The sequence below is a fragment of the Shinella sp. HZN7 genome, assembly GCF_001652565.1.
Lineage (GTDB): Bacteria > Pseudomonadota > Alphaproteobacteria > Rhizobiales > Rhizobiaceae > Shinella > Shinella granuli.
Map to the genome: position 1 here is coordinate 1,288,203 of NZ_CP015736.1, position 223,401 is coordinate 1,511,603.

Below are 223,401 nucleotides of genomic sequence, written 5' to 3' on the forward strand. Positions count from 1 at the left end.
TTGCGCTCGTGCATGTCGGGCGTGATGATCAGCTCGCTGAGCTGGCCGAGCGAATGGCGGGTGGCCTCCATATCCACGAGGAATTGCGGTATGATGCCGGTGACGCGGCCGCCATGCGAGAGCACGCCGCTGGCCACCGCCCCCATAATGCCCTTCGTGCCGCCGCCATAGACGAGGCGGAGATGGTTTTCGGCCATCGCCTGGCCGAGGCGCCGTCCGGCGGCGACATAGGTGGTTTCGCGGCCGGGCTGGGAGCCGCAGTAGACGCAGACGGATCGAATCGGCAGGGTTTGTTCGCTCATGGCGGGATTCAGCCACCCGGCCGGCAGCCCGTCAAGGATAATGACGAAAAAGCACGGGGCGGCGGCCCCGGAACGTCTCGGGAACCTTGTGCAAAACATTGGGAATCGATAGCAATTTCAGGAGGGGACCCCCGGGAAACCGGGACAGAGAGAGAGTTGATGATGAAGAACAAGACCGGTCTGGTGGCCTTGATCGTGCTGGCGGCGGCAACGCTGCTCATGGTTTTCTTCGTGCTGCCCAACATGAACAAGGACAAACCGGCGGAAACCCCGGTCGCGACCCTTACCGATACGACGACGCAAGGCGGTGGCGAGACCACGACGGCCGACGGCAAGCAGGCCCGCCCGACGGCGGAAACCGGCGAGGCGGCGACGGACGCGGCGGCCACCGGCACGCAGGCTGCCGCCGGAAGCGACGAGCCGGCCGACGGAACGGCGGACGAGGCCGCAACGGCGACCCAGGAGGTCGCCAAGGTGGAAACGACGCCGGCCGATCCGGCCGCCGGCTGGGTCACGCCCGCCTTCGATCTCCTGCGCGTCGAGCCCGACGGGTCCACGGTGATCGCCGGCCGCGGCCAGCCGAACACGAAGCTGGAGATCAAGAACGGCGAGACCGTCGTCGCGACGGCCGATATCGGCCCGTCCGGCGATTTTGCGGCCGTCTTCGACCAGCCGCTTGCTGCCGGCGACTACCAGCTCACCTTGAGCACGAAGGACGACAAGGGCGCCTCGAAGACCTCGGAAGAGGTGGCGACCGTCTCCGTGCCGGAGGATGCCGGCGGCGAACTCCTGGCCATGGTCTCCAGGCCCGGCGAGGCGAGCCGCCTGATCACGGTGCCGGAAGCTGCGGAAAAGGCGGTCGATGAGGCTGCCGCCACGGCGGAAAAGGCGCTCGACCAGCCGGCCGGCGAAACCGCGGAAGCGACGGACACGGGCGCTGCGAGCGCGGCGGTGGACGAGACGCCGGCCGTGACCGAAACGGCGGAGGCGGCCGGAGAGACCGCCGCAGCCGCCGGCGGGACCGAAACGGCGCTTGCCACCGCGACGGAGAGCGCGAACGATGCGGCCGGCAGCGCGGCGACGGAAACGGCGGCCAAGCCCCAGGCCCGCGTTTCGGCCGTCGAGCTGGAAGGCGAGCGCATGTTCATCGCCGGCACCGCCAAGCCGGGCGCGCTGGTGCGGATCTATGCCGACGACAAGCTGGTCGGCGAGGCGAAGGCGGACGGCGAGGGCCGCTATGTGGCCGACGGCACGATCGATCTTTCGGTCGGTCGTCACACCGTCCGCGCCGACGTGATGAGCCCCGATGGCAGCAAGGTCGAATTCCGCGCTTCCGTTCCCTTCGACCGGCCGGAAGGCGAGCAGGTCGCCGTGGTGGCGCAGGAGAATGCCGCGGGCGACACCGGCCCGGCGCTCGGCCTCATCGGCGGCGGCACCTTCGACAAGCTGCGCACCGAGGCCGACAAGGCGTTGGCGCTGCTCAAGGGGCTTTATGCCAACGGCCGCACGCCGACCGCCGAGGAACTGGCCGCGGCACGGTCCGCGACCGAGATCGCGCTGAAGTCGCTGTCGGAATTCAAGCCCGGCCCGGAAGAGGGGGACGCGGCCCGCGACATGGCCGCCAAGGCTTCGGCCGCCGCCGCCGCGGCGCTGGCACGCCTTCAGGCCCTGCCGCAGGACGTGGCCGCTGTCGGTGGTGCCCTCGGCTCGATAGAGACGGCCGTCGCCGACGCACTGGCCCCGGCCATCGAGAAGGCGGAAGCCGTGGCCGGCGCGGCATCGGCTGCGGCGGACAGCTCCATCGAGGCCCTGGCCGGCCAGGCGAGCGCGCTCCAGCAGCAGTTCGTGGCGCTGTTCTCCGATGGACGCAACGCGACGACGGCGGAGATCCAGACCGCCCGAACCGCCCTCGAAGGCGCCCTCAAGGCCATCACCGGCTTCACGCCGCCGGCCGGGGCGGCCGCGGAGGTGGCGGCGGCGATCGAGAAGCTGAAGGGTTGGGCCTCGACCGCGCTCGACCGCCTTGCCGCGGTTCCGGCCGGTGCGGGCAAGGAGGCCTACCAGCAGGCGCTGGTGGCGCTCGAAGGCATGCCCTCGCTGACCGCCGCGGCCAATGCCGTCGCCGCTGCGAGCGAAGGCGCCGCCTCGACAACCGGGGCCGCCTCGACGGCCGAAGCCGCGACCGCCGACAGCGGTACGACGGGCGCCGAAGGCACGCCGGCTGCGACCGGCAGCGAGAGCGGCACCGCCGCCTCGGGCGAAGCCGCTGCGGCGGGCAGCGGCCAGGCGGTGGCCGAAGAGCCGGAAACGGTCGAGCAGGCGCCGCTGCAGCAGAGCAAGACCTCGGTCATCATCCGCCGCGGCGATACGCTCTGGCAGATCTCCCGCCGCATCTACGGCAAGGGCGTGCGCTACACGACGATCTACCTCGCCAACGAGGACCAGATCACCGATCCGGACCGCATCATCCCCGGCCAGGTCTTCGGCGTGCCGGACAAGACCATGGAAAGCGACGCGGAGGCGGAGGAACTGCACCGCAAGCGCGTTCGCGGCAATTGATCCTCGGCAAGTCCGGCAGCGAAGCGTTTGGCCGGACTTGCGCAAGGACAATTTCCGGCCGGCTGTTGCGAAGCGGCCGGCAAGGACCTATCTCCCTGATGCGGCGCCCCACCGGGCGCCGCATTTTCATTCGGCAAGTCCGGCAAGAGACGAAGACCGGGGCGTGACGGCGATCCGGCGGAGGCCAGCGTGGCAGCGACGACGAAGAAGACGGTTTCGGCCGACAGCAGCAATCCCTTCCACACGCTGGTGAACCTCTGGCCCTATATGTGGCCCTCCGACCGGCCGGACCTGAAGATGCGCGTCGTCTGGGCCTCGGTCTTCCTGCTTCTTTCCAAGATCGTGCTGCTGCTGGTGCCCTATTTCTTCAAATGGGCGACGGATGCGCTGAACGGCAAGGCGGACGCTGTCTCGCTGCTGCCGACCGTCCTGCTCGGCGCGGTCATGCTGGTGCTTGCCTATAATGGCGCGCGCATCCTGCAGGCCGGCCTCAACCAGTTGCGCGACGCGCTCTTTGCCAGCGTCGGGCAATATGCCGTGCGCCAGCTCGCCTACCGCACCTTCGTGCACCTGCACCGCCTGTCGCTGCGCTTCCATCTGGAACGGCGCACCGGAGGGCTTTCGCGCGTCATCGAGCGCGGCACCAAGGGCATCGAGACGATCGTGCGCTTCACGATCCTCAACAGCGTGCCGACCTTCATCGAGTTCCTGCTCACCGCCGCCGTCTTCTGGTGGGGCTATGGGCTGCAATATCTCCTCGTCACCGCCGCCACCGTCTGGCTCTACATCTGGTTCACCGTCCGGGCGAGCGACTGGCGCATCTCCATCCGCCGCTCGATGAACGACAGCGACACCGAGGCCAACACCAAGGCGATCGATTCGCTGCTGAACTTCGAGACGGTCAAGTATTTCGGCAACGAGGAGATGGAGGCCCGCCGCTTCGACCAGTCCATGGCGCGCTACGAGAAGGCGGCGACGCAGGTCTGGACCTCGCTCGGCTGGCTCAACTTCGGCCAGGCGCTGATCTTCGGCGTCGGCATGGCCGTCATGATGGCGATGTCGGCGCTCGCCGTGCAGCGCGGCGAGCAGACGGTCGGCGATTTCGTCTTCATCAATGCCATGCTGATCCAGCTCGCCATCCCGCTCAACTTCATCGGCTTCGTCTACCGCGAAATCCGCCAGGGCCTGACCGATATCGAGCAGATGTTCGACCTGCTCGAGGTGGAGCAGGAGGTGCAGGACAAGCCCGGCGCCGCCGATCTCGTCGTCGCCGACGGCGCGATCTCCTTCAAGGATGTGCACTTCGCCTATGATCCGGCCCGGCCGATCCTCAAGGGTGTCTCCTTCGACGTGCCCGCCGGCAAGACCGTCGCCGTCGTCGGCCCGTCCGGCGCAGGAAAATCGACGCTCTCGCGGCTGCTCTACCGCTTCTACGACGTGCAGCAGGGCGCGATCACCATCGACGGGCAGGATGTGCGCGACGTCACGCAGAAGAGCCTGCGCGCGGTGATCGGCATGGTGCCGCAGGATACCGTGCTGTTCAACGACACGATCGCCTACAACATCCGCTACGGCCGGCCGGATGCGAGCGATGCGGACGTGGCCGCCGCTGCCGAGGCGGCGCAGATCGGCCCCTTCATCCGCCACCTGCCGGAAGGCTTCAAGGCGATGGTCGGCGAGCGCGGGCTGAAACTTTCCGGCGGCGAGAAGCAGCGGGTCGCCATCGCCCGCACCATCCTGAAGAGCCCGCCGATCCTCATCCTCGACGAGGCGACCTCGGCGCTCGACACCCGCACGGAGCAGGAGATCCAGGCCGCGCTCGACGTCGTGTCGAAGAACCGCACCACGCTCGTCATCGCGCACCGCCTCTCCACCGTCATTTCGGCGGACGAGATCATCGTGCTGAAGGACGGCGGCATCGCCGAGCGCGGCACGCACGGCGAGCTGATGCAGCGCGACGGCGGCCTCTACGCCTCCATGTGGAACCGCCAGCGCGAGGCCGTGCAGGCCGAGGAACGCCTGAAGCAGGTGCGCGAGAGCGACGAACTCGGCGTCATCCTGCGCGGCGCGCCGGCGGCGGAGTGATCAGTCGCCGGGCGCGGCAAAGAGGATCAGGTTGCCGTCGGGATCGAGCAGGATGAAGGTGCGCGCGCCCCAGGGCTGCGTCATCAGCGTGCTGTGGAACGTGACGCCGGCGGCCTGATAGGTAAGGAAAAGTGTCTTGATCGCCGCCGCGCTGTCGAGCGTGATCGAGGCTGACAGCAGGTCCTCCCGTCGGCGGATATCGCCGAGGAAGACGGGCTCGCGCACCAGCCGCAGGCAGAGCCGCGCCCGGTCGCGCGCCACGACCCCGTAGAACGGCGGATCGCCATAGGCGAAATCGACGGAAAAGCCGAGTTTTTCCGTGAAGAAGGCGAGGGAGGCGGCGAAATCGGTCACGTAGAGCACCGGCTCCGCTCCGCTGAGGATCGGGCCTTGCGGCATGTTTTCAGTCGTGCTGTGCATGGTGGGGGCTCCTGTCCTGAGCGCCGGCCAATCCGGAAACCCGTTCTGGCGGGCGACAAGCGCCTGCGCATCGGCAGGCGAGAACGGGGCATCCAGCACCTCCCCGTCGTTTAGATGCCGGAAGCGGGGCAGGGCAGCGCGGATGATCGCCGCCACCGGATGGTGTCGCTCGCGATGCCAGCGCAGATATTGCTTGGCCTGCTTGCGGAGGTTTTCGAGGTTCGGCATGGGCGCGGCTACGGTTTCGGTCGTAGGTGGGCATTGCCCCTTCAGCTCCCGCCGATGCGCCCTACAGCAACGGGGAAAGTGTGCCCGCACCGGCCGGCGCTTGTCAACCGCAGGGCAGGGGACAGGGCATCGGGGCCGCCGCGGAACCTTTTCTGCGCCCGCCGGGTTGAGCCCCGAAGAGCCCCGCTGGGGGCTAATCGCCACGCCGCATTGCCCCCATCGCCATTTCACGCTAGGTCGATGGCGTGAAATCATCAGGAGATGTCGGAAGATGAGTTTGGTCGATACGATACGCAGCACCCTGGTGCCGATCCATCGGGAGGGCTGGAAGTTCGTGGCCGGCTTCTTCGTCGCCTCGCTGCTGCTCGGCGCGGCCTGGGAACCGCTGATGTGGATCGGCTTCGTGCTCACCGCCTGGTGCGCCTATTTCTTCCGCGATCCCGAGCGCCTGACGCCGCAGGATGACGATCTTGTGATCAGCCCGGCCGATGGCCGCGTCTCGGCCGTCGCCATGGTGACGCCGCCGGCCGAACTGGAGCTCGGCGACCAGCCGATGCTGCGCATCTCGGTCTTCATGAACGTCTTCAACTGCCATGTGAACCGCGCGCCGATGCGCGGCCGCGTCGCGCGCGTCGCCTATCGCGCCGGCAAGTTCCTGAATGCCGACCTCGACAAGGCGAGCCAGGAGAACGAGCGCAACGGCCTCGTCATCGAGAGCGCGCACGGGCCGATCGGCGTCGTGCAGATCGCCGGTCTCGTCGCCCGCCGCATCCTGTGCTGGACCAGCATGAACGACAGCCTGGAGGCTGGCGAGCGTTTCGGCCTCATCCGCTTCGGCTCGCGCCTCGACGTCTTCCTGCCCGCGGGCGTGCAGCCGCGCGTCAGCGTCGGCCAGACGGCGATCGCCGGCGAGACGGTGCTGGCGGAATTCGGCTCGGCCAAGGGGCCGGTCGTCAGCCGCAGGGGATGAGGAAACGAGGAGATAGGCAGTAGCCAATAGGGTTCGAGAAACTATCTTCTACTGCCTACTGCCTACTGCCTACTGCCTACTGCCTACTGCCTACTGCCTACTGCCTACTGCCTGAAAACAGCGAAGCGAAAAGCGATGGACACACCCTTTCCGCCCTATGAGCCGAATGGACCGAACGACGAGGCGCGGGGCCCGCGCCTGCGGGAGATCCCGCTGCGCGTCATCATCCCGAACGTCATCACGGTGCTTGCCATCTGCGCGGGCCTCACGGGCATCAGGCTCGCCTTCGAGAACCGCTATGAGCTCGCTGTCGGCATGGTGCTGCTCGCGGCCTTTCTCGATGGCATCGACGGGCGCGTCGCGCGCCTCTTGAAGGCCACCTCGAAATTCGGCGGCCAGATGGATTCGCTCGCCGACATCATCAATTTCGGCGTTGCCCCGGCGCTCGTGCTCTATGTCTTCATCCTCGACCAGGCGCGCTCCTTCGGCTGGATCGCGGCGTTGATCTACACCATCGCCGCAGGCCTGCGCCTCGCGCGCTTCAACGTCATGGCCGAGCGCGAGACCAAGGCCAAGTGGCAGACGGAATATTTCGTCGGCGTGCCGGCCCCGGCGGGCGGCATGCTGGTGCTGCTGCCGGTCTATCTCGGCTTCCTCGGCCTTGCGCCGAGCCCGCTCTTCGCCTACCTCGCCTCCGGCTACACGGTGCTGATCGGCTTCCTGCTGGTCAGCCGCCTGCCGGTCTGGTCCGGCAAGTCGGAAGGCAGCCGCATCCGCCGTGATCTCGTGCTGCCGGGCATCCTGCTCGTCGTGCTCTATGTCGCGACCCTGATGAGCTTCACCTGGGAGACCATGGTGGTGACGGTCGTCGCCTATCTGGCGACCCTGCCGTTCGGCGCCCGTTCCTGGCAGCGCAAATATGGCGGCTGGACCGCGCCGGTGACGCACGGCGCCAGCGAGTTCCCCGACGAGCCCGACGGGCAATAATCCTCGCCCATCACATCCGCGTGAACCCTTAAGAAGCCCTGCCCGCACACCGTGGGCGGGGCTTGATTTTTTGTCGCAAGTCGATTAGGTAGCTATCAAATAGATAGCAAGCTAATTGTATTTGGGCTACCGAGATGAGCACATCCGATCCGCACGAGCGTATCCTCGACGACCTTTCCCGCGTGCAGCGCAAGATGCGCGCCCTGTTCGATGCCCGCGTGAAGGAGCGGGGGCTGACGCTGCCGCGCGCCCGCGCGCTTCTGATCCTCGGCCGCGGCGTCAATCTCAACCAGCGCGAGCTGGCCGATGAGCTCGACATCGAGACGCCGACGCTCGTGCGCCTGCTCGACGGCATGGAGAAGCAGGGCTTCATCGAGCGCCAGTCGGTGGAAGGCGATCGCCGGGCCAAGCAGATCGTCATGACCCCGCGCGGCGCCAAGGTCGCCGAGGAGGTGCTGGACCTTGCCCGCTCGCTGCGCGCCGACGTGCTGAAGAGCATCTCGGCCCATGACATGTCGACCACCGTCAAGGTCTTCGCCGCCATGTCCGACAATATCGCGAAGAGCTGTCGGGAGAGCGTCGAGGCATGAGCACCGGTCCCGCCCCGGGCGGGCGCGAAGGAGAGGGCGAACCGCCGCAGTCCGCGGCGGCGGAACCGGCCGGGGAGACGCCTGCCGCTCCGCCACCGCCACCGCCCATGGCGCCGCCGCGCGCCGCCGCCTACATGGCCGCCTCCACCCTGCTTGCCATGACGCAGGGCTTCGGCATGAACCTCGTCGCCGCCAACATCCCGCAGCTCCAGGGCCCGTTCGGTGCCACCACCGCCGAGGCGACCTGGCTGATGGCCGCCTACATGGCCCCGAACGCCTCGCTCTCGCTGGCGCTCATCAAGATCCGCAACCAGTATGGCCTGCGCCCCTTCGCCGAGCTCGGCATCGCCGTCTTCCTCCTCGTGTCGGTGGCGCATATCTTCATCACGGACCTGCACTCCGCCCTCGTGCTGCGCTTCTTCGCCGGCATCGCGGCCGCGCCGCTCTCCTCGCTCGGCTTCCTCTACATGCTGGAGGCCTTCAGCCCGGCGCGCAAGCTGACGATCGGCATCTCGCTCGCCTTGACCAATATCGGTCTCGCCGCCCCGTTCACCCGGCTCATTTCCCCGTCGCTCATCGATCTCGGCGGCGTGCGGGCGCTGCTGCATTTCGAGCTGGCGCTCGCCATGCTGTCCTTCGCGGCGATCTATCTCCTGCCGCTCACGCCGCCGCCGCGGGTGAAGGTCATCGAGAAGCTGGACATCGTCAGCTACCTGTTCATCGCCGTCGGTTTCGGCGCGGGCGCCGTCGTGCTCGTGCTCGGCCGGCAATATTGGTGGCTGGAGGCCCGCTGGATCGGCGAACTGCTCGTCGTCATGATCGGCGCGCTCACCATCGCCGCCGTCATCGAGCTCAACCGGGAGAGGCCGCTGATCGACCTGCGCTGGCTGTTCAGTCGCGAGATGCTGCACTTCGCCGCCGTGCTGGTGCTGTTCCGGCTGATGCTGGCCGAGCAGACCGCCGTCGCCGGCAATTTCTTCCAGATCACCGGCCTGCAGAACGACCAGCTCACCGGGCTCTACGGCATGGTGGCGCTCGCCACCGCTGCGGGCGGCCTCCTCTGTGCGGCCATCCTGAAGCCCGGCCGGGAGCCCGGCATCCACATGGCGGCGCTGCTGCTGATCGGTGTCGGTGCCTTTCTCGACAGCCGGGCGACGAATTTGACGCGGCCGGAGCAGATGTATCTGAGCCAGGCGATGATCGCCGCCGGCGGCAGCCTGTTCCTGCCGCCCGCCATCGCCTCCGGCTTCACGCTGGCGCTGCGCAAGGGGCCGCAATACATCCTCAGCTTCATCGTCGTCTTCCTGGTGACGCAGAGCCTCGGCGGCCTTGCCGGCTCGGCGCTGTTCGGCTCCTTCATCACGCTGCGCGAGAAATTCCACTCGAACATCCTCGCCGAGGCGATGACGCTGGCCGATCCGCTGGTCTCAGGCCGCGTGGCGCAGCTTTCCGCCGCCTATGGCCACACGATCACCGATCCGGCCGTGCTGAAGGCGGAGGGCGTCGCGCTGCTCGGCCAGCAGGTGACACGGGAGGCCAATGTGCTCGCCCACAACGATGCCTTCCTCGTCATCGCGCTGCTCGCCGTCGGCGCCGCGACGGCGCTTGCCATCCACATGCTTTACATTCGTATCAGAGAGGCCGGCGCCCGCAGCGGCGGGCCGGCAGCCGTTGAAGGTTGACCGAAATGAAGACTTACATCCGCAATACCGCCACGGCGCTCGCCCTCGTCCTCGGCGTGGCCGGCATCGGCGCGGTGCTCTACGCCTGGCAGCTCCCGCCCTTTGCCAGCGAGGTCCAGACGACGGACAATGCCTATGTGCGCGGCTACGTGACGCTGATCAGCCCGCAGCTCGCCGGCTATGTCACCGAGGTGTCCGTGAAGGACTACGAGACGGTCAAGGCCGGCGCCGTGCTCGCCCGGCTCGACGACCGCATCTTCCGCCAGAAGGTCGAGCAGGCCAATGCCACGCTCGCCAGCCAGAAGGCGGCGCTCGCCAATTCCGAGCAGCAGGAGAACGCCGCGAAAGCCCGCATCGGCGCCAGCGAGGCGGCGCTCGACAGCGCGACCTACGCCAAGCGCCGGGCGGAGGAGAACTGGAACCGCATCGATGAACTGTCGAACAAGGGCATCGCCACCCAGAGCGACCGCGAGCAGAGCCGCACCACGCTCGACCAGGCCGAGGCCGCCATCGCACAGGCGAAGGCGAATCTCGAAGTCTCCCGGCAGGACCTGCAGACGATCATCGTCGGCCGCGATTCCCTGCGTGCCGCGGTGGCGGGGGCGGAGGCCTCGGTGGAGCTTGCCAGGATCGACCTCTCCAACACCGTCATCACCGCCCCGCGCGACGGTGCGGTGGGCGAGGTGGGCGTCAAGCTCGGCCAGTATGTCGCCGCCGGCACCCAGCTCATGGCCGTCGTGCCGCACGACACCTGGGTCATCGCCAATTTCAAGGAAACGCAGCTCGCCTATATCAAGCCCGGCCAGAAGGTCGAGGTCAGCGTCGATGCGCTGAAGCACGCCACGCTGACCGGCCGTGTCGAGCGCTTCTCGCCCGCCACGGGCTCGGAGTTCAGCGTGATCAAGCCGGACAACGCCACCGGCAATTTCACGAAGGTCGCCCAGCGCGTGCCCGTGCGCATCGCCATCGACGAGGGGCAGGAGCTCGCGAAACACCTTGCGCCGGGGCTTTCGGTGGTGGTGAAGACGGTGGTGGGGGAGTAGGGGCGTCGCTGTTTGCGGGTGTCGTGTGGATCCTCGGGTCAAGCCCGAGGATGACGGAGGAGAGGAAGCGACCGAACAACGTCAACGGCTTACCCGAAAACCTCCACCCCACCCTCCGTCATCCTCGGGCTTGACCCGAGGATCCTGTGTGTTTGCACTGATGTAAGATGGTTGCGGGAAGGAGGCCGAGAGGATCCAGGCCGCCGTTTGTGACGGCAGGCCGCGACGTGGCTTGGTCCCTTCCCGCTTCGCCCATCAACCTGAACAGTTGCACGGGGCTGTCGCCACAGACCCCGCACACAGGAGCAGGCGCCATGACGATACACCATACCTTCATCGGCTGCGACATCGGCAAGGACATGATCGACATCTTCGATCCGCGAACGGCCAGGTTCTGCCGCATCCCCAATGACGAAGCGGCGCTGTCGACCTTCGCGCACCGTCTCGACCCGGCCACCGACCTGGTCGTCTTCGAGGCGACAGGCCATTGCGACCGGCTGTTGCGCCTGTGTCTTTCGCAGGCCGGCATCGCCTTTGCCCGCGTCAACCCGAAGACGGCCCGGCGCTTTGCCGAAGCGCGGGGACGGCTGGCCAAGACCGATCGCATCGATGCCCGCTCGCTTTGCGAGATGGGCAGCATGTTCGGCCTGACGGCCGAGGCGCCGCCTTGCCCGGTCCGCGAGCGGCTGGCGGCCCTTGCCCGCCGCCGGGATCAGCTCGTCGATGCCCGCGCAACCGAGCGCAGGCACCTTTGCGATGCCTTCGATCCCGCCATCCGCGCCGACATCGAGACCATGATCGCCATCCTCGGCGAGAAGATCGCCTCGATCCAGGCCGAGATCGACGACCACATGAAGAGCCAGGCCCTCACCGAACACGCCCATCGCCTCACCTCCGCCCCCGGCGTCGGCAAGGTGACGGCCTTGACCCTGCTGGCCCATATGCCCGAACTCGGCGCCCTCTCGCCCAAGGCGGCGGCAAGCCTTGCGGGCCTTGCTCCCTTCAATGACGATTCCGGCAAGAGATCTGGCCGACGCCGTATCAAGGGCGGCCGGCCACGCGTGCGAAAGGCCCTCTATATGGCGGCCCTCGGCGCCATCAAGGCCTCCGCGCGCCTGCGTGCCTTCCATCAAGCCGTCTCGGCCAGAACAGGATCGGCAAAGGCCGGCATCATCGCCGTCGCAAGGAAGCTCCTCACAATCCTAAATGCAATGCAGCGTGACAAAACTCACTTCGCATGAACACAGTTGCCACGCGGCACGCGCAACGTGACCGATTCACGCCGGCAGACGATAATCCAGCAGACGCCCCTGCCGCATGTCGAACAACTTCCCCGTCTCGGCATAATCCGGCGCGACCAGCGACAGGATGACCTTCGCCACCTCCGAGGGATGCTGCAGGGTCGAGGGGTCCTCGCCGGGAATCGCCTGGGCGCGCATGGCGGTGCGGGTGGCGCCGGGATCGAGCGCGGTGATGCGGAGCGCCGTGCGCTGCGTCTCGCCGGCCCAGGTGCGCGCGAGCGCCTCGACGGCCGCCTTGGAGGCCGAGTAGGGGCCCCAGAAGGGCTTGCACTTGTGCGCGGCGCTGGACGAGAGGATGACGGCGCGGCCGGCATCCGACTTCAAGAGCAGCGGCTCGACCGAGCGGATGAGCCGCCAGGTGGACGTGACGTTGATCGCCATCACCTTCTCGAACACCTTCGCCTCGACATGGCCGATCGGCGAGATCGTGCCGAGCACGCCGGCGTTTGCCACGAGGATGTCGAGCTTGCCCCAGCGCTCGAAGATCGAGCCGCCGAGCTTGTCGATCGCCGCCATGTCGGCGAGGTCGAAGGGCACCAGCGTCGCCGAGCCGCCGGCGGCCTTGATCGCATCGTCCAGTTCTTCCAGGCCGCCGACCGTGCGGGCGCAGGCGATGACATGCGCACCGGCCTTCGCGAGTTCGAGGGCGGTGAAATAGCCGATGCCGCGCGACGCGCCGGTGACCAGCGCGAGGCGGCCTTTCAGGTCGATGCTCATGATGTCTTCAATTATCCGTTGCTTGCCAGAACCGAGACCTTCCGTCCCATCGTCTCGCCTTCCTTGTCAAGGAGGCGCGTCGGATAGTCGCCGGTGAAGTAGTGGTCGGTGAACTGCGGACGGGCCGGGTTGCGGTCCTCGCCGCCGACGGCGCGGTAGAGCCCGTCGATGGAGAGGAATTCCAGCGAATCCGCCCCGATATACTGCGCCATCGCCTTGACGTCGTTGTACTGGTTGGCGAGCAGCTTGTCCCGGTCGGGCGTGTCGATGCCATAGAAGTCGGGATAGAAGATCATCGGGCTGGCGACGCGGACATGCACTTCCTTCGCGCCCGCATCGCGGATCATCTGAACGATCTTCAGCGACGTCGTGCCGCGCACGATCGAATCGTCGACGAGGATGACGCGCTTGCCGTCGATCATCGCCCGGTTGGCGGAGTGCTTCAGCTTGACGCCGAAGGCGCGGATCTGCTGCGTCGGCTCGATGAAGGTGCGGCCGACATAGTGGTTGCGGATGATGCCGTATTCGAACGGGATGCCGCTCTCCTGCGCATAGCCGAGCGCGGCGGGCGTGCCGCCGTCCGGCACCGGCACGACGACGTCGCCCTCGACCGGGTGCTCCTTGGCAAGGTTCATGCCCATGTTCTTGCGTGCGACATAGACCGAGCGGCCGCCGACGACGGAATCGGGGCGGGCGAAATAGACATATTCGAAGAGGCAGAGGCGCTCCGGCTGCGGATTGCCCGATTTCCTGGCCTCGATGGTGATGGAGCCGTCCGGCTGGATCTCGCAGACGATGATCTCGCCGTTCTCGACGTCGCGGATATATTTCGCGCCGATGATGTCGAGCGCGCAGGTTTCCGAGGCGAAGATCGGCTTGCCGTCGAGCTCGCCCATGACGAGCGGGCGGATGCCGGTGGGGTCGCGCGCGGCGATCAGCTTGGTGCGGGTGATGCCGAGCATCGAATAGCCGCCTTCCATCTGGCGGATCGCGTCGATGAAGCGGTCCGTCGTGGAGGTGTAGCGCGAGCGGGCGATGAGGTGGAGCACGACCTCCGTGTCCGAGGTCGACTGACAGATCGCGCCGCCGGCGATGATCTGCCGGCGCAGCGTCAGGCCGTTGGTGAAGTTGCCGTTATGGGCGACGGCGATGCCGCCGACTTCCAGTTCCGCAAAGAGCGGCTGCACGTTGCGCAGCGCCACTTCCCCGGTGGTGGAATAGCGGGTGTGGCCGATCGCCATGTTGCCGGGGAGCTTGGCGAGCGTCACCGGGTTCGTATAGTGGTCGCCGACGAGGCCCATATGCTTTTCCGTATGGAACTGCTTGCCGTCGAAGGAGACGATGCCGGCGGCTTCCTGGCCGCGATGCTGCAGCGCGTGCAGGCCGAGCGCCGTCAGTGTTGCGGCTTCCGGATGGCCGAGAATGCCGAAGACGCCGCATTCTTCGTGAAGCGTATCGCCGTCGAGATCGTCGTCGTGGCGGCCGGGGAACTGGAAGTCGCTCATTGCTGCAAGCCTTTGCTCGGGACCGTAAGAGGTTGCACGGGGTTCTGGGTCGTTCGGCAAGGCCCATATGGGTATTGCCGAAAGCATTTGCCACCGAGGCCCGGAAGCGTCAGTGGCTGATGTTCTATCCTACCAAAAAATCGGGGAGCCTGCCTTCGCCATTTCTCGCGAGTGTCGGCTCCCCCTGTCGATTATCCGTTCGTGGCGGGCGTCTCTTCGGCGGGCGCCTGGTTCGTGCCGCCGGCGGCGCCGTCCGGGTCCTCCGTGCCGCCTTCGCCTTCGGCCGGCTTGCCGCGCAGGCGGTCGAGGATCGTCGCGTCGGCGTCCTCCGGCAGGAGCGCCACGAGGCGCGAGCCGAGATTGTCGAGCAGCGGCTTGGACTTTGCCGTGGTGACCCAGGAGGGCTGCTGCTGCGGGGCGACCAGCCAGTTGAAGAACAGCATGGCGACGACGACGAGCAGGATGCCGCGGGCCGCGCCGAACAGGAAGCCGAGCGTGCGGTCGAGCGCGCCGATGCGGCTGTCGATGATGAAATCGGCAATGCGCATGGTGATGAAGGAGATCACGATGAGCGCGACGAGGAAGACGGCGGCGGCGGAGCCGACCATGGCGACCGTGTCGCTCGTCGTATAGTCCTTCGCATAAGGCAGGAGGACCGGATAGAGGAAATAGGCGGCTGCTGCGGCACCCACCCAGCTTGCGACGGAGAGCACCTCGCGCGAAAAACCGCGCACCATCGCCAATACGGCGGAGAACAGCGCGACGCCGATGACGATACCGTCGAGAATTGTGATGGGCATGTTCGTCCTACTCCAAACCCGAAATGTCGCCGGGCCCCGCACCGTTCGAGCGGGGCACCTTAGCGGAAGGCGTCTTCGCCGTCTCAGTTCGGCACGCCGGCAGCCGATGTTTCCCACAGGCCATTGCCGTCTGCCGGAGGGCGTCAAACGTCCTCGTCTTCCCGCTTCAGGGCGCTCTTCGATCCGGCAATGCGCGCCACCAGATCCGGCAGGCTGTCGATCTCGCTCCAGCGGCCGCCATTGCCCTTGGGCAGATCGGCGGAACCGGCGGGCAGGACGGCCTGCGAAAAACCCAGCTTTTCCGCCTCCTTGAGGCGCTGGGCGGTGTGCGCCACCGGGCGAATGGCGCCCGACAGGCTGACTTCGCCGAAATAGACGCAATCGGCCGGAAGGGCAAGACCGGCAAGCGAGGAAACCAGCGCGGAGGCGACCGCAAGGTCCGCCGCCGGTTCCGTGATGCGATAGCCGCCCGCCACGTTGAGGTAGACGTCGTGTTGCCCGAGGCAGACGCCGCAATGGGCCTCCAGCACCGCGAGGATCATCGAGAGCCGCGCCGAATCCCAGCCGACGACCGCCCGGCGCGGCGTGCCGAGCGAGGTGGGGGCGACGAGCGCCTGCACCTCGACCAGCACCGGCCGCGTGCCCTCCATGCCGGCGAAGACCGCCGCGCCCGGCGATTTCGCATTGCGCTCGCCGAGGAAGAGTTCCGAGGGGTTGGAGACCTCGCGCAAACCCTTGTCGGACATTTCGAAGACGCCGATCTCGTCCGTGGGGCCAAAGCGGTTCTTGACCGTGCGCAGGATGCGGTAATGGTGGCCGCGGTCGCCCTCGAAATAGAGCACGGCATCGACCATGTGCTCGACCACGCGCGGGCCGGCGATCTGGCCTTCCTTGGTGACATGGCCGACGAGCACCATGGCGGCGCCCGTCTGCTTGGCGAAGCGGATCATCGCCTGCACGCCGGTGCGCACCTGCGTCACGGTGCCGGGCGCGGCCTCGGCGGTGTCGCTCCAGAGGGTCTGGATCGAATCGATGATGACGAGGTCCGGCCGCTTGCCTTCGCCGACGGTGGCCAAGATATCCTCGACATTGGTCTCGGCGGCGAGCAGCACGTCGGTCTCGGCGGCTTGCAGGCGCTGGGCGCGCAGGCGCACCTGCGCCACCGCCTCTTCGCCCGAGACATAGATGATGCGGTGGCCGCGGCGGGAGAGGGCGGCGGCGGCCTGCATCAGCAGGGTGGACTTGCCGATGCCGGGATCGCCGCCGATCAGCACCGCCGAGCCGCGCACGAAGCCGCCGCCGGTGGCACGGTCGAGTTCGCCGATGCCGGTGTGGATGCGCGGGGCTTCCTCGATCTCGCCCGACAGGGCGGTCAGCGCGACCGGCCGGCCCTTCTTCGGCACCTTGCCGGGGCCGGAGCCGATGCCGCCCATCGGGTCTTCCTCGACAACGGTGTTCCATTCGCCGCAGCCCTCGCATTTCCCGACCCAGCGGGAATGCGCGGTGCCGCAGTTCTGGCAGACGAATTGGGTGCGGGCTTTCGCCATCGGGTCTCGCTTTCCGGGAATCGCTCCGCAAGCCCTTAGCACAAAACAGGAACGTGTCCTATTTTTTCACCGCCTCGTAGCGCCGTTCGTAGCGGCTGCCGAGGCTGGTCAGGAGTTCGTAGTCGATCGTGCCGCCGGCGCGGGCCACGTCCTCGATGGGCATGTTGCGGCCGAAGAGCTCGATGAAGTCGCCGGCCCGGACGCTGCCCTCCGGCAGGTCCGTCACGTCGAAATGCGTGAGGTCCATGGTGACGCGGCCGATCAGCGGCACGGTGCGGCCGTGCAGCACGCCGCTGGCGCCCGGGATGTTCGTCTTGCGCAGCGGCACGCCGGAGCCGGAGAGGGCGCGCATGTAGCCGTCCGCGTAGCCGACCGCGGCGACGGCGATGCGCGTGCCGCGGGAGAAGACGGTGGTGGCGCCGTAGCTGACGCTTTCGCCGGCCTTCGCCTCGCGCACCTGCAGGATGCGCGCCTCGGCGGTGACGACAGGTTTCATCGGGTTCGGCACGTCGTTGACGGCCGCCCCGCCATAGAGCGAAATGCCGGGGCGGGTGAGGGTGAAGTGATAGTCCTCGCCGAGGAAGATGCCGGCCGAATTGGCGAGCGTCGCATCGATGCCGTCGAAGGCGTCGACGGCGGTGCGGAAACGCTGGAGTTGCTGGCGGTTCAGCGGGTGGCTCGGCTCATCCGCGCAGGCGAGGTGGCTGAGCAGCATGATCGGCGAAAAGCTCGCCGGCCGCGCCACGTCGCCGGCAAGCGCCAGCGCATCCTCGACGCGCAGGCCGAGCCGGCTCATGCCGGTGTCGACATGCAGCACGCAGGGGTGGTCGCGCCCGTCGGAAACGGCGGCCATGAAGACGGCGAGCTGCTCCTCCGAGGCGATGACGGGCACGAGGTCGAATTCGAAGAACAGCCGCTCGGAGCCGGCCCACATGCCCGACAGCACGTAGATCCGGACATCCGGCAGCGTTGCGCGCAGCGCCGCGCCTTCCGCGGGCGTCGCGACGAAGAAATCGCGCGCGCCCGCCAGGTGAAAGGTCCTTGCCGCCGGCTCCAGCCCGATGCCGTAGGCGTCCGCCTTGAGCACCGCGGCGGTGCGGGCGGCGCCCGAGCGCCGCGCCATGGCGCGCCAGTTGTCGGCAAGGGCCGAAAGGTCGATCGTCAGGCGGGCATGGTCCTCGCCGGCGACGGGCAGGGTGGAACGGGCGTGCGTGTGGTGCGTGCTCATGGCTCCTGAGATACAGCCTGTGGACCATGGCGGCAATACGGCCGTCCGCTGCATTGCCGCCGGGAGGAGCGGCCTCTATGGTGCCGCCGCGAAAGGGAGAGACGATGCGGGCAGGGATGAGAACGGCCGTGGGGGCGATGGCCCTCGTCCTTGCGGGCAAGGCCCCGGCCGCGGAAAGCGTGCCGACGGACGCGGCCATGCGCGAGGCGCATGCGGTGCTGCTCGGCCTTGCCCAGGACGGCGCGGCGCCGGTGCGCGAGGCGGGCGCGGACATCTACTATTCCATCGTCGACAATCCCGATGCGCCACGGCTGGTGACACGGCTGGAAGTCTCCGGCGCGCCCTGCCGCGCCCGCACCACCTCGGCCCTGCAGTTCCCGGGAAAATGGGCGACGTTGACGCTCGGCCTCGTCGATCTCGGCCGCGTGACGACGGTCACCGCCTATGCCTCCATCGACGACATGATCGCGGAGACAAGGCCCGTTTCGCTCGCCTCACCTGACGTGGAGCAGATCGTGCTGACGGGCGAGGGGCTCTATTGTTCGAGCCACATGTCGCTCTCGGGTCAAAGCAGCGCCTCGGAGGATACCTGTTCGGACAGGCTGGACCTGCCGATGATGGACGAGGAGCAGAGGGCGCGTGGCCGGCGCGTCCTCGCCATCGTGGCCGACGTCTGCAAGGCGCCGGCCTTCGGCAAGAAGTGAGGTCGCAAGGGCGGCCTCAGTGGTCGTACTGGCTGAAGGACGGGTCGGCGAGGTCGGTGAAGCGGGTATATTCCGACTGGAAGGCGAGCTTCACCGTGCCCGTGGGCCCGTGACGCTGCTTGGCGATGATCACGTCCGCCGTGCCCTTCACCTTCTCGAACTGCATCTTCCATTCTTCGTATTTCGGGTCGAACTCGTCGCGCGGTTCGAGGTTCTTCACGTAATATTCCTCGCGGAACACGAAGAGCACGACGTCGGCGTCCTGCTCGATCGAGCCCGATTCGCGAAGGTCTGACAGTTGCGGGCGCTTGTCCTCGCGGCTTTCCACCTGACGGGAAAGCTGGGAGAGCGCGATGATCGGCACGTTCAGCTCCTTGCCGAGCGCCTTGAGGCCCGTCGTGATCTGGGTGATCTCCTGCACGCGGTTGTCGCTCGATTTCCCCGAGCCGGTCATGAGCTGGATATAGTCCACCACGAGGCAATCGAGGCCGCGCTGGCGCTTGAGACGGCGGGCGCGGGCGGAGAGCTGGGCGATGGAGATGCCGCCGGTCTGGTCGATATAGAGCGGCACCTTCTGCATCATTTGACTGCAGGCGACGAGCTTTTCGAAATCGGCCTCCGAAATGTCGCCGCGGCGGATCTTCGACGAGGAGACTTCCGTCTGCTCGGAGATGATACGGGTGGCGAGCTGTTCGGAGGACATTTCGAGCGAGTAGAAGCCGACGACGCCGCCGTTCTTCGCCTTGAACGAGCCGTCCGCCTGGACTTCCGGCTCATAGGCGGCGGCGATGTTGTAGGCGATGTTGGTGGCGAGCGAGGTCTTGCCCATGCCGGGACGGCCGGCGAGCACGATCAGGTCGGAGCGCTGCAGGCCGCCCATGCGGGCGTCGAGCGAATGGATGCCGGTGGAGATGCCCGACAGCGAGCCGTCGCGCTCGAAGGCGGCGCCCGCCATGTCGATCGCCAGCGCGACGGCATCGTTGAAGGACTGGAAGCCGCCGTCGTAGCGGCCCGTCTCGGCCAGCTCGAACAGGCGCCGTTCGGCATCCTCGATCTGGGTCTGCGGCGGCATGTCGAGCGGCGCGTCATAGGCGATGTTGACCATGTCCTCGCCGATATTGATCAGCGAACGGCGGAGCGCCAGGTCATAGATCGCCCGGCCGTAGTCCTCCGCGTTGATGATCGTCACCGCTTCGGCGGCAAGGCGCGCGAGATATTGCGGGATCGTGAGGTCCCCCACCTTGCCGTCGGCCGGCAGGTGCGTCTTCAGCGTGATCGTCGTCGCGATCTTGCCCATGCGGATCGTGTCGCCGGCAAGCTCGTAGATCTTGCGGTGCAGCGGCTCGTTGAAGTGCATGGGCTTCAGGAAGTCCGAGACGCGGTAGTAGGCATCGTTGTTGACGAGGATCGCGCCGAGCAGCGCCTGTTCGGCCTCGATGTTGTTCGGTGCCTCGCGATGATGCAGCTCCGCATTGTCGCGGCCGGCCTGGTTGAGCTTGCGCACGGCGTCGTTCATCGTCCCGAATCTCCCCATCCCTGTTTGCGAAGGCCGCTGGTTTGGTTGCTTTGCCGCCGGGGGTCAAGCGGTTCCGACTCGCCCCGTCCATTAAGCCCGGTCTTAGACTTTTCCACAGGCGGCAGGAACACAGCAAGCCCGGATTGCGCCGGGCCTGCTGTCTTTCGGTTGACTTCGCTCCCGAATCTCAGAGCGAGGCTTCCTGCGGGAATTGCCGCGCGCCGCGGCGCTCGCCCTTCGGATTGCCCTCGTGCGCCTTGAGGCAATCCTCGCCGCGCCCGATATATTCGCGCGTCAGCGGCACGGCCTCCTGATCGTGGACGAGCTGGAGCTGGAAGACGACGAGGTTCTGCCAGCGGAAGGCGCTCTCGGAGGCAGCGAGGTAGAACTCCCAGATCCGGCAGAACTTTTCGTCGTAAAGGGCCTTCGCCTCCTCGCGCCGGGCCATGAAGCGCTCCCGCCAGTGGCGCAGCGTTTCGGCATAGTGCAGGCGCAGGATCTCCACGTCCGTCACGGCAAGGCCGCTCTTCTCCACCGCCTGCATGACCTCCGAGAGGGCAGGGATGTAGCCGCCGGGGAAGATGTACTTCTCGATGAACGGATTGTTGGCCGAGGGGCGGTCCGTGCGGCCGATCGTGTGCAGCAGCATCACGCCGTCGCGCTTGAGCAGCGACGCGCTCTTGCGGAAATAGGTCAGATAGTTCGGCCGGCCGACATGTTCGAACATGCCGACGGAGACGATGCGGTCGAACGGACCTTCCGTGTTGCGGTAATCCTGCAGCAGGAAGTTCACCTCGCCCGTCAATCCGGCCTCGCGCGCCCGTTTTTGCGAAAGGGCGTGCTGCTCGTCGGAGAGCGTCACGCCCGTCACCTTGGCGCCGAGCTGGCGGGCGAGATAGAGCGCCATGCCGCCCCAGCCGCTGCCAATGTCAAGCACGCTCTGGCCCGGGCGGTTGATGTTGAGCTTGGCCGCGATGTGGCGCTTCTTGGCAAGCTGCGCCTCGTCCAGCGTCTGGTCCGGCCGCTCGAAATAGGCGCAGGAATATTGCCGGTCCTCATCGAGGAAGAGATCGTAGAGCGCGCCGGTGAGGTCATAGTGGTGCTGGACGTTCCTGCGCGAGCGCACGATGCTGTTCTTCTCCCGCACCCAGCGGAAGAGGTAGCGCACCCGCTCCAGGAAATGGTTCCAGCGGCTGTCGTAATATTTGAAATCGGGATTGCCGGTGAAGACGGTCTTCAGCAGGCCGTAGATATCGCCTTCCACGATGTCGATATCGCCCGTGCCATAGTGGTGCCCGAGATAGTAGGCGGGGTCGAGGGCGAGGCCCCAGAGTGCTTTTTTCGTGTTGAGACGCATGTGGACGGGATTTCCGGTGCCGTCGCCGAAGCTCTGGCTGGTGCCGTCCGGATAGGTGATCGTCAGATTTCCGGTCTCGACGAGGCGGGAAACGAGAGCCTGTACAATGAATTTCATTCGCTAAACTCCGTCGCGCTTAAAAAATCTGGCGGAACGGGTCTGGTCGGAAACCGGCCTGGGAAGCGGCCCGACCGCCAATCCAGTCTAACGACGTATAAATATTGATGCGAAAAATCAGATTTCAAGCCGTGCTTTTTGGCCATCGCCTGGCCAGGGCGCGAAGGCGCCGCGTGGATCCTCGCGGTCAAGCCCGAGGATGAGGAAAGAGGGGCAGCATCTCCTCCCCGCTTTCACCGCGGGCTTGCTTGCGGATCCACGCCTCACCCGCAGCCCCAAAACAAATGAGCCGGCAAAGCCGGCTCATTGTCGTTATCAGGCTTCGTCGCCTTCGCCGTCGGCTTCCGGGTCGAAGAAGTCGGCCGCGGTCAGGGCGTCTTCGTCAACGCCGTAGATGGCGTCGGCCGAGGTCAGGCTTTCGCCCTTGGCCTGGCGCTCGGCTTCGTCGGCGGAGCGGGCAACGTTGACTTCGATGGCGATCTCGACTTCGGCGTGCAGGTGCAGGACGACCTTGTGCAGGCCGATCGCCTTGATCGGGGTGTTGAGCTCGACCTGGTTGCGGCCGACGTTGAAGCCTTCGGCAGCCAGCGTCTCGATGACGTCGCGGGCAGCGACCGAGCCGTAGAGCTGGCCGGTTTCGCCGGCGGAGCGGACGATGACGAAGGACTTGCCGTCGAGCTTCTCGGCGACCGTCTGGGCTTCCGACTTGCGCTCGAGGTTGCGGGCTTCGAGCGTCGCACGCTCGGATTCGAAGCGCTTCTTGTTGGCTTCGTTGGCGCGCAGCGCCTTGCCGAGCGGCAGCAGGTAGTTACGGGCAAAGCCGTCGCGAACCTTTACGGTTTCGCCCATCTGGCCGAGCTTGGCGATGCGTTCGAGGAGAATGACGTCCATGTGAGAGTTCCTTTCGTGACGTTCAGGGATTCTGGTTCTTGTTTTTCGCCGGGCCGGCGGGCGTCAGCGCGATGGTGCGCCGCGTGTCCATCAGGCCCAGGACGAGGATGGCGAAGACCGGTATCGTGAAGAGCAATACCGAGAGATAGGCGAACCACAGGGCAAAAAGCCGCCACGGCTTGCCGCGCGTCCTGAAATGCAGGCTCGCGAAGCCGGCAAGCACGAAACCGGCCCCGAAGGTGCCGCAGACGAGCGCGCCGATGATCGCCGGCACGCCGCCCATGAAGGCGAGGACGAGGCCGGCGAGGAAGAAGAAGATCGCGTTGCGGTGCATACGCAGCGTCGAGGGCATGTCCTCGCGCGGGCGAAGGCCGCGGCCGGACAGGCGGACGATGAAGGTCGCGACGTAGTAGGCCGCAAACAGCAGGAACACCCAGAGCGCGCCCTGCACCAGCGGCAGCGCGAGGGCGAAGATGGCCTTCAGCTGCGCGACGGCGGCAGCGTCGGGATTGTAGAGCGGCTCCTGCGCCTTCAGCGTCTGGATGACGATGTCGACGAGCTGGCTCGCCATGGCGCTGTCGTAACCGACGATCGCGCCGACGGCGATCATGCCGAGCGTCACCATGACGGCAAGGTGCGCAAGGATGTTGGACAGCGGATACCAGGCGAGCGCATCTTCCGGGCCGCCGAGTTCGGAGGCGGGGCGCGCCAGGTTCGCAAGGTTGGAAAGCCAGCCGGCCGGGATCAGCGTGATGATGACGATCAGAAGCGCGAAATGCGAGGAGACCAGCATGGAGGCGGTCGCGCCGCCGGCGACGACGGCGATCAGCGCGCTGGCATTGCCCCAGCCGAGGCCGGCAATGAGAATGGGAAGGGCGGACGCGGCGTAAAGCACGATCGCAAGCGTCGACTGCGCATTCGCGCTCAGCGAAAGCAGAGCGGCGGTCACACCGGCAATCAGGCCGGTCGCAATCGATGTCGGCGTCAGGGTCTTCACGGCTTCGCTGTCCTGTCTGGTCAGACAGTTAGAGGAGTTTCCTGACAAACCTGTTCAGGACCGTCTCCCCAACATGGGATTTTGACCTTTCTCAAGGTCGGCGGCTCCGATCCGCGCCCAACGCGGAAGGGAAAGGGGGAAGGCGGCAGGGCCGTCTTCCCCGGAGTCAGGTGTCCCGGCCCGACGTCGAGTCAGGCCGCAGAGTCACGCCCTTACGCTACGACGTAGGGCAGCAGGCCGAGGAAGCGGGCGCGCTTGATCGCCTTGGCGAGCTCGCGCTGCTTCTTCTGGGAAACGGCAGTGATGCGGGACGGAACGATCTTGCCGCGCTCGGAAATGTAGCGCGACAGGAGACGGACGTCCTTGTAGTCGATCTTCGGAGCGTTCGCGCCCGAGAAGGGGCAGGTCTTGCGGCGGCGGTGGAACGGACGGCGTGCCGGAGCGGAAGAAACATCAGCCATTGTAATAAACTCCTTCTGCTTCGATTACGCGCGGTCTTCGCGGGCCGGACGGTCGCCACGCGGCGGGCGGTCGCCGAAGTCGCGGCGCGGACGGTCGCCGAAATCGCGGCGCGGGCCGCGGTCGTCGCCGTCACGACGCGGACGGTCGTCGCGGTCGCGCTTCTGCATCATAGCAGACGGGCCTTCCTCGTGGGCTTCGACGGCGATGGTCATGTAACGAAGAACGTCTTCGTTGATGCGCATCTGGCGTTCCATCTCGTGGATGGCGGCGGCCGGAGCGTCGATGTCCATCAGCGCGTAATGCGCCTTGCGGTTCTTCTTGATGCGGTAGGTGAGGGACTTGAGGCCCCAGTTCTCAACCCGGCCAACCTTGCCGCCGAGCGATTCGATCACACCCTTGTACTGTTCGACGAGAGCGTCGACCTGCTGGGCGGACACGTCCTGGCGGGCCAGGAAGACATGTTCGTAAAGAGCCATGTGGCTTTGCCTTTCTTGCGTTTACACCCGAAACCGGCGCCAAGCCTCAACGACAGTTCTCAGGGGCTTCAAGAAGCCCGAAGCAAGAAAAGCGTTTAATCCAGACGGTCGAGAGCGGAGACACGGGAGGCCGGAGCCCTTGGCTCCAAACGGCGGTCTTCTCGGATCGCCGGCCCTCCGTTCAGCCACCAGCCGATTGACCGGGTGTGTTGAACAGCGCGCCTTATACGGGTTTTCCGGCCGAAAGCAAGACCCGGAGCAAAATACAAGACCTGAGACCGGAACGCGCTGCCTCGTTTTGCAACAGGCTGGAACCAAAAGGAAGACGCCGCGTTGTTCATTGCGATCCAACCAGATACCCAACCAGATGGAGTGACCGACATGCAAGACCCGAACCTTGTCAATCGTCCCCCGGAAGATCGCATCACGCGCCCGGTGGATGATCGCGGACCGACCGTCGTGAACCAGAGCAGCGGGAGGGGCACGGGCGGCTGGGCCGTGGCCGTCATCCTTGCCGTGCTCGTCGCCGTGGGCATCTTCTATTTCGTCGGCAGCGGCACGCCGGGTGACGGCGTCGACCCGAACGCCAACACGTCGGCCATCGGCACCACCGACACGGCGCCGGCCGACGGCACGGCCACGGATGGCCAGACGGGCGGTGCCACCGGCACGCAGCCGCTGGAAAGCCAGCCGGACGGCGGTGTCGAGGGTGGTGCAACCACCACAAACCCGTAACGTCACCCGCATGGGGCAAAAGAAAAACCCGCCGGAAACGGCGGGTTTCTCGATTCTCGGTCGAGCCTGCCGCGTGGATCCTCGGCTCAAGGCCGAGGATGACGGAGGGAAGGCGGAGGCTTCCGATGCATTGAACGGCGCGGTATGCGGCACCCTTTCCTGCGATCCTCTTGCCTCGCTTCTTTCGTCATCCTCGGCCTTGAGCCGAGGATCCACGCGGCATTCCCACTTTACGCCATAAGCACTCGCTTCACATCGGCGCCGGATAGAGCCGGTGGATGCGGCGGATGCCGTTCAGCACGTCGGGCGGGAGCGTGACGTCCGCCGCGCCGATATCCGTCTTCAATTGCTCCATCGACGTCGCGCCGATGATGACGGAGGCCATGAAGGGCCGTGTCAGGCAGAAGGCGAGGGCCATCTGGGCGGGGTCGAGCCCGTGCTCCTTCGCCAGCTCCACATAGGCGCGCACGGCCGGCTCCTGCAGCGGCTGGTAGCGGCCGCCGAGATCGCCGTTCTTCGTCAGGCGCGAACCCTCCGGCCGGGCGCCGTCGAGATACTTGCCGGTGAGGAGCCCCGCGGCGAGCGGCGAATAGGCGAGCAGGCCGATATCCTCGTGGTGAGAGACTTCGGCAAGGTCGAGGTCGTAGGCCCGGTAGAGCAGGTTGTATTCGTTCTGGATCGAGGCGACGCGGGGCAAGCCCTTGTCCTCGGCGAGCGTTAGCATCCGCATCGTGCCCCAGGCCGTGTCGTTCGACAGGCCGAGCGCCCGCACCTTGCCGGCCTTCACGAGGTCGCCGACGGTTTCGAGTATCTCCAGAAGCTCGGCGGCGACCCTTTCGCGGTCCTGCTTCGACGGGTCGTAGCTCCAGGCGTTGCGGAAGTGGTAATGCCCGCGGTTCGGCCAGTGCAACTGGTAGAGGTCGACATGGTCGGTCTTCAGGCGCCGGAGGCTGCCGTCGATTGCTGCGAGGATGCCCGCGCGGCTCATCGGCGCGCCGTCGCGGATATAGGGGCGGCCGGGCCCGGCGACCTTGGTGGCGAGGACGACCTTGTCGCGGTTGCCGCGCGCCTGCATCCAGGCCCCGATGAAACGTTCGGTATCGCCGTAGGTTTCGGCGGAAAGCGGGGTCGTCGGGTAGAGTTCGGCCGTATCGATAAAGTTCACGCCCTGGGCGAACGCATAGTCGAGCTGGTCGTGCGCGTCCTTCTCGCTGTTCTGCGAGCCCCAGGTCATCGTGCCGAGGCAGATTTCCGACACGCTGATGCCGGTCCGGCCAAGCGGATTGTATTTCATGGGAGGAGAAATCCTGTTGTGGGAACGGCGCGACTGTAGGCGGCTCTCTTTGCGAAGCGCAAGATGCAAAGCGCCTTTTCCCTGTGCGAAGGCCTTGGAAATGCCGGCTTCGGGGTGCCTGAAGCCCGCCGCACGCCTTGACTCGCCGGGCCGGAATGTGAATGGAAAAGAAAACATGAGACGGGAGACACCCCTATGAGCGTAGCATTCACCTTCCCCGGCCAGGGCAGCCAGGCCGTCGGCATGGGCAAGGATCTCGCCGAAACCTTCCCCGAGGCGCGCGCCGTTTTCGCGGAGGTCGACGAGGCCCTCGGCCAGAAGCTTTCCGCCATCATGTTCGAGGGACCGGAAGAGACATTGACGCTGACGGCGAACGCCCAGCCGGCGCTGATGGCCGTGTCGATCGCCGTCATGCGCGTGCTCGAGGCGCGCGGCCTGTCGCTGAAGGACCAGGTCTCCTATGTCGCCGGCCATTCGCTCGGCGAGTATTCGGCGCTCTGTGCCGCCGGCACCTTCACGCTGGCCGATACCGCGCGGCTGCTGCGCATCCGCGGCAATGCCATGCAGTCCGCCGTGCCGGTGGGCGAGGGCGCCATGGCCGCCATCATCGGCCTGGAACAGGCGGATGTCGAAGCCGTCTGCAAGGAAGCCTCCACCGGCGGTAGCTGCCAGATCGCCAATGACAATGGCGGCGGCCAGCTCGTCATCTCCGGCTCCAAGCCGGCCGTCGAGGTCGCCGCGCGGCTCGCGACGGAAAAGGGTGCAAAGCGCGCGCTGATGCTCACCGTCTCCGCGCCCTTCCATTCCGCCCTGATGGCCCCGGCCGCCGATGCCATGCGCGAGGCGCTGGCGGGCGTGTCGGCGAAGGCGCCGGTCGTGCCGGTCGTCGCCAATGTGCGCGCGGCGCCGGTGAGCGACCCCGACGAGATCGTGCGCCTGCTCGTCGAGCAGGTCACCGGCCAGGTGCGCTGGCGCGAGACGGTCGAATGGTTCGCGGCGAACAACGTCAACACGCTTTATGAAGTCGGCTCCGGCAAGGTGCTGACCGGCCTTGCCCGCCGCATCGACAAGTCCGTCACCGGCATCGCGATCAACGGCCCGGCGGATATCGACAATGCGTTGTCGGCACTGATCTGAGGAATTAGGCAATAGGCAATAGGCAATAGGGTCTGGAATCGGCTTCGAATGAGCATCCCTATTGCCTAATTCCTACTGCCTAATTCCTGTTTCCATTCGCTCAACACACAGGAGCCTATCCATGTTTGACCTTTCCGGCCGCAAGGCTCTCGTTACCGGCGCTTCCGGCGGCATCGGCGAAGAGATCGCCCGCATCCTCCATGCCCAGGGCGCCATCGTCGGCCTGCACGGCACGCGCGTCGAGAAGCTGGAAACGCTTGCCAATGAACTCGGCGAACGCGTCCACATCTTTCCGGCCAACCTTTCCGACCGCGCCGAGGTCAAGGCGCTCGGCGAGAAGGCCGAGGCCGAGCTCGGCGGCGTCGACATCCTCGTCAACAATGCCGGCATCACGAAGGACGGCCTGTTCGTGCGCATGAGCGACGACGACTGGGATGCGGTTCTGGAAGTGAACCTCACGGCCGTCTTCCGCCTGACGCGCGAGCTCACCCACCCGATGATGCGCCGCCGTTACGGCCGCATCATCAACATCACCTCCGTCGTCGGCGTCACCGGCAATCCGGGCCAGGCGAACTACTGCGCCTCCAAGGCCGGCATGATCGGCTTCACCAAGTCGCTGGCGCAGGAGATCGCGACGCGCAACGTCACCGTCAACTGCGTCGCCCCCGGTTTCATCGAAAGCGCCATGACCGGCAAGCTGAACGACAAGCAGAAGGAAGCGATCATGGGCGCCATCCCGATGAAGCGCATGGGAACCGGCGCGGAAGTCGCCTCCGCCGTCGCCTATCTCGCCTCGTCGGAAGCGTCCTACATGACGGGCCAGACGCTGCACGTGAACGGCGGCATGGCGATGATCTGATGCAGGGCCAAGTGCCCGGCGTTGCAGCATGAATAGCATGTTGACCGCTGGCGCGCCGGGCATTTTCGGACTTTGCGGCAGACTTAAACCGTGTTAATCGGGCCATGACTGTCAGCAGTCGACCGGTAAATGCCCGAGCGATCCGGTGGTACGGAACAGTATCGCCGATGCCGCATTGCCAGTTGAATGGCCCGGTTGAAGGGATTGCCGGATGTGTTCTTGAGGCACATCGGGCGTGTTGAGTGTCCGGTGCCGTGACAGGCGCCGATCAAAAACAAAGGTCGAGGAATCCGACATGAGCGATATCGCAGAACGCGTAAAGAAAATTGTCATTGATCATCTGGGCGTTGACGCCGAAAAGGTCAGCGAAGGCGCAAGCTTCATCGATGATCTTGGCGCGGACTCGCTCGACACCGTCGAACTGGTCATGGCGTTCGAAGAAGAATTCGGCGTCGAGATCCCGGACGATGCCGCCGACTCGATCCTGACGGTCGGCGACGCCGTCAAGTTCATCGAGAAGGCCCAGGCCTGATCTGACTTCCGGCGGGCCGCCTTTCGGGCGGTCCGTCCCGGTCCCGCCCGGGACCGCACCTCCTCTTGGGGCAATAGATATAGAATACATAAGGGTGGATCACGGACGATGAGGCGTGTCGTTATCACGGGTACCGGCATGGTATCCCCGCTTGGCTGTGGCACCGAAGTTACCTGGAGCCGGCTTCTCGAAGGCCGTAGCGGTGCCGCCAGGGTGACCACCTTCGAGGTCGACGACCTCCCCGCGAAGATTGCCTGCTCGATCCCGCTCGGCGACGGCACCGACGGCACCTACAATGCCGACCAGTGGATGGAGCCGAAGGAGCAGCGCAAGGTCGATCCCTTCATCGTCTACGCCGTCGCGGCCGCCGACATGGCGCTGGCCGATGCCGGCTGGCACCCGACGACCGACGAGGACCAGATCGCGACCGGCGTGCTCATCGGCTCCGGCATCGGCGGCCTCGATGGCATCGTCGAGGCCGGCTATACGCTGCGCGACAAGGGCCCGCGCCGCGTCTCGCCCTTCTTCATTCCCGGCCGCCTGATCAACCTTGCCTCCGGCCAGGTCTCGATCAAGCACAAGCTGCGCGGCCCGAACCATTCCGTCGTCACCGCCTGCTCGACCGGCGCGCACGCCATCGGCGACGCCAGCCGGCTGATCGCGCTCGGCGACGCCGACGTCATGGTGGCGGGCGGCGCCGAATCGCCGATCTGCCGCATCGCGCTCGCCGGCTTTGCCGCCTGCAAGGCGCTCTCGACGGAGCGCAACGACGACCCGACCGCCGCCTCGCGCCCCTATGACAAGGACCGCGACGGCTTCGTCATGGGCGAGGGCGCCGGCGTCGTCGTCCTGGAAGAGCTGGAACACGCGAAGGCGCGCGGCGCGAAGATCTATGCGGAAGTCGTCGGTTACGGCCTTTCCGGCGACGCCTATCACATCACCGCCCCGTCCGAGGACGGCGACGGCGCCTATCGCTGCATGCAGATGGCGCTGAAGCGCGCCGGCATCCCGGCGAGCGAGCTCGACTACATCAATGCGCACGGCACCTCCACCATGGCCGACACGATCGAGCTCGGCGCGGTGGAGCGCCTTGTCGGCGATGCCGCCTCGCGCGTCTCCATGTCGTCCACCAAGTCGGCGATCGGCCATCTCCTGGGGGCCGCCGGTGCGGTCGAGGCGATCTTCACCGCGCTGGCGATCCGTGACAATATCGCCCCGCCGACGCTGAACCTCGACAATCCCGACGTCGAGACGGCGATCGACCTGGTGCCGCACAAGGCCCGCAAGCGCGAGATCAACGTGGCGCTGTCCAATTCGTTCGGCTTCGGCGGAACGAACGCATCGCTGGTTCTCAAGCGCTACGCCTGAACGCCGCCGGCAAGCCCCGTCACCCGCCTGCCGGCACCTTCTCCCCGCGGGGGAGAAGGGGAGAACCGAGACGCCGCATCCTCCCTTCCTTCTCCCCCGCCGGGAGAAGGTGGCCCGAAGGGCCGGATGAGGGGGATGCTCGGAGCATCGATATATGCAGCGGGTTCATCCCGCTTTTGCCGTATTGCTCTGATCGATAGCATCGAGCAATGCCCGAACATGAGGACAGTCCGTGAGCGACACGAACGAACCCGGCGAGACGCAGTTTGGCCGCGGCGAGGCCTCCGGCCAGTCGCGCATCATCCCCAAATCCGCCAACGAGGCCCTTCGGCCGGAGCAGGTGCCGCAGCCGCCGAGCCGTCGCCGCTCGCGCAAGGCGCGCAGCCAGATCGTCATCTTCCTGAATTTCGTCATGACCGTGGTCGTCTTCGCCACGATCATCGGCATCGGCATCTTCTATTACGGCGTGAAGAGCTATGAGGAGCCGGGCCCGCTGACGGCCAACACGAACTTCATCGTGCGCGCCGGCGCCGGCACGAACGAGATCGCGGCCAATCTCGAGCGCAACAACGTCATCACCGACAGCCGCGTCTTCCGCGTGCTCTCGCGCATCTATCTCGACGGCGAGACGCTGAAGGCCGGCGAATACGAGATCAAGGCCGGCGCGACGATGCGCGAGATCGTTGAGCTCCTGAAATCCGGCAAGTCGATCCTCTACAGCGTCTCCGTGCCGGAGGGGCTGACGGTCAAGCAGGTCTTCAAGCGCCTGCAGGACGATCCCGTGCTCGAAGGCGACCTGCCGGCGGACCTGCCGGTCGAAGGCTCGCTGATGCCCGACACCTACAAGTTCTCGCGCGGCACCAAGCGCGCCGATATCCTTCACCAGATGCAGGACGCGCAGAAGGCGCTGATCGACCAGATCTGGGAGCGCCGCGACGACAACCTGCCGATCGCCACGCGCGAGGAATTCGTCACGCTCGCCTCGATCGTCGAGAAGGAGACGGGCCGGGCCGACGAGCGGCCGCGCGTCGCCTCGGTCTTCCTCAACCGCCTGGACAAGGGCATGCGTCTGCAATCCGACCCGACGATCATCTACGGCATCTTCGGCGGCGACGGCAAACCGGCCAACCGCCCGATCTTCCAGTCGGATCTCGAAAAGCAGACGCCGTTCAACACCTATATCATCAAGGGCCTGCCGCCGACGCCGATCGCCAATCCGGGCCGGGCCGCTCTGGAAGCGGTCGCCAACCCCTCGCGCACGCCGGACCTCTATTTCGTCGCCGACGGCACCGGCGGCCATGTCTTCGCCGAGACGCTGGAAGAGCACAACCAGAATGTCCGCCGCTGGCGCAAGCTGGAAGCGGAAAAGGCGGCCGAGGCCGCGAAAGAGGCGGAAGCCGCGGGGTCGCAATAAATACCCTCCATTCTTGCAGGACGGCCCCGGTATCCCCGGGGCCATCTTGTTTTCAGGGGCATGCCTTCCGGCTCATCCTCACCTTTGATGTGGATCGCGCGACGTTCCATACGCTGCCCGGTTTCCAACCCCGTGAAACTGCTCCACTTTGGGAGATGGTTTTGCGCGCCTGCCGCGCGTTTCGGCTGCCCCGCCTTCCGGTTCGACCTGCCGTCGCCGGGCGCCACTGGAGGACGACATGACATTGCAATCGATGACCGGCTTTGCGCGGGTCGAGGGAACCAGCGGGCGCACGCGCTGGGCATGGGAGCTGCGCTCGGTCAACGGCAAGGGCCTCGACATCAGGCTGCGCCTGCCGCCCGGCTTCGAGGCGCTGGAGGGCGACGTGCGGCGCCTTGCCGGCGAAAGCCTTGCGCGTGGCAACCTGCAGATCGGGCTTTCCGTGAGTGTCAGCGAGGCGCAGGTCGAGGCGGTGGTGAACCAGGGTGCGCTTGCCGCCGTGCTGGCGCTGCGCGAGCAACTGGCCGGCATGATCGATCCGGCGCCGCTCAGGCTCGACACGCTGCTCACCGTGCGCGGCGTCGTCGACTTCCGCGAGACGGACGAGAGCGAGGCCGAGCGCGCGGCGCGCGATGCCGATATCCGCGCGGGGCTGTCCGAGGCGATCCGATGTCTTGCCGAGATGCGCCGCAAGGAGGGCGCGGCGCTCGCCGGGGTGCTGCTCGGCCAGGTCGCCCGCATCGAGACGCTGACGGCGACCGTCGAAGCCGATCCCTCGCGCAGCGTCCCGGCCATCGCCGAGCGGCTTTCCGCGCAGGTCGCCACGCTCCTGCAGGGAACGACGGCGCTCGACCGCGACCGCCTGCACCAGGAAGCGGCGCTCATTGCCACCAAGGCGGACCTGCGCGAGGAGATCGACCGGCTGAAGGCGCATGTCGCGGCGGCGCGCGAGCTGATCGCCGAGGGCGGGCCGATCGGCCGCAAGCTCGATTTTCTCGCACAGGAATTTAACCGGGAATCGAATACGATCTGTTCCAAGTCGAACGCCGCTGCTGTAACGGCTGCGGGTATCGAACTGAAGGTCGTCATCGACCAGTTCAGGGAACAGGTCCAGAATCTGGAGTAGGCCATGGCCGAGCCGTCGAAGCATATCCACATCGAACGCCGCGGGCTCATGCTCGTCATCTCCTCGCCGTCGGGCGCCGGCAAGTCGACCATCGCGCGCAACCTGCTGGAAGCCGATCCGGGCCTCAGCCTGTCGGTCAGCGTCACCACGCGCCAGCGCCGGGCGAGCGAGATCGCCGGCCGCCACTACCACTTCATCAACCACAAGGAATTCGAGCGGCTGCGCGACAGCGACGCGCTGCTCGAATGGGCCGAGGTGCACGGCAATTTCTACGGCACGCCGCGCGAGCCGGTGGAGGAGGCGATGTCCGCCGGCCGCGACATGCTGTTCGACATCGACTGGCAGGGCGCCCAGCAATTGCAGGAGAAGATGCCGGCCGACGTCGTCTCGATCTTCATCCTGCCGCCCTCGATGACCGAGCTGCAGTCGCGCCTGCACCGCCGGGCCGAGGATACGGAGGAGGTCATCCAGACGCGCCTTGCCAATTCCCGCGCCGAAATCGAGCACTGGCGGGAATACGACTATGTCATCCTCAACGACGACCTCTCCGTCGCCTTCGATGCCGTGCAGAGCATCGTCAAGGCCGAACGCCTGCGCCGCGACCGGCGGCACGGGCTGTTCGAGTTCGTGACCAAGCTGGTGACGGAGAAGCCGGTTTTGTAGGCGTTCGTCCGCATCCTCTTTACGCGGGATTGCCCCTCACCCTAACCCTCTCCCCGCAAGCGGGGAGAGGGGACTTGCCAAACGAACGGGTCTTGGCTGGGGAAACCGGCGCGGCATATCCCTTCGCCCCGCTTGCGGGGAGAAGGTGGCCGGCAGGCCGGATGAGAGGCCGCTTAAACCTTACAGCGCGTTCGCCAGCCGCACGAATTCTTCCACGCTCAACGTCTCCGCCCGCCGCTGCGGATCGATGTCGGCGCGCGCCAGCAGGGCCTCGCCGCCGAGCGACTTGACGCTCTGGCGCAGCATCTTGCGGCGCTGGCCGAAGGCGGCGTGGGTGACGCGCTCCAGCGCGGCGACGTCGCAGGGCAAGGGGTTTGCCACCGGCTCCAGATGCACGACGGAGGAGGTGACCTTCGGCGGCGGCGTGAAGGCCTGGGGCGGCACGTCGAAGGCCATGCGGGCATGGGTGCGCCAGCCTGAGAGCACGCCGAGCCGGCCGTAATGGTCGTCATTCTCTTCCGCCACGATGCGCAGGCCCACCTCGCGCTGGAACATCAGCGTCAGCGAGTCCCAGAAGGGCGGCCAGGCCTTCGGCAGCAGCCAGTTGACGAGAAGCTGCGTGCCGACATTGTAGGGCAGGTTGGCGATGATGCGCACCGGCTCGCCCGGCGCCAGCGCCTCGAAATCCGTCTTCAGCGCGTCCCCTTCGATGACCGTCAGGCGGCCCGGATAATGCTCCGAAATCTCCGCCAGCGCCGGCAGGCAGCGCGCGTCGCGCTCGATGGCGATCACCCGCTTGGCGCCGAGCGCGAGGATCGCGCGCGTCAGGCCGCCCGGGCCGGGGCCGACCTCGATCACCGTATGGTCCTCGATCGGGCCGGCGGCGCGGGCGATCTTCTGAGTGAGGTTGAGATCGAGCAGGAAGTTCTGGCCGAGCGCCTTCTTCGCGTCCAGCCCGTGGCGCTGGATGACGTCGCGGAGCGGCGGCAGCCCGTCGAGTGCGGCCATCAGGCAGTCTCCTTCGCGGCCCGTTCATGCCGGGCGAGGTCGTGGGCAAGGCGGAGGGCGGCGAGCAGGCTGTCGGGCCTGGCGATGCCCTTGCCGGCAAGCGAAAAGGCCGTGCCGTGGTCCGGCGAGGTGCGGATGAAAGGCAGGCCCAGCGTGGCATTGACGGAATCGTCGAAACCGAGCGCCTTGGCCGGGATCAGCGCCTGGTCGTGATACATGCAGAGCGCCACGTCATAGGTGGCGCGGGCGGCGTCGTGGAACATGGTATCGGCCGGCAGCGGGCCGACGGCGTCGATGCCGGCCGCCTTGAGCCGCTCCACGGCCGGGCGCACGATGGCGTCGTCCTCAAGGCCCAGCGCACCGCCTTCGCCGGCATGCGGGTTGAGCCCGGCAAGGGCAAGGCGCGGGCGGGCGATGCCGAAACGCCGGCGCAGGTCCCGTTCGGTGATGGTGGCCGTTTCCACGATCAGTTCTTCCGTCAGCGCGTCAGGCACGTCCTTCAGGGGAATGTGGATGGTGACGGGAACGCTGCGCAGCTTCGGCCCGGCCAGCAGCATGACGGGCAGGGCCTGCCGGCCGGTCGCCTTGGCGGCGAGGTCGGCGAGGAACTCCGTGTGGCCGGGAAAGCCGAAGCCGGCATCGTAGAGTACGGCCTTGGCGATCGGGTTCGTCACCACGGCGGCGGTGCGGCCGGCGAGCGTCAGGGCGACCGCGGCCTCGATCGCGCCGGTGATGGCGGCGGCATTGCGGGAATCGGGTGAACCGGCCACGGCCGGCACGGCGCAATCGCGGGCAAGCACCGGCAGGGCGTCCGGGAAGAGGGCTGCCGCCGTCTCGGGCTCCGCCGCCGCGACGGGAACATCGAGCCCGAGGGCGACGGCGCGCGCGCGCAACACCGCGGCATCACCGAGGAAGAGGAAAGGCGGCAGGGACAGGGTCTTGCGGGCCGACCACAGGGCGAGCGTTATATCCGGCCCGATCCCCGCCGGATCGCCCATGGTGAGCGCCAGCGGAGGAAAACTTGTCGTCGTCATGGGGCCCTGCCGTCAGCGGGTTGGAGGAGGAACGTCCCGGCCGCGGCGCCCGTGGCGGGCGCGGGTGGCCGCGGCTCCGGCATCAGCGTTCGGTGATCGTCGCCTTCTTGCGCAGTTCGGCGATGTACTTCTGGCTGTTCTCGTCGCCCTCGTTGCCCTTGGCCTTGCTGAGGTCCTCGGCGCGGAAGACCATCTCGGCCGCCACGTCGTCGTTGACTTCGCGCTTCTTGCAGATGGCGAGATATTCGACGCCGCGCTCGGTGACGCGCGTGCCCGTCGTCATGCCGTTCGCCTTCTCGACGAGCGGCTTCCAGTCCTCCGGCATTTCCGGCGCCAGCACGCGGCCGAGGTCGCGGATCGAGACGTCGCGCATGGTGGCGGCGAAGACCTTGGCCTGCTCGCAGCCGGGGAACTTCGAGCGCGAGGCTTCCGCCTCCTGCTTGCGCTTGCCGAGAATGGCGTTGCGGCGCTTCTCCGGCACGACGAAGATGACCTGCTTGAGGAAATATTCGGTGGTGACCGGTTTCTTGCCGCCGTTCTCCTGCATGCGCTGGACGAGCGTCTTGCTGTCCTTGGCGGCGCCGTAGCGGGCGTTGACGACGCGCGGCCAGCTCATCTGGATGGCGATATACTGCTTGAAGTGATCCGAGCCGACGCCGGCGCGGCTGAGGATCTCGCCGAGCTGCTGGACCGACATCTTGTTGGAGGCGGCAAAGCGGGCATAGGCGGCGTCCACCTCGGCGCTGCTGACGGACATCTTGAGGCGCAGGATCTCGCCGCGCTTCAGCACTTCGTCGATCATCTGCTCGCGGGCCTTGGCGCGCAGATTGCCGCCAGCGCGCTGCAGGCGAAGGAAGGCGGCGCGGCGCTCGATCTCGCCTGACGTGACCGGTGTGTTGTTGACGACGGCGACGATCCCGCTCGCCGCCTGGACCGTGCCGGCCGGAACCGCGATCGTCGCCGCGGCGGCAAGCGCCACGCCCATCATCATGGAGCGAACCAGAGAGTGTCTGCCCGTCATGCCAGTCCCTTTCCCAAACCCGTTTCGCGCGCACCGGTATCGTTCGTGCGGGAATGCCGTCCATGCAGGCGGCCTTCACCGGCGGGCGTTTCTCCCGGATGTGCATAATACATGCGGCCAAACGATGACAAGAGCGCGGCAGCGCTTACTCGAAGCCCGTCAGCGTCGTGTCGCCGACATTGATGTCGCCGAGCGTGCGGAACATCAGCCGCGCGCCGATCGACCAGTCGTTCGCCGTCGTGCCGGATTTGTCGCGCGTCTGCTCGTAGACGATCGAGAAGACCGTGTCGCGATCGTCATAGGAGAAGCCGATGCCGTTGCGCGACAGGCTCTGGCGCTTGATGTCGTAGGTCAGCGACCCGAACACCGACCAGTAGTCCTCGAACTTGAAGGCCGCTGCGCTCTGGATTTCGCTGGAATCCTCCGCCAGGCCATAGGCCGGCTGTGCCGCGATGCGCGTATAGGTGATTTCCGTCTCGAAGCGGGCGCCATCGAAGCGCACCGAGGTGTCGGCGCGGCGCATCGAGAAGTCGTCCTTGTCGAGGCGGGCGCTGTGGGCAAACGACAGGCCGTTCGGCAGGTCGATGCCGGCCATGCCGACATAATCGGAGGAATCCGTCTCAAGGCCCGAATTGGCGCCGGCATTGACGAGGTCGGGCGTGGCGAAGGAGTTCACGCCGCCGAGATGGAAGGACTGGCCGATGATCGAGCGCAGGCGAAGGCCGTTGTCGAAGGTGCCGGTATAGCGCAGGCCCAGATTGGCGCGCGAACCGCCCTCGATCCGGTCGAAGCCGGAGAACTTGTCGCGTTCGAAAAGGTTGGTGGCGTCGAAGACGAAGCTCTGGGCGTCCTCGTTCGGCAGGCCGCCGGCATGGTCCTCATCCGGACGCAGGTAGATCTGCGCGATCGGCTCGAAGAGATGCGTGCTGTAGTCGGTCGTCGCGAGGATCGGATAGCGCGCCTCGAGGCCGGCGGTCAGCATCGTGCGGGTCGCACTGTTGTCGTCGACGTAATTGCCGGCATAGCCGAGGCCGGGATCGCTCATGTCGAGGCGGTGGATGTCGCCGCGCGCCGCCAGCAGCGGGGTCAGCACGAGGCCGCCCGGCACGACGAACTGGCGCCGCCATTCGACTTCGCTGGTCAGCCGCGTCGTGCCGCCGGCAAGGCCGCGGAACCGGTCGTTGCCGCGCACGCTGTAGGCGTCGCGCAGGTCCCGCTCGACATTGGTGATGTTCGTGGTGATCGACAGCTCGCCGCCAAGCACCGGCTGCGGCACGATATATTCGTGGTCGAGCGTCTGGGCGATCGCCTGCTTGCGCTCCAGCCGGTCCTGCGGGTCGGCGTCCTGCACGTCGAAATAGAAGGAGCGCAGGTCGAAGACGTTCCGGTCGCCAAGGCCGGTCAGGTAGATCTGGTTGACGTGGATGCGGTCTTCCAGGCCGTCGAGGTCGTAGGTGCGCGAGAAGTTGTTGTCGGTCTGCGCCATGACATCCCAGCCGAAGGACCAGCGGGGATTGATCCTGAACCGGCCTTCGGAAGCGACCATGCCGCGGAAGTCGTCGCGCCGGTCGCTCGTGCCGCGCGTGAAGACGCCTGGGTTCCACTGGTCGATGCCGGCGGCACGCAATGTGATCTGGCCGTTGTGGAAGCGCTTGCGGAATTCACCCTCGACGAGGAAGCCCTGACGGGTCAGCACGGTCGGCGAGAGCGTCGCGTCCATGTCCGGGGCGATGGCGAAGTAGTAGGGCGTGGTGATGCCGAGGCCGAGCTTCTGCTCGTAGCTGAACTGCGGGAAGAGGAAACCGCTCTTCCGCTTGACCGTATGGTCAGGCACTTCCAGCACGGGAATATAGGCGATCGGCTTGCCGAACATCTCGAAGCGGGCGCGTTCGAGGCGGATCGTCTTGGTGCGGCCGTTCTGCACGACGCGCTCGGCCTTGATCTGCCAGAGCGAGCGGTGCGTCGGGTTGGTGGCGCAGGGCGTGCAGGCGGTATAGACGGCGTGGTTGAGGATCATCTCCTCGCCGTTGACGCGCTCGCCGCTGGTCGCCGCCAGCTTGGTGAGGTCCGTGGTCTCGATGCGCAGCGCATTGACGAAACCGTTGGCGAAATCGTCCGACAGGTCCATCTCGTCGGCATAGACGCGGTTGCCGGTCGGCTCGATGAGTTCGATATTGCCGTAGGCCGTCAGCCGGCCGGTGTTCTGGTTGTATTCGACCTGGCGGGCGACGAGCTTGTAGCCGCCATAGTTGATCTGCACCGCGCCGCGGGCGATCACCTTCTCCGTGTCGTTGTTATAGACGAGCTCGTTGGCCGCCAGCAGCAGCTTGGCATCGTCGGGGATCTTCGGCTCCATCGACTGGATGTCGGGCGCCTGCGCCCGGGCGGGAAGCGTGCAGGCGGACACGATGGCGCACGCGGCCGCACCTGCAAGCAGGGCGGCTCTCAACCACCGATTCGTTTTGCGGTCGCCTACCGCCACTAGCCATCCTCCTGATGGAGAAGAATCGTCGCGCCCAAGGACATTGCGACGACCACGGGGAGCCAGGCCGCAACGAACGGAGGTACAACACCGCTGCTTCCGAATGCTTTCACAAGCACGGTGACGACATAAAGCATGAAGCCCGACAGGATTCCACCCAGAATCACCGCACGCGATTGATTAAACCGGCTAAATTTTAACGATACACAGGCTGCGATCAGCGTCATGGCAACCAGAAGCAGCGGCAGCGACAGCAAGGAATGGAACTGCGTTTCCATCGCATCCGTGGGGAATCCGAAGGACTTTGCCGCCTCGATCTTGCGTCCAAGGCTCAAAAACGGAATGGATTCAGGCTTTTCGAGGCTCTCCTGAACGAATTCCCGTTTCAGGTTGGTACGAAGCTGTACCTCGTCGAGACGGACCGGCAATTCGCCGTTGCGCGTCTCGTGCACGTTCTTAAGCAACCAGTAACCATCTTCCAAGGTCGCCGAATCGGCATCCTGCCGCAGAACGATGCGGCCGTCGGGATCGAAGTGGATGACGGTGACGTTCACAAGGCGCGTGCCGCCGTCGAGAACCGCCTTGGCGCCGATGATCGCCTGGTCGTCGCCATGGATCTGGCGCAGCCACGGCACAGCGGTCTCGGTGCGCGCGGCGTTGCTGGCGCCCCAGCCCGCTTCCAGCTCCGCCGCCTTCTTGGCGCCCCAGGCGGCGATCGGGTTGATGGCGAGCACGGCCGCGATGCCGAACAGGAAGGCGCCGATGATGAAGGGGCGCAGGAACTGCCAGGCCGAAATGCCGGCGGCGCGCGTGACGACGAGCTCGTAGCGGCGGTTGAGCGAGATCAGCGCCGCCATGCCGGCAAAGAGCGCCACGAAGGGCACGGTCTGCATCAGAATCATCGGGATGCGCAGCGCCGTCACCAGCAGGCCGCTCGTCAGCGTATAGCCCGGCAGCACGCCGACGCGGTTCGACATCTCGCTGAAATCGATGATGAAGATCAGCGAGAAGATGCCGAGCAGGAACCAGATGGTGGTGATGATGTAGCGGCGGAAGAAATAGAAGCCGAGCGTCGGTATCATGGCGTGCCGCCCCCGCCGGTGGAGGGGGAGCCTGCCCGCGTGAAACGCGCCAGCAGCCGGTCGCGCAGGTCCGCCAGCCGCTCGCCCAGCGTCACGGGAATGTCGAGGCTCTTGTTGCGTCCGAGATAACGGATCGCCAGCGCCGCGGTGATGACGGGGATGAGATACATGATCGGGATATAATAGGGGGATTCGTCCGCATTGTTCGATGCGTAGAAGCTCGCCCAGCGCACGAAGAGGGCGGTCAGCAGCGCCGTGATCATCGGATGCACGCGTGCCTCGCGGTGCGAGCGCGCATCGCCGCTGACGACGAGCGCGATGAGGCCGAAGACCGCCGGGAAGAGCCATTCGGTGAAACGGCGATGGATCTCGGCGGTGAAGGCGCCGGGATTCTTCTGGTATTGCGGATCGGTGGGGTCCGGATCGAAGAGATAGATGAGGTCGCGATCCTTGGCCCTGATGTTGGATTTGCCGACGCTCTGGGTGAGGTCGGCAAGGTCGAAGGCATAGGAATCGAACTTGATGATCGAGACGTTGCCGTCGGGCAGCTTGCGGTGCACCTCGCCGTCCTTCATGACGAGCGCCGAGCTGTTCTCGTCCACCGCGCCCTCGCGGGCGTAATAGACGAGCTCGAAGCGCGGGTCGCGCGTATCGGCAACGAAGAGGCCGCCGAGCACGCCGCCATTGCGCCGTTCCGCCACCTGCACGTAGAGGCCGTCGGTGATCTTGCGAAAGGTGTTCTCCTGCACGACGGCGGACAGCATGTCGGCATGGGCCGTCGCGATCATCTTGCGCACGGCGGTGCGCGAATAGGGCTCGACGAAATTGTCGACGGCGAAGGAAACGAAGCTCATCGCCACCGCGAGGATCATCACCGGACGGATGATCGTCGCCCGCGACGCGCCCGCCGAGTTCAGCACCGTCAGCTCCGAATCGGAGTTCATGACGGTCAGCGTCTGCGACACGCCGATGACCAGCGCGAAGGGCAGGATGATCGGGATGACCGAGGGCAGGACCAGCGATGCCAGCTTCAGGAAGGCGAAGATCGACTGGCCGCTGTCGGTGACGAGGTTGATGCTGCCGAGCGCCTGCGTGACCCAGACGATGCCGAGCAGGGGCACGAGCGTGGCGACGAACATGAGCGACGCCCGCCGCAGGATATAGCGCTCGATCAGTTTCATCGTTTCGTCCGCGTTTCCGACAAGCGGCTCCGGCCTCGTGCAGGGGCACCCATCGGAACAGCCATGGGCATATAAGCTTTCTTCAGGCTGATGCCATAGGCGGGAGTCTCTCCGGCCGAGGAAAATTTATGGCGAACAAGCATGCCTGACAATCTGTAAACAAGGTGCCGCATCTTGCCAAGCGCCGCAAAAGCGACAAGGAATTGATGAGATTGGCGGCCTCCCGGGCGGGACGACAGGCCTGCCGGCATTATATTCGGAGTAAGTCATGGCTTCCAGATTCGACATCGGTTTCGCAAAGACGGCACGCGCTTCGGGCGGCCTTGCGATCCTCCTGCAGATTGCGAGCGAGACCGCCGCCGGTCTCGGCGAGGTCGATCCGGAAGGTGTCGTCGCCCGTGCGGCAGGCGTCGCGAAATTTTCGGGCAAGGCCCTGAAGACGCTCGACGTCCTGGCGCCGCATGGCGCGCCCGTGGACCGCATCCTCGTGCTCGGCCTCGGCGAAGCGGAAAAACTCGTGGCCCATGACTGGCTGAAGGCCGGCGGCGCCGCCGTCGCCAAGATCGGCCGGGCGGAGAAGGTGACGATCTATCTCGATGCGCCGGGCGTCACCGTGACGGCGAAGAACGCCGCCGATTTCGCCCTCGGCCTGCAGCTCGGCGCCTACAGCTTCGACACCTACAAGACGAAGAAGGGCGAGGACGACGAGGCGAAGAACGGCAAGCCCGTGAAGGTGACGATCGTCACCGCCGTCGCCAGCGCCGCCAAGAAGGCGAACGAGGTGTCCGATGCCGTCGCCGAGGGCGTGATTCTCGCCCGCAATCTCGTCAACGAGCCGGCCAACGTGCTCGGCCCTGTGGAATTCGCCGACAAGGCCAAGGCGCTGGAAAAGCTCGGCGTCGAGGTGGACATCCTCACCGAGCGCGAGATGAAGAAGCTCGGCATGGCCGCGCTGCTCGGCGTCGCGCAGGGCTCCGTGCGCCCGCCGCGCCTTGCGATCATGCAGTGGAAGGGCGGCAAGGAGAAGGACCGGCCGATCGCCTTCATCGGCAAGGGCGTCGTCTTCGATACGGGCGGCATCTCCATCAAGCCGGCCGCCGGCATGGAGGACATGAAGGGCGACATGGGGGGCGCCGCCGCCGTCATCGGCCTCATGCACACGCTCGCCGCCCGCAGGGCGAAGGCCAATGTCGTCGGCATCCTCGGCCTTGTGGAAAACATGCCGGACGGCAACGCCCAGCGCCCCGGCGACATCGTCAAGTCGATGTCCGGCCAGACGATCGAGGTCATCAACACCGATGCCGAAGGCCGCCTCGTGCTGTGCGATGCGCTCTGGTACTGCAACGAGACGTTCAAGCCGCAGTTCATGGTGAACCTCGCGACGCTGACCGGCGCGATCCTGGTCGCCCTCGGCAGCCATCATGCCGGCCTCTTCTCCAACGACGACACGCTTGCCGCGCGCCTCACCGCCGCGGGCCTCTCGACGAACGAGCGCCTGTGGCGCATGCCGCTCGGCCGCGAATACGACAAGATGATCGACAGCAAGTTCGCCGACATGAAGAACACCGGCGGGCGCCATGCCGGCTCGATCACCGCCGCGCAGTTCCTGCAGCGTTTCGTCAAGGACACGCCCTGGGCGCATCTCGACATCGCCGGCACGGCCATGGGCTCGCCGTCGGACGAGATCAACCAGTCCTGGGGCTCCGGCTTCGGCGTGCGCTTGCTGGATGAGCTGGTGCGCGCGAACTACGAAGGGTGAGGAGAGGGTGAGCGAGGTCCTCTTCTACCACCTGACCGAATCGAAGCTCGAGGACGCGCTGCCGCCGCTCCTCGACAAGAGCCTCGAACGCGGCTGGCGCGTCGTCGTGCAGACCGGCGACGCGGAGCGGCGCGACGCGCTCGACACGCATCTGTGGACCTTCCGCGAGGACAGCTTTCTGCCGCACGGCACCGACGAGCAGGCCTTTCCGGCCGAACAGCCGGTGCTGCTGACGACCGCCGCCGACAATGCGAACGGCGCGACGGTGCGCTTCCTCGTCGCCGGCGCCGCGCCGCCGCCGCTCGACGCCTATGAGCGCGTCATCTTCATGTTCGACGGTTACGACCAGGCGGAGGTGGAGACGGCGCGCGAACACTGGAAGCGCCTGAAAGGCGAGGGGCACCAGCTCACCTACTGGCAGCAGAACAGCGACGGGCGCTGGATGAAGAAGGCGTGAGGGCCACGTTTCGGCCTCCGCCAGTTGCCCCTCACCCTAACCCTCTCCCCGCAAGCGGGGAGAGGGGACGTGCCCCTGCCGAACGTCATTGGTTGGGGAAACCGGTGTGGCACATTTCCTTCTCCCCGCTTGCGGGGAGAAGGTGGCCGGCAGGCCGGATGAGGGGCTTCCCCCGGCGCCTCAATCGAAAAACGCCTCGACGAACTTGCGCCGCCCCAGCATGAAGGCATCGGCGACGTGGCGCAGCGGCGCGAGGTCGACATCCGATTTCCCGGCCTTCACCAGTTCGGCGAAGCGCCTGTAGAGCATCGGATATTCCTGCTCCGGCTCCGCGTGCACCAGCTTGCCGTCGATGGAGAGCTTCGCGCCGCCCTCCGACAGCACCATCTCCCCGGCGTCCGTCTCGGCAACGATGTCCCAGCTCTGCTTGCCGGTCTGCCGCCAGTCGAAGTCCGCGGCAAGGTCGAGGCCCCCGGCGTCGGAAAACGTCATGGACGCCGCAATCGGCGCATCGCGGTTTTCCGGGAATTCCAGCGTGGCGGCGGTGATGAAGACCGGGCGCGGCAGGATGTGGGTGACGATGGAGAGCGCGTTGATGCCCGGATCGAAGACGCCGAGGCCGCCCGCCTGCCAGATCCACTCCTGGTTCGGATGCCAGTGGCGCACGTCCTCCTTCCAGATCACCCGCATGGAGCGGATCGTCGTGCCGGCGAGGAAGGCCTTCGCCGCTTCGACGGCCGGGGCATAGCGCGAATGCCAGCTGGCGAAGAGCGTGAGGCCCCTGGCGGCGGCGAGCGATTCGAGGTCGGCGACCTCGGACAGCGTCGCGCCCGGCGGCTTTTCCAGGAAGACATGCTTGCCCGCCGAAAGCGCCTTTTCCGCCGCCTCGTAGCGGTATTGCGGCGGCATGCAGAGCGAGACGGCCGCGATGGCGGGGACAGCGGCCAGCATCGCGTCGATCGAGGTGAAATTGTCGATCCCGTCGACCATGCCCTGGCGGCTCGCAGCGGCGATAAGCCGGTAGTCGCCGTTCTTCGCCACGGCCGGAAGATGCTGGTCACGCGCGATCTTGCCGACGCCGACGATTGCGAGATTGATCGGGGACATGGCTCCACCCTCATTTGTATGATGATTGGGCGCTGTTGTAGCAGAACGGCCGTCGGGGGCAAGGGCGCCCATGCGCGCATATCTGCCTACCGTTTGTGCAACGCGGCCGAAGCCATATTCGTCTTTCGTCTAATGCCGGCTCTCAGGCCGGGAAAACCGGGCCGCGGACTTGAAACGGGCCTTGAAATCGGCACTCTGCCTGTGCTTGGCACCAAAGCAATAACACACCAGGCGGGGAGGAGTTCTCATGAAAGCGCTGCTGGCCTTCAGCCGGCTCATCGACGTGATCACGGAAAATATCGGGAAGGCCGTCGGCTGGCTGATCCTGATCGCCGTGCTCGTCAGTGCCGGAAATGCCGTCGTCCGAAAGGTCTTCAACACATCGTCCAACGCCTGGCTCGAGGCGCAATGGTATCTGTTCGGCGGGGCCTTCATGCTTGCCGCCGCCTATACGCTGGCGCAGAACGAGCATATCCGCATCGACGTGGTCTATGGCAAGTTCTCGCGCCGGGTGCAGCACTGGATCGACCTGCTCGGTCATATCCTGTTCCTGATGCCCTTCGTACTGCTGATGGTCTATTTCCTCGTGCCCTATGTCGCGATGTCGTTCCGCTCGGGCGAGGGCTCTTCCAGCGCCGGCGGCCTGATCGTCTGGCCGGCCAAGGCTATCCTTCTGGCCGGCTTCGTGCTTCTGGCCTTCCAGGGCGTTTCCGAGATCATCAAGAAGATCGCCATCATACGCGGCGACATGGAGGATCCGACGCCCTACGTGCCGACGCACGCTCCCCTCGATACGGCCATCGCAGAGGAGAAGGGCGCATGATCGAATTCATCGCGGAAAACCTTGCGCCGATCATGTTCGTGTCGCTGATCGTGTTCCTGCTGCTGGGCTATCCGGTGGCATTCGCGCTCGCGGCGAACGGCCTGCTCTTCTTCATCGTCGGCGTGGAGCTCGCCCCGCTCTCCGATTCGATCAACCTGTCCTGGCCGCTGCTGAACGCGATGCCGGAACGGCTGTGGGGGGTGATGTCGAACGACACATTGCTCGCCATCCCCTTCTTCACCTTCATGGGGATCGTGCTCGAACGATCCGGTATGGCCGAGGACCTTCTCGACACGATCGGCCAGCTTTTCGGGCCGATCCGCGGCGGCCTTGCCTATGCGGTCATCTTCGTCGGCGCGCTGCTTGCCGCCACCACCGGCGTCGTCGCCGCGTCGGTCATCGCCATGGGCCTCATCTCGCTGCCGATCATGCTGCGCTACGGCTATGACCGGTCGATCGCCTCGGGCGTCATCGCGGCCTCCGGCACGCTCGCGCAGATCATCCCGCCCTCGCTCGTCCTCATCGTGCTTGCCGACCAGCTCGGCCGCTCGGTCGGCGACATGTATGCCGGCGCGCTGATCCCCGGCCTGGTGCTGACCGGGCTCTACATGCTCTACATCCTGCTCATGACCTTCCTGAAGCGGGACTCCATGCCGGCGCTGCCGCTGGAGGCGCGTTCGCTCGGGGCCGGCATCACCTCGCTCTTCATTGCGCTCGTCGTCGCGGCCGGCATTGCCTATGCGGCGCATGTCTACCTCTATCCGACCCATGGCGAGAATGCCGACATCCTCGGCGCGACCGTCGGCGTCGCCTTCATCTATGCCGTTGCGGTGGCGGACAAGGCGTTCGGCATCAACATGATGTCGCGGCTTGCCCAGCAGGTCATCATCGTGCTGATCCCGCCGCTGGCGCTGATCTTCCTCGTGCTCGGCACGATCTTCCTCGGCATCGCCACGCCGACGGAAGGCGGCGCCATGGGCGCGGTCGGCGCGCTCGTCATGGCGGCGGCCAAGGGCCGGCTCAGCATGGAGGTGGTCCGTTCGGCGCTCACCTCCACCACCCGCCTTTCAGCCTTCGTGATGTTCATCCTCATCGGCGCCCGCGTCTTCTCGCTCACCTTCTACGGCGTGAACGGGCATCTGTGGGTGGAGCATCTGCTGGTCTCGCTGCCGGGCGGCGAGACGGGCTTCCTGATCGCGGTGAACGTGCTGGTCTTCTTCCTGGCGTTCTTCCTCGATTTCTTCGAGCTCGCCTTCATCATCGTGCCGCTGCTCGCGCCGGCCGCCGACAAGCTCGGCATCGACCTCATCTGGTTCGGCGTGCTGCTCGGCATCAACATGCAGACGAGCTTCATGCACCCGCCCTTCGGCTTTGCATTGTTCTACCTGCGTTCGGTCGCCGCCAAGGTGCCCTATCTCGACAAGGTGACGGGCAAGGTGACGCAGCCGGTGACGACGGGGCAGATCTACTGGGGCGCCGTGCCCTTCGTCGGCATCCAGATCCTCATGGTCGGCCTGACCATCCTCTTCCCGAGCATGGTCATGCACTACAAGGGCGAGGGCACCGGCATCGATCCCGCGACGATCAAGATCGAGGTGCCCGGCTTCGGCAGCGGCCTGACGCTGCCCGACAATGGCGGCGGCCTCGGCCTTCCGGGTGGCCTGCAGCTTCCCGCCGGCAACCCGCTGGAAGGCGGTGGTGAAAAGCCGGCCGAGCAGGGCGGCGAACAGAAGCCCGCCACGGACCTTTCCAGTCCGCCGTCCTTCAACTGAAGACCTGCCATGGGGCCGGCGCAAGCCGGCCCCTTTGCATCGAACAGCCCGAGCCAAAGAAAAACCCCGGAGCATCGCTGCTCCGGGGTTTCTCGCATTTACCGTTTCCGCAGGGCTTACAGCTTGTTGCTGCGCTGCTGGATCATCATGAAGGTGTCGTAGTTGTATTCGGCGATCTGGGCGTTGAGGTAGTACTCGCCGCGGAAGGCCTTGATCGAGTCCCAGATCTTCTTGAAGGTCGGGTTCGAGGCTTCCATCTCGGCATAGACCTCGTTGGAGGCGTCGAAGCAGGCCGTAAGGATTTCCTGGCTGAACGGGCTGAGCTTCGCGCCGGCGGCGACGAGGCGCTTGATGGCCGAGGGGTTCAGGTAGTCGTATTTCTGCAGCATGTCGGCGTCGGTCGCCTGGCAGGCCGTGCGCAGCAGCGACTGGTAGGCCTTCGGCAGGCCGTCGAAGGCGGCCTTGTTGAACATGGCGTGCACCGTCGGGCCGCCTTCCCACCAGCCGGGATAGTAGTAGTAGGGCGCGACCTTGTAGAAGCCGAGCTTCTCGTCGTCATAGGGGCCGACCCATTCGGCCGCGTCGATCGTGCCCTTTTCGAGCGAGGGATAGATGTCGCCGCCGGCGATCTGCTGCGGCACGACGCCGAGCTTCTCGACGACCTTGCCGGCAAAGCCCCCGATGCGCATCTTCAGGCCCTGCATGTCGGCGACGGTCTTGATCTCCTTGCGGAACCAGCCGCCCATCTGCACGCCGGTATTGCCGCCCGGGAAGCCGACGAGGCCCTGGGTGGCGAGGAATTCGTTGAAGAGGTCGATGCCGCCGCCATGGTACTGCCAGGCGTTCATGCCGCGGGCATTGAGCGCGAAGGGCACGGCCGCGCCGAGGGCCCAGACCGGGTCCTTGCCCCAGTAGTAGTAGGAAACGGTATGCGCGGCCTCGACCGTGCCGGCGGATGCGGCATCGGCGGCCTGAAGGCCCGGGACGAGTTCGCCTGCGGCGAAAACCTGGATCTGGAAATTGCCGTCCGTCGCTTCGGACACGTATCTCGACAGCACTTCGGCGCCGCCATAGATCGTGTCGAGCGACTTGGGGAACGAGGAGGCGAGGCGCCAGTTGATCTTCGGATTGCTCTGCGCGAGGGCCGGGGCCGCGAGCACGGTGGCGGCCGCACCGCCCACGCCGGCAACACCGGCCTTCTTCATGAATGAACGACGATCCATAGTTTTCCTCCCAATGGCGGGCGGTGGTTTTCCGCCCTTTGTCATCGGCGGAAACCTAACCATGTCGGCAAGGGGCTTTCAAGCCAGGGCGGGGAAGAAGGTGAAAGCACCTTCTACAACTTTCGTCTTAGCCGGACGCTTTCTGCTATCTGCCTGTTTTTTGAGCTTTTCCGGCGTTTGCAGGAAGGTTGACAGCCCCTTGCGCGGTTGAAAGATTGGGGCGAAACGGCGGGGGGCGAAAGGCAAGGCATGGATATCGAGATTCGCAGGGCCTATCGCGACGAGCTGGTCGACATCCTGGACTGGGCGGCGGCGGAAGGTTGGAATCCGGGCCTCGGCGACGCCGCGCCGTTCTGGGCGGCCGATCCCGAGGGCTATCTCGTGGCGGAGGCGGACAGGCGCCTTGTGGGCGCGGTCTCGCTCGTGCGCTACGGCGAGGACTACGCTTTCCTCGGCTTCTACATCGTGGATCCGCAGGTGCGCGGGCAGGGCGTCGGCCTGCGCCTCTGGAATGCGGCGATGGATCTGGCCGCAGGACGTCTCGTCGGGCTCGACGGCGTCGTCACCCAGCAGGAGAACTATCGCCGCTCCGGCTTTGCCTATGCCCATGCCAATATCCGTCACGGCGGCCGGGTGCAGCAGTGCCCGATACCGGCCGATTCGCGGCTCACGGCGGTCTCGCCGGTCCACATGCCGCTGATCGTCGACTATGATGCGCGTTTCAATCCGGCACGCCGCGAGGCATTCCTGCGCGAATGGCTGAAGGAGCAGGAGACGCGCCAGAGCGTGGCGCTTCTGCATGGCACCGGCATTTCCGGCTACGGCACGATCCGCGCCTGCCGGGAGGGCTTCAAGATCGGACCGCTGTTCTCCGACACCGATGTCGGCGCCGAGCTGATCTTCCGGGCGCTGGTCGCCACCGTCGGCGGCGGGGAGATCTTTCTCGACATTCCCGCGCCGAACGCCGAGGCCAAGGCGCTGTGCGTGCGCCACGGTCTCTCGCCGGTCTTCGAGACGGCGCGCATGTACCGGGGCACGCCACCGGACCTGCCGCTCGGCCACATCTACGGCATCACAACCTTCGAGCTCGGCTGAGCCGCCTTATTGGCCAGCCATGGCGAGCAGTTGCGGCTCGGCGTTGCCCGTGTGGCGCAGCGTCACCACCGAATAGCCTTCCGCCTTCAACTGCGCGAGCAGCGAGGGCAGCACGGTGGCGGTGCGCTTGTGGATGTCGTGCATCAGGATGATGCCGCGGCCGCGCTTGCGCAGGCCCTGCATGGTGCGGCTCGCGACGGAGGCGGGCGTCACCTTGAAGTAGTCCTTCGAATCGACGTCCATGTCCATGATGATGGTGCCGCGCCGGGCGACGGCGCTGCGCAGCGCCGACGTGTCCGCCAGATAGGGGAAGCGGAAGAAATCCGGCTGACGGGCGGTGGCGCGTTCCACGGCCTTCTCGCCCTTGCGGATTTCCGCCATCGCCGCCTCGAAGGCGAGGTAGCGCAGGTTGGCATGGCGATAGGTATGGCTGCCGACGGTGTGGCCGCGCGCGACGACCTTGCGGGCGATCGCCGGATAGGCGTCCGCCATCTGGCCGACCATCAGGAAGGTCGCCTTCACGCCGTAGCTGTCGAGCGTGTCGAGGATCGCCTCGGTGCGGCCGGGCACGGGGCCGTCGTCGAAGGTCAGGACGACCTCCTTGTGCTTCAGCTTCAGGTCGGCGAGCGAGGCGACAGCGAGGGTCCGTCCGGCAAGCCCCGCATGCCCGGCCCAGCGCGCGGGCGACATCGGCACGGGGTCGTCCGCGTCGAGCTTCTTCGTCGTCTCCGCCGCGGCAAAGGCGGTCTGCGCGGAGGGGCGCGGCTTGGTCGTGTTGCAGCCGGCAAGAAGGGGGAGGGCCGCCAACGCGGCAAGAAGCAGACGGCAACGCATCGGGCGCACTCGCAAGGCAATGATCTTGCGAGAACTTTTGTCAAATCATGGTTAATGAAGCGTTGCGATGGCCGGAAGAACGGCACGTTACCCGGCCATCGCCTCCTCGTACTCCGCCGAAAGCTCCAGCCACTGTTCCTCGGCATCGCTCAATTTGTCGACCGCCAGGGCGCGCAGCTTGGCCTTCTCCGCCGCCTTGGCCGGGCTCTTCTCGTAGAGCGCGGGATCTGCAAGCTCCGTGTCAAAAAGCTGAATCTGCTTCTGCAGCTTCGCCGTCAGGGATTCGATTTCATTGATCTTTTTCTTCAGCGGAGCGAGCTGGGCGCGTCGGTCGGCATTCGCCTTGCGCAGGTCCGCCTTGCTGGTCTCGCCGCCGTTGGAGGCGGATTTCTCCTTGTCGTCCTTCTTGCCGGACTGGACGATGAGGCTGCGATATTCCTCCATGTCGCCGTCGAAGGTCTTCACCGTGCCGTTGTTGACCAGCCAGAGCCGGTCGACGGTCGCCTCGATGAGGTGCCGGTCGTGCGAGATGAGGATGACGGCGCCCTCGTAGTCGTTCAGCGCCTCGATCAGCGCGCGGCGGCTGTCGATGTCGAGATGGTTGGTCGGCTCGTCGAGGATGAGCAGGTTCGGCGCGTCGAAGGCAGCAAGGCCCATCAGGAGGCGCGCCTTCTCGCCGCCGGAGAGGTCCTTGGCGGCTGTCGACATCTTCTCCGTCGCAAGCCCCATCTGCGCCACGCGGGCGCGGACCTTCGCTTCCGGCGCCTCCGGCATCAGCCGGCGCACATGCTCGACCGGCGATTGCTCGGGAATGAGGTCGTCGAGCTGGTGTTGGGCGAAGAAGCCGATCTTCAGGCCCGGCGCGCGCTTCACCGCGCCCGATTCGGCCTCCAGCCGGCCGGAGATGAACTTGGCGAAGGTCGACTTGCCGTTGCCGTTCGAGCCGAGCAGGGCGATGCGGTCGTCATTGTCGATGCGAAGGTTGATCTGTTTCAGGATCGGCTTGCCCGGCTCGTAACCGACCGCGCCGCCCTCGATCGCGACGATCGGCGAGGCCGGCTGTTTCTCCGGCTCCGGAAAGGTGATCGGCTGCACATGCGTCTCGACGACGGCGGCGACCGTGCCCATGCGCTCCAGCGCCTTGACGCGGCTCTGCGCCTGCTTGGCCTTGGTGGCCTTGGCCTTGAAGCGGTCGATGAAGCTTTGCAGGTGTTTTCGCGCGGCCTCGTTCTTGGCTTTCGCCTTCATCTGCAATTCGTCGGCCTCGGCCTTCTGGCGCTCGAACTGGTCGTAGGAGCCGCGATAGAAGGTCAGCTTCTGCTGGTCGAGATGCACGATGGCGTTGACGGCGGTGTTGAGCAGGTCCCGGTCGTGGCTGATGATGATGACCGTGTGCGGGTAGCGCCGCACGTAATCCTCCAGCCACAGCGTGCCTTCGAGGTCGAGATAGTTGGTCGGCTCGTCGAGCAGCAGGAGGTCCGGCTCGGAAAACAGCACGGCCGCCAGCGCCACGCGCATGCGCCAGCCGCCGGAAAAGCTCTTTGCCGGGCGCTGCTGCGCCTCGTGGTCGAAGCCGAGGCCGGCAAGGATGCTCGCCGCGCGGGCTTCCGCCGAATGGGCGCCGATATCGCCGAGGCGGGTCTGGATTTCGGCGATGCGATGCGGGTCGGTCGCCGTCTCCGCTTCCTTCAGGAGGCTCGCGCGCTCCTTGTCGGCGGCCAGCACGATCTCGATCAGCGGATCGTCCGTGCTCGGGGCCTCCTGCGCCACCTGGCCGATGCGCGCGTTCTTGGGCAGCGAGATGCTGCCGGCTTCGGCGGCGAGCTGGCCGGTGATGACGCGGAACAGCGTGGACTTGCCGGTGCCGTTGCGGCCGACAAGACCCACCTTCACCCCGCTCGGCAGCGAAAGGGAGGCGTTATCGATGAGGAGACGCCCGGCGACGCGGGCAGTGAGGCCGGAAATCGTGATCATGCCGGGTCTATAGAGCAATTTCCGCAAAAGTGCGAAGCGGTTTTGCGCCCGCAATGGCATCAAAACAGAAAGATAAGGCAGCGCCGCCCGAGGGCAGGCGGCGTCAGGCCGCCGCCCCGCCGCGATAGCCCCGGCCGGCCCGTTCGGCGACTTCCGCCGAATAGATGCGCAGTGCGATGCCGACATCGCCTGCATAGGTGAGCGCCTGTTCCGCCTGGTCGTAGAACGCCGCCGGCGCCTTGGCCGCGTCGCTCATCGAGACGCCGGCCGTCAGCGTCAGGAAACCGGCCGGCAATTCGCGGTCCATGAAGGGGAAGGGCTTTTCCGCAACGCGCACGGCGATGCGGCGGGCGATCGTCACGGCGATCTCGCGGCTGACATCCGACAGCAGCAGGCAGAAGACATCAGGCCCGGTGCGCGCGACGAAATCGCCCTTCTTGACCGAGCGGCGGAAGATGGCGGCAAGCCGCTTCAGCGTCTTCTCCGCAGCGCCCGCAGGATGGGTCTCGGCAAACTCCTTGAGCTGTTCGACGCGGAACATCAGCAGGGCGGCGGTCTCGCTCGCCGCCTCGGCCTGGAAGAAGGCCTTCAGCCGGCCGAGCAGGGCGGCGTGGTTGCCAAGGCCGGTCACCGGATCGTGGGTCAGCGCCTCGCGGCTGACGGAAAGGCCCGAGCGCAGGCTGTCGAGATGGGCCTGCAGGTCATCCAGGCGCGCGGCGGACGAGCGATCGGCGCCGAGGATGTCGCGCAGGATCGACAGGAGCCGGACCGTGTCGCTGGAAAAGTCGGAAATGCCGAGCACCGGGTCCTTGCGCATGCGGGCGGCGATTTCCTCCAGCTCCTGCAGGGCGACGGCACGGTCGCGCCGGCTGGTTTCCGCCGCCGCCGAGATTTCGGCAAGCACCCGCACGGCCTCGCCGGCCGCCTGGCCTGCCGCCAGCACATTGTGGCTGGGCAGGGCGTGGCGCAGCGCGATCGAATCGAGCGCCGCCTGGTCCGGCGCCTTGCCGAGCGCCGCGATCTCGCGCGCCACGCCCGCATTGCCGTTCAGCGCCTCGAACAGCAGTTCGTAGTTCCGCGGCAGGCCGGTTATGCCGAGATTGGCCATCACATGCGCGATGCGCGCCGTGATCGGCGGAACGGCGGGCTGCGTGGTCGGGGTGGTGCTGTCTTTGCTATTCATGGAACGCCGTCGGATGGGGCTCTGGCGGGCGCCAGCGCCGAAAGGGTATCGGTCGGCGTAACTATCGGATTGCGTGGTTAATTTTGCGTGTTCTGAAGAAAGATTCAGGTCAAAGTTGACGATGCGCAAGGCTGGCAGGCGCGGTGCGGCGGCATCACGCGGATGCCGCCGCACGAGGGTATGGTTCAGAACCTCATGCCGTTCGGCGGGCGAGCGGGATCGCCCGCATCACCTGCCCGATCACGGTCGAGCGGGCCGGCTCCTTGGTGCGGGGCGCGCGATTTTGCTGGAGTTCGCGCATCGCCGCCGCATATCCCTCCGCGCGCGCTTCCTGCAGCGCCACGTCAAGGGTCTTCTCGATCACCGGATAGCACTCCTCCGGCAGATAGGCATTCGGGGCGTCGGTGCCGTAGACCCGTGCCATCTTGCAAAGCGTACTGCCGAGCAGGGCTGCCCACTCTTCGGTCGTTCTTGCCATTGTTCTTCCCTCTTTCAGGAGAGGCCCGTGCCGTCCCGCACCAGCCTCAATGGCAGCGACTATCCCATTACCGATCGCCCGTGCCTGTCACTTGGGTGACAGGACGGAGCAGCCCCCTTAATCGATGCCGAGCGCTCCCATACACCACAACTGTATCACCACTATTGCAGGAACTGGAAGGGTCACTCGCCCTAAAATTTATAGGAATTTCGTTCCCTCCGTGCGCACGAAGGAGATGAGGTCGAGCGTGATGCTCGGCCCGCCGGCCGCCGTCAGCATCCCGTGGCACTGGCCGCGGTGGTGGGTCTGGTGGTTGAACATGTGGGTGAGGGCGGGGCCGAGCGGATGGGTGATGACCGCCGGATTGGTGAGCGGGCTGTAGGTAAAGTCGGCGGCGAGCGCCTCTTCCGTAAGCGAATCGATATAGGCGATGAGCCGCGCGTCTTCCGCCTGCCGTGCCGCCCAGAGGCCGGAAAAATCCTCGTGGAGGATCGCATCGAGCCGCGTCGGGGCATCGCCGGTGCCGGTGAAGCGCTTCATCCAGATGCGATCGGCCGTCAGCAGATGGTTCAGCGTGCGGTGCAGCGAGCCGAAGAAGGCGCCGAGATTGCGGCGAAAGGCCTCGTCGTCGAGCTTGCCGACCTCGGCATAGAGCGCGCGGTTGGCCCAGGCATTGTAGGCGGCATACATGCGGTAATGGTCGAGCATCGTGGTCTCCCTGATCTGCCGGAACTATAGCCGAAGCGCGCATCGGCCGCGTGAATGTCACCCATGAAATTATCTGATTTGCGCACGGCGTCGTCCTGCGCTCCAATGGCGGCAAACCGAACGACGAGGCTTTGATGACCCGACTGCTCTACGCGCTTTCCGGCGCCGACCGGACCCGCCAGTTCTCGCCCCATGTCTGGAAGACGGTGATGTCGCTCGCCCACAAGGGCCTCGCCTACGAGACGGTCCCGGTCGGCTTCACCGAGATCCCGGCCATCGAGGGCGGCAGCACGGCCACGGTGCCGCTCCTGCGCGACGGCGACCGGCTGGTGCGCGACAGTTTCGACATCGCCCTCTATCTCGACGAGGCCTATCCCGACCGGCCGTCGCTGTTCGGCGGGGAGGGCGGCAGGGCGATGGCCCGCTTCATCGAGAACTGGTCGCAATCGACCCTGCACATGGCCGTCACCCGCATCGCCATCCTCGACATCCACAACCTGCTGGAGCCCGCCGACCAGGCCTATTTCCGCCGCAGCCGCGAGGAACGCCTCGGCGCCTCGCTGGAGGACATCGCGGCGGCCGGCAAGGCGGAGGTCGAGGGCTTTGCCAAGAAGCTCCAGCCGCTGCGCAACATGCTGAAGGTCCAGCCCTTCATCGGCGGTGAAGGCCCGCTTTTCCCGGACTACATCGTCTTCGGCGCGCTGCAGTGGCTGCGCACGACGGCGGGCACGAAGGTGCTGGAGGAGGGCGATCCCGTCGCCGGCTGGTTCGCCCGCTGCCTCGACCTGCACGGCGGCGTCGGCCACCGTGTGACGGCGGCGTGAAACTTTGCCGCTGACGGCGCCAATCGCGGCGCCCCTCTTGTTTTGCGGGGCGTTGGCGGCTATGGAACCGGCCACTTTCACCGGAAAACCAAGGGAAACGGGAAAATGGCGATTGAACGCACCTTTTCGATGATCAAGCCGGACGCGACGAAGCGCAACCTGACCGGCGCGATCACCAAGATGCTCGAAGACGCGGGCCTGCGCGTCGTTGCTTCCAAGCGCGTCTGGATGAGCAAGCGCGAAGCCGAAGGCTTCTACGCCGTTCACAAGGAGCGTCCGTTCTTCGGCGAGCTCGTTGAAGGCATGACCTCCGGCCCGACGGTCGTCCAGGTCCTGGAAGGCGAGAACGCCATCCTGAAGAACCGCGAAGTCATGGGCGCCACCAACCCGGCCAACGCCGACGAGGGCACGATCCGCAAGACGCATGCCCTGTCGATCGGCGAAAACTCGGTTCACGGCTCGGACGCGCCGGAAACCGCTGCCCAGGAAATCAAGTACTGGTTCTCCGACACCGAAATCGTCGGCTGAATCGGTTTGTCCGGCTCCGGCCGGAAGCCTTTGACAGGATTTGGAAACCGGGGCCGTAAGGCTCCGGTTTTTCATTGGGTCGGATCGAACTTGAAGATCGGCTGGCCGGCCAGCAGCAGCGCTTCGGCCGGGTGATGCATATGGCTCTGGCAGCCGCGATCGAGCCGCATTGCGAAATCCGTGGCGATGGCGAGCTTCGTTTCGGTCGGCTCGACGGCAAGGACGAAATCGGCAAGGCGCGCATGGTCGCCCGCGGCAAACAGCAGTTCCGCAATGACCGGCGCCTTGAGCGGGTCCTTCGCGAGCGGCGTCAGCGGCACGGATTTCAGGGATCTGGAAAGCTCCACCCACAATGGCCATTCCGCCTGGAATTTCGGGCTGATGTCCGTCGGCCTGTCCGGAAGGACATCGGATTTGCCGGCGAGGTAGGGAGCGAGCGCGTCGATCGCCACGGCCCGGTCGATGAGGTCCCGTATCGAGACATTGCTGGTCGGGGGCACGACACGGCGCGTATTGATGGACATGATTTCGAGCGTCGTGTCGACCACGGCGGGATTGGGCCCTGCGGCACGAAGAGCCCTGTAGGCCACCAGCCATGCCGGATCAAGAAGACCCTCCGGCCTGATCCGCCCGGCCGTAATCTCGGCCAGAATCGCCTCTGCCGCCTTCGCTGTCGAGGCGACATCGCCGGTCTGGTTCACATAGGTCATCAGGAAATCGCGTTCCGGCTCCTTCGCCGCCGCGAGCCAGACGGTGTGCAGGCTTTTCTGCGTCGCTTGGGCCGCGGTGTCGGGCACCGGAAGCCGCGGCAGGGCCGGGTTGCCGACGAGCGCCGGCGCCCAGCTCCAGAGCCGCGTCAGGTCCGCGAGCCTGGTCGTGTCGGGAAAGCCGGCAACGAAGACGGGCCAGGCATTCGGGTCGCGCTGGCTCGCGACGAGTCCTGCCTGAAGGAAGAACAGCTTGTGGCGGCCCGCCGATGCGGCGAGTTTGGCCTTCTCCTCATCGGGCCGGTCCGCGATGGCGGGCACGATCCGCCCGCTGAGCGAGACTTGCCGTTCCGGCGGCAGGCTGGCGATGGCGGCCAGCAATTTCTCGCCATCCCCATGCAGCAGGATTGCCCGCACGGTGGAAATCAGCCCGTTCAACTGAACCGGATCGGCATCGCCCAGCGTGTCGAACCCGTCCCGCGTCGCATCGATGGCGCCGGCAAGATCGATCGCCTCGCGCACGCCGGCATCGCGCAGTCCATGGGCGAGGGCTGCGGCCTCGTCCATGGAAAGCCCGCCGTAGCGCATCTTCAGATAGGCCGCTTCCGCCCCGAAACCGCGCGCCTTCAAGCGTGGCAGTTTCTCCCGGTCCGCCAGCACCGTATCCGAGAAGGCAAGGATTACGGGCTTTGCCGGACAGGTCGCTGCCTCCTCGGCATGGGCCGCAGGGGAGAGCACGGAAAGGCCGAAAGCCAAGGCAGGCAGGAATCGCATCTGTCCGATCCTCCGGGAGCAGCTTTGGATGGAACGCGCGATCCATGGCGAATATTCGTCAACTGGCGGGGCACGCCGCCGTTTCGAAACGTTCGGGCGCCTTGCCGTCCTTGAACACCTCCGGATTCTTGTCGTAGCCGGGGCCGACGACCAGGGCCTTTGCCGGCAGGATGCTCTGGTCGACATTGGAGGTGACCTGGGTTTCCAGACTCTGCAGCACCGCGCCGTCCGGCCCGACGACCCGGATGGCCACCTTGTAGGGCACGCCCTTCCTCACGCAGGAAATGTCCGGGCTCTCCAGCGCGACGCGGGTGAGATTGGCGAACAGCTTGCGCTCCAGCGTCAGCGGCGCGCCGCCCGCCGGGTTCTCGAACTCGGCCCGCACCACGGAGCCTTCCGGCACCGGCTCCGTGCGGTCGAGCGTCACCATGTAGGTGGCATAGGCGAGGCGGTAGTTGAAGACGAACATCTTGCCCGTCAGCTTGAGCGGATCCGGTCCCGTCTCGCGCTGGCAGGCGGCAAGGGATAGCAGGAGCGGCAGCAGGATCAGCCGGGATGTTCTCATGGCCCTCTCTCCTCGCGGTTGCGGTGGTAATGGCGGCTGGCCTTTGCCCGGTTGCCGCAGACGGCCATGTCGCACCAGGCGCGCGAGCGGTTGCGGCTGCGATCGAGGAAGAGCCAGTGGCAGTTCGGGCAGATCTTCAGCCGTTCCGGCTCCGGATGTGCCAGCAGCAGGAGGGCGGAGCGCGCCGTCGCGGTATCGAGCGCCCGCGGCCGGTTGCCCGAACGGCGCAGCGTGGCGGCGATGGCCTCCAGGAGGTCGGCAAGCAGCGCCGGCGTGCCATGGCCCCGCACCTCGGCGCGAAAATGCCGGTCGATCGCCTCGCGCAGCGCGATCAGCCCCGCGCGTCCCTCCTCGCTCACCGCCTCGAGCGGGCCGAAACGCGCATGCTCGGCCCCGTGCCGGTCCGCCCCGGCGGGGAAGGCATCCATGATGGCGGGATCGGCGAAACGGTCGATCCGCCGATCGGGATCGCCGCGCAGCACCACGGAATTGGCGATATCGAGGGCGAGCGCGCCGCCGGAGAAACGATGCGAGGTCCAGGAAAAGGTCATGTGATATTCTAACTGGTAAAACTCTTTTTGCCAGTTATAATTTCGGCACGGTTCCAGGAGGGCAGGCAATGGCTTCCCGGGAGGCGTGCGTGACAATGCGGGAAAGCCCGGAACCGCCATGGCCTATTTCCTCCAGCAGATCGCCAATGCCGCGCCCGTTGCCGCGCTCTATGCGGCACTCGCCTTCGGCTATTCGATCGCCTTTGCCGTGACGCGCCGGGCGGATGTCGCCTATGGCGCGCTCTTCGCCTTCGCCGCGCAGATGTTCATCCTTTTTTCCGGTTACGGCTGGGACCGGCTGTGGTTGGTGCTGCCCGCCGCGCTCGGCTTCGGCGCGGTCGTGGCGCTGCTCTACGGCGTCGGCGCCGGCCTCGTCGTCGGGCGCCATGTCATGCGCCCGCTTGCCTTCTCCTCGGACAATACGGTGGTGGTCGCCGCGCTCGGCGTCGTGCTGGTGCTGATGGAGACGGCGCGGCTCGCCGCGGACACGCGCAGCCTCTGGCTGCCGCCCTTCCTCAACACGCCGGTCGTGCTGTGGGGCGATCCGGCCTTTCCCGTCGCGCTGACGGTGCTGCAACTGGCAAACACCGCCGCCATGGCCGCCATCGTCCTTGCCGGCCATGTCTTCCTCGCCCGCTCCGCCTGGGGCCGGCGCTGGCGGGCGGTCTCTGAGGACCGGCAGGCGGCGGCGCTCTGCGGCGTCGACGCCGCGGGAGTCTACCTTTCGGCCTATGCGCTGGCGGCGCTGATCGCCAGCCTCACCGGCATCCTCGCCGTCTCCTACTACGGCAACATGGATTTCGGCGGCGGCCTCGTCTTCGGGGTGAAGGTGCTGTTCATCGCCGCCATCGGCGGGGCCGGCACGCCGCTGCTCTCCGCCCTCGGCGGCGCGGCCATGGGTCTCGCCGAGACGCTGTGGAGCGCCTATGGCGAATTCTTATGGCGCGACCTGGTGATCTTTTCCGCGCTCGTCCTGCTGCTGGTGATTTTCCGGCGGGAGCGGCCGGTGCCGTAGACGGCGTGCCGTGTCGCGTGGATCCTCGGGTCGAGCCCGAGGATGACGGAGAGGAGAAGAGGTTGCCTGACCGTCAAACGGTGCGGCAAAAGGCAACATGGCTGGTCTGTATGTCCTTCCTTCTGGCGTCATCCTCGGGCTCGACCCGAGGATCCACGCGACATGGCAGACCATGGCCGGCAATTCCGCTACGACCACGTCTCCCGCGCCCGGTCGTCGCTTTCCTTGGCATCCACCCAGCCGCCCTCGCGGCCGTCGGCGAAATGCTCCTTCTTCCAGAAGGGGGCGGAGGTCTTCAGGTAGTCCATGACGAAGGAGGCGCCGTCGAAGGCGGCGTGGCGGTGCGGGGCGAGCGCGATGACGAGTACGATGTTCTCGCCCGGCGCGATCTTGCCGACACGATGGATGGCGGTAACGCCGAGAAGCGAGAAGCGCTCCACGGCCTCGCCGCAGATGCGGCCGATCTCGGCCTCGGCCATGCCGGGATAATGTTCGAGCTCCAGCGCGGAAAGCCTGCCGCCCTCGTGGCGGCACAGGCCGGTGAAGGTGACGACGGCGCCGGCATCGCGCCGCCCGGCGGCAAGGCGGGCGGCTTCCGCGGCGGCGTCGAAATCCTCCGTCTGGACACGCACGATGACCGAGACGCCGGTCATCGCTCAGCCTCCCGTCATCGGCGGGAAGAGGGCGATCTCGCGGGCGCCGAGAATGGGCTCGTCGTGCTCGACATGCTCCTGGTTGATCGCGATGCGGATGACCTTTTCATGCTCCAGCGCGTGGGCATAGTCCTCGCCGAGCGTCTTCAGATAGGCGAGCAGGTCGCCGCCGGTCCTGACGGAGGCGGGCAGGTCGATCTCCTCCTCGCCCTTGCCGATCCGTTCGCGCACCCAGGCGAAATAGACGAGCTTCGTCATCTCACTCGTCCACGATGTGCTTCAGGCCGACGCGGAAATAGTCGTAGCCGGTATACATGGTGATGAGCGCGGCGGCCCAGAGCAGGGTGATGCCGATCTCGGTCGTGTAGGGCAGGATCTTGTCGCCGGCGGGGCCGGCCAGCAGGAAGGCGATGGCGAGCATCTGGATCGCCGTCTTCCACTTGGCGATGCGCGTGACGGGCACGCTGACCTTGAGGTCGGCGAGATATTCGCGCAGGCCCGAGACGAGGATCTCGCGGCACAGGATGATGATCGCGGCCCAGATCGTCCAGCCGGCGATGGTGCCGTCCGCGGCCATCAGGAGCAGCACCGAGGCGACCAGCAGCTTGTCGGCGATCGGGTCGAGCATGCGGCCGATATTCGACGTCTGGTTCCAGATACGGGCGAGGTAACCATCGAGATAGTCGGTGATCGAGGCGACGACGAACAGCCAGAAGGCCGCCCAGCGCGCAAAGTCCGACGATTCCAGCCGCCCTTCGACGAAGAAGCAGAGAACGATCAGCGGAACGGCCACGATACGGCCGTAGGTGAGGAGGTTCGGGATGCTGTATGCGCGGGAAGCCATGGATTCTTCAGTCTCGACAGGTTTGCGGCTAGATGAGGTCTTTGTGACAGCGCCGTCAACCTTTGTTTCCGGCAATTCTTGGCGAATTTACGGAGCGTGGGCGAATGTCGCAGCCATTCGCGGAAAACGCTGCGGATTCTGCGGGGCCGGCGCGCTCATGTCGGCGGCTTGCCGTCCGTCGTGAAGGCGGCGGAAAAGCGCTTGCCGTCCGACAGCGTGCCCTCGCAGGCAATCCTCGCCGGTCCCTTCACCGGATTGCCGAAACCGCAGGTGCCCGTTGCCGGAAAGACATCCGGCTGGTCCGGCGTATCCTTGCGGCTGACGATCACCTTGTCGAGGTTGATGACGTCCGTATCCGGCGTCGGATTGTCGCCGTCCATGCCGGTGAAGGTGACGATCCGGCCGTCGTCGAGCACGAAATAGAAGCCGACGCGGCCGTTCGGATAGGTGACGTTGAGCAGCTTTTGCGAGCAGGCCTCGCTGAACCGGAGGTCGCCGACAACGAGCTCGGCGCAGGTTCCGCTGACGCCCAGCATCTGCGCATCGCCGACCTGCGTCTGTGCCGCGGCGGCTGTTGCGACAAGGCAGAGGCCGAAGGGCACGATCTTGCGGAAGACGGTCATGGCGCCTCTTTCCCGGGTGAAGGAATGCCGTATGGGCACCCTAGCACCCGCCGGCAGGCCGGGCCAGCTATCCCGCCGCGTCGTCGTGGAAATGGTTGTAGACGATGCGGGCGACGCTTTCCGAAATGCCGGCGACCGCCATCAGGTCGGCCATCGCCGCGCGGGAGACGGCCTTGGCGGTGCCGAAATGCTGCAGCAGGGCGCGCTTGCGCGTCGGGCCGACGCCGGCGATCTCGTCGAGCGGGTTCTTCACCATCTCCTTCTTGCGCCGCGCCCGGTGCGAGCCGATGGCGAAGCGGTGCGCCTCGTCGCGCAGGCGCTGCACGAAATAGAGCACGGGATCGCGCGGCGGCAGGGAGAAATCCGCAAGGCCCTTCATGAAGAAGCGCTCGCGCCCCGCCTCGCGGTCGGCGCCCTTGGCGACGCCGATGGCGATGACCTGGTCGGTGATGCCGAGCTCTTCGAGGATGGCGCGCACCGCCGTCATCTGGCCCTGGCCGCCGTCGATGAGGATGACGTCGGGCCAGGCGGGGAAGGGGAGGTCCGCCGCGTCCGCGCTCTGGTCTGCAGCACTGCGGTCCGGCAGGCCCTCTTCCTTGATGAGGCGCGAGAAGCGCCGGGTCATCACTTCCTTCATCATGCCGAAGTCGTCACCGGGCGTGATGTCGGTCGATTTGATGTTGAACTTGCGGTACTGCCCCTTCACGAAGCCTTCCGGCCCCGCCACCACCATGCCGCCGACGGCATTGGTGCCCATGATGTGGGAGTTGTCGTAGATCTCGATGCGGCGCGGCACGTAAGGCAGCTTGAAGGTGGCGGCGAAACCGTCCAGCAGGCGCGATTGCGAGGCCGTCTCCGCCAGCTTGCGGCCATGCGCCTCGCGGGCATTGGCGACGACATGGTCGACGAGGTCCTTCTTCTCGCCGCGCTGCGGCACGGAGATGGCGACCTTGTAGTTCGAGCGCTCGGAAAGCGCCTGGCTGAGCAGGTCCATTTCCTCCACGGCCTCCGAAAGCAGGATCTGCCGGGGACAGGGCTTGTCGTCGTAGAACTGGGCGAGGAAGGCATTCAGCACCTCGCTGCCGGAAAGCTGAGGGTCGGCCTTCGGGAAATAGGCGCGGTTGCCCCAGTTCTGCCCGGTGCGGAAGAAGAAGACCTGGATGCAGGAGATGCCGCCCTCGTGGTGGATGGCGAAGACATCCGCCTCCTCCACGCCCGCCGGGTTGATGCCCTGGTGGCTCTGGACATGGCTGAGCGCCGCCAGCCGGTCGCGATAGACGGCGGCGCGCTCGAAATCGAGGTTTTCCGCCGCGTCGTTCATGGCCGCGGCCATGTGCGCCTTCACCTTCTGGCTTTTTCCCGAGAGGAAATCCTTCGCCTCCTGCACCAGCTCCGCATAGTCCGCATCGCGGATCTCGTGGGTGCAGGGACCGGAACAGCGCTTGATCTGGTAGAGCAGGCACGGCCGCGTGCGCGTCTCGAAGACGCTGTCGGTGCAGGTGCGCAGGAGGAAGGCGCGCTGCAGCGAATTGATCGTGCGGCCCACCGCGCCGGCCGAGGCGAAGGGGCCGAAATAGTCGCCCTTGCGGCTGCGCGCGCCGCGATGCTTGAAGATCGCCGGCGCGCGCGTGTCGCCCGTCACGAGGATGTAGGGGAAGGACTTGTCGTCGCGCAGGAGCACGTTGAAGCGCGGGCGCAGGCGCTTGATGAGATTCGCCTCCAAGAGCAGCGCCTCGGTCTCGGTGCGCGTGGTGACGAACTCCATGTTCGCCGTCTGGCGGATCATCTGCGTGATGCGGTTGGAGTGGCCGCGGCCCTGCGCATAGTTCGTCACGCGCTTCTTCAGGCTGCGCGCCTTGCCGACATAGAGCACGTCGCCCGCCGCATTGAACATGCGGTAGACGCCGGGGCTGTTCGGCAGGCGCTTGACGAAGAGCTGGATCAGCTCGGCGCCGATGATGCCCTCCGGCACGTCGCCGCCCTCGTTCCAGTCGATTCCCGGAGTGGCGACGCCGGGCGCGACGGCGGCGGTCGCTGCGGGAGATTCCTGCAGCTCGTCCTCGTCGTCCGTCTCGTTCTCGTCATAGAGGATGCCGCCATCCTCCACCTTCCGGCCATTCATTCGGCTATTCCCCCGACATCGGGTGTTTCCCAGGCGAGATGCTGCCCGCCGTCGAGCGCTATCATTTGCCCGGTAATGGATGGCGTGTCGAACAAAAAGCGAACTGTGCGGCCGAATTCGTCGAGACCAGGCCCGCGGCGCAGGATCAGGCCCTCCACCTGCGCCTGGAAGGCGGCATCGTCCTGCCGCTCGTTCGGCAGCGACGGGCCGGGGCCGATGGCGTTGACGCGCACGCGCGGGGCAAAGCTCTGCGCCATGGTGCGGGTCGCCATCCACAGCGCCGATTTGGAGAGCGTGTAGGAATAGTAGCGCGGTGTCGGGTTCCAGACGCGCTGGTCGATGATGTTGACGATCGAACCCGGTGCGCCCTCGGGAAGCTGGCGCACGAAATCGCGCGCGAGGATCGACGGCGCCTTCACATGCACGGCGAAATGCCGGTCCCACAGCGCATCGTCGAAGGCCTCCACCGTGTCGGGCTTGAAGAGCGAGGCGTTGTTGACGAGGAGGCCGATGGGGCCGAGGGCGTCCGCCGCCGTGCCGATCAGCCGGCTTGTGGCCGCCCCGTCCGCAAGGTCGCATTGCACGGCGACGGCCCTTCCGCCGCCGGCATTGAAGGCGCGGGCCATCGCCTCGGCGTCTTCCAGGGATGTGTTGGCATGGATGGCGACGGCGAAACCGTGCGCCACGAGGTCTTCGACTATGGCCTTGCCGATGCGTTTCGCGCCGCCCGTCACGAGGGCCGTCCTGAGGGGCTTGTTCACGAAATTCCGTCCTGCCGATTCATTTGATTAACCGGCCCAAGATATAGACATCCCGGCGCAGGCTTAAACTCCCCCATGACAATTGGTTGCAGAAAAATTAACTGCAAAAGCGACTTCAAAGTAATTTGAAGTATATTTTACCGATTTTTGTACTTACTGATTTTATGGTTAATAAATCTCCTGGTGCGTAAAAGTCACATCAAATTTGTGCCGTGTCGCCGCCACAATCATTTCACATTTTGGCTCTTTCAATTCCTCAATCTTTATTCAATTTCCGCTCAACCGGGCGGGACTGAATTGGAAATGACGATGCCCGATCGCCTCCCACAGAGGGCGTCGTTCAGTAAAGGAGAATATCATGCGTACACTCATCGCCACCCTCATCGCTTCGACCGTCTCCATGGTCGCTTTCCAGGCTGCTCACGCTGCCGATGCCATCGACGATATCCCGCAGGCTCCGGCCGCTGAATATTCCGAGCCGGTTGCCAGCGGCAACTGGGCCGGCGCCTATGCCGGTGGTACGGCAAGCTGGCAGCGCGGCGACTTCAACCGCCAGGGCGATGCCAAGGCGAACGGCCTCGGCGGCGGCGTCTACGGCGGCTACAACATGCAGAACGGCCAGCTCGTCTACGGCGGCGAAGCCGACCTGAACTATTCGGGCGTCGACGCCGAGCGCAACGGCCTCAAGGGCAAGCAGGGCGTCAACGGCTCGGTCCGCGGCCGCGTCGGTATCGACCTGAACCCGGTCCTCGTCTACGGCACGGCCGGTATTGCCGGCACCAATGTCGAGATGAAGAACGCCAACGGCAAGGACGACCGCAACATGGTCGGCTGGACCGCCGGTGCCGGTGCCGAAGCCTTCGTGACCAACAACGTCACGGCGCGTATCGAATACCGTTACAGCGACTACCAGAAGAAGAGCTTCAACCTCGGCGGCGACAAGGTGAAGTCCGGCTTCGAAGACCACAGCGTCCGCGTCGGTCTCGGCGTGAAGTTCTAAGCCGAACGGCTTTTTAGAAGAGGGAAAGGCCGGGCGGAAAGCCCGGCCTTTTCTGTGTCTTAAAGACCCCAACCACCCCCGACTTCATCCTCGGCCTTGAGCCGAGGCTCCACCGGCGTGCGCGGAGCGTGGATGGTTGGGTCAGGCCCGACCATGACGGTGGGGAGGAAAGGCGGACCTCCTTGAAGTCGAGGCGGTGCGGTAGGCTCGGCCTTCCTGCTCGTCTCAATCCTTGAACTGCGCGTAATCCGGGAAAACCGCCTCGAAGCGGGAGAGGAAGCGCTTCAGCCTGGGCCGGCCGCGCTGCCATTTGCCGGCAAAGCGCAGTTCGATGTAGCGCAGCATCGCGGCAAGGGCGAAGTGGCCGGCATGCGGCTTCCTGCCGAGGCGGGGCATGTTGGCTTCGAGATGGTCGAGCGCGCGCTCGACCTTCTGCCACTGCCGGTCGATCCAGGGCTGGTGGATCTTCTCTTCCGGCCGGAAGCGGCGTTCGTAGACGATGGCGAGCAGGCTGTCGCAGATGCCGTCGGCGGTCGCCTCCAGCACGTCCACCTCCGTGCGCTTTGCCGCATTGCGCGGATAGAGCGTGCCCTTCGTCTGGCGGTCGATATAGGTCATGATCGCGCGGCTGTCGTAGACGGCAAGGCCCTCGTCGGTCACCAGCGTCGGGATCTTGCCGAGCGGGTTGGCGGCCAGCAGCTCCGCCGGGTCGGCATTGGTGTCGGTTGCCACCGGCTGCGCGTCGAGGCCGGCGAAATGCGCGGCCATGCGCACTTTGGTGGAATAGGGCGAGGCACTCGAATAGAAGATCTTCATCAGCGGCATCCTGTTCTGGGGCAATTCCGGCAAAAGGGCGAAGCGGTTTTGCGCCCGCAATTGCGTTGAATGAGAGTTAGAGCGCTTTCGCGATTCGAAGAAAGCGGAAACGCCCTAGCGAATGGGCGGTTGTTCGATGGATCGGGCACGGCAGCCGGCGCGGTCGACGGCTGGGCAGGTGCGGAAGGAAAGCGCCGTCGTCATGCAGATGCGGACCTCCTCCAGCCGGCCGTCCTCGCAGGTGACCGCGATGCCCCCGCGGTCGAGGCCCGGATTGGCGGCGATGAAGGCCGCCTCCACCGCATCGGGGGAAAGCCGGGCACCGCCGCGCTGCGGCGTGAGGTCGGCTGGAATGTCGATGCGTTCGAAGGCCGCGCGCGTCACGGCAAAATAATCCTTCTGGCTGAGGCCCGAGCAGGAGCCGTGCTTGCGCCATTGATGGCCGACCAGCCCCATGGAGGGAATGATGTCGAGCACGGTGCGGCCGAGATTCTCCGGCACGCGGTCCGGCTGGCGCGTCGGGCAGAATTCCGGATAGCCGCGCTCGTTCTGCGGCCAGAGCCCGTGCACGATGAAACCGTTGTTCTCGCCCCGCCGGCACTGCTGCGTCCGCCCGCCGGCATCGTTGTCCGCGCACCAGGTCGGCGACCAGGAGAGCGACAGCACGTAGAAATCGAACCCCTTGCCGAGCGGCACCGCCCCGCGCGTCTCCGGCGCCGTGCGGCTCGCCTCCGTCTTCGGCTTTTCGGCCGGCTTGTCCTCGCTGCAGCCGGCAGGCAGCGCGAGCCCGGCGAGCAGCAGACAGAGGGGGCGGGCGAAGGGGAAGGAAGGCAGCCGGCTCATCGTTCGGCGGCTGCGAGGAATGGCGTCATGAAGGTCTCCCGGTTCGGCGCGCGATTGTTGCCGCCGGACGGCAAAGGTCAAGAGGCCTTCGTTTCCCCCGCGAGCCAGAAGGCGCGGGCCGAGGCGAAGCGGTCCTGCGCCAGCCGCTCCTTGAGGAAGGGCAGCAGCACGTCGAGCTCCTGCTTCAGCGTATAGGGCGGATTGACGACGATGAGGCCGGAACCCGTCAGCCCCGTCGTCTCGCGGTCGCTCTTCACCGAAAGCTCCGCGCAGAGCATCTTGGGAATGCCCGTCTCCTTCAGCGCCTTGTGGAAGGCGGCGATGGGGGCGTTCTTCTTCAGCGGATACCACAGGCAATAGACCCCGCCGGCAAAGCGCCGCACGGCCTTTTCCAGCCCCTCCACCAGCCGCTCGTATTCGCCCTCGATCTCGAAGGGCGGATCGACCAGCACGATGCCGCGTTTTTCCTTCGGCGGCAGGTGCGCGCCGAGCGACAGCCAGCCGTCGAGCCTGGTGATGCGGCTCTGAAAGTCGCCGTCGAACAGCCGGTGCAGCGTCTCGTAGTCGTCCGGGTGCAGTTCCATGGCGGAGAGCCGGTCCTGCGGACGGAAGAGCAGGCGCGCCAGTTTCGGCGAGCCGGGATACCAGGTCAGCCCGCCCTGCGGATTGAGGTCCTGAACGGCCTTCAGATAGGGGGCGAGGATATCGGCCACCGGGGCCGGCAGGTCGCCGTCGAGGAGCCGGCCGATGCCGTCGCGCCATTCGCCGGTTTTCTGCGCTTCCTCGCTCGAAAGGTCGTAGAGGCCGATGCCGGCATGGGTGTCGAGCACGCGAAAGGCCTTGTCCTTGCCCTGCATGTAGAGGACGAGGCGGGCGAGCACGGCATGTTTCAGCACGTCCGCGAAATTGCCGGCATGGTAGATGTGGCGGTAGTTCATTTCAGGCCCCGTGCGACGCCCACGATCATCCGCGCTGATGCGACGATGAATTGTTGCAATGGTAGAATGATTTGCCTTTTGGCACTTCGTGCTCTGCAATATAGAAAAGCCATGAACGTTGCGACCCCCCATCTCGGAAAACCGCGCATCGGCCATTCGGCCTGTCCGCATGACTGTCCCTCCACCTGCGCCCTCGATGTCGAGATAAGCGCGGACGGACGCATCGGCCGCGTCAAGGGCAGCGCCGACAACAGCTACACGGCCGGCGTCATCTGCGCCAAGGTCGCCCGCTATGCCGACCGCCTCTACCATCCCGACCGGCTGATGAAGCCGCTGGTGCGCAGGGGCGCGAAGGGCGGCGGCGAATGGGCCGACATTTCCTGGGAAGCCGCGCTCGACGCCATTGCCGAAAGCTTCGTCAAGGCCGAGCAGGCCCATGGCAGCGAGGCGGTCTGGCCCTATTATTACGCCGGCACGATGGGCCTCGTGCAGCGCGATTCCATCGATCGCCTGCGCCACGCCAAGCGCTATTCCGGCTTCTTCGGTTCGATCTGCACCAATCCGGCCTGGACCGGCTACACCATGGGCGCGGGCACGCTGCGCGGCCCCGATCCGCGCGAGATGGCGAAATCCGATTGCGTGGTGATCTGGGGCACCAATCCGGTCTCCACCCAGGTCAATGTGATGACCCATGCGGTGAAGGCGCGCAAGGAGCGTGGCGCGAAGATCGTCGTCATCGACATCTACGACAACCCGACGATGAAGCAGGCGGACATCGCGCTGAAGCTGCGCCCCGGCACGGATGCCGCGCTCGCCTGCGCCGTCATGCACGTCGCGTTCCGCGACGGCTATGCCGACCGCGCCTACATGGAAAGATTTGCCGACGATCCGGCGGGCCTCGAAGCGCATCTTGCAACGCGCAACCCGGAATGGGCGGCCGGCATCACCGGCCTCGGCGTCGCGGAGATCGAGGCCTTCGCCGCCCTGGTCGGACGCACGAAGAAGAGCTTCTTCCGCCTCGGCTACGGCTTCACCCGCAGCCGCAACGGCGCGGTCTCCATGCATGCGGCGCTTTCGGTCGCCACCGTGCTCGGCTCCTGGCAATACGAGGGCGGCGGCGCCTTCCACAGCAATTCCGACATCTTCCATCTGCGCAAGGCAGAGCTGACGGGCGCAAGGATGGCGGACAGCGACATCCGCATGCTCGACCAGTCGCAGATCGGCCGCGTCCTCACCGGCGATGCCGTCGCGCTGCGCGGGCGCGGCCCCGTCACCGCCATGCTCATCCAGAACACCAACCCGGCGAACGTCGCGCCGGAGCAGCGCCTGGTGAAGCAGGGCTTCCTGCGCGACGACCTCTTCGTCGCCGTGCACGAGCATTTCATGACCGATACGGCAAGGCTCGCCGATATTGTGCTGCCCGCCACCATGTTCGTCGAGCACGACGACATCTACCGCGGCGGCGGCCACCAGCACATCCTGCTCGGCCCCAAGCTCGTGGAGCCGCCCGCCACCGTGCGCACCAATCTCTTCGTCATCGAGGAACTGGCCAAGCGCCTCGGCGTCGGCGACAGGCCGGGCTTCGGGCTGTCCGAGCGCGAGCACATCACCCGTATGCTGCCCTATTACGAGATGGATTTCGACAGGCTGAGCGAGGAGAAGTGGATCGACTGCCAGCCGGATTTCGACACCGCGCATTTCGTGAAGGGGTTCGGCTTTCCGGATGGTAAATTCCGCTTCCGGCCGAACTGGACGAACACACCTGCGCCCAACCGGCCGCCCAAGGTGCTCGGCGCTTTCGGCCCGCACGAGGCGCTGCCGGCCTTCCCGGATCATGTGGCGATCATCGAGACGCCGGATGCGGATCATCCCTTCCGCCTCGCCACGTCGCCCGCCCGCACCTTCCTCAACTCCACCTTCACGGAGACGAAGGGGTCCCGTGAGCGCGAGGGCCGGCCGGAGGTGATGATCCACCCCGAGGACGCGGCGGCGAACGGCGTCGCGGACGGCGATATCGTGCAGCTCGGCAATCCCCGCGGCGAGATCCGCCTGCATGCCAAGGTCACCGACGGCGTGAAGCCCGGCGTCCTGATCGCCGAGGGCATCTGGCCGAATTCCGCCCATCTCGACGGGGAGGGCATCAATGTCCTGACCGGCGCTGATCCGGTCGCGCCCTATGGCGGTGCCGCCTTCCACGACAATCGCGTTTGGCTGCGCAAGGCCTGAATCGTCACGCAAGGATTTTTCATGACGCTCGACACGTCCTCCGCCATCCGCATCGTCGACCAGCAGACGGTCTGGAAGCGGTTCATCCACCTTCGCACCGTCGTGGTCGAGCAGACGCGGGCGGACGGCCGGGTCGAGCGGCTCGACCGCGAGGTGCACGACCATGGCCCGGCGGCCTGCGTGCTGCTCGTCGATCCTGCCCGCCAGTCGGTCATCCTGGTGCGCCAGTTCCGCCCCGGCGCCTTCTTCGGCGGCCATCCGGATGGTTTCCTCTCGGAAGTGCCGGCGGGCCTGCTCGACGATGACGCGCCCGAGGCGGCCGTCGCCCGGGAGGCGATGGAGGAGACCGGCTATGCGGTGCAGGGCGTGCGCCATCTCTTCGACATCTATTCCAGCCCCGGCACGCTGACCGAGCGCGTCGGCTGCTTCGTCGCCCGCATCGACGCCACGGCCCGCGACGGCAAGGGCGGCGGCGTCGACGGGGAGGGCGAGGATATCGAGATCGTCGAACTGCCGATCGACGAAGCCTACGGCCTCATCGCCACCGGCGGCATTCAGGATGCCAAGACGATCGTCATGCTGCAATGGCTGATGCTGCATCGGGCGGAGTTCGGCTGATCGGGCGGGAGTGATTCTCGATCCCAAGGGCTCACTTCAGGGCGGGAATGCCGAACGTATGCGGCCCCTCACCCAAACCCTCTCCCCGCAAGCGGGGAGAGGGGGCTTGCCCCGCGGACGGGGATTGGTTGAGGAAGACAGTGCGGCATATCTCCTTCGCCCCGCTTGCGGGGAGAAGGTGGCCGGCAGGCCGGATGAGGGGCCGTATATTCCTGGCAATCGCCTTTGTGTCTTTCATGGTCAAGCAGCACGGCCCCCGGCAAAAGACCCGCAAGCCTTGACAAACAGCCCCGGCCATGCGCTTTTCCGCGCGATTTTTCTTGGTCGCTGCGCCGGGTTCTTCCCGCGCGGCCTATCAGCATTTCAGGATACCACGATGCACCGTTACCGCAGCCACACCTGCGCCGCCCTCCGCAAGTCCGATGTCGGCCAGACCGTCCGTCTTTCCGGCTGGGTCCACCGCGTCCGAGATCATGGCGGCGTGCTCTTCATCGACCTGCGCGACCATTACGGCATCACCCAGGTCGTTGCCGACCCCGATTCGCCAGCCTTCAAGAAGGCCGAGACCGTGCGCGGCGAATGGGTGATCCGCATCGACGGCCTCGTCAAGGCGCGCACCGAGGACACGGTCAACAAGGGCATGCCGACCGGCGAGATCGAGCTTTACGCGCAGGAGATCGAGGTTCTCTCCGCCGCCAGGGAACTGCCGCTGCCGGTCTTCGGCGAGCCGGACTATCCGGAAGACGTGCGCCTGAAGTACCGCTTCATCGACCTGCGCCGCGAGACGCTGCACAAGAACATCATCAAGCGCACGCAGATCATCTCCGCCATGCGCAAGGGCATGGGCGAGGCGGGTTTTGCCGAATACACGACGCCGATCCTCACCGCCTCCTCGCCGGAAGGCGCGCGCGACTTCCTCGTGCCGTCGCGCATCCATGAAGGAAAATTCTTCGCCCTGCCGCAGGCCCCGCAGCAGTACAAGCAGCTCCTGATGGTCGCCGGCTTCGACCGCTATTTCCAGATCGCGCCGTGCTTCCGCGACGAAGACCCGCGCGCCGACCGCCTGCCGGGCGAATTCTACCAGCTCGACGTCGAGATGAGCTTCGTCACCCAGGAGGACGTCTGGGAGACCATGGAGCCGATGATGACGGCGGTCTTCGAGGAATTCGCCGAAGGCAAGCCGGTAACGAAGAACTGGCCGCGCATTCCCTATGACGAGGCCATCCGCAAGTACGGTTCCGACAAGCCGGACCTGCGCAACCCGATCGTCATGCAGGCCGTCACCGAGCATTTCGCCGGCTCCGGCTTCAAGGTCTTCGCGAACATGATCGCGTCGAACCCGAAGGTCGAGGTCTGGGCGATCCCGGCGAAGACCGGCGGCAGCCGCGCCTTCTGCGACCGCATGAACGCCTGGGCGCAGTCGCAGGGTCAGCCGGGCCTCGGCTATATCTTCTGGCGCAAGGAGGGCGAGAAGCTCGAAGGTGCCGGCCCGCTCGCCAAGAACATCGGTGAGGAGCGCACGGACGCCATCCGCACGCAGCTCGGCCTCGACGACGGCGACGCCTGCTTCTTCGTCGCCGGCGATCCGGCGAAGTTCCACAAGTTCGCCGGCGAAGCGCGCACCCGCGCCGGCGAGGAGCTGAACCTTGTCGACCGCGACCGCTTCGAAATGTGCTGGATCGTCGACTTCCCCTTCTACGAGTGGAACGAGGACGAGAAGAAGGTCGACTTCGCGCACAACCCCTTCTCCATGCCGCAGGGCGGCCTCGAAGCCTTCGACAGCAAGGACCCGCTGGAGCTGAAGGCCTACCAGTACGACGCGGTCTGCAACGGCTTCGAGATCGCCTCGGGCTCGATCCGTAACCAGTCGCCGGAGCTGATGGTCAAGGCCTTCGAGAAGGTCGGCCTCAGCCAGGCGGACGTGGAAGAGCGCTTCGGCGGCCTCTACCGCGCCTTCCAGTACGGCGCCCCGCCGCACGGCGGCTGCGCCTTCGGCATCGACCGCGTGGTCATGCTGCTTGTCGGCGCGAAGAATCTCCGCGAGATCTCGCTGTTCCCGATGAACCAGCAGGCGCAGGATCTCTTGATGAACGCCCCGTCGCCGGCAACCCCGGCGCAGCTTCGTGAACTCGCGCTGCGCGTCGTTCCGTCGAAGAAGGATTGATCCAGGCGAGGCGGGAAGGGCGCCGGTCCTTCCCGCCGTGCGGAACAGTTGCGCGTGATCGCCGTTCTTTCTACGTCAAGCACAGGAGAACGAACATGCGCAACAAGCTACTCCTTGCCACGGCGGCGACGCTCCTGACGCTCTCCGCCTCGGCTTATGCCCAGAGCACGGTGATCATCGAGGAGACCGATCCGGTCACCACCGAATCGACCGTCGCCGTGCCGGGCGAAGTCCGCACCTACGTCCTGGAACAGGACGTCCCCTCGGTCGCCTATGAGGGCGACGTCGTCGTGGGCCGGGTGATCCCGGATGCGGTGGAGATCCACACGATCGACGGCAATGCCGACTATGCCTATACGGTCGTCAACGAGCGCCGCGTCATCGTGAACCCCCAGACGCGCACCGTCATACAGGTTCTCGAATAAGCCGTTCGAAACAAAACCCGGCGCTTCGCGCCGGGTTTTGCGTGTCCCGCCGCAGCGGACGCCACAATGCCGCGAATTCGCCGCCAGTCGATCCCAATTCCGCGCACAATCAGTCGAAATGCACCCCTAGCGTGAAGCCGCGCCCGAAAGAGGCGATTCACGACTGGAGGGACTTTTCATGACAGCGACGGAAGCGGACGATCCCGTCCCGACATCATCCAGGCAGATGCCGCCCATCGAGCCGCGCGGCAATCTCGCCACGTTCCTGCGCTCGCCCGGCGTTAAGTTCATCATGATCGGCATCATTTCCGTGGCGCTCCTGGTGCCGCTGCTGCTCGTCTGGGGGCTGACGGAGGAGCGCGCGCAGCGGGCCGCCGATGTCTCCCGGCGCATCGCCCATGGCTGGGGCGGCGACCAGGCAATCAACGGCCCCTATCTCGCGGTGCCCTTCGAGGTCGAGCGCAGCCGCGTGATGGATGCGCGCACGATCGTCGAGCGGGTGACGGAATGGGTGCTCGTCATGCCGGAGACGCTCGACGTGACGGCCGACCTGACGGCGGAGGAGCGCAAGCTCTCCATCTATACGCTGCCGGTCTATAACGGCGCGCTGACGCTGAAGGGCCGCTTTGCCGGCAACATCCTGCAGGACCTCGCGCTGCTCGACGGCACGCCGCAGCTCGACCGGGCGTTTCTGGTGCTCAACATCAACGACATCACCGGCATCCGCTCCGATGCCGGCGTGAAGATCGACAACGGCGTCGTGCGGCCCTTCGATCCCGGCATGCGGCAGATCTCCGCGATGGCGAGCACCGGCACGGACGGCTATGCCTCGCCGCAAACGAGCGCCGGCGTGCACCGGGTCATCGAGCGCCCGCTCATCGAAAACGGCTTCTCCTTCGAGATCGCCCTGTCGCTGAACGGCTCGCGCAGCTTCGCCGTCGCGCCCGCCGGCCAGACGACGAGCTTTTCCGCCAGGGCGAACTGGCCGCATCCGGGTTTCGAAGGCCTCTTCCTGCCGGAGGAGAAGACCGTGACCGCGTCGGATTTCTCCGCGAGGTGGACGATCCCCTATCTCGCCCGCGGCATCGACCGCGTCGCCACCGGCCCGACCCTGCCGCTGTCGGGCAGCATGATGAGCATCAACCTCGTGGAGCCCGTGCAGTTCTACCAGGTGGTCTCGCGCACGCTGAAATATTCGATCGGCTTCATCTCGCTCGTCTTCCTCGCCGTCTTCGTCGTGGAGCTGAAGGGCGGGCGCATGGTGCACTGGATCCAGTACGTGCTGACGGGCCTCGCGCTCATCGTGTTCTACGTGCTGCTGCTGGCGCTCGCCGAACATACCGGCTTCACCATCGCCTATGCCGTAGCCTCGCTCGCCACGACCCTGTTGATCGCCGCCTATCTCGGCAGCGCGACGGGCAGCCCCAGGAACGGCCTGTCGCTCGGCGCGGTCCTGCTCTCGGCCTATGGCATCATGTACCCGGTGCTGCGCGAGGACGAATATGCGCTGCTCGCCGGCGCGCTGATCTCCTTCGTCACCATCGCCGCGACCATGTATGCGACCCGCCGCGTCGAATGGTCGGCGCCGCAGGCGATCCCGGCGCGATGAAATGAAGAGCCCCGGGGCAAATGCCTCGGGCTCAACCTCCGACAGGACCTACCGCACCTCTCATCCGTCATGGTCGGGCTTGACCCGACCATCCACGCCCCGGGGCGCGGCTTGGATCCTCGGCTCGGGGGCCGAGGATGACGACAGTGGGTGGCGAGAGGTTTGTCAGCAAAAAAGCTTACAAGCAAAAAAGCCCGGAGCGATGCTCCGGGCTCCCCTAAATCCGGCAAAAGCCGAAGGTCTTACATCTCGTCGTTGGCCGTGATGGTGACGCCGAGCACCTGCGGGATGGTCTGCGGTGCGCCCATGGCGGCGCCCATGATCATCGGGAAGGGCACCGGGTCCTTCGGCTCGGCGCTGATCGTGATGCTCTTGGGGTCGTCGAGATAGGTGTTGACGGCTTCGGCGATCTGGTTCTGCAGATCGGGCATGTTGAGCTGGGCGATCATGATCGGCACCAGGCCCTTCAGCGACTGGGCCATCTGGTCGCCGGAAACGCCCTGTTCGCTGCCGGCATAGTCGAGCAGCTTCCTGGTGATCGAGGCGTCTTCGAAGGAGATGGAGGCGCTGTTGAAGGTCAACTGCTGCACGAGGCCCATCATGGACATGCCCATGGCGGCGTTGGCCTCTTCCTTGTTCGGGTTGGCCTCGGCAGCCTTGATGGCCTCCTGCATGCCCTTCAGGAAGTCGAGCGTGTAGCCGGAGAATTCCAGCGCCAGGTTGAGGCGGCCGACATCCTTGAAGTCGAAGGCGTATTCGTCGACGGCGAGCTTGCCGCTGGCGAGCTCCCAGCTACCGGACATGGAAACCTTTCCTTCCAGCGTCTGCAGGTTGAGCTTGGCGAGCGTGTCCTTGGCCTTCGGGTCTTCGACCGAGGTGAGGTCGGCCTTGAGGTCGGAGAGCGTGGCGTCGAATTCGAGGCCGGCATCGCCGTCCATGCGCGTGATGTTCGCCTCCATGCCGGACATGGAGAAGACTTCCTTGCCCTTGGAGGTGACGGAGACCGGGCCGGCGGTGGCCGATTCGTACATCAGCAGCGATTCCAGCGTGCCGGGAACGACCGTGCCGGGAATGATGACGCCGTTGATCGCGATGTCCTTGGCCGAGACGGTGGCATCCGCTTCGGTGACGTTGATGTCCTGGAACGAGACCGTCTCGACGGTGTAGCCGCCGTCACCGTCTTCCTCGACGCCGTCCATGGTGATGGTGCCGAGCTTGACCGGGGCCTCGGCGCCGGTGGCCTTCAGTTCGGCATTTTCCAGCGTAACGGTGGAGCCGTCGGTGGCGACGTTCGACGAGCTGATCGTCACGCCGCTCGTGGCATAGGTGGCGTTCAGCTTGGCGAGCAGATCCGCGCCGTCGAGCGCGAAAGCGGGGCTTGCCAGGGAGGCGAGCGCGGCGCCGGCGAGAAGGGTGCGGAAATGGGAGGTGCGCATCATTGTAGGCTCTCTTTCTGGATTTTTGGACGGCTGCCTTGCCGTTACCGCTCATATACGTGCGGCGCGGCGACTATATTCGGGCCGCCGGAACTTTCCATGGAAATCTCAGGCGCCGGCCGGATTTCGGAAACAGCCTTTACAAAGCGCTATCCACAGGCCGATCGCCCGGTTTCCTTGCCGCGAATCGGCAGGAGGGCTAGTCAAGTCCCATGGGACAGAACACTTTGCCGCCGGATGGCGGAGACGACAACATTCAGCCGGTCGACCTGAAGGCGGCGCTGGAAGAGCGCTACCTTGCCTATGCGCTCTCGACCATCACGCAGCGCGCGCTGCCGGATGTACGCGACGGCCTGAAGCCGGTGCACCGCCGCATCATCCATGCGATGAGCGAAATGGGCCTCCGGTCCAACTCCTCCTTCAAGAAATGCGCGCGCATCGTCGGCGACGTCATCGGCAAGTTCCATCCGCACGGCGACCAGTCGGTCTACGACGCGCTGGTGCGCCTCGCGCAGGATTTCTCGCAGCGCTATCCGATCGTCGACGGGCAGGGGAACTTCGGCAATATCGACGGCGACAACGCCGCCGCCTACCGATACACCGAAGCGCGCATGACCGAGGTCGCGACGCTCCTGCTCGAAGGCATCGACCAGGACGCCGTCGACTTCCGCCCGACCTACAACGAGGAGGACGAGGAGCCGGTCGTCCTGCCCGGCGCCTTCCCGAACCTGCTTGCGAACGGGTCCTCCGGCATCGCCGTCGGCATGGCGACGTCCATTCCCTCGCACAACGTGCATGAACTGTGCGATGCCGCGCTGCACCTCATCCGCCATCCGGACGCCGATGTCGAAAAGCTCACCGAATTCGTGCTTGGGCCCGATCTCCCGACCGGCGGCATCATCATCGACAGCCGCGAGAGCATCATCGAGGCCTACAAGACGGGCCGCGGCGGTTTTCGCGTGCGTTCCAAGTGGCAGACGGAAGACCTCGGCCGCGGCGGCTACCAGATCGTCGTCACCGAAATCCCCTATCAGGTGCAGAAGTCGCGGCTGATCGAGAAGATCGCCGAGCTGCTCATCGCCCGCAAGCTGCCGTTGCTCGAAGACATCCGCGACGAATCGGCGGAAGACGTGCGCATCGTGCTGGTGCCGAAGAGCCGCACCGTCGATCCGACGATCCTGATGGAGTCGCTCTTCAAGCTCTCCGAGCTGGAAAGCCGCATTCCGCTCAACATGAACGTGCTCTCGATGGGCCGCGTGCCGCGCGTCATGGGTCTCAAGGACGTGCTGGTCGAGTGGCTCGCGCATCGGCGCGAAGTGCTGCAGCGCCGCTCGCGGCACCGGCTCGCGGCCATCGACCGCCGCCTGGAAATCCTCGGCGGCTACCTCATCGCCTATCTCAACCTCGACGAGGTGATCCGTATCATCCGCGAGGAGGACGAGCCGAAGACTTCCCTGATGGAGGCCTTCTCGCTCACCGACGTGCAGGCCGAGGCGATCCTCAACATGCGCCTGCGTTCGCTGCGCAAGCTGGAGGAATTCGAGATCCGCACCGAGTTCGACAACCTGTCGAAGGAAAAGGCGGAGATCGAGGCGCTGCTGGCGTCCGATGAAAAGCAATGGCAGACCGTCGCCTGGGAAATCGGCGAGGTCCGCAAGAAGTTCGCGAAGGCCACCGAGATCGGCCGCCGCCGCACCCAGTTCGCCAGCGCGCCCGAGGCCGATGTCGAGGCCATCCAGCAGGCGATGATCGAGAAGGAGCCGGTCACGGTCGTCATCTCGGAAAAGGGCTGGATCCGCGCGCTAAAGGGCCATATCGCCGATACGTCCGGCCTCCAGTTCAAGGAGGGCGACGCGCTGAAGGTAGCCTTCCCGGCGCAGACGACCGACAAGGTGCTGATCATGACGACGGGCGGCAAGGTCTTCACGCTCGGCGCCGACAAGCTGCCGGGCGGCCGCGGCCATGGCGAGCCGCTGCGCATCATGGTCGACATGGAAAACGACCAGGACGTGCTGACCGCCTTCGTGCACGATGCCGCGCGCAAGGTCATCGTCGCCTCGCAGGCCGGCAACGGATTCGTGGTCGCGGAAACCGAGATGGTCGCCAACACCCGCAAGGGCAAGCAGGTGATGAATGTCGGCATGCCGGACGAGGCCAAGCTGGTGGTGCCGGTGCGCGGCGACCATGTCGCCGTCGTCGGCGAGAACCGCAAGATGCTGGTCTTCCCGCTGGCGCAATTGCCGGAAATGTCGCGCGGCAAGGGCGTGCGCCTGCAGCGCTACAAGGACGGCGGCGTCTCGGACCTGCGCTGCTTCGCCATCGCCGACGGCCTCACCTGGGACGACAGCGCCGGCCGCAACTTCGTGCGCAGCAAGGACGAACTCACCGAATGGATGGGCGACCGTGCCAGCGCCGGCCGCACCGTTCCGAAGGGGTTTCCGCGCAGCGGCAAGTTCAGCGGCTGATCAGCCGGAGTAGGGGACGCTGACGTCGCGAAGGAAGCGCGTCGCGCCCTCCTCGTCGATCTCGCCGGCGGCGACGGCGAGGACGAACGCGATGACATCGGCCTGCGATGCTTCGATCAGAAAGCCGTTCAGTATCAGGAATGAGAACGCGGCGAGGAAGCCGGTTCGCTTGTTCCCGTCCGAAAACGGGTGGTTCCGTACGATGCCGTAAAGATAGGCGGCGGCGAGCTCAAAGATGTCGGGCTCACCGTACGCAGCCTTGTTGAGCGGGCGGGCCAGCGCGGCTTCCAGGGCGTTTTCGTCCTTGAGGCCAGCCAGCCCGCCATGCTCGCGAAGCTGCTCGTCATGCATGATCTCGACGGCCTGGCGCGAAAGCCATTTGATGTCGCTCATTTGGCGAGTTCGCGCAGGGCCACGCGATATTTCTCCATGCCCAGACGGGCGGCCTTCAACTGTTCCGCAAGGTCGGCATTTTGCGGAACCAGCTTGATCTTGCCATCCTCTTCCGTAAGGGTCAGTTCATCGCCAGCCTTGACGCCCATACGATCAAGCACGTCCTTCGGGATGATGACGCCTTCGGAATTGCCGATTTTGCGGATCGTGACGTTCATAGCGCACCTCGTTATAACTGAGTTATAACATAAGGCATCCCAAACTTCAATTCACCCCGTGAACGGGAATTCCGCCGCCACGTCCTCGTTGGCAGCGCGGGCTTTCGAGCGCATCTGCCACAGCGAGTGCGCAAGCAGCGCGAGGATGAGGATCGAGCCGCCGATCAGGGTCTGGGTGGTGGGCGTTTCGGCAAAGACGATCCAGACCCAGATGGGGGCGAGCACCGTTTCCACGAGGTAGAACATGCCGACTTCCGGAGCGGAAAGATATCGGGGCCCGGTGGCAAGGCACCAGAAGGCGAGGGGCAGGAGCACGAGGCCGTTGAGGAGGATGTAGACGGGTTCGGCGATCGAAAGGCCACCGGGCGGCAGGAAGAACAGCGCCATGACGCCCGACAGCACGGCGGCGACGAGCGGTACGAAACCCATGTCGGCGCCGCTCCTGCGGCTCAGCGTCAGGGAGATCGCCAGGAGCAGCGCCGAGCAGGCGGCCATGGCGTCGCCGAAGAGGTTTCCGCTCGACAGCCCGTCATGCACGATCAGGAGCACGCCCGCGACCATGGCGGCCATGGTGAGGAGCGTGGCGTTGCCAGGGCGCTCGCCGAGGAAGATCCAGGAGAGGATCGCGGCGAACATCGAGGTGAAGGCGAGGATGAAGACGACATTGGCCGTCGTCGTGTTGAACACCGCCAGCATGAATGTCAGCCCGTTGATGCCGTAGCACAGGCCGATCAGCAGGCCGATGCGGCCGGGAACGAGCACCGTCCTGCGGTGCAGGACGAAATTCAGGCAGGCCCAGAGGGCGATCGCCATCACGAACACCGATATGTTCCGCACGGCGACCATCGACCAGACGTCGCCGCCGGCAGAGCGGATCAGCGGAATGTCGAAGGAGAGGGCAAGGCCGCCGATGGCGGTGATGAGAAGGCCCTTGCGGTGAAGGGCGGGATCGCTTGTGGAAGGCACGGCGGGACCGGATCAGAAGCTGGAAATGAATGCAATATGCTGGGGCGGTTCGGGCGAATCGGACTTTGCCAAAACCGTTTCAGGTGGCGTTGGCCTCGTCGTTATAGCGTTCCCAGCCGCGCGGCATCAGGTGCTCCTGCGGCAAGAACTTTGTCTTGTAGTCCATTTTGCGCGATCCCTTGACCCAGTAGCCGAGATAGACATGCGGCAGGCCGAGCATTTTCGCGCGGCGGATGTGGTCGAGGATCATGAAGGTGCCGAGGGAGCGGTCCGTCACGTCGGGATTGTAGAAGGAATAGACCATGGAGAGGCCATCGCCCATGCGGTCGGTCAGCGCCACCGCCAGCAGTTCGCCCTGCGGACGCTCCTTGAGGCCCGAGCCTTCCTCGCGCAGGCGGTATTCGATGATCTTTGTGTGCACATGGGTGTCCTCCACCATCATCGCATAGTCGAGCACCGACATGTCGGACATGCCGCCTTTCTGGTGGCGGGCGTCGAGATAGTGGCGGAAGAGGGAATATTGTTCGCTGGAGGGCTCGGCCGGGTATTCGTGCGAGATGAGATCGGCATTGGCGGCCAGCACCTTGCGCATGGAACGGCGCGGTTCGAACTCGTTGACGAGGATGCGGACGGAGATGCAGGCGCGGCAGGTCTCGCAGGCGGGTCTATAGGCGATGTTCTGCGAGCGGCGGAAGCCGCCCTGCGTCAGGAGGTCGTTCAGCTCCGGCGCGCGCTCGCCCACCAGATGGGTAAACACCTTCCTCTCCATCTCCTGCGGTAGATAGGGACAGGCCGCCGGCGCGGTGAGATAGAATTGCGGAGAGGATGCTGCCTGCGTATTCATCGGCCGTGGGGCGACTCCGTCGCTGTGTGACACTTCTATGCCAATACCATGGCCTAGTTCAAAAAAAGGTCAACTGGCGCATGACCCTTCAGGCCGGAATCGGCCGGCGCAACGGATCATGCAAGGCAGGGTGTCCCTCGTCTTTCTCAATAGCGGTCGCGGCGCACCATCACCGTGCCGAGCAGCAGGTCGTGCAGCAGGCGGCCGCGATCGGTGAAGAGGCCGACGAGCACGATGAACGGCGTCAGCAGCGCATTGCCGATCCAGAACAGCACGAGATGCACGATCGCCGTCAGGAAATCGACCGGCCTGCCATCCACGCGGGCAAGCGCAAGGCCCATCACGTTCATGCCGGCGCTCGCCTGGCTCGGGCCGCCCATCGTCAGGCCGAAATAGAGCATGGCGACGATGGCGAAGAGCGCCGGATAGAGGAAGAAGCCGAGGCCGAGCGTCAGGATGCCGAGGAAGAACACCACGACGGCGGCCGGGATCCAGAGCAGGGCGACGATCGCATAGTCGATCAGAAACGCAAAGATCCGGCGTGACAGCACGCCGCGATAGGCCTGCCAATCCGTCGTCGGAACCCGCGTTTCGTTGAAATCAGCGCTCATCTGCCTGTCTCCCGAATGGAACATGCCTGTCATATGGGGACGCTTTGGGGGAAAACAACGGTAAAGGGCATATGCCCCTCATCCGGCCTGCCGGCCACCTTCGCCCCGCAAGCGGGGCGAAGGAGATATGCCGTGCCGGTTTCCCCGACTAAAACCGTGCATGAGGCACGTCCCCTCTCCCCGCTTGCGGGGAGAGGGTTAGGGTGAGGGGCAGATACGGCTTTGCTGCCGGGGTCAGCCCTTGCGGTCAAGATGCCGCGCCACGTCCATCGCGAAATAGGTCAGGATGCCATCGCACCCGGCGCGCTTGAACGCCAGCAGGGTCTCCAGCATCACGCGCTCGCCGTCGATCCAGCCGTTCATCGCGGCGGCCTTGATCTGGCTGTATTCGCCGGAAACCTGGTAGGCGAAGACCGGCAGCCCGAAGGCTTCCTTCATGCGCCAACAGATATCGAGATAGGGCAGGCCCGGCTTGACCATCAGCATGTCGGCGCCTTCCTCCACGTCGAGCGCCGCATCGCGGATCGCCTCCGTGCCGTTGGCCGGATCGATGTAATAGGTCTTCTTGTCGCCCTTCAGCAGGCCGCCGGTGCCGATCGCGTCGCGATAGGGGCCGTAGAAGGCGGAGGCGAACTTCGTCGCATAGGACATGATGCCGACATTCTGGTGGCCCGCGGCGTCGAGCGCCTGGCGGATGACGCCGATGCGGCCGTCCATCATTTCGGAGGGCGCGATGATATCGGAGCCGGCATCGGCCTGGACGACGGCGGCCCGCGCCACCAGCTCGACCGTCTCGTCGTTGGCGATGACGTCGCCGCGCAGCACGCCGTCATGGCCATGGCTGGTGAAGGGATCGAGCGCGACATCGGTGATGACGCCGATGCCAGGCACGGCCTTCTTGATGGCGCGCGTCGCTTCGTTGATGAGGTTGTCGGCCGCAAGGCTGTTCGAGCCGGTCTCGTCGCGCAGGTGCATCTCGATGTTCGGGAAGGTGGCGATGGCGGGAATGCCGAGGTCGGCCGCTTCCTTCGCCGCTTCCACCAATCTGTCGACGCTCATGCGGTTGACGCCGGGCATGGCGGCGACGGGATCGACGACGTTCTCGCCCGGCACCACGAAGACCGGCCAGATGAGATCGTCGACCGTCAGGCGGTTTTCCTGCACGAGCCGGCGCGTCCAGTCGGCCTTCCGGTTGCGCCGCATGCGGCGGTGGCCGGTGATCTCGTCGACGATGTTCCTGCTCCCGGTCATGATGCCATTTCCTTGCGTGGATCCGTTTTTCGCCTCCTTATCATGCTGCATGCGCCAATCAAATCGCCAGCGATACGGGGGCATGCGGCATATGGCCGTGCATGATCGCGGTTACGGGCTTTATGCCGGCCGGCCTTGCCCTTACTGTCCGCGCCATGGTTGCTGATTCTGCGAAGGGCCCGAGGCCCAGCCTGACCGAAACGCTGTTCGTGCTGTTCCTGCGGCTGGTGGCGGTAGGCTCGCTGTGGTTCGCGCTGCAGTACTGGGCGATGCTGACGGGCTTCTCCTTCGGCGGGCAGGGGCGGTTCGACCTGCTGCCACCGGCCTGGAAGGCGGCCTATACGGCGCTTGCCGTATTGTTCCCCGTCGCGGCCGTCGGCCTCTGGCTTCTCGTCTCCTGGGGGCCGGTGATCTGGCTCATCGCGGCCGCCACCGAGATCGCCATGCACGAGGTCTATCCTTCGACCTTCGGCGTCAACCGGCTGCTGGTCTTCGCCCACGGCGCCATTGCGCTTGTCTTCGTTCTTTTCCGCATCGCGCTCTTCGTCCAGCGCCGCCGGCAGGCCCGCACGGTAAGGACTGATTCACCCTGAGACAGGGTCGCCTTCCGGTAAGGCGCTGTTAAGGCTGCGGTTTAAGTAGAATTTTAGATGCATTCGTTAGGTTCTCACTCAAGGCGGGAAAACAAACCACACCGCCAAACAAAACAGTGAGGCAGTAACCATGAACACCAAGATGAAGCCGCAGCAGGCCCCCGTCGTCGATCCGCAGGAAGACGCGATCCGCAACCTCTATCTGGAATCCCTCCACCTCGTCGAGCGCCTGCACCGTCGCCTGCTCGATGTGATCAAGGACGAGTTCGACCGCGCCGGTCGCTCGGATGTCAACGCCGTCCAGGCGCTGCTCCTCTTCAACATCGGCAATTCCGAGCTGACCGCCGGCGAACTGCGCTCGCGCGGCTACTATCTCGGCTCGAACGTCTCCTACAACGTCAAGAAGCTGGTCGACCTCGGCTTCATCAACCACCAGCGCTCGCGCATCGACCGCCGTTCCGTCCGCATCAGCCTGACGGAAAGCGGCCAGGAGATCGCCGAAACCGTCGCAAAGCTCTACGAGCGCCATATCGGCTCGATCCAGAAGGTCGGCGGCATCGGCGAAGGCGAGTTCAACCAGATGAACAAGCTGCTCCAGCGCCTCGATCGCTTCTGGAACGACTCGATCCTCTACCGCCTGTAAGGCCGGCGCGCCTTTTCCGACCTCCTCCATAAAAGCCGGCCGCGTCCCCTGCGCGTCCGGCTTTTCCGTTTGCGTGCCGGCGCTTGTGGCCGGCCACGCCCCCCGAGACACGAATTGGCCATATTGCTGTGAGACCCGGACGCTGGGCTAAGGTATGCGCGGGCGGCAGGGCCGGTTTGCGTTTGTTAACCCTGTTCGTGATAGCTGCATCGGGTATGGCCCCATGGGTCGCCATGCCGCGTGCACCTTGCCGCCGTCAGCGGCGCTCAGGAGATGGTAGGATAGATGTCTCGCAAAACCGGATTTGATGTGTTCTCGCGCCGCGCATTCCTGCGCTCTGCCGCAACCTTCGGCGCCGCCGCCGTGGCCGGCCCGACGCTGGCCCAGACGGCGCTCGACGACATCCTCAATGCTCCGCGCCGCGGCAACTGGGACGACCAGTTCGACGCCGAGGCATCGCGCACCGCCACCGCCGTCGTCTCCAACAATCCGATCTTCGGCTCGGGCACGACCGGTTCCCTCCAGCAGGCGATCAACGACTACCAGAACATCGTTTCAAGCGGCGGCTGGCCGACGGTCAACACCCAGCAGAAGCTGGAAATGGGCGTCTCCGACCCGGCCGTGCAGCAGCTTCGCCAGCGCCTCATCATTTCCGGCGACCTGCCGCGCTCCGCCGGCACGAACGGCGCCTTCGATTCCTACGTGGACGGCGCGGTAAAGCGCTTCCAGGCCCGCCACGGCCTGCCGTCCGACGGTGCCGTCGGCGAATACACGCTGAAGGCGCTGAACGTCCCGGCCGTCACCCGTCTCGGCCAGCTCCAGACCAACCTCGTGCGCCTCCAGGCGATGTCCGGCGACCTCGGCCGCCGCTATGTCATGGTCAACATCCCGGCCGCCTATATCGAGGCTGTCGAGAACGGCCGCGTCGCCTCGCGCCACACCGCCATCGTCGGCAAGATCGACCGCCAGTCGCCGGTGCTGAATTCCAAGATCTACGAAGTGATCCTCAACCCCTACTGGACCGCGCCGCGCTCGATCATCCAGAAGGACATCATGCCGCTGATGCGCAAGGACCCGACCTATCTGGCGCGCAACTCGATCCGCCTCTTCGACGGCAATGGCGGCGAAGTCTCGCCGGAAACCGTCGACTGGAACGCCGAAAAGGCGCCGAACCTGATGTTCCGCCAGGACCCGGGCAAGATCAACGCCATGTCCTCGACGAAGATCAACTTCCACAACGAGCACCAAGTCTACATGCACGATACGCCGCAGCAGGGCCTGTTCAACAAGCTGATGCGCTTCGAATCGTCGGGCTGCGTGCGCGTTCAGAACGTACGCGACCTCTCGGTCTGGCTGCTGAAGGACACGCCCGGCTGGTCGCGCTCGCAGATGGAAGCGACGATCAAGAGCGGCGTCAACACGCCGATCAAGCTGGCGGAGGAAGTGCCTGTTTTCTTCACCTACATCACCGCCTGGTCCGCCAAGGACCGCGTCGTGCAGTTCCGCGACGACATCTACCAGAAGGACGGCGCCACCGAACTCGCCCTCCAGACGAACTACAACCAGGAAGGCGGCCAGGCCGTCGACAGCGACCTGCTGCCGCAATAAGGCAATTTATCGGACTTTTTGCGAGGCCCCGCTTCCCGTTGGAATGCGGGGCCTTTTTCTTTTCGGGCTTTCTGCGCTTGTCGTTTTTATCGCATAACACGCGGGGAAATGGCGCAAACCGTGGAGCGGATATTGCCCTTGCCATGCGAGGACGTTAAACACCGTGCCACCACCCTTAAGGAGCCCCGAGGATGAGCAATTCTTCCGCTACCGACGTTTTCTTCACGCGTTCCCTTGCCGATACCGATCCGGAGATTTTCGGCTCGATCCAGAAGGAACTCGGTCGCCAGCGCCATGAGATCGAACTGATCGCTTCGGAAAACATCGTTTCGCGCGCCGTGCTCGAAGCCCAGGGCTCGATCATGACGAACAAGTATGCCGAGGGCTATCCGGGCAAGCGCTATTACGGCGGCTGCCAGTTCGTCGATATCGCAGAGGAACTCGCCATCGAGCGCGCGAAAAAGCTGTTCGGCGTCAATTTCGCCAACGTCCAGCCGAATTCCGGCTCGCAGATGAACCAGGCCGTCTTCCTGGCGCTGCTCCAGCCGGGCGACACCTTCATGGGCCTCGATCTCAATTCGGGCGGCCACCTGACGCACGGTTCGCCGGTCAACATGTCCGGCAAGTGGTTCAACGTCGTCTCCTACGGCGTGCGGGAAGAAGACCACCTGCTCGACATGGACGACGTCGCCGAGAAGGCGCGCAAGAACAAGCCGAAGCTCATCATCGCCGGCGGCACCGCCTATTCCCGCATCTGGGACTGGAAGCGTTTCCGCGAGATCGCCGATGAAGTCGGTGCCTACCTCATGGTCGACATGGCGCATATCGCCGGCCTCGTCGCCGGTGGCCAGCACCCGTCGCCCTTCCCGCATTGCCATGTCGCGACGACCACCACGCACAAGTCGCTGCGCGGCCCGCGCGGCGGCATCGTGCTGACGAACGACGAGGACATCGCCAAGAAGATCAACTCGGCCGTCTTCCCGGGCCTGCAGGGCGGCCCACTGATGCACATCATCGCCGCCAAGGCCGTCGCCTTCGGCGAGGCGCTGCAGCCGGAGTTCAAGGACTACGCCGCGCAGATCGTCAAGAACGCCAAGGCGCTCGCCGAGACGCTGAAGGCCGGCGGCCTCGACATCGTCTCGGGCGGCACCGACAACCACCTGATGCTCGTCGACCTGCGCAAGAAGAACGCGACCGGCAAGCGCGCGGAAGCCGCGCTCGGCCGCGCCTACGTCACCTGCAACAAGAACGGCATCCCGTTCGACCCCGAAAAGCCCTTCGTCACCTCGGGCGTCCGCCTCGGCACGCCGGCCGGCACGACCCGCGGCTTCAAGGAGGAAGAGTTCAAGGAAATCGGCAGCCTGATCGTCGAAGTCCTCGACGGCCTGAAGGTCGCCAATTCCGACGAGGGCAATGCCGCCGTTGAAGCCGCCGTGCGGGAGAAGGTCGTCGCGCTGACGAACCGCTTCCCGATGTACCCCTACATGTAAGGAGCCGGCATGCGCTGCCCCTATTGCGGTTCGGAAGATACGCAGGTGAAGGATTCCCGTCCGGCAGAGGACGGGGCCGCCATTCGCCGCCGGCGCATCTGCCCGGATTGCGGCGGTCGCTTCACGACCTTCGAGCGGGTGCAGCTTCGCGAGCTGATGGTCGTCAAGAAGACGGGCCGCAAGGCCCCCTTCGATCGCGACAAGCTCTTGAAATCCTTCGAGATCGCGCTTCGCAAGCGGCCCGTCGACCGGGACCGCATCGAACGCGCGGTCTCAGGGATCGTCCGCCGCCTCGAAAGCTCCGGCGAGACGGAAATCTCGTCCGAAGAGATCGGCCTCCAGGTGCTGGAGGCGCTGAAGGCGCTGGATGACGTCGGCTTCGTGCGCTACGCCTCGGTCTACCGCGACTTCTCCCATGTCGATGATTTCGAGAAGATCCTTTCCGAGGTCGCTGCCAAGATCGCCCGGGATCCGGGCGCCGAAGGCTAGATGTCCGGCGCGGCGACAGATGACGCACGCTTCATGGCAGCGGCGATCCGCCTCTGCCGCCGCCATCTCGGCCTGACCGCCACCAACCCCTCCGTCGCCTGCCTGATCGTCAAGGACGGCGTGGTCCTCGGCGCGGCCGTGACCGCCCCCGGCGGCCGGCCGCATGCGGAGACGCAGGCGCTGGCCGAAGCGGGCGAAGCCGCGCGTGGCGCGACGGCCTATGTGACGCTCGAACCCTGCTCGCATCACGGCAAGACGCCGCCCTGCGCCGATGCGCTGATCGCCGCCGGCGTTGCGCGCGTCGTCGTGTCGGTGACGGACCCGGACGAGCGCGTGGCGGGCAGGGGGCTCGGGATGCTCCGCGATGCCGGCATCGTCGTCGAGACGGGCGTGCTGGAGGCGGAGGGCCGCGAAGCACTTGCCGCCTATCTTACCCGCCAGACGAAGAAGCGGCCCTATGTGACTCTCAAGCTTGCCGTTTCCGCCGATGGCATGCTCGGCCGGCTGGGCGCGGGCCAGGTGGCGATCACCGGGCCGGTCTCGCGCGGGCAGGTGCATGTGCTGCGCGCCGAGACGGACGCGATCCTTGTCGGCATCGGCACGGCGCTCGCCGACGATCCGGAACTGACCTGCCGCCTGCCGGGGCTGGAAACCCGCTCGCCGGTGCGCATCGTGCTCGACCCGCGGCTCGAACTGTCGCCGGCCTCGAAGCTGGCGCGGACCGCAAAGGATGTGCCGGTCATCGTGGTGACGACGAAAGGGGCGGAGCTACCCCCCTCTGGCCTGCCGGCCATCTCCCCCTCAAGGGGGGAGATCGAGGAGGAAACGCCGCTTTCCACATCGGATGCCGGCGCGGCAGGCGATGCGGATGCCGGAGTGCGGGGATCAGGCTGCCATCCGATCTCCCCCCTTGAGGGGGAGATGGCCGGCAGGCCAGAGGGGGGTATGGATGGCACGGCCTCCGATACCCGAAGCGCCCGCGCCCAGGCCCTCGAAGCCGCCGGCGTCGAGATCGTGACCTGCGACCCGCGCCGGCTCGACGATCTCCTGATGGCGCTGGCGACGCGCGGCATTTCCTCGCTGCTCGTCGAAGGCGGCGCGCGGGCGGCACGATCCTTCCTCGATGCCGGTCTCGTCGATCGCATCCTGTTGTTCGAGGGTGCCGGCACCATTGGCAAGGACGGGGTCGCATCCCCATGTGTGTCCGGGCGCATGCCGGATGGCTTTTCGCTCCGCCGCACGGCGCGCCACGGCACGGATGTTTTGCACGAATACGAAAGAGACGATTGATGTTTACCGGCATTGTCACGGATATCGGAACGGTCGAGAAGGTCGAGCCCATGAACGAGGGGGTTCGCCTGCGCGTGCGCACGGCCTATGACCCCGCCACCATCGACATGGGCGCCTCCATCGCCCATTCGGGCACCTGCCTCACCGTCACGGCGCTGCCCGAGGCGGGCTCGAATGACCGCTGGTTCGAGGTCGAGGCCTGGGAAGAGGCCCTGCGGCTGACGACCATCGCCGGCTGGACGGCCGGAACCCGCATCAATCTCGAACGCTCGCTGAAGATCGGTGACGAACTCGGCGGCCATATCGTCTCCGGCCATGTCGACGGCAGGGCGGAAATCCTCTCCGTCGAGGCCGAGGGCGACGCGACGCGCTTCCGCATCCGCGCGCCCGAGGGCCTGGAACGTTTCGTTGCGCCGAAGGGCTCGGTCGCGCTCGACGGCACGTCGCTGACCGTCAACGCCGTCGATGGCGCCGTCTTCGACGTCCTCCTCATTCGCCACACGCTCGAAGTCACCACCTGGGGCGAGCGCAAGGCGGGCGATTTCGTCAATTTCGAGGTCGACACCATGGCGCGCTATGCGGCGCGGCTTGCGGAGTTCCCGGCCCCGAAGGCGTGACGGCGGCGTGACACGCGCGGCGAGCGTCGCGGATTGGCACGATCCGACATGCGTGGGGCCTCTTTGAAGTAACGATATCGATACCTCTTGCTCCCTAGTGTGCGCGCATCGGACCGCTGGAGACCGCTGCCGCATGGCGCCTGACTACCAAACCCTTCTGCTGGCGATCGGGCTCGCGGGCTTCTGCCTGTCGGCCACGCTGTTCGCCTCGTGGATGTCCGCCCGCGTCGAGCGCTTCCTGCTCTCCTGGTCCATCGGCATCGGCTGCATCGTGCCGGCGGTGGCGGTCTACAGTCTCTATATCGATCAGGCGGGCGTCGCGATCGGGTGCCTTGCCTTCATGCTGCAGTTCCTCGGCTTCGCCTTCATCTACGGCGCGGCCTATCGCTTCCGTTCCGGCAAGCGCGCGCGCCGGCGCATCGCCGTCGTGTTCGTGGCCTGCCTTGCCATCGCGCTCCCGCCGCTGGCGGCCGGTTATGACGGCATCGCCTTCATCGCGCTCAACCTGCTCATCGCCGGCTGCCTCGCCGCGACGGCCCGGGAATACTGGCGGGGCCGTGCGGAGGCGCCGCTGCCGCTGACCGGCATCGTCGTCCTCTACCTGCTGACCGCCGCCTCTTTCCTGCTCTGCGCCGGCGTGCTCCTCCATGACGGCCGGTGGGTGATGGGACATGCGCCGGACAACTGGGCGGAAAACCTCAACCTGATCGCGGCGATCATGGGCATTACCGGCATTGGCGCCATGTCGCTCGCGCTCAACCAGTGGCGCGTCGCCGGCAATCACCGGCACGCGGCCATGACCGATGCGCTGACCGGCCTGCTCAACCGCCGGGCGCTTTTCGACCGCTACGGGGCGTTTCCCGTCGGAGAACACCAGGCGGCGATCGCCTTCGACCTCGACAATTTTAAGGCGGTCAACGACCGGTACGGCCATGCGGCGGGCGACGCCGTGCTCATGGTCTTCGCCGATGTCCTGCGGGATTCCTGCGGCACGGCCGCCTGCCTCGCCCGTCTCGGCGGCGAAGAGTTCATCGTTGTCCTGGAGCGGACCCCGCCGGACCGCGCCCAGCGCATCGCCGAGCGCGTCCGCGAGGATTTCGCCGCCAAGCTCATCCCGATAAGCAGCCGGTCGATCTCCTGCACCGTCAGCGCCGGCATCGCCTTTGCCGGCGAAAACGGCACCAGCTTCGATTGCCTCCTCAGCAATGCCGACAAGGCGCTCTACATGTCCAAGCGCAACGGCCGCAACCGCGTGTCGCTCGCGGCCTGAGCGGCTTCAGGCGCCGGGCTCGCCTTCCCAGTAGTCGACGGTCCCGCCCGCGCGGCCGATGGTGCGAAACTCGGTCCGCCCGCCGGCGGCAAGGCGCGTCTTGGCGAGGAATTTTGCCGAATCCGGGTATTCGCAGATCTCCGTCGCGGCCATGGACGAAATGGAAAGATATTTCAGCGGCACGGTGCCGGTGTTGAGGATCTGGTGCGCCGTCTCCGGCCCGCCGGCCGGCGCGCCCAGCACGTCGCCGGGGCCGACGAGATGCCGCTCGCTGCCATAGCGGTAGGTGCCGTGCCCCTCCAGGATGACGAAGAGTTCGTCCTCGACATGGTGGCTGTGGAAGGGGCAGCCCGCCTTGCCGGGGGGAACTTCGCCATAGCCGATGCCGAGATCCTTCAGGCCGAGGCGGGCGCCGAACGACGCGTCGCGGGATTCGTAGAGCGTGCCCTGCGTCCAGTGCTCCAGTGCCAGCCCGGCAAGGTTGATGATCGGCGGTTTCTGCGCATCCATTCATGTCTCCTCCGGCTGTTGGTGTAATGTTCACATTTTGTTCCATTCGTGTCAATCCCGTTCGCGCGATGCGGCTCCTGGCGGGGCGCCGAAATCGCCGCAGGGGGTGGAAAATGCTTGCCAAGCTGCGTCCGTCGTGGTTTGACCGCCGCCTCTGCCCGCTGATGCGTGGCCTGCCTCCAATTTTCAGGTGAATCATGGCCGACACCGATAATCCCCATCTCCTCATCGTCGAGGCGCGCTTCTACGATGACATGGCCGATGCGATGCTCGACGGCGCCAAGCATGCGCTCGATGCGGCCGGCGCCACCTACGACATCGTGACCGTCATGGGCGCGCTCGAAATCCCCGCCGCCATCTCCATGGCCCTCGACGGCATGGAAAACGGCGGCACCTGGTATGACGGCTTCGTCGCGCTCGGCATGGTCATCCGCGGCGAGACCTACCATTTCGACATCGTCGCCAACGAATCGAGCCGTGCCCTGATGGATCTGTCCGTCAGCGAGGGCCTGGCGATCGGCAACGGCATCCTGACCGTCGAGAACGACGCGCAGGGCTGGGCGCGTGCCCGCCGTTCGGAAGGCGACAAGGGTGGCTTTGCGGCCCGCGCGGCACTCACCATGATCGATCTGAAGAAGAAACTGGGCGGCGAACAGTGACGACGGACAGGGACAAGCAGCCGGTGAAGCCGGCCAACCAGCGCGGCGCGGCGCGCCTTGCCGCCGTGCAGGCGCTCTACCAGATGGATATCGGCGGCACCGGCGTCCTGGAGATCGTCGCCGAATACGAGGCGCATCGTCTCGGCCAGGAACTGGACGGCGACACCTACCTGAAGGCGGACGCCTCCTGGTTCCGCTCCATCGTCTCGGGCGTCGTGCGCGACCAGCGCCTGCTCGATCCGATGATCGGCGCGGCGCTGCAGGACGACTGGGCGCTGTCCCGGCTCGATTCCACCGTGCGCGCCATCCTGCGCGCCGGTACCTTCGAATTGAAGGAGCGCAGGGACGTGCCGGTCGCCGTGATCGTCACGGAATATGTCGAGATCGCCAAGGCGTTCTTCGAGGACGAGGAGCCGAAGCTGGTGAATGCGGTGCTCGACCGCATCGCCAAGCAGCTTCGGCCGGACACACGCAAGTAGGTTGGCAGGGTGACATGAGCACGGGTACGGTCGAAGGTCTTGAACGGGAACTTTCGGCCGCGCGCCGCAATGTCTTTCTCCTGACGATCGCGCAGGCCTTGCTCGCCTCGGCCGGGCCGATCGTCTTCTCCGTCGGCGGGCTTGCCGGCTACAACCTGCTCGGCGCGGACAAGTCGCTCGCCACCGCGCCGCTGACCGGCTTCAATGTCGGCGTAGCGCTCGGCGCCGTGCTCGTCGCCATCGCGGCCCGCATGCTCGGCCGCACCTACGGCTTCATCGTCGGGTCGCTCGTCGGCGCAGGCGGCGGGCTCATCGCCGCCATCGCGCTGTTCCGCGGCGATTTCTGGCTCTTCGCCGTCGGCTTCGTGCTTGTCGGCATTTCCAGCGGCTTTGCCCAGAAGATCCGCTTTGCGGCGGCCGATGCCTCGCCGTCCTTCTACAAGCCGCGCGCCATTTCCTGGATTCTCGCCGGCGGCGTCATCTCCGCCGTGCTCGGCCCCCAGGTGGTCATCCTCACCAAGGACCTGTTCGAGCCGGTGCTGTTTGCCGGCGCCTTCGTGGCGCTTGCGCCGCTCTGCCTTGCCGCGATCGGCCTCTTCCTGTTCCTGCGCCTGCCGGACCACAAGGCGGCGGCCGTGGCAAAGGGCGAGGCGACGCGGCCGCTCGGCGAGATCGTGCTGACCCAGCGGTTCATGACGGGCATGATCTGCGGCATCTCCTCCTACGCCCTGATGACCTTCATGATGACCGGCGCGCCGCTCGCCATGGTCATCGGCTGCGGCTTCTCGCCGGAGCTGGCGACGCTCGGCATCCAGTGGCATGTGCTCGCCATGTTCGCGCCGAGCTTCTTCACGGGCATGCTGATCCAGCGCTTCGGCACGGAAAGGGTGGTCGCCGCCGGCCTCCTCATCCTCATGGCCTGCGCGGCGGTCGCCCATGCCGGCATCGCGCTGTGGAATTTCTGGGGCGCGCTGATCCTGCTCGGCGTCGGCTGGAACTTCGGCTTCATCGGCGCCACCGCCATCGTCGCCTCCAGCTACAAGCCGCACGAGGCCGACAAGGTGCAGGGGTTCCACGACATCATCCTCTTCGGCACGGTGGCGCTCGCCTCCTTCTCCTCCGGCAAGGTGTTCAACGCCTATGGCTGGCAGACGATCAACCTGCTGTTCTGGCCGATAACAGGGGTGAGCCTCGTGCTCGTTCTCCTCCTGCTTTTGCGCAGCCGCCGCGCGGCGGCCTGAGCCCGCCGGGCGACCGACGTCGAAAAATCCAGCGCAGCGCACCGCTTGCCGCAGTGCGGCGGCTTGACGCAACCGATTCGCAAACGCACTCTGGCCGCGCGCCGGCTCCAGTCTTGTGAGGAGGCAAGCGGGAGCGGGCGCATATCGGCTGCGGGGAGAGGACCCTGCGGCCTCCAAGGAGGACAGAGCGAAATGACCATATTGTTGGGCGTTATCGCATGCGGGTTGCTCTCGGTGGTCTATGCCATCTGGGCGACACGGTCGGTGCTTGCCGCCGACCAGGGGAATGCCCGCATGCAGGAAATTGCAGGTTATATCCGGGAAGGGGCGCAGGCCTATCTCACCCGGCAGTACAAGACCATTGCCATCGTCGGGGTCGTCGTCTTCGTCGGCACCTGGCTGCTGATTTCCGCCACGGCTGCCATCGGGTTCCTGATCGGCGCCGTGCTCTCGGGTGCCGCCGGTTTCATCGGCATGCACGTGTCCGTCCGCGCCAATGTGCGCACGGCGCAGGCCGCATCCATCAGCCTGTCCTCCGGCCTCGACATCGCCTTCAAGTCGGGCGCGATCACCGGCATGCTTGTCGCCGGCCTCGCGCTGCTCGGCGTGTCGATCTATTACTGGGTCCTCACCGGCCTGCTCGGTCAGGAGCCGGCCTCGCGTGAGGTCATCGACGCGCTCGTCGCGCTCGGCTTCGGCGCCTCGCTGATCTCCATCTTCGCCCGTCTCGGCGGCGGCATCTTCACCAAGGGTGCGGATGTCGGCGGCGACCTCGTCGGCAAGGTGGAAGCCGGCATTCCCGAAGACGACCCGCGCAACCCGGCGACCATCGCCGACAATGTGGGCGACAATGTCGGCGACTGCGCCGGCATGGCCGCCGACCTCTTCGAGACCTATGCGGTGACCGTCGTCGCCACCATGGTCCTCGCGGCGATCTTCTTTGCCGGCACGCCGGTTCTGTCCAGCGTGATGGTCTATCCGCTGGCGATCTGCGGCGCCTGCATCATCACCTCGATCGTCGGCGCCTTCTTCGTCAAGCTCGGCTCGAACGGTTCCATCATGGGCGCGCTCTACAGGGGGCTCATCGTGACGGGCCTGCTGTCGATCGTCGGCCTTGCCGCCGCCACGTCGCTCACCATCGGCTGGGGCGCCATCGGCACGGTCGCGGGCATGGAGATCACCGGCACGAACCTGTTCATCTGCGGCCTTCTCGGCCTCGTGGTGACGGCGCTCATCGTGGTGATCACGGAGTACTACACGGGCACCAACAAGCGCCCGGTGAACTCCATCGCGCAGGCCTCCGTCACCGGCCACGGCACGAACGTCATCCAGGGCCTCGCGGTCTCGCTGGAATCGACCGCACTGCCGGCCATCGTCATCGTCGGCGGCATCATCGCGACCTACCAGCTCGCCGGCCTGTTCGGCACCGGCATCGCCGTCACCGCCATGCTCGGCATTGCCGGCATGATCGTGGCGCTCGATGCCTTCGGCCCGGTCACCGACAATGCCGGCGGCATCGCCGAGATGTCGCACCTGCCGCCGGAAGTGCGCAAGTCGACCGACGCGCTCGATGCGGTCGGCAACACGACGAAGGCCGTCACCAAGGGCTATGCGATCGGTTCTGCCGGTCTCGGCGCGCTGGTGCTCTTCGCCGCCTATTCGAACGACCTTGCCTACTTTGCCGCGAACGGGGACAGGTATCCCTATTTCGCCGACATCGGTACGATCTCCTTCGACCTCTCCAACCCCTATGTCGTGGCCGGTCTGATCTTCGGCGGCCTCATCCCCTATCTCTTCGGCGGTATCGCCATGACGGCCGTCGGCCGTGCGGCCGGCTCGATCGTCGAGGAGGTGCGCCGGCAGTTCCGCGAGAAGCCGGGCATCATGGCGGGCACCGAGCGGCCGGATTACGGGCGCGCGGTGGACATCCTCACCAAGGCGGCGATCCGCGAGATGGTCGTGCCCTCGCTGCTGCCGGTGCTGGCGCCGCTCGTCGTCTATTTCGGCGTGCTGCTCATCTCCGGCTCCAAGGCCTCGGCCTTCGCGGCGCTCGGCGCCTCGCTGCTCGGCGTCATCGTCAACGGCCTCTTCGTGGCGATCTCCATGACCTCCGGTGGCGGGGCCTGGGACAATGCCAAGAAGAGCTTCGAGGACGGCTTCGTCGACAAGGACGGCACCCGCCACCTGAAGGGATCGGAAGCCCACAAGGCCTCCGTCACCGGCGACACCGTGGGCGACCCCTACAAGGACACGGCAGGCCCGGCGGTCAACCCGGCGATCAAGATCACCAATATCGTGGCGCTCCTGCTGCTGGCCATTCTCGCCTGACCGGCACCGCCCGTTCGGGGACCAAAAAGAAACCGCGGGGAGCGATCCCCGCGGTTTCCTGATTCCGGGACCGGCCGAGGCGCCTTATTTCGGGCCGCCGCCGCCGAAGATGTTCTGGATCGCCGCGCCCGGCGCACCGCCGGTGCCGCGCAGAAGCTGGCCGAGGAAGGTGAGCTCGATGCCGCCGGTCGGCGTGACGCGGGAGATCATGTCGAAGACCCGGCCATCCTTCAGCGTGTAGTGCGCGAGGCGCTCGACCACGCCGTCCTTGTCGAAATAGATGGCAAGCACGCTCTGATCGACGACCTTCGGCTTCATGAAGGCGACGGGGCGGCTGCGCTTCTGCGAGACGTAGTAGAAGACCTCGTTGTCGAAGGTCGCGGTCGCCGACGGCGAGCCGAGCGAGAGCAGGACCTGTTCGCGCGAGGAGCCGACCGGCGCCAGCGCCAGCGTTTCCTGATCGACGACATAGCCCTGGTGCAGCACTTCGCCGGGACCCTGGCAGCCTGCGAGAACGGACGAGGAAAGCGCGATGGCAATGGCGGCGTTACGCAACAGCTTCATGTTCAGAGCATCTCTCTTCAACAGCATCCCCGGGACTGTGATGGCCGCGCAGCCATTGCAATTCATGCCTGCTTCGGTAAACCAGCTTCGACCGTCATGCAACATGACTTGCGACGGCTCCATGGTTTGAATCGGGCAAAACTAGGCTTTATGATGATTTTCGGCCTGTTCGGCAAAAAAAACGGCAACCGACGCATCGTCGAAAAGCAGTACGCGACGCTGACGAAGGCGGCACGGCATCCCTATCTCTATGAAGTGCTTGATGTTCCCGACACGGTAATCGGCCGTTTCGAGATGCTCTCGGCAATGCTGATCCTTTACTTCCGCCGCACCCGCGCAAGCGGCACGTCCGGCCAGGAGATCGCCCAGGAGATCGTCGACGCCTTCTTCGAGGATGTCGATCATTCGATTCGCGAGCTCGGCGTCGGCGATGTCGGCGTGCCCAAGCGCATGAAGAAGTTCGCCGGCATGTTCTACGGCCGGCTGGAATCCTACGCCGCGGCGCTCGATTCCGGCGACCATGAAGCCCTTGCCGCCGCGCTCCGGCGCAACATCCATCCGGATGCGGGCGAGGGCGCGCCGTCCATGACGGGGCTGGCCCTCTATCTCTTCGCGGCTGAAAAGGCGATGATGGCCGTCGGCGAAGACGAGATCAGGATCGGTGCGCTGGGCGTGGTGGAGCCGGACCGGCAAGGACACGCCGCCTGAGGGCGGCCCAAAGGGAAAAGAATGAAGACAGACGACGAAACGCCGTTCTCCTACCCGGTCAAGGTGGGGCACATTTCCGCCAATCCGGTCGAGGTGACGATCAGCGCCGATGCCGAGGAGCGCGCGGGCCTTGCGAAACTCTGGTCCGTGCTGGAGGTGAGGGCGCTTTCCGCCACCTTCCAGCTCCAGCGCTGGAAGCGCGACGGCGTGCGCCTCAAGGGCCGCGTCACGGCGGATATCGTGCAGGCCTGCGTCGTCACGCTCGATCCCGTCGCGGCGCATATCGACGAGCCGGTCGAGGTGGTCTTCGTGCCGGAAGGGTCCAAGCTGGCGCGGCTTCCGGCTGCCAGCGAGACCGGCGAGATGCTGCTCGATCCCGACGGGCCGGATGCGCCGGAGATCTTCACGGGCGATACGGTCGATGCCGGCGTGGTCGCGGCCGAACATGTCGCGCTCGCCATCGATCCCTATCCGCGCAAGTCCGGCGTGGACTTTTCCGGCCATATCGAGAGCACCGGCAAGGATGACAAAAAACCGTCGCCTTTTGCCGTTCTGAAGGACTGGAAAAAAGACTGAACGGCTCCTGAAACGCCCGATAATTCAGTTGTGCCCCCGGCGAAAAGCGGTATTTTGACCGAATTCCGCCGCGGCAGCCCTCTGCCCCTGGAAAACAAGAATTAAGGCAAGACACGCGTGGTCAGAATTTCCGTCGACGTCATGGGTGGCGATTTCGGCCCCAAGGTCGCTATCCCGGGCGCAGCCAAGGCTCTCGAGCGCCATCCCGACATCCGTTTCGTGCTTTTTGGCAATGCCGCCGAATGCGAGCCGCTCCTGGCGCAGCATCCGAAACTGAAGGCCGCCAGCACCTTCAACCATTGCGACGTCGCCGTCGCCATGGACGAGAAGCCGAGCCAGGCCTTGCGCCGCGGCCGCGGCAAGTCCTCCATGTGGCAGGCGATCGACGCCGTCGCCAAGAACGAGGCCGACGTCGCCGTCTCCGCCGGCAATACCGGCGCGCTGATGGCCATGTCGAAGTTCTGCCTGCGCATGATGGCCAATATCGAACGCCCGGCGATCGCCGGCATCTGGCCGACCCTCAAGGGCGAGAGCATCGTGCTCGATATCGGCGCGACGATCGGCGCGGATGCGAACCAGCTCTTCGACTTCGCGCTGATGGGCGGCGCCATGGCGCGCGCGCTGTTCGGGATCGACAAGCCGACGCTGGGCCTGCTCAATGTCGGCGTGGAGGAGATCAAGGGCCAGGAGGAGGTGAAGGCCGCCGGCCAGCTCATCCGCGAGGCCAATTTCGACACGATTGACTATTACGGCTTCGTCGAAGGCGACGATATCGGTCGCGGTACGGTGGATGTGGTGGTCACGGAAGGTTTTGCCGGCAACATTGCGCTGAAGGCGGCGGAAGGCACGGCGCGGCAGATCGCCGAATACTTGCGCGCGGCGATGTCGCGCACCTGGATGGCCAAGCTCGGCTATATCCTCGCCAAGAGCGCCTTCGACCGGGTGCGCGAGAAGATGGACCCGCGCAAGGTGAACGGCGGCGTGTTCCTCGGCCTCAACGGCATCGTCATCAAGAGCCATGGCGGCACGGACGCCGAGGGCTTCGCCGCGGCTGTCGATGTCGGCTACGACATGGCCCGCAACGGCCTCAAGGACAAGATCGAAAGAGATTTGCAGAAGTACCATGCCGGCCGCCCCGTCGAAGGGGCCGCCCAGGGCATGAGCGACGAGGTATAGAATGATTCGTTCAGTGGTCCGCGGTTTCGGGACGGCGCTTCCGAAACGGGTGCTCACCAATGCCGAGCTGGAAAGCATGGTCGACACGTCCGACGACTGGATCGTGCAGCGCACCGGCATCCGCCAGCGCTACATCGCCGGCGAGGGCGAGACGACCGCATCGCTCGGCGAGGGCGCCGCGCGCGCCGCGCTCGACAAGGCGGGCCTGACGGCCGCCGATATCGACGTCATCATCGTCGCCACCTCGACGCCGGACAACACGTTTCCGGCGACCGCCGTCAACATCCAGAACCGCCTCGGCATGCATCACGGCTTCGCCTTCGACGTGCAGGCCGTCTGTTCCGGCTTCGTCTATGCGGTGACGACCGCCGACGCCTATATCCGCGGCGGCCTTGCAAAACGCGTGCTCGTCATCGGCGCGGAAACCTTCTCGCGCATCCTCGACTGGACCGACCGCACGACCTGCGTGCTCTTCGGCGACGGCGCCGGCGCAATCGTGCTGGAGGCCGCCGAAGGGGCGGGCACCAACCAGGATCGCGGCGTCCTGACGGCGCAACTGCGCTCCGACGGCGCGCACCGCGAGAAGCTTTATGTCGATGGCGGCCCGTCCACCACGGGCACGGTCGGCCATCTGCGCATGGAGGGCCGCGAGGTCTTCAAGCACGCGGTCGGCATGATCACCGACGTGATCGTCTCGGCCTTCGATGCCACCGGCTTCACCGCCGAGGACGTCGACTGGCTGGTGCCGCACCAGGCGAACAAGCGCATCATCGACGGCTCGGCCAAGAAGCTCGGCATCCCCCTCGAAAAGGTCGTCGTCACCGTCGACCTGCACGGCAACACCTCTGCCGCCTCGATCCCGCTGGCGCTGGCCGCCGCGGCGAGCGACGGGCGAATCAAGGACGGCGACCTCGTGCTGCTGGAGGCCATGGGCGGCGGCTTCACCTGGGGTGCGGTGCTGCTGCGCTGGTAGGCGCTTCCAGCCGCCTTGCCGCGCGCAAGGCGGTTTCCCGACAAGAGGAACACGGGGCAACGGGCGGGCGCCGGCCCTGCCTTTGCCATGCCGGAACACCGGCCGGCGGCGGGTGAAACGGCCTCTCCCGCATCAAGGCGCAGCGCCGCTTGACCCGCGGGGGCAAGGACAATACTCTTCCGCCACTTAACCATAGGCTTTCAATGGGATATCGGTGAGGAACGATGAGCGGCAAGACGGTGACACGCGCAGATTTGGCCGAATCGGTTTTCCGGAAGGTCGGCCTTTCGAGGACCGAATCCGCAGAGCTTGTCGAAACCGTGATCGACGAGATCTGCAATGCCATCGTGCGGGGTGAGAGCGTGAAACTCTCCTCCTTCGCCACCTTCCAGGTGCGCGACAAGAACGAGCGCATCGGTCGCAACCCGAAAACCGGCGAGGAAGTGCCGATCTCACCGCGCCGGGTGATGACCTTCAAGGCGTCCAACGTGCTCAAGCAGCGGGTGCTGAAGGCGCATCTCGCGCGCAAGGCGAAACAGAAGCCGGCGTCACCCGCTTCCTGAGCGTTTTTCTGCCGATTGCCGGCGGATCGGCAATTTGAAACTTGAATATCGTCCGGCAACCCGCTGAAATGAATACGATTCGGCAACGTCTCCGTTTGCCGTGCCACGCGCTTTCATCGAGGGTAGAATGGACAAGAGTCCGGACGCGTTCCGCACCATCAGCGAGGTTGCCGACGATCTCGACCTGCCGCAGCATGTGCTGCGCTTCTGGGAGACGCGTTTCACGCAGATCAAGCCGATGAAGCGCGGCGGCGGGCGCCGCTACTATCGGCCCGAGGACGTGGACCTCCTGAAGGGCATCCGTCATCTCCTCTACGACCACGGCTATACGATCAAGGGCGTGCAGAAGCTCCTGAAGGTCAACGGCAACCGCTTCGTCGCCGCCATTGCCAGCGGGGACCTCGCCACCGTCGAGGCGCTGGCTGCGGCGAGCCACGAGGAGCCGCCCCCGCCCAAGGCCGGCAGCGACGAGGACCAGATCGTCGGCCGCGCCAAGGCGCCGGCCAGCCGCCGCTTCTTCTCCTTCGTCGGCGGCGGTGACGAAACGCCGGAAATCTCGATCGGCAAGACCAGCGTCGGCAAGGAAGACCGCGCGCTCCTGCAGGAGGCGCTCTACGATCTCCTGGAATGCAAGCGCCTGCTCGACCAGGTGCGCTGAGCCTTTCCCGGTCGCCCCGGTACGTCCTGGTCGTCGGCCGCCAGGCCGGAACACCCGGCCCAAGCGATCCACCCATCCACCGGCGCCGTCATGTCGCAGGTTCGATCCGCTCCATCCGCATCCGTGCAGCGAAGGGGGCCGCGTCAATCCCGCTGCTGCATCGGCTCCCAGCCGCGCACGAAGCCGCGCCCCATCGCCGAGCGGGTCAGTTCGAGCTGGCGCCGCAGATGCGCGCAATCGGCCAGCAGCGTCGCGATCGTCGCGCGCGCATCGCCGTCATGCCAGGCAAGGGCGGCGCATACGGCGTCGTCCCCGTCCTCCTTCGGTTCAGTCTGTGCTTCGTACTCGGGAAGCGGTCGCACGTCGGCATTCTCCTGTGGTGACACAGAAAATCGGGGATTTCCGGGATCGAGATAAGCAGGCCTTCGCCTTTGTTCTTATTATGTTCCGTTGCGCTGTAGAGTCAAGCGCTCGAAACAGGCTGACAGAAGGAAAAGGCCCCGCACGGTGGCGGGGCAAACAAGCGTCACGCTTGGCTCTCAGTGACGCGGGGGAGTGCTCGCAAATGACAAGCGAGCAGGGACATCCTACGACTTTCGTCTAATGCCCGGGAAGGTCTGATTCGGCGTTTCCGGTACGGTTGTGAAAAAAATTGCACTTTTCGGCGCCCAGGCCGGCGGCGCATCCATTCATGAGGAGAGGGCGCGGTCGCGCGGTGGGTTCGTGTCCATACAAGCTCCGCCCGGGGCAGGCCGGAAATCCACAAGGTTTTCCGTGAAATGTCCCGCCGTGGCGTTTGCGTGGCGGACAATTCTCCACTTTCGTCCCTGCCGCCTATTTTTAGGCTTGCATCCAAATGCCCGAGACTATAGGGGTTTGCGCGGTCCGGAATGTAGCGCAGCCCGGTAGCGCACTTGACTGGGGGTCAAGGGGTCGTGGGTTCGAATCCCGCCATTCCGACCATTTTCCTTTTATTTTCCACACTCTGCGTGGTTCCTCCGGGAACCTTGTGCGTTTCCCTGCGTTCTCGACGGCCGGCCTCGTTCGCCGGTGATATCGGCAGCTGAGGAGACGGAAATGGAAGATGCAGGCGTAGGCTGGATTGCGGCCATCATTATCGGCGGTGTTGCGGGCTGGCTCGCCGAGATGTTCATGAAGAGCAATATGGGCGTGCTGATGAACATCGTGCTCGGCATTGTCGGCGCGGCGGTGGCGAACCTTCTGCTCGGCCTGATCGGCGTCTCGCTCGGCGGATGGATCGGCTATCTGATCGCGGGCTTCATCGGCGCCTGCGTTCTCATCGCGCTGGCGCGGGCGATCAGGCGCTAACACGCCGCGCTGAAGACAAATCGTTTCATCGATCGAGGACCGTCGTTCCGAAAGAACGGCGGTTCTTTCGTTTCAGGCGATCAGGCCGCGGTAGATCGCTTCCGTTTCGCTGACCATGCGGTCGAGGCGGTATTCGGGGCTGCGGGCGCGGGTGAGGGCGGCGGCGGTGTGGCGGGCGAGGTGGCCGGGATCGCTGAGGCGCAGCATGGCGTCGGCCAGGGCCCCCGGATCGTCGGCGTTCTTCAGGAGAATGCCGTTCTCGCCGTCCTTCAGCACCGTGGAGACGCCGCCGACATCGGTGAGGATCAGGGGCCTGCCGGCCGCGGCGCCTTCCAGCATGACATAGGACATGGCCTCGTAGCGGCTCGGCATCGTGAGCACGTCGATGGCCGCCATCGCCTCGACGCCGGTAAAGCCCGTGGTGAGGTGGATGCGCGCCTTCTGGCCGCTCGCCTCGACCTGCCGCCGCACGTCCGCTTCCATGTCGCCGCTGCCGATCATCAGGAGATGGGCGTGCGGCACGTGTTCGGCGACCTGCGCGAAGGCCGCCACCAGGCGCTCGGGCGCCTTCTGGTGGCAGAGCCGGCCGACGAAGCCGAAGAGCAGGGCTTCCATGGGAATGCCGAGGGCCTGCCGCACGGCGGTGCGGGAATTGGCGGGCGGCGTTTCGACGCCGTTGACGACGATCGACAGCTTTTTGCGCGGCATGCCGAGCGCGCGGGCATGGGCATATTCATCGGCGGAGACGCAGATGATGCGATCGGTAAGGGTGCGGGCGAGCAGCTTTTCGATCGAGCCGTAGACCCTGCGGCCGAGCGTGCCAAGGCCGGGATCCATGGTGTAGAAGGCGTGCGGCGTGTAGACCCGCGGGATGTGGCGGCCGGGCAGGCGCAGGCGCGTCAGCGCGCCGGCCTTCGAGCTGTGGGCATGGACGACGTCGAAGGGGCCGGCGCTGCGCATGACGGCGCGGATCGCGCGCCAGGCGCCGATGTCGGACGGGCCGGGCGCGCGCGTCATGGCGACGGCGTGCAGGCCGGCAAGGCCGAGCGCCTGCAGCTCCTCGACGAAGCGCGCTTCCGCCCGAAGCGGCGAATAGATGGCGTGCACGGCATGCCCGCGGGCCGTGAGGCCGCGGCACAGGTCGATGAAATGCCGGCCGGAGCCGCCGCCGCCGGTCTCCAGCACCTCCAGGAGGCGCATCTGGCGCAAGACCCTGTCCTGTTTTCTGCTCATGGTGCGGTCAGTCCGGGGCGATCTGCCTGTTGTGCCGCTTCTCGAGGGCAAGGCATCCCCACACGATCCCGAGCAGCAGGTAGAAATGCCGCCAGTGATCCGTGTCGATGACGAAGCCGATCGCGGTGTGGCCGGCGATGGTGATGTAGGAGATCATCAGGAAGGGTTGCCACGGCCGGTTGCGCAAGAGCGCCTTGAAGCCGGCGGAGAACGTCCAGAGGATCAGGGCGAGGTAGGAGACGAAGCCGAGCCAGCCGTAGGTGGTCAGCGATTTCAGCCAGATATTGTGCTCGTCCTCGGGGAACATCTTGCTGAATTCCATCGGGCCGATGCCGAGCGGCTTTTCCATGGCCATGAGGAAGCCGATGCGGTGGCGCTCGAAACGGCCGAGATGGCCGCCGTCATACTCCTGCACGAGCTGGGTGCGGCTGGAAAAGAGGTTCGCCACCTTGTCGAATTGCAGCGCGACGACGAGCGCCACGACCATCAGGCCGACGGCCGAGAGGCTGAGGATGAGGATCTTCAGCCGGAACGCCCCCGTGCGCTCCTTCAGCAGCATGACGAAGACGAGCGCCGCCACGCAGACGAGATAGAGCCCCCAGGCGGCGCGCGAGAAGGAGAGGAAGATGCCGAGCGCCAGGATCAGCACGCCGACGACCTTCAGCGGCGCACCGAGGATGCGGCCGGCGAGCAGGCCGTACATCAGGTAGAGCGAAGGGCCTACGAGGAAGGGACCGAAGACGTTCGGATCCTGGAAGGCGCCCTTGGCGCGGTCGTAGAGCGTGAAGGCCTCCGCGCCGGGAAAGGCGTGGAAATAGCCGAGGATGCCGAGCGAGGCGGTGATGAGCGCGCCGGCGACCCAGGCGCGGAAGATCAGCTCCAGCCGCGCCGGCTTCGCCTCGATGATGGCGGCGAAGAACACGCTGGAGAGCGCCAGGAACAGCGAGACGGCGATATACATCGGCCCGACCGACAGGTCGTCGAGCACCGTCAGCGAGAGCATGCCGCCGATGTTGAACAGGATGAGCAGCGCGAGCAGCGGCGCGATGCCCCGCGAGATGCGCAGGCCAACGATGGCCCACAGGCCGATGAGCCCGGCCATGAAGAGCTCATAGGGCGCCGGCTCGCTGATGACGAAGCCGGAGAGGAAGACCCCGACGGCCACCAGCAGCGAGCCGATGACGCCGAGGGCTGCCAGTTGCGGACGGAACGGCGGGGCGTAGGGGAGGGCCGCGTCGCTCAATACGCATTTTCCGTGTTGAGCAGGCGCAGGGGCGTCAGGAAGAGAATCTTCAGGTCCAGCCAGAGCGACCAGTTCTCGATGTAGTAGAGGTCGAATTCGGTGCGGAAGCGGATCTTGTCGTCATGGTCGATCTCGCCGCGCCAGCCGTTGATCTGCGCCCAGCCGGTGACGCCGGGCTTTACCCGGTGGCGGGCGAAGTAGCTCTCGACGACATCGACATATTTGCGGTCGTTCGACTGTGCCTGGATGGCGTGCGGGCGCGGACCGACGAGGGAGAGGTCGCCCTTCAGGACATTGAAGAACTGCGGCAGCTCGTCGATCGAGGATTTGCGCAGGAACCGGCCGACGCGGGTGACGCGCGGATCGCCCTTCGTCACGGCGGCCTTCGCCGTCGGGTCGGCAAGGTGCGTGTACATCGAGCGGAACTTGTAGACCTCGATGATCTCGTTGTTGAAGCCGTGCCGCTTCTGCTTGAAGATGATCGGGCCGGGCGAGGAGAGCTTGACCGCGATGGCCGCGCCGAGCATCACCGGCCAGAGCAGCAGCAGCGCGACGACGCTGAAGAAGACGTCGAAGAGGCGCTTGGCGACATTGTCCCAGTCGGCGATCGGCTTGTCGAAGATGTCGAGCATCGGCAGGCTGCCGACCTGCGAATAGCTGCGCGGGCGGAAGCGCAGGCCCTTGGAATGGGCGGCAAGGCGGATGTCGACCGGCAGCACCCAGAGCTTCTTGAGGAGGGCGAGGATACGCGCCTCGGCCGAGAGCGGCAGCGAGATGATCAGCATGTCGATGCGGGCGAGGCGGGCGAATTCGACGAGCTCGGCGACATTGCCGAGCTTCGGGTAGCCGGCGATGATCGCGGGCGAGCGGCGCTCGTCGCGGTCGTCGAAGATGCCGCAGATGCGGATGTCGTTCTCCGGCTGGTGTTCGAGCGTGCGGATGAGCTCCTTGGCCGGCTCGCCGCCGCCGACGATGACGGCGCGGCGCTCCATGGTGCCGTTGCGCGCCCAGCGGCGGATCGAATAGGCGATCACCTGCCGCTCGATGACGAGATAGAGGGCGCCGGCCACGAACCAGGAGGCGAACCAGACGCGGGAATACTGCTCGCCGAACTTGAAGAAGAAGACGATGAGCGCCATCGCGCCGAAGGCGAGCGCCCAGGCGGCGAGGATGCGCGGCGTCATGCGCCAGGGCGAGCGCAAGGCGGGAACCTGGTAGGCATCGGCGAACTGGAGCATCAGGACGCCGATCGCCGCGCCGCCGACGAGCACGCAGAGGTAGAAGACGGACAGGCCCATGCTGCTGACATAGAGCGCATGAATGCCGTAGCCGAGCGCCAGCAGCGCGCCGAATTCGAGCAGGCGCAGCAGGCCGATGATCATGCTCGGCGAATAGGTGTCGGCGCGAAACTGCGCCGCGATCTTCCGGGCGAGCGGATTGAGCTCGACGGTCTGGCCGGCGTCCTGGCTTTCCCCGGGCGCGGCGACCGATATTTCGGACACCTTGCGCCGCAGCGCTTCCGGATCGAAGGAGACGGGTTTGTCGACATGGTTCATGGCACGCACCTGTAGGGGCTTCGTCCCGGAAATAGCACGAAGCCCCTAAGAAACGTTTACGTTGCGCCTGCCGTAACGTCAGGCGCTGTGCCGATTTCCGCCAGCCTGCCGGGCGAGAATGTCGCGATAGAGGTCGAGCAGGGCGCTGGACATGACGGAGGCGGAGAAGGACGCCTTGAAGCCGGCCGGTTCCGGCATCACCTTGCGCGGCCAGTCGGCATCGGTGATCGCCTGGGCCATCAGGGCGGCGAGCCCGTCCGGGTCGCCCGGTTCGGTAAGCGCGATGCTCGTTCGGCCGAGCACTTCCGGAATGCCGCCGACGCGGGTGGCGATGACCGGTTTTCGCGCCGCGAGCGCCTCCAGCACGATATAGGGCATGGCCTCGGCGCGCGAGGGCACGATGACGTTGCGCGTCAGCGCGAAGGCGTCATGCGCCTTCATGGCCGGCAGCATGCCGATGCGCCGGCCGAGGCCCATGCGCAGCATCATGTCCTCGTATTTCGCCTTGTCCGGCCCGTCGCCGATCATCAGGGCGGAAAGCGGGCGGCCGATCCGGCGTTCCGTGCGGGCGAAGGCCTCGACGAAGACGTCCGGCCCCTTCAGGTCGCGCAGCATGCCGATATAGAGGAAATCGACGGCATCCTCGCGGGAATAGACGGGCGCGAAGTCGCGGTCGTGGATGCCGTTGTAGATGCGCTCGGCCCTGACGCGCGGCCGGCCGACGCGGGCGGCATAGGTCTCGCGCTCGTAGTCGCAGACGAAGACGAGCGCATCGCCGAGTCTTTCCAGCAGGCGCTCGGCGGTAAGGATCGCCATGCCCGTCGCGGTGCGGCGATTGTAGTGCAGGCTGCCGCCATGCGGCGAATAGAGGCGGGCTACGCGATACCTGTTGACCCGCAGGGCTGAGCCGATGAGCCGGGCAATGGCGCCACCCTTGGCGCCGTGCCCGTGCAGGACATCCGGCTGCAAACCTTTTATTTCGTGATAGCTGTTCCAGAATGCGCCGACGTCGCGCGGGCTGATCGACCGGCTGATCGGCAGGCGCACGAGGCCGAGCGAGAGATAGGGGCGGATTTCATCGAAGAGGCCGTCCTCATAGGAGCTGCCGGTGAGACTGTCGCAGACGATGCCGACCTCGTGGCCCGCCTTCGCGTGGAACTCGGCAAGATCGCGCACATGGCGGAAGATCCCGCCGATGGGGGAGCGGAAGCAGTGAATGATGCGCAGAGGCCCATCGTCCGCCATCTTGCTTAGAACAGCCGTTCGCGGACATAGATCGTGTCGCCGGCCAGCACCGGATCGGAGATGGACACACGGCCCGTGAGGATCTTGCCGTTGATCTTGCGGGTGACGTCGACATCGCCCTGGTTGGCGCGCGGCGAGAAACCGCCGGCCAACGCGATGGCGTTCTGGATCGTCATGCCGGCGACATAGCTGTATTGCCCGGCCTGGCCCACTTCGCCCATCACGTAGATCGCGCGGTAGCGGTCGACCTCGATGGAGACGTCCGGATCGCGCAGATATCCCTGCCTGAGCTTCGTCGCGATGATGCGTTCCAGTTCCTGGATCGTCTGGCCGCGCGCCGGCACGGCGCCGATGAGCGGGAAGGCCACGTAGCCGGCCTGGTCGATCGAATAGGTGTTGCTGAGGCCGGCCTGTTCGAAGACGGTGATGCGCAACCGGTCGCCGCTATCCAGGCGATAAGGCTGGATGGTTGCCTCGTGGAACGCCTTTGGGGCGGGGCGGTAGCCGCTGCAGCCGGCAACCGCCGGCACGATAAGTGCCAGCGCAAGCAGCGCGCCCTTGTTGATCGTTGCGAATGCCATTCGCTTTACCCAATCCCGGAATCAGAAGTGTGGAGCCCGTTATCGATCCGTTAGGGTTAATGGCTGGTAAAGGCGCGGCGGGGATGGGCGGGATGATGCGGATTTTTTCGCAAGGGTGGTGCGCGGGAAGGGGTAAGACAACCGCCGATGATTAACCCTTGCGTTACCATGTTTGTTTACCGTGCGCGGAAATCGTCGTGTTTGGAGTTGAGATATGTCGGGCGCACACAGCCAGCAGGATGTCGATATCGATCTTGGCGGCCTTTTCGGCGCGATCTGGCGCAACCGCATGCGCGTGCTGCTTGCCACCGTCGCCTGCGCGGGCGTTGCCTTTGCCGGCGCCAGCCTCGTCACGCCGCGCTACAAGGGCGAGGCCCGGCTGCTCATCGAAACGCGCGAGCCGGCCTTCACGACGGGCACCGACCGCACGCAGGGTCGCGAGCAGCAGCCGGCCCTCGACGAACTCGGCATCGCCAGCCAGGTCCAGCTCCTGAGGTCCGCCGACCTCATCAAGCAGGTCGCGCGCAACATGAAGCTCTATGAACTGGAGGAGTTCGATCCGGCGGCAAAACCCTCGGCCATTTCCGACATGCTCGTCCTTTTCGGCCTGAAGAAGAGCCCGCTCGACCTCGAACCGGAAGAGCGCGTGCTGAAGGAATTCGTCGACAAGCTCGTCGTCTACCAGGTGGAGCGCTCGCGCGTCATCGGCATCGAGTTCTCCTCGAAGGACCCGCGCCTTGCCGCCGAGATCCCCAACGAGATGGCGAAGGTCTATCTCTCGCTGCAGAGCGGGGCGAAACTCGACACCAATTCAGAGGCGACGCGCTGGCTGGAGCCGGAAATCGCCAATCTGCGCGAGAAGGTGCGCGAGGCCGAGCAGAAGGTCGCCGAGTATCGCTCGCAGTCCGATCTGCTGCCGACCGGCGAGAACTCCAACTTCGCCGCACGCCAGCTCACCGACATCTCGACGGAACTCGCCCGCGTGCGCGGCGAGCGCGCCAATGCGGAAGCGCGGGCCGAGAGCGTGCGCACCGTGCTCAAGACCGGCGGCGCGCCGGACACGCTGACCGATGTCGTCGGTTCGCAGATGATCCAGCGGCTGAAGGAAAGCGAGGCGCAGATCCAGGGCCAGATCTCCGATCTCTCCACCTCGCTGCTCGAAGGCCATCCGCGCCTGAAGGGCCTGCGCTCGCAGCTCACCGGCATCCGCGGGCAGATCACGGCGGAGACGCAGAAGATCCTGTCGAGCCTCGAAAACGAGGCCAAGACCGCCCAGATGCGTGAAACCCAGCTCCTGCAGCAGCTCAACACGGTGAAGGCGAACAGCGCGCGCGCCGGCGAGGACGAGGTCGGTCTCAAGGCGCTGGAGCGCGAGGCGACCGCCCAGCGCCAACTGCTCGAAACCTATCTCGCCCGCTACCGCGAGGCGACCTCGCGCACCGGCAGCGGCTCGACGCCCGCCGATGCCCGCATCATCTCGGCTGCCGTCGAGCCGACGGAGGTGGCCTTCCCGAAGGTCGTGCCGATCACCATCGTCGGCGGCGTCGCAGGCTTCATGCTGAGTGCGATCGCGATCCTGCTGGCCGAACTGTTCAGCGGTCGGGCGCTGAAGCCGGTCGGCGCCGTCGCAGCGGTGCCGGCGCGGCGCGAGGAAGAGGTTTTCGAGGACGCGGTCGCGGCGGATGTCACGGCTGAGGCGCCGGTCGTCCACAAGACCCCCGTCGTGCGCCGTGATCCGGTCGCACGCCTCGACCCGGCCCCGATCCGCGATGTCCGCGCGCCGGTGAAGTCGCTGCTGGCCGACATCACGCCCGATGAGGACGAGGAAGAGGAAGAAAAGGAAAAGGTGGCCGGGCAGGGCGAGAGTGCGTCGCTGCTCGATACATTCGACCTTGAGGAGGAGGAGGACGAATTCTCCATCGCCGCTGTTGCCCGCTATATGATCGAGAACAATATTTCGGTCGCGGTCTCCGTCTCGCCCTCCGGCGATCGCGGGTCCACGGCCACCGTCATGCTGGCCCGCCGCATCGCGGAAGAGCATCGCAAGACGCTCATCATCGACCTTACCGGTTCGGCCTGCCCGACGCGCCTGATGGCCCAGTCTGCCCATATGCCCGGCATCACCGACCTTCTCGTCGGCGATGCCGCCTTCGGCGACATCATCCACGGCGACCGGCTGTCCGGCGCGCATATCATTCCGCGCGGCAATGCCAACATCAAGCGCGCCATGCGCGGCATCGACCGGCTGGCGATGGTCATCTCCTCGCTTGCCGATGCCTATGACGCGGTGATCGTCGAATGCGGCCCGGCCGAAGTGGAGGCCGTACGGCGCCTGACGCGCGACCAGGAGACGGATATCATCCTCTCCCTTCCGGGCGCCGACGAGGACGAGATCGTCGAGATGATCGACGCCTTCGGCGAGGCCGGCTACAGCGAGGTCATGCTGATGACGGGCGAGGGGGGCGAACCGCCGCAATATCCGGGCCGCCGCGCGGCGTAAGGTCAGTCCGTGGGCGCGGGCGCCGTCCTGCCGGAGCGCAGGCGTTGCAGGAAGGCGTAGATCTGCGGGTTCTGCTTGATCAGGCGTTTCGCGCCGGTCTTGGCCCGATGCAGCGCGGCCACCGTCGCGCCGGCCATCGTCGTCGGCCAGAGCAGGTCGTACTGCCGCGTTTCCATCGTGCACCAGGAGCGCTTGTAGGGCTGGTCGCCGATGCCGAAATCGAAGAGGCGCACGCCCTCGCCGCACAGTTTCCGGATCGCAAGGTAGAACAGGAATTCACCGGGGCTGGCATCCGCGGCGATCGTGTCCTCGATCGAGCCGAACTGGCAGATCACATGGTCGCCCTTGCGTGACAGGCCGGCAATGGCAGCGATGCGGCCCTCATTTTCACCCTTGAGGCGCACCGCATGGAGTTGCAGCGGATAGCTGCCGTCCGCCTCGGGCACGGACACCAGCCGACGGAAGAAGTCCCGGGTGTCCTCGTTGCGGAAAACGTCCGGCAGGCCCATGGCGTCGAAACGCGCGGCCTTCTGCTGGAAGAAGGTTTCCAGCAATGCCCGGCTTTCCGCGCCGGCCTCGGCGATGATGTGCTCGTAGCCGCCAAGCGCCATCAGGCGGCGTTCGGAGGCGCGGAATTTCTTGCGGCGGCGGCGGGCGTTGACCTGTTGCAGCGTGCGCTCGAAATCGGCGAAGAGTTCGATCTGGAAGGCGGCATTCTGGTTCAGCACCGCGGAAAGATCGGAAAAGGGGCTGGTTTCGCCGCGCCAGTCGAGCGGCATGTTTTCCAGAAGGAAGATGTCGCAGTGGCGGGCAAGCTGGCTGCGCACCGTTTCAAGCGCCTGCCTGAGACGCGGCGGGGCGGCGAGGGCGCGGAAATCCCGCGAATAGAGGCCCGTATTGATGTTGCTGAACGGGGCGGCGAGGAAGCGGGCGATGCGGATCGGCCCGCGGCGCACGATTTCGAATGGCAGCAGGAGATGCGTGCGCCCGCCGGAGCAACCCTCGATGATCAGCAGCCTGCAGGCGCGGCTTTCCACCCAGGCGCGGCACCAGTCGTAGCTCTGGTGAAGTGAAAGCGCGTTGTCCGTTTCCAGTGCCCGCCAGCAGGCCTCGACCGGTTCCATCCGCTCGTGCAGGCGGATCGACAGCGGCATCGGCGGGCGCTTATGGTCCCTTTCGGCCGCAGGTGCCGGATCGCCGCGTGCAAGGTCGCGTTCGGACGGCATGATCTGGAAATGGAGTTGCATCGCTCCCATGGTCTGGCCTTCGTGCATTCGGTTGCCGCAGCGTCACCATAGGCGCTAGGCTTGCGCAATTGGTTTAAATCCGCTGGCGCCGGCGCGTATGCCCCGGGAAATCGGCCAGCGCGGTTAGCAAGTCGATAACGAGCGCGGCGGGCGGGCGGCCTGCCGGCGGGAGGGACCCATGCAGACCTGGCGGCCGCCGCAGAAGATCCACGTGAAGGTGCTGGGCCTTGTCTGGCACGGCGGCCGGCTTCTGGCGGCGGAAGTGACGCGCGACGACGGCACGGTCAAGGGCGTGCGCCCGCCCGGCGGCTCCATCGAGTTCGGCGAAACGCGGGAAGAGGCGCTCGCCCGCGAGTTCCGCGAGGAGCTCGGCTGCGAGATCGCGATCGACGGCCCGTGGACGACCTTCGAGAACCTCTTCTGGCATGAGGGCGCGCAGGGCCACGAGTTCATTTTCGCCGCGAACATCTACCTGCTCGACGAAAGCCTCTACCGCCGGCCCGAGATCACGCTCGTCGAGCATGACCGCTCGGTCTGGACGGCGCGCTGGTTCTACCCGCTTGCGCTGCCGGCCGGCGTGGAGCTCTACCCCGCCGGCCTTGCCGCCCATCTTCAGACATAGCCTATTCGTCGCGCGGCTTGCCCGGCTTTTCCATCCACTTGATGATCAGCATGGCCGGCAGGATCCACAAAAGGCCGGTCACGGTGAAGTAGAGAAGATGGATGTACCAGGGCGATTGCCCGAGCGTGGCGGCGGCGATGGTGGTCGCGACCAGCGCATAGACGAGCACGAGGATGATGATCAGGACCGTGCCGATCAGTTTTCTGAGGCGAGGGGCATGGGCAGTCTTTCACTTCGGTAGCGGCAAAATGGCGCGACGGCGTGCCGCAAAGGTTCGGGCCTTGTTTTGCACGGGCCGGTCAGGCAAATCAACGCCACAGTCCTTCCGGCTGAAGCCGTGCGCGCGGTTTTGCCGGAAGGACGCGAGAAAGCAACCGGAATGGCGGGCTGCCCGCCGCTCCGGAAAAGGAGCCGAGACGATGAGCGCCACGACCGCGACCGCATACCGCAGCCACAATGACACGGACAGGACCGAACTCAACCGCCGCCAGGTGCGCCGGTGGCTCGGCTTCGTGCTGTTCACGCTGTTCGTGCTGGTGCTGGTGGGCGGCGCGACGCGGCTCACCGAATCCGGCCTTTCCATCACCGAATGGAAGCCGATCCACGGCGTCATCCCGCCGATCGGCGACAAGGAGTGGCAGGAGGAGTTCGACCTCTACAAGCGCATTCCGCAATATCAGCAGATCAACAAGGACATGACCGTCGAGGAGTTCAAGACGATCTTCTGGTGGGAATGGGCCCACCGGCTGATCGCCCGCTCCATCGGCTTCGTCTTCGCCGTGCCGCTCGCCTTCTTCTGGCTGACCGGCCGGATCGAGAAGAAGCTGCGCTGGCCGCTCGTGGGCCTTCTGGCGCTCGGCGGTTTCCAGGGGTTCATCGGCTGGTGGATGGTCACATCCGGCCTTGCCGAGCGGGTTTCCGTCAGCCAGTACCGGCTCGCCACGCACCTTACCATCGCCTGTCTGATCTTCGCCTGGACGACATGGCTGATGCGGGCGCTTTCGCCGCACAGCGACGATGCCGCGCCGACGGACGGTTCCCGCCGGATGGCCGGCATCATCGCCTGCATGGCGATCTTCCAGATCTATCTCGGCGCCCTCGTCGCCGGCCTCGACGCGGGCCTCACCTACAACACCTGGCCGCTGATGGACGGCGCCGTCGTCCCCGGCGGCCTCTTCGTGCAGCAGCCCTGGTGGATCAACCTCTTCGAGAACCCGAAGACGGTGCAGTTCGTCCACCGCATCGGCGCCTACGTGCTCTTCGTGCTCGTCGCCGTCCACATGATCGCCTCGCTGCGCGCCGCCCCCGAAACGACGCATGCCCGCCGCGCCCTCGTGCTGTTCGGCCTCGTCTGTCTCCAAGCGACGATCGGCATCCTCACGCTCCTCTGGCAGGTCCCGCTCGGCTGGGCACTGGCGCACCAGGGCGGGGCGCTGGTCGTGCTCGGCTTCGCGGTCGCCCATTGGCGCGGGTTCTACGGGGAAATGGAACGGTCGTGACTTGAAGCGTCCTCTCTTATATAATCCCGAGGATTTTATAGAAGAGGTGTGCCATGGCACTCAGCCTGAAGGATGCCGAAACGGATCGGCTCGCCCGCGAAGTGGCCGCCTTGACCGGTGAGAGCCTGACGACGGCGATCCGCAAGGCGCTTGCCGAGCGTCTCGACCGGGAACGCCGCCGCCGCGGCCAGCCGTCCGATCTGAAACGTCGCCTGCACGCGATCGGTGCCGCCTGCGCGGCGCTGCCCGACAGGGACGGCCGCTCCGCGGACGACATCGTCGGCTATGATGGCGACGGGCTCTGGTGATGGTCATCGACACCTCGGCGCTCGCGGCCGTGCTGTTTCAGGAAGATGACGCGGCAATCTTCGAGGAGATGCTGGCAACTGGCGGGCGATGCCTGATTTCCGCCGTCACACGCGTCGAAGTCACCTGTGTGATCGAAGGAAGAAAGGGCGAAGAAGGGCGTGCCGCGTTGGAGGCGCTGCTGGATGCGGTGAGCGCCGAGACCGTCTCGGTCGATGGCGCTCAGGTCAATCTCGCTATTTCCGGCTTTCGTACCTATGGCAAGGAAAGGCATCCGGCAGGCCTGAATATCGGCGACTGCTTTTCCTACGCGCTCGCAAAGGCTCTCGACGAGCCCTTGCTGTTCAAGGGCAACGATTTCGCCCTGACGGATATACGCTCCGCGCTTGCCTGAGGCGAACTCACCCCTTCAGCATCAGGTCCATGTTCTGCACGGCAGCGCCCGATGCGCCCTTGCCGAGATTGTCGAGCAGGGCGACGAGGTTGACATGCGGCGCGCCGGCGGTGCCGAAGACGTAGAGCTTCATGCGGTCCGTATCGGCCAGCTCAACGGCGTTGACCCGGGCGAGGTTGGCGCTTTCCTTGAGGTCCACCACCTCGACGATGTCCTGGCCGGCATAATGCGCGGCCAGCGCCTCGTGGATCGAGCCGAGCGAGGCGTGGTCGTTGAGGTCTGCAAGGTAGAGCGGCACCTGCACGATCATGCCCTGCGGGAACTTTCCGACGGAGGGCGAGAAGAGGGGCGCGCGGGAAAGCAGGCCGTGCACCTGCATTTCCGGCACATGCTTGTGCTTGAGCGTGAGGCCGTAGAGGAAGTGCGGTGCATCGATGTGTTCCGGATGGCCTGCATCCTCCATCTGCGCGATCATCTGCTTGCCGCCGCCGGTGTAGCCCGAAACGGCGTTGACCGTGACCGGATAGTCCTCCGGCAGCAGGCCGGCAAGGCGGAGCGGGCGCAGCAGCCCGATGGCGCCCGTCGGATAGCAGCCGGGATTGGCGACGTAACGGGCACCGGCGATCTTCTTCGGCTGTTCCCGATCCATCTCGGCAAAGCCATAGGCCCAGTCCGGATTGACGCGGTGCGCCGTCGAGGTGTCGATGATGCGGACGGAATTGTTGCCGGCGACCATGGCGACGGCTTCCTTCGCCGCATCGTCGGGCAGGCAGAGGATGGCAACGTCGGCGCTGTTCAGGAGGTCCTCGCGCAGCCTGGCATTGCGGCGCTCGACCTCGGGGATCGAGAGGAGCTCGACATCATCGCGGCCGGCCATGCGTGTGCGGATCTGCAGGCCCGTCGTGCCGTGTTCGCCATCGATGAAGATCTTCGGTTTCATCTGCAATCCAATCCTGTGAGAAGCCTGCCGCAATTCCAGCAAACCCCGTTTGCGGGTTTGCGTCCGAACGTGCGGATAAGAGAATTTCCGGCCCGATATAACCCCTCGGCCCGTCGCATTCAATGCGGCGCCGTCAGCGTCGTTCGGCCAGTTTTGCGGCGTGAAGCCCCAGCATGTACATGGCGATGTTGGAACCGGCGATGGCCGTGATGTCCGCATGGTCATAGGCCGGCGCGACCTCGACCACGTCGGACCCGACGATGTTGAGCGCACCGAGCTTGCGCAGGACCGACAGGATTTTCGCGCTCGACGGGCCGCCGGAGACGGGCGTGCCGGTGCCGGGCGCGAAGGCCGGGTCGAGGCAGTCGATATCGAAGGTGAGGTATGTCGCCCCGTCCCCGACATGGTGGACGATCGCATCGGCGATCTCGCCAGCGCTCATCTCCTCGACGTCATAGCCGTAGAGAATGCGGATGCCGCAATCCTCCGGCGCATGGGTGCGGATGCCGATCTGGATCGAGGTCTCGGGATCGATCAGCCCCTCGCGCACCGCCGTGCCGACGAAGGAGCCATGGTCGATGCGGCCCTTCTCGTCCGCCCAGGTATCCTGGTGGGCATCGAACTGTACGAGGGAGAGGGGGCCGTATTTTTCCGCATGGGCGCGCAGGAGCGGCAGCGTGATGAAATGGTCGCCGCCGAGCGTCAGCATGTAGGCGCCGGATTTCAGGATCTTCTTCGCCTCGCGCTCGATGGTGCCGGGCGTCTTCTGGTGGTTGCCGTAGTCGAGCAGGCAGTCGCCGTAGTCGATGACGGCCATGTCCGCGAAGAGGTCGCGCTCGAAGGGATATTGCGGGTCGTTGTCCATGATCGCCGAGGCGCGGCGGATGGCCTGTGGCCCGAAGCGCGTGCCGGGCCGGTTGGAGGTCGCGGCATCGAAGGGAATGCCCCAGACGACGGCGTCGACATCCTTCAGGATCTTGGTGTAGCGCCGGCGCATGAAGGAGAGGATGCCTGCATGGGTCGGGTCCGAGGCGGCGCTCTTCAGCGTCTTCGCCGTGATGGCGTGGTCGATCGTCTTGTTGGCCATGAAAAATCCCTCCGAATGTGGCGGGACGTTCGCCAATCATGAGCCGCAAGGCAAGGGATTTTTGAGGCCCAGAAAACGAAAAGGCCGGGGCGAACCCCGGCCTTTCCTGAAGAGCATGTCGTCCGAGCGATCAACGCTTGGAGAACTGGAACGAACGGCGGGCCTTGGCCTTGCCGTACTTCTTGCGTTCGACGACGCGCGAGTCGCGGGTCAGGAAGCCGCCCTTCTTGAGGATCGAGCGCAGGCCCGGCTCGAAGTAGGTCAGCGCCTTGGAGATGCCGTGACGAACGGCACCGGCCTGGCCGGAAAGGCCGCCGCCGGCGACGGTGGCGTCGATGTCGAACTGGCCGTCACGGGCCGCCGCGACGATCGGCTGCTGCAGGATCATCTGCAGGACCGGGCGTGCGAAATAGGCTTCGAACGACTTGCCGTTGACGGTGATCTTGCCGGAGCCCGGCTTGACCCACACGCGGGCGACAGCGTCCTTGCGCTTGCCGGTGGCGTAGGAACGGCCCTGGGCGTCAACCTTCTTGACGTGAACCGGGGCGGAAGCGGCCGGAGCTGCAGCAGCGACGCCGAGGTCCTTGAGCGAGGAGAGGTCGGCCATTATCAGGCGCTCCTTGTGTTCTTGCTGTTCAGCTTGGCGACGTCGAGGGCGACGGGCTGCTGGGCTTCATGCGGGTGGTTGGCGCCGGCGTAGACGCGCAGGTTCTTCATCTGGCGACGGCCGAGCGGGCCACGCGGAACCATGCGTTCGACGGCCTTTTCGAGGACGCGCTCCGGGAAGCGGCCTTCGATGATCTGGCGAGCCGTGCGCTCCTTGATGCCGCCCGGGTAACCGGTGTGCCAGTAGTACTTCTTGTCGGAGTACTTCTTGCCGGTGAAGACGACCTTCTCGGCGTTGATGACGATGACGTTGTCGCCGTCATCGACGTGGGGCGTGAAGGTTGCCTTGTGCTTGCCGCGCAGGCGGTTGGCGATGAGGGTAGCGAGGCGACCGACAACGAGGCCTTCGGCGTCGATGAGGATCCACTTCTTTTCTACCTCGGCGGGCTTCTGTACGAAGGTTGCCATGGGAGATGTCTTTCTTTTGCGATCCCGAGGTTTTGAGGCGACGGGCGTTTCTTGTTGCTTGGTTTGGCCCCTTGCGGGTGCCAAAAATCGAACGCGGCCCGTGGGGACCGCGATCTGGAGCGGCTTATAAGCGAGAGCCGATGGGACGTCAAGCGACGCGATCCGGAGGGTGTCAAAGATAATATAGAAAAAACAATGTGTTAGTGAAGAGGTATTTTAATACCACAAATTATCGCGGCGGAATCGAATAGGTCGCGGTCGCATGCGCCACCAGATCCTCGCCATCCGCGCCGAAAATCGACGCCTCGATCACCGCCAGCCGCTTGCCGAGCTTGAGCAGCCGGCAGGTGCAGGTGAGGGGGCCGGGTTCGGGCCTCCGCAGGAAGTTGATGTTGAGATTGGTGGTGACGGCGAGCGCTACGGGGCCGATATGCGCCAGCACCACGCAATAGGCCGCGACATCGGCCAGCGCGAACAGGGTGGGGCCGGAGACCGTGCCGCCGGGGCGCAGATGCCGCTCGTTCGGGGCGAGCCGCATGACGACCGTGCCAGGCCCCACATCGGTCACGTCGAAAACCTTTCCATCCGTATGGATCTGCGGAAAATCGGTTTCGAGGAACCGGTTCAGGGCGTCCCGGTCCATGATGGGGGTCAGGTTCATGGTTTCCTCCTCCGCCTGCCTGGCGTTTACAGACCGATTTGCGCCTGTCGGCAAGCCCTCTCAAAGTCTATGTCGCCCAACTTGAAACGGGGTGCGGTGAAGCGTAGGACGCTGGGAAAGCTCACAAGGGAGGCGATCATGGCGGATGTGGTGTCGTTCAGGAAAGAGGAGCCGGCCGGGCTGGTGCGCGTCGAACGGCATGCGCCGATCCTCAGAATCACGCTCAACAACCCGCCGGCCAATGTTCTCTCCATCGCCGTCATGGAGGCGCTCGGCGAGGCGCTGGATGCGGCCGCAGGCGACGAGGCTATCCGCGTCGTCGTGCTCGCCTCGACCGGAAAGGTGTTTTCCGCCGGCCACGACCTCAAGGAGATGACCGCCCGTCGCGACGATGCGGACGGCGGGCGCGCCTTCTTCGAGAAGACCATGCGCATGGCGGCGGATATCATGCTGAAGATCGCCGCGCTGCCGCAGCCGGTCGTCGCCGAGATCGACGGACTCGCCACGGCCGCCGGCTGCCAGCTCGTCGCGAGCTGCGACCTTGCCATCTGCACCGACACCTCCGCCTTCTGCACGCCGGGCGTCAATATCGGCCTGTTCTGCTCGACGCCGATGGTCGCCGTCACCCGCGCCGCCCATCCCAAGCAGGCGATGGAGATGCTGCTGACGGGCGAGACGATCGACGCCTCCACCGCCAAGGATTTCGGCCTCGTCAACCGCATCGTGCCGCAGCAGTATCTGCGCCAGGTCGTCGACAAATATGCCGCCGTCATCGCCTCCAAGTCGCCGCAGGCCCTGCGCATCGGCAAGGCAGCCTTCCGCGCCCAGGCCGGCCTGCCGCTTGCCGAAGCCTATGACATCGCCGTCGCGACGATGGTCGACAACATGCTCGTCGACGATGCGAAGGAGGGGATCGGCGCGTTCCTCGGCAAGCGCATGCCGGAGTGGAGATGAGGTTTCCGTTGGACGTATTTCGGTAAGCGGAGTATGTTTAGCGAATGATCAAGTCCATTGCGGACACGGCGACACGGCAGTTTGTTGAGACGGGAAAGTCGCGGTTTTCCGGGCTCGACGTCGCAAGGGCGATGGCGCGTTTGAATGTCCTCAATGCCGCGCGAAGCCTGGACGACATATCGCCCTTGCGCTCGATCAGGCTTCACAAATTGACCGGTGACCGCAAGGGGCAATGGGCAATGACGATCAACGGGCCTTGGCGCCTTTGTTTTCGTTTCGAAAATGGCGATGCCTACGATGTCGAGATCGTCGACTATCATTGAAGGAGAAAGCGGATGTTCGAGGTTCATCCAGGTTCGATCCTGAAGGAAGAACTCGAAGCGCGACAGATGAGCGGCAACGCGCTTGCGCTCGCGCTGCGGATCAATTCCGGCCGTGTGTCGGAAATATTGAACGGCAAGCGCGGGATCTCCGCGGATACGGCGCTTCGCCTGGGCCGCTATTTCGGTAACGACCCGCAGTTCTGGCTGGGCTTGCAGGCCGCGCATGATCTCGCGGTCGCCCAGCGTGAAAGCGGTGACAGGATATTGCGCGAAGTCCTGCCGGCCCAGACGGCCGCATAGCGTTCAAGCCAGCTTCAGCACCAGCACGCCTGCCGCGATCACCGCACCGGCGATGTAGCGCCAGATGCTGGCCTTCTCCTTGAGGATGAAGACCGAGATGAGGAGGGCGAAGAGGATGGCGGTTTCGCGCAGCGCCGCGACGGTGGCGACCGGCGCCTTGGTCATCGCCCAGAGGGCGAGGCCGTAGGAGGCGATGGAGCCGGCGCCGCCGAGGAGGCCACGCACCCAGTTGCGGCGCACATGCGTCCAGACCGGCCTGCTGCCGCGCCGCACGACCGCCCAGCCGAAGAGCAGGACCGGCGGCAGCAGCGACATCCACAGCGTGTAGGAGACGGCATTGCCGGAAACGCGCGCCCCGGCGCCGTCGACGAAAGTATAGGTGGCGATGACGGCGGCGTTCGCCAGCGCATAGGCGATGGCCCGGCGGCTGCCATGGCGCGATTCGAAGGCGAGCGTCAGCACGCCGACGGAGATGACGAGAACGCCCGCCATCGCCCCCGGCGTCAGGTGTTCGCCGAGGACCACGCCGCTCGTCGTGGCGACAAGAAGGGGGGCGGCGCCGCGCATCAGCGGATAGACGAGGCCGATATCGCCGGCCCGGTAGGCGGCGGCCACGAGCTGGAAATAGGCGAATTGCAGGACGGCGGAGGTGAGCACGAAGGGCCAGGCCGCCGGATCGGGCATGGGGACGAACGGCAGGAAGGCAAGGCCGACCATGCCGCCGCCGAGCGAGACCATGGCCGCATCGAGCGACTTGTCCGTGCCGGATTTGACGAGGGCATTCCAGACGGCATGAAGAGCCGCGCCGAACAGCACGAGAAAGAGAACGTCTAACGGCAATCTGGGACCTCGAGGGGCAGGCCATTGGGGGAGGGGCTCGGCCCTTCATCTGCGCAATTTCACCGATTTGCAATCGGGATTCTGGCGGGTTTTGCGGCAAAATGGCCGAAGCTGATCCACAATGGCACAATCGGCGCGCGAATGCCGGTCCCGGTGCGGTCGTCTTCTTTAAGGTTCTGCGTTAGCCTGGAGGGCAGGAAGACATGTGAGAGACGGTTGCGAACGCCGGAGGAGGCAGCGATGAACCACGATCACTATCCCGACAGCTACATCCGCCACATTCTCAAATCCGTGCACACGATCGCCGTGCTCGGCGCCTCGCCGAACGACGCGCGGCCAAGCCATGGCGTCATGGGCTTCCTGCTCGGCAAGGGCTATCATGTCATCCCCGTCAATCCCGGCCATGCCGGAAAGACCATCCTCGGCCAGAAGGTCTATGCGCATCTTGCCGATATCGCGGAGCCGATCGACATGGTCGACGTCTTTCGCGCGGCAAGCCAGTTCTCTGCCGTCGTCGACGAGGTGCTGGCGCTCGATCCGCTTCCCTCCGTGCTCTGGGGCCAGTTCACGGTGCGCGACGATGCCGCCGCCGCGCGGGCGGAGGCCGCCGGCATCCAGGTGGTCATGGATCGCTGCCCGGTGACGGAATATCCGGTGCTGATGCTCAAGGCCTCCTGAGCGCCGCGCATATTGACTTCACGCAGCGTTACCCCAATTCTCCGGCAGCAAAACGGGGTAGCCGCATGAACCACGATTCCTATCCGGACTATTACATCGCCGACATCCTGCGCTCGACAAGGCTGATCGCGCTCGTCGGCGCCTCGCCCAATCCGGAGCGCCCCAGCCATCGGGTGATGGCGTTCCTGCTGCGCAAGGGCTATCGCGTCATCCCGGTCAATCCCGGGCAGGCCGGCAAGGAAATCCTCGGCCAGCCGGTCGTCGCCCGTCTTGCCGATATCGTCGAACCCATCGACATGGTCGACGTCTTCCGCGCGGCGGATGCGCTCCCGTCGGTCGTCGAGGAGGTGCTGGCGCTGAATCCGCTGCCGAGGGTCATCTGGGGCCAGCTCTCGGTGCGCCATGACGCGGCGGCGGCGAGGGCGGAGGCGGCCGGCATCAAGGTGGTCATGGATCGCTGCCCGGCGATCGAATATCCCCGCCTCGTCGCGTAAGGTCCGCCATCGGCGCAACGCGGATTGTCGCGCCCGTGCTTTTTCCGGAAAATCTTTCTTTGACCGGCTCTTAGCTCTCTGAAATAGTGCGCCCGACTTTAGCCAGGGAGGCCATTTCATGACGAAGAACAAGCCCGGATTTTCAACGCTCGCCATCCACGCCGGCGCCCAGCCGGATCCGACGACGGGCGCGCGCGCGACGCCGATCTACCAGACCACGAGCTTCGTGTTCAACGACACGGACCATGCCGCATCGCTCTTCGGCCTGCAGGCCTTCGGCAACATCTACACCCGCATCATGAACCCGACCCAGGCGGTGCTGGAAGAGCGCGTGGCGGCGCTCGAAGGCGGCACGGCGGCGCTCGCCGTCGCCTCGGGCCATGCCGCCCAGCTCCTCGTCTTCCACACGATCATGCGCCCGGGCGACAATTTCATCGCCGCGCGCCGGCTCTATGGCGGCTCGATCAACCAGTTCGGCCATGCCTTCAAGAGCTTCGACTGGCATGTGCGCTGGGCCGATACGGCCGACCTCTCCTCCTTCGAAAGCCAGATCGACGACAAGACCAAGGCGATCTTCATCGAGAGCCTGGCAAACCCCGGCGGCACCTTCGTCGATATCGCGGGTATCGCCGAGATCGCCCATCGCCACGGCCTGCCGCTCATCGTCGACAACACCATGGCGACGCCCTATCTCGTGCGCCCGCTGGAGCACGGCGCCGACATCGTCGTGCATTCGCTGACCAAGTTCATGGGCGGCCATGGCAATTCCATGGGCGGCGTCATCGTCGACGGCGGCACCTTCGACTGGACGGCCTCCGGCAAATATCCGATGCTGTCCGAGCCGCGGCCGGAATATGCCGGCATCGTGCTGCATGCCACCTTCGGCAACTTCGCCTTCGCCATCGCCTGCCGCGTGCTGGGCCTGCGCGATTTTGGCCCCGCCATCTCGCCCTTCAACGCCTTCCAGATCCTGACCGGCATCGAAACCCTGCCGCTGAGGATGCAGCGCCATTGCGACAATGCGCTCGCCGTCGCCAAGTGGCTGAAGGGCCACGACAAGATCTCCTGGGTCACCTATGCGGGCCTGGAGGACGATCCGAACCATGCCACCCAGCAGCGCTATTCGCCCAAGGGTGCCGGTGCCGTCTTCACCTTCGGCCTCAAGGGCGGCTACGAATCGGGCAAGCGCTTCGTCGAGGGCCTGGAAATGCTCTCGCACCTCGCCAATATCGGCGACACGCGCTCCCTCGTCATTCACCCGGCCTCGACCACCCACCGCCAGCTCAGCGAGGAGCAGCAGGTCGCCGCCGGCGCCGGCCCCGACGTCGTGCGCCTGTCGATCGGCATCGAGGACGTCGCCGACATCATCGCGGATATCGAGCAGGCGCTGGCCAAGGCGTGAACCTCTCCGGGCGGCTTTCGAGCCGCCCGTTTCCTTTCGGGAAAGGGACAGCAGCATGAGCAAGGCGCAATCCTTCGACGTCTCCGGCATCACGCCCGAGGAAGGCCGCCCAGCCGCCGACCGGCTGATCGCGGGCGACCCGGTCTTCACCACCTGGAACATCGAGGAGGCCGACGGCGGCATCTATGCCGGCATCTGGCAGTCGACGCCGGGAAAATGGCGCATCCAGTACGACGAGTGGGAGTATTTCCACATCCTGGAGGGGCACTCGATCGTGGTTTCGGAAAATGGCGAGACCACCCACCTGAAGGCCGGCGACCGCCTGATCCTGAGACCCGGCTTCAAGGGAACCTGGGAAGTCGTTGAAACGACTCGCAAAGACTACGTCATCCGCGTCTAGAAATTCCAACAAAAGTGTGCCCTTGGACTTTACCAGGACGTCACCACTCCAGCTCCAGCGCCTCCAGCCCGTGGAAGTGATAGACATCCTTCACCACGGGCTTCTTCGCGATCCGCAGGTTCGGCAGGCGCTGGAAGAGGATCGGCAGGGCGATGTTGAGCTCCAGCCGGGCGAGCGGGGCGCCGATGCAGAAGTGGATGCCGGCGCCGAAGGAGAGGTTGGCGCCCTCGTCGCGGTCCGGCTTGAAGACGAGGGGATCGATGAATTTCCTCGGGTCGAGATTGGCGGCCGCGAGGATCATCGCCACCTTGTCGCCGCGGCGGAAATGGATGCCGTCGAGTTCGACATCCTCCAGCGCGAAACGGTCGAAGATGTGCACCGGCGCGGAGATGCGCAGGCATTCCTCGACCGTGCGCTCCGTCGCCTTCCCGTCGGCGAAGAGCACCGAAGGGTCGGCGCCGTTTTCCAGGATGGTGCGCACCGCATTGCCGATCTGATGCACTGTCGCCTCGTGGCCGGCATTGAGCAGCACGATGGTCGTTGAGATCAGCTCGTCCTCGGTCAGGAGCTGGCCGCGGTGCTCCGTATGCACCATGTGCGAGAGCAGGTCGTCGCGCGGGTCCGCCCGGCGCTCGGCGATGACGCCGCGGACATAGGCGGAGAATTCCTCGGCCGCCCTGTCGGCCGCGATCTCGTCCGCGTGCGTGCGGCCGAACATGTACATGCGCACATAGGCATGCGACCATTTCAGGAGCTGCGGCCCCATCTCGTCGGGAATGCCGATCATGCGGGCGATCATCGTCACCGGCAGGATGTCGGCGAAGGCGGAAAGCAATTCGACCTTCCCGTTCTTCTCGAACCGGTCGATCGCCTCATGGCAGAGCGCGGAAATCTCCGGCGTCAGCTTCTCGATCATGCGCGAGACGAAGGCGCGGTTGACGAGGGTGCGCAGCCGCGTGTGCTCCGGCGGCTCCAGCTCCAGCAGCGACCAGGCTTCGGCGGCGTCGAAATGGGCGAGATGCGCCTGCGGCTCCGGCAGGCCCAGCTCCTCGCGCGTCGCCACATGCAGGATCTGCCGGCCGAAGCGGCGGTCGCGCAGGAGGCCGTTCACATGGTCGTAGCCGGTGAAGTACCACATCTTCTGCTCTTCCCACCAGAAGGTGGGACAGTGCGCATGCAGCGCCGCATATGCCGGGTTCGGATCGCGGTAGAAATCGGGATTGCGGCCGTCGAGCGAGACGCGGCGGCTGGCGGGATCGATGGAGAGGAAGGGGAGATGTGTCGTCGTCATGGCCCATCGGTAACGAATTCCGGCGTAAAGGAAAACCAGAATTTGCTTGAACGGCGATAATAAACTAAGTTCATTGAACTAAGTCCACAGGAGGCGAACATGCGTGTCGTCAACATTCACGAAGCGAAGACCCATCTTTCGCGCCTTGTCGAACAGGCTGCGGACGGAGAATCGTTCGTCATCGCCAAGGCGGGCAAGCCGATGGTCCGGGTCGTGCCGCTGGAGGAGCCGGTCAGGAAGCCGGCTCCGAGCCGCTTCGGATTCCTTTCGGGACATCTGCGGATCCCCGACGATTTCGACAGGATGGGGCAGGACGAGATCGAAACGATGTTCCGCGGTGAAGAATGAGACTGCTGATTGACACGCATCTCCTGATCTGGGCCGCCGAAGGGATCGAGCGCCTGAGCGCGGAAGCAGTCAAGCTGATGGGCGACCAGGACAATGTGCTGGTCTTCAGCGCTGCGAGCATTTGGGAGGTCGCGATCAAGCAGGCTTTGAACCGGCAGGATTTCTCTGTCGATGCATCGCTTCTGCGACGCGGTCTCATCGAAAGCGGCTACGAGGAACTGCCGATCGCCGCCGCTCACGCAATCGCGGTGGCGGACCTTCCGGGCATTCACAATGATCCCTTCGACCGCATGCTTATCGCCCAGGCGCGAACGGAGGGACTTCTGCTGCTTACTGCCGATCGACGGCTGGCATCCTATCCGGGGCCGATCCGGCTCGTCTGATCTTATTCTCCAATGGCAATGCCCTCTCGCCGCGGATCGGCAGCGCCGGTGAGGCCGTCGACGGAGAGGGTGATGGCGTGCAGGCCGGAGTTCAGTTCGCTCAGCTTCACCTCGTAGCCGAGGGCCTTAAGCGGTTCGGCGAGCTTTTCCGCGTCCGTTCCGGCTTCGAGGTCGTAGGGGCCGAAGCGGTTGACGAGGTGCGGCATGGCGACGACCGCGCCGACATCCATGCCCCAGTCGATATGGGCGATCAGCGCCTGGGCGACATAGCCGATGATCTGGCTGCCGCCGGGCGAGCCGATGGCCAGAACGGGCTTGCCGTCCTTCAGCACGATGGTCGGCGACATGGAGGAACGGGGGCGCTTTCCGGGCTCCACGCGGTTGGCGACGGGCAGGCCCTCGTCATGGGTCTTGAAGGAGAAGTCGGTGAGTTCGTTGTTGAGCAGGAAGCCGCCGGTCATCAGCCGGGAGCCGAAGCCGTTCTCGATGGTGGTCGTCATCGAGACGACATTGCCCGCCTTGTCGACGATGACGAAATGGCTGGTGGAAGGCCGTTCGAGCGCGGCGTCGCGGCCGAAGTTGAAGGCGTGGTCCCATTCCGGCTTGCCCGCTGTCACGGCGTCGTCGGCAAGCGCCCTGTCGCCGTCGAGCAGCCTTGCACGCTCGCCGAGATAGGTTTTCTCCAGAAGCCCCTTGATCGGGGCGGGCACGAAATCCGTGTCGGCGAGGTAACGCTCGCGGTCGGCGAAAGCGAGGCGCTGGGCGTCGCCGATCAGCCGCCAGCTTTCCGGATTGTCCCTGCCGAGCGCCTTGAGGTCGAAATTCTCCAGCATGCCGAGCATCTGGCCGATGGCGACCGCGCCGGAGGAGGGCGGCCCCATGCCGCAGACGTCGAGCGCGCGATAGGCGACGCAGACCGGCCGGCGCTCCTTCACCTGGTAGTTGGCGAGATCGGCGAGCGAGAGCACGCCGGCGTTCCTTCCCGATGTGCGCACCGTATCGACGATCGCCTCGGCGATCGGGCCGCCATAGAAGGCCGCCGCGCCGCCTCTGGCGATGGCGGAGAGCGTCTCGGCATAGGCCGGATTCCTGAGGATGCTGCCGGCCTTCAGCGGCGCGCCGTCGGCGCCGAAGAAGTAGGCGGTGGTCGCCTCGAAGGTCTTCAGCCGGTCGCCCTCCGCGGCGACGAGACCGGCAAGGCGCGGCGAGACGGCAAAGCCGTCGCGGGCGAGTTTTTCCGCCGGCGCAAAAAGGTCCTGCCAGGGTGTCTGGCCCCAGCGGTTGTGCGCCTCCTGCATCAGCATGACGGTGCCCGGCGTGCCGACCGAGCGCCCGCCGACGACGGCGTCGAAGAACTGCATCGGCGCGCCCTTGTCGTCGAGGAAGAGTTTGGGCGTCGCCTCCATCGGCGCCGTCTCGCGGCCGTCAAGCGTGGTGAGGCGGCCCGTTCCGGCATCGTAGTAGACGAGGAAGGCGCCGCCGCCGAGACCGGAGGATTGCGGCTCGACGAGGCCGAGCACGGTCTGCACGGCGATCATGGCGTCGATCGCGCTGCCGCCGCCGGCGAGGATCCTTTCGCCGGCCTCGGCCGCAAGCGGATGGGCGGCCGCCACCATATGGGTCTTCGCGGTGACGACCTTCGCCGCCGCGAGGCCTGTCGCGCGCTCGGGCGCGACGCTGTCGGAGGCCTGCTGGGCGGACGCCCCGGCCGATGTCAGGAAAAGAAGCCCGAGGGCGACGAGGGATCGTTTCATCATGGCTGCCTCCGCTGGAGAAGGATATAGTGCAGACAATCGCCGGGGGGAGGCAAGGCGCGGATCGGGATTCATCCTTCCTTCACCCTGCCGGCGGTTCGGTTGTGGAAATCGCCGCCACCCGTTGCGTGAGTTAACTGCATTCTCGCATAGAGCGCCGCAAAACGCGCATCTGTCTTGAAGTCCGCCACCCTGACACTCTATGTAGGGAAGATGAAACTTGCTGATTCCCAACGCTTGGCGCGGGGTTTCAGGGCCACACCGATGAAGGATTGACATGAGAAATCCCGTAGATACCGCCATGGCTCTGGTGCCGATGGTCGTCGAGCAGACCAACCGCGGCGAGCGTTCCTACGACATCTATTCGCGCCTCCTGAAGGAGCGCATCATCTTCCTGACGGGTCCCGTCGAGGATCACATCGCCACGCTCGTCTGCGCGCAGCTCCTCTTCCTCGAAGCGGAAAACCCGAAGAAGGAAATCGCGCTCTACATCAATTCGCCGGGTGGCGTCGTCACCTCGGGCATGGCGATCTACGACACGATGCAGTTCATCAAGCCGGCCGTCTCGACGCTCTGCATCGGCCAGGCCGCGTCGATGGGCTCGCTGCTGCTGGCCGCCGGCCACAAGGACATGCGCTTTGCGACACCGAACGCCCGCATCATGGTGCACCAGCCCTCGGGCGGCTTCCAGGGCCAGGCATCGGACATCGAGCGCCACGCCAAGGACATCCTCAAGATGAAGCGCAAGCTGAACGAGGTCTATGTCAAGCACTGCGGCCGCACCTACGAGGAAGTGGAACAGACGCTCGACCGTGACCATTTCATGAGTGCCGACGAGGCGAAGGAATGGGGTCTCGTCGATCGCGTCATCACGAGCCGCGAGGCGATCGAGGGCGCAGAAAGCGTGTAATGTCATGGTTTTGCCGCGGATGAAGCTATTGTGACACATTTGTAAGGGTCACGGGGCTTTATCCGCACCGCAAAGCCGGTAATATTGGTCGTTAATGCTATGTTGATGTGTGACGGCCTAGCATTTGGTATTTCGGTGGGGGATTCGTTGCCACCGGTTTTGGGCGATGCCCTGTCCGGTCAGTACCCCTGGAGCCTTTGAAGGAAAGCGCGAGCGGCTCCGGCAAAGGCGGTTTGAGTTGTCCGGCCATCTTCCGGGAGATGAACGGCGTGCTGGAAGGAAAGTGATATGAGCAAGGTCAGCGGCAGCAACGGCGGCGACTCCAAGAATACCCTCTACTGCTCCTTCTGCGGCAAGAGCCAGCACGAGGTCCGCAAACTGATTGCCGGACCGACGGTGTTCATCTGCGATGAATGCGTCGAATTGTGCATGGACATCATCCGCGAGGAGAACAAGACCTCGATGGTGAAATCCCGCGACGGCGTTCCCACGCCCCAGGATATCATCAAGGTCCTCGACGAATACGTCATCGGCCAGCAGCAGGCGAAACGCATCCTGTCGGTCGCGGTGCACAACCACTACAAGCGCCTGGCGCATGCCGCCAAGGGCTCGGACGTGGAACTGGCGAAGTCGAACATCATGCTGGTCGGCCCGACCGGCTGCGGCAAGACCTATCTCGCCCAGACGCTCGCCCGCATCATCGACGTGCCCTTCACCATGGCCGACGCCACGACGCTGACCGAAGCCGGTTACGTCGGCGAGGACGTGGAGAACATCATCCTGAAGCTGCTTCAGGCCGCCGACTACAATGTCGAGCGCGCCCAACGCGGCATCGTCTATATCGACGAGGTCGACAAGATCTCGCGCAAGTCCGACAACCCGTCCATCACCCGGGACGTGTCGGGCGAGGGCGTGCAGCAGGCGCTTCTGAAGATCATGGAAGGCACGGTTGCTTCCGTACCGCCGCAGGGTGGCCGCAAGCATCCGCAGCAGGAATTCCTGCAGGTCGACACGACGAACATCCTGTTCATCTGCGGCGGCGCCTTTGCCGGCCTCGACAAGATCATCTCCGCCCGCGGCGAGAAGACCTCGATCGGCTTCGGCGCGACGGTGCGTGCACCGGAAGACCGCCGCGTCGGCGAGGTGCTGCGCGAGCTGGAGCCGGAAGACCTGGTGAAGTTCGGCCTCATCCCGGAATTCATCGGTCGCCTGCCGGTCCTGGCGACGCTGGAGGACCTCGACGAGGACGCGCTGATCCAGATCCTGTCGGAGCCGAAGAACGCGCTCGTCAAGCAGTACCAGCGCCTGTTCGAGATGGAAGACGTGGAACTGACCTTCCACGAGGACGCGCTGCGCGAGATCGCCCGCAAGGCGATCGTCCGCAAGACCGGCGCACGCGGCCTGCGCTCGATCATGGAGAAGATCCTGCTCGACACGATGTTCGAACTGCCGACGCTGGAGGGCGTGCGCGAGGTCGTCATCTCCGACGAGGTGGTCAAGGGCTCGGCCCGTCCGCTCTACATCTATTCGGAGCGTTCCGACGAGAAGGCCAACGTTTCGGCCTGATCGTGCCGGACCTGTTCAGGAAGGACCCGCCGCCGGCGGGTCTTTTCGTTTGAGGCACCTGGTGACATTTCGTGACTGGTCGCGTGCCGCGGGAAGGGGCATGATGGGCAGGCTTCCGCTGCTTCGTCGAGCCGTTGCGAAACGGTCTGCGCCGGGCCAGAATGGAAGGCGTCGATTCTGTGCTGTGTATGCTCCGGCGGTCCCGTCGGGGGAAGGCCGCAAGTTCCGCGACAGCGCGGAAGACTACACTTCCTGTCGCTGGTTCGCTTGTCCGTCGTGGAGTGGGGCACTCTGCAACCGGGCTTGAAAATGTGTTAACCGCACGCCACTTGTGGATGGAAAAGATCGCCGGCCCGGCACCCCAAGCGCCGAATGGACCGGTTCCCGGAAACGGGACGTTTGAAAGGAAATGACATGACGAAAAAGACGTCTGCGTCGCACGACTCCACGGCCTTCCCGGTCCTGCCCCTGCGCGACATCGTGGTGTTCCCGCACATGATCGTCCCGCTGTTCGTCGGCCGCGAGAAGTCGATCCGCGCCCTGGAAGAGGTGATGGGCACCGACAAGCAGATCATGCTTGCCACCCAGATCAACGCTTCCGATGACGACCCGGAAGTCGACGCCATCTACCGCATCGGCACCGTCGCCAACGTGCTCCAGCTCCTCAAGCTGCCCGACGGCACCGTCAAGGTGCTGGTCGAAGGCCGCGCGCGCGCCGAGATCGACGGCTACACGGACCGCGAGGAATTCTACGAGGCGATGGCCCATGTGCTGGCCGAGCCCGAAGAGGACCCGGTGGAGATCGAGGCGCTGTCGCGCTCGGTCGTCTCCGAGTTCGAAAACTATGTGAAGCTCAACAAGAAGATTTCGCCGGAAGTCGTCGGCGCTGCGAGCCAGATCGAGGATTACTCGAAGCTCGCCGACACCGTCGCTTCGCACCTTTCCATCAAGATCGTCGAAAAGCAGGAGATGCTGGAGACGACCAGCGTCAAGCTGCGCCTTGAAAAGGCGCTCGGCTTCATGGAAGGCGAGATTTCCGTCCTGCAGGTCGAAAAGCGCATCCGCTCGCGTGTCAAGCGCCAGATGGAGAAGACCCAGCGCGAATACTACCTCAACGAACAGATGAAGGCGATCCAGAAGGAGCTCGGCGACGGCGAGGACGGCCGCGACGAGATGGCCGAACTGGAAGAAAAGATCGCCAAGGCCAAGCTCTCCAAGGAGGCCCGCGAGAAGGCGGATGCCGAATTGAAGAAGCTGCGCCAGATGAGCCCGATGTCGGCGGAAGCCACCGTCGTGCGCAACTATCTCGACTGGCTGACGGGCATTCCGTGGGGCAAGAAGTCGAAGATCAAGACCGACCTCAACGCCGCGGAGAAGATCCTCGACGAGGATCATTTCGGCCTCGACAAGGTCAAGGAGCGCATCGTCGAATATCTCGCCGTGCAGGCCCGCTCGACCAAGATCAAGGGCCCGATCCTGTGCCTCGTCGGCCCTCCGGGCGTCGGCAAGACCTCGCTTGCGAAATCGATCGCCAAGGCGACCGGCCGTGAGTACATCCGCATGGCGCTCGGCGGCGTGCGCGACGAGGCCGAGATCCGCGGTCACCGCCGCACCTATATCGGCTCGATGCCCGGCAAGGTCATCCAGTCGATGAAGAAGGCGAAGAAGTCCAACCCGCTCTTCCTGCTCGACGAGATCGACAAGATGGGCATGGATTTCCGCGGCGACCCGTCCTCGGCCCTGCTGGAGGTGCTGGATCCGGAACAGAACTCGACCTTCATGGACCACTACCTGGAAGTCGAATACGACCTGTCCAACGTCATGTTCGTGACGACGGCGAACACGCTGAACATTCCCGCGCCCCTGATGGACCGCATGGAAGTGATCCGCATCGCCGGCTACACGGAAGAGGAAAAGCTGGAGATCGCCAAACGGCACCTGCTGCCCAAGGCGATCCGCGACCACGCGCTGCAGCCGAAGGAATTCTCGGTCACCGACGGCGCGCTGATGGCGGTCATCCAGCAGTACACCCGCGAGGCGGGCGTCCGTAACTTCGAGCGTGAACTGATGAAGCTCGCCCGCAAGGCGGTCACCGAGATCATCAAGGGCAAGTCGAAGACGGTCGAGGTCACGGCGGACAACATCCATGACTTCCTCGGCGTTCCGCGCTTCCGCCACGGCGAAGCCGAGCGCGAGGATCAGGTCGGCGTCGTCACGGGCCTTGCCTGGACGGAAGTCGGCGGCGAGCTGCTCACCATCGAAGGCGTCAGCCTGCCGGGTGGCAAGGGCCGCATGACGGTGACCGGCAACCTGAAGGACGTGATGAAGGAATCGATCTCGGCGGCGGCCTCCTATGTCCGCTCGCGTGCCGTCGATTTCGGCATCGAGCCGCCGCGCTTCGACAAGACGGACATCCACGTGCACGTGCCGGAAGGCGCGACGCCGAAGGACGGCCCGTCGGCCGGCATCGCCATGGCGACCGCCATCGTCTCCATCATGACCGGCATCCCGGTCTCGAAGGATATCGCGATGACGGGCGAGGTGACGCTGCGCGGCCGGGTGCTGCCGATCGGCGGCCTGAAGGAAAAGCTGCTCGCGGCACTTCGCGGCGGCATCAAGAAGGTGCTGATCCCGGAAGAGAACGCCAAGGACCTGGCGGACATTCCGGACAATGTGAAGAACAACATGGAGATCGTTCCGGTCTCGCGCATGGGCGAGGTGATCAAGCATGCGCTGGTCCGCCGGCCGGAGCCGATCGAGTGGGACGGCACGGTCGAGGATGCCAAGGTTCCGGCGGTCGAATCGACCGACGAGGGCACCGGCGCGATCGCGCATTGAGCCTTAGCGCCGGGTGGCACACCCGGCATTTTGGAGCGAAACGGGAAAAGACCGGCCTTTCGGCCGGTCTTTTTCGTTGAAAAACGTGTGTAAAGCCCGGATTCTCAGGGTTTTGCGGCGAAATTTTCTTGCGAGGCGAGGGGCGATGCGTATTCTGCCCCCGACTTGTATGAGTCGTTTCAAACCGTATGAAAGGGGTGGAAACATGAACAAGAATGAACTCGTATCCGCAGTGGCTGAGAAGTCTGGCCTCTCCAAGACGGACGCAGCATCTGCTGTCGACGCCGTTTTCGAGACGATCCAGGGCGAACTCAAGAACGGCGGCGACGTTCGTCTCGTCGGTTTCGGCAATTTCTCCGTATCGCGCCGTGAAGCTTCGAAGGGCCGCAACCTCTCGACCGGCGCCGAGATCGAGATTCCGGCACGCAACGTGCCGAAGTTCTCGGCCGGCAAGGGCCTGAAGGACGCCGTCAACGGCTGATCCTTGGTTCGGGCAGAGCGGTTATCCACTCCGCCGCCAAACCTGAAGTTCAGGGTCGGGGTCCGGTTCTTCCGGGCCCCCTTTTATTTGCATGGGGGAAGGGCTCCGCCTGTTGCCGAATTGTCATCGGCCTGTAACAGGAAAGCCTCAGAACCGCCGGGTTCCTTTTGACCGGATCCCGGAGGATTTCATGAAAACCCGTTCGATCACCGCCGCGCTCGCCGCGGTTCTCGCCGCATCGGTGGCTTCCGCCGCCAGCGCCGAGCCTGTATTCAATCGTATTGCGTCCTTCGCCGTCGCCGACAACCTGCCCGAGGGCGTGGACAAGGCGACGCCGACCTCGTCCGAAATCATCACCGCTTCCGAAGACGGCAACACGCTCGTCTATTCCGACAGCCCGAACAAGGCGATCGGCTTCATCGACATATCGGACGCCAGGGCCCCGAAGGCCGGCGGCTCCCTTTCCTTCGAGGGCGAGCCGACCTCGGTCACCATCGCGGCCGGCAAGGCGCTCGTCGCGATCAACACGCGCGAGAGCTTCGTGAAGCCGTCGGGCGTCCTCGCCCAGGTCGATCTCGCCTCCAAGGCCATCGATGCGACCTGCGATCTCGGCGGCCAGCCGGATTCGATCGCCCTCAACAAGGACAGGACGATCGCCGCCATCGCCATCGAGAACGAGCGCGACGAGGAGGTCAATGACGGCGCCATCCCGCAGATGCCGGCCGGCGATCTCGTGCTGCTCTCCCTCAAGGACGGCATCGTCGATTGCGGCTCGATCAAGCATATCACGCTGACCGGCCTTGCCGATGTCGCCGGCGACGACCCGGAACCGGAGTTCGTCGACTTCAACAGCCTCGACGAAGTGGCCCTGACGCTGCAGGAAAACAACCACATCGTCATCATCGACGGCAAGACGGGCACGGTGAAGAACCATTTCTCCGCCGGCACGGTCAGCCTCGAAGGCATCGACACGAAGAAGGACGGTGCGCTCAAGTTCACCGGCGAGATGAAGGATGTCGCCCGCGAGCCCGACGCCGTGAAGTGGCTGGACGACAACCGCCTGGTCGTCGCCAATGAAGGCGACTGGAAGGGCGGCGCGCGCGGCTTCACCATCTTCGACAAGCAGGGCAAGGTTCTCTACGAGAACGGCGCCGGCTTTGAGCGCGAGATCGCCAGGATCGGCCACTACCCGGACAAGCGCAACAAGAAGGGCATCGAGCCGGAAGGCATGGAGGCCGCGAAATTCGGCGACGACAACCTGTTCTTCGTTCTGGCCGAGCGCGCCTCGATCGTCGGTGTCTACAAGGATACCGGCGGCGAGCCCGAGCTTCTCCAGTTGCTGCCCTCGGGCGTCGGCCCGGAAGGCGCCGTCGCGATCCCGAGCCGCAACCTCTTCGTGACCGCCAACGAAACCGACCTCGTCGAGGGCGGTGGCGCCCGTTCACACGTCATGATCTACGAGCGTGCGGAAGGGGAGGCTGCCTATCCGCAGATCGTCTCCAACGACAAGGACGGCGAACTGATCGGCTTCGGCGCCCTCTCGGGTCTCGCCCCGGTCAAGGACAAGCCGGGCATGCTCTATGCCGTCAACGATTCCTTCTACGCCTTGCAGCCGACGATCTTCACGATCGACGCCACCGCGAAGCCGGCGAGGATCGTCGATGCGCTGCGCATCACCCGGGGCGGCGCTGCCGCCCAGAAGCTCGACAGCGAAGGCCTGACGCCGGATGGTGAGGGCGGCTTCTGGCTCGCCAATGAAGGCGATGCCGACAAGCTCGTCAGCCACGCCATCCTCCATGTGGACGAAAAGGGCGAGATCCAGAAGGAAATCGCCATTCCCGCCGCGCTGCGCGCCGGCGAGACGCGGTTCGGCTTCGAAGGCATCACCAGTGTCGGCGAAGGCGATGACAAGGTGCTGTGGATGGCCATGCAGCGCGAATGGGGCGACGACGAGAAGGGTTTCGTGAAGCTCGTCTCCTACAAGCCCTCCTCGAAGGAATGGGGCGCCGTGCGCTACCCGCTCGAAAAGACGGAAAGCGGCTGGGTCGGCCTTTCCGAAATCACCGTCCACGGCGACCATGCCTACATCATCGAGCGTGACAACCTGATCGGCCAGGCCGCCAGGCTGAAGAAGCTCTACCGCGTGGCGCTCGCGGACCTGAAGCCGGCCGCGCTCGGCGGCGAACTGCCCGTCGTCAGGAAGGAAGAGGTTCGCGACCTCATCCCGGACCTCAAGGCCGCCACCAACGGTTTCGTCGTCGACAAGGTCGAAGGCTTTGCCATCGACGCCGCCGGCAACGGCTTCGTCGTGACCGACAATGACGGCGTCGACGATTCCTCCGGCGAGACGCTGTTCTTCGGCATCGGCCCGATGAACGCCATGTAAGCTGGCCGCGTCACGGCTCGTTGCTCCAACCTTCTCCCCCGCCAGCGGGGAGAAGGCAGCGGGACGAGGAGCCGGCTGCCGAACGCTTCAAACGAAAAAGGCCGGGATCGCAGGATCCCGGCCTTTTTGTTCGTCATTGCCGCCCGGCTCAGCCGATGGCGCGCAAGGGTCGCACGGGCGCCGTATCGCTGCCGCTCTCGGCCTTGTCCCGTTCCCGCTGCAATTCTTCGGTCTTCTCGCTGAGGCAGCGGACGATTTCCTTGAGGTGCTGCTTCTGGTCTTCGGTCAGCACCGCGAAGATCGCCTCGATCGTCTTGTGCTGCGGCTGCTGGGCGGCGGAGATCACCGTGCGGCCCATATCCGTGATCGAGACGATCTTGGCACGGCGGTCCTTCGGGTCCGGCTCGCGCTTGACGAGCTTGTCGCGCTCCAGCCCGTCGATCGCTTCCGTCACCGTGCGGGGCGCGAAACCGAGCGCGCAGGCGATGTCCGTCGAGCGCTGCGGGCCCTGACATTCCAGAAGAAGCAGGAACTTGCTGCGGGCAAGCGACACGCCTTCGTCCATCATGCACTCGTTCACCAGGCGACTCACCTGATGGTAGAGTTTGAACATGCCCTGGGAGATTTCTATCGTGCTACTCATGAGGGGAAATATAGGTATTATGAGGGACCATGTCAAATGATCACGAAGTTTTTCGGATAATTTGATCATATATATTGAACGATCTCTGTAAATGCGAACGGTCAGGCAAGCGACGTTATTTCCGCCCTTTTCCGGATTTTTCCGGGCGGGACGATTTCTCTCCTGCATAACCCTGTCGAGGAAGCGCCAAGCATTGACCCGGCGGAAGGGGAAAGCGATTGTCCGACCATGCCGTTCCGCTTCATCCACACCGCCGATCTCCATCTCGATTCGCCCCTGACATCGCTCGCTTTGCGCAATGCCGAGCTTGGCGAACTGGTGCGTGGGGCGACGCGCAAGGCGCTGGAGCGCATCGTCGATCTTGCGATCACGGAGGCCGTCGACGCGCTCATCATCGCCGGCGATCTCTACGACGGCTCGCAGACCTCCATGGCGACGGCGCTCTTCCTGATGGAGCAGATGCGCCGGCTGGAGGCGGCCGGCATCCGCGTCTTCCTCATTCGCGGCAATCACGACGCCCAGTCGCAGATCACCCGCGAACTGACCTTTCCGCCGAACGTGCACGTCTTCGACGGCCGCGGGAAGCCGGTGAGGGCCGGCATGTTGGCGAGCGGCCGTGAAATCCACGTGCACGGCATCAGCTTTGCCCATCCCCATGCCCCGGCCTCGCTGCTGCCGGGCTTCCGCGCACCGGTGCCGGACGCCGTCAATATCGGCCTCATGCACACCAGCCTTGCCGGCGCGAGCCGCCACGATCCCTATGCGCCCGTCGGCATAGCCGATCTTGCCGCGCACGGCTTCGACTACTGGGCGCTCGGCCATATCCACCAGCGCCGGGTGCATCTCGAAAAGCCGTGGATCGTCATGCCCGGCAATCCGCAGGGCCGCGACATCAACGAGGGCGGGCCGAAGAGCGTGACACTCGCCACCGTCGAGGACGACGGCACGATCACCTGCGCCGCGCATCCGGTTGCCGTCGCGCTGTTCGAGCGGCTTTCCGTCGATCTCTCCGGCATCGACGACTGGCATGGCATGCTCGACCGCGCCGAAGCCGTGCTGGCAGAGGCGCGGGCGGAGGCGGGCGGCGCCCATCTCGTCGCGCGCCTCGCCCTTGCCGGCGCCACGCCGCTCGCCTGGCGCCTGCGCCGCGACGAGGACCTCTTGACCGCCGAATTGCAGAACCTTGCCGCTTCGCTCGGCGAATGCTGGATCGAGGCGGTGGAGCTTGCCGTCTCCGCGCCGCTGGCGGCGGCGGGCGCCGATGCCGGCCCGCTCGCCGAGTTGTCGCGCCTGGTGCGCGAGGATGTCGTCGGCAACCACGCCTACCGGGAGGAACTGCGCGAGACGCTGGCCGATCTCCTGCGCCAGCTCCCCAAGGAGGCGCGCGGCCTGCTGGCGGCGGACGAGGCGGCGGAGGAAGCCCTGCTCCACGACCTCGCCCTCCAGGGCGCCGATGCCGTCCTTGCCCGCCTCGGCGGCGAAAACGCGGGGGCATAGCCGATGCGTCTCGATCGCCTGGACCTCGTCCGTTACGGGAAATTCACCGACCGCAGCCTCGATTTCGGCACGGCCATGCCGGGCAAGCCGGATTTCCATCTCGTCTACGGCCCCAACGAGGCGGGCAAGTCGACGCTCTTCTCCGCCTATCTCGATCTGCTCTTCGGCATCGAGAAATCCAGCGCCTACGGCTTCCTGCATCCCTATGCCCTGATGCGCGTCGGCGGGCAGTTCTCCGTCGGGGCCGAGCGTCACGAGGCCTATCGCCTGAAGCGCAACCAGGCCTCGCTCGTTTCCGCCGACGACCGGCCCCTGCCGGAGACGCTCTTTGCCGCCGTGCTCGGCGGCATGGACCGCAATGCCTATCGCACCATGTTCTCGCTCGACGACGAGAGCATCGAGAAAGGCGGCGAGGACATCCTGAAGAGCGAGGGCGAGCTCGGGGCGATGCTCTTTTCCGCCAGCTCCGGCCTTTCCGACATGGCCACGGGCCTTGCGGCGCTGAAGGCGGAGGCCGACGAATTCTACCGCCCCTCCGGCCGCAAGCACGGGCTTTCGGCCCTCAAGGCGGATATCGAGGCATTGGCGTCCGAGCGCAAGGCGCTCGACGTCGCCGCCCGCGACTACGGCCTGCTGGTGCGCGAGCGCGATGCCGCCGCCGGGCGGCACGGCGAGATGACCGCCGCCCGGACCGAGGTGCGCGCCGCGCTGGCGCAGGTCGAGCGCAGCCTCTCCGCGCTGCCCTACCTCAGGCGTCTGCGGGCGCTGCGCGCCGAACTCGGCGCCTTCGACCTCGGCGAATCGCCGCCGGCCGGCTGGCGGTCGCTTTCCGGCGAACTGGCGCGCGAGGAGGCGGAAATCGCCGCCCGCGCCGCGCGCATGGAGGCGGAGCGCCTGCATCTTGCCGAGGAACTGGCGGCGCTGCCCGAGGACGAGGCCGTGCTGGCCGCGGAGGCCGACATCACGGCCCTGGCCGGTTCCGCGCTCGAAGCCCGGTTCCGCACGGCGGCGATGGATCTTGCCTCCCGCGAGGCGGAGCGGGACCGGGTCGCCGTTTCCATCGGGGCGAACCTCGCCGCGCTCGGGCTGCCCGCGGATGCCGACCCGGCCGGCGTCCTGCTTCCTCCCGGGCTTGGCGAAAAGCTTTCATCCCTCCTGTCGCGGCGGGCGACGCTTGCCGAACGCGCCGAGACGGCGCTTCGCGAGCGTGCCGAGGCGGAGCGCGCGCTCGCTGCCGCCGGCGAGGGGGCCGGTAGCGTTTCCGAGGAGGATGCGCAGGCGGATGCGGCACTGCAATCAAGGCTCGCTGCCGCCCTGCGCACCGCCCGGTCCGGCGATCTTTCTGCGCGCCTTCGCGAGGCCCGGCGCCTCGTCGTGCTGGCACGGCAGGATGCCGATGGCGCCATGGCCCGCCTCGTTCCCTGGTCCGGCACCGCTGCGGCACTCGAGGGCATGGCGGTTCCGCCGCCGGCCGAAATCGAAGGTCTGCGCAAACGATACGACGCGGCCGACGAGGCCCTGCATCGTCAACGGGAGCAGGTTGCCGCGCTGGAACTGGACGTCGCCTCCGCCCGCGCGACGCTCGCGGCGCTGCAAAAGGCGACCGGCGCCGCCGGCGAAGAGCAGGCGAGCCATCTGCGGGCCGTGCGCGAAACGGCCTGGCAGACGCATCTCGGGATTCTCGACAGGGCTTCCGCCGCCGCCTTCGAGCAGGCCATGCGCGACGACGACCGGGCTTCGGATGCGCGCCTGCGCAATGCCGACCGCCTTTCGGACCTGCGCCTTCTGGAACGGACGGTCGCGGAAGGCATGGCGCGGCTGGAAACCCTGCGCGGTGAGGTGACGCGTCTGGCAGAGGCGCGGGCGGCCATCGAAGCGCAGGTATCCTCGCTTGCCGCGCGCCTCGGCCTGCCCGAAGGAACGGCGCTGGCGGACATGGCCGGCTGGCTGGAGCGGCGGACGGCGGCGCTGGACGCGCTTGGCGGGCTCGCGCAGCGTACGGTCGAAGCCGATCTCGTCGACAGGGAGAGGCGCGACGTGCTGGCGCGGCTGGCGGCGCTGCTTGGCGAAGCGCCGGCCGAGGATGGCCCGTTCGAGGAGGCGTTGTTCCTTGCCGAGGACCGGCTGGAAACATGGAAGGCGACGGAAGCCCGGCGGCTTGCCGCGGCCGCGCAGCTTGCCCGGCTGAAGGCCGATGCGGATATGCGCGGCAAGGCCGCGGAAGACGCCACGGCGGCGCTTGCGGCATGGCAGGCGGCATGGGACCGGGACATCGCCGGCACCTGGCTCGCAAGGCAGGAGGCACCCGTCGCCCTGGACCGCATCGCCGCCTTCCTTCCGGCGTTGCAAGCGCTCGCCCAGAATGTCGAACGACGCGGGGAGTTCGATCACCGGATCGCCGGCATGCGCCGCGACCAGCAGGATTACGCCGGCCATGCCCGCCGTCTTGCCGAGCGTCTTGCCGAGCCGTTCGACGCCGAGGACCCGCTTTCCACCGTCGCGGCTTTCGGCCGGCGGCGCGCTGCGGCAACGGCGGTGCGCCAGCGGCGCGAGGCGATCGACAAGGCAGTGCTGCGCCTTGACGAGGAGGAGAGGGCGCTGGACGAGCGCCGCGCGGTGCTCGTCGCACGGCTTTCGGAGGTCTATGCCGTCCTCGGCTGCGACACGCTCGCGGAGGCGGACCTCATGCTCGACGCCTACCGCAAGCGCGACGAGATCCTGGCGCGCGTCCACGATGTCGGGCGCGACCTTGCCCAGCAACTGCGCACGGAAACGGTCGAGGAGGCCGAGGCGCTGCTCTCGGCGGTCGACGACGACCAGCTTGCCGCGGAGAAGGACGACCTCTCCGCACGGCTGGAAGAGCTCGACCGCGCGGTGCAGGAACAGCACCTGCTGCGGGCGCGGGCGGAGGAGGCGCTGGCGAAGGTCGCCGGCAGCGACGCGGCGGCGGTGCTGGAGGAGCGGCGCCGCACGGTGCTGATCGACCTTGCCGAGAAGTCGCGGCGCTATCTGGCGACGCGCGCCGGCATCCTGGCGGCCGAACAGGCGCTGCGGCTCTACCGCGAGCGTCACCGCAGCGCGATGATGGAGCGCGCGTCGAGGACGTTCCGCGACATCACGGCGGGCGAATATACCGGCCTTTCGACGATCCTCGAAAAGGACAGCGAATATCTCGTCGTCAATGCCGCGTCCGGCGGCTCGAAGCTGGCGAAGGACCTGTCCAAGGGCACGCGCTTCCAGCTCTATCTGGCGCTGCGCGTGGCGGGCTACCACGAGATCGCCGCCAGCCGCGAGATCGTGCCCTTCATCGCCGACGACATCATGGAGACCTTCGACGACCGGCGTGCGCTCAATGCCCTGACGGTGATGGGGGCGATGGCGACGGGCGGGCAGGTGATCTACCTCACCCATCACGAGCATCTCTGCGATCTCGCGAAAAAGGCCTGCCCCGACGTCACGATCCATGAATTGTGAGGCCTGAAACGTTAAAGCGTAAAGGAAGCGTTGGCGTCAAAACTTGACTTGGCCGATGGTAAGTGGTTCTTGGCGCCCCATCGGCATTGCTGCGAAGCCTGCTTCGCGCGGCGCTCCGCCCTGAAGAAACGGACGGGTATGACGTTGAGGACCGGCAGAGAAGCGACGATCTGGGAGCGGGGTTTTGCGCCCGTCGGCTTCCTCGTGCTGCTCGTCACCCTGTTCCTGTCGCAGTTTTCCCTGCCCGATAGTGCGAACGGCGCCGGCCATCCGCCGCGGGCCGCCGCCGAAGGCGGCGTTGCGCCGTCGCCGCTCTCGGCCTCCGGCGACGAGATGTGGCTCCCGGCAAGCGGCCATGCCGAGCGGCGGGTCGCCAAGGCCAAGAGCGGCCTGCCGGAGGGCGATGCCGCCGGCAAGGCGCTCGCCCCGGGCGCCGGTGTCGTGCTCTATCCCTTCGAGACCGCCGCCGCGGTGGTCTTTGCCGCTGTCGACGATGCGGCGCCCGCCCGCCTGGGCCTGGCATCCTTCCGCAGTCGCGCGCCCCCGGCGCTTTCCGCTTGAGGCCCTGTGGCGTCCTTGCACGCCGCGCCATTCATTAGAAATTCCGATTCCCGCGGACGGCGCCGGCTTCACGTCGCGCCCGTCCGGCAGTCTAGATGGAACAGACCCATGAAAACCTCCAAATGGGCATTGTTGGTCTATATCGCGATCATCCTCTTCGGGGTGCTCGCGGCCGTGCCCAACGTGCTGACGCCTGAGCAGCAGGCGAAATTCGGGCGCTACCTGCCCGCCAATCCCGTCACCCTCGGCCTCGACCTGAAGGGCGGTTCGCATCTCGTGCTGGAGGTCGATTCCGCAGCGCTGCGCAAGGCGCGCATGGACGTGCTGCTGAACGATTCCCGCGCCATCCTGCGCACGGCCGGCGAGCGCGCCTCCGCCGCCCGCCTCGCCGGCACGACGCTGACGATCACGCTGCCCGACCAGGCCACGCTCGACAAGGTGCTGCCGGAAGTGCGCAAGCTGGCGACGCCGACGACGACGCTCGGCTTTTCCGCCGGCAGCGCCGATATCGATGTCGCCACCAGCGGCAACCTGATCAACGTCACGCTGACGGAAGCCGGCATCAACGAGCGCATGTCCGCCGCCGTCGAGCAGAGCCTTGAGATCATCCGCCGCCGCGTCGACCAGGTCGGCGTTGCCGAACCGCTGATCCAGCGCGTCGGCGGGGACCGCATCCTCGTGCAGCTCCCCGGCCTGCAGGACCCGACGCGCCTGCGCCAGTTGCTCGGCTCGACCGCGCAGATGAGCTTCCACATGGTCGACCAGACCGTGGACCCGAACGGCGTCGCCCCGCGTGGCGTGATGATCCTGCCCGGCGCCAACGACGCCGGCAAATATGCCGTGGAAGAGCGCGTCGCCATCTCGGGCGATCGCCTTGCGGATGCCAAGGCCGGCTTCGACCAGCGCACGAACGAGCCGATCGTCTCGTTCAGCTTCGATTCGACGGGCGCGCGCCAGTTCGCAGAAATCACCCAGGCGAATGTCGGCAAACCCTTCGCCATCGTGCTCGACGGCAAGGTGCTGACGGCGCCGGTCATCCGCGAGCCGATCATCGGCGGCCAGGGCCAGATTTCCGGCAACTTCAACCCGCAGGAGGCGACCGTTCTCTCGGCGCTGCTGCGCTCCGGCGCGCTGCCGGCGCCGCTCACCATCATCGAGGAGCGCACCGTCGGCCCGAACCTCGGCTCCGACTCGATCCGCATGGGCCTCTATACCGGCCTTGCCGGTCTTGCCGCCGTCGTCGTGCTGATGCAGGTGCTCTACGGTTCCTGGGGCCTCATCGCCAATCTCGGCCTCGTGCTGCACACGGTACTGACCATCGGCACGCTCGGCCTGCTCGGCTCGACGCTCACCTTGCCCGGCATCGCCGGCATCATCCTCGGCATCGGCATGGCCGTTGACGCCAACATCCTGATCAACGCCCGTATCCGAGAGGAGACGGCGGCCGGGGCGGGGGCCATGAAGGCGCTCGACGTCGGCTTCAACAAGGCCTATGCGACCATCGTCGACGGCAACATGACGACCATGGTCGGCATGATCCTGCTCTTCATGTTCGGCTCCGGCCCGGTGCGCGGCTTCGCCATCACCATGATCATCGGCCTGGCGATCTCGATGTTCACCTCGATCACCTTCGTGCGCCTCTTGATGCGCGAGGTGGTGATCCGCCGCAAGATGAAGCGGATCGACATCCACTCGATCTTCGGCAAGGTCTGGAGCATTCCGAGCTTCTCCTTCATGCGTGGCCGCTACATCGCCATCGCCATGTCGGCCTTCATCTCGATCAGCTCGGTCATCCTGTTCTTCACGCCGGGCCTCAACTACGGCATCGACTTCGTGGGCGGCATCCAGGTCGAAGCGACGTCCAAGACGCCGATCGACCTCGCCCCGCTGCGCGAGAAGATGGAAGGCCTCAATCTCGGTGAAGTGGCCCTGCAGGAATTCGGCCAGGGCACGTCCGTCCTCGTGCGCGTCCAGCGCCAGCCGGGCGGCGAGGAGGCGCAGACCGCAGCCCTCCAGCAGGTCCGAGACGGCGTTGCCGAAGTGATCCCGGACGCCAATTTCGAGCGCACCGAAGTGGTCGGCCCGACCGTCAGCACCGAGCTTGCCCGGTCCGGCTTCCTGGCCGTCGGCCTCGGCATGCTGGCGATCCTGATCTACATCTGGTGGCGCTTCGAATGGCACTTCGCCGTGGGCGCCATCGCGACGCTGATCCTCGACATCACCAAGATGGTCGGTTTCTTCGCGCTGATGCAGATCGACTTCAACCTGACGGCCATCGCCGCCGTGCTGACGCTGATCGGCTATTCGGTCAACGACAAGGTGGTGGTGTACGACCGCATGCGCGAGAACCTGCGCAAGTACAAGTCGATGCCCTTCTCGGACCTCATTGACCTGTCGATCAACCAGGTTGTCATGCGATGCATCTTCACCTCCGTCGCCGTCGCGGCCTCGCTGCTGCCGATGGCGATCTGGGGCGGCGACACGGTGAAACCCTTCGCCTGGCCGATGCTGTTCGGTGTGGTCGTCGCCACGACCTCGTCGATCTATATCGGCGGTCCGATCCTGCTCTTCCTCAGCCGCTGGTGGAAGGATCGCGACACAGCGCGCGCCGCCGGCGCGGCGACGACACCGGCAACGGAAGCATGAAAACGAACGGGCGCCCTTGCGGCGCCCGTTTCGTTTCAGGAGAAGCGGCGGGGACTGAAGGTTTCCGCCGTTATGCCTTCGCGGGCGAGCGGTTCGGGCACCGGGCTTGCGGTGAGGAGGGCGGCGGAAAGGCTGCCGAGGGCGGGTGACGTCAGGATGCCGTAACCGCCCTGGCCGGCGAGCCAGAAGAAGGACGACTCGTCCCCGGCCGGGCCGATGACGGGCAGGCGGTCCGCGGAAAAGCTGCGCATGCCGGCCCAGCTCCTGAAGACGCGGCGCACCGCGAGCGTCGTCGCCTCCTCGACATAATGGGCGGCATAGGCGACGTCGAGCTCTTCCGGCTGCACGTCCGCCGGCTCGCAGGGTGTCGCATCGGCGGGCGAGGCCAGCAGGCGGCCCCCTTCCGGCTTGAAGTAGAACAGCTCCTCGACCTCGTTGATCTCCGGCAGGCGGCTCGCATCGATGCCGTCGGGCAGATCGACGGTGATGGCGGTGCGGCGGTGCGGCACGATGCCGACGGGCCTGACGCCGGAAAGCGTCGCGACCGTATCCGCCCAGCCACCGGCCGCGTTCACCAGCATGCCGGCGGAGATCGTCTCGTCGCCGGCTTCGATCCGCCATGCGCCTGCGTCCCGCCGGGCGCCGGAGAATGCCCGGCCTTCGAGGATCTGCGCGCCATGACGGCGGGCATGGCGGGCATAGGCCTGCAGCAGGGCGTCCACCTCGATATCCCAGTAGTCGGGGTCGAAATAGGCGGCGGCCGCATAGGCCGGGTCCAGCATCGGCGCACGGGCGAGCATCGCGGCCTCGTCCAGCCATTCCACCGCCACGCCGAGGGCTTGGGCGGCTTCGAAGCGCTCGCGCACCAGCGCCGCCTTCTCCGCCGTGCCGAGGATGATGCTGCCCCGTTCGATGAGCAGCGGCACGACGGCAAACCCCTCCGGCGGCCGCGTCAGGAAATCATGGCTGGCGCGGGCAAGCGCGTTCACCGGCGGTGCATTGTCGCGCAGCGTGAATTCCGCCGCCGACCGGCCGGTGCTGTGATAGCCGAGCGCGCCCTCCCGCTCCAGCACGACGACGGAGCGGTGCGGGCTCAGGAAATAGGCGAGCGAAAGGCCGGCAATGCCGCCGCCGATGATCGCGATGTCGAATGTCCGCATGGCCTGCCTCCGCTATGAACGTCTCCCTCCTGCCTAAGCAAGCCGTTGGCATTCTTCAAATTTATAGGGATGAAGGTCGGTATCATCAGGATTGATGTCATTCGCCCCAGCGCCAGGGCGGCACATCCGCCATATGGGCGAGGAAGGCGCGTTCGGCCGGGTTGAGCGCCGAACCGGGATTGGTGATGCGGAAGGTCTCGGTCACCGGCAGGTCGTCATAGGGCGGCAACTGCCAGAGCTCGCCGGCCGCCAGCGCCGCGCCGGTGAGGTGCACCGGCAGCATGCCGATGCCGGCATTGGCCACCACCAGCCGCAACACCTCTTCCACGTTGAAGGCCAGCGCCCGTACCTGCTGGCCGAAGGAGCCGATGGCGCGCACGGCCGTCACCGGCCCCATATGCGGCCCGCCGAGCACGTCGGCGAGGAAGCTGACATAGGGCTCGCCCCGCAGGTCCTCCAGCCGGGCATCCCGCACGCCGAACAACCGGTGCCCGCGGCCGCAATAGAGCGCGTATCGCTCGTAGCAGAAGGGCGTCTTCTCCAGCCCTTCCGGAATGATGCCGTCGGAAAGGCCGAGCGTCGCGACGCCCCGTTCCACCGAGCGGATGACGTCCGTCGTCGTCTCGATCGTCACACCCATGGTGACGCGCGGATGCAGCCGGAAGAACTCGGCGATCGCCCGGTCCCAGGCCGGGTTCATGGCATGGCTGACGGAATGGAGGGTGATGTGGCCGGAAATATCCTCGCCGGAAGGCTGCATGGCCTCGGGCAGGCGCACGATGGCGGTGAAGATGTCGTGGCAGAGCGCATGCAGCCGCTCGCCGGCGTCCGTCAGCTCGAAGCGGCCGGGGCTGCGGTCGATCAGCCGGTGGCCGACCGACTGCTCCAGCCGCTTCAGCGCCATGCTGACGGCCGGCTGCTGCAGCAGCAGCCGGTTCGCCGCCCGCGTGATCGAGCCTTCCTCCACCACGACCACGAAGGTACGCAGGAGGTTCCAGTCGAGATTGTGCGCGAAGCGTTCGAGGCGGTTGATCGGCATGCGCGTAGCTACGGCCAGGGTGTCGGGAAAGGCAAGAGGCGGCGGGATGGCGCGCGCCGAAATGTGATCGGCAGGTGCCGTTTTTCGCGGAACCAAAAAGGAGCCTGGCGCATTCCGGTCGCCGAAAGAGGGGGAAATGCGTTATGCGGGAACGGTTTAGCACCAGCGGCCTCGCGGGAGCCTATCTCGACGAGCTCCTGGCGGGCGGCGTGGAGGCGCGCATGGAGTTTCGTCCGCGGCGGGCGCTGGACCCACACCCGTTTCTGGTCAGCCTTGACGGCGAGGATAGAGGCGAGGCCTTCTTCACGCGGCCCATCGAGGGTGTGCGCAGTGAAAACCGCACCCGCTTCCATCCCTGAGCCCGGACAGGTGAAAGGCGGCCGAAGCCGCCTCGATTTGATCGCAACATTACCCCGACCACTCGCGTCATCCGCGAATTCAACCGGAGGACCCACGCGGCTCCCGCGGCTGCGGATGATCGGGTCGGGGGATTACTTCATCGTATAGATGTCGATGGAGAAGTATTTGTCGTTGATCTTCTGGTAGGTGCCGTCCTCGCGGATCGCCGTCAGCGCGGCATTCAGCTTCTCGCGCAGGTCGTTGTCTTCCTGGCGCACCGCGATGCCGACGCCGTCGCCGACGAATTTCGGATCGGTGATCGGCTCGCCGATCAATTCGCAGCACGCTTTGCCGTCGTCGTTCTTGGTGACCCAGTCGAGCAGCGGGATCATGTCGCCGACCTGCAGGTCGAGGCGGCCGTTCGCCATGTCGAGATTCACCTCGTCCTGCGTCGGATAGAGCTTGATGTCCGCATCCGGATAGACGGCGGCGGCAAAATCGGCCTGTGTGGTGCCGGACTGGGCGCCGATCGTCTTGCCCTTCATGCCTTCATTGGTGAAGTCGGTGATGCCGGCGCCCTTCGGCGCGGCATGGGTCATGGCGGCGAGATAGTAGGGATCGGTGAAGTTGACCTGCTTCTTGCGCTCTTCGGTGATGAACATCGAGGCGATGATCATGTCGTATTTCTTGGCGACGAGGCCGGGAATGATGCCGTCCCAGTCCTGCGCGACCACCTCGCACTCGACCTCCATCTTCTCGCAGAGCGCAAGGCCGATCTCCACGTCAAAGCCGCCGAGTTTTCCCGCGGAATCCTGGAAGTTGAAGGGCGGGTAGGCGCCTTCCGTGCCGATCTTCAGCGTCTCGGCGAAAGCCGGGCCGGAAAGCAGCGTGGAGCCTGCGAGAGCCAGCGCGAGCAGCATTGTCTTCATGGTCGTTCCCCTGTTGTGATTGTGACCGATGGGGAACGGTAGCGCGGCCTCGCACATAAACGAAATAGATAGCCATGATGTTGGCTATCATTTCAGTTGATGTGCGAGGCCGCAGGGGCTGGCCCTACCAGCGATCGTGCACATGCGGCGCGACGAGCCGGTAATAGACCTCGCGTGTCGCCTCCATCACGTCTTCCGAAAGCGCCGGCAGGCTTGCGGCCCGGGCATTCGCCTCGGCCTGCGCGGCGTTGCGCGCGCCCGGAATGACGACGCTGACCGCATCGGCCATCAGGATCCAGCGCAGCGCGAAGGCGGCCATGGCGGTGCCGGCCGGCACCAGCGCACGGATTTCCTCGACGGCCTTAAGGCCGGTCTCGAAGGGCACGCCGGCAAAGGTCTCGCCGACATCGAAGGCATCGCCCTGGCGGTTGAAGTTGCGGTGGTCGTCCGCGGCAAAGGCGGTGTCGCGCGTGATCTTGCCCGAGAGCAAGCCGCTTGCCAGCGGCACGCGGGCGATGACGGCGACCTGGCGGCGGGCGGCTTCCTTGAAGAAGAGCTGCGCCGGGCGCTGGCGGAACATGTTGTAGATGATCTGCACGCTGACGACGCCGGGATATTCGATCGCCTTCAGCGCCTCTTCGACCTTCTCCACGCTGACGCCGTAATTGGCGATCTTGCCGGCGGCCTTGATCTCTTCCAGCGCATGGAAGACCTCCGGACGGTAGTAGACCTCCGTCGGCGGGCAGTGCAGCTGCACGAGGTCGAGCCGCTCGACGCCGAGGTTCTTCAGGCTGCGGTCGATGAAGCCTTCGAGGTTTTCCCGGGTATAGCCGTCGGCGACATGCGGGGAGAGGCGACGCCCGGCCTTGGTGGCCACCATCGGGCGCTGGCCGCCGCGGTCCTTCAGGACGTCGGCGATGATCTTTTCCGAGCGGCCGTCGCCATAGACGTCGGCGGTGTCGATGAAGGACATGCCGGCATCGAGCGCGGCGTTGAGGGCGGCACGGCCGTCCGCCTCGCTGACATCACCCCAGGCGCCGCCGATCTGCCAGGCGCCGAAGCCGATATCCGTGGTGGTGAAACCCGTGCGGCCGAATTTGCGATGTCTCATGAAAATCTCTCCCGACAAATGCCCAATGAATGAATGTGTCGGGAGGTAGCACTCCGCTCCGGCGCGGACAAGGAAATCGCGTCCCGGCAAAGGGTCAGTCCTGGATGATTTCCACCAGATAGAAGGTCGCCTCATCGCCGATCGGCACGACCTCCGCCGCCAATGCGCCGCCGAGCACGAGCGCATCGAGCGGCTGGAGCCCGACGAGGCCTTCCGGCGTGGAGACGCCGAGCGGTTCCAGCGCCAGCAGCAGACGTTCTCCCATCGTTTCCGGCAGCGCCAGTGCATCACGCGCGACGTGATGCGTCAGCCGGTGTCGGAAGGCGCCGCGCCGGGTCATCACGTTGAGGTCGGTGATCGGCCCGCCCGTGAGGCGCGCCGTGGTCGGCGCATCGGCCGGGAAGGCGAGGGGCGCGGAGGCGGGCGTCAGCAGCGTCTCGCCAAGTCCCTCGATCGAGAGCGCCATGCCGCCGCCCGAAAGCACGGCCAGCGTGCGGTCGATGCCGGGAAAGACGGAGAAGGGCCCGTCGCCCGCCACGCGCGCCATGCTGACGCGCCAGCCGAAATCCGAAAGGCTCGCGCCTTCCGGATGGACGATCACCTCGACCGTCTCGCCGCCGCCGTTCTTCCACGGCATGCGGCGATGGTCGGCGTTGCGCAAAAGTCTCGGTTTATTGTGCATATCGTTCTCCCAAAACCGCTGCGCACTTTTAGGCGATATGCATCAGTTGCCGAGGATGCCCGGCAGGCGCAGGCCCTTTTCGCGGGCGCAGTTGAGTGCGATGTCGTAGCCGGCGTCGGCATGCCGCATGACGCCGGTCGCCGGGTCGTTCCACAGGACGCGGCCGACGCGCTCGGCGGCTTCATCCGTGCCGTCGCAGCAGATGACGACGCCCGAATGTTGCGAGAAGCCCATGCCGACGCCGCCGCCGTGATGGAGCGAGACCCAGGTCGCGCCCGATGCGGTGTTCAGCAAGGCATTGAGCAGAGGCCAGTCGGACACGGCGTCCGAACCGTCCTTCATCGCTTCCGTCTCGCGGTTCGGCGAGGCGACGGAGCCCGAATCGAGGTGGTCGCGGCCGATGACGATCGGCGCCTTCAGCTCGCCGTTCTGCACCATCTCGTTGAAGGCGAGACCCAGGCGATGACGGTCGCCGAGGCCGACCCAGCAGATGCGCGCCGGCAGGCCCTGGAAGGAGATGCGCTCCTTCGCCATGTCCAGCCAGTTGTGAAGGTGCTTGTTGTCGGGCAAGAGCTCCTTCACCTTGGCGTCGGTCTTGTAGATGTCCTCCGGATCGCCGGACAGCGCCGCCCAGCGGAACGGGCCGATGCCCTTGCAGAACAGCGGGCGGATATAGGCCGGCACGAAGCCCGGGAAGGCGAAGGCGTTTTCGAGGCCCTCGTCTTTCGCGACCTGGCGGATGTTGTTGCCGTAGTCGAAGGTCGGGATGCCCATGTCCTGGAAGGCGATCATCGCTTCGACATGCTCGCGCATCGAGGCGCGGGCGGCCTTTTCGACGGCCTTCGGGTCGCTTTCGCGCCTGGCCTTCCACTCGGCCATCGTCCAGCCCTTCGGCAGGTAGCCGTTGATCGGGTCATGGGCGGAGGTCTGGTCGGTCACCATGTCGGGGCGGATGCCGCGGCGGATCATCTCCGGCAGGATTTCCGCGGCATTGCCGAGGAGGCCGACGGACTTGGCCTCGCCGGCCTTCGTCCAGCGGTCGATCATCGCCATGGCCTCGTCGAGCGTCTCGGCCTTCTCGTCGATATAGCGGGTGCGCAGGCGGAACTCGATCGAATCCGGGTTGCACTCGACGGCAAGGCACGAGGCGCCGGCCATGACGGCGGCGAGCGGCTGGGCGCCGCCCATGCCGCCGAGGCCGCCGGTCAGCACCCACCTGCCCTTGAGGTTGCCGCCATAGTGCTGGCGGCCGGCCTCCACGAAGGTCTCGTAGGTGCCCTGCACGATGCCTTGGCTGCCGATATAGATCCACGAGCCGGCCGTCATCTGGCCGTACATGGCAAGGCCCTTCTTGTCGAGCTCGTTGAAATGGTCCCAGGTGGCCCAGTGTGGCACGAGGTTGGAATTGGCGATGAGGACGCGCGGGGCATCCTTGTGCGTGCGGAAGATGCCGACCGGCTTGCCGGACTGCACGATCAGCGTCTCGTTGTCTTCGAGGTCGCGCAGCGAGGCGACGATCCTGTCGAAATCGGCCCAGGTGCGGGCGGCGCGGCCGATGCCGCCGTAGACGACGAGCTCGTGCGGGTTTTCCGCGACGTCGGGATCGAGGTTGTTCATCAGCATGCGCAGCGGCGCTTCGGTCAGCCAGCTCTTGGCGGTGCGCTCGGTGCCGGTGGCGGCGCGGACTTCGCGGATGTTGTGGCGGGGATTGTCGGTCATGGCTGGTTCTCCCGGATCAGCGTGCAAGGGTGGAGGCGAGGGCCTCGATACGGTTCAGGATGTCTTTGAGGGGAATGCGCAGTCTTGCGGCCTTCGCCTCGTCGAGGGCGAAGGGCGGGGCCTCCGTGGCAAGGTGGCTGACCTGCGCAAGCTCCATCTGGATGGCGTGCACGCCGGTCTCCGGCCTGCCGTAGTGGCGCGTCGTCCAGCCGCCCTTGAAGCGGCCGTTGAGGATGCCGGTATAGCCCTCGGCCTTGGCGCTGATTTCGAACGCCGCCGTTTCGATCTCCTTGGCGCAGGTGCGGCCCATGTCGGTGCCGACATTGAAGTCCGGCAGCCGGCCTTCGAAGAGGAAGGGGATCAGCGAGCGGATCGAGTGGCAATCGTAGAGGATCGCCACGCCGTGGATCGCCTTGACGCGCTCGATCTCGGCGGCAAGGGCCGCATGGTAGGGCGCGTGGAAATGGGCGAGCCGGTAGGCGATGTCCGCCTCGGTCGGCGCCGCGCCGTCCTTCCAGATATGCTTGCCGTCGAAATCCGTTTCCGGAACGAGGCCGGTCGTGTTCTGGCCGGGATAGAGGCTGACGCCGGCCGGATCGCGGTTGGCGTCGATGACATAGCGGTGGAACGTGGCCCGCACCGTCGTCGCCGCCGGCAGCAGGCCGGCATAGAGGCGCTCGATGTGCCAGTCCGTGTCCGCGAGGATGCGGCCGTTGTCGTTCAGGCGTTCCCATATGTCGGCCGGCACATCCGTGCCGGTATGCGGGAAGGCGAGAATGACGGGCGAAGTGCCCTGGTGAAGTTCGAACATCGCCACCTTACGCCTCCAGAACCGGCAGGATGCCCTTGGTGACGGAGGCGGCGAGCGCGCCGGAGGAGACGAAGGTGCTGGCGGCGGCAAGGTCGGGCGCCATGTAGCGATCCTCTTCCAGCGTCGCGACGACGGTGCGCAGCGCGGCGACGACCTTCTGCAGCTCCGGGCTGGTGACGAGCGGGGCGCGGAACTCGATGCCCTGCGCGGCCGTCAGCGCCTCGATGCCGATGATGGCCGAAAGGTTCTCCGTCATGCGCAAGAGGCGGCGGGCGCCGTGGCAGGCCATGGAGACGTGGTCTTCCTGGTTGGCGGAGGTCGGCGTCGAATCGACCGAGGCCGGATGCGCCATCTGCTTGTTCTCGCTCATCAGCGCGGCCGAGGTGACCTCGGCGATCATCAGGCCGGAATTGAGGCCCGGCTTCTTGGCGAGGAAGGCCGGCAGGCCGAAGGAGAGGGCGGGATCGACGAGCAGCGCGATGCGGCGCTGGGCAATGGCGCCGATCTCGCAGGCCGCAATGGCGATCTGGTCGGCGGCGAAGGCGACGGGCTCGGCATGGAAGTTGCCGCCCGAGACGACGCTGTCGTCGGAGAGGACGAGCGGGTTGTCGGTGACGGCGTTGGCCTCGATTTCGAGCGTGCGGGCGGCGACACGCAGCAGATCGAGGCAGGCGCCGTCGACCTGCGGCTGGCAGCGGATGCAATAGGGGTCCTGCACCCGCTCGTCGCCGGTGATGTGGCTTTCGCGGATGACGGAGCCGGCAAGCAGGGCGCGCAGCGCGGAAGCGGCGTCGATCTGGCCCTTGTGGCCGCGCAGCGTGTGGATATCCGGATGGAACGGCGCGGAGGAACCCATCGCGGCGTCGGTGGAAAGCGCCCCGGTGACGAGGGCGGCCTGGGCGGCGCGGTGGGCGCGGAAGAGGCCGGCGAGCGCCAGGGCGGTCGAGACCTGCGTGCCGTTGATGAGGGCAAGGCCCTCCTTGGCGGCGAGGACGACGGGCTTCAGGCCGGCCTTTTCCAGCGCCTTGCCGCCGGAAAGGCGCTCACCGGCATGAAAGGCCTCGCCTTCGCCGATCATCACCGCCGTCATGTGGGCGAGGGGGGCGAGGTCGCCGGAAGCGCCGACGGAGCCCTGTTCCGGAATGACCGGGATGACGCCCTTGGCCTGCATCGCCTCGATGAGGCGCACGACCTCGATGCGCACGCCGGACGCGCCGCGCCCGAGCGAGATCAGCTTCAGCGCCATGATGAGGCGCACGATGTTTTCGGCCAGCGGTTTGCCGACGCCGCAGCAATGCGACAGGATCAGGTTGCGCTGGAGCGTCGCGACGTCCGCCGGCGCGATCTTGATGGAGGCGAGTTTGCCGAAGCCGGTATTGATGCCGTAGACCGGCTCGTCGCCGCCGGCGATTTGCGCGATGCGCGCGGCGGCCTTCTGAATGCCGGCGTCGAAGGAGGCGTCGAGCCTGGCGGCCTCGCCGGTCCAGTAGATGGTTTCAAGGGTCTTGAGGGGCACGGAGCCCGGATGGAGCGTGATCGTCATGGTGCATTCCCCGATGCAGCGCTGTGCTGCGTATTGAATGGATCAGTGTCCGCTGCGGATACGGGCATGCATGGGGTTGAAGCCCATGCGATAGACCAGTTCCGCCGGCCGGCCGATGTCCCAGAGGACGAAATCGGCCCATTTCCCGGCTTCGAGCGTTCCCACCTCGTCGACGAGGCCGAGGGCACGGGCCGCCTCGCGTGTCGTGCCGGCGATGCATTCCGCAACGGTCATGCCGAAGAGGGTCGCGGCCATGTTCATGGTGAGGAGCAGCGAGGTGAGCGGCGAGGTGCCGGGATTGGCGTCCGTCGCGACGGCCATCCTGACGCCGTGCTTGCGGAAGAGATCGACCGGCGGCTTCTTCGTCTCGCGGATGAAGTAGAAGGCGCCGGGCAGGATGACGGCGACGGTGCCGGCCTTGGCCATGGCGGCCGCGCCCGCATCGTCGGTATATTCGAGGTGGTCGGCCGACAGCGCGCCGTAACGGGCGGCCATTTCCGCGCCGTGCAGGTTGGAAAGCTGGTCGGCGTGCAGTTTTACCGGCAGGCCGTGCGCCTTCGCGGCATCGAAGACCTTCGCCATCTCCTCCGGCGAGAAGGCGATGCCCTCGCAGAAGCCGTCGACGGCATCGGCAAGCCCCTCGGCCGCGACGGCCGGCAGCATCTCACGGATGACCTTGTCGATATAGGCCGCCTTGTCGCCGTTCATTTCCGGCGGCAGCGCATGGGCGCCGAGGAAGGTGGTGCGCACGGTAACGTCGCGCATCTCCGCGAGGCGCCGCGCGGCGCGCAGGGATTTCACCTCGTTCTCGGTGTCGAGGCCGTAGCCGGATTTCAGTTCGACCGTCGTCACGCCCTCGGCGATCAGCGCGTCGAGGCGGGGCAGGGTCTGGCGCACCAGCTCGTCCTCGCTCGCGGCGCGCAGCGCCTTGACGGAGGAGACGATGCCGCCGCCGGCCCGGGCGATCTCCTCATAGGAGGCGCCGGCAAGGCGCAGCTCGAATTCGTGGGCGCGGTCGCCGGCATGGACGAGATGGGTGTGGCAGTCGATGAGGCCCGGCGTGATCCAGCGGCCTTCGCAGTCGATGGTCTCGGCGGCGGAGAATTCGGCGGGAAGCTCGGCCTCGGGCCCGGCAAAGGCGATGCGGCCGTCGCGGACGGCGATCGCGCCGTTCTCGACGATGCCGAGGTCCGGCAGGCTCTCCTTGAGTGTCGCAAGCCGGGCATTGCGCCAGACTCGGGGACTGTCCTTTTCCGGTGTCGTCATCGTGATTGCCTCTTCCCTGCGATGGAGATAATGTATATACATAATTGTGAGGGCGCAAGAGCCAATTTGCCGGCGCGGCGCCGAGGATGCACAATCGGGAGAAGGAGCGGGCGATGGCGATCATTCATGCAAGGCAGGCGCTGCTTGCGGGCGGCTGGGCGAAGGATGTCCGCATGGGCATCGCGGACGGCCGCATCACGACGCTCGAAACCGGCGCCGCGCCGGCACCGGGCGACGAGCGCCACGACACCATCGTCGCCGGCATGCCCAACCTGCACAGCCACGCCTTCCAGCGCGGCATGGCGGGACTGGCGGAGACGCGGGGACCGGGCAGCGATTCGTTCTGGAGCTGGCGCAACGTCATGTATCGCTTCGCGCTGTCCATGACGCCCGACGATGTGGAGGCGGTCGCAGGCCAGCTCTATGTCGAGATGCTGGAGGCAGGCTTCACCCGTGTCGGCGAGTTCCACTACCTGCACCACGACAAGGACGGCGGGCACTATGCCGATATCGCCGAGATGGCCGCGCGCATCGCCGCCGCGGCGTCTAAGACCGGCATCGCGCTGACGCTGCTGCCCGTCTTCTACGCCCATGCCGGCTTCGGCGGCACCGCGCCGGGCGAGGGCCAGCGCCGCTTCATCAACGACCGGCAGTCCTATGCCGCATTGCTGGAGCGCTGCCGTGCGCTGACCGATGCGCTGCCGGGAGGCATCACCGGCGTCGCCCCGCACAGCCTGCGCGCCGTCACCCCGGACGAGCTTTCCGACGTCGTGGGTATGGCGGGCGAGGCGCCGGTCCACATCCATATTTCCGAGCAGGTCAAGGAAGTGGAGGACAGCATCGCCTGGTCCGGCCGCCGCCCGGTGGAATGGTTGCTCGACAACCAGGCGGTCGACGGCCGCTGGTGCTTCATCCACGCGACGCACATGACGCAGGCCGAGACGCGCGGCATGGCGAAGGCCGGCGCGATCGCCGGCCTCTGCCCGGTGACGGAGGCCAATCTCGGCGACGGCACCTTCCCGGCGCCGGATTTCCTTGCCCATAGCGGCCGTTTCGGCGTCGGTTCGGATTCCAACGTGCTGATCGGCCTGCCGGATGAGCTGCGCCAGCTTGAATATTCTGAGCGACTCGCCCATCGCGCCCGCAACGTGCTCGCCGCCCCCGGCGGCTCGACGGGCCGGGCGCTGTTCGACGGCGCGCTGCTCGGCGGCGCGGCGGCGCTCGGCGTCGAATCGGGCCTTTCGGCCGGCAGCCCCGCCGATTTCGTCAGCCTCAAGGCCCGGCACGGCCTCGACCTTGCCGGCGACGCGCTGCTCGACGGCTGGATCTTCGCCAATGGCGCGGCGGTCGATTGCGTCTGGGTGAATGGCCGCCGGCAGGTCGAGGGCGGCCGCCATGTGGCGCGCGCGGCGGTCGGCCGGCGCTTCACGGCCACCATGCGGGCCCTGGCCGGGGCCTGAGGACGTATTGAAAGGCAGCCCCGCCTTTCCTATGACTTTTCCGGACCGGGCGAATCTGCGCCCGGCAAGCGCGGAGGCGACCATTTCCACTCTCGGGGACAACAGGCAGGCCGAGGCCAAGGAGCCGTCGCTGCATCGCCGCATCTTGGAGGATGTGGAGGGCAGGATCCTTTCGGGCGAATGGCCGCCGGGCCACCGCATCCCCTTCGAGCACGAACTGACCGAGCAATACCAGTGCTCGCGCATGACGGTGAACAAGGCGATCACCGAGCTGGTCAAGCGCGGCCTGATCGAGCGCCGGCGCAAGTCCGGCAGCTATGTCACCCACCCGCACGCCCAGTCGGCGGTGCTGGAAATCCACGATATCCGTCTGGAGGTCGAATCGCTCGGCCTGCCGTATCGCTACGAGCGGCGCACACGGGTAAACCGTGCTGCGAAGGCCGCCGACCGGCGGCTGATGGAGCTTTCCGAAAAGGCCCGGCTGACGGACATCTGCGCCCTGCATTTCGCCGGCGCCCAGCCGTTCTGCCTGGAGGACCGCCTGATCAACCTCGAAGCCGTGCCGGAAGCGGCCGACGAGAGCTTCGACGACATCGCGCCGGGCGCCTGGCTGATCAGCCGCGTGCCCTGGAGCGCCGCCGAACACCGCATCCGCGCCGTCGGGGCCGACGCCCGCGCCGCCGAACTCCTGGCGATCGCGCCCGGCACGCCCTGCCTCGTCGTCGAGCGCCGCACCTGGAGCGGCGGCCTCTACGTCACCCATGTGCGGCTGACCTATCCCGGCGAAAAACACGAGCTCGTCGCCGAGTTCGCCCCGTCGCACCCCAAGCAGGGCGCGCCGGCCTAAGCCCCGCCGGCGACATGTTCGGTCCGGATGGTCGCGTAATAGGGGGCGAGTGCCGGGGCGGCCTCGATCAGCGTGTCGAAGGCCGCGTCATCGACGGTGAGGCGCCCGGCATATTTGTCCTCGACGAACCGGGCATGCAGCGCCTTTGCCTCTTCCGGCAGGCCGCGGATGGCGGTGAAGACGGGGGCGGCGACGCTGCGGCCCTTGACGGTGATCCGGTCGAGTTCGAGCACCGCGAAATCGGCCGCCGCCAGCCTTGCCGTGCTTTCGCCGATGAGCAGCGGCACGCCATAGGCCTTCGAGGCGCCTTCGAGGCGCGAGGCAAGGTTCACCGCATCGCCGAGCACCGAATAGTCGAAACGCTGCGAGGAGCCCATGTTGCCGACCACGCATTCGCCGGTGTTGATGCCGATGCCGATGCGCAGCGCATGATAGGAGCTGCCGCTCGCCGCGGCTTCCGCCTGGAGCTTTGCGTTCAGTGTCGCCATCACGTCGAGCATGTCGAGCGCGGCGGCCACCGCATGGCGGGCATGGTCCTCGTCGTCGAGCGGCGCGTTCCAGAAGGCCATCACGCAGTCGCCGATATATTTGTCGATCGTGCCGCCGTGCTTGAGCACGATGTCGGAGAGCGGGGTCAGCAGCCGGTTGATCAGCGTCGTCAGTTGTTCCGGGTCGTCCTTCATCGTCTCGGCGATGGTGGTGAAGCCGCGCACGTCGCAAAACAGGATGGAGAGCGTGCGCCGCTCGCCGCCGAGCTTCAGTTGCGAAGGATCGCGCGCGAGGCGCTCGACGAGGGCGGGCGAGAGATATTGCGAGAAGGCGCGCACGATCTCGCGGCGTCGGCGCCGCTCCTCCGCATAGTCGAGCGCCGTCTGGCCGGCGGCGACCAGGAGAAGCGCGATGGTGGGGCCGATGGGCGAGACGAAGAGATTGGCCTCGCGGATCAGCGCGAAGCTGAGGAGGCCGAGCACGGCGCTTGCAAGGACGCTGAGCACGACCGTCTGCCAGCGCGTCGCGCGACGCACGATCGCCGCTGAAAGCAGGGCGGCGAGCGTGACGGCAGTGATGGCGAGCGGCGTGCCCGACCGGGTGATCGCGGCGCCGGCGGTGAGATTGTCGAGGATCGTCGCCTGGATTTCCGCCCCCGCCACCAGCCGGCCGGTATGGACCGTATAGGGCGTGGCGAAGGCGTCCGCGCCGCCGGAATTGATGACGGGCGCATTCTGCAGGCTGAGTCCGACGATCACCACGCGATCCTTGAACGTATCCTTCGGCAGCATGTTTTCCGGATCGAGCGCCTGGTAATAGGAAACCGTCGGATAGCTGCGCGCCGGGCCGAAGGATTGCAGAAGCTTGCCCTCGGGTGAGACCGCTGGCTTGCCGGCGATGCGGGCGAGCGCGAGCGCAAAGCCGTCCGCATAGCGCGGCAGGTCGCGAAAGACGCCGTCGCCGCCGAGCGTGATCGAGGCGATGCCCGTCACCGCGCCCGCTTCGGTGAACGCCGGCAGCGGCGTCGTGCGCAGGAGTTGTTCGGCCTGCGGCGTGACGATGACGCTCTCGTCGCCGGCCAGAACGACATCCGGCCCGAGCGTCGCGGCAAAGGCGGCATCGGAGGCAGGATTGGAGGGTTCGGCGAAGATGATGTCGAGGCCGATCGCCGTGGCGCCGGCCTTGCGCAGGCTTTCCACCAGCCGGCCATGCAGCTCGCGCGGCCAGGGCCATTGCGCATTGATTTCCGCCAGCGACGGCTCGTCGATCGCGACGACCACCGGCCCGCCGGCCGGTGGGCGCGGATCGTCGACGGTGGAAAGATAGTCGAAGGCGCGCAAATCCGCGAGGGACCAGGCCGGAAGCTGCGTCAGGGCCGAGACGAGCGCGATGACCGCAAGGGCGAGCATGGCAAGCCGGCGGGTGCGGCGCGACCACAGGTGGGGAAGGCGCAGCGCCGCGCTCATGCGCAGCTCCGGGCGGCGCGGCGCTGGACTGCTGGGGACGACGGGCCGGGGGGCGGGGCGAGGTTCTGCATGCAACCAGAACTCGACATCCCCCGAAAAAGTCAAGCGGTGCGGCGGGCAGGCCGTTGCTTTCCCAAGGCACTCGGCTATCACGCAATGAGTGCAGGAAGGATAGAAGCGACATGACGGCTTTGGAAACGCGGCAGACCATCCTCGAACGGGCCCTCGATGGCACGCAGGGCATCGCCCTTGAGCATTTCGACCATATCCGCCGCATCAACGACGTCTTCTACGACCAGGTGAAGATCTCCGACCAGAAGGCCGCCTATATCTTCACCTTCATGATCGCGCTGCTGGTCACGTCCACCGAAAGCCGCGCCGTCTTCACCTGGTCGCGTTATGCGGAGGGCAACCCGGCGGCGATCGTCTTTTCCGGCCTGCTCGCCTTCGCGCTGATCTTCTCCATCGTCTCGGCGATCCTCGTCGTGCTGCCGCGCCGGGTGGACAAGGCGACCTCGCTGTTCTGGGGCGCCTGGCCGCATCACCGCGAGGGCTTCCGCAAGGCGGCGCACGACCGCGATATCGGCTATCTCTTCGAGCAGTACATGCAGAATGCCGATGCCATGGCCTCCATCGCCCGCGACAAGTACCGCTTCGTCGGCTTCGCCTTCCGCGGCCTGCTGATGACGGTCATCGCCTATGTCGCGCTGCTGGCGACGCGCTGAGCCTGCTGCCGGCGGCGCCATGCCGCTCATCCCGGAAAATTCCGCGTCGGCGGCGGGCTTTGCCGCAAATACGGCGCGACGCCATCTTTTAGCGGGAGGAATATTAGCCTACGCTTGCCGGGATTGGGGAGCGGGGGAGAGAGGGCGATGCTGAAGAAGCCACCGTCGGACTATGCACGAGGCTTTCACACCAAGGCGTTCGAGTGGAAGGGCATCTATATCCTTGCCAACGACGCCGTTCCCGACGAGGCGGTCTACCGGGCTGCGGAGATCGTCTTCAACGCGATCGCCGGGGCTGGAAAATACGTGTCCGCGATCGTCGATGCCGGCGGCCGCTTCGCCATCATCCCGGAAGGCACCAAGATCACCAAACTGCCGGATTATTCTGATCTCGGTGCGTCCTGGGACATCTATCGGGGGCTGGGGGCCGTGCTGGGGCGGCCGACCTCGTCGTCCGGCGAGGAGAACCTGCTCAATTATCCGACCGACCCCTATGGCGGCAGCGAGAGCATCGCGCTGCACGAATGGGCGCACGCGATCGACAATCTCGGCGTATCGACGGTCGACAAGGGGCTGATGGACGCTTTCGCCGCCGCCTATGACAATGCCAAGCGCGCGGGCCTATGGAAGAACACCTATGCGGACGACACGCTCGACGAATATTTCGCGGAGCTGAGCCAGGCCTATTTCAACGACAATCCCGAGCGGGAGGGCGCGGACGGCATCCACAACGAGATCAACACCCGCACCGAGCTCGCGAAATACGACCCGAAGGCCTATGCCATCCTGAAGAAGATCTACGGCGAGGGAAAATGGAGCCCCGGCGACTTCTTCGGCGAGGCAGGTGCCGATGTGCTGAAGGGCACGTCCGGCGACAACCTGATCTTCGGCAATAGCGGCAATGACCGGATCTATGCCGGCGCCGGCGCCGACTACGTGCTGGGCGGCACCGGCAACGACACGATCAGCGGCGCCGCCGGCAAGGACAAGCTGATGGGCGAGGCCGGCAACGACAGGATCAGCGGCGGCGGCGGTGCCGACAGTCTCCACGGCGGCTCCGGCGCCGATGTCTTCGTCTTCGCCTCGATCCGGGATTCGACCACGTCAGCATCCGGCCGCGACACGATCGCGGATTTCAATCGCGCCCAGAAGGACAAGATCGATCTCAAGGCGATCGATGCGAACACGAAGTCCGCCGGCGACCAGGCCTTCACGTTCATCGGCACCGATTCCTTCCACAAGAAGGCAGGTGAACTGCGCTATGAGAAGAAGAGCGGCGACACGTTCATCTATGCGGATGTCAACGGCGACGGAAAGGCCGATTTCTCCATCCTGCTCGACACCAGCGTCAGCCTGAAGGTGACGGATTTCGTTCTTTAGGCCGGCTGCGGCCGTCTTGCTGCGTATGTGACGGATCGCGCCGCTTTCCGGCGCGGACCGGCGTGGATCACGGTCGCCCTTCGGCCTTGTATTGCCGGCGCATGATGAGCGTTGCGACGGCAAGTCGTTCCTCGACGGCGTCCCGCTCGGCAATCAGCGTGCGCAGCGCCTCCAGGGCATCGCCATTGTGAAGGGCGAGGATTTCGGCGGCTTCCTCGCGCACGATAGCGCCCTGTCGTCTCACAATGTGCATCATTGCAGCCGCAGCTCCAGTTGCGTCTTGGACTTCAGCACATAGAGGGGCCGCGCGACCGCCTCCAGCTTGCGCTGGAACTCCGCCCGGTGCGCCTGCTGCTTTTCGCGCAGGGCCCGGCAGGCAGCAACTTCGGCCAGGGCCCGTTCGATGGCATCGCTTTGCATCGGCACCTCCATTTGTTCCCTTTATGTTCTTATTTTTGACGGCAACTGTCAAGCGGCGTCTGGCGCCCGTGCGGAACACGGCCGGCGGAAAGACGGGAAGACCATGGCAGTGATGCCGGGATAAAGGCCCCGGCGAGGCGTCACCCGGAAACGGCGGCGCCGACGAGCTGGCGAAGCGCCTCGCTGTCGCGAAAGCACAGGACCTCTATCGGTTCCTGCTTCCCGGCCAGCATCACGGGGGCGAAGGTGAAGGCGTGCGGTTCGCCCGCCGCCATCAGGACCGCTTCCCTGGAGGCAATCAGGGTCGCGCCCAGCTGCTTGGTCTGGGCCTCCAGGCGCGCGGCGACATTGCCGGTGTCGCCAAGGAAGGGCATGCCTTCGAGGCCGCCCGTCCACTCCGTGCCGACGACCGCCACCCCGACATGCAGGCCGATCCCGATGCGCAGCGGCTCGCTCAGTTCCTGCCGCAGCTCCTCGTTCAGGGCGTCGATCCCCTCCCAAAGCCGCAGCGCGGCGCGAAAGGCGTCGCGCGCGGCGTCATGCGTCGGCCCGTCGGTGCCGAAGACGCTCATGACGCCGTCGCCGGCAATGTTGGTGACATGGCCGCCGCTCGCCCGCACGGCCGAGCACACGGCCTTGATGTAGCGTTCGACGATGAAGAAGGTGTCGTAGGGCAGGCGATCGTCGGCAAGGCGCGTGGATTGGCGCAGGTCGACGAAGAGCGCCGCCACCTCCACCTCCCGGCGGGCGGCCGTCGCGGGCCCGAACCGGCCCTTCGGCAACTGCGCCGCGGTGGCGGAATGCACAAGCGGAACGACGGTGAGATCGTGTTCAGGCCGGATCTGGCAGGCGAGCCGCACGGATGGCGGTGCCCCGATGCGCCGCAGGAGGCGCTGCTCGTCGCCCGCCGGGGCCGGCAGCGTTTCGCCGCCGGCGGTGACCTCGACGCGGCAGGTCGAACACCGGCCCCGGCCGCCGCAGACGGACGCGTGCGGAATGGCCGACCAGCGGCTCGCCTCCAGCACGCTGAAACCGGCGGGAACGGAGACGACACGGCCGCCGGGATAGGTGATCCGGACCGAATCGAACCGCGTGGCATGCCAGCCGCGTGCCATGCGCAGGATGACGATGCCGGCCAGCAGCGCGAGATAGCCCATGGTGAGACGGTTTGCGACGGCATTGGCCTCGGCCGCGGCGGTGGCGGCAGGCGAACCCGGCAGGTCGTGAAGCCCCGGCCGCAGGGCTTCCATGCCCTGCGCGGCGAGATCGCGCATGTCGAGGCCCGCATTGATGAAGCCGAGCACGGCCAGCACGGGCAGCAGGGTGGCGAGCGACATCAGGATCGGCACGGAACGCGGATACCAGGACTTGCCGCGCAACCAGGCGCGCACGCCGATGCAGCCGTGGATCCACACGACGACGATCAACAGGAACTGGCGGGGCAGGCCGACCTCGGGACTGGCGACCCAGAGCGCGTAGACGGTCTTGTCGAAATCGATTCGCGCGCCGTAGACGCCCTTCAGATAGGCGATCGCCCCGGCATGGGCGAAGAGCACGGCCGGGATGGCCAGCCCGAAGACCAGCTGCACCGCATCGACCGCGGGAAGCCGCAGATGCCGTCGCCGATAGAGGGCGCGCAGCCCGAGTGCCGCGTGGATGGCGAGCCCGCCGTACAGCAGGACCCGCCCCGGCAGGCTCTGCCACGGCTGGAAGAGCACCCGGCTCGCCATTTCCATCGCCTCGATCGAGCGGATGCCGAAGGCCTGGTTGAGAAGGTGCATCGCCGCGTAGAGAAAAAGGGTCAGGCCCGTCCACAGCCGAAGCCGGCGCAAAAACGCCCGGGAGACCGCCGGGCGTTCGCCGGTTTCGCTGCCAAAACGCTGCTCCGGCGCGACCTTGCCGCTCAAGCAAAACCCCTCATAGGCGTGAGATCCAGAATCCACCCGCAGGATGGCGCGGCGTCTTGCCCGGTTTGTCGGCAGATTGCCGGTGCATGGACATCATCGACGGAACTCTCGGTGCAAATCCGCTCTTTCTGGAGTCAACTAGCGGCTCGGGCCCTGATTGCAATCGGAATTTGATGCGCCACGGGACAATTCTCCGCGATCTTCGAACGGGAGGACGCGGCCCGAAAGGGCGTGGGCACAGGACAGGCGTCAGTGGCGGCAGGCCCCGGAATGACGGTTCCCCGCGCAGAGCGCGTTGAAATCACAGACGAACTTGAATTTCTGAGGGAAAATGGTGGGCGATGAGAGACTCGAACTCCCGACATCCTCGGTGTAAACGAGGCGCTCTACCAACTGAGCTAATCGCCCGCCGCGTTGGTGGCCGTGATCTATGCGGAACCGGATCAAACCGCAAGAGGCAATCGCAAAGTTTTTGCATTTTTTTGAACGCGGCCATGAAGATGCCCGAGGCTGTGGAAACATTTTCGGACGCGTCATTCTTTTGTCGTGAAACCTGCTTGACACCCAAAGGCGAACCCCTTAGTTAGCCGCTCATCGAACGGCTCAGGCCGCTCGGGACGGATGGTTCGCCTTCCGGTCGCTTTCGAGGATGCGGGTGTAGCTCAGTCGGTTAGAGTGCCGGCCTGTCACGCCGGAGGTCGCGGGTTCGAGCCCCGTCACTCGCGCCACTCGAAGGGCCGGACGAAACATGCGGGGGCCGCAGGGCCACAAGATGCGCGGGTGTAGCTCAGTCGGTTAGAGTGCCGGCCTGTCACGCCGGAGGTCGCGGGTTCGAGCCCCGTCACTCGCGCCATTCTTCTTTCTCCCCAGGGTATTGCCGCAGTTTCTTCGCGTGATGCTTTGCGCCCGGTCGCCGTTCCTCTCTTTATAAGATTCACCCATATTCCTTGCGATGGACTCGCATGTTCCGGAATTCCTGCCCTGGGCATGAAGGACGGTGATTCCATGCGGAGAGGGAGGGGCTTCCGCCTCCGGGCCAGCTCTTGAAATCTGGGGATGTGGGTGCTTCCCGCGCGCAGCGGCGATACGGTGGGGCGATCATGTGTCCGATCACAATGCCGGCGGTTTGCGGCCCTTTTTCTTCGCATCTGCGGCGAAACGTCCCGCATTGCACCCATCCTGAAATCGTAACGATTTAAATGGCTTTGCGTCCGGGGTTTCGCGGCCGCCCGGAAAACAACACAATGAATGGGGCGAAAGCCGGACAAAGCCTTGCGCGGGGCCGCTCACTGCGCTAACGACGGGGCGTTGCAACATACTTTCTCGGCTTGCAGGTCTTGGACCAACAGGCGTCTCTCCGGCGCCACGAGCAGGCAGGATGGACGCCAATGACTGAACTTCTCGGTTCCTATATCCCGATCGCCATCTTCATCGGTATCGCGCTCGTGATCGGCCTTGCACTGCTGGTCGCGCCGTTTGCTGTCGCATACAAGGCCCCCGATTCGGAAAAGCTCTCCGCTTACGAGTGCGGCTTCAATGCGTTTGACGATGCGCGCATGAAATTCGATATCCGCTTCTACCTGGTGTCGATCCTCTTCATCATCTTCGACCTCGAAGTCGCCTTCCTCTTTCCCTGGGCCGTCTCCTTCGGCGACATGGGCTGGTTCGGCTTCTGGTCGATGATGGTCTTCCTCGGTGTGCTGACCATCGGCTTTATCTACGAATGGAAGAAGGGAGCGCTCGAATGGGAGTAGCCCACACCAACGCGACGCTCGTCGCGCCGCAGGCCAAGGGGATCATCGATCCCAACACCGGCAAGCCCGTCGGCAGCAACGACGCCTTCTTCGGCGAGATCAACAACGAACTCGCCGACAAGGGCTTTCTCGTCACCTCGACGGATGAGCTCATCACCTGGGCCCGCACCGGCTCGCTGATGTGGATGACCTTCGGTCTCGCCTGCTGCGCGGTCGAGATGATGCAGCTCTCCATGCCGCGTTACGACGTCGAGCGCTTCGGCTTCGCCCCGCGCGCCTCGCCGCGCCAGTCCGACGTCATGATCGTCGCCGGCACGCTGACCAACAAGATGGCGCCTGCGCTCCGCAAGGTCTACGACCAGATGCCGGAGCCGCGCTACGTCATCTCGATGGGCTCCTGCGCAAACGGCGGCGGCTACTATCACTATTCCTATTCGGTGGTGCGCGGCTGTGACCGCGTGGTGCCGGTCGACATCTATGTACCAGGCTGTCCTCCCACGGCGGAAGCGCTCCTTTACGGCGTGCTCCTGCTGCAGAAGAAGATCCGCCGGACCGGTACGATCGAGCGTTAAGGGCAGGGGACTTTAGATATGAGCGAAGCCCTCCAGGAGCTTTCCTCCCATATCGGCGAAGCGGCCGGCAATCTCGTCGCCTCCGCCGATATCGCCTATGGCGAACTCACCCTGAAGACGGACGGCGCCCGCGTCGTCGAGCTTCTGACCTTCCTGCGCGACGACGTGCAGTGCGGCTTCGTCAACCTCGTCGATATCTGCGGCGTGGACTGGCCGGCCCGCGCCGAGCGTTTCGACGTGGTCTATCACCTGCTGTCGCCACGCCAGAACGTGCGCATCCGCGTCAAGGTCGCGACCGGCGAGGACCAGCCCGTCCCCTCCGCCTGCGCGGTCTATCCGGGCGCCGACTGGTTCGAGCGCGAAGCCTACGACATGTACGGCATCCTCTTCACCGGCCATCCGGACCTGCGCCGCATCCTCACCGACTACGGCTTCGAGGGGCACCCGCTGCGCAAGGATTTCCCGACGACCGGCTTCGTGGAAGTGCGCTACGACGACGAGGTCAAGCGCGTCGTGTACGAGCCCGTCGAACTGAAGCAGGAATTCCGCAACTTCGACTTCCTCTCCCCCTGGGAAGGCACGGACTATGTGCTGCCGGGCGACGAGAAGGCGAAGCAGTAATCAGGAAGTAGGCAATAGCCAATAGGCAGTAGGAAGGAGCAAGCGGACGACGATCAATTCCTATCAGGACCTGAAGGTTTGGCAGCGTGCCATGGATCTAGCGGTCGAAAGCTATGAACTGACGCGGCGGTTTCCCCGTGAAGAGGTTTATGGAATGGTATCGCAAATACGCCGGTCGGCGGCCTCGGTTGCCGCCAACATTGCGGAAGGTCATGGCCGAGATGCTACAGGGCACTATGTCCAGCATCTCAAGTTCGCCCAGGGTTCGCTGAAGGAGTTGGAGACGCATCTGATACTTTCATCCCGCGTTGGAATTGCTTCGCCTGAGAAGGTGATTTCCTTGATGAAGTCGAGTGATGAAGTAGGAAGGATGCTCAGATCGCTGATCCGCAGTTTGCAGGATGGACGAAATGAACGCACGGAATGAACTAACCCCTACTGCCTACTGCCTATTGGCTAATTCCTCCCAGCGCGGAGCGCGCCCATGAACGAGCACAACGTTCGCAACTTTAATATCAACTTCGGGCCGCAGCACCCGGCAGCACACGGCGTGTTGCGCCTCGTGCTCGAACTCGACGGCGAAATCGTCGAGCGCGTCGATCCGCATATCGGCCTCTTGCACCGCGGCACCGAGAAGCTGATCGAGACGAAGACCTATCTCCAGGCCGTGCCCTATTTCGACCGCCTCGACTACGTGGCGCCGATGAACCAGGAGCACGCCTTCGCGCTTGCCGTCGAAAAGCTGACGGGCACGGAAGTGCCGATCCGAGGCCAGCTCATCCGCGTGCTCTATTCGGAAATCGGCCGCATCCTCTCGCACCTCCTCAACGTCACGACGCAGGCCATGGACGTCGGCGCGCTGACGCCGCCGCTCTGGGGCTTCGAGGAGCGTGAAAAGCTGATGGTGTTCTATGAGCGGGCCTGCGGCGCGCGCATGCACTCGGCCTATATCCGTCCCGGCGGCGTGCACCAGGATCTGCCACACGAGCTGGTGGAAGACATCGGCAAGTGGATCGACCCGTTCCTGAAGACCGTCGACGACATCGACGAGCTTCTGACCGGCAACCGCATCTTCAAGCAGCGCAACGTCGATATCGGCGTCGTGAAGCTGGAAGACTGCTGGGCCTGGGGCTTTTCGGGCGTGATGGTGCGCGGCTCGGGCGCGGCCTGGGACCTGCGCCGTTCGCAGCCCTACGAGTGCTATTCCGACCTCGACTTCGACATCCCGATCGGCAAGAACGGCGACTGCTACGACCGTTACGTGATCCGCATGATCGAGATGCGCGAAGCGGCGAAGATCATGCGCCAGTGCGTCGACCGCCTGCTCGGCGATGCCAAGGTCGGCCCGGTCTCTTCGATCGACGGCAAGATGGTGCCGCCGAAGCGCGGCCAGATGAAGCGCTCGATGGAAGCGCTCATCCACCATTTCAAGCTCTACACCGAAGGCTACCACGTGCCGGCCGGCGAGGTGTACGCGGCCGTCGAGGCGCCGAAGGGCGAGTTCGGCGTCTATGTCGTCGCCGATGGCACCAACAAGCCGTACCGCTGCAAGATCCGCGCCCCGGGTTACGCCCACCTGCAGGCGATGGATTTCATCTGTCGCGGCCACCAGCTCGCCGATGTCTCGGCGATCCTCGGCTCGCTCGATATCGTGTTCGGCGAGGTCGATCGCTGATGCCGAACGTTGCCCTTGCCACGCTGATCCTCTTGGGGACCGCCGCTGCCGCCAACGCGCAGCAGGAGGTGCAGATCGGTGCGTCCGGCACCACCATGGGGGCACTGGCGAGCCAGGGCTACGAGATCAAGGCGGCGGCGCCGAACGGCAGCCGCTACGTCGTATTCATGCAGAAAGACACGTCGGCCTACGCCTGCGAATTCGTCAACACGACGCAAACGCAGTGCCGGCAGATCAATTGAGACAAGGCGTTACAGAATGTCCGTTCGTCGACTAGCCGATGACAATGTCCAGCCCGCCAGCTTCGCCTTCACCAAGGAGAACGCGGCCTGGGCCAAGGCAACGATCAACAAGTATCCGAAGGGCCGCCAGCAGTCGGCGGTCATCCCGCTTCTGATGCGGGCGCAGGAGCAGGACGGCTGGGTCACCAAGGCGGCGATCGAATCCGTCGCCGACATGCTCGGCATGGCCTATATCCGCGTGCTCGAGGTCGCGACCTTCTACACCCAGTTCCAGCTGCTGCCGGTCGGTACGCGCGCCCATGTCCAGGTCTGCGGCACGACGCCCTGCATGCTGCGCGGCGCGGAAGACCTGATCAATGTCTGCAAGAAGCGCATCCATCCCGAGCCCTTCCATCTCAACGAGACGGGCACGCTCTCCTGGGAAGAGGTCGAGTGTCAGGGCGCCTGCGTCAACGCGCCGATGATCATGATCTTCAAGGACAGCTATGAGGACCTGACGGCGACGCAGCTCGAGCACATCATCGACCGTTTCGATGCCGGCAAGGGCGCCGACATCACGCCCGGCCCGCAGGTCGACCGCATCTTCTCCGCCCCGGTCGGCGGCCTCACCAGCCTCAACGAGCCGGAAGCGGCGACGAAGAAGGCGCCGGCCCGCGCCAGGAAGACCGAGGAGGAGAGCATCAGCGTTCCCCCGTCGAATGCCGCAAAGCCGAAGACGGATGCCGTCGAGACCGATCCCAAGCTGAAGACGCCGGCGACCGCCAAGGCCGAAGCGGCCGCCAACACCAAGGTGACCGGCGACACGCGCGCCGAAGGCGGCGATGCCGCCGCCAAGCAGCCGATCGCGGCCGCCACCGGCAAGCCGTCGCTGGAAGACAAGAACCGTCCGGCCGGCATCGCCCGCCCGCAAACGCCCGACGACCTGAAGCTCATCTCCGGCGTCGGCCCGAAGATCGAGGGCATTCTCCACGAGCTCGGCATCTTCACCTTCGCGCAGGTCGCGGCCTGGAAGAAGGCGGAGCGCGAATGGATCGATTCCTATCTGAATTTCAAGGGCCGCATCGAGCGCGACGACTGGGTCAAGCAGGCCAAGGCGCTCGCCAAGGGCGGCGAAGCGGAATACATCCGCGTCTTCGGCAAGAAGCCGCGGTAAAGGGGTGAATCATGCTTAAGGACCAGGATCGCATCTTCACCAACATCTACGGCACCAAGGACAAGTCGCTGAAGGGCGCCATGGCCCGCGGCCATTGGGACGGCACCAAGCAGCTGCTCGAAAAGGGCCGTGACTGGATCGTCAACGAGGTCAAGGCTTCGGGCCTGCGCGGCCGCGGCGGCGCCGGCTTCCCGACCGGCCTCAAGTGGTCCTTCATGCCGAAGGAATCCGACGGCCGTCCGCACTATCTCGTCGTCAACGCCGACGAATCCGAGCCCGGCACCTGCAAGGACCGCGATATCCTGCGCCACGATCCGCACACGCTGATCGAAGGCTGCGTCGTCGCCTCCTTCGCCATGGGCGCGAACGCCGCCTATATCTATGTGCGCGGCGAGTTCATCCGCGAGCGCGAGGCGCTGCAGGCGGCGATCGACGAGTGCTACGACGCCGGCCTTCTCGGCAAGAACAACAAGCTCGGCTACGACATAGACATCTATGTCCACCACGGCGCCGGCGCCTATATCTGCGGGGAAGAGACCGCGCTGCTCGAAAGCCTGGAAGGCAAGAAGGGCCAGCCGCGCCTGAAGCCGCCGTTCCCGGCGAATATGGGCCTCTATGGCTGCCCGACGACGGTCAACAACGTCGAATCGATCGCCGTGACGCCGACCATCCTGCGCCGTGGCGCGAGCTGGTTCTCCTCGTTCGGCCGCCCGAACAATGTCGGCACCAAGCTGTTCATGATGTCCGGCCACGTCAACCGTCCCTGCACGGTCGAGGAGGCCATGGGCATCTCCTTCAAGGAAATGGTCGAAAAGCACGGCGGCGGCATCCGCGGCGGCTGGGACAACCTGCTTGCCGTCATCCCCGGCGGCGCATCCTGCCCGGTCGTCAAGGCCGAGGACATGATGAACGTGACGCTCGACTTCGACGGCCTGCGCGAGGTGAAATCCTCCTTCGGCACCGGCGGCATGATCATCATGGATCGCTCGACCGACATCATCAAGGCGATCTGGCGCATCTCGGCCTTCTTCAAGCACGAGAGTTGCGGCCAGTGCACGCCGTGCCGCGAAGGCACCGGCTGGATGATGCGCGTCATGGAGCGCATGGTGCGGGGCAATGCGCAGAAGCGTGAAATCGACATGCTGTTCGACGTGACGAAGCAGATCGAAGGCCACACGATCTGCGCGCTCGGTGATGCGGCGGCCTGGCCGATCCAGGGCCTCATCCGCAATTTCCGCCCGGAAATCGAGGCACGCATCGACCAGTACACGGCCAACGCCATGGCGCATGGCGCCGTGCTCGAAGCAGCGGAGTAAGGCGATGAAGACGCCGGCAGGACAGGATGCGAATGCAACCAGGGTTCAGCCGGCGGAAACCGGCGGGAGCGATCCTTTCGGGCTCGCGCCCTGGCTGAGAACGATGCCGGACGTGCCGCTGCACCCGCTGATGGCCCATCCGGTGGCGGCGATGGCCGCGACGACCGCGATCGGCTTGGGCATTGCGGGCCAGATGGCCGGTGCGATGCTGGGCCTGATGCAGAGCGCGGCGGAGCGGGCCAAGGTGGCGCTGGACGAGGCCGCGGAGGCGAAAGCGCCGCCGCAGCCGGTGGAGCCGGTCAAGGCGAAGCCGGTGCTGACCGTGGTGCCGAAGGCGGAAAAGCCCGCCGTGGCGAAGACGGTAACGGTGGCGCGCGAGAAAAGTGCGACGCCGAAGACGGCGGAGGCCAGGCCGGTGCGCAAGGCTCCGGCGGCAAGGACCGAAAAGGCCGACGACCTGAAAGCGATTTCGGGCATCGGGCCGAAGCTGGAGCAGGTGCTGAACGGCATGGGCTTCCGGCGCTATGCCGACATCGCGGGCCTGAAGCCCGCCGATGTCGCAAGGATCGAAGCCGAACTCGGTTTCGCAGGGCGCATCGCCCGCGATGGCTGGGTGGAGCAGGCAAGGGCGCTGGCGAAGGGCAGGGGCTGAGACCCCGCCGGAACCGGCAGATGGAACAAGGCCGAAGGGACGGAACCCGGACCTGAGGCTGGACAGAATGGCGCTGGCGAGACGCGGGGTTTTCCCGCGTCAAAAGCGGGATTGAGATATGGCAAAGCTGAAAGTCGACGGAAAAGAAATCGAAGTCCCGGATCACTTCACGCTGCTTCAGGCGTGCGAGGAGGCCGGCGCCGAGGTTCCGCGCTTCTGTTTCCACGAGCGGCTGTCGGTTGCCGGCAACTGCCGCATGTGCCTCGTCGAGGTGAAGGGCGGCCCGCCGAAGCCGGCGGCCTCCTGCGCCATGGGCGTACGGGACCTGCGTCCCGGCCCGAACGGCGAGCCGCCGGAAGTCTTCACGACCACGCCGATGGTCAAGAAGGCGCGCGAAGGCGTGATGGAGTTCCTGCTCATCAACCACCCGCTGGATTGCCCGATCTGCGACCAGGGCGGCGAATGCGACCTGCAGGACCAGGCGATGGCCTTCGGCATCGACTCGTCGCGCTACGCGGAGAACAAGCGCGCGGTCGAGGACAAGTATATCGGTCCGCTCGTCAAGACGATCATGAACCGCTGCATCCACTGCACGCGCTGCGTTCGTTTCACGACGGAAGTGGCCGGAATCACCGAGCTCGGCCTCATCGGCCGCGGCGAGGATGCCGAGATCACCACCTATCTCGAACAGGCGATGACCTCGGAGCTGCAGGGCAACGTGGTCGACCTCTGCCCGGTCGGCGCGCTGACCTCCAAGCCCTTCGCCTTCACGGCCCGCCCGTGGGAGCTGAGCAAGACCGAATCGATCGACGTCATGGACGCCGTCGGCTCGGCCATCCGCGTCGATACCCGCGGCCGCGAGGTGATGCGCATCCTGCCGCGCGTCAACGAGGAGATCAACGAGGAGTGGATCTCCGACAAGACCCGCTTCATCTGGGACGGCCTGAAGACCCAGCGCCTCGACCGCCCCTATGTCCGCAAGGACGGCCGCCTGCAGCCCGCAAGCTGGGCCGAGGCCTTCGGCGCCATCAAGGCCGCCGTCGCCGGCAAGCCGGGCGAGCGCATCGGTGCGATTGCCGGCGACCTCGCCTCGGTCGAGGAGATCTACGCGCTGCGCGAACTGATGACCGCCCTCGGCTCCGTCAATGTCGACTGCCGCCAGGACGGTTCGGTGCTCGACCCGTCGCTCGGCCGCGCCAGCTACCTGTTCAACCCGACCATCGAAGGCATCGAGCAGGCCGATGCGCTGCTCATCGTCGGCGCCAATCCGCGCCTCGAAGCCGCCGTGCTCAACGCCCGCATCCGCAAGCGCTGGCGCATGGACAACTTCCCGATCGGCGTGATCGGCGTCGAGGGCGAGCTGCGCTACGGCTACGAGTATCTCGGCGCCGGCACGGACACGCTCTCCGGCCTCCTCGACGGTTCCGTCAAGTTCGCCGCCAAGCTGAAGAAGGCCGAACGCCCGATGATCATCATCGGCCAGGGCGCGCTGTCGCGTCCCGACGGCCTCGCCGTCCTCTCGACCGTCTCCGCGCTGGCGGAGAAGGTCGGCGCGGTGAAGGCGGACTGGAACGGCCTTGCCGTCCTCCACACCGCAGCCGCGCGTGTCGGCGGCCTCGACCTCGGCTTCGTGCCGGGCGAGGGGGGCAAGACGGCGGCCGACATGCTCACCGGCACCGACGTGCTCTTCCTGCTCGGCGCTGACGAGATGGATTTTTCGAAGAAGACCGCCTTCACGGTCTATATCGGCTCGCACGGCGACAATGCGGCGCATGTCGCCGACGTCATCCTGCCGGGCGCGACCTATACCGAGAAGTCGGGCACCTGGGTCAACACCGAAGGCCGCGTCCAGATGGGCAACCGCGCCGGTTTCGCGCCGGGCGACGCCCGCGAGGACTGGGCGATCCTGCGCGCGCTGTCCGACGTGCTCGGCAGGAAGCTGCCCTTCGATTCGCTCGTCCAGTTGCGCGCGAAGCTCTACGAGGCGCACCCGCATTTCGCTGCGATTGACGAGATTGCTGCGGGTCAAATCGCCGATCTTTCCGCGCTTGCGAAAAAAGGCGGGACGATGGCGAATTCCGGGTTTGCGTCTCCGATCAAAGACTTCTATTTGACGAACCCGATAGCGCGCGCCTCCGCGGTCATGGCCGAGTGCTCGGCGCTTGCCCGCAACAATTTCAAAGCCGCGGCGGAATGAGCGCGAAGGAATAGACGGTAATGGACGCTTTCATTTCGACCTATGTCTGGCCCGGCGTGATCATGGTGGCGCAGTCGTTGCTGCTCCTGGTCGCGCTCCTGGTCTTCATCGCCTACGTGCTTCTCGCAGACCGCAAGATCTGGGCGGCCGTGCAGCTTCGCCGCGGCCCGAACGTCGTCGGCCCCTGGGGTCTCTTCCAGTCCTTCGCCGACCTCCTGAAGTTCGTCTTCAAGGAGCCGGTCATCCCGGCGACGGCCAACAAGGTGATCTTCCTGCTCGCGCCGCTCGTCTCCGTGACGCTGGCGCTCGCCACCTGGGCGGTCGTGCCGCTGAACGACGGCTGGGTGATCGCCAACATCAATGTCGGCATCCTCTACATCTTCGCGATCTCCTCGCTCGAAGTCTACGGCATCATCATGGGCGGCTGGGCTTCGAACTCGAAGTACCCGTTCCTCGGCGCGCTGCGCTCCGCCGCGCAGATGGTCTCCTACGAAGTCTCCATCGGTTTCGTCATCGTCACCGTGCTGCTCTGCGTCGGCTCGCTGAACCTGACGGACATCGTCAATTCGCAGCGCGACGGCCTCGGCACGATGATCGGCCTGCCAGGTTCTTTCCTGGATTGGCACTGGCTGGCGCTGTTCCCGATGTTCGTGGTGTTCTTCATCTCGGCGCTGGCCGAGACGAACCGCCCGCCCTTCGACCTTCCGGAAGCCGAATCCGAACTCGTCGCCGGCTTCATGGTCGAATACGGCTCCACCCCGTACATGATGTTCATGCTCGGTGAATATGCCGCCATCTGCCTGATGTGCGCGCTGACCACGATCCTCTTCCTCGGCGGCTGGCTGCCGCCGGTCGACGTGTGGTTCCTCAACTGGGTCCCGGGCATCATCTGGTTCGTCCTGAAGGCGTCCTTCGTCTTCTTCATGTTCGCGATGGTGAAGGCTTTCGTGCCGCGCTACCGCTACGACCAGCTCATGCGTCTCGGCTGGAAGGTCTTCCTGCCGATCTCGCTCGCCATGGTCGTCATCGTTGCATTCGTGCTGAAGCTCACGGGCTGGTCCGCATGACCGCCCGCGATTTCAGCAGCATTGGAGCTTGAAATGGCTAGTCTTTCGCAAGCCGTAAATTCGCTGTTCCTCAAGGAATTCGTCGGCGCGTTCTTCCTGTCGATGCGCTACTTCTTCCGTCCGAAGGCGACGGTGAACTATCCCTTCGAAAAGGGCCCGGTCTCCCCGCGCTTCCGCGGCGAGCATGCGCTGCGCCGCTACCCCAACGGCGAAGAGCGCTGCATTGCCTGCAAGCTGTGCGAGGCCATCTGTCCGGCTCAGGCCATCACCATCGAGGCCGGCCCCCGCCGCAACGACGGCACGCGCCGCACGGTGCGTTACGATATCGACATGGTGAAGTGCATCTATTGCGGCTTCTGCCAGGAGGCCTGCCCGGTCGACGCCATCGTCGAGGGCCCGAACTTCGAGTTCTCGACGGAAACGCGCGAAGAACTCTACTACGACAAGCAGAAGCTGCTCGAGAACGGCGATCGCTGGGAGCGGGAAATCGCCCGCAACATCGCTATGGATTCGCCTTACCGCTGATTTCGGGCGGAAGGCATAACGAACGTGAAGTGCCTGACGAGCGGTCGTCAGGCTTCGACGGGGCAGGGGGAACCTTCTCCGGGGAAGACGAAAAGGCACCAAAATGGGTCTGCAGGCTCTATTCTTCTATCTGTTCGCCTTCGTGGCGGTGGCGTCCGCCTTCATGGTGATCGCGTCCAGGAACCCGGTCTATTCCGTGCTGTTCCTGATCCTCACCTTCTTCAATTCGGCAGGCCTCTTCCTCCTGACGGGCGCCGAGTTCCTGGCGATGATCCTGCTGGTCGTCTATGTCGGCGCGGTCGCGGTCCTCTTCCTCTTCGTCGTCATGATGCTCGACATCGATTTCGCCGAACTGAGGGCAGGTGCACTGGAATATGCGCCGGTCGGCGCGCTGATCGGCCTGATCCTCGCGATCGAGCTCGTGGTCGTCGTCGGCGGCTCGACGCTCTCGCCGGAAATCGCCAGCAATGCCGCGATGCCGATCCCGCCGGCCGCCGAGCGCCAGAACACGGCCGCCCTCGGCGACGTGCTCTATACGCATTACGCCTACTTCTTCCAGATCGCCGGCCTCGTGCTGCTCGTCGCCATGATCGGCGCGATCGTGCTGACGCTGCGCCACAAGCCGCATATCAAGCGCCAGGATATCCCGACCCAGGTCGCCCGCACGCCGGAGACCGCCGTCGAGATCGTCAAGGTGAAGCCCGGGCAGGGCATCTGAGGCAGCGCGAGACCAAGGAAAAGCATCATGGAAATCGGTATTTCCCACTACCTCACCGTCAGCGCCATCCTCTTCACCCTCGGCGTCTTCGGCATCTTCCTGAACCGGAAGAACGTCATCGTCATCCTGATGTCGATCGAACTCATCCTGCTGTCGGTCAACATCAACATGGTCGCATTCTCGCACTTCCTGAACGACATCGTCGGCCAGGTCTTCGCGCTGTTCATTCTGACCGTCGCGGCTGCGGAAGCGGCCATCGGTCTTGCAATTCTCGTCGTCTTCTACCGCAACCGCGGTTCGATCGCCGTCGAAGACGTCAATATGATGAAGGGCTGATCGGGTCATGGATACCATCATCAAGGCAATCGTCTTCCTTCCGCTGATCGGCTTCCTGATCGCCGGGCTCAGCGGCAATGCCATCGGCGCCAAGGCGTCCGAATATGTCACGTCCGGCTTCATGATCATCGCGGCCGTGCTGTCGTGGATCGTCTTCTTCGACGTCGCCATGGGCGAGACGGAGATGGTCAAGGTCAGCGTGCTGCGCTGGATCCAGTCCGGCGGCCTGGATGTCGAATGGGCGTTCCGCGTCGATACGCTGACGGCCGTCATGCTCGTCGTCGTCAATTCGGTCTCGACGCTCGTGCACGTCTATTCGATCGGCTACATGCATCATGACCCGCATCGGCCGCGCTTCTTCGCCTACCTGTCGCTCTTCACCTTCGCCATGCTCATGCTGGTGACGTCGGACAACCTCCTGCAGATGTTCTTCGGCTGGGAAGGCGTGGGCCTTGCGTCCTACCTCCTCATCGGTTTCTGGTACAAGAAGCCGTCGGCCTGCGCCGCCGCCATGAAGGCCTTCATCGTCAACCGCGTCGGCGACTTCGGCTTCATCCTCGGCATTTCCAGCGTGTTCGTGCTCTTCGGCTCGATCAACCTGGAGACGATCTTCGCAACGGCCGCGACCTACCTGCCGGCCGAGGGCGCCGCGGATGCCGCCGACCCGGTCATCACGCTGTTCGGCATGACGCTCGACAAGTCGCATGCGCTGACCGCCACCTGCCTCCTGCTCTTCATGGGCGCGATGGGCAAGTCGGCGCAGTTCCTGCTGCACACCTGGCTGCCGGACGCCATGGAAGGCCCGACCCCGGTTTCGGCGCTCATCCATGCCGCGACCATGGTCACCGCCGGCGTCTTCCTCGTCGCCCGCATGTCGCCGATCTTCGAACTGTCGCATGACGCCCTCGTGGTCGTCACTCTGGTCGGCGCCATCACCGCCTTCTTCGCGGCGACTGTCGGCCTCGTGCAGAACGACATCAAGCGCGTCATCGCCTATTCGACCTGCTCGCAGCTCGGTTACATGTTCGTCGCGCTCGGCATCGGCGCCTATGGCGCGGCGATCTTCCACCTGTTCACGCACGCCTTCTTCAAGGCGCTGCTGTTCCTCGGCGCGGGCTCCGTGATCCACGCCGTCGACGGCGAGCAGGACATGCGCCACATGGGCGGCCTTCGCAAGCATATCCCCATCACCTTCTGGATGATGACGATCGGCACGCTGGCGCTGACCGGCGTCGGCATTCCGGGCACCGTCATCGGCTTTGCCGGCTTCTTCTCGAAGGATGCGATCATCGAATCGGCCTTCGCCTCGCACAGCCCGGTCGCCGGCTTCGCCTTCGTGCTCCTGGTCGTCGCCGCGCTGTTCACCAGCTTCTACTCCTGGCGCCTGGCCTTCATGACCTTCTTCGGCAAGCCACGCGCCTCGGCCGACGTCATGCATCATGTGCATGAATCGCCGTCCGTCATGCTGGTGCCGCTTTATCTGCTGGCCGCCGGTGCGGTGGTCGCAGGCGTGGTCTTCGTCGAATATTTCTACGGCCACCATTACGACGAATTCTGGCAGGGCGCGCTCTTCACGCTTCCCGAAAACCACCTCGTGCACGAGTTCCACAACGTGCCGCTGTGGGTGAAGTGGAGCCCGTTCGCGGCCATGGCCATCGGCTTCGTCACCGCCTGGTACATGTACATCCGTTCGCCGGAAACGCCGAAATACCTCGCCGAGCAGCATCGCGGCCTTTACCAGTTCCTGCTCAACAAGTGGTACTTCGACGAACTGTACGACTTCATCTTCGTCCGTCCCGCCATGTGGATCGGCAAGTTCCTCTGGAAGAAGGGTGACGGCGCCGTCATCGACGGCCTCGGCCCGAACGGTGTCGCCGCCCGCGTCGTGGACGTCACGGATCGCGTCGTCCGCCTCCAGACCGGTTACCTCTATCACTACGCATTCGCGATGCTGCTCGGTATTGCAGCACTCGTCACCTGGATGATGCTCGGGAGCTCCCTCTGATGACCGATTGGCCCATTCTTTCAGCGGTCACCTTCCTCCCGCTCGTCGGCGTGGCGCTTCTGCTGCTGACCCGTGAGGACAGCCCCTACGGCCGCCGCAACATCCTGAACGTCTCGCTTTTGACGACGGTCTTCACCTTCGTGCTCTCGCTCTTCATCTGGATCGGCTTCGACAATGCGAATCCCGGTTTCCAGATGGTCGAGAAGGCCGAATGGCTCGGCACCGGCATTTCCTACCATCTCGGCGTCGACGGCATCTCCATGCTGTTCGTCATCCTGTCGACCTTCCTGATGCCGTTCTGCGTGCTGGCAAGCTGGCATTCGGTCGAAAAGCGCCTGCGCGAATACATGATCGCCTTCCTGCTCCTGGAAGTGTTCATGGTCGGCGTCTTCGTCTCGCTCGACATCGTGCTCTTCTACGTCTTCTTCGAAGCCGGCCTCATCCCGATGTTCATCATCATCGGCGTGTGGGGCGGCAAGGATCGCGTCTACGCCTCCTACAAGTTCTTCCTCTATACCCTGCTCGGCTCGGTGCTGATGCTGCTCGCCATCATGGCGATGTACTGGCAGGCCGGCACGACCGACATCACTGAACTGCTCGCCTACAACTTCCCGGCCCACATGCAGACCTGGCTGTGGCTCGCCTTCTTCGCCTCCTTCGCGGTGAAGATGCCGATGTGGCCGGTGCACACCTGGCTTCCCGACGCGCACGTCCAGGCGCCGACGGCAGGCTCGGTCATCCTGGCCGGCGTGCTCTTGAAGCTCGGCGGCTACGGTTTCATCCGCTTCTCGCTCGCCATGTTCCCGCTGGCGTCGGACTATTTCGCGCCCTTCGTCTTCGCCCTGTCGGTCATCGCCATCATCTACACCTCGCTGGTGGCGCTGATGCAGGACGACATCAAGAAGCTGATCGCCTATTCGTCGGTCGCCCATATGGGCTACGTCACCATGGGCATCTTCGCGGCGAATGTGCAGGGCCTGCAGGGCGCCATCTTCCAGATGCTCTCGCACGGCATCGTCTCGGGCGCGCTCTTCCTGTGCGTCGGCGTCGTCTATGACCGGCTGCACACCCGCGAGATCGCGGCCTATGGCGGCCTCGTCAACAACATGCCGAAATACGCCGTCGCCTTCATGATCTTCACCATGGCGAATGTCGGCCTTCCGGGCACGTCGGGCTTCGTCGGCGAGTTCATGACGCTGATCGGCGTCTTCCGCGCCAACACCTGGGTCGCGCTCTTCGCCACCACGGGCGTCATCCTCTCGGCCGCCTACGCGCTCTGGCTCTACCGCCGGGTGATCTTCGGTGCGCTGGAGAAGGAAAGCCTGAAGGCGCTGCTCGACCTCGATGTGCGCGAGAAGCTGCTGCTCTACCCGCTCCTGATCCTCACGATCTTCTACGGTGTCTATCCGGCGCCGGTATTCGATGCGACGGCGGCTTCGGTCGACGCGCTGCTCAATAACTACTCCGCGGCTCTGCAGGCGGCGCAATCCGTTGCGCTTTCGGCGAACTGACGACGGGACTCGAAGACATGACCGCTGATACGATCCTTGCCAGCCTTCAACTCTCGACCCCCGAGATCATTCTTGCCGTCGGCGCCCTGGTCCTTCTGATGATCGGCGTGTTCTCCGGCGAGCGCTCGGGCACGACCGTCACCGGGCTCGCCGTCGCGCTGCTCATCATCTCCGGCCTCTGGCTGGTTCTCGCCACGGGCGAGGGCCAGGCCTATGGTGGCGCCTTCGTCTCCGATCCCTTCGCCAAGTTCATGAAGGTGCTGGCGCTGATCGGCTCGATCACCGCCATGGTGATGACGGTCGGCCACGCCCGCTCGGAGCAGCTCGACCGCTTCGAGTTCCCGGTCCTCATCGTGCTGTCGACACTCGGCATGCTGCTGATGATCTCGGCCAACAGCCTTCTGTCGCTCTATCTTGCGCTGGAACTCCAGTCGCTGGCACTTTACGTCGTCGCCGCGATCAACCGCGAGAGCCTGCGCTCGACGGAAGCGGGCCTGAAGTATTTCGTGCTCGGCGCGCTGTCCTCGGGCATGCTGCTCTACGGCATGTCGCTGGTCTACGGCTTCACCGGGCATATCGGCTTCCAGGAGATCGCCGCCGCGCTGACAGCCGAGGGCCGTTCGCTCGGCCTCGTTTTCGGCCTGGTCTTCATCCTCGCCGGCCTTGCCTTCAAGATCTCGGCCGTGCCGTTCCACATGTGGACGCCGGACGTCTATGAGGGCGCGCCGACCCCGGTCACGGCCTTCTTCGCCGCCGCGCCGAAGGTCGCCGCCATGGCCATGCTGGTGCGCATCGTCATCGATGCCTTCGAGCCCGTCGTCGCCGACTGGCAGCAGGTCATCGTCTTCATCTCGATCGCCTCCATGCTGCTCGGCGCGTTTGCCGCCATCGGCCAGCGCAACATCAAGCGCCTGATGGCCTATTCCTCTATCGGCCATATGGGCTATGCGCTGGTCGGCCTTGCCGCCGGCTCCATGGCGGGCGTGCGCGGCGTCGCGCTCTACATGCTCATCTACATGGTCATGACGCTCGGCACCTTCGCGATCATCCTCGCCATGCGCCGCAAGGAAGGCGGCAATGTCGAGGACATCAACGACCTCGCCGGCCTCTCCTCGACCAATCCGTTCATGGCGACCGTGCTGACGATCCTGATGTTCTCGCTCGCCGGCATCCCGCCGATGGCAGGCTTCTTCGCAAAATACTTCGTGTTCATGGCGGCCATCGAGGCGCATCTCTATGCGCTCGCCATCATCGGCGTGCTCGCCTCGGTCGTCGGCGCCTACTACTACCTGCGCATCATCAAGGTGATGTGGTTCGACGAGCCGACGGGTGAATTCGCCCGTACCGCCGGCGAACTGAAGCTGGTCTTCGGTCTCTCCGGCCTGTTTGTCGTCGGCTATGTGCTGATCGGCGGGCCGATCGGCGCGGCTGCCGAAGCCGCCGCCCGGACCTTCTTTTGAGCGGGTCCGGCACGCACCGCCGGATGTCGCTCGACGACTTCCGGCACGAGGCGCTCGCCGATGTGGGCTCGACCAATACGGAATGCCTGGAGCGCGCCCGAAAGGGCGCGCTTTCCGGTCTCTGGATCACGGCGGAGCGGCAGACGGGCGGGCGCGGCCGGCGCGGGCGGGCGTGGTTTTCCGAACCGGGCAACCTCTACGCCTCGCTGCTCCTGATCGATCCGGCGCCGATGGACCGGCTCGGCTCCCTGCCGCTCGCCGTCGCCGTCGCGGTGCAGGACGCGGTGCGCCGCATCATGCCGCTCGATGCGCCCGACGTGCTGATCAAGTGGCCGAACGACATCCTCATCGACCGCCGCAAGGTCTGCGGCATCCTGATCGAAGGCGAGACGCTTCCCGATGGCCGCCATGCGCTGGTCATCGGCTGCGGCATCAATGTCTCGGTGGCGCCCGATGCCGGGCTCTATCCCGTCGCGACGCTGCGTGATTTCGGTGCGTCCGCTTCCCCTGAGGAATTGTTCGCCTATCTCTTCCAGTCGATGGCGGAAACGCTGTCGCTGTGGGACGGCGGACACGGGATTTCGGCCATCATGGAGCGCTGGAAAAGGGTGGCGGGGGGCATCGGGGAAAACATCACGGTCAACCTTCCCGACCGTTCTATTTCCGGGCGCTTTTCCGGAATTGATGATACAGGTCTCCTGAAACTGGAGACGGATGACGGCGGCACGCGGTTGATCGCGGCCGGCGACGTGTTTTTTGGATAGGAATTTTAGAAGCCGATGGCAAAAGAAGACGAACTGGTATTCCTGCCGCTTGGCGGCGTCGGCGAAATCGGCATGAACCTGGCGCTCTACGGCTACGGCCCGAGGAAGAACCGCCAGTGGATCATGGTCGATTGCGGCGTCACCTTTCCGGGGCCGGACCTGCCGGGGGTCGACCTCGTGCTGCCCGATATCCGCTTTCTCGCCAAGGAGCGCGAGAACCTCAAGGGCATCATCATCACCCATGCGCATGAAGACCATTACGGCGCGCTGAACGAGCTGTGGCCGGGCCTCAACGTGCCGGTCTATGCCTCGCCCTTCACCGCCGGCATGCTGGAGGCCAAGCGCGACTACGAGAAGAGCCGCACCGAAATCCCCGTGACGATCTTCAAGCAGGGCGATCGCATCAATGTCGGTCCGTTCGAGATCGAGGCGATCGGCGTCAACCACTCCATTCCCGAGCCGATGTCGCTGGCGATCAAGACGCCGCTCGGCACCGTCGTCCATACCGGCGACTGGAAGATCGACCTCGACCCGTCGCTCGGCCCGCTGACCGACGAGACGCGTTTCCGCAAGCTCGGCGACGAGGGCGTTCTGGCGCTGATCTGCGACAGCACGAACGCGTTGCGCGACGGCGTTTCGCCCTCCGAGCGCGAGGTGTCGGAAAGCCTCACCAGGATCATCGAGGCCGCCGAGGGCCGGGTGGGCATCACGACCTTCTCCTCGAATGTCGGCCGCATCCGCTCCATCGCCCAGGCCGCCGAGGCCGCCGGCCGCGAGGTGCTGCTGCTCGGCAGCTCCATGAAGCGCGTGACGGACGTGGCGCGCGACATCGGCCTGATGGAGGGCCTGAAACCGTTCATCGCGGAAGACGAGTTCGGCTATATCCCGCGCGACAAGGTCGTCGTCATCCTGACCGGCAGCCAGGGCGAGCCGCGGGCCGCGCTCGCCAAGATCGCCCGCGACGAGATGCGCAACGTCGCCTTCACCGACGGCGACACGATCATCTTCTCCTCGCGCGCCATCCCGGGCAACGAGAAGGCGATCAACGATATCAAGAACGGCCTGGTCGAGCAGGGCATCAACGTCATCACCGACAGCGAAGCGCTGGTGCACGTTTCCGGCCACCCGCGCCGCCACGAATTGCAGCAGATGTACGGCTGGACGCGCCCGAAGATGGTCGTGCCCGTGCATGGCGAGGCCACGCATCTCACAGCCCATGCCGAGCTTGCCGAACAGTCCGGCATCGCCGAGGTGCCGCGCGTGCGCAACGGCGATATCCTGAAGCTGGCGCCGGGCGAGCCCGAGGTGATCGACCAGGCCCCCTTCGGCCGCATCTTTAAGGATGGCAACCTCATCGGCGACTATGACGAGATGGGCATCGGCGATCGCCGCAAGCTCGCCTTCGTCGGCCATGTCGCTGTCAGCGTCCTGCTCGACAGCCGCTACGATTTCCAGGGCGACCCCGAAGTGGAGCCCTTCGGCCTGCCGCAGTTCGACGACGAGGGCGAGGACATGGGCGACACGCTCTATGACGCCGTGCTCGGCGCCGTCGAGAGCATCCCGCGCGCGCGCCGCAAGGACCTGGAGATGGTGCGCGAGGCCGTGCGCCGCGCCGTGCGCTCCACCGCGAACGAGATCTGGGGCAAGAAGCCCGTCGTCACCGTCTTCCTGACGAAGGTCTGAGAAGACGGGCGCGGGGACCGTTCGTCCCGCCGCCCACGCGGCGGGGGAGCGGGGCTCTCGGACGGGTGTGACAGCACGCCGCCCTCGCGCCGTTTGAACTTCGCCCGCGACGAGCGTAAAAGTCCCGCTGTCGCACGAGAGGCCGTCCATGCAGATCTTTTCCTACTTCGCCGTCTACTTCATCGTCTGGTGGATGACGCTTTTCGCCGTGCTGCCCTTCGGGCTGAAGACGCAGGCCGAGGCGGAGGAGGTGGTGCCCGGCACGGTGGAAAGCGCGCCGGCGCGCTTCCGTGGCGGCCGCGTGGTGCTGATAACCACGATCGTCTCCGCCATCATCTATGGCATCTGGTATGTCCTGTCGGTGCGCCTCGGCTACGGCATCGATTCCATCCCGCAATTCATGCCGGATTTCAAATAGGCGCCTGCCACAAAGGTTAACGCGCCATTCAGCGCCGCAGGCAAGCCATTCCATCTCTCCCGGGCCGCGCTGGAAAAGTCTTCCCCTGACCCTACCTCCGATTTTCCTGGAAAGAGCCGGCGGAACTGCCGCGCTGACGTCGAGTCACGCGCTCTCGGAGGGTTTTGCATTACGTTGGGTGAGGCGGAGTGTCGCGGAGACCGCGCGGTGTGCGTCTTTGACGCATGGACCTGGCGAGCAAATTTGCTAGAGGGGGAGGCGTTGCGGGCAAAAAGCAAAAAAAAACAAGGCTGAAAGCCTTGTTTTACAGGTATCGCGTGATCTTTATCCGTTGTGCGGTGGCAGCGTCTGCGCGCGCCAAAGATCTGATCCTCCCAAGACTTGACCGCGAAAATGGCAAGAATTTGCACTTCCTGCCTGTTTTGTGGCTAGAAACTAGCCCAAACGTTAGGCGTTGTCATCCGCTTTTTTTGCATTTTTGCTACAGTGGAATAAAATTTTTCCATTGACAAGGCGCGCGCAATTTCTGTTATTGGCGGCCCCTTTTTTCTGCCACATTTCATCGGGCCGCGCAGGCGGTGGACAGCGCATCGAGTCGGCACCCCGCCGCGGCCTGCCGGGTTTCCTTCCTGTGGCGAAGCGTTTATGAACGCATCAAAATCAACGTCATTTTGCCCGATTCCCGAAATAGGGCGGATCAGTCACTCCGGAACCCGATATGCGCCTTTCCCGCTTCTTCCTGCCTATCCTCAAGGAAAACCCCAAGGAGGCCGAGATCGTCTCCCACCGGCTCATGCTGCGTGCGGGCATGATCAAGCAGCAGTCCCAGGGCATCTACACCTGGCTGCCGCTCGGCAAGCGGGTGCTCGACAAGGTGAACGCCATCATCCGCGAGGAGCAGAACCGCTCCGGCGCCGTCGAGCTTCTGATGCCGACGCTGCAGTCCGCCGAGCTCTGGCAGGAAAGCGGCCGTTACGACGCGTATGGCAAGGAGATGCTGCGCATCAAGGACCGGCAGGAGCGTCCGATGCTCTACGGCCCCACCAACGAGGAGATGATCACCGACGTCTTCCGCTCGTTCGTGAAATCCTACAAGGACCTGCCGCTCAACCTCTACCATATCCAGCTGAAGTTCCGTGACGAGATCCGCCCGCGCTTCGGCACAATGCGCTCGCGCGAATTCCTGATGAAGGACGCCTATTCCTTCGATCTCGACCGCGAGGGCGCCGAGCATGCCTATAACCGCATGTTCGCAGCGTATCTGCGCACCTTCTCGCGCATGGGCCTGCGCGCCATTCCGATGCGTGCCGACACCGGCCCGATCGGCGGCAATCTCAGCCACGAATTCATCATCCTCGCCGATACCGGCGAGTCGGAAGTCTTCTGCCACAAGGACTTCCTGAACTTCGACGTCCCCGGCGAAGACACCAACTTCGAGGACGTCGCGGGCCTCAAGGCGATCTTCGACAAGTGGACCTCGCGCTACGCCGCGACCTCGGAAATGCACGACGCCCCCGCCTTCGAGGCGATCGCGGAAGGCGAGCGCCTGTCCGCCCGCGGCATCGAGGTCGGCCACATCTTCTATTTCGGCACGAAATATTCCGAAGCCATGGGCGCCAAGGTACAGGGCCCGGACGGCAAGGAGCATACCGTGCATATGGGCTCCTACGGCATCGGCCCGACGCGCCTCGTGCCGGCGATCATCGAAGCCTCGCATGACGAGAACGGCATCATCTGGCCGAAGGCCGTCGCGCCCTTCGAGGCGATCGTCATCAACATGAAATCGGGCGACGCCGCCTGCGACGCGGCCTGCGAACAGATCTACGGCGCGCTGCTGAAGGCTGGCATCGACGTGCTCTACGACGACAAGGACGAGCGCGCCGGCGCGAAGTTCGCGACCGCCGACCTCATCGGCGCGCCGGTGCAGGTCATCGCGGGTCCGCGCGGCATCGCGAATGGCGAGGTCGAGATCAAGGACCGCAAGACCGGCGAGCGCGAGACGCTGACCATCGAGGCGGCGATCAACCGCCTGACATCCGGCAACTGATGCCCGCAGGCGCAGGCGGCAACGGGAGGAACCATGGCTGACGCAGCGAACGGTGCATCTGCAACCGGGGCGCAGGCCTTCAACAAGAACCGCCCGTTCTCCGCCTTCGAGCGGATGGTCGCCTGGCGCTACCTGCGCTCCCGGCGCAAGGAAGCCTTCATCTCGGTGATTGCCGGCTTCTCCTTCATCGGCATCATGCTGGGCGTCGCGACGCTCATCATCGTCATGGCCGTCATGAACGGGTTCCGCACCGAGCTGATCTCGCGCATCCTCGGCATCAACGGCCACATGATCGTCCAGCCGATCGATACGCCGCTGAACAACTACTCCCAGCTTGCCGAGCGCCTGTCGGCGGTTCCGGGTGTGACCACGGCGATCCCGCTCGTCGAGGGCCAGACGCTCGCCTCCGGCACGGCGGGCGCCGGCACCGGCGCGCTGGTGCGTGGCGTGCGCGCCGACGACCTTGCCAAGATGAAGGCCGTCTCCGACAATATCAAGGAAGGCGACCTCGTCGGGTTCGCCTCCGGCAGCGGCGTTGCCATCGGCTCGCGCATGGCCGAACAGCTCGGCCTCAGCGCCGGCGGCCAGATCACGCTCGTCGCGCCGGAAGGGGACGTGACGCCGCTCGGCGTCAATCCGCGCGTGAAGACCTACACGGTCTCCGCCATCTTCGAGATCGGAATGTCGGAATATGACGCGTCGATCATCTACATGCCGCTCGAAGAGGCGCAGCTCTATTTTAACGCCGAAGGCATCGTGCAGTCGATCGAGCTCTTCGTCGCCAATCCCGATGATGTCGACAATCTGCGCCAGCCGATCGAGGCGGCGGCCGAACGGCAGATCTTCATCACCGACTGGCGCCAGCGCAACCGCACCTTCTTTTCGGCCCTGCAGGTCGAGCGCAACGTCATGTTCATGATCCTGACGCTGATCGTGCTCGTCGCCGCGCTCAACATCATCTCCGGCCTCATCATGCTGGTGAAGGACAAGGGCAGTGACATCGCGATCCTGCGCACCATGGGGGCGACGTCCGGCGCGATCATGCGCATCTTCTTCATGACGGGCGCGGCGATCGGCACGGTGGGCACCTTCGCGGGCGTGCTGCTCGGCGTCGTCGTCTGCCTCAATGTCGAATCGATCCGCCAGTTCTTCTCCTGGATCTCGGGCACGACGCTGTTCAATCCGGAACTCTATTTCCTCAGCCAACTGCCGGCCGACATGAATGCCGGCGAGACGGTCTCGGTCATCGTCATGGCGCTGGCGCTCTCCTTCCTCGCGACGATCTTCCCCGCCTGGCGTGCCTCCAAGCTCGATCCGGTCCAGGCCCTGCGGTACGAATAGGATAAACGCATGAATGCGCGCGTCGCTCTGGAACTGAAGGGCATCGAACGGCACTACGGCCAGGGAGAGACCCTGCTGTCGATCCTGAAAGGGGCCGACTTCACGCTGAAGAGCGGCGAGACGGTCGCGCTCGTCGCCCCCTCGGGCACCGGCAAGTCGACGCTGCTGCACATCGCCGGCCTTCTGGAAAAGCCCGATGCCGGCGAGGTTTTCGTCAACGGCCATTCCTGCGCGAGGCTGCCCGACGACCAGCGCACCGCAATCCGCCGCGGCGAGATCGGCTTCGTCTACCAGTTCCATCACCTCCTGCCGGAATTCAGCGCGCTGGAAAACATCATGATGCCGCAGCTCATCGGCGGCCTTTCCAAGGCGGAGGCGCGCGAGCGGGCCGCCCAGCTGCTCGACTATATGCGCATCGGCCACCGCGCCGACCACCGGCCGTCGGAACTCTCCGGCGGCGAGCAGCAGCGCGTCGCCATCGCCCGGGCCGTCGCCAATGCGCCGCTCCTGCTTCTCGCCGACGAGCCGACCGGCAACCTCGATCCGGAGACGGCCGGCTACGTCTTCGAGGCGCTGGAAGCGCTCGCCCGCCAGTCCGGCCTAGCCGCGCTGATCGCCACCCACAACCATGAGCTTGCCGGCCTGATGGATCGCCGCGTGACGATCGAGGACGGCCTCGTGCGCGAGCTTGCCTAAAGAGCAAGTGCGAAGCGGTTTTGCGTCCGGAATTGCGTTGGAATAAAGGGGTGGAGCGTCTTCGCGATTCGCGGAAACGCTCTAGTTGTCCAGCCCGCAGATCGAGCGCGCAATCTCGTCCTTCCAGTCCTTCAGCAGCACGAACTGCGCCTTGCCGCTGATCGGCTGGCCAAGCGCCTTGCCCTTGCCGGTCAGCACGTTGAGGTCGCATTCGCTTCCCCCGTCCGGGTTGAGCGTATCGTAGGACGAGAAGGTATAGCCTGCGACGATGAAATCGAAATTGCGGTAGGCGACGGTCAGCGTCTGGCGCCAGCGGTCCCGGCCGATCGATTCGTTCTTCGTCACCAGCGTGAAGGAACCGTTGGAAAGCGCCGCCAGCTCCGGCTCCTGGCCGGCCATGATGGGCAGGCTGCCCCAAACGGAGTTCGGCAGGGAAAGCACCAGCGCCAGCCGGCCTTCCTCCGGTTTGGCGAGATAGACATAAAGCCCGCTGTTTTCGCCGCTGTCCTCGTCCGCCGTCGCGATGATGGCGAGATCCGCCGTGCCGTCCTTGTTCCAGTCGCCGCTCGCCATCGCCATGATGCGCTCGGCCGGAAAGTCCGCAGCCCCCGCCGCAGCGGGCAGGGCGGCAGACAGCAGAAGGGCGGCAATCAACGACTTCATCTTTTTTCCTCCGTTTGATCGAGGCGACCTTATTGCGCCCGGCCGCGCCGGTCCAGAGGGCCTGTGGAAAGCGGTTGACACGAGAACAAGAATGGAACAAAATGGAAACATAAAAGGAAAGGGAGCCACAATGACCGATTTTCTTCGTGATCTTGCTGCATTCACCTCCATGGCCATGTTCGTCGCCAGCTTCTCCGTCATCCTCTTCGGCATCTGACAGGATCGCCTCCGTCCGGCGGGCGCTGCATGCGTGGAAAGCGGGTGCAACGCCAAGAACGGTCTGGACGGGAGGGGTGCGAATCCGCTTAAGCTTCCGGCCTTGATCGGAAGGACGATGCCATGGCGGATGCAGCTCAGAAGACGGATGACGGGATAGGCGCGCAGACACCGCAATTCGTGCACCTGCGCGTGCATTCGGCCTTCTCGCTGCTCGAAGGTGCCCTGCCGATCAAGAAGATCATCGGCAAGGCGACCTCCGACCAGCAGCCGGCGATCGCGATCACCGACACGAACAATCTGTTCGCGGCGCTCGAATTCTCGCAGAAGGCGGTCGGCGAGGGGATCCAGCCGCTGATCGGCTGCCAATTGTCGATCGACATGGAAGACGAGGGAGAGGGCGAGCGGCGCGGCGGACAGGCCCAGCTCGCGAAGCTGCCGTCGATCGTGCTTCTGGCGGCGACGGATGCCGGTTATGCCCGGCTCGTCGCGCTCGTTAGCCGCGCCTATCTCGGCGGCGAGGGCAACCAGGCGATCCACATCGCCTATAGCTGGCTGGTGGAAGAGGGCACGGAGGGACTGATCGCGCTTTCCGGCGCGAGTGGTGGCCCGGTCGACATGGCCTTCCTTGCCGGCCAGCCGGCAATGGCGCTGGCGCGGCTTCAGGCGCTGAAAAAGGTCTTCGGCGACCGGCTCTATATCGAGCTGCAACGCCATGGCCGCTACGACAGGCAGCACGAGCGGCGCATGGTCGAGCTTGCCTATGCTGAGGACGTGCCGCTGGTCGCGACCAACGAGCCGTTCTTCCCGGCGCCTGATGACTACGATGCCCATGACGCGCTGATGGCGGTGGCGCACAATGCGATGGTGTCGGACGACAACCGCTTCCGCCTGTCGCCGGACCACTATCTCAAGAGCCGCAAGGACATGGCGAAGCTCTTCGCCGACCTGCCGGAGGCGCTGGAGAACACGGTGGAGATCGCGCGGCGCTGCTCCTTCGTGCTGAAGACGCGCGGGCCGATCCTGCCGCGCTTCACCGGCGCGACGGACGATCCGGAGGAGGCGGAGCGGGCGGAGGCCGCGGAGCTGCGCCGGCAGTCCGTGGAGGGGCTGGAAAGCCGCATGAAGCTGCTCGGCCTGACGCCGGGCTATACGGAACAGGATTACCGCGAGCGGCTGGATTTCGAGCTCAGCGTCATCGAGCGCATGAAGTTCCCCGGCTACTTCCTGATCGTTGCCGACTTCATCAAATGGGCCAAGCAGCACAACATCCCGGTCGGCCCGGGCCGCGGCTCCGGTGCGGGTTCGCTCGTCGCGTACGCGCTGACCATCACCGACGTCGACCCGCTGCGCTTCTCGCTGCTCTTCGAACGCTTCCTCAATCCCGAACGCGTCTCGATGCCGGACTTCGACATCGACTTCTGCCAGGACCGCCGCGAAGAGGTGATCCGCTACGTGCAGCAGAAATACGGCCGCGAGCAGGTGGCGCAGATCATCACCTTCGGTTCACTCCAGGCCCGCGCGGCGCTGCGCGACGTCGGGCGCGTGCTCGAAATGCCCTATGGCCAGGTCGACAAGATCTGCAAGCTGGTGCCGAACAACCCGGCCAACCCGACGCCGCTCTACAAGGCGATCGAGGAGGAGCCGAAACTGCAGGAGGAGGCGGAGAAGGAGCCGGTCGTCGCGCGCCTGCTCGATATCGCCCAGAAGATCGAGGGCCTCTACCGCCACGCCTCCACGCACGCCGCCGGCATCGTGATCGGCGACCGGCCGCTCTCGCAGCTCGTGCCGATGTACCGCGATCCGCGTTCCGACATGCCGGTCACCCAGTTCAACATGAAATGGGTCGAGCAGGCCGGCCTCGTCAAGTTCGACTTTCTCGGCCTGAAGACGCTCACCGTGCTGAAGACGGCGGTCGACTTCATCCGCAAGCGGGGCATCGAGGTGAAGCTCGAAAGCCTGCCGCTCGACGACCAGCTCACTTACGAGATGCTGTCGCGCGGCGAGACGGTCGGCGTGTTCCAGGTGGAAAGCGCGGGCATGCGCAAGGCGCTGATCGGCATGCGGCCGGACTGCATCGAGGACATCATCGCGCTGGTGGCGCTCTACCGCCCCGGCCCGATGGAGAACATCCCGGTCTACAATGCCCGCAAGCACGGCGAGGAGGAGATCGAATCGATCCACCCGATGATCGACCATCTCCTCAAGGAGACGCAGGGCGTCATCGTCTACCAGGAACAGGTGATGCAGATCGCCCAGGTCCTGTCCGGCTATTCGCTCGGCGAAGCCGACCTCCTGCGCCGCGCCATGGGCAAGAAGATCAAGGAGGAGATGGACAAGCAGCGCGCCCGCTTCGTCGACGGCGCCGTCAGGAACGGCGTGTCGAAGCCGCAGTCCGACCTGATCTTCGATCTGCTCGCCAAGTTCGCGAACTACGGCTTCAACAAGTCGCACGCCGCCGCCTACGCCATCGTCTCCTACCAGACGGCCTATCTGAAGGCGCATTACCCGGTCGAGTTCCTCGCCGCGTCGATGACCTACGATATGTCCAACACCGACAAGCTGAACGATTTCCGGCAGGATGCCGGACGGCTCGGCATCGATGTCATCCCGCCCTCGGTGCAGACCTCGTTCGCCCATTTCGAGACGGGCGAGAACCGCATCTACTATGCGCTTGCCGCCATCAAGGGCGTCGGCGGGGCCGCGGTGCAGCATATCGTCGACGTGCGCGGCACGGCGCCGTTCAGGAGCCTGGAAGATTTCTGCGCGCGCATCGATCCGAAATTCGTCAACCGCCGCGTCTTCGAGAGCCTGATCGTCGCCGGCGCCTTCGATTGCTTCGGCCATGACCGCGCCGCGATGATCGCCGGCCTCGACCGGCTGCTCGGCGCCGCCCAGCGCGCGCAGGAGAACAAGACGAGCGGGCAGGGCGATATCTTCGGCATGGGCGCGGCGACGGGGCCGGAGGTCATCACGCTCCCCGCCTACACGCCCTGGCTCGCCTCGGAAAAGCTGCACCGCGAGTTCCAGGTGCTCGGCTTCTACCTGTCGGCCCACCCGCTCGACACCTATGCGCCGATCCTCTCCAAGATGCGCGTGCAGACCTTCGGCGATTTTTCCGCCGCGGTGAAGCGCGGTGCGACTGCCGGCCGCCTCGCCGGCACGGTGACCTCCAAGCAGGAGCGCAAGACGCGCACCGGCAACAAGATGGGCATCGTCGCCTTCTCCGATTCGTCCGGCCAGTTCGAGGCGGTGCTGTTCTCCGAAATGCTGAACCAGTATCGCGACCTCCTGGAGCCCGGCAAATCGCTGGTCATGACGGTGCAGGCGGAAGAGCGGCCGGAGGGCATCGGCCTGCGCATCCAGACGCTGCGCTCGCTCGAGGAGGAATCGCTGCAGACCCAGAAGGCGCTGCGCGTCTATGTGCGCGACAGCGGCCCGCTGCGCTCCATCGCCGCCCATCTCAACACCAAGGGCGACGGCCTCGTCTCCTTCATTGTGATCAAGGACAACGGCCAGCGGGAGATCGAGGTGGAACTCGGCGAGCGCTTCCGCATCTCCTCCGAAATCGCCGCCGCCATGCGCTCCACGCCGGGCGTGCTGGACGTGGAGCTGGTCTGAGGCTTTATGCGGCCGCCGGCACGCGGGCGACGACCTTTATCTCGAAGTCGAAACCGGCGAGCCAGTTGACGCCGATCGCGGTCCAGTTCGGATAGGGGCGCGTGTCGAAGATTTCCTGCTTGACGGCCAGGATCGTGCCGAACTGGTTTTCGGGATCGGTGTGGAAGGACGTCACGTCGATGATGTCGTCGAAGGTGCAGCCCGCTGCCGCGAGCGTCGCTTTGAGATTCTGGAAGGCGAGGCGCACCTGCTGCTCGAAATCGGGCTCCGGCGTGCCGTCGGCACGGCTGCCGACCTGGCCGGAGACGAACAGGAGGTCACCGGATTTGATCGCGGCCGAATAGCCGTGCTCGTCGTAGAGGGCGTGTCTGTCCGCCGGAAAAATCGCTTCGCGCTGGGTCATGGCTGATCTCTCTTTCAAGGGTGGAAGGGGCCGGGGAGGCCAGGATGCTTCACAACGATCATGATTTCATATACGTTGCGTATATGAAATTGGGTGCGCGAGGCCGTGATGTCAAGTTCATATACGTACCGTATATGAAGGAATGAGGATGAAAGCGTGAATCGACGCATCGCGATGATGGAGGAAAACCGGATCAAGCTGATCGGCGCAGCGCGCAAGGCCTTCGGCAGGAAGGGATACGCGGCCGCCTCCATGGACGACCTGACCGCCGATGTGGGGCTGACGCGCGGCGCGCTCTACAATATTTTTGGCGACAAGCGCGGTCTTCTCGCGGCGGTCGTGCATCAGATCGACACGGAGATGGCCGTGCGCGCCAAGCAGATCGGCGCTTGCGCCGGAGACGATTGGAACGGCCTCCTGGCGGAAGGGGCGGCCTATATCGAAATGTCCCTCGACCCCGAGGTGCAGCGCATCGTCCTGCTCGATGGACCCGCCGTGCTGGGAGACCCCTCGCAATGGCCGAGCCAGAGCAACTGCCTGCAGGTCACGCAGGCGAAGGTGGAACGGCTCATTGCCGAAGGAATGCTCAAGCAGGTGGATGCCGAGGCCGCCGCCCGGCTCCTCAGCAGCATGGCGTTCAACGCTGCGCTCTGGATCGCGGCGAGCGACGATCCGAAGGGCGTCTTGCCGAAAGCGATCGAGGTGTTCCAGGCGCTTGCGACGGGTCTCCTCGCCCGGCCGGCCTGACGGGGCGTGCGCGATTTCTGCTGCGGTGTTTCGGCAAGGGACGCAACGAAACGGGCCGCCGCGCCGGAAGAGCGGGCGGCCCTGATGTCATGTCAAACGTCTCCGGTCAGTTGACGACGGAGACCGACGACGTCTTCTTCTTTGCCTTCTTGCCGCCCTGCACGATCCCGGCATCCGCCTTCTGCACCTTGCGCGTCACGGTGATGAAGTCCGTGCCGTTGCCGGTTTCCGGGCCAAGGCCGGTGTCGGAGATGGAAAGGGAGGCGCCTTCGCCCATCAGGCCGGAAATGCGCAGGCGCATGTCCTCCGGGATATCGAGGCGGTCGAGGGTCCTCGTGAGCGCGTCGGGGGCGGCGGCATCGGCTTCGACGGTGATGCCGAGACGCTTCATCGTCGCCTGCGAGAGCTGGTTGTCCATGCTCACGCCGTACCATTCCGCCTTGCCCTTGTCGGCATCGACCTCGCGGGCGAGCAGGAAATGCGTGCCGAGGGCGATCTCCGGGTTGCGGATGATGATCGGCATTTCGAGCACGGGCTTGAACTTCTGCCGAACGAGGATCTGCCCGTTCGGCGGCACGCCCTTGCCGGCCTTGGCATAGACGGCGGCGATAAGCTCCGGCGAGATCATGCCATCCTCCGTCAGGCCTTCGGCGTGCTGGAAGGCGCGGATGGCGGTCACGGTCTGCTTGCCGTGCAAGCCGTCCGGGATGCCGGCGTCATGGCCGAGCGCGGTCAGCAGGGTCTGCAGGTCCATCAGCATCTCGCGCTCGCCGCGACGGGTGATGAGGATGCGGATCGGGTCCTGCTCGGTCTTCTGCACGACGGGCGGAACGATCTCCGGCTTGGGATCGGTCATCGCCACTTCGACGCTCCTGTCGCCGGCCTCGATCAGGGCGGGACGCAGGCCCGCATCCGACAAGAGCGGCGTATCCGGCACGACGACGACAGGCTTGAACAGCGCGGCATGCACGATGTGCTGCGGGGCGATCTCGCGGTCGGTGATGAGGACGTGGCCGCCGCGTCGCGTCGTGCCGAACAGGCGTTTTGCAAAATCGTTCGGCAGGCGCACGCAGCCGTGCGAGGCAGGGTAGGAGGGCACGCTGTTGGAGGCGTGCAGCGCGATGCCCGACCAGGTCAGCCGTTGCATGAAGGGCATCGGCGCGCTGTCATAGAGATTGGAAAAATGCGTGCGCTTCTTCTCGAGGATCGAGAAGATGCCGGTCGGCGTCGAATGTCCCGCCTTGCCGGTGGAGACGCGCGAGGTGGCGACCACCACGCCGCCATCATAGACCTTCAATTCCTGCAGGTCCTTCGACACCATGATCTGGAGCGGACCTTCGAGCGTGCCGCCGAGCGCCGTGGCGCAGCTCAGCATCAGGCCCACTATGCTCATGCCGGTAACAAGGCGAAACGTCATGTGACCCATCCGTACGCAATACAAACCGGCGGGAAGCGTAGTGCATCCGGTTTAAGGAAGGCTTGATGCACGCAGACGATCCCCCGATCTGTGCCATCCCGATGCAGTCAAGAACGCCGGCCTGCAGGGATTTATTCGGAAGGACCGTCGATTTTCCCGGCGGTCTTGAATGTCAACTTTTCGTGAAAACGCGCGGGGCCGGATTTGCCGAACGTGTAACCGGTCTCCACGCTCGCCTTGCCGAACTTGTCGCGCAGCGTGTTCATCGCCGCCTCCGCCGCGGCGCGGCGGGCGGCGGCGGGATCGACGAGGTCCGGCGGGTCGGCGCGGCCGGGATCGGCAAGGTCGCTGACGCCGATCCCGATCAGCCGGTACTTGGTGCCGTCCACCTCCTTGCGCAGGAGTTCCATGCCGGTGCGGAAGATGCGGTCGGCCAGCATGGTCGGGTCTTCGAGCTTGCGGTTGCGCGTGCGGCCCTTGAAATCGGCCGTCTTCAGCTTGAGCACGACCGTGTGGCCGGCAATGCCCGACTTGCGCAGGCGCGCGGCCACCTTCTCGCTGAGGCGGCGCAGGTGCGCCACCAGTTCGTCATAGCTTGAAATGTCGTCGAAGAAGGTGGTTTCGGCCGAGACGCTCTTGGCCGGGTCGTTGGGCTGCACCTCGCGGTCGTCCTGCCCGCGCGAAAGGTTGAAGAGCCGCTTGCCCATCACGCCGTAGCGGCGCATCAGGTCGGTTTCCTCCATGGTCTGGAGCTGGCCGACGGTGCGGATGCCGTCGCGCTCCAGCGTCTCGGCAAAGGCCTTGCCGACGCCCCAGATAAGGCGTACCGGCTTGTCGCGCAGGAAGCCGAGCGCCTCGGCTTCGCCGATGATGGAAAAGCCGCGCGGCTTGTTGAGGTCCGAGGCCACCTTGGCGAGGAACTTGCAATAGGAAAGGCCGATCGAGATGGTGATGCCGACCTCCTTCTCGACGCGCTGGGCGAAGCGGGCCAGCACGCGGGCGGGCGGATCGTGGTGCAGGCGCTCCGTGCCCTTCAGTTCCAGGAAGGCTTCGTCGATGGAAAGCGGCTGCACCAGCGGCGTCAGCTCCTGCATCATCGTGCGCACCTGGCGGCCCACGGCGACGTATTTCTCCATGTTCGGACTGATGACGACCGCGTTGGGGCAGGCCTCCAGCGCCTTGAACATCGGCATGGCCGAGCGCACGCCGTGAATGCGCGCGACATAGCAGGCGGTGGAAACGACGCCGCGCTTTCCGCCGCCGATGATGACCGGCTTGTCGGCGAGATCAGGATTGTCGCGCTTCTCGATCGCGGCATAGAAGGCGTCGCAGTCGATATGGGCGAGTGTCAGGCCGTAGAGCTCGTCGTGATAGACGAGGCGGGGGCTGCCACAGGCGCGGCAACGGCGCAGGTTGGCCGCCTGCCCGGCAAGGCAGTCGCGGCAGAAGCCCGGAAAACGCGTGTCGGCGATGCTCATCGTATGGAACAAATATTGAACATCGCGACATTACTGCTTAAGTTCACGAGTCTCAATAGTCGCGGGAGGTGATTGCATGACGACGCACAGGCAGGCGCGCGGCGATCCTCGCGAATCGCCCGTTCAGAAATCGTCGCTGCCATACGGCCCGGAGAGGATGGCATGGGCACGCACCACCGCCTCCGGCGTGACGCCCGTCGCCGCGCTGAAGGCGAGAAGCGTCGGCTCGTGGTCCATCAGGAAGCCGACGACGCCGGCGAGGAAGCCGGGATCGTCGACGGCATTGCGCACCTCGGTGGGCGCGACGCCGGTGAGCGAGAGGAAACGCGAGAGCAATTCCGGTTCGCCGGCAAGCCAGCCGAGGATGGCGACGGCGGTCGCCTCCGCATCGGCGACCGCGGGTGTATCTTTTTGGCTTTTCATCGTTTTCCCTCGGGAAATTTACCTTTTAATCAACCAAATCGCGCTAACGTTGCTGCGGACAGGCTGGGTGATTTCGGCTTTGCCGCAACTTATCGATCCCCCGGAAGGTTGCAAGGCCGGCGAGAGGAACAGGGACGCACGATGCCCAAGCAGGTGATGATTGTCGAGGACAACGAGCTCAACATGAAGCTCTTCCGGGATCTCATCGAGGCGTCCGGCTATACGACCATCCAGACAAGGAATGGTATGGAAGCCCTTGATCTCGCCCGCAAATACCGGCCGGACCTGATCCTGATGGACATCCAGCTTCCCGAGGTCTCGGGCCTCGAGGTCACCAAGTGGCTGAAGGAGGACGACGAGCTCCATGTCATCCCGGTGATCGCGGTGACGGCCTTCGCGATGAAGGGCGACGAGGAGCGAATCCGCCAGGGCGGCTGCGAGGCCTATGTCTCCAAGCCGATCTCCGTTCCGAAATTCATCGAGACCATAAAAACCTATCTCGGCGACGCATGAGGCGAAGGTCAGGGCCATGACAGCACGCATTCTCGTCGTCGACGACATTCCGGCCAATGTGAAGCTGCTCGAGGCGCGGCTGCTTGCGGAATATTTCGACGTGCTGACGGCCGAGAACGGCTATGAGGCGCTCGCCATGTGCGAGCGCACCCAGGTCGACCTGATCCTGCTCGACATCATGATGCCCGGCATCGATGGGTTCGAGGTCTGCGAGCGGCTGAAGGCCAATCCGCGCACGGCCCATATCCCGGTCGTGATGGTGACGGCGCTCGACCAGCCCTCCGACCGCGTGCGCGGCCTCAAGGCCGGCGCCGACGATTTCCTCACCAAGCCGGTCAACGACCTGCAGCTCATGTCGCGGGTGAAGAGCCTCGTGCGGCTGAAGACGCTGACGGACGAGCTGCGCATGCGCGCGGCCACCGCCCGCGCCATTTCCCTGGAGGAGGGGCTGGATGGCACGCTCGGCGACGAGCCGGGCGATATCCTCCTCGTCGATGGCCGCGCCAGTTCGCAGGAGCGCATCATCCGCGCGCTGAAGCCGATCGCCGAGGTCACCTCCATGTCGGACCCGCAGGCCGCGCTCTTCCAGGCGGCCGAGAGCAATTTCGAGCTGGTGATCGTCAACGCCAATTTCGACGATTACGATCCGCTGCGCCTGTGTTCGCAGCTCCGTTCGCTGGAGCGCACGCGCTTCCTGCCGATCCTGCTGATCGCCGAGCAGGGCGACGACGACATGGTGGTGCGCGCGCTCGATCTCGGCGTGACGGACTACCTGATGCGGCCGGTCGACCCGAACGAGCTGATCGCCCGCAGCTTGACCCAGATCCGCCGCAAGCGCTGCAACGACCGCCTGCGCGCCAGCGTGCGCCAGACGATCGAGCTGGCCGTGACGGACGGCCTGACGGGGCTGCACAACCGCCGCTACCTCGACAACCACATGAAGCTCCTGATCGACCGCGCCACGGCGCGCGGCCGGCCGCTGTCGGTCTGCATTACCGACATAGACCGCTTCAAGCTGGTCAACGATACCCATGGCCACGATGCCGGCGATGCCGTGCTGCGTGAATTCGCCAACCGCGTGCGCGCGGCCGTGCGCGGTGCCGATCTCGCCTGCCGTTACGGTGGGGAGGAGTTCGTCCTGGTCATGCCGGATACCTCGGCCGAGATGGCGGCAGGCGTGGCGGAACGCCTTCGCGCGATCGTCGAGCGCGAGCCGTTCCGCGTGCCCGGCACGGATGTCTTCCTGCCCGTCACCGCCTCGCTCGGCCTTGCCAGCATGCTGCCGGCAGGGGACAGTCCGGACGCGCTGCTGAAGCGCGCCGACACGGCGCTCTACGAGGCGAAGCGTTCGGGCCGCAACCGTGTGGTGGCTGCCGCCGCCTGAGTCGGCCGGCTCGTGATGAAATTGTCCACAGGCCGGATTTTATTTTGGGCATTTGCCTCGAAAATCGGGCATTTGCTCCCGGCTGTCTGCCGACCTCAGACACGGGTCTGAACAGCCCCTAGAATTGGGGCATGTGGTGAAATCTGGCTATAAATCATACTATTCAGGTTTAGCAAACCTTATCAACAGGTTGTGTTGCGCGCGATCTATCGGAGTGCCGACGGGGGAATTTGCCACGGTTGTAGGGTGCTCGCGCAGCAGTTGAGAGGTTGTGAAGCGGGCATTGTTGTGATCCATAACGGAACCGCCGCTCAATGGCACAACTGTCCCTGCCGCGGTTAACTATGAGACAAGGCGGCGGCGGGCGAGCGTTAAGAATTCGTTGATTTTTTTTCTTTTTCGGGCGATGCTCAACTCATGGGCGGCAAACAAGCCCGCACAACCGGTTACCCCATGATGCTAGGTCCGCCGCATCTCCTGGGTCGTGGGGTCGGTCGGTCAGCTACGACAAATACGGAATCCTCGTGCCGTCGTCGTGTCTGGCCGACCCCCGTTCAACGCCGCTCCCTTCTAGGGAGCGGCGTTTTTGATTCGGGGTGCGTCAGGCCGCAGGTTGTCCGGCCAAAGGAAAAGGCGCCGGACGTTTCCGTCCAGCGCCTTTGCGAACCGAAGCGGCTCCCAAGATTACTTGATCTTGGTTTCCTTGAATTCGACGTGCTTCTTGACGACCGGGTCATACTTCGTCTTGGTCATCTTTTCCGTCATCGTACGGCTGTTCTTCGTGGTCACGTAGAAGAAACCGGTGTCGGCCGTCGACAGCAGCTTGATCTTGATGGTGGTAGCCTTGGCCATGGTCGTCCTGCCTTTATGAAAAACGAAGCCGCGGACAGCCAGTCTGCTCCACGGCTTAAATCTGGGCGGAAACTACAAATCGCGCCCGAAAAGTCAACCCCGTTTCGGCCGGAAAACCATCCTGGCGAGAGAAAGTACGAGGTAAAACCCGAAGAAGGCGACGATCGCCCAGGCAAAACCGTCATTGCCGGAAACGTCCATCGCCGCGCCGATCGCCTGCGGACCGACGACGGTGCCGACGGCATAGCAGAAGATGAAGGCGGCGTTCGCCGCCGCAAGATCCGCGCCGACGAGGCGCGAGCCGAGATGGCTGAGGCCGACCGTATAGAGACCGGCGACGCAGCCGCCCCACAGGAGCAGGACGGTCGCCATCAGCACCCAGCTGTGCGAGATGAGCGGCAGGCAGAAGGCGCCGACGAGGCCGATGACGGCCATGATCGTCAGCAGGCGCCTGCGGTCCTTCATGCGGTCGGAGAGCATGCCGAGCGGGATCTGGAACGCCATGTTGCCGATGCCCATGACGGTGAGCAGCAGGGCCGCCTGCGGCTCGCTGAAGCCGGCCCGCGTCGCATAGATCGGAAAGAGCGAGAGGCCGCCGACTTCCACCGCGCCGAAGATGAAGACCGCCGCCGTCGCCGTCGGCACGAGAAGGATGTAGCGCATGAAATGCAGCTCCGGCTTCTCGTCGATATCGGGGCTTTCGCCGCGGGCGATGAAGATGGGAACGGCGGCCAGGAGGATGATGGCGGCGCCCACCGCGAAGGGCAGCACGCCGTCGCTGCCGAGCAGCGAGAAGAGCAGGGGGCCGGTGGCGAAGCCGAGCGAGAGGACCGTGGCGTAGATGCCGAGCACCAGGCCGCGCCGCCGGGGCGGGGCGGCGGCGTTGATCCAGAATTCGGAGAGGATGAACAGCGTGGTGATCGCGCCATGGAAGACGAGGCGGAGGGGGAACCACAGCAGGAAATTCTGGATGTAGTAGAAGCCGAGACCGCTGACGGCCGCCAGCAGGATGGCGGCGAGCATGGTCGTCGAGGTGCCCCAGGCATGGGCAAGGCGCGTGGTGAAGGGCGCGGCAACCATGGCGGCGAGGCCGGCCATGGCGGAATTGATGCCGATCATCGTGGAGGAAATGCCGCGCTTCTCCATGATGATGGAGAGCAGCGGAAGGCCGAGGCCGATGGCGATGCCGACGGCGGAAATGGCGGCGACGGCTGCAATGAGGGATCGCCAGTGGATGCTCTCCACCGGGCCGGAGGTGCCGGATTGCGGCTGCGTCATATGCGATCGGTCCTCAAAGAAGGTCCCGAAGGAAGCGCCCGCGCCGGGTGTGGTACAGCGGTGCGGCTCTTCCGAAGGGCAGAGACTTGTCTTCCTGAAGGCTTTTTTGAAGCTCTTCAAGGATCAAGACGGTTATGTCGGGCATCTCGATGCCCCCGCGATCAAAAATATCCACCCAGCGCACGTCTTCCAGTTCATGGCTCGCTGTCGCGCCGGCGGGGTCGATGCCCGCCTCGTCGGCAAAGAGCGTGAAGAATCGCGTGTCGAACCGCCGGACCATGCCGGCCGGCGTGATGGCGCGGGCAAGGAAACGCAGGTTCGAGAGGTCGGGACGGAAGGGCAGGGCGTTCTGCGCCGCGGCATCGAGCGGCGCGCCGACGGAAATGCCGGCTTCCTCGTAGAGTTCCCGCAGCGCCGCGACGCCGAGCGCGCGCAGGCGCGAATCGGAACAGCGCGTGCCGCTGCGCAGCGCCAGCCGCTCGCAGGCCAGCGGGTTCAACGGATTGGAGACGGGAACGAGGCGGTCCGCCGCATCGCGCCGGCCGCCGGGAAAGACATAGACATCAGGCATGAAGACATGCTTGCTGCTGCGCCGGCCGACGAGCACCCGCATGCGCTCGCCCGACCGGTCGAGAAGCAGGATCGAGGCCGCATCGACAGGTCGGACGGGTGTCATGCCGTCCGGTCGCCGTAGGCGGCGGTCGTTTCCGCTTCCGTCTCTTCCGGCTTGTCGCCGAAGCCGTGCATCTTCAACGCCCATTGCAGGCCGATGGCGCCGCCCTTGATGGGCTGGAGCAGAAGAAGCGACAGGATGACGGTGATCGGCGCCCAGATGGCGAGATGCTGCCAGGTGGTGAGCGGCCAGACGAGGTCCGTCGCCATGTAGCCGCCGAGCACGACATGGCCGACGATGGTGATGACGAGATAGGGCGGCAGGTCGTCGGCGCGCTGGGGCGTATAGTCCTCGCCGCAGGCCGCGCAGTTTTCCACGGGCTTGACGAAGGACTTGAACAGGCGGCCGGAGCCGCAGGCGGGGCAGCGGTTCAGCATGCCGCGCTTGATGGCGCGGCCGAGCGGGCGCTCCGCCGGCCGGGCGGCCGGGCTGTCGCCGAAATGCTGCGTGCTGCCGGTGGTCTCGTTCGCCTGCATGTCCTGTCCTTCCCGCCGGTGCCGGGCACCAGCCATCTGTCTTCGCGCGGGGGCGGGCGCGATACCGTTCAGCGTCTGCCGCGGGGCGGGCGCGTGCCCGGCTGGTGACGCGGCGCGCTGCCCCTGCGCCGGCCCGACTTGTGGAAGGAGCGCACCGCCGTCGGCATCTTGCGTCCCTCGCTGATCATGTCGAACCGGAGCGAACCGGCAAGCGGCACCGCTTCTGCGAGTTTGACACGCACCGCATCGCCGAGGCGATAGCCGAGCCCGGTCTTTTCGCCGGACAGCGCCTGATGCGCCTCGTCATAGATGTAGTAGTCGCGTCCGAGCATAGATATAGGCACGAAACCATCGGCACCATACTCCGGCAGGGTGACAAAAAGTCCCGCCTTGGTCACGCCGGAGACGCGCCCGTCGAATTCCTCGCCGATGCGTCCGGCCAGGTGATGGGCGATCAGCCGGCCGACCGTGTCGCGCTCGGCCGCCATGGCGCGGCGCTCGAAGGTCGAGATCTCGGCCGCGATATCGTCGAGCGTGGCTTCCTCGTCCGGCGTGATGCCGCCTTCGCCAAGCCCGAGCGAGCCCACCAGCGCCCGGTGCACGATGAGGTCCGCATAGCGGCGGATCGGCGAGGTGAAATGGGCGTATTTCATGAGGTTCAGGCCGAAATGGCCGATATTGTCCGGACTGTAGATCGCCTGGCTCTGCGAGCGCAGCACCATCTCGCTCACCATCTGCTCGAACGGCTTGTCCTTGGCCTTCGCAAGCACGCCGTTGAAATGGTTGGAGCGCATGTTGCCGCCCTTGACCAGCGAGATGTCGAGCGTCTGCAGGAACTCGCGCAGCACCTCCTGCTTGGCGAGCGAGGGCGCGTCGTGCACGCGGTACACCAGGACCTGCCTCTTCTTCTCCAGCGTCTCGGCGGCCGCGACGTTGGCCTGGATCATCATCTCCTCGATGAGCTTGTGCGCATCGAGCCGCGGCGGCACGAAGACCCGGTCGACGGTGCCGTCCTCCTTCAGGAGGATCTTGCGTTCCGGCATGTCGAGTTCGAGCGGCTGGCGGCGGTTCCGGCCGACCGTCATGATGCGGTAGGCGTTCCACAGCGGCTTGAGGATCGTCTCCAGGATCGGTCCGGTCTTGTCGTCGGGCGCGCCGTCTATTGCCGCCTGGGCCTGCTGGTAGGAGAGCTTTGCCGCGCTCTTCATCATGATGCGATGGAAGGTGTGGCTTGCCTTGCGGCCTTCATGCGAGAAGACCATGCGCACCGCGAGCGCCGGCCGGTCGACGCCTTCCTTCAGCGAGCAGAGGTCGTTGGAGATGCGTTCCGGCAGCATGGGCACGACGCGGTCCGGGAAATAGACCGAGTTGCCGCGCTTCAGCGCCTCGCGGTCGAGCGCGGATTTCGGCCGCACGTAATAGCTGACATCGGCGATGGCGACGGTGACGATCACGCCGCCGGGATTGTCGGGAGAGGGGTCGGGCTCGGCGAAGACGGCGTCGTCATGGTCCTTGGCGTCGGCCGGGTCGATGGTGATGAGCGGCAGGCTGCGCCAGTCCTCGCGGTGCGCCATGGTCGCGGGCCCTGCGGCTTCCGCCTCGCGGATCACCGCGTCGGGGAAGATATAGGGGATGCCGTGGGAATGGATGGCGATCGTCGAGATCGCCTTTTCCGAGGCGACCGAGCCGATCACGCCCTTGATCTGCGCGCGCGGCAGGCCGTAGCGGCCCATGCGCACGACGTCGATCTCCACGAGGTCGCCGTCCGTGGCGCCCGCCGTGAACTCCGCATCGACCTCCATCTCCTCGCCGCGCCGGTCGATCGGCATGATGCGCCCGCCGCCGCCCGCCATGGCGCGGAACACGCCCATGCCGGAATTCTTCTTCTTGTCGAGCACCTTGATGACCCGCCCGGTATAGGCCGGCCCGCCGCGTTCCTTCGCCGGGAAGATCTTCGCCAGCACCCGGTCGCCGAGCCCGGCGACGGGAGCCTTGTCCTTGCGCAGGCCGGCCGACTGGCGGATCAGCACGGCGGGCGCGACGCCCGCATCGTCGAGCCATTCGGCCGGGCGGCCGATCAGTTCGCCGTCGATATCGCGCGTCGTGATATCGAGAACGGTGACGGGGGGGAGGGCTCCGGGGCGGACCAGCGACTTGCGGCGCTTTTCCAGCAACCCGTCCTCCTCGAAGGATTTCAGCAGCGCCTTCAGCTCGACACGCGCTTCGCCCTTCAGGCCGAAGGCCTTGGCGATCTCGCGCTTCGAGGCCTGTTCCGGATTGTCGGCGATGAAGCGCAGCAGCACGTCGCGCGGCGGGATGACGCCGTGGATGATCGGGATATTGTCTATCGGCGGCACGTCACGGCCCGCGCGGCCGGGCCGCGTGGATCGTCCTGCCCGGCTGCGTGGTTCTCTCGTCATGCCGTCAGGCCTTCTTTGCCTTGGTTGCGGTCTTGGCCTTGGGCGCTGCCTTCGGCTTTGCGGCCTTGGCATCGTCGGACTTCGCCGCCTTGGTGGTCTTCGTCGCCTTGGCCTTGCCCTTGGCGGGCGTCTTGCCGGCCTTGTCGGCGATCAGCACGAGCGCCTCCTCCAGCGTGACGCTGTCGGCGGCCTTGCCCTTGGGCAATGTCGCGTTGACCTTGCCCCAGTTGACATAGGGGCCGTACTTGCCGTCGCGCACCGTGATGGGGCCGCCGTCCGGATGGTCGCCAAGCGTCTTCAGGGCGGCGGGCGTGCCTCGCGCGCGGCCGCCGGGACCCTTCGCCTGCTTGTCGGCGATCACGGCAACGGCGCGGTTGAGGCCGATCGAGAAGACGTCCTCGACGCTTTCGAGATTGGCATAGCCGCCGTCATGCAGCAGGAACGGGCCGTAGCGGCCGATGCCGGCGGAGATCATCTTGCCGGTTTCCGGGTGCTGGCCGATGTCGCGCGGCAGCGAGAGCAGGGCGAGCGCCTTCTCGTGGTCGATGCTCGCCGGCGTCCAGCCCTTCGGCAGGCTGGCGCGCTTGGCCTCCTTGCCGTCTCCGCGCTGCACATAGGGTCCGAAGCGGCCGGTGCGCAGCGTGATCTCCTCGCCGGTATGCGGGTCCTTGCCGAGGTTCTGCGGCTCGTTGGAGCCATTCGCCTCCGCATCCGAGCCATTGTCGGCGGAAAGCTGGCGGGTGTAGTTGCAGTCCGGATAGTTCGAGCAGCCGACGAAGGCGCCGAACTTGCCGAGCTTCAGCGAAAGCTTGCCGGTGCCGCAGACCTGGCAGATGCGCGGGTCGCTGCCGTCCTCGCGCTTGGGGAAGACCAGCGGGGCCAGTTCCTCGTTCAGCGCGTCGAGCACGTTGGTGACGCGCAGTTCCTTGGTGTCCTCGATCTGCGCGAAAAAATCCTTCCAGAAATCGCGGAGGACCTGCTTCCAGTCGAGTTCGCCGGCCGAGATCTTGTCGAGCTTTTCTTCCAGATCCGCCGTGAAATCGTATTCGACATAGCGGGTGAAGAAGCTTTCGAGGAAGGCCGTGACGAGGCGGCCCTTGGCTTCCGGGATCAGCTTGCGCTTGTCGATGATGATGTATTCGCGGTCGCGCAGCGTGGCGAGCGTCGCGGCATAGGTCGACGGGCGGCCGATGCCGAGCTCTTCCATCTTCTTGATGAGCGAGGCTTCCGAGTAGCGCGGCGGCGGCTCGGTGAAGTGCTGGCTGGCATTCACCTTCTGCTTGGCGAGCTTTTCCTGCGCGTTGATTTCGGGCAGGCGGCCGTCGTCGTCCCCGTCGTCCGGCTGCTCGCCGTCTTCCTTCTGGTCGGTGTAGGCGGCGATGAAGCCGTCGAAGCGGATGACCGAACCGGTGGCGCGCAGGCCCGCCTTGCGCCCGCCATTGTCCGCCTCGATCTCGACCGTCGTGCGCTCGATTTCGGCCGAGGCCATCTGGCTGGCGATGCCGCGCTTCCAGACGAGATCGTAGAGCTTAAGCTGGTCCGGATCGAGATAGCGCTTCACCTGGTCGGGTGTGCGGTCGAAGGAGGTCGGGCGGATCGCCTCGTGGGCCTCCTGCGCGTTCTTCGCCTTGGTGGAGTAGAGGCGGGGTTTTTCGGGCACGTAGCGCGCGCCGAACTGTTCGGCGACGGCGCGGCGTGCGGCGTCGATCGCCTCCGGCGCCATCTGCACGCCATCGGTACGCATATAGGTGATGAGACCGACGGTCTCGCCGCCGATGTCGATGCCTTCATAGAGCTTCTGCGCCACCTGCATGGTGCGCGATGCCGAGAAGCCGAGCTTGGAGGAGGCGGCCTGCTGCAGGGTCGAGGTGGTGAAGGGCGGTGCCGGGTTGCGCTTGGTGGGCTTGGCCTCGACGCTTTCGACGCGATAGGTCGCGCCGTCGAGCAGCGTCTTGAGGCGGTTCGCCTCCTCGCCATTGCCGATCGACCGCGCCTGCAGGCGTTTGCCTTCTGCCGAGACGAGGCGCGCCTCGAACTCGTCGCCGCGCGGCGTCTTCAAGAGGGCGGAGATGTTCCAGTATTCTTCCGAGACGAAACGCTCGATTTCCGCTTCCCGGTCGCAGACGAGGCGGAGCGCGACCGACTGCACGCGGCCGGCCGAGCGGGCGCCCGGCAGCTTGCGCCAGAGAACCGGCGAGAGATTGAAGCCGACGAGATAGTCGAGCGCGCGGCGGGCGAGATAGGCGTCGACCAGCGCGATATCGATGTCGCGCGGGTTGCGCATGGCATCGAGCACCGCCGCCTTTGTGATGGCGTTGAAGACGACGCGTTTGACCGGCTTGTCGCCGATGACGCGCTTCTTCTTCAGGACGTCCAGCACGTGCCAGGAAATGGCTTCCCCTTCGCGATCCGGGTCGGTCGCAAGAATGAGGCCGTCGGAGGATTTCACGGCGTCGGCGATATCCTTCATGCGCTTGGCCGAAGCGCTGTCGACTTCCCAGGACATTTCGAAATCCTCGTCCGGGCGCACGGAGCCGTCCTTGGCGGGCAGGTCGCGCACATGGCCGAAGGAGGCAAGCACCTTGTAGCCGGGGCCGAGATACTTGTTGATCGTCTTGGCCTTGGCAGGCGATTCCACAACTACAACATTCATCGTCATTTCTCTGATACCGGACGCCGCGCCCTGGGATGCGCGGCAAAACGGGCGCCTTGCGCCGGAAAGTCGTGTCTCGACATGAACAGACAAAGCGTTCCGGTCAAGAGGCAGGGGTGAAATTAGTGGGATGCAACGAGATACAACCATTGCGAGATTAATCAGAGATTGCAATTATGAATAATCGTTGTATCTTTCCCTGGGTATAGGAATTGCAACCTGACGGTGATTCTTAAACGTAGGTGCAACGGAAGCGCTATGAACCCGAAACCAGCCAAGTCCGCCCTCCCGCCACACACCACAGAGGAAAACCTTGCCTACACCCGGCAGATGCTGGGCGAGCTGCGCACGGTCGTGAAAAACGAAGGCGCCGACATGCTGGGCTATCTGATCGAGATGGCCTATGTCGAGGCAGGCGACATCCTGACCGGCCTCAGGCCGCTTTCAGTCCGGGGTCATCGAGACCCGGCCATCGGCATGCCGCTGAAGCCGGCCGGCAAGGTCAAGTTCTAGGAGAACGAGATAGACGGTCGCCGCGGCGATGCCGGTATGGCGGATGATCTCGTCGATTTCGGCCGGCACCTGGCTCAAGGCGTCCGTTATGCGCGCCCGTTCGCCATCGCCCGGGGGAAGCCGCAGGGCGGGCGGCGTGTCCTCGGCGGGTTCGTCGGCGCCGGGGCGGGGGGTGAAAAGGTCGGGCTCGGATAGCGGGCGCAGGCTTTCCAGGACATCCTCGGGCGTGGTGGTGATCGTCGCGCCGTCCTTGAGAAGGCCGTTCGTGCCTTCGCAGCGCGGATCGAGCGGCGAGCCGGGCACGGCGAAGACCAGCCGGCCGAAATCCGCCGCGTTGCGCGCGGTGATCAGCGAGCCGGAGCGCACCGCCGCCTCCACCACCACCAGGCCGAGCGACATGCCGGCGATCAGCCGGTTGCGGCGGGGAAAGTCCCGGGCGCGCGGCTCCCAGCCGAAGGGCATTTCGCTGATGGCGAGGCCTTGCCCTTCGGTGATTTCCGCAAGCAGGCCGATGTTTTCCGGCGGATAGGGCTTGTCGAGCCCGCCCGCCATGGCCGCGACCGTACCGGTGTCGAGGCTGGCGCGATGGGCGGCCGTATCGATGCCGCGGGCAAGGCCCGAGACGATGGTATAGCCCGCCCGCCCGATCTCGCGCGCCAGCAGTCCGGCGAATTTCGTGCCCGACAGGGACGCATTGCGGGCGCCGACGATGCCGACGGCCGATGCCGCCGCGACGGCCCGGTTGCCCTTGACGGCCAAGAGCGGCGGCGCGCCGTCGATCTGCCGCAGGAGGAAGGGATAGTCGGGTTCGCCGATGCCGACGAAGGCGGCGCCGTGCCGGTCGGCGATGTCGAGTTCGCGCTCGGCTTCGGCCCGGCTGGCGACGCGGATGGCGCGCGAGGCGCCGCCGCGACGGGAAAGCTCCGGCAGCATCTCCAGCGCCGTCTCGGCGCTGCCGAAATGATTGATGAGTTCGCGGAAGGTGACCGGCCCGACATTGTCGCTGCGGATGAGGCGCAGCCAGGCGATCCTCTGTCTTTCCGTCAGCGCAATGCCCCGTGTCCTTGCGCTGCGCTCGTCCATCTCTATCCCTTGCTGCCGATCTTGCTTTCCGTACCGCTCAGGAGGCGGCCGATATTGGCACTATGCTTCCACCAGGTGACGAGCGTGAGCAGCAGGAAGAGCGCCGCCACCTTCTCGTGACCCAGAAACCACAATACAACCGGAGATACGGCGGTTGCAACCAGGGCCGAGAGGGACGAATAGCGCGTCAGATAGGCAAGGCCGATCCAGACGGCGGCGAAGACCGCGAGCATGACAGGCACGAGGCCGAGCAGCAGGCCGACATAGGTCGCGACCCCCTTGCCGCCCTTGAAGCCGAGCCAGACGGGAAAGAGATGGCCGAGGAAGGCGGCAAGGCCCGCCGCAAGGCCGGCATCGAGCCCCCAGCGCGAAGCGATGGCGGTGGCTGCCGTGCCCTTGAGGGCGTCGAGCAGCAGGGTCGCCGCGGCGAGCTTCCTGTTGCCGGTGCGCAGCACGTTCGTCGCGCCGATATTGCCGGAGCCGATCTGGCGCACGTCGCCGAGCCCGGCCATGCGGGTGAGGACCAGGCCGAAGGGGATGGAGCCGAGGAGATAGCCGAAGGCGAGGGCGGCGAGCGTCGGCAGGACGCCGAGCTGCCAGGTGAAGATGTCGGACACGTCAGTTCCCCCGTTCCAATGTCTGCATGCGGGGCGTGGATCCTCGGGTCGAGCCCGAGGATGACGGAGAGGGGGAGGTGCTACCGACCCCATCAAACGGTCCGGCAGGGGCAACGTTTCTCAACGTCTTCCGGTCTTCCTTCTTCCGCCATCCTCGGGCTCGACCCGAGGATCCACGCTCTCCGCCAGTCCGACGTCCCGTTCAGTCCAGCGAATACACCCGTTTGCCGGCAACATAGGTGCTAATCGCGCGTCCCGTAAAGCGGGCATCTTCGAAGGGCGTGTTCTTCGAGCGCGAGACGAAGCGGTCCTTGGTGGCAAGCCAGGGCTCGTCGGGATCGATCAGCACGATGTCGGCGCGCGCGCCGGGCGAAAGCGTGCCGGCATCGAGGCCGAAGATCTGCGCCGGCCGCGTCGAGAGCGCATCGAGGAGCCGCATCAGCGGAACCTCGCCGCTGTGATGCAGCCTGAGCGCCGCCGCCAGCATGGTCTCGAGGCCGATCGCGCCGTCGGCGGCGTCCGCGAAGGGCAGGCGCTTGGTGTCAACGTCCTGCGGGTCGTGCGAGGAGACGATGATGTCGATCTCGCCGCGGGCGAGCGCGTCGACCATCGCCTTGCGGTCGTCCTCGCCGCGCAGCGGCGGGGAGAGCTTGAAGAAGGTGCGGTATTCGCCGATGTCGTTCTCGTTCAGCGTCAGGTGGTTGATCGAGATGCCGCAGGTGACGTCTGCACCGCGTTCCTTCGCGATCTTCACCGCTTCGGCCGATTCCGGCACGGAGATCTGCGCCGCATGGTATTTGCCGCGCGTCAGGCCGGCGATGCGCAGGTCCCGTTCGAGCGGGATCAGTTCGGCCTCGCGCGGGCTGCCGGAAAGGCCGAGCCAGCTTGCGAGCAGTCCCTCGTTCATCACGCCGCCGGCGCCGAGATACTTGTCGCGGGTTTCGAGCGCGATGACGCTGCCGAATTCGCGGGCATAGGTCATGGCCCGGCGCAGCACCTGCGCATTGTGCATCGGGTTGCGGCCATTGGTGAAGGCGACGGCGCCGGCATCCTTCAGGAGGCCGAATTCGGTCATCTCCTCGCCGGCAAGCCCCTTGGTGAGGGCTGCGGCCGGGTGGATGTTGACGATCGCCTTGTCGCGCGCGTTCTTCAGCACGAACTCGACGAGCGCGATGTCGTCGATGACGGGATCGGTGTCCGGCATGGTGATGAAGGTGGTGACGCCGCCGGCCGCCGCGGCGCGGGAGGCCGATTCGATCGTCTCGCGGTGCTCGGCGCCGGGCTCGCCGACGAAGACGCGGGCATCGACCAGGCCGGGGGCGGCGATGAGGCCGCGGCCGTCGACGATCTCGGCGCCTTCGGGGGCGCCCTGGTTCTGCGCGCCGCTGCCGATGGCGGCGATCCTGCCGTTCTCGATGACGATGGAGCCCTTTTCGTCCACGTTGCGCGAGGGGTCGAGGATGCGGAGGTTTTTCAGGACAGTGGTGCGGGTCATGCGCGAACACCCTGATTCTGCGAAACAAGAAGCGTTTCCATCACGGCCATGCGGACGGCGACGCCCATCTCGACCTGCTGCTCGATGACGCTCTGCGGCCCGTCGGCGATCTCGGAGGCGATCTCCACGCCGCGGTTCATCGGCCCGGGATGCATGACGAGCGCATCCTCCTTCGCCGCCTTCAGCTTTTCCGCATCGAGCCCGTAATAATGGAAATATTCGCGCACCGAGGGCACGAAGGCGCCGGACATGCGCTCGCGCTGCAGACGCAGCATCATTACGACGTCCGCATCCTTCAGGCCTTCCGCCATGGAATGGTAGACCTCCGCCCCCATGTCGGCGATGCCGGAGGGAAGCAGCGTTGCAGGTGCCACGACGCGCACGCGCGCGCCCATGGCGTTGAGCAGCAGGATGTTCGAGCGGGCGACGCGCGAATGCAGCACGTCGCCGCAGATCGCGACGATGATGCGCGAGAGCTTGCCCCTGGCGCGGCGGATGGTCAGCGCGTCGAGCAGGGCCTGGGTCGGATGCTCGTGCTGGCCGTCGCCGGCATTGACCACCGAGCAGGAGACCTTCTGCGCGAGAAGCGCGGCGGCACCGGCGGAGGAATGGCGCACGACCAGCACATCCGGGTGCATGGCGTTCAGCGTCATCGCCGTGTCGATCAGCGTCTCGCCCTTCTTCACAGAGGAATTGCCGACCGACATGTTCATCACGTCGGCGCCGAGGCGTTTGCCGGCAAGCTCGAAGGAGGATTGCGTGCGCGTGGAGGCTTCGAAGAACAGGTTGATCTGTGTCAGGCCCCGAAGGGTCGACGTTTTCTTCTCCCGCTGCCGGGAGATTTTCACCGCCTCGTCGGCGCGGTCGAGCAGGTGGGTGATCTCCTGCTCGGTCAGGCCCTTGATGCCGAGAAGGTGGCGATGCGGAAAGAAGTCCATGAAACTCCGCCTCAACTGTCGTGGATACGCGGGGTCTATAGAGTGTCGGTTCCCCCGCGGCAAGGCGAAGCGGCGGCGAGCCCGCGCATTCCCACGCTTTTGTGAAGCCGAGCGCGTCGGCAGCCGCAAGGCCCCGTTTCGCCCCGCCGCGACTTGGGCTAGAACCCGCTCATGACTCGCGACAAGACGACCGAACAGAAACTCGCCGATCTCAACCAGCCGCCGCTCTGGTCGGGCATCAATGCCTATCGCTCCGACCCGCTGCTGGTCGATGCCACCGACGCCATGCCCAAGGGGCTGCGCGACGAGTTCGACGCGATCGGCCGCTACGTGACCTCGCCGGAAGCGCAGGAACTCGCCCGCATGGCGAACGAGGGCGTGCCGCAGTTGCGCACGCATGGCCCGCGCGGCGAGCGCCTCGACGTCGTCGACTACCACCCCGCCTGGCACGCGCTGATGCGCCGCTCCATGGCGAGCGGCCTGCATTCCTCGCTGTGGGAGAACGTGCCGGACGAGAAGGGCAGGGCGCACAAGGTACGCGCCGTGCGCTTCTACCTCACCGCCCAGCTCGAATGCGGCCATCTCTGCCCGCTGACCATGACGAGCGCCTCGGTCGCCGCCCTGTCCGTCTCGCCGCAGGTGCAGCGCGAATGGGGCCGGAAGATCCTGTCGCGCAAGTATGACAGCACCAACAAGCCCGCCATGCAGAAGAGCGCCGTCACCATCGGCATGGGCATGACGGAAAAGCAGGGCGGCACGGATGTGCGCGCCAACACCTCCACCGCCGAGCGCGTCGGCGAGGGCATCTACCGGCTCTCCGGCCACAAGTGGTTCATGTCGGCGCCGATGAGCGACGGTTTCGTCATGCTCGCCCAGACCCGCGAGGGCGTCGGCTGCTTCCTCGTGCCGCGCCTGCTGGAGGACGGCTCCAGCAACGGCCTGCGCTTCCAGCGCCTGAAGGACAAGGTCGGCAACCGCTCCAACGCCTCGTCCGAGGTCGAGTTCTCGGAAACCTTCGGCTTCCTGCTCGGCACGCCCGATGCCGGCATCCGCACCATCCTCGACATGGTGACGCTGACGCGGCTCGACTGCGCGCTGGCCTCCTCCGGCATCATGCGCGCCTCGCTCGCAGAGGCCGTGCACCACACGCGCGGCCGCAGCGTCTTCGGCAAGCCGCTGGTCGCCCAGCCGATCATGACGCGCGTGCTTGCCGACATGGCGCTCGACGTCGCGGCCGCGACCGCGCTCTCCCTGCGCCTGGCGGAGGCCTTCGACAAGGCGCGCGACAGCGCCGAGGACGCCGCCTATGCCCGCATCATGACGCCGGTGACGAAATACTGGTGCTGCAAGATCGCGCCCGCCCTCATCTACGAGGCGATGGAGTGCATCGGCGGCAGCGGCTATGTCGAGGAACGCCCGATCGCGCGGCATTACCGCGAGGCGCCGGTCAATGCGATCTGGGAGGGCTCGGGCAATGTCATGGCGCTCGACCTGATGCGCGTCATCGGCCGGGGCAGGGACCTGTTCGAGATGCTGTTCGCCGGTCTTGCCCGCGATCTCGGCCCGGCCGGCAAGAAGACGGTCGACGTGCTGCGCGCGGCGCTGTCGCTCTGCGAGCGCGACGAGGGAGCGGCCCGCATGCTGGTCGAGCAACTGGCGCTTGCCGCCGCCGCTGCCGAGCTCTACCGTGCCGGTGCCGGCCGCATCGCCGATGCCTTCCTCGAAACGCGCCTCGCCTCGGGCTGGCGCTCGACCTATGGCATGCTCGATTCGCGCTTCGATTCGGCCTATATCGTCGACCTGCTCTATCCGCCGGCAAGGTAGGCGGTCGTCGCCAGCACGACGGGGATGGTGAAGAACGAGGCGATGGTCTGCAGCGTGGCGACGGCGGCATAGAGCGGCGCGTCGCCGCCCATCTGCTTGGCCAGCACATAGCCGTTCATCGCCGTCGGTACGCTTGCCCCCATGGCGATCGTCAGCAGCGGCTCGCCGCGCATGCCGAGCGCATAGGCGGCCGCCGTCATGACCAGCGGCATGAACACGAGCTTCAATGCGACCGGCAGCAGCGCCAGCGGCCGGGGTTTCAGCGCATCGGCGAGCTTCAGCCCGGCGCCGACCATGATCAGGCCGAGGCTGAGCGAGGTGTCGGCGACGAGTTCCGTCGCCTGCATCAGCGGCGCGTAGATCGGGATCTCCAAGAGGTTGATCGCAACGCCGAGCACCGAGCCGATGATCATCGGATTGGTGACGATTTTCTGTGCGAACGTCCTGAGGCTGCGCGTGCCGCCGCCGAACCAGACGAGAACGGCGATATTGTAGAAATTGAGGGGAATGATGATCAGCGTCGCCACGAGCGCGACGAGGGCAAGGCTGTCCGCGCCGTAGAGTTTCTCGCCGATCGCCAGCGCGATGAAGGCGTTCCAGCGTGTCGAGGTCTGGAAAACGGAGGTGAACGACGCGCCCGGAACCTGCGCGGCGCGGAAAAGCGGCCAGGCGAGCGCCAGAAGCGCCGCGATGAGCGTCACGGAGCCGATGGAGCCGAGCGCCACGCTGCCGGCGGCGATGCCGGAGAATTCCGCCTTGGCGAGCGTCGTGAAGAGCAGGCAGGGGAACAGCACGAAGAAGCCGAGCTGCTCGAGCCCGTTCCACATGTCGCGGTCGATCAGCCGCCAGCGCTTGAGGAAGACCCCCAGCACGACGAGCAGGAAGACGGGAAGGATGCTTTCGAAGATGGCGAGCATGGCAACCGGGCGGGCGAGGGATGGTCGCTGCTCATTCCACGCCTTGCGCGGGCTTGCAAGGCTCACCTCCGACGGGACCCGTGTGGAAATTAACCTTAATGACGGGTTTGCGTTGCGCGAACAGGGTTAACGGGTGAAGGTGCCGTTTACCTGGTGTTAACCATGTGAGCGAGTGCAGCCTATGGCCAGAACGGCCCGGATTTCGGTCATGACGACCCTGTTTTGTTTCGTGGCGGTGGATATCGTCGTTCCGCTTCTCGTTATCGCCGCGGGCGTGGCGGTCAGCGAGATCGTCTTTGCGGCCGGCGACCTTCTCGCACCGAAGAGGAGGGCGGCATGAAGTGGTTCCTGATTCTCTGGGCCGGCCCCATTGCGCTGCTCGGCAGCTGGTACGGGCTTTCCTACTACGACATGAGCTTCGGCTTCTTCATGCTGACGCGCGATGCGCATGACCTGGTGTTCCAGATCTACGGCCATATCCTCGGCATCCCGCCGGAGGACCTGCCGCCGCTGGTGCTGCGCGCCATCATCGTCGACAGCTTCCTCGTGCTCGGCATCATCGCCTTCCGGCGCCGCAGGAAGATTGCCGCCTGGTGGCAGGCCCGCCGTCAGTCCGCGTCCGCCGCCCTTGCGAGCGACGAGAGCCTGTCCAGCGCGCCCTGAAGGATGAAGGAGGCGGCGGCCGAATCGATGCGTTCGGCCCGCTTCTTGCGCGACACGTCCATCTCGATCAGCGTGCGCTCCGCCGCCACCGTCGACAGCCGCTCGTCCCAGAAGACGAAGGGAATGTCGGTCTTGTCGGCCATGGAGCGCACGAAGGCGCGCGTCGCCTGGACGCGCGGCCCGGCACTGCCGTCCATGTTCATCGGCAGGCCGATGACGAAGGCGGCGACCTTCTCCTTGGCCGCGAAGGCCAGCAGCACCTCGGCATCCTGGGTGAACTTCACGCGCTTGAGCACCGGCCGCGGCGTCGCCAGCCTCCGGCCGAGATCGGAGACCGAAAGCCCGATGGTCTTGGTGCCGAGGTCGAGGCCGGCGATCGGCTGGCCGGGCGCGAGCGTTGCGGCCAGTTCTTCCAGTGTCAGCGTTGCCATGAAGGCCCCTCTCAGCGCTTGCGCACGAATTCCGTGCGCAGGACCAGCCCCTTGATCGTCTCGTGCCGGCAGTCGATCTCGTCCGGATTGTCGGTGAGGCGGATCGACTTGATCACCGTGCCCTGCTTCAGCGTCTGGCCGGCGCCCTTCACCTTCAGGTCCTTGATGAGCACGACCGAATCGCCATCGGCAAGCACGGTACCGCTGGCATCGCGCACCTGGTTCCGGGCCGCCTTCTCCGCGGCGATTTCGGATGCCGGCCGCCATTCGCCGGTCGCCTCGTCATAGATATAGTCGTCGTCGCTCATGGCGGCTCCTTGCATGTTGCTCCATCTTCAAGGCCACGCTTATAACGATCCGGCGATGGATGGAAACGGCCTTCGCCGGTTCTATATTGCGCCAAGGATCCAAACGGGAGAACAAGCATGAAAATCACCTGGCTCGGCCACTCCGCCTTCCGGATCGAAACGGCGAAAGCCAGGATCCTGATCGATCCGTTCTTCACCGGCAATCCCGCCTTCGACGAGGCGACCCGCAAGGACGCGGTGGCGGGCCTTACCCATATCCTGCTGACCCACGGCCACGGCGACCATGTCGGCGACACGATCGGGATCGCGAAGGAGACCGGCGCGACCGTGCTCGCCAATGCGGACCTTGCGGCCTGGCTCGGCGCCAAGGGCGTGGAAAAGGTCGACATGGGCAATACCGGCGGCACCGTGCATTTCGACGGTTTCTCGACCACCTTCGTCAATGCGCTGCATTCCTCCGCGCAGATCACCGAGGACGGCGTTTCCCATTCGCTCGGCAATGCCAACGGCCTTGTCCTGCATTTCGAGGACGAGCCGACGCTCTATCACATGGGCGACACCGACATCTTTTCCGACATGGCGCTGGTCAACGAGCTGCACCAGCCGGAAATCGGCCTCGTGCCGATCGGCGACCGCTTCACCATGGGCGGTGCCGTCGCCGCGCTCGCCTGCCAGCGCTTCTTCACGTTCGACACGGTCATCCCCTGCCATTACGGCTCCTTCGGCCTGCTGGCGCCGACGGCCGATCTTTTCGTGAAGGCGATGGACGGCGCTTCGGCGAAGATCGAGGTGCCGGGCGTCGGCAGCGTGGTCTCGCGCTGAGCGGCCGGAAAACGGGCGAGGGGGCGTGGAAGGGACCATTCCCCCGTTGCGCCCCTTGGGCTTGGTCAGTATAGCGGGTAGAAATTTCTGAGCGGAGACCACCCATGTCCGTAGATCTAGCCACCGTGAAGCGCGTCGCGCGCCTTGCCCGCATCGCCGTCAGCGAGGAAGAGGCAAACCGCATGACCGGCGAGCTGAACGGTATCCTCGGCTTTGTCGAGCAACTGTCCGAAGTCGATGTTAGCGGCGTCGAGCCGATGACCTCCGTCACGCCGATGGAGATGAAGAAGCGCGAGGACGTCGTCAACGACGGCAACAAGGCGGACGATATCGTCGCCAATGCGCCGGCCTCCGACCGCAACTTCTTCCAGGTCCCGAAGGTCGTCGAGTAACGTCCTCTTCGTCGCCCGAGCCGTCCGAATCCGAAAGTAGCCTTCCCATGACCGATCTGACCCGCCTGACCATTGCCGAAGCCCGCGAAAAGCTCGGCGCCAAGGAGATCACCGCCGTCGAGCTTACGGACGCCTATCTTGGCGCGATCGAGGCGGCGAACCCTGTCATCAACGCCTATGTTACCGTGACGCCGGAAAAGGCGCGCGACATGGCGAAGGCTTCCGACACCCGCATCGCCGCCGGCAAGGCCGGCACGCTGGAGGGCATCCCGCTCGGCATCAAGGACCTGTTCGCGACCGAGGGCGTGCACACCCAGGCCTGCAGCCACATCCTCGACGGCTTTCGCCCGAAATACGAATCGACCGTCACCCAGAACCTCTGGAACGACGGCGCCGTCATGCTCGGCAAATTGAACATGGACGAGTTCGCCATGGGCTCCTCCAACGAGAGCTCCTATTACGGCGCGGTCAAGAACCCGTGGCGCGCCAACGGCTCCAATGCCGATCTGGTGCCGGGCGGCTCGTCCGGCGGTTCGGCGGCGGCCGTCGCCGCGTTCCTGTGCGCCGGCGCCACGGCGACGGATACCGGTGGCTCCATCCGCCAGCCCGCCGCCTTCACCGGCACCGTCGGCATCAAGCCGACCTATGGCCGCTGCTCGCGCTGGGGCATCGTCGCCTTCGCCTCCTCGCTCGACCAGGCCGGCCCCATCGCCCGCGACGTGCGCGATGCGGCGATCCTGCTGAAGTCCATGGCGAGCGTCGATGCCAAGGACACCACCTCCGTCGACCTGCCGGTGCCGGATTACGAAGCCGCGCTCGGCCAGTCGCTGAAGGGCATGCGCATCGGCATTCCGCGCGAATACCGCGTCGAGGGCATGCCCGAGGAGATCGAGGCGCTCTGGCAGCAGGGCATCGCCTGGCTGAAGGAGGCCGGTGCCGAGGTCGTCGACATTTCCCTGCCGCACACGAAATACGCGCTGCCGGCCTATTACATCGTCGCGCCCGCCGAAGCCTCGTCGAACCTTGCCCGCTATGACGGCGTGCGCTACGGCCTGCGCGTCGACGGCAAGGACATCGTCGACATGTACGAGAAGACCCGCGCGGCCGGCTTCGGCCAGGAGGTCAAGCGCCGCATCATGATCGGCACCTATGTGCTGTCGGCCGGCTACTACGACGCCTACTACCTCCAGGCGCAGAAGGTCCGCACGCTGATCAAGCGCGACTTCGAGCTCGCCTTCAATGCCGGCGTCGACGCGATCCTGACCCCCGCCACGCCGTCCTCCGCCTTCGGCATCGCCGACGAGGAACTCGCATCCGATCCGGTCAAGATGTACCTGCAGGACATCTTCACCGTCACGGTGAACATGGCGGGCCTGCCGGGCCTGTCCGTGCCCGCCGGCCTCGATCACAAGGGCCTGCCCCTCAGCCTCCAGCTCATTGGCAAGCCTTTCGAGGAGGACGTCCTCTTCAAGACCGCGCATGTCATCGAAAAGGCCGCCGGCCGCTTCACGCCGGCCAAGTGGTGGTAAGGGGCGGATAGGCCTCAAAGCTGTTCTTCCGTCGTGCCGGATCACGTCCGGGCATGACGGAAGAAAGGTGGGGGCGCCGCCTTTGGACGCCGATTTCACCGCCGCATTTTCCAATCCCTCCCATCATCCCGTGGATAGCCTTTCGTTTCCCTCGCCAAGTCTCTCCGGCAGTGCTTTCATGGCACCGGAAAGGGCTGGCCGCATGATCGCCATTCGCAATGCCCGTGAGGATGACGTTCCCGCTCTCGTCGAAATCGGCGTTCGAGCCTGGGAACAGGCCGTCGTCGGCGTCGCCGACCTCCAGGTGCGGCGCGACTATGCCCGCAACGCCTTCCAGCAGTTCCTCGGCCGTCACTGGCTTCGGGTCAGCGTCGCGGAAGCCGACGGCCGGCCGGCCGGCTGGGCCTCGCGCGAGGCGCTGGACGACGAGATCAGCGACCTCTGGATCGATCCGCCGCAGCAGAACAAGGGCCTCGGCTCCGCCCTGCTCGCGGCCATGGAAGCCGAGATCGTCGCGGCGGGCTTCGAGGCGGCGCGCCTCCAGACCCATGCCCGCAACACGGCCGCCGTGGGTTTCTTCCAGAAGCATGGCTACAGCGTGAACTGGCTGTCCATCGACTATTCCGAGCGCCTCGACCGCGACGTCGAATCGGTCGGCCTGCGCCGGCAGTTCGTCGCGGACGAACCGGTCGGCTACGGGCCAGGCGCGTTCTGAGGGGAGGCGGGCATTCGCCGCGCCTCCCGCCGGTTCACTGGTTGTCCTGCTGGGAGCGTACGAGCTCCAGGCCGCGTTGCGTGATGCGATAGGGCCTGCCGCCGGAGGAGGCGATGCACCGCCGGCGTTTCAGTTTGCGAAAGAGGTCGATGTCGAGGCCGCTTGCCCGCCAGCCGTCCCGCGTGATGCAGGCGACCGTCATGATCTTCCGGTTGTCGTCTTTTTCGATATCGATCCTGCCGCCCTGGGCGAGCAGGTGGAGAATGCGCTGTTCGGCGCGCGAAATGTCCATTGTCTTGAGAATCCGTCCGGCGTTCGGATGAACGCGAAAAAACGTTCCGCCACCCGAAAGGTGGCAGGGCTCATCGTTTTTCCAGACCCTGCGCGCACGCTGTGGCGGGCAGGGTCCTCAGCAGGCCTCAGACGAATTGGACATCAAGACTCCATTTGCGGATGCCCCGAAATAGCCGGGACATCCGCAAAGGTCAATGCGCCGGCCAGATCAGGGAATGATGCAGGAAGACGGCGGTCTTCACCCCGTTGGCCGCGGCAAGCGAGATGTTCGCCGGCCCGAGCGCGATGTCTCCGGCCGCATAGAGGCCGGGCAGGGAGGTCTGGCCCATGTCGTCGGTGTGGAGGATGTTGCCGATCGGCGTCTCCTTCAGCGTCAGGCCGCGCTCGGCCGGAATGGCGCTCCGCACCTGCGCCTCCGGCATCACGAAGAGCGCCTTGACCAGGGTCGGGATGCCCGGCCCGGTCTCGACGGACAGCATGCCGTCCGGCCCGTCGGCGATGGCGGTGACACGGCCCGGCCGGAGCTTCACATTGCGCTCGGCGAGCACGGCAAGGGCCGCATCGTCCGGCTCCGGCGCCGTGTTGGTGAAGAGCGTGACATTGCCCCAGTCGGCGACCACCGCCGCGAAGCGCGCCGCCTCGGCGGTGCGCGCCAGGACGCCGACCGGCCCGCCGCCGACCTCGTAGCCATGGCAATAGGGGCAATGCAGCACCGTCTTGCCCCACCGTTCGGCAAGGCCGGGGATCGCCGGCAACTGGTCCTCGAAGCCGGTGGCAAGCAGCACGCGGCGCGCCTCGATCCTTCCGCCGTCGCCGGTGACGACGGAGAAGGCGTCCTTTTCCCCCTCCAGCCGCTCGGCCGGCACGTCGCGGAAGCTGACGGTCCCGTAGACGGCAAGCTGCCGGCGGGCATCGGCGAGGATGTCGCGGCCCGGCCGGCCGTCCTGGGCAAGGAAGCCGTGCGAACGGGCGGCGAAGCGGTTGCGCGGCTCGCCGGTGTCGAGAACGGTGATGCGGCGGCGGGCGCGGGCGAGCTGCAGGGCGGCGGAAAGGCCGGCAAAGCCCCCGCCGATGATGATGGCATCTTCGGTCATGGTTCATCCTTTCTGTGGAACATGCGGCATCGCGCGCCCGAGGGGTCTCGGTCGTTCGATGCAGGGTATCGGCAGGGCGTTCCCGCTTAGCCGGTATCGGCCCGGCAGCGTTTCGCCGCCACCCGGAAATCGGCGGCGAGGTCGGCGAGTGTCGTGCCGGCGAAGCGCGCCATCAGGATCGCCTCGGCATCCTTCAGCGCCTCGCCGATCACCCGGTTGACGGATTGCTCGACAACGCAGCCCGGCATCTCCGTCGCCGGGCCGATCTGGAAGACGATCGGCTCGCCGAGCGCGTTGTAGATGTCGAGCAGCGAGATGTCGGCGAGCGGCCGGGCAAAATGCCAGCCGCCGCCATGGCCGCGGCCGGACTGCACGATGCCGGCCTCGCGAAGGCCGGCCATGGTGCGCCGGACGACGACGGCGTTGGTGTCGAGGCAGAGCGCAAGGTCGTCCGAGGTCATCGGCGCCTCGCGCTCGGCCATGTGCATGAGGGCGTGAAGTACGGCGGAAAGGCGGCTGTTTCTTTTCATGTAACAATAATAGTTACGAATCGCCTTGCCTGTCAACCGGCGGCCATGGGGAAGAGGGGTCGGATATGCGGCAAAGCCTTGCACCGGCCGGCCATATGTTCTACCGAGGCAGGCAAATCCGAGGCTTTCGCAAAGAGCATCCCATGACCATCGTCGACGTCCGCACCCCTGATCCGAAACGCTTGATCCCCGGCGCCACCGGCGACTGGGAGGTCATCATCGGCATGGA

At 65.6% G+C, this 223,401-nt stretch carries 214 protein-coding genes, 4 tRNA genes and 1 pseudogene (2 of these 219 running past the window's edge); 119 read left to right on the forward strand and 100 right to left on the reverse strand.

Going from position 1 to position 223,401, the window contains the following annotated elements:
• Window positions 1-302 carry the 5' portion of a TIGR00730 family Rossman fold protein gene (locus shn_RS06200; RefSeq protein WP_064329626.1) on the reverse strand. The gene continues 319 nt to the left of window position 1, outside the view, so only the first 302 of its 621 coding nucleotides appear in the window; the start codon lies at window positions 300-302; the stop codon falls past the left edge of the window.
• A 159-nt stretch (window positions 303-461) separates the two neighbouring features.
• Between shn_RS06200 and shn_RS06205 the strand changes: the two genes are divergently transcribed.
• The gene (locus tag shn_RS06205) at window positions 462-2,861 is read left to right on the forward strand and encodes a LysM peptidoglycan-binding domain-containing protein (RefSeq protein WP_064329627.1); all 2,400 of its coding nucleotides are present in this window, start codon (window positions 462-464) and stop codon (window positions 2,859-2,861) included.
• Window positions 2,862-3,050: 189 nt separating this feature from the next.
• Entirely contained in the window at window positions 3,051-4,946 is a 1,896-nt protein-coding gene (locus shn_RS06210) for an ABC transporter ATP-binding protein/permease (protein WP_064329628.1), read from the forward strand.
• Here shn_RS06210 and shn_RS06215 read toward each other — a convergent pair whose 3' ends face one another.
• On the reverse strand, window positions 4,947-5,594 hold the full coding sequence (locus tag shn_RS06215) for a VOC family protein (RefSeq protein ID WP_064329629.1): 648 nt from the start codon (window positions 5,592-5,594) through the stop codon (window positions 4,947-4,949).
• A gap of 271 nt (window positions 5,595-5,865) precedes the next feature.
• On the opposite strand from shn_RS06215, the gene shn_RS06220 reads away from it, so the two are divergent.
• From shn_RS06220 to shn_RS06245, 6 genes are all read left to right on the forward strand, one after another.
• Window positions 5,866-6,564, forward strand: coding sequence for a phosphatidylserine decarboxylase (locus shn_RS06220; RefSeq protein ID WP_064329630.1), 699 nt, complete (start codon window positions 5,866-5,868; stop codon window positions 6,562-6,564).
• Window positions 6,565-6,699: 135 nt separating this feature from the next.
• Window positions 6,700-7,551 carry a CDP-diacylglycerol--serine O-phosphatidyltransferase gene (gene pssA / locus shn_RS06225; protein WP_064329631.1) on the forward strand — a complete coding sequence of 284 codons (852 nt, stop codon included), beginning with the start codon at window positions 6,700-6,702 and terminating at the stop codon, window positions 7,549-7,551.
• Window positions 7,552-7,685: 134 nt separating this feature from the next.
• Window positions 7,686-8,141, forward strand: a complete 456-nt coding sequence (locus tag shn_RS06230; RefSeq protein WP_064329632.1) for a MarR family winged helix-turn-helix transcriptional regulator — start codon at window positions 7,686-7,688, stop codon at window positions 8,139-8,141.
• 107 nt (window positions 8,142-8,248) lie between these two features.
• Window positions 8,249-9,823: an MFS transporter gene (locus tag shn_RS06235; RefSeq protein WP_064329633.1), complete on the forward strand. Its 1,575-nt coding sequence runs from the start codon at window positions 8,249-8,251 to the stop codon at window positions 9,821-9,823.
• Between the two features lie 5 nt (window positions 9,824-9,828).
• Complete coding sequence (locus tag shn_RS06240) at window positions 9,829-10,866, forward strand: HlyD family secretion protein (RefSeq protein WP_064329634.1); 1,038 nt, start codon at window positions 9,829-9,831, stop codon at window positions 10,864-10,866.
• A 314-nt stretch (window positions 10,867-11,180) separates the two neighbouring features.
• Window positions 11,181-12,107, forward strand: coding sequence for an IS110 family transposase (locus tag shn_RS06245; RefSeq protein ID WP_064329635.1), 927 nt, complete (start codon window positions 11,181-11,183; stop codon window positions 12,105-12,107).
• 36 nt (window positions 12,108-12,143) lie between these two features.
• On the opposite strand, the gene shn_RS06250 is transcribed toward shn_RS06245, so the two are convergent.
• From shn_RS06250 to alr, 5 genes are all read right to left on the reverse strand, one after another.
• Window positions 12,144-12,884 (reverse strand): SDR family NAD(P)-dependent oxidoreductase, encoded by a 741-nt coding sequence (locus shn_RS06250; RefSeq protein WP_064329636.1) that lies wholly within the window; start codon window positions 12,882-12,884, stop codon window positions 12,144-12,146.
• A gap of 11 nt (window positions 12,885-12,895) precedes the next feature.
• Window positions 12,896-14,389, reverse strand: a complete 1,494-nt coding sequence (gene purF / locus shn_RS06255) for an amidophosphoribosyltransferase (protein WP_064329637.1) — start codon at window positions 14,387-14,389, stop codon at window positions 12,896-12,898.
• 191 nt (window positions 14,390-14,580) lie between these two features.
• Window positions 14,581-15,189, reverse strand: coding sequence for a CvpA family protein (locus shn_RS06260; RefSeq protein ID WP_064329638.1), 609 nt, complete (start codon window positions 15,187-15,189; stop codon window positions 14,581-14,583).
• A gap of 143 nt (window positions 15,190-15,332) precedes the next feature.
• The gene (gene radA, locus shn_RS06265) at window positions 15,333-16,736 is read right to left on the reverse strand and encodes a DNA repair protein RadA (protein WP_064329639.1); all 1,404 of its coding nucleotides are present in this window, start codon (window positions 16,734-16,736) and stop codon (window positions 15,333-15,335) included.
• Window positions 16,737-16,794: 58 nt separating this feature from the next.
• Window positions 16,795-17,964, reverse strand: a complete 1,170-nt coding sequence (gene alr, locus shn_RS06270; RefSeq protein WP_064329640.1) for an alanine racemase — start codon at window positions 17,962-17,964, stop codon at window positions 16,795-16,797.
• A gap of 116 nt (window positions 17,965-18,080) precedes the next feature.
• On the opposite strand from alr, the gene shn_RS06275 reads away from it, so the two are divergent.
• On the forward strand, window positions 18,081-18,668 hold the full coding sequence (locus shn_RS06275; RefSeq protein WP_145925879.1) for a hypothetical protein: 588 nt from the start codon (window positions 18,081-18,083) through the stop codon (window positions 18,666-18,668).
• Window positions 18,669-18,684: 16 nt separating this feature from the next.
• Here the strand turns inward: shn_RS06275 and shn_RS06280 are convergent, their stop codons facing one another.
• The 6 genes from shn_RS06280 to rpsF all read right to left on the reverse strand — a co-directional run bounded on the left by shn_RS06280 (window position 18,685) and on the right by rpsF (window position 24,484).
• Window positions 18,685-20,184, reverse strand: coding sequence for a replicative DNA helicase (locus shn_RS06280; protein WP_064329642.1), 1,500 nt, complete (start codon window positions 20,182-20,184; stop codon window positions 18,685-18,687).
• Window positions 20,185-20,371: 187 nt separating this feature from the next.
• Window positions 20,372-21,658: a cyclopropane-fatty-acyl-phospholipid synthase family protein gene (locus shn_RS06285; protein ID WP_064329643.1), complete on the reverse strand. Its 1,287-nt coding sequence runs from the start codon at window positions 21,656-21,658 to the stop codon at window positions 20,372-20,374.
• A 315-nt stretch (window positions 21,659-21,973) separates the two neighbouring features.
• Window positions 21,974-22,549, reverse strand: a complete 576-nt coding sequence (gene rplI, locus shn_RS06290; RefSeq protein ID WP_064329644.1) for a 50S ribosomal protein L9 — start codon at window positions 22,547-22,549, stop codon at window positions 21,974-21,976.
• A 22-nt stretch (window positions 22,550-22,571) separates the two neighbouring features.
• Complete coding sequence (locus shn_RS06295; RefSeq protein ID WP_064329645.1) at window positions 22,572-23,546, reverse strand: DUF2232 domain-containing protein; 975 nt, start codon at window positions 23,544-23,546, stop codon at window positions 22,572-22,574.
• A gap of 212 nt (window positions 23,547-23,758) precedes the next feature.
• The gene (rpsR, locus tag shn_RS06300; protein ID WP_023515801.1) at window positions 23,759-24,007 is read right to left on the reverse strand and encodes a 30S ribosomal protein S18; all 249 of its coding nucleotides are present in this window, start codon (window positions 24,005-24,007) and stop codon (window positions 23,759-23,761) included.
• 24 nt (window positions 24,008-24,031) lie between these two features.
• A complete protein-coding gene (gene rpsF, locus shn_RS06305) occupies window positions 24,032-24,484 on the reverse strand; it encodes a 30S ribosomal protein S6 (RefSeq protein ID WP_023515802.1) in 453 nt (150 codons plus the stop codon).
• Window positions 24,485-24,865: 381 nt separating this feature from the next.
• Here rpsF and shn_RS06310 point away from each other — a divergent pair, with 381 nt between their 5' ends.
• The gene (locus shn_RS06310; RefSeq protein ID WP_064329646.1) at window positions 24,866-25,219 is read left to right on the forward strand and encodes a hypothetical protein; all 354 of its coding nucleotides are present in this window, start codon (window positions 24,866-24,868) and stop codon (window positions 25,217-25,219) included.
• A 250-nt stretch (window positions 25,220-25,469) separates the two neighbouring features.
• On the opposite strand, the gene shn_RS06315 is transcribed toward shn_RS06310, so the two are convergent.
• Complete coding sequence (locus shn_RS06315; RefSeq protein ID WP_064329647.1) at window positions 25,470-26,513, reverse strand: aldo/keto reductase; 1,044 nt, start codon at window positions 26,511-26,513, stop codon at window positions 25,470-25,472.
• 195 nt (window positions 26,514-26,708) lie between these two features.
• On the opposite strand from shn_RS06315, the gene fabD reads away from it, so the two are divergent.
• The 7 genes from fabD to gmk all read left to right on the forward strand — a co-directional run bounded on the left by fabD (window position 26,709) and on the right by gmk (window position 33,612).
• On the forward strand, window positions 26,709-27,650 hold the full coding sequence (gene fabD / locus shn_RS06320; protein ID WP_064329648.1) for an ACP S-malonyltransferase: 942 nt from the start codon (window positions 26,709-26,711) through the stop codon (window positions 27,648-27,650).
• A gap of 121 nt (window positions 27,651-27,771) precedes the next feature.
• On the forward strand, window positions 27,772-28,509 hold the full coding sequence (gene fabG, locus shn_RS06325; protein WP_064329649.1) for a 3-oxoacyl-[acyl-carrier-protein] reductase: 738 nt from the start codon (window positions 27,772-27,774) through the stop codon (window positions 28,507-28,509).
• 295 nt (window positions 28,510-28,804) lie between these two features.
• The gene (locus shn_RS06330; RefSeq protein WP_003531676.1) at window positions 28,805-29,041 is read left to right on the forward strand and encodes an acyl carrier protein; all 237 of its coding nucleotides are present in this window, start codon (window positions 28,805-28,807) and stop codon (window positions 29,039-29,041) included.
• A gap of 108 nt (window positions 29,042-29,149) precedes the next feature.
• A complete protein-coding gene (gene fabF, locus shn_RS06335) occupies window positions 29,150-30,409 on the forward strand; it encodes a beta-ketoacyl-ACP synthase II (protein WP_064329650.1) in 1,260 nt (419 codons plus the stop codon).
• A 232-nt stretch (window positions 30,410-30,641) separates the two neighbouring features.
• Window positions 30,642-31,823, forward strand: a complete 1,182-nt coding sequence (mltG, locus tag shn_RS06340) for an endolytic transglycosylase MltG (protein WP_064329651.1) — start codon at window positions 30,642-30,644, stop codon at window positions 31,821-31,823.
• Between the two features lie 238 nt (window positions 31,824-32,061).
• Complete coding sequence (locus shn_RS06345) at window positions 32,062-32,949, forward strand: YicC/YloC family endoribonuclease (RefSeq protein ID WP_064329652.1); 888 nt, start codon at window positions 32,062-32,064, stop codon at window positions 32,947-32,949.
• A 3-nt stretch (window positions 32,950-32,952) separates the two neighbouring features.
• Window positions 32,953-33,612 carry a guanylate kinase gene (gene gmk / locus shn_RS06350; RefSeq protein WP_064329653.1) on the forward strand — a complete coding sequence of 220 codons (660 nt, stop codon included), beginning with the start codon at window positions 32,953-32,955 and terminating at the stop codon, window positions 33,610-33,612.
• Between the two features lie 180 nt (window positions 33,613-33,792).
• On the opposite strand, the gene rsmA is transcribed toward gmk, so the two are convergent.
• The 6 genes from rsmA to lptF form a co-directional block, all read right to left on the reverse strand.
• Window positions 33,793-34,620 (reverse strand): 16S rRNA (adenine(1518)-N(6)/adenine(1519)-N(6))-dimethyltransferase RsmA, encoded by an 828-nt coding sequence (rsmA, locus tag shn_RS06355; protein WP_064329654.1) that lies wholly within the window; start codon window positions 34,618-34,620, stop codon window positions 33,793-33,795.
• Window positions 34,620-35,654, reverse strand: coding sequence for a 4-hydroxythreonine-4-phosphate dehydrogenase PdxA (gene pdxA / locus shn_RS06360; protein ID WP_064329655.1), 1,035 nt, complete (start codon window positions 35,652-35,654; stop codon window positions 34,620-34,622). Before pdxA ends, rsmA begins: the two co-directional genes overlap by 1 nt.
• An 82-nt stretch (window positions 35,655-35,736) precedes the next feature.
• Entirely contained in the window at window positions 35,737-36,675 is a 939-nt protein-coding gene (locus shn_RS06365; RefSeq protein WP_064329656.1) for a SurA N-terminal domain-containing protein, read from the reverse strand.
• A gap of 145 nt (window positions 36,676-36,820) precedes the next feature.
• Entirely contained in the window at window positions 36,821-39,157 is a 2,337-nt protein-coding gene (locus shn_RS06370; RefSeq protein WP_064329657.1) for an LPS-assembly protein LptD, read from the reverse strand.
• The gene (gene lptG, locus shn_RS06375; protein WP_064329658.1) at window positions 39,157-40,239 is read right to left on the reverse strand and encodes an LPS export ABC transporter permease LptG; all 1,083 of its coding nucleotides are present in this window, start codon (window positions 40,237-40,239) and stop codon (window positions 39,157-39,159) included. The genes shn_RS06370 and lptG overlap by 1 nt, the downstream gene beginning before the upstream one ends.
• Complete coding sequence (gene lptF / locus shn_RS06380) at window positions 40,236-41,420, reverse strand: LPS export ABC transporter permease LptF (protein WP_064329659.1); 1,185 nt, start codon at window positions 41,418-41,420, stop codon at window positions 40,236-40,238. Before lptF ends, lptG begins: the two co-directional genes overlap by 4 nt.
• Window positions 41,421-41,688: 268 nt before the next feature.
• On the opposite strand from lptF, the gene shn_RS06385 reads away from it, so the two are divergent.
• Together shn_RS06385 and shn_RS06390 are read left to right on the forward strand one after the other, a co-directional pair.
• The gene (locus tag shn_RS06385; RefSeq protein ID WP_064329660.1) at window positions 41,689-43,179 is read left to right on the forward strand and encodes a leucyl aminopeptidase; all 1,491 of its coding nucleotides are present in this window, start codon (window positions 41,689-41,691) and stop codon (window positions 43,177-43,179) included.
• Between the two features lie 7 nt (window positions 43,180-43,186).
• Window positions 43,187-43,636 carry a DNA polymerase III subunit chi gene (locus shn_RS06390; protein ID WP_064329661.1) on the forward strand — a complete coding sequence of 150 codons (450 nt, stop codon included), beginning with the start codon at window positions 43,187-43,189 and terminating at the stop codon, window positions 43,634-43,636.
• 180 nt (window positions 43,637-43,816) lie between these two features.
• Here the strand turns inward: shn_RS06390 and shn_RS06395 are convergent, their stop codons facing one another.
• Entirely contained in the window at window positions 43,817-44,743 is a 927-nt protein-coding gene (locus shn_RS06395; protein ID WP_064329662.1) for a Gfo/Idh/MocA family protein, read from the reverse strand.
• Between the two features lie 247 nt (window positions 44,744-44,990).
• On the opposite strand from shn_RS06395, the gene shn_RS06400 reads away from it, so the two are divergent.
• Complete coding sequence (locus shn_RS06400) at window positions 44,991-45,566, forward strand: TRAP transporter small permease subunit (RefSeq protein ID WP_064329663.1); 576 nt, start codon at window positions 44,991-44,993, stop codon at window positions 45,564-45,566.
• Entirely contained in the window at window positions 45,563-47,338 is a 1,776-nt protein-coding gene (locus tag shn_RS06405; RefSeq protein WP_064329664.1) for a TRAP transporter large permease subunit, read from the forward strand. Before shn_RS06400 ends, shn_RS06405 begins: the two co-directional genes overlap by 4 nt.
• Window positions 47,339-47,454: 116 nt before the next feature.
• On the opposite strand, the gene shn_RS06410 is transcribed toward shn_RS06405, so the two are convergent.
• A complete protein-coding gene (locus tag shn_RS06410; RefSeq protein ID WP_064329665.1) occupies window positions 47,455-48,561 on the reverse strand; it encodes a TRAP transporter substrate-binding protein in 1,107 nt (368 codons plus the stop codon).
• Window positions 48,562-48,810: 249 nt separating this feature from the next.
• On the opposite strand from shn_RS06410, the gene shn_RS06415 reads away from it, so the two are divergent.
• Complete coding sequence (locus shn_RS06415) at window positions 48,811-49,656, forward strand: GNAT family N-acetyltransferase (protein WP_064329666.1); 846 nt, start codon at window positions 48,811-48,813, stop codon at window positions 49,654-49,656.
• Between the two features lie 6 nt (window positions 49,657-49,662).
• Here shn_RS06415 and shn_RS06420 read toward each other — a convergent pair whose 3' ends face one another.
• The 5 genes from shn_RS06420 to shn_RS06440 form a co-directional block, all read right to left on the reverse strand.
• Window positions 49,663-50,490, reverse strand: a complete 828-nt coding sequence (locus tag shn_RS06420) for a polysaccharide deacetylase family protein (protein WP_064329667.1) — start codon at window positions 50,488-50,490, stop codon at window positions 49,663-49,665.
• Between the two features lie 87 nt (window positions 50,491-50,577).
• A complete protein-coding gene (locus tag shn_RS06425; protein WP_064329668.1) occupies window positions 50,578-52,464 on the reverse strand; it encodes an ABC-F family ATP-binding cassette domain-containing protein in 1,887 nt (628 codons plus the stop codon).
• 103 nt (window positions 52,465-52,567) lie between these two features.
• Window positions 52,568-53,647, reverse strand: a complete 1,080-nt coding sequence (locus shn_RS06430) for a GGDEF domain-containing protein (RefSeq protein WP_064329669.1) — start codon at window positions 53,645-53,647, stop codon at window positions 52,568-52,570.
• A 193-nt stretch (window positions 53,648-53,840) separates the two neighbouring features.
• A complete protein-coding gene (locus tag shn_RS06435) occupies window positions 53,841-54,125 on the reverse strand; it encodes a hypothetical protein (protein ID WP_064329670.1) in 285 nt (94 codons plus the stop codon).
• Between the two features lie 198 nt (window positions 54,126-54,323).
• Window positions 54,324-54,833 carry a DinB family protein gene (locus shn_RS06440; protein WP_064329671.1) on the reverse strand — a complete coding sequence of 170 codons (510 nt, stop codon included), beginning with the start codon at window positions 54,831-54,833 and terminating at the stop codon, window positions 54,324-54,326.
• 134 nt (window positions 54,834-54,967) lie between these two features.
• Here shn_RS06440 and shn_RS06445 point away from each other — a divergent pair, with 134 nt between their 5' ends.
• Window positions 54,968-55,657 (forward strand): glutathione S-transferase family protein, encoded by a 690-nt coding sequence (locus tag shn_RS06445; protein WP_064329672.1) that lies wholly within the window; start codon window positions 54,968-54,970, stop codon window positions 55,655-55,657.
• 105 nt (window positions 55,658-55,762) lie between these two features.
• A complete protein-coding gene (gene ndk, locus shn_RS06450) occupies window positions 55,763-56,185 on the forward strand; it encodes a nucleoside-diphosphate kinase (RefSeq protein ID WP_064329673.1) in 423 nt (140 codons plus the stop codon).
• Between the two features lie 71 nt (window positions 56,186-56,256).
• Here ndk and shn_RS06455 read toward each other — a convergent pair whose 3' ends face one another.
• From shn_RS06455 to shn_RS06465, 3 genes are read right to left on the reverse strand one after another with little or no spacing between them, the layout of a single operon-like run.
• Window positions 56,257-57,666 (reverse strand): hypothetical protein, encoded by a 1,410-nt coding sequence (locus tag shn_RS06455; RefSeq protein WP_064329674.1) that lies wholly within the window; start codon window positions 57,664-57,666, stop codon window positions 56,257-56,259.
• Between the two features lie 58 nt (window positions 57,667-57,724).
• Entirely contained in the window at window positions 57,725-58,231 is a 507-nt protein-coding gene (locus tag shn_RS06460; RefSeq protein WP_064329675.1) for a hypothetical protein, read from the reverse strand.
• Window positions 58,228-58,782 carry a CGNR zinc finger domain-containing protein gene (locus shn_RS06465; RefSeq protein WP_064329676.1) on the reverse strand — a complete coding sequence of 185 codons (555 nt, stop codon included), beginning with the start codon at window positions 58,780-58,782 and terminating at the stop codon, window positions 58,228-58,230. Before shn_RS06465 ends, shn_RS06460 begins: the two co-directional genes overlap by 4 nt.
• 118 nt (window positions 58,783-58,900) lie before the next feature.
• Here shn_RS06465 and shn_RS06470 point away from each other — a divergent pair, with 118 nt between their 5' ends.
• Complete coding sequence (locus shn_RS06470) at window positions 58,901-59,797, forward strand: branched-chain amino acid ABC transporter permease (RefSeq protein ID WP_064329677.1); 897 nt, start codon at window positions 58,901-58,903, stop codon at window positions 59,795-59,797.
• 188 nt (window positions 59,798-59,985) lie between these two features.
• Here shn_RS06470 and shn_RS06475 read toward each other — a convergent pair whose 3' ends face one another.
• The 6 genes from shn_RS06475 to shn_RS06500 form a co-directional block, all read right to left on the reverse strand.
• Complete coding sequence (locus shn_RS06475; protein ID WP_064329678.1) at window positions 59,986-60,450, reverse strand: molybdenum cofactor biosynthesis protein MoaE; 465 nt, start codon at window positions 60,448-60,450, stop codon at window positions 59,986-59,988.
• A 3-nt stretch (window positions 60,451-60,453) separates the two neighbouring features.
• Complete coding sequence (gene moaD, locus shn_RS06480; protein WP_064329679.1) at window positions 60,454-60,708, reverse strand: molybdopterin converting factor subunit 1; 255 nt, start codon at window positions 60,706-60,708, stop codon at window positions 60,454-60,456.
• A gap of 1 nt (window position 60,709) precedes the next feature.
• On the reverse strand, window positions 60,710-61,294 hold the full coding sequence (gene pgsA / locus shn_RS06485; protein WP_064329680.1) for a CDP-diacylglycerol--glycerol-3-phosphate 3-phosphatidyltransferase: 585 nt from the start codon (window positions 61,292-61,294) through the stop codon (window positions 60,710-60,712).
• Window positions 61,295-61,449: 155 nt separating this feature from the next.
• On the reverse strand, window positions 61,450-61,917 hold the full coding sequence (locus tag shn_RS06490) for a hypothetical protein (protein ID WP_064329681.1): 468 nt from the start codon (window positions 61,915-61,917) through the stop codon (window positions 61,450-61,452).
• Between the two features lie 67 nt (window positions 61,918-61,984).
• Entirely contained in the window at window positions 61,985-64,039 is a 2,055-nt protein-coding gene (gene uvrC, locus shn_RS06495) for an excinuclease ABC subunit UvrC (protein WP_064329682.1), read from the reverse strand.
• Entirely contained in the window at window positions 64,036-64,800 is a 765-nt protein-coding gene (locus tag shn_RS06500; protein ID WP_064329683.1) for an SDR family oxidoreductase, read from the reverse strand. The genes uvrC and shn_RS06500 overlap by 4 nt, the downstream gene beginning before the upstream one ends.
• Before the next feature lie 358 nt (window positions 64,801-65,158).
• On the opposite strand from shn_RS06500, the gene shn_RS06505 reads away from it, so the two are divergent.
• Window positions 65,159-65,800 carry an outer membrane protein gene (locus tag shn_RS06505; protein WP_064329684.1) on the forward strand — a complete coding sequence of 214 codons (642 nt, stop codon included), beginning with the start codon at window positions 65,159-65,161 and terminating at the stop codon, window positions 65,798-65,800.
• A gap of 225 nt (window positions 65,801-66,025) precedes the next feature.
• Here the strand turns inward: shn_RS06505 and shn_RS06510 are convergent, their stop codons facing one another.
• The 3 genes and pseudogenes from shn_RS06510 to shn_RS06520 all read right to left on the reverse strand — a co-directional run.
• Window positions 66,026-66,619, reverse strand: a complete 594-nt coding sequence (locus shn_RS06510; protein ID WP_245337399.1) for a glutathione S-transferase — start codon at window positions 66,617-66,619, stop codon at window positions 66,026-66,028.
• A gap of 111 nt (window positions 66,620-66,730) precedes the next feature.
• Complete coding sequence (locus tag shn_RS06515) at window positions 66,731-67,459, reverse strand: ribonuclease T(2) (protein ID WP_064329685.1); 729 nt, start codon at window positions 67,457-67,459, stop codon at window positions 66,731-66,733.
• 107 nt (window positions 67,460-67,566) lie between these two features.
• Window positions 67,567-68,553 (reverse strand): annotated as a pseudogene (locus shn_RS06520) (23S rRNA (adenine(2030)-N(6))-methyltransferase RlmJ); the annotation flags it as partial.
• On the opposite strand from shn_RS06520, the gene shn_RS06525 reads away from it, so the two are divergent.
• The 5 genes from shn_RS06525 to creD all read left to right on the forward strand — a co-directional run bounded on the left by shn_RS06525 (window position 68,443) and on the right by creD (window position 75,439).
• The gene (locus shn_RS06525; protein WP_084437826.1) at window positions 68,443-70,623 is read left to right on the forward strand and encodes a molybdopterin-dependent oxidoreductase; all 2,181 of its coding nucleotides are present in this window, start codon (window positions 68,443-68,445) and stop codon (window positions 70,621-70,623) included. The pseudogene shn_RS06520 and the gene shn_RS06525 sit on opposite strands and share 111 nt — an antisense overlap.
• A 21-nt stretch (window positions 70,624-70,644) precedes the next feature.
• The gene (locus tag shn_RS06530) at window positions 70,645-71,241 is read left to right on the forward strand and encodes an NUDIX domain-containing protein (protein WP_064329687.1); all 597 of its coding nucleotides are present in this window, start codon (window positions 70,645-70,647) and stop codon (window positions 71,239-71,241) included.
• Window positions 71,242-71,617: 376 nt separating this feature from the next.
• Complete coding sequence (gene aspS / locus shn_RS06540; protein ID WP_064329689.1) at window positions 71,618-73,405, forward strand: aspartate--tRNA ligase; 1,788 nt, start codon at window positions 71,618-71,620, stop codon at window positions 73,403-73,405.
• 95 nt (window positions 73,406-73,500) lie between these two features.
• Entirely contained in the window at window positions 73,501-73,830 is a 330-nt protein-coding gene (locus shn_RS06545) for a DUF1236 domain-containing protein (RefSeq protein ID WP_064329690.1), read from the forward strand.
• 178 nt (window positions 73,831-74,008) lie between these two features.
• Window positions 74,009-75,439, forward strand: a complete 1,431-nt coding sequence (gene creD / locus shn_RS06550) for a cell envelope integrity protein CreD (RefSeq protein ID WP_064329691.1) — start codon at window positions 74,009-74,011, stop codon at window positions 75,437-75,439.
• 242 nt (window positions 75,440-75,681) lie between these two features.
• On the opposite strand, the gene shn_RS06555 is transcribed toward creD, so the two are convergent.
• Complete coding sequence (locus shn_RS06555; protein WP_064329692.1) at window positions 75,682-76,878, reverse strand: hypothetical protein; 1,197 nt, start codon at window positions 76,876-76,878, stop codon at window positions 75,682-75,684.
• Window positions 76,879-77,087: 209 nt separating this feature from the next.
• Between shn_RS06555 and parC the strand changes: the two genes are divergently transcribed.
• Window positions 77,088-79,340, forward strand: coding sequence for a DNA topoisomerase IV subunit A (gene parC, locus shn_RS06560; RefSeq protein ID WP_064329693.1), 2,253 nt, complete (start codon window positions 77,088-77,090; stop codon window positions 79,338-79,340).
• On the opposite strand, the gene shn_RS06565 is transcribed toward parC, so the two are convergent.
• The 6 genes from shn_RS06565 to hemB form a co-directional block, all read right to left on the reverse strand.
• The gene (locus shn_RS06565) at window positions 79,341-79,733 is read right to left on the reverse strand and encodes a type II toxin-antitoxin system death-on-curing family toxin (protein WP_064329694.1); all 393 of its coding nucleotides are present in this window, start codon (window positions 79,731-79,733) and stop codon (window positions 79,341-79,343) included.
• Window positions 79,730-79,951 (reverse strand): AbrB/MazE/SpoVT family DNA-binding domain-containing protein, encoded by a 222-nt coding sequence (locus tag shn_RS06570; RefSeq protein WP_064329695.1) that lies wholly within the window; start codon window positions 79,949-79,951, stop codon window positions 79,730-79,732. The genes shn_RS06565 and shn_RS06570 overlap by 4 nt, the downstream gene beginning before the upstream one ends.
• 51 nt (window positions 79,952-80,002) lie before the next feature.
• Window positions 80,003-80,917, reverse strand: a complete 915-nt coding sequence (locus shn_RS06575) for a DMT family transporter (RefSeq protein ID WP_064329696.1) — start codon at window positions 80,915-80,917, stop codon at window positions 80,003-80,005.
• 79 nt (window positions 80,918-80,996) lie between these two features.
• On the reverse strand, window positions 80,997-81,761 hold the full coding sequence (locus shn_RS06580; RefSeq protein WP_064329697.1) for an arginyltransferase: 765 nt from the start codon (window positions 81,759-81,761) through the stop codon (window positions 80,997-80,999).
• Between the two features lie 146 nt (window positions 81,762-81,907).
• Window positions 81,908-82,372 (reverse strand): RDD family protein, encoded by a 465-nt coding sequence (locus tag shn_RS06585; RefSeq protein ID WP_064329698.1) that lies wholly within the window; start codon window positions 82,370-82,372, stop codon window positions 81,908-81,910.
• 234 nt (window positions 82,373-82,606) lie between these two features.
• Complete coding sequence (hemB, locus tag shn_RS06590; protein WP_064329699.1) at window positions 82,607-83,623, reverse strand: porphobilinogen synthase; 1,017 nt, start codon at window positions 83,621-83,623, stop codon at window positions 82,607-82,609.
• 155 nt (window positions 83,624-83,778) lie between these two features.
• Here hemB and shn_RS06595 point away from each other — a divergent pair, with 155 nt between their 5' ends.
• The 8 genes from shn_RS06595 (at window position 83,779) to shn_RS06630 (ending at window position 91,623) form a co-directional block, all read left to right on the forward strand.
• Window positions 83,779-84,216, forward strand: a complete 438-nt coding sequence (locus tag shn_RS06595; RefSeq protein WP_064332475.1) for a DUF6163 family protein — start codon at window positions 83,779-83,781, stop codon at window positions 84,214-84,216.
• 130 nt (window positions 84,217-84,346) lie between these two features.
• Window positions 84,347-84,859 (forward strand): transcriptional regulator LdtR, encoded by a 513-nt coding sequence (gene ldtR, locus shn_RS06600; RefSeq protein WP_024270688.1) that lies wholly within the window; start codon window positions 84,347-84,349, stop codon window positions 84,857-84,859.
• Between the two features lie 285 nt (window positions 84,860-85,144).
• Complete coding sequence (locus shn_RS06605) at window positions 85,145-86,467, forward strand: murein L,D-transpeptidase (protein ID WP_064329700.1); 1,323 nt, start codon at window positions 85,145-85,147, stop codon at window positions 86,465-86,467.
• Between the two features lie 191 nt (window positions 86,468-86,658).
• Window positions 86,659-87,957: a serine hydroxymethyltransferase gene (glyA, locus tag shn_RS06610; RefSeq protein WP_064329701.1), complete on the forward strand. Its 1,299-nt coding sequence runs from the start codon at window positions 86,659-86,661 to the stop codon at window positions 87,955-87,957.
• Between the two features lie 9 nt (window positions 87,958-87,966).
• Window positions 87,967-88,446: a transcriptional regulator NrdR gene (gene nrdR / locus shn_RS06615; protein WP_064329702.1), complete on the forward strand. Its 480-nt coding sequence runs from the start codon at window positions 87,967-87,969 to the stop codon at window positions 88,444-88,446.
• A gap of 33 nt (window positions 88,447-88,479) precedes the next feature.
• The gene (ribD, locus tag shn_RS06620) at window positions 88,480-89,736 is read left to right on the forward strand and encodes a bifunctional diaminohydroxyphosphoribosylaminopyrimidine deaminase/5-amino-6-(5-phosphoribosylamino)uracil reductase RibD (protein WP_245337374.1); all 1,257 of its coding nucleotides are present in this window, start codon (window positions 88,480-88,482) and stop codon (window positions 89,734-89,736) included.
• Window positions 89,736-90,353 carry a riboflavin synthase gene (locus tag shn_RS06625; protein WP_064329704.1) on the forward strand — a complete coding sequence of 206 codons (618 nt, stop codon included), beginning with the start codon at window positions 89,736-89,738 and terminating at the stop codon, window positions 90,351-90,353. Before ribD ends, shn_RS06625 begins: the two co-directional genes overlap by 1 nt.
• Before the next feature lie 133 nt (window positions 90,354-90,486).
• A complete protein-coding gene (locus shn_RS06630) occupies window positions 90,487-91,623 on the forward strand; it encodes a diguanylate cyclase (RefSeq protein WP_064329705.1) in 1,137 nt (378 codons plus the stop codon).
• A 6-nt stretch (window positions 91,624-91,629) separates the two neighbouring features.
• Here the strand turns inward: shn_RS06630 and shn_RS06635 are convergent, their stop codons facing one another.
• On the reverse strand, window positions 91,630-92,133 hold the full coding sequence (locus tag shn_RS06635) for a cupin domain-containing protein (RefSeq protein WP_064329706.1): 504 nt from the start codon (window positions 92,131-92,133) through the stop codon (window positions 91,630-91,632).
• Window positions 92,134-92,330: 197 nt separating this feature from the next.
• Between shn_RS06635 and ribH the strand changes: the two genes are divergently transcribed.
• From ribH to shn_RS06655, 4 genes are all read left to right on the forward strand, one after another.
• Window positions 92,331-92,792 (forward strand): 6,7-dimethyl-8-ribityllumazine synthase, encoded by a 462-nt coding sequence (gene ribH, locus shn_RS06640; RefSeq protein ID WP_064329707.1) that lies wholly within the window; start codon window positions 92,331-92,333, stop codon window positions 92,790-92,792.
• Window positions 92,789-93,271, forward strand: a complete 483-nt coding sequence (gene nusB / locus shn_RS06645) for a transcription antitermination factor NusB (protein ID WP_064329708.1) — start codon at window positions 92,789-92,791, stop codon at window positions 93,269-93,271. The genes ribH and nusB overlap by 4 nt, the downstream gene beginning before the upstream one ends.
• A 14-nt stretch (window positions 93,272-93,285) precedes the next feature.
• The gene (locus tag shn_RS06650; RefSeq protein WP_064329709.1) at window positions 93,286-94,512 is read left to right on the forward strand and encodes an MFS transporter; all 1,227 of its coding nucleotides are present in this window, start codon (window positions 93,286-93,288) and stop codon (window positions 94,510-94,512) included.
• A 192-nt stretch (window positions 94,513-94,704) separates the two neighbouring features.
• On the forward strand, window positions 94,705-96,840 hold the full coding sequence (locus shn_RS06655; protein ID WP_064329710.1) for a sodium-translocating pyrophosphatase: 2,136 nt from the start codon (window positions 94,705-94,707) through the stop codon (window positions 96,838-96,840).
• An 84-nt stretch (window positions 96,841-96,924) separates the two neighbouring features.
• Here shn_RS06655 and shn_RS06660 read toward each other — a convergent pair whose 3' ends face one another.
• The gene (locus shn_RS06660) at window positions 96,925-97,404 is read right to left on the reverse strand and encodes an outer membrane protein assembly factor BamE (RefSeq protein WP_133033289.1); all 480 of its coding nucleotides are present in this window, start codon (window positions 97,402-97,404) and stop codon (window positions 96,925-96,927) included.
• A 153-nt stretch (window positions 97,405-97,557) separates the two neighbouring features.
• Here shn_RS06660 and shn_RS06665 point away from each other — a divergent pair, with 153 nt between their 5' ends.
• The 6 genes from shn_RS06665 to shn_RS06690 all read left to right on the forward strand — a co-directional run bounded on the left by shn_RS06665 (window position 97,558) and on the right by shn_RS06690 (window position 102,058).
• Window positions 97,558-98,112 carry a ubiquinol-cytochrome C chaperone family protein gene (locus shn_RS06665; protein WP_064332477.1) on the forward strand — a complete coding sequence of 185 codons (555 nt, stop codon included), beginning with the start codon at window positions 97,558-97,560 and terminating at the stop codon, window positions 98,110-98,112.
• A gap of 21 nt (window positions 98,113-98,133) precedes the next feature.
• Complete coding sequence (locus shn_RS06670; protein WP_064329711.1) at window positions 98,134-98,688, forward strand: DUF177 domain-containing protein; 555 nt, start codon at window positions 98,134-98,136, stop codon at window positions 98,686-98,688.
• Between the two features lie 117 nt (window positions 98,689-98,805).
• Window positions 98,806-99,864, forward strand: a complete 1,059-nt coding sequence (gene plsX / locus shn_RS06675; RefSeq protein ID WP_064329712.1) for a phosphate acyltransferase PlsX — start codon at window positions 98,806-98,808, stop codon at window positions 99,862-99,864.
• Between the two features lies 1 nt (window position 99,865).
• Window positions 99,866-100,837 carry a beta-ketoacyl-ACP synthase III gene (locus tag shn_RS06680; RefSeq protein ID WP_064329713.1) on the forward strand — a complete coding sequence of 324 codons (972 nt, stop codon included), beginning with the start codon at window positions 99,866-99,868 and terminating at the stop codon, window positions 100,835-100,837.
• Window positions 100,838-101,061: 224 nt separating this feature from the next.
• Window positions 101,062-101,400, forward strand: a complete 339-nt coding sequence (locus shn_RS06685; RefSeq protein WP_064329714.1) for an integration host factor subunit alpha — start codon at window positions 101,062-101,064, stop codon at window positions 101,398-101,400.
• 127 nt (window positions 101,401-101,527) lie between these two features.
• Complete coding sequence (locus tag shn_RS06690) at window positions 101,528-102,058, forward strand: MerR family transcriptional regulator (RefSeq protein WP_064329715.1); 531 nt, start codon at window positions 101,528-101,530, stop codon at window positions 102,056-102,058.
• 143 nt (window positions 102,059-102,201) lie between these two features.
• Here shn_RS06690 and shn_RS06695 read toward each other — a convergent pair whose 3' ends face one another.
• Complete coding sequence (locus shn_RS06695) at window positions 102,202-102,420, reverse strand: hypothetical protein (RefSeq protein ID WP_064329716.1); 219 nt, start codon at window positions 102,418-102,420, stop codon at window positions 102,202-102,204.
• A gap of 524 nt (window positions 102,421-102,944) precedes the next feature.
• Here shn_RS06695 and shn_RS06700 point away from each other — a divergent pair.
• Window positions 102,945-103,021, forward strand: a tRNA-Pro gene (locus shn_RS06700).
• 114 nt (window positions 103,022-103,135) lie between these two features.
• Window positions 103,136-103,387 (forward strand): GlsB/YeaQ/YmgE family stress response membrane protein, encoded by a 252-nt coding sequence (locus tag shn_RS06705; protein WP_064329717.1) that lies wholly within the window; start codon window positions 103,136-103,138, stop codon window positions 103,385-103,387.
• Window positions 103,388-103,459: 72 nt separating this feature from the next.
• Here the strand turns inward: shn_RS06705 and shn_RS06710 are convergent, their stop codons facing one another.
• The 5 genes from shn_RS06710 to shn_RS06730 form a co-directional block, all read right to left on the reverse strand.
• The gene (locus tag shn_RS06710) at window positions 103,460-104,620 is read right to left on the reverse strand and encodes a glycosyltransferase family 4 protein (protein WP_064329718.1); all 1,161 of its coding nucleotides are present in this window, start codon (window positions 104,618-104,620) and stop codon (window positions 103,460-103,462) included.
• Between the two features lie 7 nt (window positions 104,621-104,627).
• A complete protein-coding gene (locus tag shn_RS06715; RefSeq protein WP_064329719.1) occupies window positions 104,628-105,863 on the reverse strand; it encodes an O-antigen ligase in 1,236 nt (411 codons plus the stop codon).
• Complete coding sequence (locus shn_RS06720) at window positions 105,860-107,419, reverse strand: undecaprenyl-phosphate glucose phosphotransferase (RefSeq protein ID WP_064329720.1); 1,560 nt, start codon at window positions 107,417-107,419, stop codon at window positions 105,860-105,862. The genes shn_RS06715 and shn_RS06720 overlap by 4 nt, the downstream gene beginning before the upstream one ends.
• A gap of 78 nt (window positions 107,420-107,497) precedes the next feature.
• Window positions 107,498-108,664: a glycosyltransferase family 4 protein gene (locus tag shn_RS06725; protein WP_064329721.1), complete on the reverse strand. Its 1,167-nt coding sequence runs from the start codon at window positions 108,662-108,664 to the stop codon at window positions 107,498-107,500.
• Between the two features lie 5 nt (window positions 108,665-108,669).
• On the reverse strand, window positions 108,670-109,245 hold the full coding sequence (locus shn_RS06730) for a polysaccharide biosynthesis/export family protein (protein ID WP_064329722.1): 576 nt from the start codon (window positions 109,243-109,245) through the stop codon (window positions 108,670-108,672).
• 214 nt (window positions 109,246-109,459) lie between these two features.
• Between shn_RS06730 and shn_RS06735 the strand changes: the two genes are divergently transcribed.
• A complete protein-coding gene (locus tag shn_RS06735; protein WP_064329723.1) occupies window positions 109,460-111,745 on the forward strand; it encodes an exopolysaccharide transport family protein in 2,286 nt (761 codons plus the stop codon).
• Window positions 111,746-111,747: 2 nt separating this feature from the next.
• Here shn_RS06735 and shn_RS06740 read toward each other — a convergent pair whose 3' ends face one another.
• A complete protein-coding gene (locus shn_RS06740; protein ID WP_245337375.1) occupies window positions 111,748-113,001 on the reverse strand; it encodes a GNAT family N-acetyltransferase in 1,254 nt (417 codons plus the stop codon).
• 169 nt (window positions 113,002-113,170) lie between these two features.
• On the opposite strand from shn_RS06740, the gene shn_RS06745 reads away from it, so the two are divergent.
• Window positions 113,171-113,614, forward strand: coding sequence for an NUDIX hydrolase (locus shn_RS06745; RefSeq protein WP_064329724.1), 444 nt, complete (start codon window positions 113,171-113,173; stop codon window positions 113,612-113,614).
• 1 nt (window position 113,615) lies between these two features.
• Here shn_RS06745 and shn_RS06750 read toward each other — a convergent pair whose 3' ends face one another.
• Window positions 113,616-113,813, reverse strand: a complete 198-nt coding sequence (locus shn_RS06750) for a DUF2842 domain-containing protein (RefSeq protein WP_084437827.1) — start codon at window positions 113,811-113,813, stop codon at window positions 113,616-113,618.
• A 220-nt stretch (window positions 113,814-114,033) separates the two neighbouring features.
• On the opposite strand from shn_RS06750, the gene shn_RS06755 reads away from it, so the two are divergent.
• From shn_RS06755 to shn_RS06765, 3 genes are read left to right on the forward strand one after another with little or no spacing between them, the layout of a single operon-like run.
• Window positions 114,034-115,113 (forward strand): COX15/CtaA family protein, encoded by a 1,080-nt coding sequence (locus shn_RS06755; RefSeq protein ID WP_064329726.1) that lies wholly within the window; start codon window positions 114,034-114,036, stop codon window positions 115,111-115,113.
• Between the two features lie 53 nt (window positions 115,114-115,166).
• On the forward strand, window positions 115,167-115,421 hold the full coding sequence (locus shn_RS06760; protein WP_064329727.1) for a type II toxin-antitoxin system VapB family antitoxin: 255 nt from the start codon (window positions 115,167-115,169) through the stop codon (window positions 115,419-115,421).
• Window positions 115,421-115,813, forward strand: coding sequence for a type II toxin-antitoxin system VapC family toxin (locus shn_RS06765; RefSeq protein WP_064329728.1), 393 nt, complete (start codon window positions 115,421-115,423; stop codon window positions 115,811-115,813). The genes shn_RS06760 and shn_RS06765 overlap by 1 nt, the downstream gene beginning before the upstream one ends.
• A 7-nt stretch (window positions 115,814-115,820) precedes the next feature.
• On the opposite strand, the gene argC is transcribed toward shn_RS06765, so the two are convergent.
• From argC to shn_RS06790, 5 genes are all read right to left on the reverse strand, one after another.
• Window positions 115,821-116,753, reverse strand: a complete 933-nt coding sequence (gene argC, locus shn_RS06770) for an N-acetyl-gamma-glutamyl-phosphate reductase (protein ID WP_064329729.1) — start codon at window positions 116,751-116,753, stop codon at window positions 115,821-115,823.
• Between the two features lie 133 nt (window positions 116,754-116,886).
• Window positions 116,887-117,840, reverse strand: a complete 954-nt coding sequence (speB, locus tag shn_RS06775; RefSeq protein WP_064329730.1) for an agmatinase — start codon at window positions 117,838-117,840, stop codon at window positions 116,887-116,889.
• A gap of 130 nt (window positions 117,841-117,970) precedes the next feature.
• Window positions 117,971-118,447 (reverse strand): 30S ribosomal protein S9, encoded by a 477-nt coding sequence (gene rpsI / locus shn_RS06780; RefSeq protein WP_064329731.1) that lies wholly within the window; start codon window positions 118,445-118,447, stop codon window positions 117,971-117,973.
• A gap of 2 nt (window positions 118,448-118,449) precedes the next feature.
• Window positions 118,450-118,914 (reverse strand): 50S ribosomal protein L13, encoded by a 465-nt coding sequence (rplM, locus tag shn_RS06785; RefSeq protein WP_064329732.1) that lies wholly within the window; start codon window positions 118,912-118,914, stop codon window positions 118,450-118,452.
• Window positions 118,915-119,143: 229 nt separating this feature from the next.
• Entirely contained in the window at window positions 119,144-119,575 is a 432-nt protein-coding gene (locus shn_RS06790; RefSeq protein WP_064329733.1) for a PaaI family thioesterase, read from the reverse strand.
• A 138-nt stretch (window positions 119,576-119,713) separates the two neighbouring features.
• Here shn_RS06790 and shn_RS06795 point away from each other — a divergent pair, with 138 nt between their 5' ends.
• Genes shn_RS06795 through shn_RS06805 form a run of 3 tightly spaced genes read left to right on the forward strand, consistent with a single transcriptional unit; the run spans window position 119,714 to window position 121,152 of the window.
• Window positions 119,714-120,529 carry an enoyl-CoA hydratase gene (locus shn_RS06795; RefSeq protein ID WP_064329734.1) on the forward strand — a complete coding sequence of 272 codons (816 nt, stop codon included), beginning with the start codon at window positions 119,714-119,716 and terminating at the stop codon, window positions 120,527-120,529.
• A 44-nt stretch (window positions 120,530-120,573) separates the two neighbouring features.
• A complete protein-coding gene (locus shn_RS06800; RefSeq protein WP_064329735.1) occupies window positions 120,574-120,852 on the forward strand; it encodes a type II toxin-antitoxin system RelE/ParE family toxin in 279 nt (92 codons plus the stop codon).
• A gap of 12 nt (window positions 120,853-120,864) precedes the next feature.
• Entirely contained in the window at window positions 120,865-121,152 is a 288-nt protein-coding gene (locus tag shn_RS06805; protein ID WP_064329736.1) for a HigA family addiction module antitoxin, read from the forward strand.
• Window positions 121,153-121,155: 3 nt separating this feature from the next.
• Here shn_RS06805 and shn_RS06810 read toward each other — a convergent pair whose 3' ends face one another.
• Window positions 121,156-121,992, reverse strand: a complete 837-nt coding sequence (locus shn_RS06810; protein WP_064329737.1) for an EamA family transporter — start codon at window positions 121,990-121,992, stop codon at window positions 121,156-121,158.
• 240 nt (window positions 121,993-122,232) lie between these two features.
• Between shn_RS06810 and shn_RS06815 the strand changes: the two genes are divergently transcribed.
• The 4 genes from shn_RS06815 (at window position 122,233) to shn_RS06830 (ending at window position 124,966) form a co-directional block, all read left to right on the forward strand.
• On the forward strand, window positions 122,233-122,670 hold the full coding sequence (locus tag shn_RS06815) for a CoA-binding protein (protein ID WP_064329738.1): 438 nt from the start codon (window positions 122,233-122,235) through the stop codon (window positions 122,668-122,670).
• Between the two features lie 65 nt (window positions 122,671-122,735).
• Entirely contained in the window at window positions 122,736-123,164 is a 429-nt protein-coding gene (locus shn_RS06820; RefSeq protein ID WP_064329739.1) for a CoA-binding protein, read from the forward strand.
• A gap of 118 nt (window positions 123,165-123,282) precedes the next feature.
• Window positions 123,283-124,566 (forward strand): O-acetylhomoserine aminocarboxypropyltransferase, encoded by a 1,284-nt coding sequence (locus shn_RS06825; RefSeq protein ID WP_064329740.1) that lies wholly within the window; start codon window positions 123,283-123,285, stop codon window positions 124,564-124,566.
• A gap of 55 nt (window positions 124,567-124,621) precedes the next feature.
• On the forward strand, window positions 124,622-124,966 hold the full coding sequence (locus tag shn_RS06830; RefSeq protein WP_064329741.1) for a cupin domain-containing protein: 345 nt from the start codon (window positions 124,622-124,624) through the stop codon (window positions 124,964-124,966).
• A gap of 40 nt (window positions 124,967-125,006) precedes the next feature.
• Here the strand turns inward: shn_RS06830 and shn_RS06835 are convergent, their stop codons facing one another.
• Entirely contained in the window at window positions 125,007-126,257 is a 1,251-nt protein-coding gene (locus shn_RS06835) for a cytochrome P450 (protein ID WP_064329742.1), read from the reverse strand.
• Between the two features lie 99 nt (window positions 126,258-126,356).
• Between shn_RS06835 and shn_RS06840 the strand changes: the two genes are divergently transcribed.
• Both shn_RS06840 and shn_RS06845 read left to right on the forward strand, forming a co-directional pair.
• Complete coding sequence (locus tag shn_RS06840) at window positions 126,357-126,605, forward strand: type II toxin-antitoxin system Phd/YefM family antitoxin (protein ID WP_064329743.1); 249 nt, start codon at window positions 126,357-126,359, stop codon at window positions 126,603-126,605.
• A complete protein-coding gene (locus tag shn_RS06845) occupies window positions 126,602-126,988 on the forward strand; it encodes a type II toxin-antitoxin system VapC family toxin (protein ID WP_064329744.1) in 387 nt (128 codons plus the stop codon). The genes shn_RS06840 and shn_RS06845 overlap by 4 nt, the downstream gene beginning before the upstream one ends.
• A gap of 2 nt (window positions 126,989-126,990) precedes the next feature.
• Here shn_RS06845 and ggt read toward each other — a convergent pair whose 3' ends face one another.
• Window positions 126,991-128,745: a gamma-glutamyltransferase gene (gene ggt, locus shn_RS06850; RefSeq protein ID WP_064329745.1), complete on the reverse strand. Its 1,755-nt coding sequence runs from the start codon at window positions 128,743-128,745 to the stop codon at window positions 126,991-126,993.
• Between the two features lie 274 nt (window positions 128,746-129,019).
• Between ggt and clpP the strand changes: the two genes are divergently transcribed.
• The 5 genes from clpP (at window position 129,020) to shn_RS06875 (ending at window position 136,923) form a co-directional block, all read left to right on the forward strand.
• Window positions 129,020-129,652: an ATP-dependent Clp endopeptidase proteolytic subunit ClpP gene (gene clpP / locus shn_RS06855; RefSeq protein ID WP_064329746.1), complete on the forward strand. Its 633-nt coding sequence runs from the start codon at window positions 129,020-129,022 to the stop codon at window positions 129,650-129,652.
• A gap of 288 nt (window positions 129,653-129,940) precedes the next feature.
• Complete coding sequence (gene clpX / locus shn_RS06860) at window positions 129,941-131,218, forward strand: ATP-dependent Clp protease ATP-binding subunit ClpX (RefSeq protein ID WP_064329747.1); 1,278 nt, start codon at window positions 129,941-129,943, stop codon at window positions 131,216-131,218.
• Window positions 131,219-131,632: 414 nt separating this feature from the next.
• Window positions 131,633-134,056 (forward strand): endopeptidase La, encoded by a 2,424-nt coding sequence (gene lon, locus shn_RS06865; RefSeq protein WP_064329748.1) that lies wholly within the window; start codon window positions 131,633-131,635, stop codon window positions 134,054-134,056.
• 205 nt (window positions 134,057-134,261) lie between these two features.
• A complete protein-coding gene (gene hupB, locus shn_RS06870) occupies window positions 134,262-134,537 on the forward strand; it encodes a DNA-binding protein HupB (RefSeq protein ID WP_023516583.1) in 276 nt (91 codons plus the stop codon).
• Window positions 134,538-134,727: 190 nt separating this feature from the next.
• On the forward strand, window positions 134,728-136,923 hold the full coding sequence (locus shn_RS06875) for an esterase-like activity of phytase family protein (protein WP_064329749.1): 2,196 nt from the start codon (window positions 134,728-134,730) through the stop codon (window positions 136,921-136,923).
• Window positions 136,924-137,071: 148 nt separating this feature from the next.
• Here shn_RS06875 and shn_RS06880 read toward each other — a convergent pair whose 3' ends face one another.
• Window positions 137,072-137,536 (reverse strand): MarR family winged helix-turn-helix transcriptional regulator, encoded by a 465-nt coding sequence (locus shn_RS06880; RefSeq protein ID WP_245337376.1) that lies wholly within the window; start codon window positions 137,534-137,536, stop codon window positions 137,072-137,074.
• 258 nt (window positions 137,537-137,794) lie between these two features.
• Between shn_RS06880 and shn_RS06885 the strand changes: the two genes are divergently transcribed.
• From shn_RS06885 to secD, 4 genes are all read left to right on the forward strand, one after another.
• Window positions 137,795-139,063 (forward strand): DNA repair exonuclease, encoded by a 1,269-nt coding sequence (locus shn_RS06885; protein ID WP_064329751.1) that lies wholly within the window; start codon window positions 137,795-137,797, stop codon window positions 139,061-139,063.
• A gap of 3 nt (window positions 139,064-139,066) precedes the next feature.
• Window positions 139,067-142,537, forward strand: coding sequence for an AAA family ATPase (locus shn_RS06890; protein WP_064329752.1), 3,471 nt, complete (start codon window positions 139,067-139,069; stop codon window positions 142,535-142,537).
• A 138-nt stretch (window positions 142,538-142,675) separates the two neighbouring features.
• A complete protein-coding gene (locus shn_RS06895; protein ID WP_064329753.1) occupies window positions 142,676-143,098 on the forward strand; it encodes a hypothetical protein in 423 nt (140 codons plus the stop codon).
• A 108-nt stretch (window positions 143,099-143,206) separates the two neighbouring features.
• Window positions 143,207-145,744, forward strand: a complete 2,538-nt coding sequence (gene secD, locus shn_RS06900; RefSeq protein ID WP_064329754.1) for a protein translocase subunit SecD — start codon at window positions 143,207-143,209, stop codon at window positions 145,742-145,744.
• Window positions 145,745-145,779: 35 nt separating this feature from the next.
• Here secD and shn_RS06905 read toward each other — a convergent pair whose 3' ends face one another.
• Window positions 145,780-146,904: an FAD-binding oxidoreductase gene (locus shn_RS06905; RefSeq protein WP_064329755.1), complete on the reverse strand. Its 1,125-nt coding sequence runs from the start codon at window positions 146,902-146,904 to the stop codon at window positions 145,780-145,782.
• 97 nt (window positions 146,905-147,001) lie between these two features.
• Entirely contained in the window at window positions 147,002-147,943 is a 942-nt protein-coding gene (locus tag shn_RS06910) for a LysR family transcriptional regulator (protein WP_064329756.1), read from the reverse strand.
• 143 nt (window positions 147,944-148,086) lie between these two features.
• On the opposite strand from shn_RS06910, the gene shn_RS06915 reads away from it, so the two are divergent.
• On the forward strand, window positions 148,087-148,302 hold the full coding sequence (locus shn_RS06915; protein WP_064329757.1) for a hypothetical protein: 216 nt from the start codon (window positions 148,087-148,089) through the stop codon (window positions 148,300-148,302).
• Between the two features lie 132 nt (window positions 148,303-148,434).
• On the opposite strand, the gene shn_RS06920 is transcribed toward shn_RS06915, so the two are convergent.
• From shn_RS06920 to hutI, 7 genes are all read right to left on the reverse strand, one after another.
• Entirely contained in the window at window positions 148,435-149,211 is a 777-nt protein-coding gene (locus tag shn_RS06920) for an ABC transporter substrate-binding protein (RefSeq protein ID WP_064329758.1), read from the reverse strand.
• Between the two features lie 124 nt (window positions 149,212-149,335).
• Window positions 149,336-150,322, reverse strand: a complete 987-nt coding sequence (locus tag shn_RS06925) for an aldo/keto reductase (RefSeq protein ID WP_064329759.1) — start codon at window positions 150,320-150,322, stop codon at window positions 149,336-149,338.
• A gap of 94 nt (window positions 150,323-150,416) precedes the next feature.
• Window positions 150,417-151,004, reverse strand: coding sequence for a HutD family protein (locus tag shn_RS06930; protein WP_064329760.1), 588 nt, complete (start codon window positions 151,002-151,004; stop codon window positions 150,417-150,419).
• 42 nt (window positions 151,005-151,046) lie between these two features.
• The gene (gene hutU, locus shn_RS06935; RefSeq protein WP_064329761.1) at window positions 151,047-152,723 is read right to left on the reverse strand and encodes a urocanate hydratase; all 1,677 of its coding nucleotides are present in this window, start codon (window positions 152,721-152,723) and stop codon (window positions 151,047-151,049) included.
• 16 nt (window positions 152,724-152,739) lie between these two features.
• The gene (hutG, locus tag shn_RS06940; protein ID WP_371328602.1) at window positions 152,740-153,534 is read right to left on the reverse strand and encodes an N-formylglutamate deformylase; all 795 of its coding nucleotides are present in this window, start codon (window positions 153,532-153,534) and stop codon (window positions 152,740-152,742) included.
• Between the two features lie 7 nt (window positions 153,535-153,541).
• Window positions 153,542-155,077, reverse strand: a complete 1,536-nt coding sequence (hutH, locus tag shn_RS06945; RefSeq protein WP_064329763.1) for a histidine ammonia-lyase — start codon at window positions 155,075-155,077, stop codon at window positions 153,542-153,544.
• 42 nt (window positions 155,078-155,119) lie between these two features.
• Window positions 155,120-156,343, reverse strand: a complete 1,224-nt coding sequence (gene hutI / locus shn_RS06950) for an imidazolonepropionase (RefSeq protein ID WP_064329764.1) — start codon at window positions 156,341-156,343, stop codon at window positions 155,120-155,122.
• A gap of 113 nt (window positions 156,344-156,456) precedes the next feature.
• Here hutI and shn_RS06955 point away from each other — a divergent pair, with 113 nt between their 5' ends.
• Entirely contained in the window at window positions 156,457-157,803 is a 1,347-nt protein-coding gene (locus tag shn_RS06955) for a formimidoylglutamate deiminase (protein WP_064329765.1), read from the forward strand.
• 31 nt (window positions 157,804-157,834) lie between these two features.
• Window positions 157,835-158,650 carry a histidine utilization repressor gene (gene hutC, locus shn_RS06960; RefSeq protein WP_084437829.1) on the forward strand — a complete coding sequence of 272 codons (816 nt, stop codon included), beginning with the start codon at window positions 157,835-157,837 and terminating at the stop codon, window positions 158,648-158,650.
• Here the strand turns inward: hutC and shn_RS06965 are convergent.
• Entirely contained in the window at window positions 158,647-160,605 is a 1,959-nt protein-coding gene (locus shn_RS06965) for a CHASE2 domain-containing protein (RefSeq protein ID WP_064329766.1), read from the reverse strand. The two genes, hutC and shn_RS06965, sit on opposite strands and share 4 nt — an antisense overlap.
• A 182-nt stretch (window positions 160,606-160,787) precedes the next feature.
• Between shn_RS06965 and shn_RS06970 the strand changes: the two genes are divergently transcribed.
• Complete coding sequence (locus tag shn_RS06970; RefSeq protein ID WP_064329767.1) at window positions 160,788-161,330, forward strand: Pycsar system effector family protein; 543 nt, start codon at window positions 160,788-160,790, stop codon at window positions 161,328-161,330.
• A 147-nt stretch (window positions 161,331-161,477) separates the two neighbouring features.
• The gene (locus shn_RS06975; RefSeq protein ID WP_064329768.1) at window positions 161,478-162,710 is read left to right on the forward strand and encodes a M10 family metallopeptidase C-terminal domain-containing protein; all 1,233 of its coding nucleotides are present in this window, start codon (window positions 161,478-161,480) and stop codon (window positions 162,708-162,710) included.
• Between the two features lie 67 nt (window positions 162,711-162,777).
• On the opposite strand, the gene shn_RS35765 is transcribed toward shn_RS06975, so the two are convergent.
• The 4 genes from shn_RS35765 to shn_RS06990 all read right to left on the reverse strand — a co-directional run bounded on the left by shn_RS35765 (window position 162,778) and on the right by shn_RS06990 (window position 165,445).
• Entirely contained in the window at window positions 162,778-162,966 is a 189-nt protein-coding gene (locus shn_RS35765) for a hypothetical protein (RefSeq protein ID WP_145925880.1), read from the reverse strand.
• On the reverse strand, window positions 162,963-163,130 hold the full coding sequence (locus shn_RS36340) for a hypothetical protein (protein WP_162852974.1): 168 nt from the start codon (window positions 163,128-163,130) through the stop codon (window positions 162,963-162,965). Before shn_RS36340 ends, shn_RS35765 begins: the two co-directional genes overlap by 4 nt.
• 140 nt (window positions 163,131-163,270) lie before the next feature.
• The gene (locus shn_RS06985) at window positions 163,271-165,037 is read right to left on the reverse strand and encodes an adenylate/guanylate cyclase domain-containing protein (protein ID WP_064329770.1); all 1,767 of its coding nucleotides are present in this window, start codon (window positions 165,035-165,037) and stop codon (window positions 163,271-163,273) included.
• Window positions 165,038-165,369: 332 nt separating this feature from the next.
• Window positions 165,370-165,445, reverse strand: a tRNA-Val gene (locus tag shn_RS06990).
• Window positions 165,446-165,688: 243 nt separating this feature from the next.
• Here shn_RS06990 and shn_RS06995 point away from each other — a divergent pair.
• From shn_RS06995 to shn_RS07115, 25 genes are all read left to right on the forward strand, one after another.
• A tRNA-Asp gene (locus shn_RS06995) sits at window positions 165,689-165,765 on the forward strand.
• Window positions 165,766-165,813: 48 nt separating this feature from the next.
• Window positions 165,814-165,890, forward strand: a tRNA-Asp gene (locus shn_RS07000).
• Between the two features lie 535 nt (window positions 165,891-166,425).
• Window positions 166,426-166,791: an NADH-quinone oxidoreductase subunit A gene (locus shn_RS07005; protein ID WP_064329771.1), complete on the forward strand. Its 366-nt coding sequence runs from the start codon at window positions 166,426-166,428 to the stop codon at window positions 166,789-166,791.
• Window positions 166,782-167,363 carry an NADH-quinone oxidoreductase subunit B family protein gene (locus tag shn_RS07010; protein ID WP_064329772.1) on the forward strand — a complete coding sequence of 194 codons (582 nt, stop codon included), beginning with the start codon at window positions 166,782-166,784 and terminating at the stop codon, window positions 167,361-167,363. Before shn_RS07005 ends, shn_RS07010 begins: the two co-directional genes overlap by 10 nt.
• Window positions 167,364-167,381: 18 nt before the next feature.
• The gene (locus tag shn_RS07015; protein WP_064329773.1) at window positions 167,382-167,984 is read left to right on the forward strand and encodes an NADH-quinone oxidoreductase subunit C; all 603 of its coding nucleotides are present in this window, start codon (window positions 167,382-167,384) and stop codon (window positions 167,982-167,984) included.
• Between the two features lie 91 nt (window positions 167,985-168,075).
• Window positions 168,076-168,411 carry a four helix bundle protein gene (locus shn_RS34920; protein WP_084437831.1) on the forward strand — a complete coding sequence of 112 codons (336 nt, stop codon included), beginning with the start codon at window positions 168,076-168,078 and terminating at the stop codon, window positions 168,409-168,411.
• A 57-nt stretch (window positions 168,412-168,468) separates the two neighbouring features.
• Complete coding sequence (locus tag shn_RS07025; RefSeq protein ID WP_064329775.1) at window positions 168,469-169,659, forward strand: NADH-quinone oxidoreductase subunit D; 1,191 nt, start codon at window positions 168,469-168,471, stop codon at window positions 169,657-169,659.
• Window positions 169,659-169,901 carry a hypothetical protein gene (locus shn_RS07030; RefSeq protein ID WP_064329776.1) on the forward strand — a complete coding sequence of 81 codons (243 nt, stop codon included), beginning with the start codon at window positions 169,659-169,661 and terminating at the stop codon, window positions 169,899-169,901. The genes shn_RS07025 and shn_RS07030 overlap by 1 nt, the downstream gene beginning before the upstream one ends.
• 16 nt (window positions 169,902-169,917) lie before the next feature.
• Window positions 169,918-171,054 (forward strand): NADH-quinone oxidoreductase subunit E, encoded by a 1,137-nt coding sequence (locus shn_RS07035; protein WP_064329777.1) that lies wholly within the window; start codon window positions 169,918-169,920, stop codon window positions 171,052-171,054.
• Between the two features lie 11 nt (window positions 171,055-171,065).
• Complete coding sequence (gene nuoF / locus shn_RS07040) at window positions 171,066-172,370, forward strand: NADH-quinone oxidoreductase subunit NuoF (RefSeq protein WP_064329778.1); 1,305 nt, start codon at window positions 171,066-171,068, stop codon at window positions 172,368-172,370.
• 4 nt (window positions 172,371-172,374) lie between these two features.
• Window positions 172,375-173,022 carry a hypothetical protein gene (locus shn_RS07045; protein WP_064329779.1) on the forward strand — a complete coding sequence of 216 codons (648 nt, stop codon included), beginning with the start codon at window positions 172,375-172,377 and terminating at the stop codon, window positions 173,020-173,022.
• A 118-nt stretch (window positions 173,023-173,140) separates the two neighbouring features.
• Entirely contained in the window at window positions 173,141-175,219 is a 2,079-nt protein-coding gene (gene nuoG / locus shn_RS07050) for an NADH-quinone oxidoreductase subunit NuoG (RefSeq protein ID WP_064329780.1), read from the forward strand.
• A gap of 20 nt (window positions 175,220-175,239) precedes the next feature.
• Window positions 175,240-176,286 carry an NADH-quinone oxidoreductase subunit NuoH gene (gene nuoH, locus shn_RS07055; RefSeq protein WP_064329781.1) on the forward strand — a complete coding sequence of 349 codons (1,047 nt, stop codon included), beginning with the start codon at window positions 175,240-175,242 and terminating at the stop codon, window positions 176,284-176,286.
• 33 nt (window positions 176,287-176,319) lie between these two features.
• Window positions 176,320-176,811, forward strand: a complete 492-nt coding sequence (nuoI, locus tag shn_RS07060) for an NADH-quinone oxidoreductase subunit NuoI (RefSeq protein WP_023513863.1) — start codon at window positions 176,320-176,322, stop codon at window positions 176,809-176,811.
• Window positions 176,812-176,914: 103 nt separating this feature from the next.
• Window positions 176,915-177,529 carry an NADH-quinone oxidoreductase subunit J gene (locus shn_RS07065; protein ID WP_064329782.1) on the forward strand — a complete coding sequence of 205 codons (615 nt, stop codon included), beginning with the start codon at window positions 176,915-176,917 and terminating at the stop codon, window positions 177,527-177,529.
• A 27-nt stretch (window positions 177,530-177,556) separates the two neighbouring features.
• Complete coding sequence (nuoK, locus tag shn_RS07070) at window positions 177,557-177,865, forward strand: NADH-quinone oxidoreductase subunit NuoK (protein WP_024270868.1); 309 nt, start codon at window positions 177,557-177,559, stop codon at window positions 177,863-177,865.
• A 7-nt stretch (window positions 177,866-177,872) separates the two neighbouring features.
• Entirely contained in the window at window positions 177,873-179,870 is a 1,998-nt protein-coding gene (gene nuoL, locus shn_RS07075; RefSeq protein ID WP_064329783.1) for an NADH-quinone oxidoreductase subunit L, read from the forward strand.
• Entirely contained in the window at window positions 179,870-181,381 is a 1,512-nt protein-coding gene (locus shn_RS07080) for an NADH-quinone oxidoreductase subunit M (protein ID WP_064329784.1), read from the forward strand. Before nuoL ends, shn_RS07080 begins: the two co-directional genes overlap by 1 nt.
• Window positions 181,382-181,398: 17 nt before the next feature.
• A complete protein-coding gene (gene nuoN / locus shn_RS07085) occupies window positions 181,399-182,841 on the forward strand; it encodes an NADH-quinone oxidoreductase subunit NuoN (protein WP_064329785.1) in 1,443 nt (480 codons plus the stop codon).
• A 23-nt stretch (window positions 182,842-182,864) separates the two neighbouring features.
• A complete protein-coding gene (locus shn_RS07090) occupies window positions 182,865-183,605 on the forward strand; it encodes a biotin--[acetyl-CoA-carboxylase] ligase (RefSeq protein WP_064329786.1) in 741 nt (246 codons plus the stop codon).
• 15 nt (window positions 183,606-183,620) lie between these two features.
• Entirely contained in the window at window positions 183,621-185,288 is a 1,668-nt protein-coding gene (locus shn_RS07095) for a ribonuclease J (protein WP_064329787.1), read from the forward strand.
• A gap of 148 nt (window positions 185,289-185,436) precedes the next feature.
• Complete coding sequence (locus tag shn_RS07100; protein WP_064329788.1) at window positions 185,437-185,706, forward strand: DUF1467 family protein; 270 nt, start codon at window positions 185,437-185,439, stop codon at window positions 185,704-185,706.
• Between the two features lie 718 nt (window positions 185,707-186,424).
• A complete protein-coding gene (gene proS / locus shn_RS07105; protein ID WP_064329789.1) occupies window positions 186,425-187,753 on the forward strand; it encodes a proline--tRNA ligase in 1,329 nt (442 codons plus the stop codon).
• Between the two features lie 33 nt (window positions 187,754-187,786).
• Entirely contained in the window at window positions 187,787-189,094 is a 1,308-nt protein-coding gene (locus tag shn_RS07110) for a lipoprotein-releasing ABC transporter permease subunit (protein WP_064329790.1), read from the forward strand.
• Window positions 189,095-189,103: 9 nt separating this feature from the next.
• Window positions 189,104-189,790 carry an ABC transporter ATP-binding protein gene (locus shn_RS07115; RefSeq protein ID WP_064329791.1) on the forward strand — a complete coding sequence of 229 codons (687 nt, stop codon included), beginning with the start codon at window positions 189,104-189,106 and terminating at the stop codon, window positions 189,788-189,790.
• Window positions 189,791-189,871: 81 nt separating this feature from the next.
• Here the strand turns inward: shn_RS07115 and shn_RS07120 are convergent, their stop codons facing one another.
• Window positions 189,872-190,453 carry a hypothetical protein gene (locus shn_RS07120; protein ID WP_064329792.1) on the reverse strand — a complete coding sequence of 194 codons (582 nt, stop codon included), beginning with the start codon at window positions 190,451-190,453 and terminating at the stop codon, window positions 189,872-189,874.
• 91 nt (window positions 190,454-190,544) lie between these two features.
• Between shn_RS07120 and shn_RS37410 the strand changes: the two genes are divergently transcribed.
• Window positions 190,545-190,670: a hypothetical protein gene (locus tag shn_RS37410; RefSeq protein WP_256388510.1), complete on the forward strand. Its 126-nt coding sequence runs from the start codon at window positions 190,545-190,547 to the stop codon at window positions 190,668-190,670.
• Between the two features lie 122 nt (window positions 190,671-190,792).
• Entirely contained in the window at window positions 190,793-194,290 is a 3,498-nt protein-coding gene (gene dnaE, locus shn_RS07125; RefSeq protein WP_064329793.1) for a DNA polymerase III subunit alpha, read from the forward strand.
• Window positions 194,291-194,294: 4 nt separating this feature from the next.
• Here dnaE and shn_RS07130 read toward each other — a convergent pair whose 3' ends face one another.
• Window positions 194,295-194,693: a RidA family protein gene (locus shn_RS07130; protein ID WP_064329794.1), complete on the reverse strand. Its 399-nt coding sequence runs from the start codon at window positions 194,691-194,693 to the stop codon at window positions 194,295-194,297.
• A gap of 174 nt (window positions 194,694-194,867) precedes the next feature.
• Between shn_RS07130 and shn_RS07135 the strand changes: the two genes are divergently transcribed.
• Window positions 194,868-195,440 (forward strand): TetR/AcrR family transcriptional regulator, encoded by a 573-nt coding sequence (locus tag shn_RS07135; RefSeq protein WP_371328603.1) that lies wholly within the window; start codon window positions 194,868-194,870, stop codon window positions 195,438-195,440.
• Window positions 195,441-195,546: 106 nt separating this feature from the next.
• Here the strand turns inward: shn_RS07135 and shn_RS07140 are convergent, their stop codons facing one another.
• From shn_RS07140 to shn_RS07150, 3 genes are all read right to left on the reverse strand, one after another.
• A complete protein-coding gene (locus shn_RS07140; RefSeq protein ID WP_084437833.1) occupies window positions 195,547-196,857 on the reverse strand; it encodes a L,D-transpeptidase family protein in 1,311 nt (436 codons plus the stop codon).
• Between the two features lie 131 nt (window positions 196,858-196,988).
• Window positions 196,989-198,335 (reverse strand): DNA polymerase IV, encoded by a 1,347-nt coding sequence (locus shn_RS07145; RefSeq protein ID WP_145925881.1) that lies wholly within the window; start codon window positions 198,333-198,335, stop codon window positions 196,989-196,991.
• Between the two features lie 123 nt (window positions 198,336-198,458).
• Window positions 198,459-198,758: a DUF3572 domain-containing protein gene (locus tag shn_RS07150; RefSeq protein WP_064329796.1), complete on the reverse strand. Its 300-nt coding sequence runs from the start codon at window positions 198,756-198,758 to the stop codon at window positions 198,459-198,461.
• A 141-nt stretch (window positions 198,759-198,899) separates the two neighbouring features.
• Here shn_RS07150 and shn_RS07155 point away from each other — a divergent pair, with 141 nt between their 5' ends.
• Together shn_RS07155 and shn_RS07160 are read left to right on the forward strand one after the other, a co-directional pair.
• On the forward strand, window positions 198,900-199,271 hold the full coding sequence (locus tag shn_RS07155; RefSeq protein WP_010065708.1) for a response regulator: 372 nt from the start codon (window positions 198,900-198,902) through the stop codon (window positions 199,269-199,271).
• A gap of 16 nt (window positions 199,272-199,287) precedes the next feature.
• The gene (locus shn_RS07160) at window positions 199,288-200,655 is read left to right on the forward strand and encodes a PleD family two-component system response regulator (RefSeq protein ID WP_064329797.1); all 1,368 of its coding nucleotides are present in this window, start codon (window positions 199,288-199,290) and stop codon (window positions 200,653-200,655) included.
• A gap of 684 nt (window positions 200,656-201,339) precedes the next feature.
• Here the strand turns inward: shn_RS07160 and rpmG are convergent.
• The 6 genes from rpmG to topA form a co-directional block, all read right to left on the reverse strand.
• Window positions 201,340-201,507 carry a 50S ribosomal protein L33 gene (rpmG, locus tag shn_RS07165; protein WP_034795357.1) on the reverse strand — a complete coding sequence of 56 codons (168 nt, stop codon included), beginning with the start codon at window positions 201,505-201,507 and terminating at the stop codon, window positions 201,340-201,342.
• Between the two features lie 93 nt (window positions 201,508-201,600).
• On the reverse strand, window positions 201,601-202,785 hold the full coding sequence (locus shn_RS07170; RefSeq protein ID WP_064329798.1) for an MFS transporter: 1,185 nt from the start codon (window positions 202,783-202,785) through the stop codon (window positions 201,601-201,603).
• 13 nt (window positions 202,786-202,798) lie between these two features.
• Complete coding sequence (locus shn_RS07175) at window positions 202,799-203,461, reverse strand: NUDIX hydrolase (protein WP_064329799.1); 663 nt, start codon at window positions 203,459-203,461, stop codon at window positions 202,799-202,801.
• Window positions 203,458-203,934, reverse strand: a complete 477-nt coding sequence (locus tag shn_RS07180) for a DUF983 domain-containing protein (RefSeq protein WP_064329800.1) — start codon at window positions 203,932-203,934, stop codon at window positions 203,458-203,460. The genes shn_RS07175 and shn_RS07180 overlap by 4 nt, the downstream gene beginning before the upstream one ends.
• A gap of 68 nt (window positions 203,935-204,002) precedes the next feature.
• The gene (rnr, locus tag shn_RS07185; RefSeq protein WP_064329801.1) at window positions 204,003-206,354 is read right to left on the reverse strand and encodes a ribonuclease R; all 2,352 of its coding nucleotides are present in this window, start codon (window positions 206,352-206,354) and stop codon (window positions 204,003-204,005) included.
• A 4-nt stretch (window positions 206,355-206,358) separates the two neighbouring features.
• On the reverse strand, window positions 206,359-209,007 hold the full coding sequence (gene topA / locus shn_RS07190) for a type I DNA topoisomerase (protein ID WP_064329802.1): 2,649 nt from the start codon (window positions 209,005-209,007) through the stop codon (window positions 206,359-206,361).
• 258 nt (window positions 209,008-209,265) lie between these two features.
• Between topA and shn_RS07195 the strand changes: the two genes are divergently transcribed.
• A complete protein-coding gene (locus shn_RS07195) occupies window positions 209,266-209,520 on the forward strand; it encodes a hypothetical protein (RefSeq protein ID WP_064329803.1) in 255 nt (84 codons plus the stop codon).
• Here the strand turns inward: shn_RS07195 and dprA are convergent.
• The 4 genes from dprA to shn_RS07215 all read right to left on the reverse strand — a co-directional run bounded on the left by dprA (window position 209,452) and on the right by shn_RS07215 (window position 213,653).
• Window positions 209,452-210,603, reverse strand: coding sequence for a DNA-processing protein DprA (dprA, locus tag shn_RS07200; protein ID WP_064329804.1), 1,152 nt, complete (start codon window positions 210,601-210,603; stop codon window positions 209,452-209,454). The two genes, shn_RS07195 and dprA, sit on opposite strands and share 69 nt — an antisense overlap.
• 2 nt (window positions 210,604-210,605) lie before the next feature.
• Window positions 210,606-211,211, reverse strand: a complete 606-nt coding sequence (plsY, locus tag shn_RS07205) for a glycerol-3-phosphate 1-O-acyltransferase PlsY (RefSeq protein ID WP_245337400.1) — start codon at window positions 211,209-211,211, stop codon at window positions 210,606-210,608.
• A gap of 211 nt (window positions 211,212-211,422) precedes the next feature.
• Window positions 211,423-212,715, reverse strand: coding sequence for a dihydroorotase (locus tag shn_RS07210; RefSeq protein WP_064329806.1), 1,293 nt, complete (start codon window positions 212,713-212,715; stop codon window positions 211,423-211,425).
• Complete coding sequence (locus shn_RS07215) at window positions 212,712-213,653, reverse strand: aspartate carbamoyltransferase catalytic subunit (protein ID WP_064329807.1); 942 nt, start codon at window positions 213,651-213,653, stop codon at window positions 212,712-212,714. Before shn_RS07215 ends, shn_RS07210 begins: the two co-directional genes overlap by 4 nt.
• Before the next feature lie 171 nt (window positions 213,654-213,824).
• On the opposite strand from shn_RS07215, the gene shn_RS07220 reads away from it, so the two are divergent.
• Window positions 213,825-215,477 carry an acyl-CoA dehydrogenase family protein gene (locus shn_RS07220; RefSeq protein ID WP_064329808.1) on the forward strand — a complete coding sequence of 551 codons (1,653 nt, stop codon included), beginning with the start codon at window positions 213,825-213,827 and terminating at the stop codon, window positions 215,475-215,477.
• On the opposite strand, the gene shn_RS07225 is transcribed toward shn_RS07220, so the two are convergent.
• Complete coding sequence (locus tag shn_RS07225) at window positions 215,459-216,394, reverse strand: AEC family transporter (RefSeq protein WP_064329809.1); 936 nt, start codon at window positions 216,392-216,394, stop codon at window positions 215,459-215,461. The two genes, shn_RS07220 and shn_RS07225, sit on opposite strands and share 19 nt — an antisense overlap.
• A 208-nt stretch (window positions 216,395-216,602) precedes the next feature.
• Between shn_RS07225 and shn_RS37415 the strand changes: the two genes are divergently transcribed.
• Entirely contained in the window at window positions 216,603-216,734 is a 132-nt protein-coding gene (locus tag shn_RS37415; protein WP_256388511.1) for a hypothetical protein, read from the forward strand.
• On the forward strand, window positions 216,731-217,057 hold the full coding sequence (locus shn_RS07230) for a DUF6105 family protein (protein WP_064329810.1): 327 nt from the start codon (window positions 216,731-216,733) through the stop codon (window positions 217,055-217,057). The genes shn_RS37415 and shn_RS07230 overlap by 4 nt, the downstream gene beginning before the upstream one ends.
• Here shn_RS07230 and ruvX read toward each other — a convergent pair.
• Together ruvX and shn_RS07240 are read right to left on the reverse strand one after the other, a co-directional pair.
• Complete coding sequence (gene ruvX / locus shn_RS07235) at window positions 217,003-217,488, reverse strand: Holliday junction resolvase RuvX (RefSeq protein WP_064329811.1); 486 nt, start codon at window positions 217,486-217,488, stop codon at window positions 217,003-217,005. The two genes, shn_RS07230 and ruvX, sit on opposite strands and share 55 nt — an antisense overlap.
• Before the next feature lie 11 nt (window positions 217,489-217,499).
• Window positions 217,500-217,796 carry an alkylphosphonate utilization protein gene (locus shn_RS07240; RefSeq protein ID WP_064329812.1) on the reverse strand — a complete coding sequence of 99 codons (297 nt, stop codon included), beginning with the start codon at window positions 217,794-217,796 and terminating at the stop codon, window positions 217,500-217,502.
• A 117-nt stretch (window positions 217,797-217,913) separates the two neighbouring features.
• Here shn_RS07240 and shn_RS07245 point away from each other — a divergent pair, with 117 nt between their 5' ends.
• The 4 genes from shn_RS07245 to shn_RS07260 all read left to right on the forward strand — a co-directional run bounded on the left by shn_RS07245 (window position 217,914) and on the right by shn_RS07260 (window position 221,254).
• Window positions 217,914-218,618, forward strand: coding sequence for a metal-dependent hydrolase (locus shn_RS07245; RefSeq protein ID WP_064329813.1), 705 nt, complete (start codon window positions 217,914-217,916; stop codon window positions 218,616-218,618).
• A gap of 104 nt (window positions 218,619-218,722) precedes the next feature.
• Window positions 218,723-219,010, forward strand: coding sequence for an Asp-tRNA(Asn)/Glu-tRNA(Gln) amidotransferase subunit GatC (gatC, locus tag shn_RS07250; RefSeq protein WP_064329814.1), 288 nt, complete (start codon window positions 218,723-218,725; stop codon window positions 219,008-219,010).
• Window positions 219,011-219,057: 47 nt separating this feature from the next.
• Window positions 219,058-220,539, forward strand: coding sequence for an Asp-tRNA(Asn)/Glu-tRNA(Gln) amidotransferase subunit GatA (gatA, locus tag shn_RS07255; protein WP_064329815.1), 1,482 nt, complete (start codon window positions 219,058-219,060; stop codon window positions 220,537-220,539).
• Window positions 220,540-220,741: 202 nt separating this feature from the next.
• Window positions 220,742-221,254 (forward strand): GNAT family N-acetyltransferase, encoded by a 513-nt coding sequence (locus shn_RS07260; protein ID WP_064329816.1) that lies wholly within the window; start codon window positions 220,742-220,744, stop codon window positions 221,252-221,254.
• Between the two features lie 34 nt (window positions 221,255-221,288).
• On the opposite strand, the gene shn_RS07265 is transcribed toward shn_RS07260, so the two are convergent.
• From shn_RS07265 to shn_RS07275, 3 genes are all read right to left on the reverse strand, one after another.
• A complete protein-coding gene (locus shn_RS07265) occupies window positions 221,289-221,546 on the reverse strand; it encodes a YjhX family toxin (RefSeq protein ID WP_064329817.1) in 258 nt (85 codons plus the stop codon).
• A 193-nt stretch (window positions 221,547-221,739) separates the two neighbouring features.
• On the reverse strand, window positions 221,740-222,642 hold the full coding sequence (locus tag shn_RS07270) for an NAD(P)/FAD-dependent oxidoreductase (protein ID WP_064329818.1): 903 nt from the start codon (window positions 222,640-222,642) through the stop codon (window positions 221,740-221,742).
• Between the two features lie 86 nt (window positions 222,643-222,728).
• Window positions 222,729-223,172, reverse strand: a complete 444-nt coding sequence (locus tag shn_RS07275) for an Rrf2 family transcriptional regulator (RefSeq protein ID WP_064329819.1) — start codon at window positions 223,170-223,172, stop codon at window positions 222,729-222,731.
• Window positions 223,173-223,315: 143 nt separating this feature from the next.
• On the opposite strand from shn_RS07275, the gene gatB reads away from it, so the two are divergent.
• On the forward strand, window positions 223,316-223,401 hold the start of the coding sequence (gatB, locus tag shn_RS07280; RefSeq protein WP_064332481.1) for an Asp-tRNA(Asn)/Glu-tRNA(Gln) amidotransferase subunit GatB. It continues 1,417 nt past the right edge of the window; 86 of the gene's 1,503 nt are visible here — the first part of the coding sequence; the start codon lies at window positions 223,316-223,318; its stop codon lies beyond the right edge, outside the window.

Excerpts from the sequence above, each read along its gene's own strand:
- shn_RS06205 (WP_064329627.1), top strand. The coding sequence starts at position 462 with ATGATGAAGAACAAGACCGGTCTGGTGGCCTTGATCGTGCTGGCGGCG.
- shn_RS06215 (WP_064329629.1), bottom strand. The coding sequence starts at position 5,594 with ATGCCGAACCTCGAAAACCTCCGCAAGCAGGCCAAGCAATATCTGCGC.
- shn_RS06220 (WP_064329630.1), top strand. The coding sequence starts at position 5,866 with ATGAGTTTGGTCGATACGATACGCAGCACCCTGGTGCCGATCCATCGG.
- pssA (WP_064329631.1), top strand. The coding sequence starts at position 6,700 with ATGGACACACCCTTTCCGCCCTATGAGCCGAATGGACCGAACGACGAG.
- shn_RS06230 (WP_064329632.1), top strand. The coding sequence starts at position 7,686 with ATGAGCACATCCGATCCGCACGAGCGTATCCTCGACGACCTTTCCCGC.
- shn_RS06235 (WP_064329633.1), top strand. The coding sequence starts at position 8,249 with ATGGCGCCGCCGCGCGCCGCCGCCTACATGGCCGCCTCCACCCTGCTT.
- shn_RS06240 (WP_064329634.1), top strand. The coding sequence starts at position 9,829 with ATGAAGACTTACATCCGCAATACCGCCACGGCGCTCGCCCTCGTCCTC.
- shn_RS06245 (WP_064329635.1), top strand. The coding sequence starts at position 11,181 with ATGACGATACACCATACCTTCATCGGCTGCGACATCGGCAAGGACATG.
- shn_RS06250 (WP_064329636.1), bottom strand. The coding sequence starts at position 12,884 with ATGAGCATCGACCTGAAAGGCCGCCTCGCGCTGGTCACCGGCGCGTCG.
- purF (WP_064329637.1), bottom strand. The coding sequence starts at position 14,389 with ATGAGCGACTTCCAGTTCCCCGGCCGCCACGACGACGATCTCGACGGC.
- shn_RS06260 (WP_064329638.1), bottom strand. The coding sequence starts at position 15,189 with ATGCCCATCACAATTCTCGACGGTATCGTCATCGGCGTCGCGCTGTTC.
- radA (WP_064329639.1), bottom strand. The coding sequence starts at position 16,736 with ATGGCGAAAGCCCGCACCCAATTCGTCTGCCAGAACTGCGGCACCGCG.
- alr (WP_064329640.1), bottom strand. The coding sequence starts at position 17,964 with ATGAGCACGCACCACACGCACGCCCGTTCCACCCTGCCCGTCGCCGGC.
- shn_RS06275 (WP_145925879.1), top strand. The coding sequence starts at position 18,081 with ATGAGAACGGCCGTGGGGGCGATGGCCCTCGTCCTTGCGGGCAAGGCC.
- shn_RS06280 (WP_064329642.1), bottom strand. The coding sequence starts at position 20,184 with ATGAACGACGCCGTGCGCAAGCTCAACCAGGCCGGCCGCGACAATGCG.
- shn_RS06285 (WP_064329643.1), bottom strand. The coding sequence starts at position 21,658 with ATGAAATTCATTGTACAGGCTCTCGTTTCCCGCCTCGTCGAGACCGGA.
- rplI (WP_064329644.1), bottom strand. The coding sequence starts at position 22,549 with ATGGACGTCATTCTCCTCGAACGCATCGCCAAGCTCGGCCAGATGGGC.
- rpsR (WP_023515801.1), bottom strand. The coding sequence starts at position 24,007 with ATGGCTGATGTTTCTTCCGCTCCGGCACGCCGTCCGTTCCACCGCCGC.
- rpsF (WP_023515802.1), bottom strand. The coding sequence starts at position 24,484 with ATGGCTCTTTACGAACATGTCTTCCTGGCCCGCCAGGACGTGTCCGCC.
- shn_RS06310 (WP_064329646.1), top strand. The coding sequence starts at position 24,866 with ATGCAAGACCCGAACCTTGTCAATCGTCCCCCGGAAGATCGCATCACG.
- shn_RS06315 (WP_064329647.1), bottom strand. The coding sequence starts at position 26,513 with ATGAAATACAATCCGCTTGGCCGGACCGGCATCAGCGTGTCGGAAATC.
- fabD (WP_064329648.1), top strand. The coding sequence starts at position 26,709 with ATGAGCGTAGCATTCACCTTCCCCGGCCAGGGCAGCCAGGCCGTCGGC.
- fabG (WP_064329649.1), top strand. The coding sequence starts at position 27,772 with ATGTTTGACCTTTCCGGCCGCAAGGCTCTCGTTACCGGCGCTTCCGGC.
- shn_RS06330 (WP_003531676.1), top strand. The coding sequence starts at position 28,805 with ATGAGCGATATCGCAGAACGCGTAAAGAAAATTGTCATTGATCATCTG.
- fabF (WP_064329650.1), top strand. The coding sequence starts at position 29,150 with ATGAGGCGTGTCGTTATCACGGGTACCGGCATGGTATCCCCGCTTGGC.
- shn_RS06345 (WP_064329652.1), top strand. The coding sequence starts at position 32,062 with ATGACATTGCAATCGATGACCGGCTTTGCGCGGGTCGAGGGAACCAGC.
- gmk (WP_064329653.1), top strand. The coding sequence starts at position 32,953 with ATGGCCGAGCCGTCGAAGCATATCCACATCGAACGCCGCGGGCTCATG.
- rsmA (WP_064329654.1), bottom strand. The coding sequence starts at position 34,620 with ATGGCCGCACTCGACGGGCTGCCGCCGCTCCGCGACGTCATCCAGCGC.
- pdxA (WP_064329655.1), bottom strand. The coding sequence starts at position 35,654 with ATGACGACGACAAGTTTTCCTCCGCTGGCGCTCACCATGGGCGATCCG.
- shn_RS06365 (WP_064329656.1), bottom strand. The coding sequence starts at position 36,675 with ATGACGGGCAGACACTCTCTGGTTCGCTCCATGATGATGGGCGTGGCG.
- lptG (WP_064329658.1), bottom strand. The coding sequence starts at position 40,239 with ATGATACCGACGCTCGGCTTCTATTTCTTCCGCCGCTACATCATCACC.
- lptF (WP_064329659.1), bottom strand. The coding sequence starts at position 41,420 with ATGAAACTGATCGAGCGCTATATCCTGCGGCGGGCGTCGCTCATGTTC.
- shn_RS06385 (WP_064329660.1), top strand. The coding sequence starts at position 41,689 with ATGGCTTCCAGATTCGACATCGGTTTCGCAAAGACGGCACGCGCTTCG.
- shn_RS06395 (WP_064329662.1), bottom strand. The coding sequence starts at position 44,743 with ATGTCCCCGATCAATCTCGCAATCGTCGGCGTCGGCAAGATCGCGCGT.
- shn_RS06400 (WP_064329663.1), top strand. The coding sequence starts at position 44,991 with ATGAAAGCGCTGCTGGCCTTCAGCCGGCTCATCGACGTGATCACGGAA.
- shn_RS06405 (WP_064329664.1), top strand. The coding sequence starts at position 45,563 with ATGATCGAATTCATCGCGGAAAACCTTGCGCCGATCATGTTCGTGTCG.
- shn_RS06410 (WP_064329665.1), bottom strand. The coding sequence starts at position 48,561 with ATGGATCGTCGTTCATTCATGAAGAAGGCCGGTGTTGCCGGCGTGGGC.
- shn_RS06415 (WP_064329666.1), top strand. The coding sequence starts at position 48,811 with ATGGATATCGAGATTCGCAGGGCCTATCGCGACGAGCTGGTCGACATC.
- shn_RS06420 (WP_064329667.1), bottom strand. The coding sequence starts at position 50,490 with ATGCGTTGCCGTCTGCTTCTTGCCGCGTTGGCGGCCCTCCCCCTTCTT.
- shn_RS06425 (WP_064329668.1), bottom strand. The coding sequence starts at position 52,464 with ATGATCACGATTTCCGGCCTCACTGCCCGCGTCGCCGGGCGTCTCCTC.
- shn_RS06430 (WP_064329669.1), bottom strand. The coding sequence starts at position 53,647 with ATGAATAGCAAAGACAGCACCACCCCGACCACGCAGCCCGCCGTTCCG.
- shn_RS06435 (WP_064329670.1), bottom strand. The coding sequence starts at position 54,125 with ATGGCAAGAACGACCGAAGAGTGGGCAGCCCTGCTCGGCAGTACGCTT.
- shn_RS06440 (WP_064329671.1), bottom strand. The coding sequence starts at position 54,833 with ATGCTCGACCATTACCGCATGTATGCCGCCTACAATGCCTGGGCCAAC.
- shn_RS06445 (WP_064329672.1), top strand. The coding sequence starts at position 54,968 with ATGACCCGACTGCTCTACGCGCTTTCCGGCGCCGACCGGACCCGCCAG.
- ndk (WP_064329673.1), top strand. The coding sequence starts at position 55,763 with ATGGCGATTGAACGCACCTTTTCGATGATCAAGCCGGACGCGACGAAG.
- shn_RS06455 (WP_064329674.1), bottom strand. The coding sequence starts at position 57,666 with ATGCGATTCCTGCCTGCCTTGGCTTTCGGCCTTTCCGTGCTCTCCCCT.
- shn_RS06460 (WP_064329675.1), bottom strand. The coding sequence starts at position 58,231 with ATGAGAACATCCCGGCTGATCCTGCTGCCGCTCCTGCTATCCCTTGCC.
- shn_RS06465 (WP_064329676.1), bottom strand. The coding sequence starts at position 58,782 with ATGACCTTTTCCTGGACCTCGCATCGTTTCTCCGGCGGCGCGCTCGCC.
- shn_RS06470 (WP_064329677.1), top strand. The coding sequence starts at position 58,901 with ATGGCCTATTTCCTCCAGCAGATCGCCAATGCCGCGCCCGTTGCCGCG.
- shn_RS06475 (WP_064329678.1), bottom strand. The coding sequence starts at position 60,450 with ATGACCGGCGTCTCGGTCATCGTGCGTGTCCAGACGGAGGATTTCGAC.
- moaD (WP_064329679.1), bottom strand. The coding sequence starts at position 60,708 with ATGACGAAGCTCGTCTATTTCGCCTGGGTGCGCGAACGGATCGGCAAG.
- pgsA (WP_064329680.1), bottom strand. The coding sequence starts at position 61,294 with ATGGCTTCCCGCGCATACAGCATCCCGAACCTCCTCACCTACGGCCGT.
- shn_RS06490 (WP_064329681.1), bottom strand. The coding sequence starts at position 61,917 with ATGACCGTCTTCCGCAAGATCGTGCCCTTCGGCCTCTGCCTTGTCGCA.
- uvrC (WP_064329682.1), bottom strand. The coding sequence starts at position 64,039 with ATGAATGGCCGGAAGGTGGAGGATGGCGGCATCCTCTATGACGAGAAC.
- shn_RS06505 (WP_064329684.1), top strand. The coding sequence starts at position 65,159 with ATGCGTACACTCATCGCCACCCTCATCGCTTCGACCGTCTCCATGGTC.
- shn_RS06515 (WP_064329685.1), bottom strand. The coding sequence starts at position 67,459 with ATGAGCCGGCTGCCTTCCTTCCCCTTCGCCCGCCCCCTCTGTCTGCTG.
- shn_RS06525 (WP_084437826.1), top strand. The coding sequence starts at position 68,443 with ATGAATTGTTGCAATGGTAGAATGATTTGCCTTTTGGCACTTCGTGCT.
- shn_RS06530 (WP_064329687.1), top strand. The coding sequence starts at position 70,645 with ATGACGCTCGACACGTCCTCCGCCATCCGCATCGTCGACCAGCAGACG.
- aspS (WP_064329689.1), top strand. The coding sequence starts at position 71,618 with ATGCACCGTTACCGCAGCCACACCTGCGCCGCCCTCCGCAAGTCCGAT.
- shn_RS06545 (WP_064329690.1), top strand. The coding sequence starts at position 73,501 with ATGCGCAACAAGCTACTCCTTGCCACGGCGGCGACGCTCCTGACGCTC.
- creD (WP_064329691.1), top strand. The coding sequence starts at position 74,009 with ATGACAGCGACGGAAGCGGACGATCCCGTCCCGACATCATCCAGGCAG.
- shn_RS06555 (WP_064329692.1), bottom strand. The coding sequence starts at position 76,878 with ATGATGCGCACCTCCCATTTCCGCACCCTTCTCGCCGGCGCCGCGCTC.
- parC (WP_064329693.1), top strand. The coding sequence starts at position 77,088 with ATGGGACAGAACACTTTGCCGCCGGATGGCGGAGACGACAACATTCAG.
- shn_RS06565 (WP_064329694.1), bottom strand. The coding sequence starts at position 79,733 with ATGAGCGACATCAAATGGCTTTCGCGCCAGGCCGTCGAGATCATGCAT.
- shn_RS06570 (WP_064329695.1), bottom strand. The coding sequence starts at position 79,951 with ATGAACGTCACGATCCGCAAAATCGGCAATTCCGAAGGCGTCATCATC.
- shn_RS06580 (WP_064329697.1), bottom strand. The coding sequence starts at position 81,761 with ATGAATACGCAGGCAGCATCCTCTCCGCAATTCTATCTCACCGCGCCG.
- shn_RS06585 (WP_064329698.1), bottom strand. The coding sequence starts at position 82,372 with ATGAGCGCTGATTTCAACGAAACGCGGGTTCCGACGACGGATTGGCAG.
- hemB (WP_064329699.1), bottom strand. The coding sequence starts at position 83,623 with ATGACCGGGAGCAGGAACATCGTCGACGAGATCACCGGCCACCGCCGC.
- shn_RS06595 (WP_064332475.1), top strand. The coding sequence starts at position 83,779 with ATGGTTGCTGATTCTGCGAAGGGCCCGAGGCCCAGCCTGACCGAAACG.
- ldtR (WP_024270688.1), top strand. The coding sequence starts at position 84,347 with ATGAACACCAAGATGAAGCCGCAGCAGGCCCCCGTCGTCGATCCGCAG.
- shn_RS06605 (WP_064329700.1), top strand. The coding sequence starts at position 85,145 with ATGTCTCGCAAAACCGGATTTGATGTGTTCTCGCGCCGCGCATTCCTG.
- glyA (WP_064329701.1), top strand. The coding sequence starts at position 86,659 with ATGAGCAATTCTTCCGCTACCGACGTTTTCTTCACGCGTTCCCTTGCC.
- nrdR (WP_064329702.1), top strand. The coding sequence starts at position 87,967 with ATGCGCTGCCCCTATTGCGGTTCGGAAGATACGCAGGTGAAGGATTCC.
- ribD (WP_245337374.1), top strand. The coding sequence starts at position 88,480 with ATGGCAGCGGCGATCCGCCTCTGCCGCCGCCATCTCGGCCTGACCGCC.
- shn_RS06625 (WP_064329704.1), top strand. The coding sequence starts at position 89,736 with ATGTTTACCGGCATTGTCACGGATATCGGAACGGTCGAGAAGGTCGAG.
- shn_RS06630 (WP_064329705.1), top strand. The coding sequence starts at position 90,487 with ATGGCGCCTGACTACCAAACCCTTCTGCTGGCGATCGGGCTCGCGGGC.
- shn_RS06635 (WP_064329706.1), bottom strand. The coding sequence starts at position 92,133 with ATGGATGCGCAGAAACCGCCGATCATCAACCTTGCCGGGCTGGCACTG.
- ribH (WP_064329707.1), top strand. The coding sequence starts at position 92,331 with ATGGCCGACACCGATAATCCCCATCTCCTCATCGTCGAGGCGCGCTTC.
- shn_RS06650 (WP_064329709.1), top strand. The coding sequence starts at position 93,286 with ATGAGCACGGGTACGGTCGAAGGTCTTGAACGGGAACTTTCGGCCGCG.
- shn_RS06655 (WP_064329710.1), top strand. The coding sequence starts at position 94,705 with ATGACCATATTGTTGGGCGTTATCGCATGCGGGTTGCTCTCGGTGGTC.
- shn_RS06660 (WP_133033289.1), bottom strand. The coding sequence starts at position 97,404 with ATGAAGCTGTTGCGTAACGCCGCCATTGCCATCGCGCTTTCCTCGTCC.
- shn_RS06665 (WP_064332477.1), top strand. The coding sequence starts at position 97,558 with ATGATTTTCGGCCTGTTCGGCAAAAAAAACGGCAACCGACGCATCGTC.
- shn_RS06670 (WP_064329711.1), top strand. The coding sequence starts at position 98,134 with ATGAAGACAGACGACGAAACGCCGTTCTCCTACCCGGTCAAGGTGGGG.
- shn_RS06680 (WP_064329713.1), top strand. The coding sequence starts at position 99,866 with ATGATTCGTTCAGTGGTCCGCGGTTTCGGGACGGCGCTTCCGAAACGG.
- shn_RS06685 (WP_064329714.1), top strand. The coding sequence starts at position 101,062 with ATGAGCGGCAAGACGGTGACACGCGCAGATTTGGCCGAATCGGTTTTC.
- shn_RS06690 (WP_064329715.1), top strand. The coding sequence starts at position 101,528 with ATGGACAAGAGTCCGGACGCGTTCCGCACCATCAGCGAGGTTGCCGAC.
- shn_RS06705 (WP_064329717.1), top strand. The coding sequence starts at position 103,136 with ATGGAAGATGCAGGCGTAGGCTGGATTGCGGCCATCATTATCGGCGGT.
- shn_RS06710 (WP_064329718.1), bottom strand. The coding sequence starts at position 104,620 with ATGAGCAGAAAACAGGACAGGGTCTTGCGCCAGATGCGCCTCCTGGAG.
- shn_RS06720 (WP_064329720.1), bottom strand. The coding sequence starts at position 107,419 with ATGAACCATGTCGACAAACCCGTCTCCTTCGATCCGGAAGCGCTGCGG.
- shn_RS06725 (WP_064329721.1), bottom strand. The coding sequence starts at position 108,664 with ATGGCGGACGATGGGCCTCTGCGCATCATTCACTGCTTCCGCTCCCCC.
- shn_RS06730 (WP_064329722.1), bottom strand. The coding sequence starts at position 109,245 with ATGGCATTCGCAACGATCAACAAGGGCGCGCTGCTTGCGCTGGCACTT.
- shn_RS06735 (WP_064329723.1), top strand. The coding sequence starts at position 109,460 with ATGTCGGGCGCACACAGCCAGCAGGATGTCGATATCGATCTTGGCGGC.
- shn_RS06740 (WP_245337375.1), bottom strand. The coding sequence starts at position 113,001 with ATGGGAGCGATGCAACTCCATTTCCAGATCATGCCGTCCGAACGCGAC.
- shn_RS06745 (WP_064329724.1), top strand. The coding sequence starts at position 113,171 with ATGCAGACCTGGCGGCCGCCGCAGAAGATCCACGTGAAGGTGCTGGGC.
- shn_RS06755 (WP_064329726.1), top strand. The coding sequence starts at position 114,034 with ATGAGCGCCACGACCGCGACCGCATACCGCAGCCACAATGACACGGAC.
- shn_RS06760 (WP_064329727.1), top strand. The coding sequence starts at position 115,167 with ATGGCACTCAGCCTGAAGGATGCCGAAACGGATCGGCTCGCCCGCGAA.
- shn_RS06765 (WP_064329728.1), top strand. The coding sequence starts at position 115,421 with ATGGTCATCGACACCTCGGCGCTCGCGGCCGTGCTGTTTCAGGAAGAT.
- argC (WP_064329729.1), bottom strand. The coding sequence starts at position 116,753 with ATGAAACCGAAGATCTTCATCGATGGCGAACACGGCACGACGGGCCTG.
- speB (WP_064329730.1), bottom strand. The coding sequence starts at position 117,840 with ATGGCCAACAAGACGATCGACCACGCCATCACGGCGAAGACGCTGAAG.
- rpsI (WP_064329731.1), bottom strand. The coding sequence starts at position 118,447 with ATGGCCGACCTCTCCTCGCTCAAGGACCTCGGCGTCGCTGCTGCAGCT.
- rplM (WP_064329732.1), bottom strand. The coding sequence starts at position 118,914 with ATGGCAACCTTCGTACAGAAGCCCGCCGAGGTAGAAAAGAAGTGGATC.
- shn_RS06790 (WP_064329733.1), bottom strand. The coding sequence starts at position 119,575 with ATGAACCTGACCCCCATCATGGACCGGGACGCCCTGAACCGGTTCCTC.
- shn_RS06795 (WP_064329734.1), top strand. The coding sequence starts at position 119,714 with ATGGCGGATGTGGTGTCGTTCAGGAAAGAGGAGCCGGCCGGGCTGGTG.
- shn_RS06800 (WP_064329735.1), top strand. The coding sequence starts at position 120,574 with ATGATCAAGTCCATTGCGGACACGGCGACACGGCAGTTTGTTGAGACG.
- shn_RS06805 (WP_064329736.1), top strand. The coding sequence starts at position 120,865 with ATGTTCGAGGTTCATCCAGGTTCGATCCTGAAGGAAGAACTCGAAGCG.
- shn_RS06815 (WP_064329738.1), top strand. The coding sequence starts at position 122,233 with ATGAACCACGATCACTATCCCGACAGCTACATCCGCCACATTCTCAAA.
- shn_RS06820 (WP_064329739.1), top strand. The coding sequence starts at position 122,736 with ATGAACCACGATTCCTATCCGGACTATTACATCGCCGACATCCTGCGC.
- shn_RS06825 (WP_064329740.1), top strand. The coding sequence starts at position 123,283 with ATGACGAAGAACAAGCCCGGATTTTCAACGCTCGCCATCCACGCCGGC.
- shn_RS06830 (WP_064329741.1), top strand. The coding sequence starts at position 124,622 with ATGAGCAAGGCGCAATCCTTCGACGTCTCCGGCATCACGCCCGAGGAA.
- shn_RS06835 (WP_064329742.1), bottom strand. The coding sequence starts at position 126,257 with ATGACGACGACACATCTCCCCTTCCTCTCCATCGATCCCGCCAGCCGC.
- shn_RS06840 (WP_064329743.1), top strand. The coding sequence starts at position 126,357 with ATGCGTGTCGTCAACATTCACGAAGCGAAGACCCATCTTTCGCGCCTT.
- shn_RS06845 (WP_064329744.1), top strand. The coding sequence starts at position 126,602 with ATGAGACTGCTGATTGACACGCATCTCCTGATCTGGGCCGCCGAAGGG.
- ggt (WP_064329745.1), bottom strand. The coding sequence starts at position 128,745 with ATGATGAAACGATCCCTCGTCGCCCTCGGGCTTCTTTTCCTGACATCG.
- clpP (WP_064329746.1), top strand. The coding sequence starts at position 129,020 with ATGAGAAATCCCGTAGATACCGCCATGGCTCTGGTGCCGATGGTCGTC.
- clpX (WP_064329747.1), top strand. The coding sequence starts at position 129,941 with ATGAGCAAGGTCAGCGGCAGCAACGGCGGCGACTCCAAGAATACCCTC.
- lon (WP_064329748.1), top strand. The coding sequence starts at position 131,633 with ATGACGAAAAAGACGTCTGCGTCGCACGACTCCACGGCCTTCCCGGTC.
- hupB (WP_023516583.1), top strand. The coding sequence starts at position 134,262 with ATGAACAAGAATGAACTCGTATCCGCAGTGGCTGAGAAGTCTGGCCTC.
- shn_RS06875 (WP_064329749.1), top strand. The coding sequence starts at position 134,728 with ATGAAAACCCGTTCGATCACCGCCGCGCTCGCCGCGGTTCTCGCCGCA.
- shn_RS06880 (WP_245337376.1), bottom strand. The coding sequence starts at position 137,536 with ATGTTCAAACTCTACCATCAGGTGAGTCGCCTGGTGAACGAGTGCATG.
- shn_RS06885 (WP_064329751.1), top strand. The coding sequence starts at position 137,795 with ATGCCGTTCCGCTTCATCCACACCGCCGATCTCCATCTCGATTCGCCC.
- shn_RS06890 (WP_064329752.1), top strand. The coding sequence starts at position 139,067 with ATGCGTCTCGATCGCCTGGACCTCGTCCGTTACGGGAAATTCACCGAC.
- shn_RS06895 (WP_064329753.1), top strand. The coding sequence starts at position 142,676 with ATGACGTTGAGGACCGGCAGAGAAGCGACGATCTGGGAGCGGGGTTTT.
- secD (WP_064329754.1), top strand. The coding sequence starts at position 143,207 with ATGAAAACCTCCAAATGGGCATTGTTGGTCTATATCGCGATCATCCTC.
- shn_RS06905 (WP_064329755.1), bottom strand. The coding sequence starts at position 146,904 with ATGCGGACATTCGACATCGCGATCATCGGCGGCGGCATTGCCGGCCTT.
- shn_RS06910 (WP_064329756.1), bottom strand. The coding sequence starts at position 147,943 with ATGCCGATCAACCGCCTCGAACGCTTCGCGCACAATCTCGACTGGAAC.
- shn_RS06915 (WP_064329757.1), top strand. The coding sequence starts at position 148,087 with ATGCGGGAACGGTTTAGCACCAGCGGCCTCGCGGGAGCCTATCTCGAC.
- shn_RS06920 (WP_064329758.1), bottom strand. The coding sequence starts at position 149,211 with ATGAAGACAATGCTGCTCGCGCTGGCTCTCGCAGGCTCCACGCTGCTT.
- shn_RS06925 (WP_064329759.1), bottom strand. The coding sequence starts at position 150,322 with ATGAGACATCGCAAATTCGGCCGCACGGGTTTCACCACCACGGATATC.
- shn_RS06930 (WP_064329760.1), bottom strand. The coding sequence starts at position 151,004 with ATGCACAATAAACCGAGACTTTTGCGCAACGCCGACCATCGCCGCATG.
- hutU (WP_064329761.1), bottom strand. The coding sequence starts at position 152,723 with ATGACCGACAATCCCCGCCACAACATCCGCGAAGTCCGCGCCGCCACC.
- hutG (WP_371328602.1), bottom strand. The coding sequence starts at position 153,534 with ATGTTCGAACTTCACCAGGGCACTTCGCCCGTCATTCTCGCCTTCCCG.
- hutH (WP_064329763.1), bottom strand. The coding sequence starts at position 155,077 with ATGACGATCACGCTCCATCCGGGCTCCGTGCCCCTCAAGACCCTTGAA.
- hutI (WP_064329764.1), bottom strand. The coding sequence starts at position 156,343 with ATGACGACACCGGAAAAGGACAGTCCCCGAGTCTGGCGCAATGCCCGG.
- shn_RS06955 (WP_064329765.1), top strand. The coding sequence starts at position 156,457 with ATGGCGATCATTCATGCAAGGCAGGCGCTGCTTGCGGGCGGCTGGGCG.
- hutC (WP_084437829.1), top strand. The coding sequence starts at position 157,835 with ATGACTTTTCCGGACCGGGCGAATCTGCGCCCGGCAAGCGCGGAGGCG.
- shn_RS06965 (WP_064329766.1), bottom strand. The coding sequence starts at position 160,605 with ATGAGCGCGGCGCTGCGCCTTCCCCACCTGTGGTCGCGCCGCACCCGC.
- shn_RS06970 (WP_064329767.1), top strand. The coding sequence starts at position 160,788 with ATGACGGCTTTGGAAACGCGGCAGACCATCCTCGAACGGGCCCTCGAT.
- shn_RS06975 (WP_064329768.1), top strand. The coding sequence starts at position 161,478 with ATGCTGAAGAAGCCACCGTCGGACTATGCACGAGGCTTTCACACCAAG.
- shn_RS35765 (WP_145925880.1), bottom strand. The coding sequence starts at position 162,966 with ATGATGCACATTGTGAGACGACAGGGCGCTATCGTGCGCGAGGAAGCC.
- shn_RS36340 (WP_162852974.1), bottom strand. The coding sequence starts at position 163,130 with ATGCAAAGCGATGCCATCGAACGGGCCCTGGCCGAAGTTGCTGCCTGC.
- shn_RS07005 (WP_064329771.1), top strand. The coding sequence starts at position 166,426 with ATGACTGAACTTCTCGGTTCCTATATCCCGATCGCCATCTTCATCGGT.
- shn_RS07010 (WP_064329772.1), top strand. The coding sequence starts at position 166,782 with ATGGGAGTAGCCCACACCAACGCGACGCTCGTCGCGCCGCAGGCCAAG.
- shn_RS07015 (WP_064329773.1), top strand. The coding sequence starts at position 167,382 with ATGAGCGAAGCCCTCCAGGAGCTTTCCTCCCATATCGGCGAAGCGGCC.
- shn_RS34920 (WP_084437831.1), top strand. The coding sequence starts at position 168,076 with ATGGATCTAGCGGTCGAAAGCTATGAACTGACGCGGCGGTTTCCCCGT.
- shn_RS07025 (WP_064329775.1), top strand. The coding sequence starts at position 168,469 with ATGAACGAGCACAACGTTCGCAACTTTAATATCAACTTCGGGCCGCAG.
- shn_RS07030 (WP_064329776.1), top strand. The coding sequence starts at position 169,659 with ATGCCGAACGTTGCCCTTGCCACGCTGATCCTCTTGGGGACCGCCGCT.
- shn_RS07035 (WP_064329777.1), top strand. The coding sequence starts at position 169,918 with ATGTCCGTTCGTCGACTAGCCGATGACAATGTCCAGCCCGCCAGCTTC.
- nuoF (WP_064329778.1), top strand. The coding sequence starts at position 171,066 with ATGCTTAAGGACCAGGATCGCATCTTCACCAACATCTACGGCACCAAG.
- shn_RS07045 (WP_064329779.1), top strand. The coding sequence starts at position 172,375 with ATGAAGACGCCGGCAGGACAGGATGCGAATGCAACCAGGGTTCAGCCG.
- nuoG (WP_064329780.1), top strand. The coding sequence starts at position 173,141 with ATGGCAAAGCTGAAAGTCGACGGAAAAGAAATCGAAGTCCCGGATCAC.
- nuoH (WP_064329781.1), top strand. The coding sequence starts at position 175,240 with ATGGACGCTTTCATTTCGACCTATGTCTGGCCCGGCGTGATCATGGTG.
- nuoI (WP_023513863.1), top strand. The coding sequence starts at position 176,320 with ATGGCTAGTCTTTCGCAAGCCGTAAATTCGCTGTTCCTCAAGGAATTC.
- shn_RS07065 (WP_064329782.1), top strand. The coding sequence starts at position 176,915 with ATGGGTCTGCAGGCTCTATTCTTCTATCTGTTCGCCTTCGTGGCGGTG.
- nuoK (WP_024270868.1), top strand. The coding sequence starts at position 177,557 with ATGGAAATCGGTATTTCCCACTACCTCACCGTCAGCGCCATCCTCTTC.
- nuoL (WP_064329783.1), top strand. The coding sequence starts at position 177,873 with ATGGATACCATCATCAAGGCAATCGTCTTCCTTCCGCTGATCGGCTTC.
- shn_RS07080 (WP_064329784.1), top strand. The coding sequence starts at position 179,870 with ATGACCGATTGGCCCATTCTTTCAGCGGTCACCTTCCTCCCGCTCGTC.
- nuoN (WP_064329785.1), top strand. The coding sequence starts at position 181,399 with ATGACCGCTGATACGATCCTTGCCAGCCTTCAACTCTCGACCCCCGAG.
- shn_RS07090 (WP_064329786.1), top strand. The coding sequence starts at position 182,865 with ATGTCGCTCGACGACTTCCGGCACGAGGCGCTCGCCGATGTGGGCTCG.
- shn_RS07095 (WP_064329787.1), top strand. The coding sequence starts at position 183,621 with ATGGCAAAAGAAGACGAACTGGTATTCCTGCCGCTTGGCGGCGTCGGC.
- shn_RS07100 (WP_064329788.1), top strand. The coding sequence starts at position 185,437 with ATGCAGATCTTTTCCTACTTCGCCGTCTACTTCATCGTCTGGTGGATG.
- proS (WP_064329789.1), top strand. The coding sequence starts at position 186,425 with ATGCGCCTTTCCCGCTTCTTCCTGCCTATCCTCAAGGAAAACCCCAAG.
- shn_RS07110 (WP_064329790.1), top strand. The coding sequence starts at position 187,787 with ATGGCTGACGCAGCGAACGGTGCATCTGCAACCGGGGCGCAGGCCTTC.
- shn_RS07115 (WP_064329791.1), top strand. The coding sequence starts at position 189,104 with ATGAATGCGCGCGTCGCTCTGGAACTGAAGGGCATCGAACGGCACTAC.
- shn_RS07120 (WP_064329792.1), bottom strand. The coding sequence starts at position 190,453 with ATGAAGTCGTTGATTGCCGCCCTTCTGCTGTCTGCCGCCCTGCCCGCT.
- shn_RS37410 (WP_256388510.1), top strand. The coding sequence starts at position 190,545 with ATGGAACAAAATGGAAACATAAAAGGAAAGGGAGCCACAATGACCGAT.
- dnaE (WP_064329793.1), top strand. The coding sequence starts at position 190,793 with ATGGCGGATGCAGCTCAGAAGACGGATGACGGGATAGGCGCGCAGACA.
- shn_RS07130 (WP_064329794.1), bottom strand. The coding sequence starts at position 194,693 with ATGACCCAGCGCGAAGCGATTTTTCCGGCGGACAGACACGCCCTCTAC.
- shn_RS07135 (WP_371328603.1), top strand. The coding sequence starts at position 194,868 with ATGATGGAGGAAAACCGGATCAAGCTGATCGGCGCAGCGCGCAAGGCC.
- shn_RS07140 (WP_084437833.1), bottom strand. The coding sequence starts at position 196,857 with ATGACGTTTCGCCTTGTTACCGGCATGAGCATAGTGGGCCTGATGCTG.
- shn_RS07145 (WP_145925881.1), bottom strand. The coding sequence starts at position 198,335 with ATGAGCATCGCCGACACGCGTTTTCCGGGCTTCTGCCGCGACTGCCTT.
- shn_RS07150 (WP_064329796.1), bottom strand. The coding sequence starts at position 198,758 with ATGAAAAGCCAAAAAGATACACCCGCGGTCGCCGATGCGGAGGCGACC.
- shn_RS07155 (WP_010065708.1), top strand. The coding sequence starts at position 198,900 with ATGCCCAAGCAGGTGATGATTGTCGAGGACAACGAGCTCAACATGAAG.
- shn_RS07160 (WP_064329797.1), top strand. The coding sequence starts at position 199,288 with ATGACAGCACGCATTCTCGTCGTCGACGACATTCCGGCCAATGTGAAG.
- rpmG (WP_034795357.1), bottom strand. The coding sequence starts at position 201,507 with ATGGCCAAGGCTACCACCATCAAGATCAAGCTGCTGTCGACGGCCGAC.
- shn_RS07170 (WP_064329798.1), bottom strand. The coding sequence starts at position 202,785 with ATGACGCAGCCGCAATCCGGCACCTCCGGCCCGGTGGAGAGCATCCAC.
- shn_RS07175 (WP_064329799.1), bottom strand. The coding sequence starts at position 203,461 with ATGACACCCGTCCGACCTGTCGATGCGGCCTCGATCCTGCTTCTCGAC.
- shn_RS07180 (WP_064329800.1), bottom strand. The coding sequence starts at position 203,934 with ATGCAGGCGAACGAGACCACCGGCAGCACGCAGCATTTCGGCGACAGC.
- rnr (WP_064329801.1), bottom strand. The coding sequence starts at position 206,354 with ATGACGAGAGAACCACGCAGCCGGGCAGGACGATCCACGCGGCCCGGC.
- topA (WP_064329802.1), bottom strand. The coding sequence starts at position 209,007 with ATGAATGTTGTAGTTGTGGAATCGCCTGCCAAGGCCAAGACGATCAAC.
- shn_RS07195 (WP_064329803.1), top strand. The coding sequence starts at position 209,266 with ATGAACCCGAAACCAGCCAAGTCCGCCCTCCCGCCACACACCACAGAG.
- dprA (WP_064329804.1), bottom strand. The coding sequence starts at position 210,603 with ATGGACGAGCGCAGCGCAAGGACACGGGGCATTGCGCTGACGGAAAGA.
- shn_RS07210 (WP_064329806.1), bottom strand. The coding sequence starts at position 212,715 with ATGACCCGCACCACTGTCCTGAAAAACCTCCGCATCCTCGACCCCTCG.
- shn_RS07215 (WP_064329807.1), bottom strand. The coding sequence starts at position 213,653 with ATGGACTTCTTTCCGCATCGCCACCTTCTCGGCATCAAGGGCCTGACC.
- shn_RS07220 (WP_064329808.1), top strand. The coding sequence starts at position 213,825 with ATGACTCGCGACAAGACGACCGAACAGAAACTCGCCGATCTCAACCAG.
- shn_RS07225 (WP_064329809.1), bottom strand. The coding sequence starts at position 216,394 with ATGCTCGCCATCTTCGAAAGCATCCTTCCCGTCTTCCTGCTCGTCGTG.
- shn_RS37415 (WP_256388511.1), top strand. The coding sequence starts at position 216,603 with ATGACGACCCTGTTTTGTTTCGTGGCGGTGGATATCGTCGTTCCGCTT.
- shn_RS07230 (WP_064329810.1), top strand. The coding sequence starts at position 216,731 with ATGAAGTGGTTCCTGATTCTCTGGGCCGGCCCCATTGCGCTGCTCGGC.
- ruvX (WP_064329811.1), bottom strand. The coding sequence starts at position 217,488 with ATGGCAACGCTGACACTGGAAGAACTGGCCGCAACGCTCGCGCCCGGC.
- shn_RS07240 (WP_064329812.1), bottom strand. The coding sequence starts at position 217,796 with ATGAGCGACGACGACTATATCTATGACGAGGCGACCGGCGAATGGCGG.
- shn_RS07245 (WP_064329813.1), top strand. The coding sequence starts at position 217,914 with ATGAAAATCACCTGGCTCGGCCACTCCGCCTTCCGGATCGAAACGGCG.
- gatC (WP_064329814.1), top strand. The coding sequence starts at position 218,723 with ATGTCCGTAGATCTAGCCACCGTGAAGCGCGTCGCGCGCCTTGCCCGC.
- gatA (WP_064329815.1), top strand. The coding sequence starts at position 219,058 with ATGACCGATCTGACCCGCCTGACCATTGCCGAAGCCCGCGAAAAGCTC.
- shn_RS07260 (WP_064329816.1), top strand. The coding sequence starts at position 220,742 with ATGATCGCCATTCGCAATGCCCGTGAGGATGACGTTCCCGCTCTCGTC.
- shn_RS07265 (WP_064329817.1), bottom strand. The coding sequence starts at position 221,546 with ATGGACATTTCGCGCGCCGAACAGCGCATTCTCCACCTGCTCGCCCAG.
- shn_RS07270 (WP_064329818.1), bottom strand. The coding sequence starts at position 222,642 with ATGACCGAAGATGCCATCATCATCGGCGGGGGCTTTGCCGGCCTTTCC.
- shn_RS07275 (WP_064329819.1), bottom strand. The coding sequence starts at position 223,172 with ATGAAAAGAAACAGCCGCCTTTCCGCCGTACTTCACGCCCTCATGCAC.